The organism is Halomonas sp. PAMB 3264 (genome assembly GCF_031954245.1).
In the GTDB taxonomy this organism is placed as follows: Bacteria; Pseudomonadota; Gammaproteobacteria; order Pseudomonadales; family Halomonadaceae; genus Vreelandella.
On record NZ_CP134866.1, the window covers coordinates 3,310,737 to 3,536,303 of the forward strand.

The following is a 225,567-nucleotide window of genomic DNA, read 5'->3' on the forward strand; positions in this document are numbered from 1 at the left end:
CCACGCAGGAAGAGAGCACCGACGAATCCTGATCCTCGAAGGCGTGCGCCTCGATGCCGCCGGGGGTAAACGAAAGCCTTACGCGCATGTAGTGCTGGCGCGGGCCGGTGGTGGCCGAAAAGCGCGCCACCGCTGGAAGAGGTGAAAGCGAGGCGAGCGCTGGGCAGCCCAGAAGCATCCCCATCAGCGGGCGCAGAAACAGCCACGCGCCGACAAAGCCCGACACCGGGTTGCCGGGAAGGCCGACAAAGCGCGCCGCGCCCCCCTCCCCGCGAGGCAGCCGCCCCAGCGCCAGCGGCTTGCCCGGGCGAATGGCCAAACGCCAGAGATCCAGCTGGCCCAGCGCCTCCAACGCTTTCTTGACGTGATCCTCCTCGCCGACGCTCACCCCGCCGGTGGTGATGACCACATCGGCGCCCTGAGCCGCCCGGGTCAGGCAGGCGCAGGTCTCGCCGAAGCTGTCCGGCACGCTTTCGATATGCACGACCTCGGCGCCGAAGCTCTCCAGAAGGCGCTTGAGCATTGGCCGGTTGCTGTTGTAGAGCTGGCCGGGCGCGAGCGGCTGACCGGGCTCGATGACCTCATCACCGGTGGACAATAGCGCCACCCGCGGACGGCGACGCACGCTCACCCGCGCGATGCCCTGCCCCGCCAGATGGCCAAGCGCGGCGGCGTTTAGCCGCGTGCCCGCTTCGAGCAGGACATCCCCACGGGCGACATCCCGGGCGCGGCGGCGCACGCTATTGCCCACCGCGATACCGGCGGGGATGTTCGCCCGCTCGCCGTCGAGTTCGACCTCCTCCTGCATCACCACACAGTCGGCACCCTCCGGCAGCTCGCCGCCGGTGAAGATGCGCGCGCAGGTGCCGGGTGCAAGCGGCGCGGCCGGGTGGCCCGCGGCGATGCGCTGGGAGACCGGCAGCCAGCCGCCGGCGTCCGCGGCGCGCAGGGCGTAGCCGTCCATGGCGCTGTTGTCCCGGGCGGGCACGTCGAGCGCGGCGGTGACGGCGGCGGCCAGCACGCGCTCGGCGGCGTCATCGAGCGCTACGTCCTCAGTGTCCAGCGGGCTTACGTCGGCCAGAAGCGCCTCTAACGCTTTCTCGATGGGGGCAAGCTCAGCCATGCTGCCCCCGCCCGGGAATCACCAGGTTGGCGAAGTTGCAGGGCTTATGGCGGCTGTCGAGCTGCTCGGCCAGCAGGCGGTCCCAGCCGGTGCGACACGCCCCGGTAGAGCCCGGCAGGCAGAAGATCACGGTGGCGTTGGCAAGCCCGCCCAGGCAGCGGCTCTGAATCGTGGAGCTTCCGATCTCGTCGCCGCTTAACTGGCGAAAGCGCTCGCCGAACCCTTCGATGGCTTTATCGAACAGTACCGATACCGCCTCCGGGGTGGAGTCGCGCCCGGTAAAGCCGGTGCCGCCGGTGGTGATCACCACCTGCACCTCACTGCTTGCGATCCATTCGGCCACCACCGCGCGAATACGGTACATATCGTCGGCCACGATGCGCTTTTCCACCAGCCGGTGGCCAGCGCCTTCCAGCCTCTCGATTAACAGCGCGCCAGAGCGGTCGCTCTCCTCGGTGCGGGTGTCGGAGACGGTGAGCACGGCGATATTCAAGGCCTCCATGTCCCCTGACCTGGCCGCTTGAGGGCTGTTTTGCGTTTCCAAGGCGCTACTCCTCGTGGCTCTTGTTCGCCTGGCGCGCCTCGAGCGCGGCGAGCTGCTCCGGTGTGGCCTTCGCCTGATGGTGCTCTTTCCACTCGCTGTAGGGCATGCCGTAAACGTGCTGGCGGGCGGCCTCGTAGTCGAGGCGTTCGCCGCGCTCCTCGGCGGCGCTGACCAGCCATTTCGAGAGACAGTTGCGGCAAAAATCCGCCAGAATCATCAGGTCGATGTTCTGAACGTCCTTGTTGGCGTCCAGATGGCTCAGCAGCCGACGAAAGGCGGCGGCTTCGAGTTCGGTTTGGGTCGTCGGGTCCAGATCGTTGAAGGCGTGCATGAAAGCTCTCCGCGGTTGAATGGTGCTCAGCATAGCAAAAGAGTCGCTTTAAAAACGTTTTCGCCGCTGCGAATATGGCACACTCTGAGCACGTCGCGACTCAGGCGCGGTCTACCTTTAAAAGCCGCGCCTTTCAGGCGTGCCGACGGCTTCACTCATCACGCGCAGGGCACTTTCATGATCGCGCCACAGCAACTGACCGGACTGATTTTGGCCGGCGGCGAAGGTCGCCGCATGGGCGGGCGCGACAAGGGCCTGGCGCCCTTCGAGGACCTGCCGCTGTTCGCCCACGCCTTGAAGCGTCTGGAAGGGCGCGTAAGCGAAACCCTCGTCAGCGCCAACCGCAATCAGGACGCCTATGCGCTTTTGGGTCCGCGCGTGATCGAGGATGCCAGGCCCGGCTTTTTCGGCCCGCTGATGGGCATCTACAGCGGCCTGCTGGCGGCGAAAACGCCGTGGCTGATCGTGGTGCCCTGCGATACGCCGCTTCTGCCCATGACGCTGGTCGAGCGCCTGGTCGGTGGGCTCGACGGCGGCCAGGCGGCCATCGCCTTCGACGGCGAGCGCGACCACCCGACGGTGGCGCTCATCGCCACTGCGCTGGCCGACGATCTCGGCGCCTTTCTGGCCAGCGGCGAGCGCAAGCTCGGCCGCTGGTTCGAGCGTTTTGAAGCGCGGCGGGTGGATTTCTCTGACGTGAAGGAGGCGTTCGTCAACCTCAACAGCGAAGAGGCGCTCAAGCGTTTGGAGCTTGGCCGCGCGGACGCCCGCCGGGAGCGGCCATGACGCCGGATCGAAGTGGCGCGCCGCTGAGCGTCGACCAGGCGCGCCAGGCACTGCTCGCGCTGGTCCCCCGGCCGATGGGCACCGAGGAGGTTCGCCTCGACCAGGCGCTCGGGCGCCTGTTGAGTGAGTCGATCACGGCGCCCATGGACGTGCCCCGCTACACCAACGCGGCGCTGGATGGCATCGCGCTTGGCTGGCGCGAGGCGCTGCCCGCGCGCTGGCATCCGGCCGGCAGCGCCTTCGCCGGTCAGCGCTTTGACGGCGCGCTCGGTGAAGGCGAGTGCGTGCGCATCACCACCGGCGCGCCGCTGCCGCCAGGCACCGACACGGTCATCGCCTGCGAGCAGCTCGATGAGCACGACGGCGCCGTGATGCTCAACGACCCCGAGCGCGTGGTGAAAGGCCAGAACGTTCGCCGGGCCGGTGAGGAGTTGGCCGCGGGTGCTCCAGTGCTGTCCGCGCTCACGCGTCTCGACCCCGGCGCTCTTGGGCTGATCGCCTCGCTGGGGCTTGCCACGGTGCGCGTCGTCAAGCGCCCGAAGGTGGCGCTCTTTTCCACCGGCAACGAGGTTACCGAGCCCGGCGAGACGCTGCCACCGGCGGGTATTTTCGACGCCAACCGATTCGCCTTAAAGGGGCTTTTACAAGAGGCCGGTGCGCGCGTGCTGGATCTTGGCATCCTGCCGGACGACCCGGAGGCGATCGTCTCCGCGCTGGGCAGGGCCGCCGAGCAGAGCGACCTGGTGCTCACCAGCGCCGGCGTCTCGGTGGGCACGAAGGATTTCACCCGTAGTGCGCTCGAGCGGCTGGGCACGCTCGGCTTCTGGCGGGTGGCGCTGCGACCGGGCAAGCCACTGGCCTGCGGCACACTTGGCGCGCGCCAAACGCCCTTCGTCGGGCTGCCCGGGAACCCGGTAGCAGCGATGGTGACGTTTCATCAGTTCGTCGCGCCGCTACTGGCGCGCCTGGAGGGCCAGCCCGTTGCCGCGCCCGCGCGTCTGACGGCGGTACTCGACTCGCCGGTTGAAGGGCGCCTGGGGCGGCTCGATCTGCTTCGCGGGGTGTACCGGGGCGATGAACAAGGCGTGATACGTGTACACGCGCTCAAGGCCCAGGGCTCGGGTATGTTAACCTCGATGGTGGCGGCCAACTGTCTGATCGAGCTTTGTGAGGAGCGCGATGTCGCCGTGGCGGGCGAGGTCGTCGCGATCCAGCCGCTTCGCGCGCCCCAATCGACTACACTGCCCCCATCCACCGGTTCGAGAGATGGCCATGACCGAGCAACTGATTGACAGCGTTGGCCGCCGGGTCAACTACGTACGGATCTCAGTCACTGATCGCTGCGACTTTCGCTGCGTGTACTGCATGAGCGAGGAGATGACCTTTCTTCCGCGTGCGCAGGTGCTCACCCTCGAAGAGATCGCCACCGTCGCGCGGGCCTTTACCGAGCTCGGCGTCGAGAAAATCCGCCTGACCGGCGGTGAGCCGCTGGTGCGCGGTAATATTGGCGAGCTGGTCGACGAGATCGGCGCCCTGCCCGGGCTCAGTGACTTCACCATGACCACCAACGGCGCAAGCCTCAGAAAGCACGCCCAACGACTTTTCGACGGCGGGCTCAAGCGGCTCAACGTAAGCCTCGACTCGCTCGACCCCGCGCGCTTCAAGGCGCTGACCCGCACCGGTGATCTGGACAAGGTGATCGATGGCATTCGCGCCGCCAAAGAGGTGGGCTTTGAGCGCATCAAACTCAACGCGGTGATCCTCAAGGGGCGCAACGACGATGAGGTGCTGGATTTGGTCGACTTCGCCCGCCGGGAAGACCTCGATATCAGCTTCATCGAAGAGATGCCGCTGGGGGATGTGTCGGATCACTCTCGCGCCGAAACCTTCTACTCAAGCGACGACGTCAAGGCGCTGATCGAGGCGCGCTACCCGCTGATGCCAAGTACGGTGACCACGCCGGGCCCGTCGCGCTACTTCAAGATGAGTGACAGCGACAGCCGCATCGGCTTCATCTCGCCGCACAGCCACAATTTCTGCGACAGCTGCAACCGGGTGCGCGTCACCGTCGAGGGGCGGCTCTTGCTGTGTCTGGGCAACGAGCACTCGGTGGATCTGCGCGCGGTGCTTCGCCGCCACCCTGGCGACATGGACGCGCTCAAGCGTGCGATCATCCATGCGCTGCCGCTCAAGCCCGAGCGCCACCACTTCACGACCGACGGCGATGTGCAGGTGGTGCGCTTCATGAACATGACCGGCGGCTAACCCGTGACGATGGCGCGCATTCCCACCCACGTGGTGACCGGCTTTCTCGGCAGCGGCAAGACCACGCTTATCCACAGCCTGATCGAGCAAAAGCCTGTGGAAGAGAAATGGGCGGTACTGGTCAACGAGTTCGGCCAGATCGGCATCGACCAAACGATGTTCGACCATCGCGACGACGTGGTGGTCAAAGGCCTGCCCGGCGGGTGTCTGTGCTGCCAGCTCGCGTTCGTGCTGCAAGCGGCGCTGGTCGAGCTGATCCGCCGCTCCAGGCCCGATCGGGTGATCATCGAACCGTCGGGCCTTGGCCATCCGGCGGGGCTGCTGGATCTGCTGCGCGGCGAAGCTTTTGAGGGCGTGCTGGAGGTGCGCGACATCATCGCCACCCTCGACCCACGCCGACTCGATGAGCCCCGGGTGCGCGAGCACGAAACCTTCAACGACCAGCTCGCCGTGGCGGACGCCGTGGTGCTCACGCTGACCGACCAGGCCGTTGAAGCCCAGAACGCCCGCGGCCGGGCCTTCGTCGAGGCGCTATGGCCTGCCCCCAAGTGGGTCCACGACAGCGCGGGCGGAGCGCTGCCGCTGTCGCTTCTCACCCAGGGCGGCCAGGCGGGTTCATCAACGGTGGTCATGCCCGACGCCCACCGGGTACTGGTCGCCCCGCCAACGCTTTCGGGCCATTTTTTCGACGCCCCGCCCGCGCCTGGCTCGCCGCGACTCGAGACCGCCTCGGCACTAGGCTACGCCAGCAGCGGGCTTCGCTGGCATCCGGATGAGCGCTTCGATCTCGACCGGCTCGCCCACACGCTATCAGAGCTGCCCAAGGCAGCGCGGGCCAAGGGCGTGTTCCATACCGACGGCGGCTGGAAACGGCTCAATCGCGCCGAGGGCGTATTGAGCGTCGAGGCGAGCGCCTGGCGTCAGGACTCGCGCCTGGAAGTCATTCTTCCCGACGACCAGGCCCTGGATCACCCGACCCTTCTCGATCGTCTGGCCGCCCTTTCGCACTGAGCGCGATGGCCTCGAGCGCGGCGACTGGCATGGGCCGGCCGAACAGATACCCCTGAAACGCGTAACAGCCGTTGGCCAATAGCCACTGGTACTGCTCTTGGGTTTCCACCCCTTCGGCAATGACGTCCAGACTCAGACTCGATGCCAGGGCGATGGTGGTGCTTACGATGGCCGCGTTGGCCGAGCTTTCCGGCACCTGCTGCACGAAGGACTGATCGATCTTGAGCTGGTCCAGCGGCAATTGGGCCAGATACGAAAGCGATGAGTAGCCGGTACCGAAATCGTCGAGCGAAAAGCGCACGCCGTGGGCCTTGAGCCGCAGCATGGTATCGCGCACTTCCTCTGGCGCCTCGACGAACAGCGACTCGGTCACCTCGAGCTTCAGGCGCGAAAGCGGCGCCTGGGTGCGCTGGAACACGCTTTCGGTTCGGCGAACGAAGCCTGGTTCGCGAAACTGCAGCGGACTCAGATTGATCGACAGCGTCAGCGTCGCGAGAATCGGGTCGCGCGCCCACTCGATGAGCTGCCAGCACGCCTGCTCCAGAATCCACTCGCCGACTTCATTGATCAGCCCGGTGGACTCCAAAAGCGGCATGAACGCGCCCGGCGAGATGATGCCACGCTCGGCGTGATCCCAGCGCAGCAGCGCCTCGACGCCGGTCAGGGTGCCATCGGCGTCGACCTGGGGCTGATAGAAAAGATGCCACTGCTTGAAGATGACCGCCTGGCGCAGGTCGGCCTCGAGCCGCACTCGGGTCAAGAGCTCCGCCTGCATGTCCGGAGTGAAGAAGCGCAGCGCCTGACGGCCGCTCGCCTTGGCCTGGGAGAGCGCCATATCCGCCTGCTGCAGGTAGTCGTCCATGTTCTGCTGGTCGTTCGACATCATCGTCGCCCCGACGCTGGCGGTCACCGTGATCAGGCTATCATTGATACGAATGGGCTCACTGAGCGTGGCCATGAGCTTGTTGGCGATGCCGCGGGCCAGCTGGTGCGTTTGCGCCAGGCTGCTGTCCACGCCCTCGACCAGCACCGCGAACTCGTCGCCGCCAAGCCGCGCCAGGGTATCGGTGTCGCGCAGCATCCGCGACAGGCGCCGCGACACGCCTCGCAACAGCTGGTCCCCCGCGTGGTAGCCCAGGGTATCGTTGATCTCCTTGAAGCTGTCGATATCGAACAGCATCACCGCTCCAAAACGCTGGTGGCGGTTGATCTCTTTCAGGGCGGTTTCGAGCCGGTCCATGAACAGGCGCCGGTTGCTAAGCCCGGTCAGCGGGTCGTAGAACGCAAGCTGGTGAATCTCCTGCTCGGCGGCCTTGCGCTCGCTGATGTCGCTGATGGTCGCCACGTAGTGGCTGAGTGTGTCGCTGTCGTCGTAGGTGGCGCTGATGGTGATCCACTGCGGAAAGAGCTCGCCGTTTTTACGCTTGTTCCAGATCTCGCCTTCCCAGTTGCCGCTTTGATGCACGCGCTGCCAAAGCTCGCGGTAGAACGCCGCACCATGCTGACCCGAGCTGAACATCCGCGGCGTTTTACCGACCATTTCCTCTTCGCTGTAGCCGGTGATGCGCCTGAACGTGTCGTTGGTCTTGAGGATGTAGCCCTTACAATCGGTGATCAGAATGCCCAGATGGGTCTGAAAGGCGGCAGCGGCGATTCTGAGTTCCGCCTGCAGTTTTTTGTCCTCGGTGATGTCGCGCACCACCGACAGCACGCCGCTGAACTGGCCACTTACGTCCGTCAGCGGGCTGACCGTAGCGTTAAAATGGTTGAGTTTGCCATCGAGGGTCAGTGGATACTCGTAGTTCTCCACCTGACGCAGCCGCTTGACGCGTTCGAAAACGTTCTGAAAGGCCTCGGCCAGATCCTTTGGCAGTAACTCGGTGAAGTGGCGCCCGATGATGAGCTCAGGCTCGAGCAATAGCCGCGTTCTGTCGATCGCGTGAACGTAGCTAAAACGCCCCTGCTCATCGAAGACGAAGATCAGATCCTGCAGCGAATTCACCAGTGCATCCAGGCGCACGTCGCGCTCGCGGGCCTGTGCCCTGGCGAGCTCGCGCTCCTCGATGCGCGTTTGTAAAAGCCTCGCCAGCGCCAGCCGGTTGAGATAGTGGCGAAGCCCCCAGGCACCCAGCAGCGCGATCAGTATCATCACGAGGCACAAAAGCGCCACACGGTCGCGCCACTCGCTCAAAAGATGCTGGCGGTCCACACCGACGACGGCGTAGATGGGGTAGTCGCCAACGCGCTCCATATGCAGCAGCCGCTCGCGATGATCGATGGGCGAGCGCATCACGAAGGTACGCGAGTACTCGTTGGAGGCGAGCGGCGTCCACGTGGCGGGAAGCTCCAACCGCTGGCCGATCGAGACACGCAGCGGTGGCTGCGCATGGCGTGCGATGAGCTGATAGTCGGTGTCGATCAGCGCAATGCTCTCGCCGTCACTGATGCCGAGCCGGGAGAGGGCATCGGCAAAGATCTGCGGACGAATACGCGAGACAGCGAGACCGGCAAACTCGCCCTGGGCGTCGTCCCGGCGCCGAGCGCTATAAAGATAGACCTCGCCACTTTCCGGAGAACGCTGAAGCGTGGTGGCATCGTGCACAAGATCGCTACTCTTGAACGCTTCGAAGAACCCGGCATCGCGATACGAGACCCCTTCGTAGCGCTCGTCGCTAGCCAGAATGACGCGGCCACTTGCATCGAGTACGCCCATTTCGTCGACGGAGGTGACGTAGCGGGTCAGGTGATCGAGCGCCTGCTCTAGCGCTTCGGGATTACGCCCCCCCTCGTTTTCGAAAAACGACATCAATTCCGAGAGGCTGAAAAGCGCCTGCTCGCTTTGGCCCATGATGCCACTGGTCCACTGAGCGACGACGCTGGCGCGCGCCTCCATACGCAGTTCGGCGGTGCTGATTTCCTGGCGGTACTGCTGGTACATCATCGCGCTGGAGACACCGATGGTGACGATCAGCGCCAGCACGTAGCACAGTACGGCGCGTCGCCCAGTGGCGGCGGGGCCAGGAGGCTCGAGGATCGACGAGGGGGTGCTATCCGGTGAGTGAGACATTACGGGGATGCCTTCTTCATGAGATCAGCAGACCGCGGCCGAACGTGCGGGCGAAAGGTTGTTGACGTTCAAGGTGTGTGATCCTGACCCAAAGCGATACGATAGGTTGTTTAAACACCGGCGCCATTGTAAACGATCTGTCTAAAAAGATCGTTTCCTGGAACAGGAGAGCCTCATGGTATCGCTTGGGCAGATGAGCGACTACGAAATCCGCTTGATCCGGGTATTCAATACCGTGGTCGAGTGCGGTGGCTTCACCGCGGCGGAAACCACGCTCGGCATCAGCCGCTCGGCCATCAGCCAGCACATGAGCGATCTGGAAAAGCGCGTGGGCCTGTCGCTTTGTCAGCGCGGCCGCGGCGGCTTTAGCCTCACCGAAGAGGGCAAGGAGCTTTATGAAGCCGGGCTTACGCTATTGGCGGCGCTGGAAACCTTCAAAAGCGGCGTGAACGCGCTTCATCGCACGCTCAAGGGCGAGCTCAATATCGGCATCACCGACAACCTGGTGACGCTGCCCGCCATGAACGTCACCGATGCGCTTGGCGAGCTCGCCTCGAAAAGCCACGAGATCAGCGTCAATATCCAGATGGACCCAAGTGATGCGGTAATTCGCCAGGTCATGGACGGTCATCTTCACGTCGGCGTGGTACCCAACGTCAACCTGCCCGCCAGCCTCGAGACGCTTTGGCTCTACGACGAGCCCTCCTACCTTTACTGCGGTGCCGGCCACCCGCTTTTCGATGCGCCTGCCCCCGCCTGGGCGCAGATCACCCAAGCGCCGGCGGTGGCGCCGCGCTACCCGCTGCCGCTCAAGGCGCGCCAGGCCCACGACGCCCTGACGCTTCGCGCCTCGGCCTCGGACCGTGAAGGGGCGGCGTTTCTCATCCTGACCGGGCGCTATCTGGGCTTTTTGCCCGAGCACGTCGCCGCGCAGTGGGTCGAGTCAGGCAAGATGCGCGCGCTGCACGCCGAGCGGAGAAGCTATCGCATTCCGTTCGTGCTCATTACTCGCCGGGACCGGCGCCCCAACCGGGTGGTGGATGCGTTTTTAGCACTGGTCAGCGGCGCCGTGGGCGACGTTGACGCGCCCGCAAGCCCGAAGCCGCTTTAATGAAGCGTTGAACGATCACCTAAACCACTGGCCGGCATTAGCTGCTAGTCTGGTTTTATACCCAAACCAATACATCGTACCAGGACCGTACCGGCACCCGACAAAGACAAACGCGCGACAACGCCGTGGCTTTAACGTGGCTCGAATTTGCGCCTTCCCGTCGAGTGCTATCGATGCCCGAGGTGAACCATGACGATCCAAGTAACCCGACGCGGGTTCTTCAAACTGGGGGCGGCGGGGCTCGCCACTTCCAGTATGGCGATGATGGGGTTTGCGCCGGAAGCGGCGGCGGCCTCCATTCGCCCGTTCAAGCTGACCCACACCAAAGAGACGCGCAACATCTGCACCTACTGCTCGGTAGGCTGCGGGGTGCTGATCTACAGCCGCGGTGACGAGGCAAAAAATGCTCACCAGCAGATCATCCACATCGAAGGCGATCCGGATCACCCGGTTAGCCGCGGGGCACTCTGTCCGAAAGGCGCGGGCCTTCTGGACTACGTCAAAAGCCCGTCGCGCCTCGAGTTTCCCGAGGTGCGCGAGCCCGGCACCGATGAGTGGAAGCGCATCTCCTGGGACGAGGCGATCGACCGGATCGCCCGCCACGTGAAGGCGGATCGCGACGAGAACTTCGTTGCAACCGATAGCGAGGGCCGCACGGTCAACCGCTGGACGACCACCGGCTTTCTGGCCGCCTCCGCCTCCTCCAACGAAGCGGGCTACCTGACCCACAAGTTCATCACCAGCCTCGGCATGCTGGCCTTCGACAACCAGGCGCGCGTTTGACACGGACCAACGGTGGCAGGTCTTGCCCCAACATTTGGTCGCGGTGCGATGACGAACCACTGGGTCGATATCCGCAATGCCGACGTCATTCTGGTCATGGGGGGCAACGCCGCCGAGGCGCACCCGGTCGGGTTTCGCTGGGTCACCGAGGCGAAGGAGCACAATAACGCCCAGCTTTTGGTGGTGGATCCGCGCTTTACGCGTACCGCCTCGGTCGCGGACTTCTACGCGCCGATTCGCACCGGCACGGACATTGCCTTTCTCGGGGGCTTGATTCGCTATCTGATCGACACCGACCAGATCCAGCGCGAGTACGTGCTCAACTACACCGATGCGGCCCTGCTGGTGGACGAGGGCTTCGGCTTCGAGGACGGGCTGTTCGACAGCTACGATGAACACACGCGTTCGTACGACAAGGAGCACTGGGTCTATCAGACCGGTGCCGACGGCTTCGCGCTCAGGGATGACACCCTCGAGCATCCGCGCTGCGTCTACCGGCTTTTGCGCGAGCACTTCGACGCCTATACACCGGAGATGGTCTCCTCGATCTGCGGCACGCCGGTCGAGAAGATCCTGCGCGTCTGGGACACGCTGGCAAGCACGGCCACGCCGGATCGCACCACCACGCTAATGTACGCGCTCGGCTGGACCCAGCACTCGCTGGGGTCACAGATCATCCGCACTGCCGGTATGGTTCAGCTTTTGCTGGGCAACGTCGGTATCCGCGGCGGCGGGGTCAACGCCCTGCGCGGCCACTCTAACATCCAGGGGCTGACGGATCTCGGGCTTCTGTCGAACCAACTGACGGGCTACATTTCGGCGCCGGTGGACGACGAGCAGGATGTCGATACCTTCCTCGAGGCGCGGCGCCGGGCGCCGCTACAGCCAGGTCAGGTGTCGTACTGGCAAAACGCCGACGCGTTTTTCATCAGTCTGATGAAAGCCTGGTACGGCGACAACGCCCGGGAAGACACCCAGTGGGCGTTCGACTGGCTGCCCAAGCTCGACAAGCCGCTCTACGACATTCTCGACACCTTCGAGCGGATGTCGAAAGGCGAGATTTACGGCTACTTCTGCCAGGGCTTCAACCCGCTGGCGGCGATTCCCAACAAGGCGAAGGTGTCGCGTTCGCTCTCGAAGCTTAAGTATCTGGTCTCGATCGACCCGCTCAACACCGAAACCGCCGAGTTCTGGCGCAACGCCGGCGAGTACAACGACGTCGACCCAAGCGAAATCCAGACCGAGGTGTTCCGCCTGCCGGCGCTGTCGTTCGCCGAGGACGAAGGCTCCACGGTCAACAGCGCCCGCTGGCTGCAGTGGCACTATCCCGCCGCTTCAGGCCCCGGCGAGGCGCGCGCCGACACCCACATTCTGGGCGCGCTCTTCACCCGCGTGCGCGCGCTTTACGCGCGCGACGGCGGCGCCTTCCCGGACCCGATTCTGGGAATGGCCTGGCACTACAAACAGCCCGACAAGCCCGCCCCGGAAGAGCTTGCCCGGGAGTACAACGGCCGCGCGATTAGCGATGTGTACGTCAATGGAAAGCTTGTGCGGCGCATGGGCGAGCAGCTTGCGGGCTTTGGCGAGCTGCGTGACGACGGTTCGACCGCCTGCGGCTGCTGGATCTTCGCCGGCGCCTGGACCGAGGACGGCAACCAGATGGCCAACCGCGACAACGCCGACCCCTACGGCATTGGTCAGACGCTTGGCTGGGCCTGGTCGTGGCCGGCCAACCGGCGCATTCTTTACAACCGCGCCTCGGCCAGGCTCGACGGCACGCCCTGGTCGGAGCGCAAGGCGCTCGTCTGGTGGGATAACGTCACCCGGCGCTGGACCGGTGCCGACATTCCGGACTTCCCGGTGGACTCCGCGCCGACCCGCGGTCAGATGCCCTTCATCATGAACCCGGAGGGCGTGGGCAAGCTGTTCGCAAGCCAGGGCATGGCGGAAGGCCCCTTCCCCACCCACTACGAGCCGCTGGAAAGCCCGGTGCCGGAGGGCAACCTGCTCTTCCCGCGCAACGACAAGGTGCGCTACAACCCGGCGGCCCGGGTCTTCGACCAGGACCTCGAGACGATGGGTACCTGGGAGGAGTACCCGTATGCGGCCACCACCTACCGGCTGACCGAGCACTTCCACTACTGGACCAAGCACGTGCACCTGAATGCCATCGTGCAGCCCGAGCAGTTCGTCGAGATCGGCGAGGCCCTGGGTAACGAGCTGGGCATCAAGGAGGGCGACTGGGTACGGGTGTCGTCGAAGCGTGGCTACATTCGCGCCGTGGCGGTGGTCACCAAGCGCATCAAGGCGATCACCGTCGGCGGCCGTATCGTGCACCAGGTGGGCATTCCGATTCATTGGGGCTTTTTGGGCCTTGCCCGTAAGGGCTTTCTGGCCAATACGCTCACGCCTTTTGTGGGCGATGCCAATACCCAGACGCCGGAATTCAAGTCCTTTCTGGTCAACGTCGAGAAAGACACTTCAGGAGGCAGGGCATGAGCAATACGCAAAATATCCTGCGCCGTTCCGCCACGACCACGACGCCCCCTCAGGGGCGTCACGAGGTCGAGCCCGTGGCCAAGCTGATCGATGTCAGCCGCTGCATCGGCTGCAAGGCGTGTCAGGTCGCCTGCATGGAGTGGAACGACGTGCGCGACGAGGTCGGCATCAATAGCGGCACCTACAACAACCCCGGGGATCTGACCGAGAACTCCTGGACGGTGATGCGTTTCACCGAGCATGAAAACGCCAGCGGCGATCTCGAGTGGCTGATTCGCAAGGATGGCTGCATGCACTGCGCCGACCCGGGCTGTCTCACCGCCTGCCCGGCGCCGGGGGCGATCGTGCAGTACGCCAACGGCATCGTCGATTTCGACTCGGACAAGTGCATCGGCTGCGGCTACTGCGTCACCGGCTGCCCCTTCGACATCCCGCGCATCTCCGAGCGCGACAGCAAGTCCTACAAGTGCACGCTCTGCTCGGATCGCGTCTCGGTGGGGCTCGAGCCCGCCTGCGTGAAAACCTGCCCGACCGGCTGTATCGAGTTCGGCTCCAAAGCGGACATGCTCACCCGCGCCGAGCAGCGCGTGGCCGACCTGAAAGGGCGTGGCTTTAGTGAAGCGGGCATCTACGACCCGGCGGGCGTCGGCGGCACCCACGTGATGTACGTGCTGCACCACGCCGACACCCCGGAGATCTACGCCGGCCTGCCAGCCAAGCCCAGCATTTCGCCGTTCGTCAGCGCCTGGAAAGGCCCGGCCAAGCCGATCATGAGCGCGATCATCGGCATCACGGCGTTCGCCGGTTTCATGCACTACCTCACCAAGGGGCCGAAGGACGAGCCGCTCGACGAAGAGGTGTTCGGCCCGGAAGGCGAGGACGCTTACCTTCGTGATCGCGCTCATGCAGCGTCCGATGCCGAGCCGAGCGACGTCCGACAGGAGAAGTGACCATGAGCCGCGACGATCAAAACCGAAACCACCTGGGCCAGCGCATGATGCTGCGCTATTCGGCCTCGACCCGGGTCAACCACTGGACGATGGCGCTGAGTTTCATCCTGCTGGCGCTTTCGGGGCTGGCCTTTTTTCATCCGGCGTTCTTCTTTCTCACCCATACGCTGGGCGGGCCGGTGTGGGCGCGCATTCTGCACCCGTTCATCGGCGTGGCGTTCTTTCTGCTCTTTGCGCTCATGGCGGTCAGCCACGTGGGCAACAACCTGCCGATCAAAAACGACGTGCGCTGGATGAAGCAGATCAAGGATGTGCTCGCCAACCGCGACGAGAGGGTGCCGCCGATCGGCAAGTACAACCCGGGCCAGAAGCTGGTGTTCTGGCTTTTGGTGCTCTGCGTGCCGACGCTCTTGATCACCGGCGTATTGATGTGGCGGCCCTGGTTTGCCGGCTACTTCCCGGTCACCATTGTGCGCATCGCAAGCCTTCTACACGCGCTCGCCGCGTTTGGCGCGATTCTCACCATCGTGATCCACATCTACGCGGCGATCTGGGTCAAGGGCTCGTTTGGCGCCATGATTCGCGGCTTCGTGACCCACGCCTGGGCCAAACATCATCACCCCCTCTGGTACGATGACCACGTCAAGCGCGAGCGGTCGCGGCCGAGTACGGACGCCCCGACCAGGCGTGACGAGCCTATCGCCTGATCGCAATACGACACCACGGGGCGCCTTCAAGCGCCCCGTTTCGCAGGAGCGCGCATGAGCGACATATCCGACACGCTGCACGACCCAAAGCCCCCGCGCCACGGCGAGCCCCCCCAGGTGGTGGTGGCAGAATCGCGCCTGTTCGCCACGCGCGCGGCCCGCTTTCGCGAGCTGCAAACGCGCCTTGACGAGATGGGCTTGTTTCTGGGCTTCAACGACCACCTGGCCCGCGCCCAGCACCGCGTATTGAAGGAGCGCCAAGCCGACGCTTTCGACCCGCAGAGCTGGGACATGGCGCTGGCCCACGAATTTCCGCCGCTGGCGCCCACGGCGCTGATCGAGACGCTGGACTGGCAGGCGGATCTGACGATGCTGCTCGATGCGCTGGACCGGACCCTCGCCGACGAAGGCGAGACGTTTGACGCCCAGCGCGCACTTTTGGCCACGCCTGGCAAGCTCAGCGAGCGCAGGGAGATCGCCCGTGCCATCGTCGAACAAAAGAGCATCGCCTTTGATCAGCGCGCGCTGGCACCGCTGGTGGGCGCGGCACTGCAGGTCACCTGGACGCGGCTGGCGCGCTCGCTCAAGCGCCTTCCCGGCCGCCCCAAGGGCGCCGCGCAGGGGCTGTGCCCCTGCTGTGGGTCGCCGCCGGTCGCTTCCACCGTGCAGCTCGGCCGCCACCGCTCGCGGGTGCGCTACCTGGTGTGCGGGCTCTGCGCGACCCAGTGGTATCTCGAGCGGGCGCGCTGTAGCCACTGCTTCGATACCGAAAAGCTCGACTATATCGGCGTAGAGGGCCCGGACGGCAAGCGCGCGCTGCCCCTTCGCGCCGAGAGTTGCGGCGCCTGCCGCGCAAGCGTTAAGTTAATGGACCGCGAATGGGAAGCCGATACCGACCCGTTCGCCGACGATATCGCAACGCTTGGCCTGGACGTGCTGCTGGAAGAGCTGGGCTACGCCCGCGCGGGGTTCAATCCGCTGCTCGCCTTCGGCGATGCGCAGAGCTGATCCGATTGCGAGACGCCCGGCCACCGCTCGACTCGGATACACGAAAGCCCCATGACTGACACCGCCTCTTCGACAATCGCCTCCTCCCTGACGGCGCCGGACTGGCGCCGCGCGCTGCCCTCAGTCGACCGACTGCTCGACCACCCGACGCTCCGAGCGCTTGCCGAGCAGTACGGCCAGCGCCTGTGCACCCGCGTCGCCCGCGATACGCTGACGGCGCTTCGCCAGTCGCCCAGGGCGCCGGGGCTCGACGAGGCGGCGCTGGCACGCCAGGTGAGTGAAAATCTTCTGCGCTTCGTCGCGCCCAATGCCCGGGCGGTGTTCAACCTGACGGGCACCGTGATTCATACCAACCTGGGCCGGGCGCTGCTCTCCGAGCCCGCCATCGATGCCATGGCCCAGGTGGCCCGCTACCCGGTGGCGCTGGAGTACGACATCGCCTCCGGCGGGCGCGGTGACCGCGACGACCTGATCGAAGCCTTGATCTGTGAGCTGACCGGTGCGGAAGCCGCCACGGTGGTCAACAACAACGCCGCCGCCGTGGTGCTCACGCTGGGGGCGCTCGGCGCCGGTCGGGAGGCGATCGTGTCGCGTGGCGAGCTGATCGAGATCGGCGGCGCCTTTCGCATGCCGGACATCATGGCCGCCGCCGGCTGCCGGCTTCGCGAGGTGGGCACCACCAACCGCACCCACCCGAAGGACTACCGCGAGGCGATCAATGAAGAGACCGGGCTTCTGATCAAGGTGCACACCTCCAACTACGCCATCGAGGGCTTCACCCGGGCGGTGGACGAAGCGGACATGGCCGAGATCGCGCACGCCGCGGGGCTCCCGCTGGTGGTGGATCTTGGCAGCGGCGCGCTCACCGATCTTTCACGCCTCGGGCTGCCCTACGAAACCCAGCCCTCTGATGCCATTGCCGCCGGCGCCGACGTGGTGACCTTCAGCGGCGACAAGCTGCTCGGCGGCCCCCAGGCCGGCATCATCGCCGGCAAGCGCGAATTCATCGAGCGCATCAAGCGCCACCCGCTCAAGCGCGCGCTGCGCCTGGACAAACTCGTGCTCGCCGCGCTCGAAGCTACGCTCAAACACTACCGCGACGACGACCACCCGGCGCACTCGCTTCCCACCCTGCGCCTGTTGACCCGCGAGGCGGACCTCATTCAGGCCGCTGGCGAGCGTGTGCTGGCCGGCATCACGACGCTTCCCGCCGGGTACCGCGCTCACCTGGCCCCCTGCATGAGCCAGCTCGGCAGCGGCTCGCTGCCGGTGGACCGGCTGCCGAGCACGGCGCTGGTGCTGGAATCCAGCGCCCCACGGCGCGAGGCGCGCGAGCAGGCGCTCAAGCGTCTCGAGTGTGCCTGTCGCGAGCTTTCACGCCCGATCATCGGGCGCATCAGGGAGAGCGCGCTATGGCTCGACCTGCGCTGTCTGGCCGTCAACGATGAGCAGCTTCTGGCCGAGTCGCTGACTACCGCGCTCGCCGCCGCCGAGGCGCCGACATGATTCTGGCGACCGCGGGCCATGTGGATCATGGCAAGACGACGCTGCTCCACGCCCTGACCGGCGTGGATGCCGACACCCTCAAGGAGGAGAAAAGCCGCGGACTGACCATCGAGCCCGGCTTCATTTACCCCACGACCGCCAGCGGCGCCGAGCTCGGTTTCATCGACGTGCCGGGCCACGAGCGCTTCGTTCACAACATGCTCTCGGGCGTAGCCGGCGTCGACGGTGCGCTTTTGATCATTGCCTGCGACGACGGCGTGATGCCGCAAACCCGCGAGCATCTGGCCATTCTTACATTGCTCTCGATTCCCATCGTCGCGGTGGTGCTGACCAAGACCGACCTGGCAAGCGACGAGCAGATTCTAGCGCGCCAACGAGAGGCCGAGGCGCTTGGCGAAGGTGCCCCGGTGTTTAGCGTCTGCGCGCGCCAGGCCACCGGGGTCGAGGCGCTCTCGATCTGGCTCGAACGGCGCGCTGGCGAGTGGCAGACCCGCCCGGCGCCGGGGCGCTTTCGCCATGCCATCGACCGGGCGTTCAGCAAGAAAGGCGCCGGGGTCGTGGTCACCGGCACGGTGGTGGACGGGCGCGTCGAGCAAGGGGATTCGCTTTGGCTGTTGCCCAGGGAAATTCGCGTTCGCGTGCGCGGGCTTCGTCGGCAGAATCAGCCAGCCGAGGCGGCCCATCGGGGCGATCGCTGCGCGCTGAACCTGGCCGGCATCGAGCGCGAGTCGCTCAAGCGCGGCGACTGGCTGGTCGATGCGCCGGAGCCCCCGGCCAGCAGCCAGCGCATCGACGTGATGCTCAAGCTGTTGCCAACGCTCGAGCGCGACGCGCTGCACTGGACGCCGGTGCACATTCACATGGGCGCGGCGCACCTGACCGGGCGACTAGGGCTTCTTGAAGCGCCGACGCTCGCCCTCGGCGGCCAGGCGCTGGCCCAGCTAACGCTCGACCAACCCATGCACGCTTGCTGCGGCGACCGCTTCGTGATCCGCTCGCAAAGTGCCGACGAAACCCTGGGCGGCGGGCGCGTGCTCGACCCTTGGCCGCCGCGGCGCGGCGCCCGCCGACCAGAGCGTTTGGCTTATCTAACGACGCTGCAGGCCGCGCTTGCGGCCGGCGCCGCCGAGCGCGAAGACGGCTTCGCGCCCACGCTCAAGGCGCTGGCCGCGCCTCAGCCCGGCGGTATCTCGCTCGATGAGCTGTCGAGTACGCTCAACCGAGGCGTCGAGCGCCTCGCCGCCCAGGCCAAGGCCCAGGGCCTGACGCTACTTCGCGCCGCCAGCGAATCGCGTGCCTTCGACCCGATTCATTTGGAGGCCTTGGCCCGCACGCTGATCGAGGCGCTGGAGACGTTTCACGCAGAGTCGCCTTCGGAAGTCGGTATGGAGCGCGACCGGCTGCGCCGCTGGGTCGCCCCCGGCTGGAACGTCGCGCTCTTTCGCCGCTGGCTCGAGGGGCTCATCGCCTCGAAAAGCGTCGACGCCCAGGGTCCCTTCATCAAAAGCCCCCATCACCAGGTGGCGCTGGATGAGGCCGACCAGGCACTGTCGCAAACGCTGCTGCCGCTTTTGGCAAACCAGTTCGATCCGCCGCGGGTGCGCGACCTGGCCCAGGCGTACCATCTCGACGAGCCCCGGGTGCGCGAGGTACTGCACGCCAACGCACGGCTGGGGCGGCTTTTTCAGCTGCGCAAGGATCACTTCTACCCGCCGGAAACGCTCGCGCAGCTCTCCGAGATCATCGAGCGTCTGGCCTGCGAGCACGGCGCGATTCGCGCCGCCGACTACCGCGACCGGACTGGGGTGGGCCGCAAGCTCGCCATCGCCCAGCTCGAGTTCTTCGACCAGGTGGGCTACACCCGCCGCGTGCGCGACGCCCGTCAGCTGCGCCAGCCTGGCATGTGGCACTAAAAGCGGTTAGGCTTTTCGAGACGCAACGCAGGAGGAGGTTCGCTCCCCGGTGGGACGACCGGACTTCAACTCCGAGTAGGGGCTGCCATGCAGCCCCTGGTGGGTTCGACTCCCACCCTCCTCCGCCACGAGCGTTTCCCTCACGTCATGTCCGTTGCGGCCATCTTCTGGTGGGCCTTTTCATGCCCCATGAGCGTGCTTGCCACAAAATAAACGATCGCCCCAAGAATCGAGCCGGTGAACCAGCCGTAGTCGTAGAACCAGTTCATCGTCCCTGTCAAAAGCGATACCAGCGTTAGCCCCACGGGCACCCCGAAGGCGATGAAGCCGGCGACGTTCACCGCCGGATAGGCGTGGCCATCCATGTAAAGACTCGGCACGTCCAGCGACTGCTTCTTGATCAGAAAATAATCTACCGCCATGATGCCGGCGATTGGCCCCAAAAGGCTCGAATACCCCAGCAGCCAGTTCGAGTACATCTGCTCGAGCGAGACGCCTTGGGCGATCACCCCCGCCTTTTGCAGCAGGTCGTAACCCATCAGCAGCACGCCGACCAGCCCCGTCATCAGCACCCCGCGCGTCTGATTGATCAGTTTCGGGGCGATGTTCTGGAAATCGTTGGTAGGCGAGACGATGTTCGAGGCGGTGTTGGTGGAAATTGTCGCCACGATGATCAGAAGCATCGCCAGAATGACCCAGAACGGGCTATCGATGAAGCCGATCAGGCGCACCGGGTCTGCCACGGTCTGACCCACCAGGGTTTCCGAGGCCGCCGTCATCACCACGCCGAGCGAGGCGAAGAAGAACATGGTGAGCGGAAGCCCCATGATCTGGCCGACGATCTGATCCTTCTGGCTTTTGGCGAAGCGGCTAAAATCGGGAATGTTCAGCGAAAGCGTCGCCCAGAAACCCACCATGGCGGTCAGGCCAGCGAAGAAGTAACCGTAGACCGGCGCGCCTTCCGGGCGTGAAGGTGGCTGGGCGAGTAGCTCGGTCATCGACATGTGCGGCCAGGCCCAGACCATCAGCCCCACGCCCACCGCCAATAGCAGCGGCGCAGCCAGCGTTTCCATCCACTTGATCGACTCCGCGCCGCGAATCACCACGTAGAGGTTCATGGCGCCGAAGACGAAAAAGCCGATCACTTCACCAACGCCGCCCAGCGCCGCCCAGGCGGGAAACAGCGCCGACAGCAGCAGATGGATCGCCAGCCCCCCGAACATGGTCTGGATACCGAACCAGCCGCAGCCCACCAGCGCGCGCACCAGACAAGGCACGTTCGAGCCCAGAATGCCGAAACAGGAGCGCAATACGATGGGAAAGGGAATGCCGAACTTGGTGCCGGGAAAGGCGTTGAGCGTCAGGGGCAGCAGCAGGATGACGTTGGCGATGAGAATGGTGAAAAGCGCCTCGCCCACGCTCAGCCCAAAGTAGGCGGTCAGCACGCCGCCCAGGGTGTAGGTGGGCACGCAGATCGACATGCCGACCCAGAGCGCGGCGATGTTCCACTTGCTCCAAGTGCGCTCGCTTGCTTTGGTCGGCGCGATATCCTCGTTGAAGCGGGGGCTTTGACGAACGTCGTCGTTCACCTCGAGTTCAATCAACCCCTCTCGGTCTACCATGCGAGATGTTGTAACGGTCATGGAGTTCTCCTCAGCAGAGCCACTGTCGTTTATCGTTATTGCGTCAGGCTTTAAATCGAGTCAGCGCTAACCCCAGCAATAAGCATGCCTACACTTGGCTTAAAGCGCATAAACGATTGAATTAAAGCTGACCTTTTCGACATGTAATCTCGTACCAGTCTCGAATTTTTTGTTATTGATAAACCGGCTTTTAAAAGCCATTGCCAAAATAGCGCACTTGGCCTCAAAAACGCACCAAAAAGTCTCTTTGAATAAAAAATGAAAAACAAATAAATCTATAAACAACTGTTTTTTATAAAAAAATATTTTTAAAAATCTTTATTTCAAAGCACTCATGAACACGTAAGAGACCAATAAAAATTACTAAAAAACAATAAAATCATAACGTTAAAAGTTATTTTAAAGCACGCCACAAAAACCTTGAAAGGCGCCCGCGTTTCGCACTACTCTCAAAAAAGCTGCCGACATGGACAGCTTTATAATCATTACAAAAACACTCCCTCGCTGCCTGGCGAGTGGATCTTGCAGCACGCCTTGATCGTCAATAGCGATAACCGTCATCGCGCCCAATCGGGCGACGGTGTGTGCAAGCAAAGAGAGGGCCTCGAGATGCAAACGATGAAGATCGGCTTGATCCAGATGGGATTGAAGGCCAGTACCGACCAGGACCCCGCGCAGATTCGTGACGCCATGAACGAAGCGCACTTACCGATGATCGAGCAGGCAGCGAGCCAGGGCGTGCAGGTGCTCTGCTTTCAGGAAGTGTTCAACCAGCCCTATTTTTGCCCCAGTCAGGACGAGAAGTGGTACGCCGCCGCCGAGCGGGTACCCGAAGGGCCGACCTGCCAGCTGATGCAGACGCTCGCCGCCAAGCATCGCATGGTGATCATCGTACCCGTCTACGAAGAGACCGAAACCGGGGTCTATTACAACACCGCGGCGGTGTTCGACGCCGATGGCAGTTTTCTTGGCAAGTACCACAAGACCCACATCCCCCAGGTCGCCGGGTTCTGGGAGAAGTACTTCTTCAAGCCAGGCAAGTCCGACTGGCCGGTGTTCGATACCGCCTTCGGCAAGATCGGCGTATATATCTGCTACGACCGCCACTTCCCGGAAGGCTGGCGGGCGCTGGCCCTCAATGGCGCCGAAGTGATCTTCAACCCCTCCGCCACCGTCGCCGGGCTTTCGCAATATCTTTGGGAGCTCGAGCAGCCCGCCTCCGCCGCCGCCAACGGCTGCTTCATCGCCGCCATCAACCGGGTCGGCACCGAGGCGCCCTGGAACATCGGCGACTTCTACGGCTCGAGCTACATCGTCAATCCGCGCGGCAAGATCGAAGCCCAGGCCAGCGCCACCGAGGATGAGCTGCTGGTGCACGAAATCGATCTGGATGCGGTGCGCGAGGCGCGCAACAACTGGCAGTTCTTCCGCGACCGCCGCCCCGAGACCTACACCCGCCTGACCGACGGCGAATAACCAAGCGACTGGTACAGCAGGAGAGATCCCATGAGCCTACTCATCAAGGGCGGCACCGTCGTCACCCACGCCGACACCTACCGCGCCGACGTACTCTGCGTCGATGGCAAGATCGAGGCCATCGGCATGAACCTGGACACCCCCGAGGGCTGCGAGATCGTCGACGCCACGGACCAGCTCGTCATGCCCGGCGGCATCGACCCCCACACCCATATGCAGATGCCCTTCATGGGCGCGGTGGCCAGCGAAGACTTCTACACCGGCACCGCCGCGGCGATGGCCGGGGGCACCACGACAATCATCGACTTCGTCATCCCGAGCCCCGGTCAGTCGCTGCTGGAGGCCTTCGAGACCTGGCAGGGCTGGGCCGAGAAAGCCGCCACCGACTTCGCCTTCCACGTGGCGATCACCTGGTGGGACGACAGCGTGAAAGAAGAAATGGGCACGCTGGTCCATGAGCACGGCGTCAACAGCTTCAAGCACTTCATGGCCTACAAGGGCGCGATCATGGCCACCGATGACATCCTCGTGGAGAGCTTTTCGCGCTGCCTGGAGCTGGGTGCGGTGCCTACCGTCCACGCCGAAAACGGCGAGCTGGTCTACCACATGCAGCAAAAGCTGCTCGCCCAGGGCATGACCGGCCCGGAAGCTCACCCGCTGTCGCGCCCGCCTCAGGTCGAAGGGGAAGCCGCCAGCCGGGCCATCCGTATCGCCAGCACCCTGGGCGCACCGGTGTATCTCGTGCACGTATCTACCAAGGATGCGGTGGACGAGATCGCCTACGCCCGCCAGCAGGGCCACGCGGTGTTTGGTGAGGCGCTCGCCGGGCACCTGGTGCTCGACGACAGCGTCTACCAGCACCCGGACTGGGCCACGGCGGCGGCGCACGTGATGAGCCCACCCTTTCGCCCGAAAGGCCACCAGGAGGCGCTCTGGCACGGCCTGCAGTCGGGCAACCTGCAAACCACCGCCACCGATCACTGCTGCTTCTGCGAGGAGCAAAAAGCCGCCGGCCGTGAGGACTTCACCAAAATCCCCAACGGCACCGCCGGCGTCGAGGACCGCATGGCCGTGCTGTGGGACGAAGGGGTGAACACCGGCAAGCTCTCGCCGCAGCAGTTCGTCGCCCTGACCTCTACCAACACCGCCGAGATCTTCAACCTCTACCCGCGCAAGGGGGCGATTCAGGTCGGTGCCGACGCCGATATCGTGGTGTGGGACCCCAACGGCACGCGCACCATCTCCGCCAAAACCCACCACCAGAACGTCGACTTCAATATTTTCGAGGGCAAGACGGTGCGCGGCATTGCTCGCCATACCGTCAGCCAGGGTAAGTGGGTCTGGCGCGATGGCAAGGAGCTACACGCCGAGCGCGGCGCCGGACGCTATCTCGAGCGCCCCGCCTATCCGGGCATCTTCGAGCAGCTCAAAAAGCGCGCCGAACTCAACGCCCCCAAAGCGGTAAACCGCTGAGGCAGCGCCCATCGATATAACGACCATCGACAAAGAATAGCGACATAAAAACCATCGATACCCACGTATCGGGAGAGACGACCGTGACCCATCCACTCGACTACCTGCCGAGCGCACAAGAGGTCGGCACCTACGACGGCCCGGCGCTTGCCGGCAACTTCAGCGACCTTCATCCACCGCTCACCCAGCGCCAGGCGATCATCGAGAGCCAGCGCTGCCTCTACTGCTTCGATGCGCCCTGCGTCGAGGCGTGCCCGTCGGAGATCGACGTGCCAAGTTTCATTCGACAGATCAATGAAGGCAATGTCAACGGCGCGGCGCAGACGATTCTGGAAGCCAACATCCTGGGCGGCAGCTGCGCCCGGGTGTGCCCGACCGAGATTCTCTGCGAGCAGAGCTGTGTGCGTAATCACGACGCCGAGTGCCAGCCGGTGCTCATCGGCCTGTTGCAGCGCCACGCCACCGATCACATGCAGTTTGACGGCCACCCGTTCAAGCGTGCGTCCGCCACTGGTCGTCACATCGCGGTGGTGGGCGCCGGCCCCGCCGGGCTCTCCTGCGCCCATCGACTCGCGCTTCTGGGCCATCGAGTAACGATTTTCGAGGCCGAGGCCAAACCCGGCGGGCTCAACGAGTACGGCATCGCCCGCTACAAGATGACCGACGACTTCGCCCGCCGCGAGGTGGAGTTTCTGCTCGAGGTGGGTGGCATCGACATCGAGTACGGCCAGCGCCTGGGCGAAAACGTGACGCTGGGCGAGCTGCGCGAGCGTTTCGATAGCGTGTTTCTGGGCCTGGGCCTCGGCGCCAGCCGGGCGCTGATGCTGAGTGACGAAGACGCCACCGGATCACTCGCCGCCGTCGACTACATCAAGCTGCTGCGCCAGACCAACGACCTGGGCCAACTGCCCGTGGCCCGGCGCTGTATCGTGATCGGTGCCGGCAATACGGCAATCGATATGGCCACGCAAATGGCGCGTTTGGGCGCGTCTGAGGTCACGCTGGTCTACCGGCGCGGGCTGGAGGCGATGTCCGCCACTCACCACGAGCAGGAGATCGCCAAAGCCAACGGCGTGCGCATGCTCACCTGGGCGCAGCCGGATCAGGTGCTGCTCGACGAGCAGGGCCGCGTGTCGGGCATGCGCTTTGCCAGAACCCGCGCCGAGGAGCGCGGCCTGGCGCTGACCGGCGAACACGTCGACATCCCGGCGGACGCCATCTTCAAGGCGATCGGCCAAGGCTTTGCGAGCGAAAGTCTTAAAGATGCCACCGCCGCCGAGCTTGCCCGCGACGGCGAGCGCATTCGCATCGACGATCATTTTCAGACCTCGGTGGCCGGCGTTTACGCCGGCGGCGACTGCGTGGCACCGGGGCAGGATCTGACCGTGCAGGCCGTGCAGCACGGCAAGCTCGCCGCCCACGCCATTCACCAGGCGCTGATCGCGCGTCAGGAGGCCGCATGAACACCAACGCTTTCACCCCCCTCGCCTTTCCCGGCAAGAAAGGGCGCGGCGACGCCGTGGTCAACGGTGTCGATCTCTCGGTCAACTTTGCCGGCATCAAGGCCCCCAACCCGTTCTGGCTCGCCTCGGCGCCGCCTACCGACAAGGCCTACAACGTGGTGCGCGCGTTTGAAGCGGGCTGGGGTGGCGTGGTCTGGAAGACGCTTGGCGAAGAGCCACCGGCGGTGAACGTGTCGTCGCGCTACTCCGCCCACTACGGCAAGAACCGCGAGGTGATCGGTTTCAACAATATCGAGCTGATCACCGACCGTTCGCTGGAGGTGAACCTGGCCGAAATTACCCAGGTGAAAAAGGAGTGGCCGGACCGGGCGCTGATCGTCTCGATCATGGTGCCCTGCGTCGAGGCGTCCTGGGCCTACATTCTGCCGCGGGTCGAGGCCACCGGCGCCGATGGCATCGAGCTGAACCTGGGCTGCCCCCACGGCATGCCAGAGCGCGGCATGGGCGCGGCGGTAGGCCAGAACCCGGATCTCATCGAGCAGGTCACCGCCTGGTGCAAGAAGTACTACTCGAAGCCGGTGATCGTAAAGCTCACCCCCAACATCACCGATATCCGTGTGGGCGCTCGGGCAGCGCTGCGCGGCGGGGCGGATGCGGTGTCGCTGATCAACACCATCAACTCGATCACCAGCATCGATCTCGACAACATGGTCGCCAAGCCCACCGTGGGCCATCAGAGCACCCACGGCGGCTACTGCGGCAGCGCGGTCAAGCCCATCGCCATGAACATGGTGGCCGAGATCGCCCGCGACGTCGAAACCCCTGCGCTTCCCATTTCCGGCATCGGCGGTATCTCGAGCTGGCGGGATGCGGCGGAGTTCATTGCGCTCGGGGCGGGCAGCGTGCAGGTCTGCACCGCAGCGATGCTCAACGGCTTTCGCATCGTCGAGGAGATGAAGGATGGCCTATCGCGCTGGATGGCGGAGAAAGGCTACGCGTCGGTCGAGGCGTTCTCGCGCAAGGCGATCCCGCAAACCACCGACTGGAAACACCTGGACATCAACTTCAAGACCATCGCCCACATCGACCAGGATCTCTGCATCGAGTGCGGGCGCTGCTATATCGCCTGCGAGGACACCTCGCACCAGTCGATCGCCAAGCTCTCCGAGCCCGGCGGCGCGCGCCGCTATGAAGTGATCGACGAGGAGTGCGTGGGCTGCAACCTGTGCCAGATCACCTGCCCGGTGGAGAACTGCATCACCATGGTGCCTCAGGAAACCGGCAAGGGCTTTCTGGCCTGGGACGACGACCCGCGAAACCCCTTCAAGGCCGCCGGTTAAACGTAAAACGCCTCAAGCGCCCTGCGGGGCGCTTTTTTTCGGCTCGGCCACCATCACGTAGTCCGCGCCGTGACTGAGCCCGCCGTCGATGTCGATGTGCGAAAGCGCGCGGCGCTCCAGATCCTCGACGTGCTTGAGCATCGCCTGGGCCAGGTAACGGTCGGCGATCGTCGCCATGCGCTGGCGGCACATCTTCATCTGGCCCTCGACGAACTTCTTGCCGTAGCGGATCGGGAAGCGTTTGGTCTCGACGACCTCGAAACCGGCGCGGTCGAGCTGACGTTCGACCCAGGCACTCGGGTACTCGCGGTAGGTGCGCTCGCCGGCCAGCAGTAGGCAGGCATCGCGCAGCCGACCGGTCTCCACCACCAGCTTGCCCGACGCGGTGGTCGCATCGAACGGCACGTAGGGCTCGAGACCCACCAGGTATAGCCGCTTTTTCGTCAGCGCGCAGAGCCGGGGAAACAGCTCGTCCTGCCAGTAGGGGGCGAAGCCATCGATGGCGCCGAGCAGGTAGTCGGCCAACACGGTGTCGAAACGCTCGTCGGCGAGAAAGCGCGGATCCTGCCAGTTGCCCAGCACCAGCCGGTCCTGCTCACGTTTTTTGCCTTGTACGGCACGCTCGACACTTTGCGCCATGCCGCCGGCGCCGGTCACCGCTGTCCAGCGCGCTGTATCGAGCCCGCTCACCCAGTTGATCGAGTTGATGCCAGTGCCAGCGTCCAGAAAATCGCCCCACTCGCGCTCGCCTTGAAGCGCTTCGATATGTTCGAAAAGTACGGATGCCACCCGGGTTCTCCCTGCCAGGTTGTGGTTGTGACCGCAAGGACTGCGGGCACGGCCTTGAATAAATATAATATAACATTTCAATTTATCTGGCGATCACGGCTACCTCTTTTGAAAGCGTTCGTATCGAAAGCTTCTGTATTGAACGCTTACGTGTTGAAAGCGTTTGTTTTAAAAGCCTCCGTTCTGAAAAAAAGTGACAATGCCTAACCATTGCTAATATGATAATAAATCTCATATAAAACATCTTCTCAAAAAAGGGAATGTCATGAAGAAAATCGCCATGAAATCAGCGCTCGCCACTTCCTCGCTTCTGGCCGCCGCCGTCAGCGCTGGCGCCCACGCCGAGGAGCGCTTCGCGCTGTTCGATCTGGGCAGTTTGGACACGCTGATCGCGCTGGGCGCCAGCGATCAGGTGGTCGGCTATCCCAAACAGACCATGCCCGGCTACCTGTCGAGCCTGGAAGAGGGCGACTACACCGATATCGGCGGTTTGAAAACGCCGGATCTCGACGCGCTGGCCGAGAGCGAGCCGACGCTGATCGTCTATACCGGCCGTCAGGGCGAGCACAAGGAGGCGTTAGAGGCGATCGCGCCGCTGTTCGACGCGGGCCTGACCGGCGACGACTACCTCGCCGCCTTCGATGACAACGTGCGCACCCTGGCCGAACACGCGGGCCTTGAGAGCGAGGCCGAAGATGCCCTCGAAACGCTGCACAATGAGATTGAGACCCAGCGTGAAGCGCTTGCCGATGCCCCGCGCACGCTGGTCGTGACTCATAATGACGGTAACTACTCGCTCAACGAGCATCCGGTGATTCACGAGCTGCTGGGCGTCGAGAAGCAGGCGATGCCGGACGGCGTCGAGGCCGAAACCTTCGGTGAGCGCAGCTTCACGCGGCTCTCGCCAGAAGCGATCGCCGAGATCGACCCGGAGCGCCTGCTGGTCATCGACCGCAGCGCCGCCATCGGCCAGCAGCCGCTCGATGCCGACGAACTGCGCCAGCAGCTCGAAGAGGCCGGCGCCGCCAATGCCGAGGTCGCCGTGCTCTCGCCGGCGCTTTGGTATCTTTCCGGCGGCGGCCTGCAGAGTCTGTCGCTTCAGATCGACGAAGTGGTGAGCGCGCTGGGCACCGCGCCGGCGTCCTGAGTCTCGATCCTTTAAGCCATATAACCTTGAACGCCCCCCCGCCCCCTCCCTGCGAGGGGGCGTTTTTTTGCCCCGCCCAACGCGACCGAAGCCAACCACCTCGCAGCTCATTAGAAAACGCTCAACTGGCCTGTTTATTGCTTCATTCAAGGTTTACCGCAACGCGCGCGATGCGCCGTCACGAGGTCTTGAGCATGCAAACATCCGACTACCCCCTGCGCGAGGTGCCTGCCAGCGCCCGTAAGGGGCTTCTCTCTACGTCCGTCGTGTTACTGGGGTTCACCTTTTTCACCGCCACCATGTGGGCCGGCGGCTCGCTTGGTCAGGCCTTTCCCATTGGCCAGCTTTTGTGGATCGTGCTGCTGGGCAATCTGCTGCTCGGCGCCTACGCCGCCGCACTGGGCTACATTGCCTGCAAGAGCGGGCTCAACGCCGTGCTCATGGGCCGGTTCTGCTTCGGTGAGAAGGGCAGCAAGCTGTCGGATTTCATTCTCGGTTTTACGCAGATCGGCTGGTACGCCTGGGGCACGGCCACCATCGCCGTCGTGCTGGTACGCACCACCGGGATGCAAGAATGGATGGAAATCCCTCTTATGGTGCTTTTTGGGTTCGGTTTCTGCATCACCGCGATGATCGGCTACCGCGGCATGGACTGGCTATCGCGCGTTGCCGTGCCGGCCATGATGGTTTTCATTCTGCTGAGCCTGGCCGCCGGGCTGGTCGACGTGGGCGGCTTTGCCGGTCTTGCCCGCCAAACGCCGAGCGAGAGCATGAACGTGGCCGCGGCGGTCACGGTCATCATCGGCACCTTCATCAGCGGCGGCACCCAAGCAACCAACTGGAGCCGCTTCGCCAAAAGCCCGCGCGTGGCGGTCATCGCCACGCTGCTGGCCTTTCTGGTCGGTAACGGGCTGATGGTGCTGACCGGGGCGCTTGGCGCGATGATTTACCAGCAGGCGGACATCGTCGACGTGCTGATCGCCCAGGGGTTCGTATCGATTGCGGTGCTGATGCTGTTTCTCAATATCTGGACCACTCAGGACAACACCATCTACAACTTCGCCGTGGCCGGGTGTAACCTGGTCCGCACCGACCGGCGACGCACGGTGACCGTGGCAGGGGCGGCGATTGGCACCGTGCTGGCCGTCGGCGGCATGTACAATTATCTGATTCCATTTCTGGTGCTGCTCGGCACCTTCATTCCGCCAATGGGTGGAGTGATCATGGCGGACTTCTGGCTCAAGCATCGGGGCCGCTACCCGGCCCTGATCGATGCCAACCTGCCCGCTTTCGATCGCCGGGGCCTCACCGCCTACGCCATTGGCGCCGCGGCGGCCTACTTCTCGCCGCTGTTGCCGCCGCTGGTCGGCGTGCTGATGGCCGCGCTAAGCTATGCCCTGCTGCTGCGCGTGGGTCAGCCGGCACCGGTCAATCGCCTTTCATCTTCTACCGAACACTCTGTGAGCCACTGAATGCATATCGTCAACGCCCGCCTGCGCCAGCGCGCCGAACTCTTCGAGATTAAAATCGACAACGGCGTCTTCACCGCCATCGAGGCGCAGAGCGCTCCCATCGAGGCCTCGGCCGATCAGCTCGATGCCGGCGGCAAGCTTGCCTGCGCGCCGTTCATCGAGCCGCACATCCACCTTGACGCCGCACTGACCGCCGGTGAACCGGCCTGGAACGAAAGCGGCACGCTGTTCGAGGGCATCGAGCGCTGGGGAGAGCGCAAGCCGATGCTTTCTGAGGCCGATATCCGCGAGCGCGTCATCAAGACGCTTAACCTGCTGATCGGTAACGGTGTGCAGTTCGTGCGTACCCACGCCGACACCAGTGACCCGAGCCTGGTCGGCCTCAAAACGCTGTGCGCGCTGCGCGACGAGTTCAGGGACAAGATCGATATCCAGGTGGTCGCCTTTCCCCAGGACGGCCTGCTCTCTTTTCCAAACGGCGACAAGCTGATGGAAGAGGCGCTGGAGATCGGCGCCGACGCGGTGGGCGGCATTCCCCACTTCGAGTACACCCGGGAGCTAGGGGTGGCCTCGATGAAGCGGGTGATCGAGCTTGCCATGAAGTACGACCGGCTGGTCGACGTGCACTGCGACGAGATCGACGACCCCAATTCGCGCTTTCTCGAAGTGCTGGCCTGCGAGGCGCTGTTCAACGATCTGGGCTCGCGCGTCACCGCCAGCCACACCGTGGCGATGCACTCCTACGACAACGCCTACTGCTCCAAGCTTTTTCGACTGCTCAAGCAGTCGAACATCAACTTCATCGCCTGCCCCACCGAAAGCATTCATCTGCAGGGGCGCTTCGACACCTACCCCAAGCGCCGCGGCGTGACCCGGGTCAAGGAGCTCGACGCGGCGGGCATCAACGTCTGCTTCGCCGAGGACTCGATCTTCGATCCCTGGTACTCGCTGGGTAACGGCAAGCTTCTGCGCACTCTCGATTTCGGCCTGCACATCTGCCAGATGATGGGCTACAAGGATTTCAGCAAGGCGCTTTCGCTGGTGACCGACAACAGCGCGCGCACGCTCAATATCGAAGATCGCTACGGCATCGAAGTGGGCAAGCCCGCAAGCTTCAACCTGCTCGACGGTGAGGACGACTACAGCGTGCTGCGCAACCAGGGCGATGTGTTGCTCTCGGTACGCAAGGGCGAGGTGATCATGCAGCGCGAGCCGTCAAGAATCGTCACACCCGCCTGGATTGGCTGAGATCAGAAAAGCGCGTTAATCTGAAACGGTTCAAAACAAGGAGCCGTTTCATGAGCATTGATACCGCGCGCGGGTTTCTGGCCGAGCACGCCCCGGATCTGACGATCATCGAACTCGACGAAAGCACCGCCACCGTTGAGCTTGCCGCGAAGGCCCACGGCGTCGAGCCTGGTCAGATCGCCAAGACGCTGGCACTGAAAGTGGGCGAGCAGCCCTTTCTGGTGGTGGCGGCGGGCGACGTGCGCCTGGATAACGCCAAAATCCGCGAGCGCTTTGACGGCAAGGCAAAAATGCTCGACGAGGCAACGGTGATGGAGCTGACCAGCCACCCGGTAGGCGGCGTCTGCCCCTTTGGCCTGGCCACTGATCTGCCCGTTTACTGCGATGAATCCCTCAAGCGTTTCGACGAAGTACTGCCGGCAGCGGGCTCGCCCACCAGCGCCGTTCGCATCGCCCCGTCGCGTTTGGCCGAGCTGGTAGGCGCTGAATGGGTCGATGTGTGCGCACCGGCCTGAGATAAACAGCCAATGTAGCGGCGCCAGGCCATTCGACGTACACTGGGGCCGCGTTTAGCACGCAAACAAGTTCTCAGGGCGGGGTGAAAGTCCCCACCGGCGGTGATGGCCTTTCAAGGCACGAGCCCGCGAGCGCTCCAGCACGCTGGAGGTCAGCAGATTCGGTGCGATTCCGAAGCCGACGGTGATAGTCCGGATGAAAGAGAACGGCTGCTCTCGCGCCCCCGCTTGCCGGGTGCGTTCGGTGCCATGCCGCATGCCCTGATTCTGGTATCCTTTAAAGCGAGAACCACCATGAATCAGACCTTTCCGTTAGCGCTTTCCTCTCATACCACCGCCCAGCGCATTGCCTTCATTCAGGGGCACTGGCACGGCGATATCGTCAATCAGGCCTACACCTCCTTCATCGAGGAAGTCGAGAAAAACGGCATGAGTGCCGACCAGGTCGAGGTCTTCACCGTCTCCGGCGCCTACGAGATTCCGCTGCAGGCCAAAGTGCTGGCGGAAAGCGGCCGCTTTGGCGCCATCGTCGGAGCCGGCTTTGTGGTCGACGGCGGCATCTACCGCCACGACTTCGTCGCCCACGCGGTGATCGACGGCATGATGCGCGTCCAGCTCGACACTGGCGTACCGATCCTGTCGGTGGTGCTCACCCCGCACCACTTCCACGAGCACACGACCCACCACGACTTCTATTTCGAGCACTTCGTCGCCAAGGGCCGCGAAGCCGCCAGCGCCTGTCTGAACACCATTGAAAATCTGCACCGCGCGCGCAAGTTAAGCGAGGCTTGACCTGGCCATACGATCAAACCCGGCGCGATGCCGGGTTTGATGCGTATTGACTGAAGCGGCGGCCTAGCAGCCGCAGGGCGCCAGCGCCTCGCTGGCAAGCGTGCCGCGCTCGTCTCCTGTCTGCACCGGGTGTTCGTCCCGGCGCCAGAAATCCAGCCCGCCCAGCAGCTCCTTCACCTGGAAACCGGCGCTCGCCAGTTTCCACGCCCCTTTGGTCGAGCCGTTGCAGCCGATGCCGTCGCAGTAGGTGACGTACACCTTTTCGGGGTCGAGGGTTGCGAGCCGCTCGGGCGTCATCTCACGGTGCGGCAAGCTCACCGCGCCGGGTATATGGCCCGCCCGGTAGTGCGCCTGGCTTCGCGTGTCGATCACCACGATCGCTTCCACACCGGCGGCCAGGTCCTGGGCCAAATCCCAGGCATCGGTGTGGTGGCAAAGTTTGTCGTACATCGCGTGCGCCATGACATCCGGCGCTGCCGGTGGAAACGCGAGAACCGCGGAAGGGGTAGAAGACATCAGGTTGCTCCTTTGTGCGATATACGGTCATGTGATATCCGGCTATGCGACATCCCGCTATTTCACATCCAACAAATAGCTATAAAACGCGGTGTTACGCTGCCACCCCAATGACTCATAAAGCCGCTGGGCGGCGCTGTTCTCGACCTGGGTCATCAACACCAGCCGTGGTACGCCGTGCTCGCGGGCCAGCGCACTTGCCGCGTTCATCAGCGCGCGCCCGGCGCCCAGGCCTCGCGCGTCGGGCGCCACGAACAGGTCATTGAGCGTCCAGCGGCTGTTGAGCCCCACGGTGGAGAGCCCGGGATAGAGCTGCACGAAACCGGTCATGTCGCCCTTGTCGTCTTCGCTGACCAGAATAAACGAATCCCCCAGCCCGAAGCGCTGCTCGAGAAAATGGCGCGCGGCGGCTACATCGCTATTCTGGCCATAGAACTGGCGGTAGCCGTCCAGCAGGTCCGTCAGGGTGGGCAGGTCGTTGAGTACGGCGGCTCTGGTGTGCATCGCGGGCTCCATTTAACGCGTTTTGATCCCGTATCGGGCCCCTCAGTCTCGCGCTATAGTGGCTCCCGCATAAGAGCCACTTTCAGCCGTTACGAGGGAACCAGTGACCCAACGCGCAACTTCGACGGACGGGATCATCGACGCCCTAGCGCTGCGCCTGGTGCCGCGTACCGACACGCCGCTGGCCCGTCAGCTTTATCAGCTGCTTCGCGACTGGATTCAGCGCGGGGAGCTTTCCGCCGGCAGCCGGCTGCCCTCGTCACGGCGTTTGGCGCGTGGGCTCTCGCTTGGGCGTAACACGGTGCTGGCCGCCACCGAGCGACTGATCGCCGAAGGGCTGGTGGAATCGAAACAAGGCGCCGGGCTCTTCGTTGCCGACCTTTCTCCCTTCACTGCACTGCCCGCCGAGCGGCTGGCGGCGCCGGGGCGCGTCTCCGCCCGCGGCGAGGCGCTGTTGGAGCGTTGCGGCACGCTGAGCGAGCGCCACCTGGCGTTCGCCCCCGGCGTTCCGGGGCTGGATCTCTTTCCCCATGCCCAGTGGCAACGCCTGCTGCGCCGCCACTACCGCCAGGCCGAGCAGCAGTGGCTCGCCTACCAGACGCAGGGCGGGCTGTTGGCGCTACGAGAAGCGCTGTGCGATTACCTCACGCTTTCACGGGCAGTGCGCTGCCGCCCGGAGCAGATCGTGATCACCCAGGGCGCGCAGCAGGCCTTCGAGCTGGTCGCACAGCTTCTGACCGATCGTGGTGACAGCGTATGGATGGAGGAGCCAGGCTACGGCGGCGCCCAGACCAGCTTTCTGGCCGCCGGGCTCGACGTGGTACCCGTGCCCGTGGACGACGAGGGCATCGACCCGGCACGCCGCCCGGAGGGGAGCGCTTCACCAACGCTGATCTACGTCACGCCGTCGCACCAGTACCCAAGCGGTGTCACCATGCCGGTGCCCAGACGACTGGCGCTTTTGGAGCAGGCGGCGGCCCACGGTGCCTGGGTGATCGAGGACGACTACGACAGTGAGTTTCGCTACGACATCCCGCCGGCGCCGTCGCTGCAAGGGCTGGCGGCAGGCCCCGGTGATCAGGCGCCGGTGATCTATATCGGCACCTTCAGCAAGGTGCTTTATCCGGCGCTGAGATTGGGCTATGTCGTGTTGCCCGAGGCGCTGGCGCCCTCTTTCCGTTTGGCTCAGGCCCGGCTACATCGCGAAGGCCACTACCCCATTCAGGCAGCGCTGGCGGAGTTCATCCAGCGCGGGGATTTTTCCCGCCATATCGCGCGCATGCGCATAAGCTACCGCCAGCGCCAGGCCTGCCTGCGCCGGGCGCTGGCCCCGGCGGTGGCCGAAGGGCTTGTGCTCTCGTCGGGCCACGCGGGCATGCACCTGGTCGCCGAGCTTGCGTCCGTTGCCGAGGAAGAGGCGCTGATGGCAAAGGCGCGCCTGGTCGGCGTAACGCTGTCACCGCTTTCGCGCTATTACCTGAAGGCCCCCATGCGCGCCGGGCTGGTGCTGGGGTACGCCGGCGCGACCGACGACGCGATTCTTCGCGCCGGGCGCTGGCTGGCGCATGCGTGGCTCGATCTAAAGCATTCAAACAGTGAGAGGCAGGCCTTGTCGGAGGGGCCAAGGGGAGCAGTGGGGCACGGTCCAGCGAAAGCGCGCACGCTCGGCTAGCGGATTTGTGCGGGAGCGGCCATGCTGAAAGGAGCCTGGCTGACTGCTTACGCCACGTGGCCTGTTATAGTAGTGTAGCGTCTCGCACGCTTGTCTATACACCAATACAGCAAGGGAACCCGGCGTTCCCAATGGGGTTATCGTGGCTCAACCGCTCTCTTCACACCCACCGTCTCACGCTTCACGATACAAGGCCTGGAGTGTGCACGTGCTCACTGCCAGCGGTGTGCTGCTGGGTACCATGGCGCTTTTGGCCCTGATCGACGATAACCCGGTAGCCTGCCTGTTGTGGCTGGGCGCGGCGATGATGATCGACGGCTTCGACGGCACCCTGGCGCGCAAGTACGAGGTCAAAACCATCCTGCCTCACTTCGACGGCTCCACGCTCGACATGGTCATCGACTACCTGACCTGGGCGTTCATCCCGGCGCTGTTCATCTACTACTTCGTTCCTTTACCGGCGGGCTTCGAGCTTCTGGCGGTGTTCACCATTTTGCTGTCGTCGATGTTCTGCTTTTGCAACGTCGATATGAAAAGCCAGGACAACTACTTCGTCGGCTTCCCGGCGGCGTGGAATATCGCGGCGGCTTACTTCTTCATCCTCGATTTCCCGCCCTGGTTCACCTTTGCGGCCATCATCTTCCTGGCCATTCTCACCGTCACCAAAATGAAGTTCCTCCACCCCTTTCGGGTGCGCCGCTTCATGCCGTTCAACATCGCCATCACGCTAATGTGGTGCGTGTGCGCCACCTCACTGATTCTCACAAGCCCCGTACACGCCGGCTGGGCGCTGTTGGGCCTGGCGGTGGCCTCGATCTACTTCGTGGGCATGTGCGTCTGGCGCACCGCCCAGGAGTGGTTCGTCTGATTTGGTTCTGAACTGATCCCGAACGCCGTTTGAAAGGAGGCAAGGATGCCGCTGACCGCCAAACAGCGCGAGCGCTTTAGAGCGCTTGCCGCCGAGATCGACGGTATCGATCTCGAGGTCTACGAGCGCTTCGAGCGCGACCCGCTCGAGCCCATCATCGGCCTGGGCAAAAAGAACCTGCGCATTGGCTTTTTCGGCCGCGACCCGGGCCGGGAAGAAGTCCGCTTTCAGGAACCCTTCATCGGCGCCGGCGGCCAGCTGGTAAGAAAGGCCCTCTATCAACACCTTTACGGCGACAAGCTGCCGGATTTCGAGGCCTCCAAAGCCGTAGGCGAGCACTTTTTCTGGATCAACACCGTGCCCTACAAGCCGGTTGGCAACAAGGCGTGGTCGATGAAGGTGAAACGCCACTTCCGTGAGCTGATGAACGAAGTGCTGATCTCGCGCTTCGAAGGCCGTGACCTGATCACTCTCGGCCGCGAGGCCTTTTTGTGGTTCGGCATCGACCGCCCGAAAGAGGAGCGCGACCGGCTGGAGGCGTTCTGGAAAAGCGAGGCGCGCTTCGAGCAAAGCATCGACGTTACCCTCGAAGATGGCCAGGGCCAATCCCGCACCTTCACGCTTCACCCGCTCCCCCACCCCTCACCGCTCAACCAGACCTGGTACAAGCGCTTTCCGGGGCTTTTGGAGAAGCGCCTGAATCAGCTGGAGGTGCGTGAGGGCAATTTGACGCTTTAGGTTCTCTTGTGCGGTTTATCTCCGCGCCTCCGGAGAACGGTGCTGTCCAGCTATCTCATGCCGTCACCCTCGCGGTTCATCCCCGCGCCTGCGAGGAGTGGGTCACCTCTGGCATGCCCATCGAGCGTATCGTCTTCGTGCTGACCAAAACCGGCGGCTCCGCCGCCGAGCTCGATAAAACCCGCGACTAGCTTGCCTCCTACTACGTGGTCCCCTAGAAGATCCCCCGAAAAAACCGCCTTTCGACGCGCCTAGGGCATCGGCCTGTCATTGGTGGAAACCCCCTATCGTGGCCCGCGCGATGCGGCCGACGCCGTGATTCAAGGCATCATCGACCGCCTCGAAACACTGCTTAAATAACAAATTAACGATTTAATGAAAGGAAGAAACCCATGACCAAGCCCAACAAGCGCCCCACCAAAGGCGCACCGCCGCAAATCAACACCCCGCAGGACGCCAGCCACAACCTGCAAAAGCCCTAGGCCGGCGAGCTGGTACCGATGAACTTCAAGGTACCGCCGGAGTTCAAGAAGGAGTTCAAGGGCTTTGCGAACGACCACGACCTGAGCATGGTGGATCTACTTAAAGCCGCCTATGAGGCGTACAAGCACCAGAAGGGGGGCGCATGACCAGCGACCAGATGGATTGGTGGGACGACTACCCGCGCCGCAGCATCGACAAGGAAGGCACCATTCGCACTATTGCGGCCTAGATCAACGCCGAAGGCACCATCATGCCCCATACGGTGCTGCACCTGTACTACGGCGGGTTTCGGATGGGGGTGGTTTGCCCCGCCGACCCGGGCATGTTGCATGTACCCGTCGAGCACGCCTTCGCGTCATCAGCGCTAGCACTGGCCGAACTCGGCCTGCTGATCGATACCGCGCTCTACCGTATGGAAAGCAATACATGGCCAGAAGGCCCGGCGCTCGAGGAGATCATTCAGTACCAGCAAGAACGGAGAGTCGACAAACTCAATACGCTGGCCACGCTACTGATTGAGCGCGAGCCGTATATCGCCGATGAGACCCACGAAGGCACCAAGCCCGGCGGTTGTTTCTGGATGCCGCATCGCTACCCGCCTGCTTATGGGATGCGTTCGACGTGGAAGGCGAAGCGTTCAAACAGGATCTGGAAGAAGAGATTTATCGCCGAGTGACACGCCAATAACGCTAGAAGGGATTGCCGATCGGGTCTCTCACCACCCGATCGGCATGACACAACACCACCAATGAGAAGGAACGCATCATGTCAGAGCTCGACTATAGCACGATCAACCGCACACCCTTAAACCAGCTGCATACGCTGCCCCTGCACCTGCTGTGCGCCTACCTGATGCAGTGCCCACAGGTAAGCCGACAAGCGTTGGTCCGGGTAATACGAATCAACCAGGGCTAAGCAGATCCTGGAGGAAGGCGAACTCCTGTAAGCAAACAGCGTCGATTCGCGAACGAAGCACATCATCACCGGTGGTGTGCTTCCCTAAACACAAGTAGTAATTTTGCCCTTCATGCTGGGCAAAGATAAGCCATTCGCCAGTAAGCTTTTTCTGCTCTATCAATCGCCCCCAATTGGACACTACCGCATCGTGGGCTATTCGATGACAGTCTACGGCCGTGATGACATCACCCAAGCGCGGGCCCTCGATCTGCTGCTTTAGCCAAGGTATTCCATGGATATTCAGCCCTTTTTGAAGGTTGATGGCCATGCTGGGTAACCCGCTTTCCAGATAATGCTGATGCCATAATCCCTTGAGCTCTTTGCGGTTGAAAGGCGTTGCTTTTTTCAAGCCTCTAGAGGGGATTAGCCCCTCCAACACTTTAATCTGGTCAATGACCTTGCCCGGATTCAGCGTGCCTGAAGATGCCCCCGCATATAGCTCGAGCAGAAGCAGCACGCTGCACCGTCCAGGCGCACAAGCTTCCAGTCCATAAGTTTCAGCGAAAGCATGCAGTCGTAGCTTAAGGTCTTGGCCCTTGCCGTCGGTGACCGTTTCAAATTGAGAGAGGGGCATAGCTTCAGAATCACCTTCTCGAGGAATCAATCAGGTTAATGACCTGGCTGTCGCTCGAGCGCATTATATAACGGTATATTTTTTGCTGGGAAACCCCAGAATAAAAACCCCGCCAAGTGGCGGGGTTTCTGTGTCGTCTAATCAACGGATGGGGTGGGGTGCATCAGTACGGCTATTTAAGCGATTGCATGGTTCTGTGTTGGCTCTGCGCTGAACACCAGCTCAACATGCATATCTGCGGAGGTCGTCAGTGTGACAAGCGCATCCAGACTGAATTTATTGATCTTGCCTTTTAGAAGGTCGTTGAGACGCGGTTGGGTGACTCCAAGACGCTTTGCAGCCTCTTTCTGGCTGACATCCCAGGCGCGTACGCGCTCAGATACTTTCATCATGAGTTGGGAACGCAGCCGCATGTTCAGCGCTTCTTCTGGGGTGTCTTCAAGTGCATCCCAAATGCTACTGAAACGGTTTTCGGCCATTAGTATAAACCTCTAATTTTATCGAGTAGGGCGAGTACCTGAGCACTCAGCAGAATAGCCCCCAAATTGGGGGCTCTGCTCAAGGAAGTTGCCGATACCGCTCTTTGCCGAGGGCGATATCTTTCTTCTCTGTCTTTTTGGTGGTTTTCTTGAAGCAATGTAGGATGTAAACAAAGTCACCCCTTTTTGCTACATAGAATACCCGGAATTCTCCGTTTTCCGCTTTCATCGTGATTTCATAAGCACCGGGACCAACGGTCTTCATCGGCTTGAAATCGTCGGGCATCAATCCATTTTGAACCCGATCTATCTGGTAACCGGCTTGCCGCCTTGCATCTGACGGAAACTCTCGCAATCGCTCTTTGCTGTCACCCAGAAACGCCACGCCTCTGCACGCTTGCTCTTCATTTTCCATTTCATCGTTTACGCCATAACCGCGCCCTCCGTTGTTAGACAAGCATCATTATATCGGGTTCGATATAAAAGGCAATATCGAATTTGATATAAGCGTTTTTAGGGTACTCCCCAGCCGTCACACCGCACGCAGGGTATGAAAGTGGGCCATTTGGGCGTCTAATGGGCCTAAAATGGCCCACCCGATTAGACACCACCCTAAGAGGCCCACCATGTGCATACGCGGCTACCAGCTCATCCCCGCGCCTGCGAAGAACAGGGCCATTGCAGTACACGGCGCCTGATGGTGGCGATTGGTTAGAGATGTTCACACCGGTCTTTTGTGGAGTGGCGCACCACTTGCAAGGAAGCTTAACGACGATCGCAGCCTGGATGCACGATATCAACCTGCAGCGCATCACATGAAAAAAGCCGCCCTCGCTAAAAGGCGTAATGCCAGTCAGTTAGCGGGGAAACGTGTCTGGTATTGTGCGACGGTGCCCCCTGGTACGTTAGCGCATAAATTCATAGCGCGGGTAAGCCGATAGGCGCACCCGCGGATCTTGCGAGGCGTCGTAAGGCCGCGCTCTGGGTGACCGAAGGGGCAGTGGCCCCCTCCCGGGCGGCTAACGCCGCCTTATTCCTCCTGGACAAGCGCCCCCCGAGCGCCTCTTTAACGCTCTTGGCGCGGGCGGTAAATACGCCCTATAGAAAACTCGACGAGATTTTTGAAATGGTCATTGATGTTGGCAAGCTCTTGTAGCTCGGACTCGCTGACCTCTTCCCAGTCGTATCTGGCGAAGAGCTCATTTCGTATCTGATCACAGGCGCGTACTTTAGCCTCTGGTGCGTCGTAGGCGCTGGTGTCTGTGCCAGAAGACCAGGAATACCGTTCAGGATCATAAGTGTAATGGCTCTCGACGAAGACAGGACCCTTTCGTTCGTAAAGCCACATGGGGCACATCACCTTGTCGCCCATGTTCGTGAAGCTTTTCTCGAACATCACCAGTAAGGGCAAGGGAGCCATTGCATGATGCTCCTGACTATTAGGGGGATAGATATACTGTGTATCCAGGGGGTAGTCGACGTGGGAATCCTTGGCAAAATAAGGCTCATATGGCGTTCTCTCCTCCAGGGCATAGGGGCTGTAGTACGCGGCCAGCCCGATACCCGCTACAGGAATCACCGCAAGAACTCTGCCCCAAAAGCGACCCAACCGTTTTTCGATGAAGTAGGCCACTACCCCCATCAGCAGGGTCGCGATAAAAACGCACGTAACGAGAGTCAGTAACGCCCCGGTGTCGAATCGCCACCCCAGAAAGTTCGTCCGCGCCAGGCCTTCCGCCGACGGATGATGTTCATGAACGTACAGATACAGCATCCAGCTAAAGAAGGTCACTCCCCCCCACGCGTAGAGTCGAGTGACGACAGGTAGTTTTTTCACCGTTCCTCCTTATTAAGCAGATTCTAAAAAACAAGGAGTTTACCGTTTTATGCGAAGTGGTACATCGAGCCCGCCTGCTGCCCGCTACTCGATGAGTTTGTCATTACCGCTCTCCCGCGGCCAGGTGCGCTCGCCGCCGCCAGTACCACGATCCAGGTACTGCTCCCTCAGCCCAGCGGCGCTCGCATTTCGTCCACCATCACCTTCGCCAACTCGCCCACCGTGCGCACCGCCGCTTCGATTTCCGGCGTCAGGGTAAAGGCGAAGTTTAGCCGCAAACACTGGCGAAACTTGCCGGAGGCGGAGAACAGCGAGCCTGGCGCCACGTGAAGCTGATGCTCGGCCAGGCGCTCGTTAAGGCGCACGCAGTCCACCGCGGCGGGCAGCTCGACCCAGAGTATAAAGCCGCCCTGGGGGTAGCTGATGCCCGTGCCTTTCGGAAAGTAGCGTTGCACCCAGCCGATCATGACATCGCGTTGGCGCTGATACTGGCGCGTTGCATGGCGCAGGTGGCGATCGAAATGGCCCTTGGCGATGAACTGCGCCACCGCCTGCTGGGGTAGCGTGGCCGAGGCACCGGTGGAGACGTACTTCATGTGCAGCGCCTGGTCGCGGTAGCGCCCCGGCGCCAGCCAGCCGATTCGAAGCCCCGGCACCAGCGTTTTGGAAAAGCCGCTGGCGAGCAGCACCCGGCCATCGTCGTCGAAGGATTTGATGGTCGGCGGCCGGGGCTGGCTAAACGACAGATCGCCGTAGATATCGTCCTCGACGATGGCGACGTCGAAGCGCTGGGCGAGCTGAAAGAGCGCGCGCTTTCGCTCGGCGGGCATGGTGTAGCCCAGCGGATTGTTGAAGGTGGGCGTGATCTGAATCGCGCGGATCGGCCACTGCTCCAGCGCCAGTTCCAGCGCTTCCAGGCTGATGCCGGTTTGCGGGTCGGTGGGAATCTCGAGCGCCTTCAGGCCATTGGCCTTGAGAATCTGCATGGTGCCGTAGAAGCTCGGTGAATCGACCGCGACCACGTCGCCGGGTTGGGTCAGGGTGCGCAGCGCAATCGCCAGCGCCTCCTGGCAGCCCGTGGTGATCAGGATGTCGTCCGGGTGCAGCAGGCAGTTTGATCCCACGGCAAGGCGTGCCACCTGCTGGCGAAGTTCGGGGCTGCCGATGAGCGTGTCGTAGTTGAAGCTGAGCTCGGTATCGCGGTGCAAACCGCCCAGCATCTTCGCCAACGGCTTGAGCGTCGCGTAGTCGACGTTGGGCACCCCGCGGCCCAGCAGCAACCGCGCATCGTCGCGCTGGGTGGCCAACAGCTCGAGCACCTGATCCCATTGGGAGACGTCCAGCGGCCGCTGGGCCGGGCGCGATACCGATGGCAACACCATTGGTGCCCGGCCGGCCAGCACGAAGTAGCCCGACTTCGGGCGCGATTCGATCAGCGCCGCGTCCATCAGCTGGCGATACGCTTCCTGGGCGGTCGAGATACTGACCGCCATCTCCTGGCAGACCGCGCGAATGGAGGGCAGCCGGTCCCCCGGGCGGTAGATTCCGTGTTCGATGCGCTCGCGCAATACAGCGGCCACCTCTTCATAGCGCGTCATGGCGTTTCCTTTTTCGGCACCATACAGTTGACCCCATAAATCGCCCTACAACGGCTTAAAATCGCCTATCTGTATTTTTAAAATAGCTTTTTCTATATCTGTATGGCAAACCACGCGCTGGGTAATCTGGAGGGGCCACTTACCGGAGGACTCCTCATGGCTCGTTTCAGTCTTGCTCGCCTTCGCCAGCGCTTACGTCGCTACCAGGAACGCCGCCGCAGCCGGCGCCAACTGCTGGCCCTCGATGATCGCCTGCTCAAGGATATCGGCATCAGCCGCGCCCAGGCCCGCCAGGCGAACCGCAAAACCTTCTGATCACCTGCCACATGCGATAAGGAGCCCCATGAACCGCGCCGAGTATCACCTGCTGGATGTCTTCACCGACACCCCCTTTGCCGGCAACCAGTTGGCGGTCTTTCCGGAGGCTGACGGACTGGACACCGCCACCTGCCAGGCCATCGCTCGGGAGCTCAACCTGGCGGAAACAGTGTTTCTGGGCAGTGCCCGCGCCGCCAACCATTACCCCATGCGCATCTTCACGCCGACCGAGGAGCTCGACTTTGCCGGGCACCCCACGGTGGGCACCGCCTGGCTTCTGGCCGAGCTTGGCTTGGTGACACGCGATACACCGCTGATTCTCGAACCGCCGGTGGGCGAACTGCCCGTCGCGTTCGCGGATGGCAAGGTCCCCTTCATCACTGCCCGCCCCGCCCGGATCCACCCGAGCACGCTGGACGCCTCGTCAGCGGCGGCGCTATTGGGGCTCGAGGCGCACCAGGTGGTCGGCGCGCCGGTAGTCGCCTGCTGCGGGCTGGCGTTTCATCTCATCGAAGTCGATGATCCGGCGACCCTGGCGCAGATACGCCTTTCCGCCGTTGACTGGGCACGTCTCGTTACGCCCAGCGGCGTTGAGCAGGCGTATCTGTACAGCGTCGAGTCGGCAAGCGATACCGAGACCGTGCTGCGCGCCCGTATGTTCTGCCGCGAGCACGGCCTGTGCGAAGACGCCGCCACCGGCAGCGCCGCCGCGGCGCTCACCGGCTACCTGGCATGCCGTAGCGAGACGCGGCACTGCATCATTCATCAGGGCGTGGAAATGGGCCGGCCCAGCGTGATCGAAACCGCCATGGCCGGCGAACTGATTAAAGTCGGCGGCGGTGCAGTGCGGGTGGGTCGGGGCGAGATCATTATCGACTGAGCGTGCCAAGGGGATGACGTGCGTCTCAGCTCGTCAACCCAATCCCGCGCAAAATCACCGAGGTGACCGTCTGTACCGCCTTTTCGAACTGCAGGTCATCGAGCGGCTGGTCGCCGTTGAGCAGGCCGATCTGGTAGTCGAAATCGGCGTAGTGCTGGGTCGAGGCCCAGATCATGTAAAGCAGGTGCGACGGCTCCACCGGGGCGATTTGCTTCGTTTTCACCCACTCGCTGATCCTGGCCTCTTTCAGCTTGGCCCAATCGAAGAGGTTCTCGCGCAGGCGCTTACCGATAATGGGCGCGCCCTGCATGACCTCCATGGCCCAGATTTTTGAGCCGTGGGCGCGGTAGCGCGAGTGGTTCATCTTGGCGCGAATGTAGGTCGAGAGCACCACGCGGGGATCGTCATAGAGCTCGAAGCACAGCGCATCCTGCTTCCAGAGCTCCAGCAGCGCCAGCAGCACTTCCTGGTAGAGCGCCTTTTTGGTCGAAAAGTAGTAGTGCACGTTGGATTTGGGCAGCCCGGCTAGCGCGGCGATTTCACCCATCGAGGCGCCGGCGTAGCCTTTTTCGGCAAACAAGCGCTCGGCGGCCTGAAGGATGTTCTTGACGTTGGTCTGACGAATCTCTTCCTGGGTTCTTGGCACGCGCGGCTCTGCCCTCTGACACGAAACGGTGAAAAACGCCTGGGCGCTGTTCGCAGCCCCGGCAGGTTCAAAACAAGATGTTGATTTTTCAATTCACCCACGTCAATTCCAGCACATGACGAATCCGCTCGCCGTCCCACTCGTACCCCAAGTGGCGTCCCTGTCGAGTGGCCGACATGACGGGCGGTCGCAACACCGCGGCGCATTCACCGCCCGTCTCTCTCACGCTGGGATATACGATGCCGTCGGCGCCGTCTTCTCGAAGACGCAAACCAAACGCCTGTCCTGCTTGCCAGCTTTCGGGATTCAACAGGGGCGCGGCTTCCGGGTTATCGCGCAGATCAAAAAGTTCGCCCTGAAGATCGGACAGGTAGACGCGCTGCTGCAGCTGCATTGGGGGCTCATTGGAGTCCTTCATGAACCGTTCCATGTGATAGCGCGTCTCGGCAATCGCCGTGGCTTCGGTTCGGGCGCAGTAATAGACGCCGAAGCTTCCGTTGCTAAAACGTGATCCTTGACCGCTGAAGTGGCAGAAAGCCGCCATGATGGGCGTCCATCCCGGGCCGTAGCGTCGATCCGATGCCGGCATCATATGAATCGCGCCGGCTTCCTCTCTCAGGCGAGCGGACGTTTCTCCCTCCAACTGGTTCAGCAGTGACCAGTCGTCCGGCTCGGCCACCCGTTCGAACAAATCGATGGGCGGAAACCGTGAAGGCACCACCCGGTAACTGGGCCGCCACTGCAGGGCCGTACGGGTAAAACTCATGCGTGCCCCGCGCCTCGTGCACCGTCGAGGTGCTGTCGGACCACGTAAAGATCGGACACCAGACCGCTGCGCAGTCGATCCAGCGGCGGCTGGCCGGAGAAAAGCGGGTTCTGGTTGGCACGGCGCAGCCAGGTATCAGCGGCGTCACTACGCGGCAATAAAATCTGTAGCGCTTTGTAGATCCCCAGAATCAAGGACATTCGTTCCATCTGGCTCTGATCCAGACGCGCCTTATCGGGCGCCTGCTTCCAGCGGCGATAGGTCGCGTCAGGCACGCCCAGCAACAGTGCGGCGTCATGCTCCTTGAGCTGCCAATCCCTGACAATATTGGGATAGGTACGCATGACCGACGCACTCATATTGCGGCGTTCTTCGACGGACATTGTGGTGATGGCCATGCAACCCTCCTTCCTAAAAATGGCGCTTTATAATCATTTTACGCCATTTGAGCGGATTTTCAGCTTGTACTGGCTAGAATTTTCGTTAATGACCTATGGTTTTGCGCTCGGTGCGCTTTAACACGGCCAAAAAAAGCACCGCCCGAAGGCGGTGCTGAGACGATGTCCTGGTTGGAGGAGGACGTCAACTCTGGTTGGCGGGGAAGGAGAACTCGGCGCGGGTCGCCTCGGACACCGAGGGCCAGCGCTGGGAAACCGCCTTGCGCCGGGTGTAGAAGCGCACGGAATCCGGCCCATAGGCGTGCAGGTCGCCGAACAGCGAGCGCTTCCAGCCGCCGAAGCTGTGGTAGGCCACCGGTACCGGCAGCGGCACGTTGACGCCGACCATGCCGACCTCGATGCCGTCGGTGAAGCGCCGGGCGGCCTCGCCGTCGCGGGTGAACAGGCACGTGCCGTTGCCGTACTCGTGGTCGTTGATCAGCGCCATGGCATCGTCCAGGCTTCCCACGCGCACCACGCACAGCACCGGGCCGAAGATCTCTTCCCGGTAGATGCGCATATCGGCGGTGACATGATCGAACAGGCAGCCACCGACGAAGTAGCCGTTTTCATGGCCTTTTACTGACAGCTCGCGACCGTCGGCGGTAAGCCGGGCGCCGGCGTTGACGCCGTCTGCGATGTAGCTCAGCACCTTGTCACGGTGCTCGGCGGTGACCAGCGGGCCCATGTCCAGGCCCTTATCGGTGCCGGGGCCGACCTTGAGATCACGAATCTTGGGCAGCATCGTCTCGACCAGCCGGTCGGCGGTTTCATCGCCCACGCACACCGCCACCGAGATCGCCATGCAGCGCTCGCCGCAGCTACCAAACGCCGCGCCCATCAGCGTGTTGGCAGCATTTTCAAGGTCCGCATCCGGCAGTACCACGGCGTGGTTCTTGGCACCGCCCAGTGCCTGGACGCGCTTGCCGTTCGCCGTGCCGCGGCTGTAGATTGCCTCGGCCACGGGAGTGGAGCCCACAAACGAGATCGCCTTGACCGCCTTGGCGTCGAGCAGCGTTTCGACCGCTTCGCGCCCGCCGTGCACCACGTTCATCACGCCGTCCGGAAGCCCAGCCTCTTTCAGCAGCGCCGCCACGGCGTGCGCCGCGCTCGGGTCCTTTTCCGACGGCTTGAGCACGAAGGTATTACCGCAGGCGATCGCCATGGGATACATCCACAGCGGCACCATGGCGGGGAAGTTGAACGGCGTAATACCCGCCACCACGCCGAGCGGCTGAAAGTTCGACCACGCATCGATCCCCGGGCCCACGTTGTGGGAGTACTCGCCCTTCAGAAGCTCCGGCACGCCACAGGCGTACTCGACGTTCTCGATGCCGCGCTTGAGCTCGCCCAGCGCGTCTTCCGGCGTCTTGCCGTGCTCCTCGCTGACAAGCCTCACCAAGCGCTCGGCATCGTCTTCCAGAAGCTGCTTGAAGCGGTACATGACCTGGGCGCGCTTGGCCGGCGGCGTATCGCGCCAGGCGGGAAACGCCGCCTGGGCGGCGGCAATGGCGCGCTCGACGTCCTCGCGGCGACCCTCCGCCACCTGGCGAATCACCTCGCCGGTGGAGGGGTTAGTGACGTCGAGCGTCGTCGCGCTTTGAACGGATTCGCCGTTGATCAGGTGGGCCACTAGATCCATCGTGTGTTCTCCAATTGGTTAAGCCAGAGCGTCCAGGGTGGTGGCGACGGCGTCAAAGAGCCGCTCGAGTTCGGCCTCGGTGGTGCCGAAAGGCGGGCCGAACTGCAGCGTGTCGCCGCCAAAGCGTACGTAGAAGCCCGCCTCCCACAGCGCCAGGTGGGCGTCGCGCGGGCGAATGGTCGGGTCGCCCGCGCGTGGGGCGAGCTGAATGGCCCCGGCCAAGCCATAATTGCGAATATCTACCACGTGAGAGCGGTCCTTCAGCGCGTGCAGTTTCTCCTCGAAGGCCGGGGCGATACCGCGCACCTGGGCGGGGAAATCCTCGCGCTCGAGCATTTCGAGCGAGGCCAGCCCCGCCGCGCAGGCCACCGGGTGGGCACTGTAGGTGTAGCCATGGGGGAATTCGATGGCATGGGCCGAGCCACCGCCGTGCATGAAGGTATCGAAGATCTCGCTGCTTGCGATCACCGCCCCCATGGGCACCGCGCCGTTGGTCACCTGCTTGGCCACGTTCATGATGTCCGGCGTGACGCCAAACGCCTCGGCGCCGGTACGCGCGCCGCTGCGCCCGAAGGCGGTGATTACTTCATCGAAGATCAAGAGGATATCGTGATCGGTGCAAATCTGGCGGAGCCGGTCCAGGTACCCTTTTGGCGGCACGATGACGCCGGCGGAGCCGGACATCGGCTCGACGATTACCGCAGCAATGTTCGAAGCGTCGTGCAGGGCGATCTGGTCGAGCAGCGCATCGGCCAGCTCAGCCCCGGTCTCGGCCTGGCCGCGGGTAAACGCGTGCCCTGCCTGCAGCGTGTGCGGCAGATGGGTCACGTCCATCAACTGCCCGTAGTGCTTGCGGTTACCGCCGATGCCGCCCAGGCTCGTGCCGCCGATATTGACGCCGTGATACCCCTTGGCGCGGCCGATCAGGCGCGTCTTCTCGGGCCTGCCTTTCAAGCGCCAGTAGGCCTTGGCCATCTTGATCGAGGTGTCCGCCGCATCCGACCCGGAGTTGGTGAAAAACACATGATCGAGCCCCTGGGGCGTGAGACTTGCGATCTTCTCGGCAAGTTCGAACGCCAGGGGGTGGCCGATCTGAAAGCCCGGCGCGAAATCGAGCGTGCCGAGCTGTTTTGAAACTGCCTTCTGGATCTCCTCGCGATTGTGCCCGGCGCCGCAGGTCCAGAGCCCGGAGAGCGAATCGAAAAGCTTGCGGCCCTGGTCGTCGATGTAATAGCGCCCCTCGGCCCCGGTGATGACCCGCGGGTTCGCGCGAAAATCGCGGTTGCCGCTGTAGGGCATCCAGTAGTGGTGGTTGAGCTTGGCGCTCGGGCTCTCAGCCTCCGCGCTCAGCGGCGAAGCGCCGGTCGAAAGATCCGTCATGATTCAGGCTCCAAAGTGTTGGATACCCAATCAGAATGCGCTGCCCGCTACGTCAATAAAACACCATTTTTCTTTAGTTCACGTTAGTTAATTTATACGTAAATAAGGGTTCTTTAATCCTGGACGGCCTTGACCCTGGCCCTTAAACGCCCTAAAGATAATATTTATACGAATAAATATAAAAATTGTGACACGCCCTTCAGCAAGTTCGTGGTGATAACTTCCTCGAAGTTTCAACACCTGCTTGTGGATTAAAAAAGCTCGCACTTTCAAACATAAATCAACGAGCCGAGTGACTTATGAAAAACCTACCCCGACCCAAGCTGGTGCTCTACGCCGGTATAATCATCAGCTTCGTCATGCTGGAAAGTCCCCTCATTTTACTGGCAAACCGAATCGAACCCTTAATTATGGGGGTCCCCTTTCTGCTCGCATGGAATCTCTTTTGGTGGTTCGTGCTGACCGCCCTGTTTTTGGCGGCTTACTTCACTAACTGGGGAAGTGCATCTGCGCCACTTAACCAGCCAAAAGAGCCAGCGGGAGAGACATCATGAGCGGCAGCCTATTGATCATCGCCGCGTTCATGATCATCCCCTTGATCGTGGGCGTCGTATCGGCACGGCAGTCCCAGGCCACCAGCGAGGACTTCTTCGTGCAAGGACGCGCGATGGGCAGCATCGCGGTCTTCTTCACCGTGGCGGCCACCTGGTGGAGCGCGTTTGCGTTTCTCGGCTCCAACGCCACTTTCTACACCAACGGGCCGGTCTTTCTGACCGCGCTTGCCTGGAATCTCTTGTTCGGGTTCATGTACTACTGGATCGGCAAGCGGGTCTGGTTTCTGGGTAAACGCTTTGACTATCTGACCCCGTCGGATCTGATGGGCGACTTCTACAACAGCGAAGCGCTTCGCCTCACCGTGGCGGCTATTACGCTGATCTTCACTGTGCCCTATCTGCAAATTCAGTTGACCGGTGGTGCTTACCTCATCGAAGTGGCCTCCAATGGGCTGATTCCTTTCTGGCTTGCGGCGCTGCTGTTCTATTTCATTATTATTATCTACGTGTGGATTGGCGGTATTCGTGCCATCGCCTGGACCGATGTCATTTACGGTGCCCTGCTCTTCTTCGGCATGATGTACGCGGGTTACTACATCTCGACCCAGGTAGGCGGCCCGGTCGCCCTGTTCAGCCAGCTGCAGCAAAGCTCACCAGAGCACCTGACTCTGCCGGGGCCCAACGGCACCATGGGCTACCCGATGTGGTTCTCACTGTTCGTGGTCACCGCCATCGGTGCCTTCATGGGCCCGCAGATCTGGCTGCGCATGTATTCGGTCAAGCACGGCAAGCTCTTCAACCTGATGCCATTTCTGCTGGGACTGGCCGCATTCGCCTACGTGGGCTCAGTACTGTCGGGTTATTCCGGCGTGTTGCTGGAGCCGGGTGTGGATAACCCGGACCAGATTCTGCCCATCATGCTGATGGAGTACGCGCCTTACCTGCTCGCCTCGCTGATCATGGCCGCCGGCGCTTCGGCGGCGATGTCGACCGCCAATTCGCAGATCCACGCGGTCTCGACCATCGTCACCATGGATATCTACAAGCGCTACGTGAACCGCGACGCGAGCCAGGCGCGCATCGTAACCATCGGGCGCTACTCGCTGGTCGGGTTTTCATTGGCGGCCTACATCATGGCGCTGGCGGTGCCCGGCGTGCTCGTGACCATCGGCATTGCGGCTCTGGCCGGCACCGCCCAGCTCATCGTCCCCACCGTCGGCGCGATCACCTGGAAAAGGGCTCACCCCACCGCTGCGCTGGTCGGGCTACTCGGCGGCGTTGCCTGCGTGCTGTTGATGACCTTCGGGCCGCTGGCCGCGCCCTTTGGTTTTCACGCTGGGGTCTGGGGTCTGCTGCTCAACGTCGCACTCTTCGTCAGCTTGAGCGTGGTACTCAAGCGCCGAGATGCGGATGTGGTGACGCGTTTCGAGCGTGCCCGCGGCGAGTACGACGCCGAGTACCACCCTGAGCGCGCAAACGACACACCCGCCGTGAGTGAAACCGCCGGCCATCGAGGCCTATAACCATGGCCAGCGGCTTCACGCCCGGAACGCGGCGACCCAAGCTTGCCGAACTGATCAGCGAGGACATCAAGCGCTGGATCGCCGCCGAAGGGCTCGAGGCGGGCGACCGCCTGCCCAACGAGAAGGCCCTGATGGCGCTTTATGAAAGCGCCAAGGGCACGATCCGCGAGGCGCTCAAGATCCTCGAAGTAGAGGGGCTGATCACGCTCAAAACCGGCCCGAAGGGCGGCGCAGTGATCAATCAGCCGGGCATGGAGCCCGCCAGCCGCCTGCTGCGAAGCTTCCTGCACTTTCAGAAGCTGGACGGACGCCAAGTCTATCAGCTGCGCAAACTGCTCGAGGTAGAGCTTGCCGCCTCGGTGGTCGGGCGCTTGACGCCTGAAGACTTCGAGCGCCTGGAAGCGAATATGGCCGCCTGCGGCGGCTGCGACCACGAAGAGGATCATCGCCAACAGCGTTTTCTGGAGCTCGAGTTTCACCAGCTCCTGGCCGACGTTTGCCCAAACCCCCTGCTCGCCTTTATGTGCCGGTTTCTCAACGACATGCTGCGCGATCTGGTGGTGATCAAAAAAGCCTATATCCCCGAGCGCAAGCAGTTCGACCAGGCCAACCACGACTACCACCGCCGGTTGGTCGAGGCCTACCGCATCGAGGATACGCGACAGGTGCGCCAGCTGATGACCGAGCACATGGCGGACGCCGAACACCACATGAGCGCGCTGGAAGCCGAAATGGCCGAGCAAATGCTCGCCGCCGGCCTGCACATGGACCCGACGCAGCGCTCACGATTGCACGACCTGGCGACAGACCATTCCACCGACTCTCACCCGCGAGGTAGCCAACAATGACAACTCAACAAACCCATGACGCAATGAAGACCGACAGCGACCGTCTCTGGAATTCGATGATGGAGATGGCGAAGCTCGGCGCCACGGCCAAGGGCGGCGTCAACCGCCAGGCGCTGACCGATTTGGACCGCCAGGGCCGCGACCTTTTCATCGAGTGGTGCAAAGCGGAAGGCTGCTCGATCCGCATTGATCGGGTCGGCAACATCTTCGCCCGCCGCGAAGGCCGCGACCCTGACGCAAAAACCGTTATGGCCGGTAGCCACCTGGACAGCCAGCCCACCGGCGGCAAGTACGACGGTGCCTTCGGCGTGCTAGCGAGTCTCGAGGTGCTGCGTACGCTCAACCAGCACCACATCCAGACCCAAGCGCCGGTGGAGATCGTCGCCTGGACCAACGAAGAAGGCTGTCGCTTCGCTCCCTGCATGATGGGCTCCGGCATATTTACCGGCGAGCTCGATTTCGACGAGATGATGGCGCGCGCCGACCACGATGGCGTGACCGCGGGCGAGGCGCTCGACGCCATCGACTACCGCGGCAGCGATGAAGTATCGCCGAAGGAGATCGCGGCCTACTTCGAGCCGCACATCGAGCAGGGCCCCATCCTCGAGGAGAACCACACCACCATCGGCGTGGTGATCGGCGCGCTCGGGCAGAAGTGGTTCGACCTCACGCTGACCGGGCTCGAAGCCCACGCCGGCCCCACGCCCATGCACCTGCGCCGCGACGCCATGATGGGCGCGGCGGAAGTCACCCACGCGCTCAACCGCATCGCCCACAATCATGCGCCCCACGGCCGCGGCACGGTGGGCTACATGGAGCTTCATCCGGGCTCACGCAACGTGATTCCCGGCCAGGTGAAGATGACTCTGGACATGCGCCACTGGGAGCCGGAAGCACTGGAGGCGATGAGCCGCGAGGTGGCCGGGGCGGTCGAAGAGATCAGCGAGCGCCACGGGCTGGAGTGGGAACTGACCCCCACCGCCACCTTCGCGCCGGAGTACTTCGATAAAACCTGCGTGGAGCAGGTTCGCAAAGGCGCCGAGGCACTGGGGCTTTCTCACGAAGAGATCATCAGCGGCGCGGGCCACGACGCCATCTTTCTCGGGCGCGTGGTACCGGCGGCGATGATCTTCATTCCTTGCAAGGACGGCATCAGCCACAATGAGGCCGAAAGCGCCACGCCGGAACACGTTCACGCTGGCGCCAACGTACTGCTCCACGCGGTACTGGACGCGGCGGGTACGGTCAAGGGAGACGCTTGATGGCCAGCCCTTCTGCCGATACCTTCGAGACTCTGACCGCCGTCGAAGCGCTTGCACGCTTCGAGCAGGGCTCACTCAGCCCCGAAGCGCTGGTCGAGGATTGTCTGGCACGCATCGAGCGCCACAACCCGCGCGTCAACGCCTTCAGCGTCGTCAACTCGGCGCAAGCACAGGAGCTCGCCCAGGCTTCCCACCGGCGCTGGCAACAGGGCACGCCCTGCGGCCCACTGGATGGCGTACCGGTCACCATCAAGGATCTGACCCTGACCCGCGGGCTTCCCACTCGCATGGGCTCGACCACTACTTCGCCGGATGGCCCCTGGGAGGTGGACGCGCCGATCAGCCGCCACCTGCGTGAGGCCGGCGCGATCATCATCGGTAAGACCACCTCGCCGGAGTTCGGTTGGAAAGGCGTGACCGACAACCCGCTGCACGGCATTACCCGCAACCCCTGGGATACCCGGCTGACGCCCGGCGGCTCCTCCGGCGGCGCGGGGGCCGCGGCGGCGCTGAACCTGGGGCTTCTGCACCAGGGCAGCGATGCCGGCGGCTCGATTCGCATTCCGGCGAGCTTCACCGGCACCTTCGGCATCAAACCGACGTTTGGCTGGGTACCCCAGTGGCCCGCCAGCGCCATGAGCACGCTTTCCCACCTGGGCCCCATGACCCGCACCGCCGCCGACGCCGCGCTGATGCTCAGCGTGATGGCAAAGCCCGACGCCCGGGACGGCTACGCGGGCAACCCGCAGGGGCCGGACTGGCTTGCCCCGCCGCCCGCGGACTTGACCGGCTACCGCATCGCCTTCAGCGCGCACCTAGGCTACGTGAACGTGGCGCCGGATATCGCCCGTAAGGTAGAGGAAGCCGTGGCGCACCTGGAAGCGCTGGGCGCCACGGTCGAGCGCATCGACCCGGGCTTTGCCAACCCGCTCGACACCTTCAATACCCTCTGGTTCGCCGGCGCCACCCAAGCGCTGGAGAAGCTGGATGACGAACAGCAGGCAGCGCTGGACCCCGGCTTTCTCGACATCGCCCGGCGCGGCCAGGATGTCTCGCTCTCGGCGTACCTGGCCGCCCGGCGCAAGCGCAGCGACCTCACCGCCCACATGGCCGCGTTTCACGAACGATTCGATCTACTCGTCACGCCCACGATGCCGATTGCGCCGTTCGAGGCGGGCCACAACGTACCGCCGCATGGCCCCTACCAGGACTGGATGGACTGGACGCCCTTCAGCTACCCCTTCAACCTCACTCAGCAGCCCGCTGCTTCACTCCCCTGCGGGCTGGATGACCACGGGCTGCCGGTGGGGCTGCATCTTGTGGCGGGGAAGTATCAGGATTTGAAGGTGTTGCAGGTGGCGCGGGTATTGGAGCGTGTATTGCCGAGTTTGGTGCCGCGCTCAATCTGAACACCAACCATAGTGAACGCTTACGGGGAGGCTGGAGAAGACGGCGCCAAGATATAACGTGCTACCGAAAGTTTAATAGTGAGAAGGCCACTGAAAGCACGACATATTGCCCACGCTCCACCCTGTAATCGAAAAGGTCGATAAAAAACCTGAACTACTCAAAACCGCTACGCTTTGCATTATATAAAAACGGCTTGCCTTCTAAAGAAAAGGCAAGCCGTTTTAACATGGCGACAGTGGCCGAGCCTTGCGCAGGAATAAATACTCTGGATGAATATTCGCGCTAACCGCTCAAGGCGACGCGATCATCACGCCGCGACGCTGCTTTAATCCAGATCACTCAGCGTGACTACGATATCGCGCTGCGAGACATCCACATCCCAGAAGGTGTAGCTGTCCTTGTCTTCATCCACCAGGCGAATATCGAATAGGGGGCTTTCGTAGTTGGTTAGCGTCACCCGCTGGGTCTCACCGTCTCGAAATACATTACTACCCAGCATGTCTTCCTCCCAGGTCTCGGCCTTCGCCGGGCTGACGTACATATACAAAATGGTATAGCCCGTATCGTTGGTGATATCGACGTAGTAATCCGACGCGCTTGCCAAGGATGAGCACCCCAGCAGCAGAAGCCCCATCAGCAAGGTTTTCACTAATTTCAAAACCGATTCCTCTTTGTTTCAATGGTTCACACCCATACGACCCACGTCTGGATGATTCGCGCCACGAGCAGCCCCATGGCCGGGTTAATATACCGAGCTCGCTGTGTTAGCGGTACAAGATCCCGTTTTTAACGTTACCGTTCTATGGCATCACGTCAATTTATAGAGTGCGGCCCACCTCTTGGAAACGAGGGGAATACGATGCGCAAAGCCTACTTGGCAACGCTGTACCTGCGACGTCACCCCATCTTCAGTAGCACCCGGGTTTAGAGTCTGAAGTTACTTTATCGTGTTTTAACACCAGTTGCTCGGCATAGGCGGAAGGCGTTAACCCTCCAAGCCCTTTCTTCGGTCTTTCTTCGTTGTATTCCCGTCGCCACGCCTCGATGATGATCCTCGCGTGATTCAGGCTGGTGAACCAGTGCTCATTTAGACATTCGTCTCTAAAACGCCCATTGAACGATTCGATGTAGGCGTTTTGATTGGGTTTTCCAGGTTCGATTAAAAACAGGGCGACACCATGCTGATGAGCCCACGTCAGCATGGCGCGTCCGCAGAACTCCTTTCCATTATCCGTACGAATGGCGCTTGGCAGGCCACGTTGTATAGCCAGATGATCCAGAATCCGTGTTAACGACAGGCCGCCAATGGCCCGTTCAGGTACGATCGCCACGGCTTCATGGGTGGCGTCGTCGACAACGGTGAGGTTCTTTATCACGCGTCCTTCTGCCGTACGGTCAAATACAAAATCCATTGACCAGACCTGGTTGGCGGCACAAGGACGGCCAAGGGGCTTTCGCTCAGACGCAGGAACCTTCTTGCGCTTGCGGCGCTTTACCTGCAATCGAGCCGCCGCGTAGAGGCGTTCGACGCGCTTATGATTGACCTGTTCACCGGCTTGACGCAGCTTCAGGTAGATCATGCCAGCGCCATAGCGACGATGCCGATGGGCCAGGGCCGTAATGCGTTCACGCAATGCCCCATTGCGGTCAGGGGCCGATTGATAGCGCAATGCACTGGCACTCATATGGATGACACGGAGCGCTCGGCGTTCACTCAGACCACGTGACACCATAAAGCGCACCACGTCTCGGCGTGCCGGGGCACTCACCACTTTTTTCTCAGCGCCTCCCGAGTGACCTCCATTTCCAGTAGCGACTCCGCGAGCAGCTTTTTCAAGCGCCCATTTTCGGCTTCGAGTTCTTTGAGTCGTTTGGCATCGGGGACGCTCATGCCGCCAAACTTGCTGCGCCATAGATAGTAACTGGCTTCTGAGAAACCGTGCCGACGGCATAGCTCCTTGATGGGCAGTCCTGCTTCGGCTTCGCCCAGAAAACCGATGATCTGTTCTTCGCTGAAACGCTTCTTCATGTCCAATCTCCTTACGCATAGGATCGGACTCTAAAGTGTAGCGCTACTCAATCAGGGGGTGACGTCGCCTGCGACCTTCACCTTAATTAATGAAGGTTAGCCGTAAATTCCTGCCGTCACCTATTGATAGTCTATTTGAAGTAGCCATTGAACCAACAGGTTCAAGAATTAAAGCGTTATTTAAACCACACTTTTCCACCGATAAATTTATACGCTGGCGTGCCGCGCACTAACGTCTCACGTGCGAACGCTTTTTCGCATTGAGGACATATACAAGCCAAGGCTGTGAAGTCTTCCACAATGCGCTCTTTGAAACATTTCACGAGCGCTCCCTTACCCCCTTTGCGATATTTGAACAGCTGGGCACCGCAGTTCTTACAAAAAATATCGATGGTTTTGGTCGGGCCCTTTTTATTGGGTTTCGCCATTTTCTGTTACTCGTGACCTCATATGAGACTCTAAGCGTGCATCGTGACAAGCCTACTAATGCATGTCGATTTCGTGGATAGCGCGAGTTGGCTTCTAAAGTCGGCTTGAGATTTTTATCTTCTTGGTGTGGCACTAGAAAAGCTGATAGGTAAATAAAATGTCTCGTCGTCTGGTTAGACTGCACCTACAAGCAATGCAGTAGCCATTGCAGCAATGCTTTCCGGGCGCATGGAAGAAATCTCGATTTGGTTTAACGCTTTGCTCACCTAAAAACCGGGAGTACAGGTCAACAACGTGACAGCAGTAATCCACGTAAATATTCCGTCCCCACTTCATTAGATCTCCTATCGATTGCCTAACGCCCAATTCAGCGGGCAAAGTTTGCGCAGCAAATTTTGATCCGCTGCAATTGCTTGTTATGTCTTTTGATCCCAATGGTCGGCGCCTTCAAGAAGAACCTCTATGGTTTCTCTATTTTTCCCAGGGTAAACCCCATTTTCTTGAAGAAGCACCAATAATGGCTCAACAGATACAGCAGAGGAATATCCAAGCTCCTCGGACTGGTTGTTTACTACCAAAGATTCTATAAGAACTCCTAGCAGGAAACCAAATTCACTCAAAACTGGTCCACCACTGTAGCCACCACGACCCATATTTGAAATTACAAAATGTGGATGAGGACCATTGTATTTATCAACCACAGCATTTACCTCACCTTCAGAGGCAAGAAGAACTGGACCACTAGAAAATGGAACGGGAGGGTATCCCATAAGTAGAACTTTTGACAAAACTAACTCGTCGCCTATCCAGCCATCTAAGTGACCACCAATCTCTATGTGGTCAGTTTGTACAAAACCCTCTAATGTACCGTGTATAGTAGTTTTTGTGAGGTAGTGATTAAGATCCAAGTTTGTTTTCAGTAACGCAAGATCTATCCGCTCGTCACTGTGGCAAATTATCTTTTCTATTTCCAAGTCTTGACTGCAATACTCCGAAACTATTTCCTCGATCTCACCGTCATTCACAACATGAGCTGCTGTTACAAGCCATCCATCGCCTATATGAAAAGCAGAGCCATTACTTAAATCTCCCAACTCCGTTCTAACAGTGATGCGAACCATTGAATACTTATAGCTTTGATATAGATGGGTAAAATTATTCACAGTGTTCTCTCAAAAACATAACGCCAAGCTAACGTACCCGAACCGTGGCATACACTTTTGCACAGCAAAAAAGTATGCCACGCGTTACGGGTCACTGTTAAGCGCCTTGTTATGTAGCTATAGATCAGCCTCATAGCCCTATATGAACCCAGCATTAAGAGCATGAATAAACCCTTTATATATTCAAAATAAAACTCCGAATAACAACTGCAGGTTGTGCTTTACAATTCTGGCACTAAAACCTTTCAAAATGTCATATGACCTGATTTCTTCTAAAGAATCTTTATCCTCCTCCTTCTTCTTATATTTACACTCTAGCTTATTGAGTGTTTTTTTAGTTGAGAGTTAGGAGCGTTGCGCTCGCTAAGCATCAACTATAAGAACACACCGAGTATAATAACCACTATCCAAAAGTTATAGATTGCCAAATTTGTTAGAGCAGAGAGTGTACCCAAAAAAAACGACAACCACGACAATTTTGTTTGTCAGCTCATTAAATCTACCAGCTACATATTCAGAATATGCTTCTAGCAACCTTTTTTCTTTATTTGTCATAATTAAGTCCTTTTACATAACAGTGATTATATCTTCAACCGTATAACACCAATAAAAGCGCCTGCGCGTTTATTGGTGTTATACAGCCCGCACACGCCCGTAACTTACTGATTTTAATAGAGACGGCTATTCCGTAGGCAGCCTATCCCCTCTTCGCGTGCCCGCTCGTTTTACGCGATTCAGTCATACTTTATTTACAAACTTATCTTAGGTCACGCGTAAATTCGATGACAGCCCTCAGCCATAGGTCACCGACTGGCGCCCACCATCATTTCATCCAAGCCCTACACAAAACTGCCGCTCGAAAGCGGCAGCATCAAATACATGATTTCAAAGGCAAGCCTTAAAGTACCACCTCATACCCTTCGAACTTCGGCGGCCCCAGATAAATCCCTTCCGGCGACTTGGCATTGGCATGCGCCTTGCGAAACGCCTCGGATTTGGTCCAGTCGCGGAAAGCCGCCTCGCTCTCCCAAATGCTGTGAGAAATGAACACGGTGTGATCCTCCTGCTTCTCGCCCTGGAGCATCTTGAACTCCTTGAAACCGGGCACTTCCTCGAGGTGCGAGTCGCGGTTGCGCCATACCTCGAGAAAATCCTCTTCCCCGCCCGGGGCGATACGAAAACGGTTCATGGCGATGTACATGGGCTTGCTCCCTGGTGAAAAGTGACCAACGCTTGATGGTAACGCTACGACCCGGGCACGGATAGCCCAAGGAGACCCATGGCCACTGCCGGTATTCATGTGGTGTGGTTCAAGCGCGATCTGCGTGTTCACGACCACGCCCCGCTCACTCTCGCCGCCGAGGCGGGTTGGGTGCTGCCGGTGTTCGCCATCGAGCCCGGCCAGTGGCAGGCGCCGGACAGCGCCCTTCGCCACTGGCAGTTCGCCGCCGACTCGCTGGTCGATTTGCAGGCGGCGCTGGGCGCGCGCGGGCTGCCGCTGTGTATCTGGGAAGGCGACGTGCTCGCGCTGCTCGCCTCGCTGAAGGCGCACTACGGGGCGCTCACGCTCTACTCCCATGAGGAAACCGGCAATGCCTGGAGCTATGCGCGCGACGTGGCGGTGGGTGAGTGGTGCCGCGCCGAAGGAGTAACGTGGCACGAGCACCGCCAGGTGGGCGTGGTGCGCGGGCTGAAAAGCCGCGTGGATCAAACCGCCTGGGAGGAGCAGTGGGAAGCGCTGATGCAGGCCCCGCCCTTCAAGGCGCCTGCAAGCGCCCGCCCCGCTCCCGGCTGGGAGGCGTTTCATCACCGGCCGGTGGAAGAACTCCCTACGCTCACGCTGGGTGTCGACACCACGCCCTGCCCGGAGCGCCAGTTTGGTGGGCGCCGCGCCGGGCGCGCGCTCTGGTACGGATTCATCACCCAGCGCGGCGAGCGCTACCGGGGCTCGATCTCCAAACCCCTGCGGGCCGAGGTGCACGGCTCGCGGCTTTCGCCGCACCTGGCCTGGGGGACGCTTTCGATGCGCGAGGTAGTGCGCTCGCTTCGCCATCAGCGCGAAAAGCATGCTGAGAAGACCCGCTGGGCACATTCGCTACGCTCACTCGCCTCGCGGCTGCACTGGCACTGCCACTTCATTCAAAAGCTCGAAAGCGAGCCGAGCATCGAAGATAAAACCTTGCACCCGGCGCTCAAGGGGCTGCGCGAACGCGACCCGCAGCACCCGCGCCTGCTGGCCTGGAAGTGCGGCCAAACCGGGGTGCCGCTGGTGGATGCCTGCATGCGCTGCCTGATTCATACCGGCTGGATCAACTTTCGTATGCGCGCGATGCTGATCTCGTTTGCCACCTTCGGCCTCGGCCTTCACTGGCGTGAGCCCGGCCTTCACCTGGCGCGGCTGTTTACCGATTTCGAGCCCGGCATTCACTACCCGCAAATCCAGATGCAGTCCGGCGCCACTGGCTTCAATACGCTGCGCATCTACAACCCGATCAAGCAGGCCGAGGACAACGACCCGAGCGGTGAATTCGTCGCCCGCTGGGTACCGGAACTCAACGTGCTGCCCGTCGAGTGGCGGGCCAAACCCTGGGCGCTGCCGGAAAGCCTGCAAACGCGCTACGCTTTTACGCCCGGTGAGCACTACCCGATTCCATTTGAGTTCGAGGCCGAGGCGCAGAAGTGGAAAACGCGCATCTTCGAGATGAGCCATACGCCGGAGGCGAAAGCGATCAGCCAAACGCTAATGGCCCGACTTGCCAGCCACCGCCGACCCAGCGCCCGGCGCGGGCGCGCCAAACCCGTCGATCATCGCCAGCTGGCGCTGTTCGAGCAGGCGAGCGCATCCGCGAACGAAGGCGCCTCGCCCAATGATGAAACGCCGCTTTGACCCGACATGCGTAAGTGATTAGGCTACGGCCTCCCCTCTTGATGCCCCGTGTGGGGCGAACGTCAGGCGCCCGCCATGCAGCTAACCCGGTTCACCGACTACTCGATTCGCGTATTGATCTATCTGGCCGTCAAGGGTGAGACGCGCGCGACGATCGGTGAAATCGCCGAAGCCTTCGATATCTCGCGCAATCATCTGATGAAGGTGGTTCACGAGCTGGCCCAAAAAGGCTACGTCACCGCGATTCGCGGTAAAAACGGCGGGCTGTTGCTGGCCAAGGATCCTGCCACCATCGGGCTTGGGGCACTCGTTCGCGATACCGAGCAGGACATGGGTCTGGTCGAGTGCTTTCAACAGGGCAACGGCTGCACGATCACCCCGGCGTGCCGGCTCAGACCCATTCTGGGCGAGGCGCTCGCCGCCTTTCTCGCCGTGCTCGACCGCTACACCCTGGCCGATGTGCTCGATGGCCACGCGGCGGAACTCGCCGGGCTGCTACGCATTCCCGCTACCCACGTTTGAACCCACCCTTTGGCTAATGCGCCGGTCCTTGATCTGGATCAAGCGCCGGACCGCGTCATGCGTTGAGCTTTGTTGGCACGCCTTATAAGATATATTTTAAATACATCTTATGAGGAGCACGCCATGTTGAGCCACGAGCAGGAAGCGCTGATCGACGCCACCGCCCCCGTCGTTGCCGAGCATCTCAACGCCATCACCAGTCGGTTCTACCCGCTGATGTTCGAACGCTATCCGGAGGTCAAGGTGCTGTTCAACGAGGTGCATCAGCAAAATGGCAGCCAGCCGCGGGCGCTGGCCGGCGCGGTGCTCGCCTACGTTCAGCTCCGGGGCAACCTGGCCCAGGCGCGGGCGGCGCTGGATATCGTGGTCAGCAAGCACGTCTCGCTGAACATTCTGCCCGAGCACTACCCGATCGTCGGCGAGTGCCTGATGGCGGCGATCGGCGAAGTGCTGGGAGACGCACTCACCCCGGAGATCGCCGATGCCTGGGGCGCGCTCTACAATGAGCTGGCCGCCCTTCTGATCGATCTGGAAGATCAGCGCTACCGCGAGTTCGAAAGCCGCCCCGGCGGCTGGCGCGGCGCGCGGCGCTTCAAAATCGCCCGCACCCACCAGGAGAGCTCGGTCATCCGGTCGTTCGTTTTCGAGCCCGAGGATGGCGGCCCCGTGGCAGCCCATGAGCCCGGCCAGTACATTGGTGTGCGCGTGATGATCGACGGCGAGCCGGTTTATCGCCACTACAGCCTATCGGATTTGCCCAACGGCAGAAGCTACCGGATCTCCATCAAACGTGAGGAGCAGGGCCGCGTCAGCCGTCACTTCCACGATGTGTTAGCGGTGGGCGACACCCTGGAGCTTTTGCCACCGGCCGGCGATCTGACGCTCATCGAAGGAAGCGAGCCGCTGCTGCTGGCCAGCGGCGGCGTGGGCCAGACGCCGCTTCTACCCATCGCCCGCCAGGCGCTGACCGAGGGCCGCCGCGTGGTGTACCTGCACGCTGCGATCGACCGCGACCACCACGCGTTTGGCGACGACGTCAAAGCGCTCAAGCGCGACTACCCGGAGCAGCTCACGGTGGTCAACGTGCTCGAACGCGGTGAAGGGGTCGAGCACATCGGCTGGATCGATCGTGACCTGCTGGCCCGCTACCTGCCGGGGCCCAGGGCGCGCTGCTACTTCGTCGGCCCGCAGGGCTTCATGGCCGCCGTGGACACCGCGCTGGCGGGGCTGGGCATTGATGATAGCCACCGCCACTTCGAGCACTTCGGCCCGGCCAGACCGCTGGTGGCCGCCTGACGCTAGGCACGCAATCAGCCTTTATCTACCAGGGAGGCAACATGGCAAGGATCGCACTCAAACGCGCCTTCGATGCGCCGCAGAAAGAGGATGGCTACCGCGTGCTGGTGGATGGCCTCTGGCCGCGCGGCGTCAAAAAGCAGCACGCCCACATCGACGAATGGCCGAAGGAGATCGCGCCCAGCCGTGAGCTGCGCGAGGCGTTTCACGACGGCTCGCTCGGCTGGGGGGCGTTTCGAACGCGCTACCTCAAGGAGCTGACCGAGCATCGGGAAGCGCTCAAATCGCTTGCTCAGCGCGCAAAGCGGGAAACGGTGACGCTGGTGTTCGCCTCGAAAGAGACGCGCACCAACAACGCCGTGGTGGTGCGCCAGTACCTGAACATGCTGGGCTAGCGGCGGATCAGTTCGCGTCGGTGATATCGGTGATCCAGGTCAGCGCCGCTACGGCAGCGGGAAAGCCGATGGTCGGCACCGCCAGCATTGCCACCTGCTTGAGTTCCTCGGCGCTGATGCCCTCTTCGAGCCCACGGCGCACGTGGGAGTGCACCGCGCCTTCGGAGCGGTTACCGACGGCCAGCGCCAGCTTGACTAGCCGGCGGCTTCGCGCCTCCAAAGGCCCCGACTCCGAACACGCCTTGCCGAGTGCGGCATAGGCGCTCCACACCTCGGGGTATTCGCCAGCCACGTCACCGGCGCCGGAGGGCAGTTTTTCTGGTTTCATGGCGCGCATCCTCGAAAGTAGGTATGCGCTCAGTATAGGAGCCCGGTTCATTGATGCCAGCAGGCCGATGCTCGATGCCTCAGACTTACTGCGTAGGCAGGCCAAGCGCCTCCATGTCAGGTGCGCTGTCGCACTGCCGTGGTCGCTCGTGTGTCTTTTGGCGTGGCGACAGCACAACACGGTTACGCCCCTGCTTCTTTGCCTGGTAAAGCGCTTTGTCGGCCGCTTCGGCAAAGGCAGGCATGCGGTCGTCGATATGGGCCAGCCCTGTGGCCACACCGATGCTAACCGTTAACTGAATCTCTTCTCTGGCCGTTGCAACGGTCAAATCTGCGATAGCCGTTCGAATCCGTTCGGCCATTGCCTCCGCCTTGTCGGTAAAAAGGTCGAAAAAAACGATGGCGAACTCTTCCCCGCCCAAGCGACCGGCAAACGCAGTGTCGTCTTGGCAGTAGCTTCCAAGCGTTTTACCCACCTGCGCCAGGCACTCATCGCCGACGTTATGGCCATGGGTATCGTTGATCGCTTTGAAGTGATCGATATCGATCATCAAAAACGCCAACGGAGCGCGCTTTTCGAGGCTGCGCTGAAGTGCTTCAATAAATTTATCTTCAAAGCCACGGCGATTGTCGAGTTCAGTGAGCGGGTCGGTACTGCTCAACTTCAACAGTTCCCGGTTGGCTTTCTCCAGTTGGCGAGTGCGCAGAGCAACCTGCTTTTCAAGCACCCTATTGTTTTGCTCTTGCACCGATAAAAGTGCATTTTGAGCCTCCAGTCGGGACGCTTTTTCGCGACTGATACGCTCTGCCAAGGCAATCGATAGCAGTAGAAACTCCAGTATAAAGCCAAGCAGTTGGGCAGAGCGTATGGAGGTATTCATGGGTATCACTCCCCCCGTCGCTAGAACCAGAAAAAACGTGGAGGTCATCAAACACGTCCACGCTATGAAATAGTAACCGGCAGAGACATTGCCCCGTTGCCATACGATGAACGCAACGGCCAACGCCACAACACATGAAAGGGCTCCCGCCTCCTCTATGAAGAGCTCATGGACGTGATTAGGGAACAGCAATGACGCCAGAACGACGCAGAACCAATACAAAATAAGTATATTGGCAGCACCCAGCAGCCAAGCCCCTTCACGCTTTATATTCAGGAATTGTCGTTCAAAAAGACCGGCCGCTAAAAACGTTAAACCAACTGAAAAAAAACCTACTCGTGTATTAAGCCACTTCCACTCGAACCAGAAAAAATAGGAACCATAGTTGTAAGTACTGCCCACGTAGAGGGTCGCCGCCGCCAGGTAACAGCAATAATAGATATAGGAACTATCGCGAATGAAGACAAACAATGAGGCGCTATAAAGCATCATTACCAGCAGGGCTCCGAAAAAAGCCCCCATGCTCAGGTAGTCATAAAGCGCTTCACGATTGAACGTTTCCAGATCAACCATCCGCAGGGGCAGAATCAAAGGCAGCTGGGTTTCAAGGCGCAAGTAAACGTCGGCCTGGCCCGAAGGCAATGTGATGGGTAAGGCCAGCAGGGGGCTTGCGACGTCTCGGCGAGCAGGCTCGACGAAATTGCCTGTGCGAACGGAAGGCGACCACTGACCACTTGTTCGATCGAGCACCCACGCTTCGACCAGGTTGTAGTTCCAGCCAATCAAGAGCAGGCGCTGTAAGGGTGCCGATGTGGTGTTATCCACTCGAAAGCGCACCCAAGCGCCATTAGGCTCACTCCCAAGGTTAAGCGTCGGTTTTTGATTACGGTGCCATGTAGCGGCCCGAGCGGCGTCTGCTGCATCAAAAAAGCGATGTGCGTCGGTATCTACTCGATACTCCAGCTCATCTGTCAGGGTGCCCATCAGGGTTTGGGGATCGAACCCTTTATTGGTCGCATGGATAGAATAAAGACTGACATAGCCAATCAACACGACGGCCAGCGCCAACACAAGCCCGATGAGTAATCGCTGCATTCGCCAGCCCTATCGATAGAAGTTAATTACCTATCGGCGGCTCGACGTCTGCCTTGAGGCTTGCAAGGCGCCGGGTATGAGAGTCAACCGTTGTAGAGGCTCCTTATCTCGATCCCGAATTGGATGGGTTCACCCGCGGCTGCTCCAGCGGATCACTTTGCCCATGGTCAGCCCCTGCACCACGATCGAGAACACCACCACGCAATAGGTCAGCGTCAGCACCAGGTTTCTCAGATCGCCCTCGGGCAGCGACAGCGCCATGGCCACCGAAATACCACCACGCAGCCCGCCCCAGGTGAGAATCCGGATCGTCCCGGGCGATTGCTCTCTGACCCGCTTGAGCATACCCATGATCAAGGAGACGCAGAAGCCGCGCGCGCCGACCACGACAGGAATCATCAGCGCGCCGGCCAACAGCCAGGCGCGCTCGATGGGCAGAATCAAAAGCTCCAGGCCGATCAAGAAGAACAGCACCACGTTGAGTATCTCGTCGATCAGCTCCCAGAAGGTATCGACGTTTTCGCGGGTTTCATCCGACATCGCGAACTGTCGTCCGTGGTTGCCCACGAACAGCCCCGCGATCACCACGGCGATGGGCGCGGACAAGTGCAGGCCGTCTGCCAGGGCGTAAAGCCCCATGGCGAGCGCCAGGGTGATCAGCACCTCGACCTGATAGTTATCGACGCGCTTGAGCATCTGGTGGGTGGTATAGCCCACGGCGCACGCCAAAAGCAGCGCCCCGCCCACCTCCTTGAGCAGTAAAAAGCCGACCGCCGCCGCGTCGATCGGCGAGCCAAGGTGCGAGCCCTGCTGTGCCCCGTCGAGCCCTGCGAGCTGTAACAGCACCATGAACACCACCACGCCCAGGCCGTCGTTGAACAGCGACTCTCCGCTGATCTGGCTTTCGAGCTGCTGCGAGACACCGACGGATTTCATGATCGCGACCACCGCAATGGGGTCGGTCGGTGAGATCAGCGCACCGAACAGAAGCGCGTGCATGAAAGGAATTCCGAGCCCCATCCAGCCGAGTATCCACCAGGCAAGCGTTCCCACGATGAACGTGGACATCAGCGTGCCCACCACGGCGAGTAGCCCGATGGGCAGCCACTCCCGGCGCAAATGGTCGAACTTGACGTGAATGGCGGCGGCGAACAGCAAAAACGCCAGCAGCCCGTGCAGCACTACCTGGTCGAAGTCGATGCGCGCCACCAGAGCGGTGGCTTCATCGCGAAGGCCGTCGTTATAGGGGCTGATCAAAATCAGCGCGAGCGAGCCCAGTAGCGCGACCAGCATGACGCCGATCGTCGTCGGCAGCTTGATATAGCGGTAATTAAAGTAGCTCGATACGGCGGCGAGCGTGATCAGTACGCTCACCAGAGAAAACAGGCTCATCGGGGCTCCCGGGGATTTAAAACGGTGACGATCCCATAAAATGACGCCCGGCCGGGCGTCATTTTCAGGAGCACTAATATAACCTTAAAAAGCGAGGCCCGCCCCCGCCGCAGGCAAACGCTTGCGGTGGGGGCGGGCTATCGATACCACCACGATGGGCGCAAGCTCACCTTTTAACAAAGGCGTTACGCGCGATGTGCCCACTTGTAGGGGTCTAGGCGGCCTTCGTACATTGGCAGTTCGAGCACCGGATCATCGTCTCGGAATTGAGACCACATACGGTTCAAGCCGGCCGTTCCGAAGGTTCGCACTCGGTCGACCTCGTCCAGATTGAGTACGTAGTGAAACAGCTGGACGATATCGATGGCGCTCGTCAGAGCGATATTGAACACAGATAGGCATACCTGCTAATAGCCAAGGGACGCTTTAATACAATGCTTTATTACCAATGATGCCGAAAACTGTGAGCTACGGTAAAAGATGCCCAGTACAATGCGACGTTTGCCCAACGCTCAATACGTTTGTTTAGGCCACCTGTCTGCTCGGCGCAGTAAAAAGCGGGGCCCGCTCACTATCTGCAGCTTTGTTGTTTCATGAGTGTGGGCAAGTCCATTGTCATATCCGTTTCTAGCGACCCTCCATACTTAAACTGGAGGGCATCCTAACCGGACAGTATCATTGACAGTCAGCGAAACAAGCCAGCGTTGATGAAGCCGCCATCCACAGCCAGAACTTGACCATTAACGTAGCGAGACTCTTGAGAAAGCAGAAAAGCGACGACCGAGGCGATTTCCTCAGGCGTACCATAGCGCTTCATCGGTACTCGAGCATGCCACTGTTCTCGCACCTCGGACGTGTGCATAGCTTGTGCCAACGGCGTATCGACTGGCCCCGGAGCAACCGCATTAACGCGGATATCATGGCTTCCCAGCTCATTACCCATTACCCAAGTGAGAGCATTCTGCCCCGCTTTGGAAGCCCCGTAAGCGCTACGCCCTTTATTACCACACAAACCAGATACGGACGAAATATTGACGATCGCTCCTGGAAGCTTCTTATCCAACCAATAGCGCACCAAGGTTCGTGATGTAATGAAGGTGCCAATGACATTGATATCGAGGATCTTACGGAATGCATCAACATCGGTTTCGGCCATCAGGCAATCCATGCCGATCCCCGCACAGTTGACCAAGCCACCCAGCATGTGGCGAGCCGAGAAGTCCCATATGGCTGATTCGACGGAAGCCTCTTGGGTAATATCGCATACTTGGCCATTTTCATCGGCGATGCCGAGTTCTCGACAGGCCTCAGACAACTTCTCGCTTGACAGATCCAATAGGCAGACAGCCACCCCTAGGGCGAGCTGTTGACGTGCTACGGCGAACCCAATGCCGGAGGCGCCTCCGGTAATGACCACTGCAGGTTGTGAGTCCATGTTCATCATTAACCCTTATTGGTTATTGTTGATCGTTTTAATGGGGAATAGTGCTCCTTGTTGAACAGAGCCGGCCGATCAGTTATCGGGCAACCACTCTTCGAGGGTCACTTCAAACGTCATGCACACCGGGTTCCAGCCTGCCAAAAAAGGCCCGCCATAGACGTTTCCGTCTGTATCGGCCACGATGCCGGCCAGCGACGCGCTGAGCGTACCCTCGGCAAGGGAGCGCACCTCACCGGCCATACTTACCACTTCTACCGCGGGGCCATTGATCTCTTGATAGCCGCCATCGAGCGTTCCCAGACAGGCATCAACAAGACTACCAAGCCCACCGCGCACGAATGCGTTCTGAAAACCTTCGGCCAAGCATAGCTTCTCTATTCCTTGAACCAGGTCTTCATTAGGGGCGATGCGCGCATAGGCCACTCGCCCCATACGGCCGGTTTCGACCTTGACCAATTCGCCTGCCTTTTGGGTATTAGCGATATGAGATGTCATGTCACGACTCCTTATAGGGTTTCAATAGAGGAATATTGGTCTCCTCATCGAATGCTTGACGTAACTCGAAGCCATCAATTGCCGTTACAAGCACCGAAATGGGGGCAGGACCAACGATAGAGGCTTTAGGTAAAATGTGGCCGCCTTTGGCTGTGCCGACTTCAGTACACAACGTCGCGTGGCAATGCACGAGCGGCTGGTTCTGCATGTCCTTACCTAACGTAGCATTACCAAACACCATGAACCCCGCACCAGCGTCGATAGGACGTGAGTAGGCAATGACGGCATTTCCGGAGGGGTCTGGTGGTGCAACGCAGTATTCCAGATGGCTAAAGTAACCGCTAAGGATAGTTGTCGAAGCGCTGGTCACTCCCAATGTCAGCAACGGTTCTACCAGGGCGTCATGCAGCGTACGCCCGGGCTCGAGCTGTAACCGAATGTGACGTCCACTCTGATGATGCATGCTTTGAATACGAACCGGATTGAAACTGCCGGCGTGTCGCATCAAACGTGGACGATGCAAGCCTTTAAGTGACATACGTGTCATGACGTGCGCTCCCTATCCTCTATGGCTTGCCGGATAATCTTCTTGGTAATCTTGCCGTAGTTCGATTTGGGCAGGGTGTCGAAAAAGTGGTACCGGCGCGGTACTTTGTAGCTTGCGACGCAGGACTTGACCCACTCGCGGAGCGTCTCGGCATCCAGGCATCTGTCTTCAGCTAGCACGACGGCAGCCACGCCTATTTCTCCCCAGCGTTCGTCAGGCATACCGACCACTGCGACCTCCCGAACATCGGGGTGGGTCAACATTTTCTCTTCGATCTCACGCGGATAGATATTGGAGCCGCCCGAGATGAACATGTCCGACGCGCGCCCCGTTATATATAGAAAACCCTCATCATCGATATGGCCAAGGTCACCTGTAAGGAACCAGCCGTTACGAAAAGATTTCTCATTAGCTTCGGGGTTGGCGTAGTAGCCAGCAAATACACCCAAGCCGCAAACACAGATTTCGCCACTTTCATAAGGCGGGAGTTCGTTGCCCGCACTGTCCTGAATGGAGACCTGCATGGCAGTACGATCATAGCCACAAGAACCTGGTTTCATATCGTCATCACGTACGCTGTGCAGCGCGCTTGGCAGCACCGTGATATTGCCCGTCACTTCTCCTAGGCCGTAGTACTGCACCAATACGTTGCCAAGTTTTTCGAGCGCGACCTTTTGATCGGCCCGGTACATGGGAGCGCCTGCGTAGATGACATAGCGTAAAGACGAGTGGTCGTAACGGTCGACAGCCGGATCCTCGACCAGCATATTAACGATCGTCGGAACCGTGAACAGGTTAGTGATGCGGTGATGCTGAATCAGGCCATAAATTTCTTCCACGTCAAACCCCTGCCCGCTCGGCAACACCGTTTTGACGCCGCGTGCGAGCTGTGTCAGGTAGTGGATGCCGGAACCGTGCGAGAGAGGCGCGACCACCAAGCTGGCGTCATTGGCTTGTTCAGTGCCCGGCATCAGGTCACACAAATGGTTCGTCGTGATGAAGCCCATTTGACCATGTGTCAACACGGCAGCTTTCGAACGCCCCGTCGTGCCGGAAGTAAAGAAAAACCAGCAAGGGTCGTCATGTTCTACGTCGACGTTAAGGCACGTTTGCCCTAAATACTGATGCAAAAAGTCATCATACGTCACATCGCCAAACGAACCAGGACCAACGCGTACGGTATGGGTGAGCGCATGGTGGGAGGTCGCGAGAGCGGAGTAGTGGGCTTCGAACTCTGCGCCGACAATGAGTATCTTCGCTTGAGTCAACTCCGCCAGCCATACCACATCGTCAGGAGCGATACGAAAGTTCGCTGGTGCCCATACGGCCCCTAACCTAAATGCTGCGAGCTGAGTCTCGATCATCTCGAATCCATTACGACTATGGACGAGAATACGATCTCCTTTCTGAATCCCCTTTGCCTGAAGCGCCAAGGCCAAGGCACTGACACGCTGATCGAGCGATTGCCATGAGAGCGTTTTTTCCCCCATTACTAGGGCGTCTTCATTTGGAAAGCGTCGTGCTGCTTGGGTCAGGAAATTGGCAATGTTCATCACACGCTTGCTAGTAGGGATGACGCCGCCAGCTGGAGCTTGTTTGGATTGGTTCACTGGCTTCTCTCCATGATACTCACATAGTTAGCAACCGCGGCTCCGCCCATATTGAATACCCCTGCCAAGCGGGCATCAGGAATTTGCATGTCCCCTGCTTCGCCCATCAGTTGCAGGCAAGCCATGACATGCATGGATACACCAGTTGCTCCGACAGGATGACCTTTAGCTTTAAGGCCTCCAGAAGGATTGACCGGCAGTTTGCCGTCCTTGTGTGTCCATCCTTCGCGTATCGCGCGATACCCCTCTCCAGGAGGCACTAGCCCCATCGCCTCGTACTCGATCAACTCGGCGATCGTGAAACAGTCGTGCGTTTCTACAAAACTGAGATCGTCGAGCCCCACTTGCGCGGTTGTAAGTGCCGCGCGCCATGCCTGCGCAGCACCAGCAAATGCGAGCGGATCACGGCGACTGAGAGGCATGATATCGTTGACATGAGCACGTGCTCGGAAGGCAATGGCGCGTTTTAGAGTACGCGCGGTCGCCTCATCGGCGATCACAAGGGCAGCCGCCCCATCAGAAACCATCGAACAGTCGGTACGACGTAGCGGACCTGCCACAATCGGATTCTTCTCGCTAACACTATTACAGAGTTCAAAACCCAGATCCTTGCGTACATGCGCATAGGGATTAGCGACACCGTTCTTATGGTTCTTGGCAGCAATCATCGCTAACTCTTCACGACGGTCGCCGTAACGGGAAAAATACTCGTCAGCAATATGCCCAAAAACGCCGGGAAAACCACTTTCAGTCATTTCTTCCTTACGGTAACTGGCACCAAGCAAAATATCCCCCACATCGCGTGTTGGCAGCCCGGTCATTTTTTCCGCGCCAACAACCAGCGCGATGCGCCCTCTGCCCGCTTCGACGAAATCCATCGCGGCGTGTAAAGCTGCCGAGCCAGTGGCGCAGGCGTTCTCAACACGCGTCGCTGGTGTATGAGAAAGGGCGGGGTCTACTAAAGCCACTAAACCAGCCTGAAAGTCTTGCTTTGAAAAACCGTTGTTCATTACACCCAAGTAGATGCCGTCAATATCTTTAGCGAACACCCCAGCGTGATCGATTGCATCGCGCGTTACTTGGGCAATCATACCCTCGGTATCGACCTCATCGCGTTTGCCAAAAGGCAGGTGCGACCATCCCACGATCTGTGCTCTATTGGACATATCAATCCCGCATTCCGTATTATGATACTTATAAAGAACCCTATATAAACACTATCCTTCGATATTTCGGGTTTCAACTCAAATATCGATATATAAACTAATTTACTAGACCACATTATGGAACATAAGGATTGCAGCAATGTCATCTGTTAAAGGAGCACAATCAGTCTCACGCACGTTTCAAGTATTGCGGGCCATTGCCAGCGGACTCGGCAGAGGGGTGACGCTGGCGTATGTCACCCAACGCACCGGGCTGGCAAAGCCAACGGCTCATCGTCTATTGCAGGCATTGATTGCGGAAGGCGTCGTCGAAAAAACGCCTAGCGAGGGCTATGTATTAGGACCTGAATGCTATGGACTAGGCGTTATTGCCGACCAGCGTTATGGCCTTGCCCGTATCGCTTCCGGCCCTGTCTCGCGGATTGCAGCGGAATGTGGGGATAGCGCATTCTTCTCGATCCGCAGCGAATGGCACACCCTCTGCCTCCTTCGAGAAGACGGGACCTACCCCATCAAAACCCATGTGCTACAGCCAGGTACGCGTCTGCCGCTGGGAATAGGCGGAGGAGGGATTGCCATGCTTGCCGGCCTCGACGACGATGAAATAGAGCGATGTCTGGCCGCAACGGCCGCAGAGTGCGCCAAGCATTTTCCGCATGATCTTCCAGAGAACAAGTGGTCGCATATCGCCGAGTGCAGGATGCTGGGCTACGGCATCAATCGTGGCTCGGTCGTTGCGGACTCTTGGGGACTTGGCGCAGCCATACGTGACAGCGAAGGAAGCATCATCGGGGCATTGACCATTGCCGCCATCGGCAGCCGCCTCCAGCCGGAGCGCCAAGAAGAACTAGGGCCTCAGCTAGTGCGGGAGGCCGCCGCGTTAGAACGTAAAATTCATGCGGCTCAAAAAATGCGCAATTAAGAGCGGCGCGCTCCACCATCCATGACATATAAGCATAAGATGACTGGGGCGCACTGCTGCACTTGTTTCATAACACTGAGAACGCCACCCGCCATCCTCGCCACCATCCCGCCCTCTTTGAAAGGCCAGATTACAGTAAGAACAAAGATAGGCTGGGTACGTAAATAATCAAGAGCAAGCCAACTAACGCGGCCACTAGGAAAGGCAAGACCCCTACAGCAATCTTCCCTAGTGGCAGCTTGGTGATATTGGCGGCGACGAACAAGTTGATGCCTACAGGCGGCGTAATCAAACCAATCGACAACGCAGTCATAAGCGCAACACCGAACCAAGTAAGATCGAGACCAAGACTGACCGTCACTGGTAGAAAAATCGGTAGCGTAATAAACATGATTGTAATGGCATCCATGAACATGCCTGTCAGCAAAACGATTAACATCATAACCAAGACTATGGCCCATGCATTATCGCTGATGCCGAGCAGCGCATCCGCATAGTCGCTGACCAAACCATCGACGACGACGACCCACCCGAACAGACTCGCAAACGCGACCACGAGCATTACTACGGCCGATGAACTTGCCGACTGAACAACGCTGTCGAACAACGACCTCAACGTCAACGTACGATAGATGACAAAACCAACGAGCATAGCGTAAACGCTCGCCACGATCGCCGCCTCGGTCGGCGTAAAAATACCACCATAAATACCGCCGAGAATCACCACAGGAGTGAACAACCCCCAAAATGCGTTTATAAACGCCTTGCCCAAACGCTTCCCATAAGGGAGCGCCGTATCAGATGCCGAGTCGTCAAAATGCAGGAACACATCTCCTGAGGAAGGTTTTTCACTTGGCGGTACCCACTTGGCAAAAGGTAATGCACATAACATCAAAGTACCCAACACCAAACCGGGAACGACCGAGGCAAGAAAGAGGTCTGCGATCGACGTTTGAGCCAGAATGCCGTAGATGACCAATCCGATCGAAGGCGGAATGATTAATGACAAGGCAGCACCTGTACAGACCAACCCGGCCGCAAACGGACGAGAGTAGCCATCGGCGACCATGCCACGGATGATTAATGGGCCGATGGCGGCCACCGACGCCGGACCAGAACCGCTTACTGCCCCCCAGAACAAACACACCACCGTACCTACCAACCCCATTCCACCGGGCAAACTGCCCACCAGAACACGAAAAAAATGGATCATCTTCCCGGCAATGCCCGTAATCCCCATGATGTTTCCAGCCAGGATAAAAAAGGGAATTGCCAGTAACGAGTACTTGGCAATTCCCGTGATGATCAGATCGCCCACCATATTGAACCCAAACCCCATCTGGTACATGGCATACATCGCAGACAGTGCCAAGCTAAAAGCAACAGGAACGCGCAGCAGCACAAGTACAAAAAACACGATGATCATCTGGGTACCGGTTGTTAGCTCCATCATTATTCTTGTTCCCCCAATTGCCGGAACTCAACCACGGCCAACTCAATCTGACGAATGAGCAACATCAAAAAACCAAACGGCACGATCAACGTGTAATACCACTGCGGGACCTGCAAGGCGCTTGAGACGACGCCACTACCGTATTGATTGACGAGCAAACTGTAGGTAAACCTGCTGCAGAGCAGCAGGGTTGTCATGATCAATAGCGTCGACAGGATTACTAGCGCCTTTTTCAAGTAACGCGGCACACTATCGTAAAGCACCGTTACGGCCAGGTGCTGACCATGCCTAGCCGCGATGGCACCTCCGAATACGGTCAGTAGCACCATGCCATTCACGACCAGCTCTTGACTCGAAGCCATGGAAAAATTTGTCAAATTTCTTACGACAACATTAACGAAGCCTAGGAACGTCATGCATAAAAAGACGACAACACATATGACTTCTTCGAAGTGACGCCAGAGAAGCTTCATGCTCAATATCTCCTAGCCTAGACTTTTTTCATTAGCTGTTTATTGTGCAGACATGTTCTCGATAGCGTCTTCGAATGACCTAACCAAGTCTTCACCTACCCTCGAGGACCAACGCTCGTAAACAGGCTGAGTGACATCACGAAATGCCTGTAGCTGCTCCTCTGATAGCGTCGTAATCTGCATACCATTTTGTTGCAGCGTATCGATACCCGACGCGGTAGCGTCGCGTGATACGGTGACTTGATACTGCATGGCTTCATTGGCAGCCTCCTCAACGATCACGCGAGTCTCGTCATCCCAGCTATCCCACAGCCGCTTGCTAACACCGATGAAAATGGGGTCATAAGAGTAATGCCATTCGGTCAGATACTCCTGCACCTCATAGACACGCTGGGGCACGATGATCGAGCCAACTGGATTCTCTTGACCATCGACCACGCCTTGCTGCAACGCCGAGAACGTCTCGGTCCACTGGATTTGCTGCGGGTTAGCGCCTAGCGCCTCGAAGACATCGATATACATGGGACCCGCGACACGAACCTTCATCCCCCTCAGATCCTCAGGCGCCTCGATGGGACGAACGCTGTTGGTCAGCTCACGAAAACCATTCTCCCCCCAAGCCAGCACTTCGATACCGTGATTTTCGACAATGGCCTTGACTTGCTCGCCGGGCTCACCCTGTATGGCAGCATCGACTTGCGAGTAGTCGGAAAACAGATATGGCAGTGAAAAGACCGCCATTTCGGGAATTAGCGGCGTCACATTGATTGCTGAAGTGATTAAAAAATCCAGATCCCCTCGACCCACCATTTCCGCCTGTCTCATTTGATCACCACCCGAGAGAACGGCATTGGGGAAAACCTTAATGCCTAGCTGACCCTCCGATGCTTCATTCAGAATCTCGTGGAATTTTTCGGCGCCTTTCTGCCAAGAGGTTTCATTAGAAGTATTATGCGTCAGCCGGTATGTTTCCGCATGCGCCACGGAGAAGATTGAAAAGCTGCTGATAGACAGCAGGATGGGCATCAGGTGTTTTGTTCGCATGGCGAGCCTCGCTTTTATATTGTTTTAGGTGTCTTACCAATATTTCACTATATGGAATTTTATTAAATATTATTTATCAAGAGTGACGTAGCGACAAACCGAGCGCTATAAGACAATAGTTGAATGACTCAAGGCATGATCACTAAGTTTTTATAGATTACTAATTTCATTAGTTTTTTTATTAAAATATCTTTTTTTTAAAAATTGGAAAAAGCGTCCACATTGCGGCTTCGACAACTGCAAAAAACCACTATATGGAACTTTTATTCTTTAGTTGCATTGCTCATCAGATTTTAAAAGACTATTTTTCAAACTCACCTAATCCTATAAATTGACTCCGCCACAACAAAAACGAGATTCTTATGGCACTTAAAATAAAGAAAGTAGCGTTGCCAGCTTACTTATGCATCACAGCTATCACCGCGGCCGCCGCTCAAGCCGATACATTACGGCTTTCCAGCGAAACCAGTGAAGCCACCAGCCGCACTCAAGGAGGTGTACGATTTGCCGAGTTGGTCGCAGAAGCGACCGGTGGCGACATGACCGTTAACGTTTTCGCCAATGCGGTATTAGCGGGCGGCGACCAGTTAAGACAAGCCGAAATGGTTGGTCGTGGTGATATAGACTTCGTACTGTCGACGGCAATTTCTATCTCACCCCTCATTCCAGAAATGTCCGTCTTCTCCCTCCCCTATCTCTACAGCGGCTATGAAGAAGTCGATGCCACGCTAAACGGCGAGCCAGTGCGCAGAATAGAAGAGATCATGTCGCAGCATGGATTGATCGTGCTCGGCTGGGGTGAAAGCGGCTTCCGCGAGCTCACCAACAGCGTTCACCCTGTCAAGTCTCCAAGCGATTTGGAGGGCATGAAGGTTCGCGTTGCCGGCCCCATGTTCATCGATATCTTGAACGACCTTGGTGCTAACCCGCAGCAAATCCAGTGGACAGAAACGTTCCCGGCGTTACAGCAAGGTGTCGTTGACGGACAGGAAAACCCCGTTGGAGCTGTAATTGTGCCCCAGCGCATTTATGAAGTGCAGGACTACCTGACTGAGTGGCATTACTCCTACGATCCCGCCTTTCTGGCCGTTAGCCAAAACCTTTGGGAGAGCTGGGACGACGAAATGCAACTGGTTATGAAAAATGCTGCTGAGCAAGCCATGGCTTACCAAAAGAATCTCACGCGAGAACTTACCGCCGAAGGTAACAGTTTGCTCGAAGAGAGGGGGATGGAAATTTACACTCCTAATCAAGCAGAGATGCTAGCGTTTCGCGAGGCAACACGCGCCTCCTTTGACAAGTGGACCGAGCGAATTGGCCCACCTCTGGTCGAGGTTTTCCAAGAAGCCATTGAACGGTTGCAATAACACGACGGGGCGTATTAGGAGAGTAAATTAACGTTAGTTGACTCCGTTAGCACGTCTGCTGCTAACGCCTCGGGGAGAGTTTGATGAAAGCCTTAATGCAAGACAAGCGTGTGGTAGTCATTGGAGCAGGTTCATGTGGAGAGGGGTGGGGTAACGGCAAGGCGGCCGCCTTCCTGTATGCTCAAGAGGGTGCTCGAGTGCTGGCAATTGATCGAGATCGAGCCGCTGCCGAAGAGACCCAGCGCCTAATTCGTGAAGCGGGCGGTATCTGTGAAGTAGCAGCTGCGGATGTCACACTATCAAGTGACGTAGCGGATCTGACCGAGGCCGCCATGGATCATTACGGTGGTATCGACGTACTGCATAATAACGTGGGTATTTCGTTCACCGGCGGCCCAGAAGAGACGACCGAGGAGGAGTGGGAGCGATTGATACGCGTCAACCAGACGAGCGTGTTTTTAACTTGCAAGCATGTGCTCCCCATCATGACAAAGCAGCGTGCTGGCAGCATTATCAATATTTCTTCGATCGCTGCGCTACGCTGGATAGGCTTTCCTTACTCAGCCTATACGACTTCAAAAGCAGCTATTCTTGGATTTACTGAAAATTTGGCTGCTCAGTATGCTCCTTACGGCATCCGGGCCAACTGTATCCTACCGGGGTTAATGGATACGCCCATGATTTACTCACCATTAACAGCTGCTTATGGAGGGAATGTCGAAGAGATGCGAGCGCAACGCAACAAACAGTGCCCGATGGGATTCATGGGTGATGCTTGGGACATCGCCAATGCGTCGCTGTTTCTGGCCTCCGATATGTCTCGTTACGTCACCGGCACGCGTCTGGTAGTCGATGGAGGTCTGTCGCTAGGGGCCGTACGCCCGTAAAACAAGCACGCGTAAAAACCCAAGGGATTGCCATATCTGGTGGTTGCCCCCCCTTTTGCCTAAGGCCTCTGCTCGTATTCTAACACAGCGGCACCGTTACCGGCCGTGTATGAAAACACCACGCCGACTCGAAAAGCTCACCCTCGTTAACAGCGTCCGCTATTTTACGAGGGTGAGCTCAATGCTGCTGAGACGATCTTAGCCCAACACTTCCAGCCCTTTCTCGATGATGGAGAGGCCCTCTTCCAGCACGTCACTCGATACCGTTAGCGGCACCAGGATGCGGATGCTGTTGCCGTAGAAACCACACGACAACAGGATCAGGCCCTGCTCGCGCGCCTTGGCGCAGAGTACCGCAGTGGCGGCGGGGTCGGGCTTGCCGTTTTCATCGACGAGCTCGAACGCGGCCATCGCGCCCAGCTGGCGGCCGTGGGCCACGTGAGCAAAGCGCGCTTCCCACACCGCAAAGCGCTCGGCGAGCATGCGGCCCATCTGCTCGCTGCGCGCGAGGATGTTCTCTTCTTCGATCGTCTCGATCACCGCCAGCGCCGCCGCGCAGGCCAAGGGGTTTCCGCTGTAGGTACCGCCGAGCGAATTGGGGCCGGAGGCGTCCATGACGGCAGCGGTTCCCACGACCGCGGAGAGCGGCATGCCGTTGGCCAGGCTCTTGGCGGTGGTCAGAAGATCCGCTTCGACACCGCTGTGTTCCAGCGCAAACAGCTTACCGGTACGCGCGAAGCCGGACTGCACTTCGTCGGCGATCAACAAAATGCCGTGCTCGTCGCACAGCGCGCGAAGCGCTTGCAGGTACTCCGGTGAAGCGATGTAGAAGCCGCCTTCGCCCTGGACCGGCTCGATCACGATGGCCGCAGTGCGGTGCGGGGCGATGTCGGTCTTGAACAGCGTGCGAAGGGCCTCCAATGAGGCCTCTTCGCTGATGCCGTGGATCGGGTTCGGGAACGGCGCGCGGAAGACGTCGCCGGGCATCGGGCCGAAGTCGTTCTTGTAGGGCAGCACCTTGCCGGTCATGGCCAGCGTCATCATGGTGCGCCCGTGGAAGGCGCCATCAAACGTGATGATACCGGTGCGGCCAGTGGCGGCGCGGGCGATCTTCACCGCGTTTTCCAGCGCCTCGGCGCCGGTGTTGACCAGCATCGCCTTGCGCTCGGGCCCGCGTACCGGAGTCAGCTCGCAAAGCTTCTGGCAAAGCTGCACGTAGGGCGCGTAGGAGATCACCGCCGCACTGGTGTGCATCACCTTCTTGAGCTGCGCTTCAACGGCGGCCACGATTTTCGGGTGGCGGTGGCCCAGGTTCAACACGCCGATGCCGCCGGCGAAGTCGATCCAGCGCTGGCCGTCAGCGTCCCAGATTTCGGCATTTTCTGCGCGCTCGGCAAACTGGGCGGTCGGGGTCGCGGCGCCCTTGGCGACAAAGCGGTTCTTCAGCTCGTTCAACTCGTGGTTCGTCATTTCAACTCCTCTTATAGACCGCCGACGCAGACGTATTTCAGTTCGGTAAACTCATCGAGCCCGTGGTGCGAGCCTTCACGGCCAAGCCCGGACTCCTTCACGCCGCCAAAGGGCGCAAGCTCGGTGGAGATCAGCCCTTCGTTGACGCCGACCATGCCGTATTCGAGCGCCTCCATGGTGCGCCAGATGCGGCGGTAGTCGGTGGCGTAGAAGTAGGCGGCCAGGCCAAACGGCGTGTCATTGGCCATGGCAATCGCCTCTTCGTCGCGCTCGAAGCGAAACACCGGCGCGACCGGGCCGAAGGTCTCTTCAAAGGCCACGACCATCTCGGTGGTCACGTCCGCCAGCACCGTGGGCGTGTAGAAACGCTCGCCGGCCTCACTCACGCTTCCGCCACACACCACGCGAGCACCCTTGCCCTGGGCGTCGCTGACGTGGCGCTGCACCTTGTCGACCGCCGCCTGGTTGATCAGCGGGCCGATGACGCTTCCCTCCTCGAGGCCGTCGCCGACCTTCAGTGCCTGAACGCGGGCGGCGAGCTTTTCGACGAAAGCGTCGTACACGCCGTCCTGGACCAGAAAGCGGTTGGTGCAGACACAGGTTTGCCCGGCGTTACGGAATTTCGAGGCGATGGCGCCGTCGACCGCGGCGTCGAGATCCGCGTCATCGAAGACGATGAACGGCGCGTTGCCGCCCAGCTCCATGGCGGTCTTCTTGACCGTGCTGGCGCACTGGGCGAGCAGGCGTTTGCCGACCGGCGTGGAGCCGGTAAACGACACCTTGCGCACGCGCGAATCCGTGGTCAGCACCTCGCCCACCTCGGCGGGGTGACTGGCGGTGACCACGTTGATGGTGCCGGCGGGCAGCCCCGCCTCAATTCCAAGGTACGCCGCGGCGAGTGCCGTCAGCGGCGTGGCTTCGGCGGGCTTGATCACGACGGTGCAGCCAGCGGCCAGCGCCGGAGCGCACTTGCGGGTGATCATCGCCAGCGGGAAGTTCCAGGGCGTGATGGCGGCCACCACGCCGACCGGCTCGCGCGTGACCAGAATCCGCTTGTCGGCGGCGTGGCCTGGCAGGGTTTCGCCGGCCATGCGCTTGGCTTCTTCGGCGAAGAACTCGATGAACGAGGCACCGTAACCCACTTCGCCTTTCGCCTCGGCCAGCGGCTTGCCCTGCTCGAGGGTCATTAGTCGGGCCAGGTCGTCGGTATGCTCGATGATCAGCTCGAACCAGCGGCGCAGAATCTTCGCGCGCTCCTTGACCGGGGTGGCGCGCCAGGCGGGGCCGGCTTCATACGCCGCCGCGACGGCCTCTTCGGTGTCGCGACCGCCAAGCTCCGCGACGCGGGCGATGGTCTCACCGGTGGCCGGGTTGTCGACGGCGAAGGTTGACTCACCCTTGCGCCACTGCCCGCCGATGAGCGCCGGGACGCTGTCGTTCAACCATTGATCGATAAAGCTCATGAAGTGCTCCTGAATGAATGAAACGTTACAAGTCGTCCAACATGTGACGGTCGCTGTAGGCGCGCCCATAGGTGCGCAGCGAATAGACGTACAGCGCCAGCCCTAGAACCGACCAGCCGGCAAAAATGATCCACTCGGCGCCGGTGAGCGCGGCGGGGCTGCCCGGCAGGTAAAGAAACGCCATGGCGAGTGACATCAGCACGGCGGCCACGCCGCAGGGCATGCCGAAGCTCACGCGAAACGGGCGCGGCATGTCCGGCTCGCGCACCCGTAGCACGATGAAAGAGATCGCGACGAACAGGTAGGCGATGACGATGCCCAAACCACCGGCATCGACGATCCACACCAGCGCCGGGCGACCGAAAAACGGCGCGATGCAGGAGAGAAAACCCATCAGAAAGACGGCGTTGGTCGGCGTCTTGTAGCGCGGGTGCAGCTTGGCAAAGGTCTGGGGCAGCATGCCGGCGGAGGCCAGGGCGTAGATCGCCCGCGAGCCGCCGATGTAAAACGCGTTCCAGCTGGTGATGATGCCCGCGATGCCGGCCAGGACCATCAAATTGCTCGCCCAGTCGGCGTCAAACAGCACACCCATGGCTTCCGGCACGGTCAAACTCGCGTTTTCGAGTGCTGCGCTATCGAGCATCAGGCTGGTGCCCAGAATGATCAGCGAGTACCAGGCCACGGCCAGCAGCACGGAAAGCATCAGTACCTTACCGATCGCCTTGTAGGGCAGGTTGATCTCTTCGGCGGCCTGGGGGATGACGTCGAAGCCGACGAAGAGAAACGGCACCATGACCAGCACGGCCATGATACCCGCGGCCATACCTGCCTCGCCGGAAGCGAACAGCGGCGTCATATTGGCGGTGTTGCCTTCGAAAAGCGCGCCGGTGATGAACATCACACCCACCACCAGAATCAGCCCGGTGACGACTTTCTGCAAAAGCGCGGCGGTGGTCACACCGAAGTAGTTGACCATCATCATGATGAGCGAGCCGCCCACGCCGACCGCGACCCAGGTGGCTTTCACTTCCCAACCGGCAATGGTCCACAGATGGCCCACGGCGTAGTTGGGCGCGATGTATTCGACCACCGTCGGCAGCGCCACGGCCTCGAACGCCACCACGCTCAAATAGCCCAGAATGATCGCCCAGGTACACAGAAACGAGGCGCCGTGGCCCAGTGCCCGGTAGCTGTAAACGTGTTCGCCGCCGACTTTCGGCATCGCCGAGGCGAGCTCGGCGTAGGTCAGGCCCACCAGCAGAATCGCGATGCCGCCCACGATGAAGGCCAGAATGGCGCCGAGACTACCGGCGGATTGAATGGCGGTGCCGGTCAGTACGATCCAGCCCCACCCGATCATGGCCCCGAAGGCCAGTGCCAGCACGTCCCCGCGTGCCAACACGCGAACAAGCTTTGCCTGTTCAGGAGTTGATGTCGTCATGATGGTATCTTCCCAGGAGTGATTGGTTGTTGTGTGAGCGTGGCGCATTGTTATGACAGGGCGCCCCCGCCCATTCGGCGAGGGAGCGCTCTTTAGTACACGCTAGCAGGCAAAACCACCCAAGCGAATGGACCATTGCACGGTTGGACTAGACCACTTTTATCGAACGTGTGATAACGTTCTGATTTGTTGGTGACATAGCGCGTTGGAGAAAAGCGTTGAAGGAGCGTCCATGACCGCCCAGGAAATGCTCGAGCAGTTTGCCGAGCTCTACCAGGCCCAGCCCGGGCGGCTCAACAAACAGGTGCGCATCGAGCAGGCGCTGCGCCTGGCCATTACCCAGCGTTGGAGCCAGGGCAGCCGCTTGCCCTCGCACCGGGCGCTTTCTGAGGCCGCCGGCTGCGCGCGCCAGACCATGGCTCAGGCGATCGAGACGCTGCGCGGCGAAGCGTTATTGAAGACCGCTCACGGCCAGGGCACCTGGGTGCGCAAGCCGCCGTTGGCGCCGGCTTCCAATCCGCTTTCCGCACCGCTTTCCCGGCGCGCCCGCCAGGTGCTCGGCGCCCCCGGGTCGAGCCGTATTCAAAGCGGCGCCTTCATGCCCGGCATTCCTGACATCGCCCGCTTTCCGATGCGCCGCTGGCGCCAGCTCTATGGCAGCGTCACGGTGGCGCAGAACGCGCTGCTGCTCTCCTACTCCACCGGCGGGTACGGGCCGCTCAAGCGGGCGATTCGCGATTTTCTCGCGCGCTGGCGCAACATCGACTGTGACGTGGATCAAATCATCATTACCGACGGCACCCACAACGGCATCGAGCTGTGCGCCATGGCGCTGACCGACGTCGGCGACACCGTCGCGATGGAGTCGCCCTGCTACTGGGGCGCGCGCAATATCTTCACCGCCGCAGGACTTGCCGTCGACATGCGCGCCTGGCACCCAAACGACGGCTATCGTTTGGAGCGCCCGGGCGGGCCGGTGGCGCTGGCGTACCTGACCGGCTCGCACCACTACCCGCTGAGCATGCCTGCCAGCGCCCGGCACAAGCGCGCGTTTTGTGAAGCGCTCCAGCCCGCCTACGTGGTGGAGGACGACTACGAGTTCACCAGGGATGACCACACCGAGCTTCTGTTCGATCCCGGCTCGTCGCGCCATTTGCTGGTAGGCTCGTTTTCCAAGATGATGTTTCCGGGCCTGCGCCTGGGCTATCTGGTAGTGCCACACCACCTGGCAGAGCCGATGAACCGGCTGAGAAGCGAGCTTTTTCGCGAAGGCCGCATGCTCGACCAGGCGGTGCTCGCCCAGTTCATATTCGACGGCGACCTGGACAGCTGGTGCCGACGCATTCAGCGCGACTATCTGGGCCGCCAGCAGGTGCTGCATGACCAGCTTGAGCGCCTGCCCCGGGTCAAGCGCGTCTCACCGCCGAGCAGCACCATCAGCCTGTGCGTGGAGTTCGAGCCCGGGGTGGACGACGTCGCCATCGCTCAGGCGCTTTTGAGAGAGCACCTCATCGTGCGCCCGCTTAGCCCGGTGTGTGCGCCAAATGATGCCCGCTCGGGGCTGGTCATGGGGGTGGGCATGCTCTCCGGCGATACGCTGAGCCGCGAAGTTCAGCGCCTGCGCCACCACCTGGCCGCGCTGCTGCGCCAATCCAACACGCTAGAGAAACGATAACATCAGGGATCGAACAGGAGACGCCATGCGTCATTTACGTACAATGAGCGACGCTTACGCGCGCCCCCTTTGGGCACTTTGCGCGCTGCTTACGCTTTCAGGCTGCGCGGCGTTCGCCCCCAGCCCGCCGCAGGATCAGAGCAACGTGTGCGAGATCTTTCGCGAGCAGCCAAGCTGGTACGACTACGCCCGCGACTCGGAAAATCAGTGGGGTACGCCGATCGCCACGCAAATGTCCTTCATTCAGCAGGAGTCCTCGTTTCGAAGCCACGTGCGCCCGGACCGCAAGTACTATCTCGGCTTCATTCCCGGCCCCCGGCCCTCGTCGGCCAAGGGCTACGCCCAGGCCCAGGACCCGGTGTGGGGCGAGTACCGCGATCAGGCGGGCAGCCTCTTTGCCCGGCGTACCCACATGAAGCATGCCACGGACTTCATTGGCTGGTACAACGCCCGCACCCGCGCGCAAACCGGCATCTCGCTGCAAAACCCGGAGCATCTTTACTACGCCTACCACGAAGGCGCCGGCGGCTATCAGCGCGGCACCTATCGCAATAAACCCCACGTACTGCGCGCCGGGCGTCAGGTCGCGAGCCGCGCGGGGCGCTACCAGTCCCAACTCAACGCCTGCGAGGCAGAGTTTCAGTGCCGCAAGTTCTACCAGGTATGGCCTTTTTGCCGCTAAGGAGTCTGCATGGCCGTTTTGATCGGCGCCCTCTTCGTCGGCGTGGTCTTTTGTACGTCGCTTCTATCCGGCATTTTCGGCATGGCCGGCGGGCTGGTACTGCTCTGGTTTTTGCTGCTGATCTTTCCCGCGGCCTCCGCCATGGCGGTGCACGGGGTGATTCAGCTCACCGCCAACGCCTCGCGCGCGTGGCTTTCCCGGCGCTTCATTAACTGGCGAGTGGTGGCGCTGATGGCCGGCGGCGTGGCCGGCGCGGCGGGGCTGCTGCTGTTATTCGACTACAGCCCCGACGCCGCCACGGTATCGATTTTGATCGGGCTTTTACCGATTCTGGTCTGGGTACCCAAGCGCTGGTTCGCGCTCAACGCCAACCGCGCAAGCCACGCGCTCGCGTGCGGGCTGGCCTCCGGCGGGCTCACCATCGCCGCCGGCGTTTCCGGGCCCTTGATCGACATCTTCTTCGTGCGCTCGGACATGGACCGCCGCCAGGTGGTGGCCACCAAGGCGATGATTCAGGTCGTCGCCCACAGCATCAAGATTCTGTTTTATCTCGGCTCGGCGCTCGCCCTCGGCGCCGGCGACTGGGCCATGGTGGCGCTGGCCGCCCCCTTTGCACTATTAGGCACCCAAACCGGCACGCGTATTCTGCACCGCTTGACCGACGCCAACTTCCGCGCCTGGACGCGCTGGATCGTGACCGCCATCGGCGCGTTCTATTTGATTCAAGGCGTCTATCTGCTGACGGCTTGAAGCGGCGCATGACTCCCCGCCCCGTCATTGACACGATGACGGGCACACGCTATCTTCTCGCACAAATACAAATGAGAAACATTTTAATTTAACAGAGTCGCCCGCAGGAGAGCCCGCATGAAACGGTGGAGTGTACCCAGGGATCAGCGCCAGCTTCGCCAGAGCGTTTTGTTGCTGCGCACTTCTTTTGAAGCGATGCAGCACTCGATCGCCCCGCGCCTTGAGGACCCGCTGCCCTGCTGGCTCGATACCGGCACGCTTTCGATGCTCGCCGGCGAGCTTGCCCGCGTTAGCGAAACGGCCAAATCGACGCTCCCGCCCGAGGCTCACACCAGGCTCTGCCTGGCCGCAAACCAGTGCGAGCTGCTGCTCAAACAGTGCCCCGGCGTTTTGAGCAGCGCGTTTTGTCATCGCCAGCTCGGCGCCATCGTCCTTACCCTTAACGCCGTACTTTTGAGCGCGGCGGCGCCGGCACCCAAAAAGCGCTGGTTCTGGTCATCTTGATTCCACGCTAGCGGCCACTGGTAAGATACGCCTTCTTCGCCCGGCGCCCGAGTCGATCGGCCGCCTTACACGACACCCGCGAAAAGGCCACTCATGACGCCCGCTCCCACTCCTGATACGCCAAGCCCCTGGTACCGCACGGTGCCGGATCCCATGGTCCTGATCTTCATCATTCTGGTCGCGACCTATCTGCTAACCTTCGTCATTCCCGCCGGGGAGTTCGAACGCGTGACCGAGGCCGGCCGTACCCTGGTGGTACCGGAGTCGTTTCGCTATTTGGACGATGTTGCCGCGATCGCGCCTTTCGATATCTTCGTGGCCATTCCTCAGGGGCTGATCAACGCCTCACAGTATCTGTTCATCGTGTTCATCGCCGGCGGGCTCTTTCATATTCTGCAAAAGACCGGGGCGCTTGAAAACGCTATCGGCGTGGCGGTGAACAAGGTCGGCGTTCACCGGCGCAACCTGATCATTACCGTGGGTACCTTCATCTACGGCTTTTTTGGCGTCGCCGTGGGCTATGAGAACAACATCGCGCTGGTGCCGATCGCGGTGCTGATCGCCAGCGCCATCGGCTGTTCGAGCCTGGTCGGTACCACCATGGCGGTGGGCGGTATCGGCGTGGGGTTTGCGCTGTCGCCGATCAACCCCTACACGGTGGGCGTGGCGCAGGGCATCGCCGAGCTTCCGACCTTTTCCGGCGCCTGGCTGCGCACGCTTTTGCTGCTGTGTTCGCTCAGCCTGTTGGCGCTCTATATCTGTAAGCGCGTGGTGCCCATGCCGTTCAAGGAGTCGCCGGACGCCGCGGGCATGAGCCGCCCTCTGAACGAGTACACGCTGAGCCGGCGCAACCTGGCAACGCTTGCGGCCTTCGTCGGCGGGCTTGCGGTCATGCTTTACGGCGTGTTCACCCGCGGCTGGTACATCAACGAAATCGCCGCCATGTTTCTGTTGATGGCGATCGTGATCGGGGCGCTGAACGGGCTATCGCCCAACGGCATCGTTGCGCGCTTGATCGAAGGCGCCTCGAGCGTCACTGCCGGGGCGATGGTCATTGGCCTGGCGGCGTCGATTCAGGTCATCCTCAACGAGGCGTCGATCATCGACACCATCGTTTTTGGGCTGAGCGGGCTTTTGAGCGGCGTACCCGCCGCGCTCACGGCCATCCTTGCAAGTGTCCTCCAGGGCGTGATCAACCTGTTCGTGCCCTCGGGCTCCGGCCAGGCGCTGGTCACCATGCCGATTCTCATTCCCCTGGCGGATCTGGTCGGCATCAGCCGTCAGCTCATGATCACCGCCTTTCAGGTCGGCGATGGGCTGACCAACCTGATCATTCCCACCTCCGGCGGAATGCTGGCGATGATCGCGCTGGGGCGTGTCAGCTACGAGCAGTGGCTCAAGGCCATCCTCCCCTTCATGGCGATGGTCTATCTTCTAAGCTTCGCGGGGTTGGTGCTGGGCCACGTTGTAGGCTATTGAGTGATGTCGGCGGGCCGGTGTTTCGGTCCGCTGGCGAACAATAGTAAACTGGTCTATTGTTGATGATCTCGCTTATTTATCCGCAAGAAGGAGTTTGCCCATGGCGTTCGAAACGCTACTCGCCCCGACCCAGCTTGGCAGCCTGACGCTTCCCAACCGGGTGATCATGGCGCCGCTGACCCGCGCGCGCACGCCAAACAGCGTGCCCGGTGAGCTGCAGCAAGCCTACTACGGCCAGCGCGCCGGCGCCGGGCTGATCATTAGTGAGGCGACCAACATCTCGCCGACCGCCCGCGGCTACGTTTATACCCCGGGCATATGGACCGATGAGCAGCAGGCCGGCTGGAAAGGCGTGGTCGACGCCGTGCACGCCAAGGGTGGGCGCATTGCGCTGCAGCTCTGGCACGTTGGGCGTGTTTCTCACGAAATGGTTCAGCCGGACGGCCAGAAGCCGGTCGCCCCGAGCGCTCTCAAAGGTGAAGGCGCCCAGGCGTTTGTCGAGTTCGAAGACGGCAGCGCCGGTCAGCACCCAGCCAGTACCCCGCGGGCGCTGGAAACCGATGAGATCCCGGGCATCGTCGAGGATTACCGCCAGGCGGCTCAGCGCGCTAAAAACGCCGGGTTCGACATGGTGGAAGTTCACGCGGCCAACGCCTATCTGCTCAACCAGTTTTTGGCCACCGGCTCCAATCAGCGTTCTGATCGCTACGGCGGCTCAATCGAGAACCGCGCGCGCTTCCCGCTGGACGTGGTCGACGCGGTGATCGAAGTTTACGGCGCCGACCGCGTGGGCATTCGCCTGACGCCGTTCATCGAGATCTTCGGCTTGACCGATGATGAGCCCGAAGAGATGGCGCTGTATCTCGCCGATGAGCTGGCCAAGCGCGAAATCGCCTACATCCACCTCAACGAGCCAAACTGGGCCGGTGGCGACAACACCTTCCCGGACGGTTTCCGCGAGCGGATGCGCGAGCGCTTCAACGGCAGCATCATCTACTGCGGCCACTACGACGCCGAAAAAGGCGAGGCGATGGTTAAAAGCGGTAATAGCGACTTCATCGCGTTTGGTCGCCCCTATATCGCCAACCCGGACTTGGTCGAGCGCTTTCGCCAGAACGCCTCTCTCAACGAGCCGAACAAGGACACTTTCTACGGCGGTGACGAAAAGGGCTACACCGACTACCCGTTTCTGGACAACGGTTACGACCGTCAACAGTAAGCGCTGTTTTAAAACAGGTTATTGACCTTTTCAATACGCGCTGGATGGATTCAAAGCACCACACTCGTGGTGCTTTTTTTGTAGGCTGGCGCCTGTCAAAACGATCATTTTCACCTACTTTATCGGTACTATGGAGTAAGACGTATCGACATGGACAGGTGGCGGCGTCTCACATTCGGATCAGGCTCGGGGTGATAAAATGGAGAGTAGTTCCCTTCCCTTTTTATTGGCGGGTTTTTCGCTGCTGCTGGGCGTACTGGCCGCTGGGGTATTCTGGTATCGAAGAGACTCGATGCAGCGCCCCTTCAAGGCGCGCCGCGTGGCGCCGCCCCCCAGGCCCGCGCGGGCGTCCGAGGTTTCGAGTACAACGCCGAGCGTGCCTCACGCCGCCACCACGCGCACCCGCCAGCACGCGCTGTTCGTGATCTTCGCCCACCCGGATGCCACCACCGACGAGCGCCTGACCGAGTGGCTGCGGGGCAAGAACGCGCGCTTCGATGACGCTCGCAAGGTGTTTTTGATCGATGGACACAAGCGCTCCAACCCGATCGTCATTGCCAACGCCTACCCGCCGGGGGAAATGGCGGATCTTCTCAGCGGTGAAAGCAACGGTACCGTGCGCGGCGTAAGCCTGCTGGTCAAGCCGCCGCTGCATCGGCGCCGCAACCAGCAGATGCACGTCTACGTGGCGCTGGCCAAGGAGATGAACGACACCTTCCGCGGCCAGATTCTCGATAGCGAGCAGAACCCGGTTTCCGAGCTCACCTACCAGACCATTCTCGGCTGAGTGACGACGTCGCCCACCGCTTGATCGTTAAGCCACCAGCCCCTGGCTTCGCAGGTAGTCGTCGTAGCTGCCGCTGAAATCGACGATGCCGTCCGGCTGCATGTCGATGATCCGCGTGGCAAGGCTTGAGACGAACTCGCGGTCGTGGCTGACGAATATGAGCGTGCCCGGGTAGTTTTCGAGCGCCAGGTTGAGCGCCTCGATCGACTCCATATCCAGGTGGTTGGTGGGCTCGTCCATCAGCAGCACGTTGGGGTTGGTCAGCGTCAGCTTACCAAACAGCATCCGGCCCTGTTCGCCGCCGGAGATCACCTTCACCGACTTGTTGATGTCGTCGCTTGAAAAGAGCATCCGCCCGAGCGCGCCGCGCACCACCTGCTCGCCTTCTTTCGTCCACTGACCCATCCACTCGAACAGCGTGGCATCTTCGGCGAAATCTGCCGCGTGATCCTGGGCGAACACGCCAAGCTCGGCGGCATCGGTCCACTTCACTTCGCCGCTATCCGGGGCAAAATCGCCGGCCAGCGTTCTCAACAGCGTCGTCTTGCCGATGCCGTTGGGGCCGATGATCGCGATCCGCTCGCCGGCTTCGACGCCCATCGAAAAGCGCTCGAACAGCGGCTTGTTGGCATCAAAGCCCTTGGTGATCGCCTCGACGGCAAGGGCGTTACGGTGAATCTTCTTGTTCTGATCGAAACGAATGAACGGGCTCACCCGGCTCGAGGGCTTGATGTCCTCGAGCTTGATCTTGTCGATCTGGCGCGCCCGTGAGGTCGCCTGCTTCGCCTTGGAGGCGTTCGCGGAGAAGCGGCTAACGAACTGCTGAAGCTCGGCGATTTGCGCCTTCTTCTTGGCATTGTCCGCGTGCTGACGCTCGCGCGCCGCGGTGGCCGCGGTCATGTAGTCGTCATAGTTGCCCGGGAACAGCGTGATCTCGCCGTAGTCCAGATCCGCCATGTGGGTGCAGACGCTGTTCAGAAAGTGGCGGTCGTGGGAGATGATCACCATGGTGCTGCTGCGCGCTTTCAGAATGTCCTCGAGCCAGCGGATGGTGTTGATGTCCAGGTGGTTGGTCGGCTCATCGAGCAGCAGCACGTCCGGGTCGGAAAACAACGCTTGGGCAAGCAGTACACGAAGCTTCCAGCCCGGCGCGACCTCACTCATCGGGCCAAAATGCTGCTCCAGCGGAATGCCCAGCCCCAGCAGCAGCTCACCGGCGCGAGCTTCGGCGGTGTAGCCGTCGAGCTCGGCGAAGCGCACCTCGAGATCCGCCACGGCCATGCCATCCTCTTCGCTCATCTCGGCCATCGAGTAGATGCGCTCACGCTCGGCGGCGACTTTCCAGAGCTCGGTATTCCCCATGACGACGGTATCAATCACGCGCTCGTTTTCAAACGCGAACTGGTCCTGGCGCAGCTTGCCAAGCCGCGTGGTGGAATCGAGCATCACCTGGCCGGACGAGGGCTCCAGCTCACCGCCCAGAATCTTCATGAAGGTCGACTTGCCGCAGCCGTTGGCGCCGATCAAGCCGTAGCGGTTGCCGTTGTTGAATTTGACCGAGACGTTCTCGAACAGGGGCTTGGCCCCGAACTGCATGGTGATATTGGCGGTGGCGATCAAGATGAGGACCCTGGCTGACGATGGATGCGTGGCGATGAGTGCGGGCACGTGCCCGTGAAAGGCTCGCGATTCTACGCGCTATTGGGCCATCTGACACCTGGTGGCTCGGCCTCATTCGCCGCCGCGCGGGGCAAGCTCCAGCAGAACCCGACCGTGATCAGTCACTTGCTGAAAACGCGTGCGCAGAATATCGACGATGCCCTCGTGCTCGCCGACCAGCCGGGTGGTAATGACGCGAAGGCGCGGGTGGTGCGCCTGGGCCTGGCGGCAGATCTCGGCGATGTCGCCATCTTCACCGGCGTGGCGGCCCGGGGAGAGAAACAGCAGCGCCACCACCACGGTGGCATCGCGAAAATCAGGGCTCTCCAGCAGGTTTTCCAGAAGCGGCTCGTTGAAGCGGTACGCCTCGCCGTCGCGGCGCTCCATCGAGGCGGGCGCCACGCAGGCGGCGCGCTCGCCCAACAGCGCCCCGAGCTGGCCCGCCAGGCGATTGCGCACCGCGGTGACTTCGAAGATCGGGCTTCCGTGATCGACCAGCGCCACGCGCGGCGGCGCCCCATCGGGCACTACTTCCATCACGTTGTCAGCCAGAAGCCGTGCCAGGCGCAGGTCGTTGTCGCCGCGCTCGTCGACCAACGGCATCGCCACGCGCACGCTCACCCGCGGAAAGCGCTCCTGAAGCTCGGCCATGCGTTTGGGCAGGTAGTCGGTGAGCGCTCGGCTTTCGCCGAAGAAAAACGGGATGATGATGATCTCGCGCGCGCCCGCCTCGGCGCGGCGCTCGGCGGCGGGGCCAAGCGTTCGGGCGGGCTCGCCGCCGAGTTCATCAAAAGGAATCTTGTTCGAGTGCAGCAGCGATGCCGGCTCGACCGGCTCGCCCAGCGCGTCGCCGAGAGCCGCTGCGACGCGGCGAAGATTGAAGACGGCGGCGGGTTTGAGCGAACCGTTATCGACCAGAAAAATCGCGCGCATGGGCCTCTCCCAAAAAGCGTTTTACGTCATGTTACCATGGTGCTTTTACGCTACATTCTCTCATGATCATCGCGGGAGCCCCATGCTGATAGACACCACCGCCGTCAACCAGAGCCGCCGCCCGTTCGACGACAACGGCGATATCTGGCTGTTCGGCTACGGCTCGCTGATCTGGAAGGCGGACTTCCCCTTTCTGGAGCGCAAAAGCGCCTATATCGAAGGCTTCGAGCGGCGTTTCTGGCAGGGCTCTCACGACCATCGCGGTACGCCACAGGCGCCGGGGCGGGTCGCCACACTGATTCCCGTGGAAGGCGCGGTGTGCCACGGCATGGCGTATCGCATCAGCGAGGAAACCCTGGCGCCGCTGGATCACCGGGAGAAAAACGGCTACCTGCGCGAGGTCACGCCGCTGCATTTCGCCGACGGTGGCCTGGTGCAGGGCCTCGTTTACATGGCGACCGAGGAGAACCCGGCGTTTCTGGGCCCCGCGCCGCTCGAAACCATGGCGCGCCATATTCATGAAGCCGTGGGCCCGAGCGGCCCCAACCGTGACTATCTGCTCAACCTGGCCCAGGCGCTTCGCGAGCTCGACGTGGAAGACGCGCACATTTTCGCGCTACAGGCAGAACTCGAGCGCCTTTAGCATTACCAGTAGCGCGGATAGCGGCGGTGGCGCGCCAGGTTGTTGACCAGCACCGCCACTACCAGCATCACCACGCAGCCCATACCGATCGGCGCGAGCGGGTACCACCAGCCAAGCGCGTGAACGCTCGACCCGCCGCCGACGGCGATCAGCGCCGCCGCCGCGCCCGGCGGGTGAACCGTATGAGTAAGCTGCATGACCAGAATGGAGAGCGACACCGCCAGCGCCATGGAAAACGGCGTGGCGCCCAACAGCTGATAGCAGGCCACCCCCACCGCAGCGGACAGGACGCTTCCGAACAGCACATGGCTGGGCTGGGCGAAGGGGCTTTCCGGCGCCGCGTAAATGAGTACCGAGGTGGCGCCGAAGGAGCCAACGATCAGAAGCTGCTGACTGAGCCACTCGGCGCTGAGCCAACAGATCAGCGCCATGCCGCAAAATGCCCCGATCCATGACCAGAGCGCGTCCTGCCAGCCGACCCGCGCACGCTTGAAGGGCTCGCCGCGCATTTTGCCAAGATAGGTTTTCATCGCACTCACTCAAGCACCAAATGAGTGCAGATGATCGCAAAACGCACCAAATAAGCAAATGTTAATGCGTCATGCGCCGATGAATTTCATTCAACCGCTCGTCGCTACATCATCAGCCAGGAAAGAATGAACAGCGCGATGAACGTCTGAATGATCCCGCCGACGATCGACCCGCGCAGAAACGACTTGATTCCGCCCCACAGAATCAGCAGGCCGATGATGAGCACGGCGATGCTGAAAAAGGAGTCGTTGATGCCCAGCGAGCGCGTCAGGCCATCGATGAAATCGCCGAACGCGCCAAAGAAGTTGCCAAAAATACTCAACAAGAACTCCACCACCACGCGAATCGCCTCGCCAATGGTCTCGCCTACCTCGTCGAAAAATCCGTTTGCCTGCATGCGTCCTGTCCCGTGGTTTGAGGAGTACGGCATTGTCGATTAAAACGCGTACAAGGGCAAAACATAGCGCGCACCGCGCCAATGAAAAGCACATTGTCACCTGACATGGATAGCCCGGGCCGTCGCAGCATATCTTCACGTTTGTCGTTTATATCGGCTACATTGGTGCGACGTCGCTGCAGGTTTTCGACCCATTCTCAAACCAGGGAGACTCCAGAATGCCAAGCGTATTGATCACCGGCGCCACCTCCGGCTTTGGCCGCGCCGCCGCCTACCGTTTTGCCAAGGCTGGCTGGTCGCTGATTCTGACCGGACGGCGCGAGGAGCGCCTGAAATCGCTCGAAGATGAGCTCAAGGATCAGGTCGACGTACTAACGCTCACACTGGACGTACGCGACAGCGAGGCCGTTGCCCAAGCGTTCAAGGATCTACCGGAAAAGTTTTTACCGCTGACCTGCCTGATCAATAATGCGGGGTTGGCGCTGGCACCGGAGCCTTCGCAGAAGGTCGATCTCAAGGATTGGCACACCATGATCGACACCAATATCACAGGGCTTGTGAACGTCACACACGCGGCGCTACCAAAGCTGATCGAGCACGGCGAAGGTGCGAGCATTTTGAATCTGGGATCGGTGGCCGGGCAGTGGCCGTACCCAGGTGGGCACGTTTACGGGGCGTCCAAGGCGTTCGTGCAGCAGTTCGGTTACAACCTGCGCTGCGACTTGCAGGGCACCGGCGTACGCGTGACGGACCTGGCGCCCGGCATGGCGGAAACCGAGTTCACGCTGGTGCGTACCAAGGGCGACCAGGCCGCCTCCGATGCGCTTTACCGCGGCACCACCCCGCTTCAGGCCGAAGACATTGCCGAGCAGCTCTTTTATCTGGCCACGCTTCCGGCGCATATCAATATCAACCGTTTGGAGATCATGCCGGTGCGCCAGGCCTGGTCGCCCTTCAACGTGGACCGTGACCCGACTTGAAGCCGTCGCCTAGTAGCTGACGCGATCGCGCCCTTGCTCCTTGGCGATGTAGAGGGCGTCATCGACGCGTTTCATCACGCTCTTTTGCGATTCGTTCAGCCGCGCCTCGACCACGCCGAGGCTGATGGTCACCTGACCCGCCTCGGAGAAGCGGGTCTGGCGCACGCAGCAGCGTATTTTCTCGGCCAGCTGGACCGCCTGCTCAAGGGAGGTTTCCGGCGCCAGAATCATGAATTCCTCGCCGCCCCAGCGGGCGCAGACATCGACCTTGCGCAGGTTCTGCGTCAATAGCTGGCCAAGCTTCGCCAGCACCTGGTCGCCTACATCGTGGCCGTGGCTGTCGTTAATCGCCTTGAAAAAATCGATATCCAGCATGATCAGCGAAAACGGGCGCACATAACGGTGGCGTCGGCGAAGCTCGGTCTTGAGCAGCCGGTCGAAACGCACGCGATTGTAGAGTCCGGTCAACATATCGGTGGTCGCCAGGCGCTCGAGTTCGGCTTCTTTCTCGACGCGCTTGGAGATGTCGCGCTGTACCAGCACCAGCACGCGTTCGACGTAGCCGGGCATGGTCATCGCCGTCACGCGCCACTCGATGAGCATGGGCGGCTGGTTGGCGGAGAGCGGCCAGCTGCTTTTATCGAGCCCGGAAAGCGAATAGCCATCGCCCAACTCACCCTTGGCCAGCGCCCGGCAAAGTTTGCGCAGGAGTTTTCTGTTCTCGATATCGCAGCCCACGATCCTGGGCGACGCCCCCAGCCACTGGTCGCGCTCGCCTCCCCAGAACCGGGTGTACTCGTCGCTAACGTCCAAAATGGTAAGATCCGAACCGTCTGCACAGGCGCCCATTACCGCAATGGCCTGACGGTTGACCTCTCTGACAGGAGGAGCTGACATTACCAGAGGTTCCAACATCGTGTTTTCGTCCAGTCGATCGTCGATCAGGTTAAGCAGCGCCCTCAACGCTCGCTTGCTCGCCTCGAGCAAGGGGGTCGTGATTTCGGGCCGTCATTACGGCACACCTCGTTTACACTATGATACACTTTTTTACCAATAGCAGGCATATCCTGCATTATTAAACGCACTCCGTTACATGCAAAAAAGAGTGTCGGGCACGACGTTTGAGACAAACATTTGATAAATGAAGCATTCTTTGGCGAATACGGGTCAGGCGCACGAGTCAGACATCGGTAACGTTGAAGGGTTGCCCAATCTCCATAAAAAACGCCCCCGGTCCATGGGCCGGGGGCGCGGTGACGAAACGAACCGAATGCGGTTTGATCAGTGCGCCAGCATCTCTTCCACGATACCGTCACTGTCTAGTTCGCTTGGGTAGTAGGTCGGCCAGTTGGTGACCTCTTCCAGCAGCGCTTCACGATCGTCGCCCCAGTACAGGTGGAAATGGTGCGCGTCGGTCGGGTAGATGTCGTGATCCGAGAACTGGATGTAGTGCGGCATGTCGGTATCGCCCTCTTCGGTTTCGAAGATGAAACGAACGCCGCGGTTGCCGGCTGCGTAATCGAGGATTTCGTAGCCGTCGTACTGGTACTCGGCGCTGCGCTCTTCGCCGTTCTCGTAAAACGTCACGCTGTTGCCCTCGATCACGATGCGATCGACGTCGGTTTCGTAACCCACCTCGTAGTATTCGGCATACTGCTCAGCGGTCTTGTCACCGTTTTCGGCTTTCTTCTCGAAGACCGGCTCGAGCGAGCCATCCTGCAGATACGGATAGACGGACTGCCAGTCGCCTTCCCAGTCGCTTAGCGGGCGGTCTTCGATCTGATCGTCGTCGAAATAGCCGGCGTAAATATCGCTGTCGTGGTCGTGAGAGTGATCATGAGAATGGTCGTGGGAATCGTCGTGACCGTGCTCGTGGGAGTGCTCATGTTCATGAGCGTGTTCATGGGAATGATCGTGTGAGTGCCCGTGGTCATGATCGTGGGCGTGGTCGTCCTGCTGAGCGTAAGCGCTTTGTAAGCCGCCAACCATTAGCGAACCTACGGCCAATACTCCAAGCGTCTTGCGTGCTAAAAGTGACATGTACTCTCCTTGTGTGACCTGCTGATGAATAGAGCAGAAACAGCTCATATAACTAATGATATAACATATCAATAAAAACGGGTTACGCCAATACTTCCTTGCGGCTTTACCTGGATCGAAGCGTTGAAAAAGCGAGCAAAGGGCTTGTCAATAACCGTAGCGATACGGCTTGTTTCACGCTAATTTGAGCGACTAATGGCGCGCGACGCTGATCACCGTGAAGAGATCACCATGCTCTACTTCGTGTTAAGTCTATTGGGCGGTATTGCGCTTTTGACCCTCGGCGGCGAGGCGCTGGTACGAAGCGCGGTTGCCGGCGCCGAGCGTTTGGGGGTATCGGCACTGTTTACCGGGCTTGTGATCGTGGGCTTTGGCACCTCGGCACCGGAACTGGTCGTGTCGATCAACGCCGCGCTCGATCAGCAGCCGGATATCGCCATCGGCAACGTGGTGGGGAGTAATATCGGCAATATCATGCTGATTCTGGGTCTTTGCGCGCTGATTTATCCGCTGACCACGAAACGCCAGGCGCTCAAGCGCGACGGGCTGGTGATGCTGGCCGCGACCCTTTTGTTTATTGTTTTGGGCGCCAGCGGGGAGCTTGGCCGCCTCGATGCGCTGCTTTTCCTCGCAGGGCTCGTTGGCTATCTCGTCTGGGCGTACCTGAGCGAGCGCCAGACAGCCCCCACGCAGGAGCCGCCCAACGTACTGCCGGAGCCACCGGCCCAGAAGCCGACCTCTACCCTCTGGATCGTTCTCGGCCTGCTCGGCGGGTTGGCGCTATTGATCGGCGGCTCACAGTTTTTGCTCTACGGTGCCGTCGGTATCGCCCAGACGTTGGGGCTTTCCGAGGCGGTCATTGGGCTGACCATCGTCGCCGTGGGTACGTCACTTCCGGAGCTTGCGGTGTCCCTGGTCGCCGCGCTACGCCGCCATGCCGACGTGGCGGTAGGCAACATCCTGGGCAGCAATATCTTCAACCTGCTGGGTATTCTGGGCGTCTCGGCGTTTTTGCAGCCGCTGGTGCTCATCGAGCGCATGGTGATATTCGATCAGTGGGTGATGCTTGGCTCGGCGGTCGCGCTGCTGGTGTTTCTCTATACGGGGCTTCGCCTGTCTCGAACCGAGGGTGGCATTTTACTGGTGGGCTATGCGGGCTTCGTGGCGGCGAGCTTTACACTCTTTGGCTAAACCCCTTTTCTCGATCCAAGGAGCCACTCATGCGCCTGGGCACGCTGGGGCCGGAGAGCAGCAACCACGCACTGATCGCCAAACGCTACCTGACCAGGCGCGCTAGCGGCACAGGCGAAGGTGTCTACTTCGAGGATTTCGAGCGTGCCTTCGAGGCGCTGTTGGCCGGCGACATCAGCCACCTGCTTCAATGTACCGCGCACTCAAGCCACGCCGACTGCGTTGGGCGTACCATGCATCGCGCCTTCCCGGTGGACGTGTTCATCGCCGGCTCCCACCCGCTGGCGCTGATCGTGCGCCGCGACGTCCAGCGCCCGTCGCGTCTTGCGCTGCAGCCGGCCACCCGCCACTACACCGATCTGAGCGCCTTCGACGAAATCGTCGAACTCCCCACGACCTCGGCCGTCGCCGACGCCTTGCTTGCCGGCGAGGTGGACGCGGGCCTGTGCGCCGCGCAGGTGGTCTCGCAGGCACCACAGACCCTGCGCATCGAGCGCGCCCTTGGCTCGGCGTTGGACACCTGGGTGATCTACTCGACGACCCAGGCGCCGCCCTCATCACCGCTGCGACTAGACGAGGAAGATGGCGGCCAAGCCCCCTAGCACCAATACCAACCGCCACCAGAGTGCGCGCCGGGCGATGACGCCGAACGAGACCATGCCAAGCCCGACGGCCACCTTCAGCGCGCTTATCAGCGCCGCGCCGGGCGTAAAGGCGAGCTCGATGATATGAGGGTTGGCCACCATGGCCAGCGGAATGATGTAAAGCCCGATCCCCAGCGCCATCGCCTTGACTGCCACCTTGAGCCAGTTTTCACCCACCATGCCGGCCGCGATGAACACGCCGCCGCACACCGGCGGGGTAATGGTGGACAACAGCGCGAACCAGAAGACGAACAGATGCGCGAGCAGCGGTGAAAGTCCCAGCGAGGTCAGCGCCGGCCCCGCCACCGAGACACAGATGACGTAGGCGGCCGTGGTCGGCACCTCCATGCCCAGTACCAGGCACGCGAGCGCGGTGAGCAACAGCGCCGGCCAGAGCATGTCGCCAGAGAGCGACAGGATGCCCGAGGTGATCTTGACCCCGAGCCCGGTCATGGAAAGCACGCCGATCACCAGCGACGCGCAGAGGATGATCGCCCCGATCATCGCGATCTGGCGCCCGGCGGTGAGCGCGGCCTCACAGAGCCGGCTAATGAAGTCCGAAAACGAAAAGCGCAGCCTCACGTTGAACAACAAAAGCGCCATACCCGCGAAGATCGCGATGCTCGCCGCGTATTGAGGCGTAACGCCGCCGTTGAAGATGCGCTCCAGCAGCAGCACGAAGGGAACGGCAAAGAACAGCGAGGTAATGCATACCTCTTTGGCTGTCGGGCGTTCACTTTTGGCCAGGGGCTTCAAATCGTGACGCGTGGCGTAGGCATTGATACCAATCCAGACAGTGAAAAAATAGAGCAACGCAGGCAGCGCCGCCGCCGCCATGATCTGGGTGTAGGGGGTGCCGGTCAGCTCGACCATGACGAAGGCGCCAGCGCCCATCAGCGGCGGCATGATCTGCCCGCCGGAGGAGGCCACCGCCTCCACTGCCCCGGCCAGTGTGCGCGGATAGCCCAGCCGCACCATCGACGGAATGGTGATCGCGCCGGTAGACGCGACGTTGGCCGAGGCGGAGCCGGAGATCGAGCCCATTAGCGCCGAGGAGATTACCGACACCTTCGCTCCGCCGCCGGTCAGCCGTCCGGCAATGGCGCCAGCCAGATTCATGAACCCCTGCCCCGCCTCGCCGGCGTTCAATACCGCGCCAAAGATCACGAAGATCGCCACTACCCCCACGCTCACCCCGGTCAGCGATCCCCACAGGCCGCCCTCGGCGATGGTGAGCGTTCCCACCAGGCTTGCCAGAGGAATGCCCGCGTGGCCAAAGGCTCCCGGCACGTACTCGCCAAATACGCCGTACAGCAGCGCCAGCAAGGCGACCAGCGGTAGCGGCCAGCCGATCGCCCGGCGCGCGGCCTCGAGCGCAAGCAGGATCAGAAACACCCCGATGGCCATCTGCAGATGCGTGTCGATAAACCCATACTGCGTGGCGAGTGCGGTTTCGTTGAGCGCGATATAGCCGCAGGCCGCTATCCCCGAAAGCGTCAGCAGCCAGCCGCTCACATACTGAAAGCGGCTGCGCGCCATGTAGATCAGCACCCAAGGCAGCAGCAGCGCCATGTGCAGCGGGCGGCTCACCAGTGCCGGGGCCAGCCCGTAGAAGATGAGCCCGAGATGAAAAATGACGCTCGCCATCCCCAGCGCTACCCAGCCTGTCGCCCGAGGCGCTGCCGCGACCGCGGCGTCTTTCGATAAAACCTGCATGACGTTTGCCTATACGACTGAAAACACGACGACGATGAAATACACGAAAACAATGAAAAACACCACGGCAACCGGGGCGCCGTGGTGAATCAATTCATGAAAGAGTAAGGATCAGCGCAGCGCGTCTGGAACGTCGACGCCCGCCTCTTCGTAGTAGCGAATTGCGCCGGGGTGCAGCGGCGTGGTCATGTTCTCGAGCAGCGCCGGGGTGATGCTGCCCCACCAGGCGGCTTCTTCGGCCATGGCGTCGCGACGCTCCCAGAAGGTTTTGGTCAGCGTATAGGCGGTGTCGTCGTCCATCTGCGCCGTGGTGTAGGCCATGACCGGAAGCGAGGTCGTATGAACGTCTTCATTGACGCCGGGGTAGGTGCCGCCCGGAATCACCTGAGCGGTCGCGCCGGTCTGCTCGATCTGTTCATCGGTCAGCGACACCAGGGTGATCGGCATGCTGGCAGCGGTTTCGATCACGTTCGGCGTGGGGAAGGAGCTGGCGGTGACGAAGGCATCGATCTGGCCGTTCTTGAGCGCATCGGGACCGTTGCCCAACGCGGCATCCGCCAGGCGAATCTCATCGTCGAGGCCGAAGAGTTCGAAGTAGCGCTGGGCTTCCCGGGCGCCAAAGGTGCCGCGGCCGATCAGTACGTGCTTGCCGGCGAGCTCATCGACGCGGGCGACACCGTCATCCCCGGCAATGACGAAGTGCATGGTGATCGACGGAATAGGGAAGAGCCCACGAATGTCCTGAAAGCGAGGGCTTTGCCGCTTGGCGAAGGGCCCTTCGGCGTCCATGGCTTGCTCGACGAGTGCCGGAGGCGTCGTAAAGACGTAATTGCCCTGACGCGCCATGACCTCCATGACATTTTGTACCGAGCCCTGGCTCTCTTCCAGGGTCAGCACGATATCGTCATTGGTGCCTTCGCGAATCGCCTCGGAAAGCTCTACGCCCATCTGATAATAGGCCGTACCGGCAGACGACGACTTATAGGTAATACGCGTTTCGGCCTGGGCGGAAAACGCCATCAGTCCCGACACCAGTAAGGCGGTCGTAACCGTAATCGAACGATGAAATAGAGGAGCTAGAGGGCGCATGAAATATCCTTGGCTGGAGCGGCGTTTGCGAGGAAGTTTGCTTGTTGTGGTCGTTAGAGGGTGTCTCTGATGCCCATAAAATACCATGACCCTGGCGGAATGCCAGCCATCAACCGCGCGCAATGCTCGCATTGATCCGGTTTTTAATGACTGGCCTTATTCAGTAAACAATACGCTTTAATAAAAGCGTACTTTAGACCAATGGATAAGAGCATTCGTGACATAACACCAAACGCTAAAACCAACCATTCTCTAAACGACTAATTTGCTAAAAAAAGACGTTTCAAACCCATTGATAGCGCACTTCTTTCGGTTTTATTCCATATTGCGTTAACCCCCCCGTTGTTAAACTCGAAGTGCCTCTTTTTAGTCCCTTTTAATAATAAGGAAATCACTCTTATGCTGATGCGACATCACGCCTTACGCCAGCCGCGACCCGCTCGCCGCTGGCTTTTTTTATGGGCGATGGCCCTGCTGATCTTCTCGCCCTGCGCTCTGGCCATCACCGGCGAACTCGATTTAACCAGCTCGACGACGGGGTTTCTGGCACTGGGAATTTTCATACTCGCCTACGCGCTGGTCATGGCCGAAGAGAAAATCCACATGCGCAAATCCAAGCCGGTATTGGTGGCAGCGGGCATCATCTGGGGACTCATTGGCTGGGTATACGTTCAAAACGGGCTGTCGGAAACCTCCGAGTACGCGTTTCGAATGACGCTTTTGGAATTTACCGAGCTGATGCTCTTTTTGCTGGTGGCGATGACCTACATCAACGCCATGGAGGAGCGTCGGGTGTTCGATGCGCTGCGCAGCTGGATGCTGCGTAAGGGCTTCAACTACCGCACGCTGTTCTGGCTGACCGGCGGGCTCGCCTTTTTCCTCTCGCCGATCGCCGACAATCTGACCACGGCGCTTTTGATGTGCGCGGTGATCACCAAGGTGGCAGAAGGCGACAAGCGTTTCATCAACCTGGCGTGTATCAATATCGTGGTCGCCGCCAACGCCGGCGGTGCCTTCAGCCCCTTTGGCGATATCACCACACTCATGGTGTGGCAGGCAGGCATCATTCCCTTCCAGGAGTTCTTCATCCTGTTCGTGCCGGCGCTGGTCAACTTCTTGCTGCCGGCGACGATCATGAGCCTGGTCATCAAGGATCAAAAGCCCGCCAGTGTCTACGAAGAGGTCATCATGAAGCGCGGCGCGCGGCGCATCATCGCGCTTTTTCTGCTAACGATCACCACCGCGGTTTTGTGCCATACGCTGCTGGATCTGCCGCCGGTACTGGGCATGATGACCGGCCTTGGCTACCTGCAGTTTTTCGGCTTCTACCTGCGCAAGAGCCTCCCCAAGTCGCTTGCGCGCAAGCGCGAAATCTATAGCCGCGAAGGCGACAATAAAAAGCTCGCACAGCTGGGTAGCGTGGTGCCCTTCGATGTCTTCAACCGCGTCGCGCGCGCCGAGTGGGACACGCTGCTGTTTTTCTACGGCGTGGTGATGTGCGTCGGCGGACTTGGGTTCATGGGCTACCTGGGGCTTTTATCCGAAGCGCTTTACAGCGGCTGGAACCCGACCTGGGCCAACGTGGTGCTCGGCGTAGTGTCCGCGGTGGTGGACAACATTCCGGTGATGTTCGCCGTACTGACCATGCAACCGGCGATGTCCGATGGGCAGTGGCTTTTGATCACGCTGACCGCGGGCGTCGGGGGCAGTCTTCTATCGATCGGCTCGGCGGCGGGAGTGGCCGTCATGGGTCAGGCCCGCGGCTCGTATACCTTCATGGGTCATCTTCGCTGGACGCCGGTGATCCTGCTTGGCTACGTGGCCAGCATCCTGGTGCACCTGTGGCTCAACGCGGCAAGCTTCGGCTAACGGTTTGCCCGGCGCGGGGCGCGCCGGGCACTTTCTTTAGCGCTCGAGGATATCCAGCGGCCCGGCGCGCTCGATCACCCGCTGCCAGGCGGGGTCGCTCTCCAAACGCTGGGTGAATCCTGCGATGGCCGGGTAGTTGCCAAGCGAGCGGGTGCCCTTGAGCGCCAGCATCGGAAAGCTCATCTGTACGTCTGCCCCGCTTGGCCAGGCGCCGCCGAAGTTCTCCTTCGCGCGCAGGTGCGCTTCGATGAACGCCATGTGCTGATCGAGCTGCGGGTCGAGAAAGCGCTCGCGGATCGTCGAGCTGATTCCCTTGGCCACGGGCCTCACCAGCGCCGGCGACTGTTTGGGAATATGGCTGAATACCAGACTCATGAGCAGAAGCGGCATGAGCGAGCCTTCGGCGTAGTGCAGCCAGTAGCGGTAGTCCAGCCATGTCTCGACGTCCTCAGGATCAGGCTTGAAACGTCCTTTACCGTAGCGCTCGACGAGGTAGTCGATGATCGCGCCGGACTCGGCGATGGTCAGCTCGCCATCGACGATTACCGGCGACTTGCCCAGCGGATGCACCTCCTTGAGCGCTTTCGGTGCCTGCATGGTCTTGTCGTTACGTTTGTAAACGTGAATGTCGTACTCGAGCCCCAGAAGCTCCAAAAGCCAGATAACCCGGTGCGAGCGCGATTTCTCGAGATGGTGGACGTGAATCATGGCCCTTCCCTGGTGGTGGATGGTGAAACGCTCTTACAGCCTGGCCTGGGAGCGATGGCTTTGCCACCAGCGGCCCAGCTGTACACGCGGCGACCACCGCCCCTGAAGCCAGGGCGCCAGCAGCCGGGTCGACAGCGGAATGAAAATGAACACCATGATCGGCGTTAGCGCCAGCGTGCTGACCAGCACGCGCGGCACGAGCGCCCAATCGGCCAACAGCGCGCCAAACAGCCACTGAAACATCAGCGAAATGGGAAAAAATGCCAGCCACACCGCCACCGCCTGTTTCCAGCGCGGGGTAGGCTCGACGCCGTCCATGTGAAACCAGGCCCCCAGACCCGTGGCACGCTGCTCGATCGGGGAGTCGAAAAGCCCCTGGCCGCGCTTGAGCCAGCCTTCACGTGAGGCGGAGTGCTGCCAGACATTGAGCATCTGCTGATCGCTAAAGCGAAACACGATCTGATACTCGTCGTCGCCCCGAGGCGGTGCCAGCACGCCGGAGCCCAGGTAGCCGGGAAAATCCGCCGCCAGGTCGCGGCCTTCGTTGAGCCAGCGCTGAAAGTCCTGATAGCGGCCGTTGGCCACGCGGCGGGCCACCATCATCGTCACGGGTAAGGTCGACATGGGTCATCTCCAAAATGAGTCACAGCGAGACCGGGTAGGCCGCTGTCGCTCGCCGGGGCGGGTAAGCCCTGGGCGAGCCCTGCATTATAGACGCAATATCGGTGCCAGAAACGTTCGGCCACTGAAAATTAACGGGGTATTGGCGCTGCACGCTCGCCGCGCTGAAAGGCGCGTACGTGATCGTAAATAGCGATGGCGTCGCGGATCACGGCCTCCTCGCCGGGTTTGAACGACAGCGGCGGCGAGCGGTGATTTTCATTGTCGATCAACGCGTTGACGTCGTCCCGATAGCGCTCCAGCACCCCCTCCAGCCCCAGGCGAAGCCGGTATATCTCGAGGGCGAACTGCTGTTTTTGCTCCTTGCGCCGCAGCACCTCGAGCGGGTCGCTGGCGCTTTCGATCAAACTCTCGAGCGTATTGAGCACCAGGGTGTCGGCCTGGTTGAGGTTGGGAATAATGCGCAGCACCAGCTCGTTCAGGCTCGGCGCTTGATGAAAGGCGGGCATGGCGAATTACCTTTGAACGAAATCGATGCGGCTAAAGCGGCCCTCACCCGTAAACGTGAGTCGAAACACCCCGTGCACGCCCTCCTGGTCGACGACTCGGCGCAGCGCCTCGGCGGGAAAGACGACCCAGCGGCCGTCGACGCTGCGCGCGCGTACGTTGCGATAGCGCCCTTCGTAGTACGCCAGGCACTCACGCGGGGTCAAACTCAAAACGACGTCGATGGAAGGCATGGTAACGGTACGAGCAACACTCAAGCGGCCAGGGAAATAATGGATAGAAACGAGCAGGCATCGAGCTTACAACAGCCCCTTCGAAAGCGGCTTGATGGTGTGCCACTCGAGGCGCTCGGGCCAGTGCTCGATCCAATCGGGCACCTGCTCGGCGGGCATGGGGCGTGCGATGCCATAGCCCTGGGCCAGGTGGCAGCCCAGCGCCATTAGCGCGCTCGCGTGGGCCAGCGTCTCCACGCCTTCGGCCAGCATCGGCTTTTTAAACCGGTTGGCCATGTAGATCACACTCTCGACGATCGCCATGTCATCGTGGTCGTCCAGCATATCGCGCACGAAGCTCTGATCGATCTTGATCAGGTTCACCGGCAGCTGGCGCAGGTGGGTAAGCGACGAAAAGCCGGTACCGAAGTCGTCGATGGCAAAGCCCACGCCCAGCGTCTGACAGCACGCCATGTTGACCAGCGCCGACTGGATGTCGTGAATGGCGGCGCTTTCGAGCACTTCGAGTTTCAAAAGCGACGGGCTCACGCTTGGGTAGCGCGCCAGGTGCTCGCCAAGGCGATGGCTGAAATCCTTGACCAGCAGATGGGAAGGGCTGATGTTCACGCTCACCGTCAGCGCCGTGCCTTGGGTTTGCCATACCGAGAGCTGGCGCAGCGCTTCGTTGATCACCCACTCGCCGAGATCGACCTCGAGCGGGGTCGCCTCGATGTCCGGTAAAAACGCCGCCGGGGCCAGCAGCCCCTCTTCCGGGTGCTGCCAGCGAATCAGCGCCTCGAGACCAACGATCTCACCGGTGCGCATGTCGATTTGCGGCTGATAGAAAAGGCGCAGCTCGTCACCGTTGAGCGCATCGGAAAAGCGCTGGCGCTTTTCATGGCGCACGCGCAGCTGGCGGTCCTGATCCGGGTCAAAAAAATGGTAGGTATCGCGGCCGCGCTGCTTGGCGCGATACATCGCCTGGTTGGCGTGGCGCAGCAGTATGTCGCCCTGGGCGTAGTCGTTGGGGTAGAGCGTGACCCCCAGACTCACCGTGAGATAGATACTCTGACCATCGAGCATCAGCGGCTGGCGAATCGAGTTCAAGAGCGTTTCGAAATACGCCTCGTCCACCCCGTGGTGCAACAGCAGCACGAATTCGTCGCCGCCGACTCGAGCGAGCACGTCATCCCCAACCAGCAAGTGGCTCACGCGCCGGGAAAACGCCGCCAGAATGGTATCGCCGCGCTTGGGGCCCAGCCGCTCGTTGAGGGTTTGAAAGTAGTCGATATCGAGCGAGCACACCGCCAGCGGCAGGCCCCTGGCATCGGCGTGCTGAATGGATTCCTGAATGAGCTGGGTCAAAAGATGCAAATTGGGTAAGCCGGTAAGCGAGTCGAAGCTGATTTCGCGGTCGAGATGACGCGCGTGGGCGGGAATGGCGGAGAGATCCGACAGCACGATGACATGATAGGCCACCCCGCCCTGCTCGTTGCGTACCCGGTTGGTCGACATCATCGCCGGATAAGGCTTGCCATCGTGTCCCCGGTAGCTCACCTGGCTCTTGCCGCGGTCGCGAAACAGCACGTCGTCGTTCAAAAACCGCGAGGCCCGGCTATCCTCCAGCGCCAGAATGCTGAACGATTGGGGCGATTTACCCATCACCTGGTCCAGGGCAAGCCCGGTCAGCTCACAAAAGGCCGGGTTGACGTCGACGACGAGATTCTCGGCATCGGTGATGATGATCGCTTCATTGGCACAATAGAATGCCGCTTCGCAGAGCGAATACGAAGCGCTGGAGGGCACGACCGAAAGCGGCGCGTTACCTCGCAACGACAGCGCGGCATCGAATTGTTGCTGAGCCAATGACTGCTCCTTGGGCAAATCGGGGAGTGAGCCATGCATCGCGGGAAAGCCTGCCCATTCAGCGGCTTGATCAGCGGCGCATTCGCCGCGCGAAGCAACACGGCGCGGATGACTAAATTCATCACGCTTAACAGGCTACCATTATTAACATTTAATGGGCGTACTTAAACGAAACTTCTCATCTTTTTTCGCGCGCTTATGGCGCCAGTGACGCCGCGCCCAGGTAGCGGCTTTCCCAGTAGTCGATGTCCAGCGGTACGCTGACCACCTGACGGCCGCTGCCCGGCGCGTGGATCATCTGGCGGTTGCCGCGGTAGATGCCCACGTGGGTGGCCTTGGCACCGCTGCCGAAAAAGAGCAGATCTCCCGGGCGCGGCTGTGGGGTGCCGGGCAGCGCCCGGTACTGCTGATCGGCGGTGCGCGGCACCTTGAAGCCGGCGGCGCGGTAGGTCATCTCGACCAGCCCCGAGCAGTCGAGCCCTTTGGGCGTATTGCCGCCGAAGCGATACGGCGTACCGATCGCCTGCTGGGCGTGGGAAAGAATCAGCGCGCGCTCCATCGAGATGCCCGCCATGTTCGGGGTCGGGGCGGTGGCTATCTCCTTGCTGGCGCAGCCAGCGAGCAGAAAAAGCGCCAGCAGCGCCCCAAGGCGCCGGCAGGCGCGAGGCAAGACAACGTAAAAAGACAAGCGAGAAGCGGTACAAAAACACGGTGTCGACATGGTGCGCTCGGCCGGTGGCGTCAATGAGGTTTCATCATGGCCCAAGGCGCGCACGGTTGCCACACCTGCCTGTTGAGTCTCAGATCATCGCGTGGCGCACACGCGCCGAGATCCACTCTGAGACCAAAACGGTTGCGAAGATCATCACGAAGATGACGCTGACCTGACTCCAGGCGAGGCTATTGATCGAGGCGTTGAGCTGTAGCCCGATGCCACCGGCGCCGACTAGTCCCAGCACCGTCGACTCGCGAATGTTGATATCCCAACGGTAGACGCTGATGCCGGCGAAAGCAGGCAGGATCTGGGGCAGCACGGCGTAGTTCATCACCTGCAGGCGGCTTGCCCCGGTGGCGCTGATTGCCTCGACCGGGGTTGGGTGGATCTCCTCGATCGCCTCGTACAAAAGCTTGCCGACGAAGCCGATCGAGCGCAGCGCAATGGCAATGATGCCCGCGAGCACGCCGGGCCCAACGATGGTGACCAGCAACATCGCCCAGATCAGCGAGTTGATCGAGCGCGACGAAACGATGACGGTCAGCGCCAGGCTTCGCACCAGCGGGTGCGGCGTGGTGTTACGCGCGGCGAGAAACGCCACGGGAAAGGCCATCAGGATGCCCAGCGCCGTGCCCAGGGTGGCAATATTGAGCGTGTCCCACATCGGCTGCCAAAGGCTCGCCGCGTACTCCCAGCGCGGCGGCAGCATGCGACTTAGAAGGTCACTGCCCTGGCGCCCGGCGTCCAGGGCGAACACCCACATGGTGTTGTCCGAAATCACTTTCCAGCAGAGCAGAAACAGGCACGTGCCCGAAAGCCAGCCGCCAAAGCGCAGCCACTGGGCGCGGCTGGTGCGCCGCTGCCACAGCGGCAAACCATCAAGAGAGGTCGAAACGGGCATCAGGGATTCCTGCCTATTGGGTGAAGCGGCGAACGTGGCTGGAGGCGTATTCGCTGGCCAGCACGATCGCGATGATGATCAACAGGATCGCCGCCGACGTGCTGTACTCGTAGCGGCTGAGCGAGGTGTTGAGCGTGGCGCCGATGCCGCCGGCGCCGACGATGCCGATCACCGACGACTCGCGAAAGTTGATGTCGAGGCGGTACATGGAGAGCCCGATCAGCCGCGGCATCACCTGGGGCTGGACGGCGTGGTTCATCACCTGCCACCAGCCGGCGCCGGTCGAGCGCACCGCCTCGACCTGGCGCGCGTCGAGATCCTCGATGTCCTCGGCCAGAAGCTTGGCCATGAAGCCGATGGTGGCAAAGGCCAGGGTGAGCATCCCAGCCAGCGGCCCGAAGCCGAACATCACCACGAACAAAATCGCGATGATGATCTCCTGAAAGGTGCGCGACACCGCGATGATCGCTCGGCACAGCACGTAGACCGGCAGCGGCGCGATATTGCGCGCCGCCCCGAGGCCCACGGGAATGGCGAGCAGCACGCCGATCACCGTGGAGGTGAGCGTCATGGTCAAACTCTCCAGCAGCCCGGCGAGGATGTCGCTCTGGCGGCTTACAAAATCCGGGTGGGCAAAGGCCGCCAAAAAGTTGAGCCCGCGCCCGGCGCCCTCGGCGACCCGCGCCCAGTTCACCTCGACGGAGCCCAGCGCCAGCGCAAGATACGCCAGCACGCCTACGCAGAGCACCACGCGAAGCCACCGGCGCTCGATGAAGGCGGGCTTTCGCCACTGTCCGCGCTGCGCCGCGCTCAGTCGCGCCTGGTTGTCCGACCTCATGAGGCGGCCACGCGCATTGCCGGCGCCACGGCCCGCCGCTGCGCGTCTGGTGCCTCATACTCGCTGTCCGCGCTCTCGCGAACATCCCACTCCTCCTCGCCGTAGATCGTAGTAAGCATTTCGGCGGTCAGCTCCCCCGGGGCGCCATCGAAGACGATGCGCCCGGCGTTGAGCCCAACGATGCGGTCGGCGAACTGCTGCGCCAGGGCCACGTCGTGGATGTTGATGATCGCGGCCAGGCCCCGCTCGGCGCAGAGCTCGCGGATCAGGCGCATGATCTGGCGCGAGGTTTTCGGGTCGAGACTCGCCGTGGGCTCGTCCACCAGCAAAAGCCTCGGGCTTTGCAACAGCGCCCGGGCGATGCCCACCCGCTGGCGCTGGCCGCCGGAAAGCGCATCGGCGCGCTTGTCGATGGCATGCGCAAGCCCCACCCGCTCGAGCAGGCGAAACGCTTCGCGCACCGCATCCGACGGGTAGCGGCGCAGAAAGCTTCGCCAGAAGCCAACGTAGCCCAGCCGCCCGGAGAGCACGTTCTCCATCACCGTGAGCCGGTCCACCAGCGCGTACTCCTGAAAGATCATGCCCATCGAGCGCCGCGCCCGCCGGAGCCCGGCGCCGGACAGAGTGGTCAGCTCCTGATCGCCCAGGCGAATGCTGCCCTGAGTCGGCTCCACCAGCCGGTTCACGCAGCGGATCAGCGTACTCTTGCCCGCGCCCGATGGGCCGATCAGCGCCAGCACTTGCCCCTCAGGAAGGGTCAGCTCGATATCGCTGAGCGCGCGATCACCGGTGGGGTAGCGTTTACCAACGCCTGCAAGTGTGAGCATGGAAGTACCTCGTCAATACGGCACTCGGCCGCAAGCGTAGCTTCCGGCCGAAAGGTCTCGAAAAACGCGGGGGTCAGTCGCAGTCGTAGGTGACGTCGTTGGCGTCGGCGATGGTGCGAATCACCGACCAGTGATCGGCGTAGGTGATCGGGATGAACTGCGCCTCGCCGGAGTTTTCGAACTCCGCTGCCAGCGGCGTGCCTTCCCAGTCATAGCTGAAAAAGGCGTCCTGAATCTGTTGGGCGAGCTCGGGTTTCAGGTTGTGCGCTAGGCCATAGCCGGTGGTCGGGAAGGTTTCCGAGGTATAGATGACGTCGAAGTCGCCTTCGTTGACCACGCCGCGGGCGAGCATGCGCTTGGCCACCGAGTTGGCGATCGCCGCCGCGTCGTAGTCCTGGTTCACCACGCCCAGAATCGAGTTGTCGTGAGAGCCGGAGAAGGCAGTTTCGAAATCCTCGCCCGCTTCCATGCCGTACTCGGAGCGCAATAGCGCCGAGGGCGCGCGGAACCCGGAGTTGGAGGTTTCCGAGGTAAACGCCAGCTGACGCCCTTGCAGGTCCTCGACGGACGCGATGCCGCTATCCGGGTAGGTGATGATCTCCATCTCGTAGCCGAAGCTGCCGTCGTCGGCGGCCATCATGGCGAACGGGCGGAACCCGCCGCAGTTCACCGCCACCGGCACGCCGCCGGTGTTGAAGCCGGCGATATGCAAACGCCCGGCGCGCAGCGCCTCCTGCTGAGCGGCGTTGGACTGCACCGGGAAGAACTGCACCTCCTTACCGGTCGCCTCGCTCAAGTGCTCGAGAAAGTCCGCCCACACCTCGGCGTACACCGCCGGGTCTTCTACCGGCGTGTAGGCGAAGACCAGCGTATCCGGGTCGACCCACTGGGACTCGTCGCTGGGCACGTCGGCGACCATGTCACCATCGTCATCGGTGTAGCGCGAGGAGAGATCGGCGGCGGCGCCGAGCGTGGTCAGCGCGAAGGCACCCGTAATGGCGGCGCTAAGAAGCGTGCGGGTAAAAGAGAGCGTCATCGTGAACCCCTGAGCGTTGTTCGAAGTGCCCTCATGGTGCCAGCGCCGAATGACAGCCACGCGACACTAACGTGACATCAGGATGACACTGAGCCCTGGGCCTCACGGCGCTCGACGAACAGGCTGTTGCCGGGAATCTTCTTTGCCTGGTGCTTGAGCTCGGAGAGTTTGGCCGCGACCTCGAGCGCTTTATAGCGCGTCGCATCCAGCACCGGCTGGACGGCGATCGACACGCTCACACAAGGAAAAAAATCCGCCTCCCCCCGACGATTTTCGACCCGCACCCCGCCCTGCTGTCGATCGCTCTCGGTATAGAACTGCGGCGCCATCACGCCAAAGGAGTCGAGAATCTGGCGGCACACGCTCTCCCAGTGCTCGATGGGCAGCAGCATCATGAAGTCATCGCCGCCGATATGACCGATGAAGCCGCCGGCGCTGTCCACCTGCGCCTGCAACAGCCGGGACAGCGCAATGATCACCTGATCGCCCCGGGCGTAGCCGTAGGCGTCGTTGAACGCCTTGAAGTTGTCCAGATCGACGTAGGCAGCAGCGAAGGGCGTTTGCGCCTCGAGCGTCTGGCTCAGGGTCTCGTTGATCAGAATGTTGCCGGGCAGCCCCGTGAGCGGATTGGCGTGGCGCGCCTGGCGCACCTGGATCGCAGTGATCTCGCGCAGCAGGTCGACGATGCTGCCCATGCCCAGATAGCGCCCCTGCTCGACGATCACGAAATCCTCCTGGTCGATGTCGTGGCGCTCGGTCAGCGCTTGGCTGAGCGTTTCCAGCGGCGTGTCCGCCTCGCTGATCAGCGCACGGGTATCGGCAACGTCCATCACCCGGCGCTTGGCGTAGAGCGCGTGGCTGTAGGGGTTGGTGAACAGAGTCAAAAAGGCGTTTCGCCGCACCACTGCGACCGGCCGGCCGCTGTCGATCACCGCGACACAGCGAAGCGTGGGGGCGTTACGAAAACGCTCGGCCAGCGCCAGCACCGAATCCTCTGGGGCGACGGTATCGATCGGGCGCGAAATAGCGCGGGCGGTACGCCCGGCGCTGCTGATCTGCCCGGCGGCGGGTAGCTGCATATGAAGGGAAAGCGGCGGCGTGGCGCTGGGACGGGCAAAATAGAAACCCTGCAAGAGCGAAAGTCCGCGGTCGAGCTCCCAAAGGCACAGATGCTCGGCGGCGGTTTCGATCCCCTCGGCAATCAGCTTGCAGTCGAGACTTCGCGCCACATCCAGAATCGAGCGCAGAAACTCCCGCTTGGCCGGCTCCTGGTCGATCCCGGCGATGAAGTGACGGTCGAGCTTGACGAAGTCCGGGCGCAGCTCCGCCCAGTGGCGAAGGCTCGAGTGCCCGGCCCCCAGGTCGTCGAGGGCCACCTGAAAGCCCATGTCGCGGTAGTGATCCACTGCCTGGCGCATCAACTCGTAGTCGTGAATCGGCACGTGCTCGGTGAGTTCGATCACCACCCGCTCCGGGGGCAGGTTGCTTTCGCGCACGAACCCCAGGGTCAGCCCCTCCTGAAAGTCGCGCTCGACGATAGTCAGCGGCATGACGTTGAGAAACAGAAAGCCCGGAAGCTCGAGCTCGGCAAAGCGGGTAATCGCCAGGCGCCGGCACAACAGGTCGAGCTCGACCAGAAGCCCGGCTTGGGTCGCCACGTCGAACAGGCGCAGCGGCGAGTGCAGCGGCGACGCTTCTGGCCCGCGCACCAGCGCCTCATAGCCAAAGATCGCCTGCTGGCTCGCGTCCATGATGGGTTGAAACAGAACGCTCAGGTCTTCGCGTTCGAGAATGAGATGTAGCCACTGAGCGTCTTGCGCGGTCATGCCAAAGGCCTTATGAACGGGGTGTACGGATAAACCTCATTGAGCCCTGGTCCTTTTGGATGAGATTCGACCCGCAAAATCCTGCGTCATGGTGGTGACATTTTTATGACAACCCGGTGATCAGGTCGGCGCTTTGGGTGGCGGAAAGCGGACCTCCCCGCCCCCAGCATCGAGCTGGCGAATGTCCGTCGGCCGGCCCTGGTGATCCAGCGTTACCAGCCCCAGGCCGCTGGCGTTGTAGAGCCGCTCGCCGGCACTGGCACCGACCGGGTCACGGGGCACGACATCGAACTTGCGCCGTTTGGTGAACCAGTTCAGCGGCGACCAGGGCGCGTAGAGCCAGCGGTTGAGCCGGTCGAACACGTTCAAGAGCTGTTTGGGAAAGGTGTTCTTGATGCCGCTGGAGGTGATCTGCCACAGATGCGGAGGACGTTCGCGGCGGCGCACGAAAACGTCGTAAGCGAAGGAGTAGTGAACGTCTCCCGATAAAATCACGTAGTTGCCCGGCGTTTTCGAGTGGCGCCAGATCTGCAGCAGTACGTTGGCCGCCCCGCGGTGGGCCATCCAGTTTTCGGCGTCCACTACCAGCGGCTTGCCCGCGAGCGTAAAGAGCTTCTGCACGCCTTCGATCAGCTTGACGCCAAACATCGGCGCGGGCGAGACGATCACCGCGCTTTGGCACTCGAGAAGCTGCTGCTGCATCTCCATCAGCGCCTCCCAATCCATCAACCCGGAGGGGCGCCTGGGGCTTCGCTCGCTGCGCCAGCGCCGGGTGCGGGTATCAAGCACGAGCAGCGCCGGCGTACCGGGCACGTGACACTCCCAGCCCTGAAAGCGCAACAGCCGCTCGATGAAGCGATCCTGACGTGGCGCCTTGAGCGTATCACCGGCGGATGCCAGCAGCGCGCCGGCCTCGTCGACCAGCGGAGTGAGCTTGTCCGGGTCGTTCCCCCACCCCTGGCAGAGCAGGTAGGCGATCAGGGCGTTGCCGATGATGCGTTTTGAGAACGGGTGCCCGTAGGCGCAGCGCTCCCAGTCCGCCGTCAGGTTCCAGTCGTCGGTCACGTCGTGGTCGTCGAAGATCATCAGGCTCGGCAGGTGCGCCATCAGTCGCGCGCACTGCGGAAGGCCCTCGACGAAGGCCGCCATCGTCGCCTGCTCCTGGCGGTAGGTGGCCTGATCCTTTGGCTCGAGCGCGGGCTCGGCCGGGTCGATCAGCGTCCAGGGGGTCGGCGACCACGCCAGGCAGTACATGGCGAGCATTTCGGCCAGTGTCATCAGGTGGTTCGAGGCGTTCGCCGAGGTGAACACCGGCTTTTTCACCCCGCCAAAAAAGCGCTCGCGAAGGGCGGCGTTGCTGGTCACGTCCGGCAGCAGCTTTTCGCGGTGATAATACGTTTGCGGCGCGGCGTAGAGCGCCTGGCTATCCTCGACCGTGGCCCCCTCGAGGCATTCGTCGAAAAGCCCGAGCCGGTCGATCAGCGCGTGAATGGCGGTGAGCGTCGGCCCCGCCACGTCGTCGACGTACACCTGGTCGCCGGTCATCAGAAGCCACGCCGGCCACTGCCTGGCTTCGTCCTGACGCGTTACAAGCCAGGCGTCGCCGCGCACCAGCCCATCGGGGCTTTCGTGATGGGGCTTGCGACATGAGCCGTGCATCAAGCGGTGGTGGCGCGAGGCGAGCACGAAGGCGGGAAACGCCTGGCCGTCGTGGCAAAGCCAGGGCGCCCACTCGGCGATCGAGCGCCAGCCGCCGGACGCCGTTTTCAGGCGCAGGTCGTAGTCGATGCGCTCGTCACACGGCAGCGGCGCCTCGAGCGCCACATCGATCAGGCAGATGTGCGCGTGGCGGCCGACCGGTAGGCGCGTGTGCGCCGCGCTCACCTCTAAAGCGCGCTCGCGCGGCTGGTGGGGGAAGAGTATCAGTGTCATCTCGAGCGGGCGCGAGCTCACCAGCCATAGCGTCAGCCGCGTGGGGCTTAGCCGACGCAGCAGTGGGCCGACCAGTACGTCGGGCAGCGCCTGCTCGATACGCTCAGCCACGGGCCACCACCGGAAGCCGAAGGGCGACACAAAGCCCACCGGCCTGGCCGCGGGTGAGCGTCAGCGTGCCCTGATAAAGCGCTACCAGATCCGCCACGATGGAGAGCCCGAGGCCGCTGTTCGAGCGCTGCTCGTCCAGGCGCTTGCCGCGCTCGAGCGCCGCCTGGCACTGCGCCTCGTCCATGCCCGGGCCGTCGTCCTCCACGCTTAGATGAAGGGTCTCGCCCTGCGTTTGAACACGCAGCGTCACGCGGCTTTCGGCCCAGCGCAGGGCGTTATCCAGCAGATTGCCCACCACTTCCTGTACGTCCTGGCGGTCCATACGCACGTGGGGGCGCGCCTGCCAGCGGGTTTCCAGCGCCACCTGGCGCCGACCCGCCAGCCGGCCAAGGCCCTCGATGAGCCCGGCCAGCGTCTCCTCCAGGGCGATCGGCGCCAAGTGAAGGCCATCACCGGCGGCGCTCGCCCGGGCCAGGTGGTGGCGCACGGCGCTGTCGATGCGCGAAAGCTCGATGTCGAAGCGCTCGCGCGGCTCCAAGGGGAGCTGGTTAAGCTGAAGGCGCATGACGCTCAGCGGCGTTTTCAGCGCGTGGGCGAGATTGCCGGCGGCGTGGCGGCCGCGCTCGATCAGGCGCTGGTCGCGGGCGAGCACCGCGTTCATCGAGGTGGCCAACGTGGCAAGCTCCTCGGGCAGGCGGGTTTTCATGCGGCTTGCGCCGCCCCTTTCGACCTCGCGAAGGTCAGCGTTCATGCGCCGAAGCGGCGCCAGCCCAAAGCGCACCTGCAGCGCCAGAACGCCCAGCAGGAGGAGCGAGAGCGCCAGCACACCCAGCCACAGAAGCCGCTGAAAACCGAGAATCTCCGCTTTGAGTGCGCTTTCATCGGCGGCGACGCTGACGTGCAGCGGCGTCTCGAGCGGCGCGAGGTAGATGTCGCGCTCGACCACGCGAAGCGGCTGGCCGCGCGGGCCTTCAAGGCTTCGCGCGCGGGCCAGGCGGCTGTCGGTGACCGGCAGGCGCTGATCCCACAGCGAGCGCGAGGCAAGACGGTGCTCGCCCTGGTCGGTGATCTGCCAGTACCAGCCGGAAAAGACCTGATCGAAGCGCGCATCGCCCAGCGCGCTGGGGTAATCAAGCGTATTGGCGACAGGGTCGAAGGTGACGCCGGCGATCACCACGTTCAGCGTGGCCTCCAGCCGCTCATCGAACGCGTCGACCGCGGCGCGTTGGTAGTAGTGGGCAAGCCAGGCCCCGGCCAGCGGCAGCGCCAGCCCCACGAGCACAAGCGCGGCAAGCAGCAGCCGGGTGGCGATCGAGCGGCGAGCCCAGCGCTGACCAATCCTGGCGCGAAGGCGCGCGCGCCGGCTAGGCATCCGGCGCCTCGGCCAGCAGGCGGTAGCCCTGGCCTCTAAGGGTGACGAAGCGCCAGGCGCCGAGCTTGCGGCGCAGCCGGCTGATCTGCACGTCGATCACGTTGGAGTCCGGCTCCTGGTCGCGATCATAAACGTGCTCGGCGAGCTCGGCGCGGCTGACCACGCGCGGGGCGGCGTGCATCAAATAGCTGAGAAGCCGCGTCTCCTGAGCGGTGAGGCTGACCGGGCGCCCGGCGAGACTGACGTGCTGGGTGTGGGTGTCCAGACTCAGCTCGCCCAGACGAATCACCGGGTGGGCATGACCGTGGGTGCGGCGCAAAATCGCGCGCAGGCGAAACAGCACCTCGGCGGACTCAAAAGGCTTGGTGACGTAATCATCGGCGCCGGCGGAGAAGCCCGCCGCCTTGTCTGCCCAGCGCTCACGCGCGGTGAGAATCAGCACCGGCAGGTCGATGCCGTCGTCGCGCCAAGCGCCTAGCCAGCGCGTGCCGTCGCCGTCGGGCAGGCCGACATCGAGAATCAGCGCGTCATAGGTCTCGGTTCGCACCAGAAAATCCGCTTTTTGTCCGGTATCGGCGACTTCCACCAGCCAGTCGCCGTCCTTGAGCGCCAGCGCCAGTTCACTGGCCAGGGCCTGGTCGTCTTCCACCAATAAACACTTCATTATTCGCCATCCTTGACGTCGTCGCGGCGCATCTCGTTGATCCGCACGCCCTCGATTTTCATTAGCTGGCCGCTTTTGCCATCGAATTCGAACTCGACCACCTGGCCCTGGGGACCGAGCATCTTGATCTCGTACTCGATCTCGCCGTCATCGCGCTCCATTTCGATTTCGATGACTTCACCCTCATAGCGCGCCTCCAGCCAGTCCAGAAGCGACTCCAGCCCCACCGTTTCGCCACGCTGCACCTGACCGTGAAGCGTTCGCCACTGCGGCTCGGCGTCGGCCGAGCTCGTCCACGCAAACGTCGCCACGGCCAGCAGCGCGGCGCAAAAGGAGGCTGGATAGAACCACGAAAATCGTTTCATGGGCTCAGGATGCCAAACTCTAGATGAACGCGGGATGAACGCCGCCTTCAGCTTGGCGACAGAACGGCGCTGTTATAAAGAGACGGTCTCACCTTACCAGGCGCTGCGTGAACGCTGATGCGAGATTTCAAGCCTGTAAGGTTTTTATACCGCAATAAGGAGTGTGACATGACGTCGATGAAAAAAGCAGTGCTGCTGCCAGCCTCCGCTCTGTTGCTCGTTGCCACCGCCGGCGCCGCCCAGGCCGACCGTTTGGGGCTCGAGCGGTTGGATGAGGTGCTGAACTACACCGCCGACTACGGTTTTACTCATATCGAAGAGCTCAGCGTCGAGGACGATAGCCGTATCGAAGCCGAGGGCTGGCTTGACGAGGAGTGGTTTGCCGACATCGAGCTCTCGCTCGATAGCGGCGAAACGCTCAAGGAGGAGCGCGAGCGCCTGGTCAGTGGCGCCTGGGGCATGAGCGAGGACGATATCCGTCAGGCGTTCGAGATGGCCCGCCAGGAAGGCATGACCGCGTTCGAGGAGATCGACATCAGCCGCAGCGGTATCATCGATATCGAAGGCCAGGCTGAAAACGGACGCGATATCGAGATCAGCGTGCGCCAGGGCTCTTTCAAGGTAGTCGAGATCGACCGCGACTGACGTTTGAGCCTAGCAGGGGCGAGCCAACGCCCGCCCCTGAGGTGCCCTAGCGACAGTCCTGACAGTTGCCGCGCGCCATGATCGCCTCGGCAATCCGCTCGACCCCCTGGCGATACGCGGCCTGACGATAGGTGATCTTTTCGTCGCGGGCGCGCTCCAGCACCCGGTTGGCCTGATCGTCGAGGGTTTCGTCCAACCGCTGGTTGACCTGCTCTTCGCTCCAGGCCTGCCCGGCGCGGTTTTGTAGCCACTCGAAGTAGCTCACGATCACGCCCCCGGTGTTGGCCAATACGTCCGGCAGCACGTCGACCCCGCGGCTTTCCAGCGCGCGATCGGCGTCGCTGGTGACCGGACCGTTGGCGATTTCGAGAATCATCCCGGCGCGAATGTCGTCCACGTTATCATTGGTGACCTGATTCTCCATCGCGGCCAGCGCCAGCACGTCGACCTCGAGCGCCAACAGCTCTTCGCCCTTGATGCCGTTGCCCTGGCGGCATTTGGCAAGCTCGCCGTGCTTCTCCTTGGCCTTTTTGGCCGACTCGATATCGAGCCCCTTTTCCTTGTAGATGCCGCCGCTGGAGTCGGACACCGCCACCACCTGATAGCCGCGCTCGCAGGCCAGGCGGGCGAAGTGGTACGCCGCGTTACCGAAGCCCTGCACCGCCACGGTGGTCTCTTCCGGCTTACGTGACTGCTGCTGCGCCCAGAGATCCAGCACCTTGAGCGCGCCGCGGCCGGTGGCCTCGACCCGGCCAGGGGATCCGCCCAGCGACAGCGGCTTGCCCGTGATCGCCGCCGGCGCCCGGCGGCGCACGATGTTCTCGTACTCATCGATCATCCAGCCCATCACCTCGGCGTCGGTGTTCATGTCTGGCGCGGGAATGTCACGATCCGGGCCCATGACGTCGGCAATAGCACGAATGTAGCCTCGCGCCAGGCGCTCACGCTCCAGCGATGAAAGCGCCTTGGCATCGACCTGGACGCCGCCCTTGCCGCCGCCAAACGGCAGCCCGGCAACCGCGCACTTCACCGCCATCCAGAAGCTGAGCGTGGTGACCTCGTGCTGATTGACCTTCGGGTGAAAACGCACGCCGCCCTTGGCCGGCCCCAGCGAGATATCGTACTGCACGCGCCAGGCAGGAAACGCCTGTAGGCGGCCGTCATCCATGCGCACCGGAATGCTGACCTGCAGCGACATTGCCGGCTGCATCAGCCGTGCGCGGGCGTCGTGGTGAATATCCAGCGCCTCGAACACCTCTTCCAGGCGCGAGCGGGCATCGTCAAAAAGCGCCGCGCCGGTTTGCGGCGTGAGCGCCTGGGCTTCGACATCAGAGTGGGGAGAGGCCGCGTTTTTCGACTCGGCGCTTTTCGAAGACGCCTGCTTTTTGCGCTTGGCGCTATCCTTCGCACTGCTTTTACCGCTATTTTTCGAATGAGCCATGAATACACTCCTTTGCATCGATGGGCCGTTGAGATCGTCAACCGCATTTAAGCGTAGCAGCCGTTTTTCGATTTCACCGCTAACGTGCAGACGCCGCCGGAGCGACGACATGCCGCCACAAAGCCCTCTTGATGCGCCCAGCGCCCCGCTCGAAGACGCCATTGCGCGCGATCTGGCGTGGCTTCTGGACGCCCCGGACATCGTCGAGCTCAACGGTTACCCGGGCCGGCCGAGCCGCGCGGCGCTGGGGCTTGCGCGCGGCGAAAAGGCCTGGCTTTTGCGCCAGGAGCCGGCGATTCGCGCGCTTTCAAAAAAGCGGGTGACGCGCATGGGCCACTACCATGAGGCGCTGTGGCATCTGCTGCTTGCCCATAGCCCCAATACCCGGCTTCTGGCGCACAACGTCGCCATTCGCGAGCGCCGCCAGACCCTGGGCGAGCTGGACATGCTCTACCGCACGCAAGCCAATCCCGCCCCCCTACATCTGGAAGTGGCGATCAAGTTCTATCTGGGACTCGATGAAGGCCCGGATGCACCGGACAGCCCCAACCGCTGGATCGGCACCGGCGGACTCGACAGCCTGGCGCGCAAGTGCGCGCACCTGCACGCTCATCAACTGCCGCTTTCCGCCACTCCGCTTGCCCGCAGTACGCTGCGCCACTGGCTCACCCCACGCGACTGTCCGGGCGAGATCGGCGAGATCACCCAGCAGGTGGCGATGCCCGGGGTGCTGTTTTACCCGTTTCACGCCACGCTGCCCCCGCCGCGAGGCGCGACCGCGCAGCACGACCGTGGGCGGTGGTGCCATCGAAAGGATTGGGAAGCGCTTTTAAAGAGCGCGGGAAAGGTGCGGCTGGCCTGGCTTGCGCGGCCGTTCTGGATGGCGCCGCCTGTCGAGGCGGCGTTTCACCCGCCGGCGGCGCTGTGGCCGCAGATCGAGGCGTGCATCGAGCGCTTCGGCCCGCAGCAGGTAATGCTGAAAGCCGATGATGGTGCGATCGAGCGCGTATTCATCGTGCCCGACGCCTGGCCGCGGGAGGTGCCGCTGCCGATCGAAACGCGGGCTTGAGGCTAGACGATCTAGACGATCTAGACGATCTAGACGATCTAGACGATGACCAGATTATCGCGGTGAATCAGCTCATGCGCTTCGATGAAGCCGAGGATCGCCTCGATCTGGTGGCTCGGCTTGCCGGCCAGCCGGCGCGCTTCGTCGGCGCCGTAATTGATCAGCCCCTTGGCAATGGAGTTGCCCTGCTCGTCCACGCAGAGCACCATATCGCCGCGCTTGAAGCTGCCCTGCACCTGACGCACGCCCACCGGCAGAAGGCTCGAGCCCTTTTCGCGCAGCACGTTCACCGCGCCGGCATCGAGAGTGAGCGTGCCGCGCACCTGGAGCTGGCCGGCGAGCCAGCGCTTGCGCGCCGCCATCGGTGCCTGGTCGGGTTTGAGGAGCGTGCCCAGCGCCTCGCCGGCCATGATGCGCGTGATCACCTCGGGCTGGCGGCCGCTGGCGATGATCGTCAGCGCCCCGGAGCGCGCGGCGAGCTTGGCAGCGCGCACCTTGGTGCTCATACCGCCCCGGCCCAGCGCCCCGCCGCTACCGGCCACGGCGGCGAGCTTCGGGTCGTCGGCCCGACCCTCCTGGATCAGGGTGGCGCTGGGGTCGTGACGCGGGTCGGCGTCGAACAGCCCCTCCTGGTCGGTGAGCAGCACCAGCGCGTCGGCCTCCAGCAGGTTCGCTACTAAAGCGCCCAGGGTGTCGTTGTCGCCAAAGCGGATCTCGTCGGTGACCACGGTATCGTTTTCGTTGACCACCGGCACCACGCGCATTTCGACCAGCGTGCGCAGCGCCGACAGCGCGTTGAGGTAGCGCTTGCGATCGGAAAGATCGTCGTGGGTCAGCAGAATTTGGGCGGTGAGCATGGCGTGGCGGGCGAAGTGCTGCTCGTAGCACTGGGTCAGGCCGTTCTGGCCCACAGCGGCGGCGGCCTGGAGTTCGTGTACCGCGCTCGGCCGGGCCTGCCAGCCAAGGCGCACCATGCCTGCCGCCACCGCGCCGGAAGAGACCAGCACGACCTCGACGCCGCGCCCGTGAAGCGCGGCGATCTGATCGACCCAGGCACCGATGGCCACGTCATCGAGGCCCCGCCCGTCGTCGGTGATCAGGGCGCTGCCGATTTTCACCACCACGCGGCGCGCGCCCGTCAGTACCTCCCGGCCCGGCCACTGCTCACGATGTTCCATGCCACCTCACTCCTGCCCGCCACGTTACAAGCTCGATGGCGACAATACGTTGAACGTTACTGCCAGGCCCGCTGACTGCTGCGAGCCTGCGGGCCCCTTCGCCTTGCCGTCAGGGCGCGTACTCGACGTCGACATCGTAATCGTCGTCATCGAAGTCGTCATCGTCTTCGACGTTGCGCTTTCTGCGGTTATGGGTCAGACGCGCCTCGGTGCGGGCGACGGACTCTTCCTCCATGCGCCGGCGCATCTCCTGCTCGCGCTCGAAGGCCTCTTCGTCCTCGTTTTCAAGACGCTGCTGGTCGGTGAGCCAGCGGTGCGCCGCCTGTACAAGTTTCTCGGTGCCGTCACTCGAAATTGCCGAGATCTGAAACACCGGGCCGTCCCAATCGAGCGCGTCGATCACGGCCTGGGCGCGCGCTTCGCGCTCCTCTTCGGGCAGCAGGTCGAACTTGTTGAGCACCAGCCAGCGCGGGCGCTCGGAGAGCGCCGGGGAAAACTCCCCCAGCTCACGCACGATCGCCTTCGCCGCATCGACCGGGTCGGACTCGTCGAACGGCGCGATATCCACCACGTGGAACAACAGCCGGGTGCGGGTCAGGTGCTTCAAAAAGCGAAGCCCAAGGCCGGCGCCGTCGGAGGCGCCTTCGATCAGCCCGGGCACGTCCGCCATGACGAAGTGCTCGTGCATGCCGAGCTTCACCACGCCCAGGTTCGGCACGAGTGTCGTGAAGGGGTAGTTCGCGACCTTCGGCTTGGCCGCCGACACCGAGCGGATCAGGGTGGATTTACCCGCGTTGGGCATACCCAGAAGGCCCACGTCCGCCATCACCTTCATTTCCAGACGCAGGTTGCGCCGGTCGCCTTCGGTGCCAGGCGTGGTGCGCCTGGGCGCCCGGTTGGTCGAGGACTTGAAGTGAATGTTGCCAAGCCCGCGGCGCCCGCCTTCGGCGACCAACACCACTTCGCCGATCTCGGTGACGTCGGCGATCACTTCCAGCGTGTCTTCGTCGATCACCGTGGTACCAACCGGCACCTTGACGTGCAGATCCTCACCGGCCTTACCGCTCATCTGGCGGCCCATGCCGCCCTGACCGTTTTCAGCCTTGTAAAAGCGCTGGTACTTGAAATCGATCAAGGTGTTCAGCGCATCGTCACCGATCAGGTAGACGCTGCCGCCGTGGCCGCCGTCGCCGCCGTCGGGGCCGCCCTTGGGCACGTATTTTTCGCGGCGAAAGCTCAGACAGCCGTTGCCGCCCTTGCCTGCCTCGACAATGATCGAGGCCTCATCGACGAACTGCATTGAATTCTCCCGGCCGCTTTCGCCGCCCTTTTCCCCTGCCTTGAGCGCAGGGGGTTAAACAGACAAAAAAGCCCCGCCAATGCGGGGCTTTTCTTTCGTTCACTCGTCCAAGCGGCTAAGCGCTTACTCGGAAACGATGCTCACGAATTTACGGTTGTGCGGGCCCTTGGTCTGGAACTGCACCTTACCGTCGGTCAGAGCGAACAGCGTATGGTCGCGACCGATGCCAACGCCGGTGCCGGCGTGAAAACGGGTGCCGCGCTGACGCACGATGATGTTACCCGCGGTGGCCGCCTGGCCGCCGAAGAGTTTTACACCAAGGCGTTTGGATTCGGAATCGCGACCGTTACGCGTGGAGCCGGCTGCCTTTTTATGTGCCATCGAAATAGCCTCCTAATCAGGGGAATAGACCGTGTTAAACGGAAATTCCGGTAATTTTGACTTCGGTGAACCACTGACGGTGGCCCTGACGCTTCATGCTGTGCTTACGGCGACGAAACTTGATGATGTTCACTTTTTCGCCGCGGCCGTGCGAAACGATTTCAGCGGAGACTTTCGCGCCGCTGATCATCGGTGCACCGATGTTGAAATCGTCGCCGTCTGCGACCATCAGCACTTCTTCGAAATCGATGGATTCGCCGGTGGCGACTTCGATTTTCTCGAGCTTGAGGGTCTGGCCTTCCTGAACGCGGTACTGCTTGCCACCGCTTTTGATAATTGCGTACATGTCGCTCTCCGGACTCGTCGTTGAAGCTGGCCCCTTTAAGCCAGCGCTCATCACTTACGCGCTTTCGCGTCGTGCTCTTAAGACCTGCGGCGAGTGGCGCCCCTTTCGGCAGCCATCTGACAGGGAGCATGATGAGTGGGTCGCGGATTATAGCGATGATCGATCTTTACCACAAGCCCCCAGGGGCGTGTCAATTGGCGTGGTGCGGCTCGCCAGCGGCTCGCCGGTGGCTTCGCCTTGACGCCTTACAGGTGGCCCCATAGCATAATCCCCACTCAGGGCGGTAATGGCCGCTTTTCACCTGCTGCGATGACCCTATTTCATGACTAACGTCTCTCCCCAAACGCCTGTCAGCCCCACGCCTTCACCGCTGCACGCCGTGGTGGCGGGCGAGTTCGAGGCCGTTAACCGCACCATTGTCGAGCAGCTCAACTCCAACGTCCCGCTGGTCGAAACCATCGGTCAGTACATCATCGAAAGCGGCGGCAAGCGCATGCGCCCACTTTTAGTGCTGCTGGCCGCGCGTGCGCTGGGCTACGAAGGCGACAAACACATCACGCTCGCCACCCTGATCGAGTTCATGCACACCTCGACCCTTTTGCACGACGACGTGGTTGACGACTCGCACCTGCGCCGCGGCAAGAAAACCGCCAACGACGCCTGGGGCAACGCACCGTCGGTGCTGGTGGGAGACTTTCTCTACTCGCGCTCGTTTCAGATGATGGTCAGCGTCGGCTCCATGCGCATCATGGCGATCCTGTCGAGCGCGACCTGTATCATTGCCGAAGGCGAAGTGTTGCAGCTCACCAACATCGGCAACCCGAGCTTGTCTGAAGAGGCCTATTTCGAAACCATCCAGGGCAAGACCGCGATGCTGTTCGAGGCAGCCTCCCACAGCGGCGCGGTGCTCGCCGAGGCCACGCCCGAGCAGGAGCAGGCGCTTCAGCACTACGGCCGCTACCTGGGGCTCGCCTTCCAGCTGATCGACGATCTGCTCGACTACCAGGGCGACGCTGATGCGATGGGCAAGAACGTCGGCGACGACCTGGCCGAAGGCAAGCCGACGCTGCCCTTGATCAACGCCATGGAGCGCGGCACACCCGAGGAGGCCAAGCTGATTCGTCAGGCGATCCGCAAGGGCGGGCTCGAGCAGCTCGATGAGGTGCTCGCCATCGTTCACCGCACCGGCGCGCTCGAATATACCCGTGAACGCGCGGTAGAAATGGTCGAGCGCGCGCTCGCCGAGCTCGAAAAGCTGCCGCAAAGCGCGTACCGCGACAGCATGGCTGAGCTTGCCCGTGTGGCGATCGAGCGCCAGTCCTGATTCACGCCCGACATTATTCACGCCCGACATTGACGAGTATTTTTGAATTACCTCTTGAAAAACCCGAGGCGCGGGCGTAAGATTCATCCCCGTTATTGAGCGCCGGAATATAGCTCAGCTTGGTAGAGCGCTGCCTTCGGGAGGCAGAGGTCGTAGGTTCGAATCCTGCTATTCCGACCAGAAATTGTTACAAAAATGGCCACTTAGCTTTTTAAAGCAGGTGGCCATTTTTTTGTGCCCAACATTCCCTGGTAGTCTACTTTCATTACGTTAGCGCCTTTCACTGGGCGGCAAACCCGCCATTTCGCCACCTGATTCGAGCAACGTCATGCTTTTAAACATTCTACTGTGGGTCGTCCGTGGCCTGACCCTTGCGTTGATCACGGTCAGCCTGCTTCCTGAAATCCCCAGCGGCCACTGGGCGATCCGGCTGTGGGAGTTTCCCCGCTTGCAACTGAGCCTGGTCATCGCGGTCACGCTGTTACTGCTGACCCTGCACGCCTGGTTGGCCCGTGCCCGCAAGGAGCACGCGGTACTTCTGGTGGCGCTGCTGGCAACGGGCGCGTGGCAGGGCTCCCACATTCTACCCTTTACGCCGGTGTGGCCTGACGAAGTGGCCGAGGCCAGCGCCCAAACGCTTTCGAATCAGTCCACGTTCAAGATCATGACCGCCAACCTCGACTTCCAGAATGACCGCTACGAAGAGGCGCTGGAGGTGATAAAGCGCGAGGACCCGGACATCGCACTGCTCATCGAAGTCGATAGCGGCTGGGAGGATGGCCTGGCGCCGCTGGACGAGCTTTATGAGTACCGCGAGGGGGACGTGCGCGGTGAGGGGCTCGGCATCGTGGTCTGGTCGCGCATTCCACTGCAAAACGCCCGGGTCGAGCACCTGGTGTCCGAGCGTCGCGCGTCGATCTTTGCAACGCTTGACGTGCCGGGCATCGGGCCCGTTCGCTACGCGGGCATTCATCCGGTGCCGCCGGGGCTCAAGGAGCGCACCCCCAACGACGGCGGTGAAACCGAGCGCCGGAATAGCCGGGAGCGCGACGCCGAGCTGATGCTGGTAGCCGAACGCGTGGCCGAGGACGCGGACAACCGCTGGATCGTGACCGGCGACTTCAACGATGCCGCCTGGTCCAATACCACGCGGCTGTTCAAGGAGCTGAGCGAGCTCAAGGACCCGCGCCGGGGAAGAGGACTCTTGAGCACGTACCACACCGAGTACCCCCTGTGGCGCTACCCGATCGATCACATGTTCGTCTCCGACGGCTTTGAGCTCGTCGAGCTCGACCGCGTCACCATCGAAGGGTCGGATCATTTCGCCATCACGACGACATTGACCGCCGCCGCCAAGGACCAGGCGCCGCCGGATGCGCCACAAGAGGCGCAACAGGACGCCGACGAACTGATAGAGGAAGGCGCCAAGGATGCCAGCGAGCAGGGCGTCAGCAGCTAAACAGCAGCGCTGACCGACAAGGGCCACCCGGCATCAAGGCGGGTGGCCTTTTTGATGGGCGGCGCTTGGCGATCACCCACCATCCAGAGCATGCATCGACGCCACCAGATCGTTGAAGCGCTCGCCCTGCACCATGACGTGCTCGCGCAGCAGCTGCTCGGCGCGGAGGCCGTCGCCCGCCTCGATGGCGGCGACGATCGCTTCGTGCTCGGCCAGCGAGCTTTCGACGCGCATTCGCACCTGAAGCTGCAGCCGACGGTAGGGCTGTAGCAGCGCGTGCAGGCGAGCGGCTTCCTGGGCGAGAAAGTGGTTATGGCTCGCCGCGTAGATGCAGTGGTGAAAGACGCTGTTGTCATAGTAGTAGCCGTTGGCATCGTGCTCCTCGGCGCGGGCGCGACACGCCTTGAGCGCCTCACTCAGCGCGGCGCGCTCGTCGTCGGTAATGCGCCGGGCGGCCAGGCGCCCGCAAAGACCCTCCAGCTCCGCCATCACCTCGAAGCGCTCGACCAGCTCAGTGACGCCCAAGCGAGTGACGAACGTGCCGCGTTTGGGCACGACCTGCACCATGCCGGACATCGCAAGCTGTTGAATCGCCTCACGGATCGGCGTGCGCGAGCACGCGTACTCGAGCGCCAACGCATCCGGGTCGAGCCGCTCCCCCGGCGTAAAGCGCCCGGCGATGATCGCGTCCTCGAGAAGATCACGCAGCCGCTGCGCCTGGGATATCTTCGCCATAAGTCTACCCCCTGCTTCCTTGACTCATAAATTCTTTACCTATATTTGTTATATACAACATGACGCGCTGTTTAATACTTACCACGCTAAGAGACAATGATAAAGCGCTGGCATCGTCACCGGCAGACTGCCCACCCGATAAACTCAAAGGCTGATGCGCATGAACACGAATATGACGTTTCTTCAGGGGCTGCTCACCAATATCAGCTCGCGTACCCGGCAGCTCAGTAGCGCTCTGGGCACCGACAAGGAGAGTGAAAACCACTTCACTGCCCTGAAAGCGGCCTGCCAGGGCCTGATGGGCCGCACCGGTGAAGCCTCGCAAATTCTGATGGCCCAGCAGGCGCTGGCCCATTACCGCGCGCTCGACGATGAGGAGAAGCTGGCGTTTTTCCAGCTGCTGGCCAACGACTACGCCGCCGAGCCCGCCGATATTCACAGCGCCTACGCGGTGTACCGCGAGCACGAAGATAACGCCTCGCTCGAGAAGCTGTTCAATGCCTGCGAGCCGCGCCGCCAGACGCTGTTGCGCCGCTTGAACCTCTGCCCCGGCGGCACCTTCGATCTGGTCAACATGCGTGCGGATCTGCTCAAGTGCCTGCGCCAATCGCCGGAGCTCTCGGCGCTGGATAGCGACTTTGCGCACCTGTTCAACTCCTGGTTCAACCGCGGCTTTTTGATGCTCGAAAGCATCGATTGGAACACCCCGGCGGCGGTGCTGGAGAAGATCATCCGCTATGAGGCGGTGCACGAAATCGGCGATTGGCACGACCTGCGCCGCCGGCTCGACCCGGACGATCGCCGCTGCTATGCCTTTTTCCACCCGGCCACCGGCGACGAGCCGCTGATCTTCGTGGAAGTAGCGCTGTGCGACGGCATTCCCGGCAACGTCCAGCGCATTCTCGAGCACGGCGAGGAGCTGCCGCTCGAAGACGCCGACACGGCGGTGTTCTACAGCATCAGCAACTGCCAGGCCGGGCTCAAGGGCGTGTCCTTCGGTAACTTTTTGATCAAGCAGGTAGTTCAGGAGCTGAGCCGCGAGCTTCCGCAGATCAAGAACTTCGTCACCCTTTCGCCGGTGCCGGGTTTCGCCGACTGGCTCGACGAGGCGCGCAAGGAGGCAACGCTGTCCGAGGAGCTCACCGCTTACCTCGACACCCACGAAAGCGAGGAGCTCTCCTCCAGCGCCCACAAGGAGTTCATGCGCCTGGCGTCGCACTATCTGGTCGACGTGAAGCATAAAAGCGGCCAGCCCCTGAACCCGGTGGCGCGCTTTCACCTGGGCAACGGCGCGAGCCTGCATCGGCTGAACTGGCGGGCGGATACGTCATCAAAAGGCCTCAAGCAGGCCCACGGTTTGATGGTGAACTACCTCTACCAGCTCAATCGCATCGAACAGAACCACGAGGCGTACAGCGCCAACCACACAGTGGTGTGCGCCAGCGACATTCGTCGTCAGGCCAATCAGGCGAGCCAGTATTTCGAGACGAAAACACCGGCCAAGGCGTAACGCCCCCGATCACGGCTGACGACAAAAACAAGGAGTCATTTATGAACCATAACCTTTACCTGCACTTTTACCCACACTTCGAGCGCGCCCCGGACAAGGTGCTGATGGACACGCTCGACGGCCAGCGCTACCACTATCAGGACGTTCTGAGCCTGAGCCGGCGCTTTGCAAGCGTGCTGTTGGAGCTCGGCGTCGAGCCCGGCGACCGGGTCGCCGTTCAGGTCGACAAGAGCCCCGAGATCGTCATGCTCTATCTCGCCTGCCTGCAGGTCGGCGCGGTCTATTTGCCGCTCAACGTCGCCTACACCGACAGCGAGATCGACTACTTTTTGGGTGACGCCGAGCCGCGCCTGTTCGTCTGCCGCCCAGAGGTGCTGGAAAACGCCCGCGAGATCGCCGAAAAGGCCGGCGTGGCCCGCGTCGAAAGCCTGGGCACCAAAGCCGACGGCACGCTGATGGACAAGGCCGCCGATGCTTTCGAGACCACCACGGTCAGCGAAGTCGGCGCCGATGATCTGGCGGCGATTCTCTACACCTCTGGCACCACCGGGCGCTCCAAGGGCGCCATGCTGAGCCACCAGAACCTGGCCTCCAACAGCCAGGCGCTGACGAAGGCCTGGCACTACAGCGAAAACGATCACCTGATCCACGCGCTGCCGATCTTTCACACCCACGGGCTGTTCGTGGCCTGTAACGTCACGCTGATCAACGGCGCCTCGATGACGTTTTTGCCCAAGCTCGACGTCGATGAGCTGCTCGATTTGATGCCCCACTCGACCGTGCTGATGGGCGTGCCGACCTTCTACACCCGCCTTCTGGCAAGCCCGCGCCTGAACCGCGACGTGGTCGCCAACATGCGCCTGTTCATCTCGGGCTCCGCGCCGCTTCTGGCCGAAACCCACGAGGATTTTAGCGCGCGCACCGGCCACGCCATTCTCGAGCGCTACGGCATGACCGAGACCAACATGAACACCTCCAACCCGTACGACGGCGAGCGCCGCCCGGGCACGGTGGGTATGCCGCTGCCTGGCGTCACCGTGCGCATCACCGACCGCGAAACCGGCGCCGAGCTTCCCCAGGGCGAGACCGGGCTGGTCGAGCTCACCGGGCCCAACGTGTTCCAGGGCTACTGGCGCATGCCGGAGAAGACCCAGGCAGAGTTTCGTGAAGACGGCTACTTCATCACCGGCGATCTGGGCCTGATCGACGAGAAGGGTTACCTCAATATCGTCGGCCGCGACAAGGACCTGGTGATCTCCGGCGGCTACAACGTCTACCCCAAGGAGATCGAGCAGATCATCGACGATATGGAAGGCGTCGAGGAGTCCGCGGTGATCGGCGTGCGTCACACGGACTTGGGCGAAGGCGTGGTCGCCGTGGTGGTGCCAAAAACCCAGGGCGCGGTGAGCGAGGAGCAGGTACTCGAAGCGCTCAAGGGCGAGCTTGCCCGCTACAAGCAGCCCAAGCGGGTCTTCTTCGTGGATGCGCTGCCGCGCAACGTGATGGGCAAGGTGCAGAAAAACCAGCTGCGCGACGCCCACGCCGATACCTTCAGCGCCGGGCGCACCGCCACCAGCGCTTGATTCGCGCCATCATCCAATTCACTCCATCGACGGGGCGCTCACCACTCACCAAGCGCCCCTCACACAACAACGACAATTAAAAAGGACATCGCCATGGTCATTTACGGAGTCGCGCTGCTGGCCGGCTGCATGCTGTTCGGCCTGTGGGCGGGTGACGTGCTGGGCATGCTGCTCGGCGTGGAATCCAACGTGGGCGGCGTGGGCATCGCCATGCTGCTGCTGATCTTTCTGGGCGGCTATCTGATCGACAAGAAGAAGATGCCCCCCAGCACCGAAAGCGGCATCACCTTCTGGAACGGGATGTACATCCCCATCGTGGTCGCGATGGCAGCCAGCCAAAACGTGGCCGCCGCCATCGACGGCGGCCTGATCGCACTGCTGGCAGCCCTTGTGGCGGTCGGCGCAAGCTTTGCGCTGGTGCCGGCGCTGACGCGCCTGGGCCAGCCCAAACCAGGCGCCCAGGCCCCGGTCGACGAGACGCCGGTCAACAAGGTCGCCTCGCGCGCCCCTGACGACACGCGCTCGACCTCTACCTCACGCCCCCACCACGCCCGCTAAGGAGCTGCCCTCATGCTCGATTCACTCCTCACACAGCTCGAAAAGCAGCACCTGATCGCCGCCTTCGCCCTGGTAGGCGCGGCCATGTACGTGTCGTACCTGGTGAGCGACAAGCTGACCAAAGGCCGGGTTCACGGCTCCGCCATCGCTATCATGGTGGGCCTGGCGCTCGCCTACGTCGGCGGCGTTTACACCGGCGGCAGCAAGGGCCTGGCGGATATCAGCCTGTTCGCCGGGCTGGGCCTGATGGGCGGCGGCATGCTGCGCGATCTGGCGATCATCGCCACCGCCTACGGCGTGCGCTTTCAGGAGATTCGCCAGGCCGGCATCAGCGGCGTGCTCGCGCTCTTTCTCGGTGTGATCGTCTCGTTCATCGCCGGTGTGGCCATCGCCTACGCCTTTGGCTACCGCGACCCGGCCAACCTCACCACCATCGGCGCCGGCACGGTGACCTACATCGTCGGCCCGATCGCCGGCGCCTCCATCGGCGCCTCGTCGGAAGTCATCGCGCTCTCGATTGCCGCCGGCCTATTCAAGTCGATTCTGGTGATGGTGCTCACGCCCATCGCCGCGCGCCATATCGGCCTTGATAACCCGCGCTCGGCGATGATCTTCGGCGGGCTGATGGGCACCACCAGCGGCGTGGCGGCAGGCTTGGCCGCCACCGACCCGAAGCTCGTGCCGTACGGGGCGATGACCGCGACCTTCTACACCGGCCTGGGTGCCCTGCTCGCCCCGTCGCTGCTGTACTTCTGCGTACGGGCGCTGTTCTGATCCAGCCGGCAACGGCTGCAAGGCAAAGCGCCGTGGCGATCGCCACGGCGCTTTTTTTATCGCTGTCATGGGGCCGGTTGCTCAACCCGCCTCGACCGCCGCGCGCCCCTTGACCAGTGAGCGCGTAAGCATTGCGTAGGCCACCGCGCCGCAGGCGGCCATGGCGAGTACCACCGCCCCCAGAGTGTGAGGCAGCACGGTCGAAAGCCCGCTCAAGATACCGGCGATGCCGAACTGGGCCGCGCCCAAAAGCGCGGCGGCGGTGCCGCCGCTGGTGGGAAAGAACTCGAGAAAGCAGGCCTGGATGTTGGGCGAGATCGCGCCTACCGCGCCGATGGTCAGCATCATCGCCGGGACGAAGAGATAAAGCGGCGCCTGGAGAAACGTCGCGGCCAGTAGCAGCACCATGCCCACCGCTTGGCAGGCGGTGGCCAGCTGCAGAATACGCAGCGAAGGCAGGCGCGACAGCAGCACCCGGTTGAGCACGTTGAACACGAACATGGCGACGATATTGGCGGCGAACAGCAGCGAAAACGTCGAGGCGTCCTGTTCGAAGTGCCCCTGGTAGATGAACGAGGCGTAGGTAATGAACATCATCATGACCGAGAACGACCCCGCCTGCCAGGCGATGAACGGCAGCGCCGGTTTGGTCGAGAGCACCAGTTTGTAGCGCGCCAGCAGGCTCATTTCGGCCCCCTTAACGCGCGAGACCTTGCCGCTGCCGGTGAACAGCACCTTGATCAACAGCGGCACCAGCGCCAGTGCATAAAGTGCCAGCGCGAAGAAGATGTAGTGCCAGGAGCCGAGCGCCAGGATTGCGCTGCCCACGCTCGGCGCGATGCCGGGGGCCAGCACGATGATGAAGCCCATCATCGAGAACAGTTTGGCGGCGTCGCGCCCGGCCACCCGGTCACGCACCAGCGCCGGCACCGACACCAGCGTCCAGCCGGCGCCGAACGCCTGCACGGCCCGCCCGCCCAGCAGTACCTCCAGCGACTCCGCCATGCCGATGGCGATACTTGCAACGATAAAGATCGCAAGCCCGCCCATCAGCACGCGCTGGCGCCCGAAGCGGTCCGACAGCGCCCCACCGATCAGTTGCCCCACCGCCATCATGAACACGTACACCGAAACGCTCAGCGACACCGCCTGCTGCGAAATGCCGAGCGACTCACCAATTTCCGGAAACGCCGGCAGATAGGTGTCCATGGAAAAGGGGCCCAGCATGATGGTCATGGCAAGGCACAGCACCACGATGAAAGGCGTTCTGGTTTGGGGCATGGGAACTCGCAGGCATTAGCGTCAGAGGGGGTTGAAGTAACGTTATGATAGATTTTTGCGCTGCCCGCGGCCAGTCGCGGCGGGATCAAACGGCCAGCCACGCCGGCGCCTCACGCGCTAGATGCCCTGTCAGCGCGCTTGAGAGCTCGACGCCCTGGCTCACCCGCCCCGTCGTATGGCGGCTGATCGATGTGGGGGTCGCGCTGATGATGATCACGGTCGCCCTTCAGCTGATCTTCGGAGCGACGTTTTGAGCGATGCGAGGCTTTGGACGATGCAAGATTTTGAACGATGCGACGTTTTGAAAGAGCCACGCTGTAAAAATAGCCTGCTAACAGATGTGCTACTCTAGCCGATCGCTATCGATCGAAACCGGAGAGCCGTCATTCACCACGCGACCCACACCAAGGCGGTACTACTGTTCGCCAGCACCATGACCGTAATGTCCGGCGCGATCATCTCGCCGGCGCTGCCCGGCATCGGCCGCTTCTACGCGGACGCCCCCCAGGTGCTGATCCAGCTGATTTTGACGCTGCCAGCACTAATGATCACGCTGTTCAGCCCGCTGATGGGCTATCTGGCCGACCGCTTCGGGCGCAAGCCGCTGCTCATACTGATGCTCTCGATCTACGGGCTGGCCGGCGCCTCGGGCTTTTTGATCGATAGCGTGAATCTTCTGCTGGCCTCAAGAGCGCTGATGGGCGTGGCGGTGGCGGGTATCCTGAGCATCAGCACGACGCTGGTGGGCGATTACTTCAGCGGCGCCGAGCGGGTGCGATTTCTGGGGCTTCAAAGCAGCGCCATGGCGCTGGGCGGAGTGATTTTCATCAACCTGGGCGGGCTGTTGTCCGACTGGAGCTGGCGGGGGCCGTTTCTTTTGTATCTCACCGGCGTGCTGCTGCTGCCCTACGCGCTGATGGTGCTGCGCGAGCCGCACCGGACGACAAGCGATAACGCCGCGTCTCAGGCGCCGGCGGTACGGCTTGATCTCTGGCGCACCGGGCTTGCCTATCTGATCGGCATGATCAGCATGATGATGTTCTACCTGTTTCCCGCCCAGCTGCCGTTTCTGCTGGCAAGCCAGGGGATCGAAAGCGGGCTGGCCATCGGCGTGGCGCTCTCCATGGCGGCGCTGACCGCTAGCTTGATGAGCTTTTGCTACGCTCGGGTGAAAGCACGCTGCTCGGTGATGACGATCTACGTGCTGGGCTTTCTCATCGCCGCGCTGGGCCTGTTCATTACCGGCGCCGCCCGGGGCTACGCCATGGCGATGGTGGGCGCGGCGGTGTCCGGGCTGGGTTTGGGGCTCTTCATGCCCAACACCACCACCTGGTTGATGCGCATCGCCCCGGAGCGGGTGCGTGCGCGGGTATTTGGTGGCTTCACCGCGACCTTCTTCTTCGGCCAGTTCATCTCGCCGATAATGGTCTCCGGGGTATCGACCTGGCTCGATTCGCTGCGCGAGGTGTACCTGGCGATGGGGCTTTTATGTCTGGTGCTCGCTCTAGTGCTCACGGTGCTGAGCCGAACGTACCTGAAGGCCGATAGCCAGCTTTGACGCTGGCCAAGCGAACGGGATCAACACGCCCGGCGGCGCGTTCACTAAACGTCAATAGAGATCAAATAAAAGCGCTTGTCAGCGCTTTTTTTGGCTATCTTGAAAGTGTGGTGCGTCCCTTAAAAGACGAACAACAACTCCGGTTTTTTCCATGGAAGACCGCCTTGCGCCTTTTGGCCCGGGACGGCTAGAGAAGCGCCAGACCAGGGCGCGATTAAGGGAGTAGACAATGCCAGACACCACTATTGGATCGCTACGCGAACATATCGATCGCGTCTCCTGGGGTAGCGTCATTGCCGGGGTCGTCACGGTTTTGGCCATTTCCGCCTTATTGTCGTTTTTGGGTACCTCAATCGGCTCAAGCGTGATCGACCCCATGTCAAACGACCCCTTCGATGGACTGGGCACCGCCTTTGGTATCTCCTCCGCCGTGTTTCTGGTCATAAGCTTCGCCGCGGGCGGTTTCGTCTCGGGCCGGCTTGCTAACAGCAACGGCTTCATACACGGCTTTCTGAGCTGGGCGACCGCCACGCTCGTCTCGCTAATGCTGATCGGCTTCGCTGCCGGCCAAGTGGCTTCCAGCGGCGTCAGCGCCATGGGCTCGATTCTCTCGGGCACGGGCCAGGTCACCGGCAGCGTCGCCCAGGGCATTGGCAATGCGGCCTCCTCGCTGGGCGAGCAGCTCAGCGACAACTTCGATTTCGATCCGGATACCGAGTCGCCCCTGAATAGTCAGAGCCTGCGCAACCAGGTCAACCAGATCCTGCGCGATACCGAGTCCCAGGCGCTGCAGCCCGATTACCTGCGCGGCCAGGCCGAGGCCGCCGTCAGCGATATCCAGACCGCCGTGCGGCGTTTGGCCAGCAACCCCTCGAACTACGAAACCATTCTCGATGAACTGGTGAATGCCCAGCGCGAGCGCCTTGAAAACATCGAGCAGGAAGTTGATCGCGACGCGCTGGTCAACGCGCTGGTCAACAATACCGACATGACCGAGCCCAGGGCCGAAGAGTTCGTCGACGAGTCTCTGGCGCGTCTAAATGCCGGCATTCGAGAGCTGGAACAGCAGATCGACCGCCTTGAAAGCTACATCGACCAGGCCAAACAGGAGCTGGCAAGCGCCGAGCAGTCACTGCGTGAAAGCGCCGAGCAGGCGACCCAGAGCCTTCGCAGCTCGGCCCTGATCGCCTTCATCGCTCTGGCCATCGCTGCCTTGATCAGCAGCTTTGCAGGGGTCGCGGGTAGCCGCACCCAGTCCCGCCGCCACAGCGTTTGACCCTATCGCCCGGCCCCGGCCGGGCGTTTTATCAGTCAAGGTTCAGACGTTTCTCATAGAGCGCGACGTAGTCGCGCGCCATGCGCTCGGCGGTGAAGCGCGCCAGAAAACGCTCGCGGATGCGCGCCCGGTCGAGCTCGGCCAAGCGCGCTACTGCGGCCACTGCCTCCTCGATCGTCTCCACGATAAAGCCGGTCACCCCGTGCTCGATGACCTCTTCCACACTGCCGTTGCGCCAGGCGATGACCGGGGTGCCGCAGGCCATTGCCTCGATCATCACCAGCCCAAAGGGCTCCGGCCAGTCGATGGGAAATAAAAGCGCCGCGGCGCCGCCCAAAAGCGCCTGCTTTTGGACGTCGTCGACCGTGCCCACGTGCACGATGGCGTCGTCGAGCTCACGGGCCACGTGCACATCGAACCAGTTTGGGTTGCCCACGTCCACGCCACCAGCGAGCCTCAATGAATAGCCGGTTTTGCGCGCCACCGCGATGGCGCGGTCCGGGCGTTTCTGGTCGGTCATGCGGCCGATGAAGGCCAGATACTCGCCATCGCCCGCCCCCAGCGTGAAGCGCTCGGCTTTGAGCCCGTGGTGAACGACGCCGGCCAGGTTCGCCGCTGGAATCGCGCGCGCCTGCGCGTGGGAGATCGCCGCCACCGGCAGGTCCGGAAAGCCCTCGAAAAAAAGCTGCCGGTCGAGCTCGTCGACCCGCCAGTGCACGGTGGTCACGCTTTCGGCGCGGCGCAGCCCCAGCAGGGCGGCGTGGGCGAACTCGCCGTGGCAGTGAATCACATCGAACTCGTCGAGGTGCGCGCGCAGCGTTTCCAATACGCGCGCCTCGAGTACGCCGGGCACCCCCGGCGGTACCTGGCCGTGGTGGCGCTCGAGGGCGTAAAGGCTCGGCGCCGTGGCCAGATGGCGCGCCGGGGTGTGGCAGTCCGATGGGCCTATTAATGTGACATCGTAACCAAGGTTAAAGAGCGCCTCGGTCAAGTCCGCCACAATGCGTTCAGTCCCGCCGCTGCCCGGGGGCGGCGAGGGAAAGATCACTGGAGCGACCTGGGCAATGCGTATACGCTTTTTAATGGTCATGGCGCGGTGAGGCCTTGAGTGAAAGGGAATTCACGACATGCATATCGTACATATTGCCTTACAGGGCTGCCTTCGCGGCCACGATGTCGAATACGGCATTACCGCTGACACCGGTGGGCACATTCGCTACCTGCTGGAACTGGTCGAAGCCTCGGCACTGGATCCGGCCGTTACGCGACTAACGTTAGTCACCCGCGCCTTTACGTGCCAGTTTAGCGACATCGATTACGGCCCCGGCGCGGAGCAGGTCGGCCCGAACATCGAGCTGATTCGCCTGCCCAGCGAAAGCCCTGACTACCTGTCCAAGGAGGCGCTGTGGCAGGAGCTTCCCTCCTTTACCGACGCCCTCGTCACCTGGCTCGACGCGCTGCGCGACAAGCCCGCGATCCTTCACGCCCACTACGCCGACGCCGGCGAGGTCGCCGCCGACGTGCAGGCGCGCCGCGGCATTCCTTTCGTGTTCACCGCCCACTCGCTGGGGCGCAGCAAGCGCAAGTGCCTGGAGTACGAAGGCGAGACGCTTGACGCCGAGACCCTGGCCGCTCTCACCCGACGCATCGCGTTCGAAGAGCGCGCCATCCGCAAGGCCGCATTGATCATCGCAAGCTCCCGCGACGAAGCCGAGAGCCAGTACGCCGACTACGACCACTACGCGCCGGGCAAGATTCGCGTGATCGCCCCGGGCAGCCATCTGGATGAGTTCGAATCCGCCCGCTCGACGCCGGCGGTGGATGCACTTCTGGCGCCGTTTCTGACGAACCCGGACAAGCCCGCCCTGATCGCCATTGCCCGGCCGGTGACGCGCAAGAACCTCGCCACCCTGGTGCGCGCCTTCGGCGAAAACGACGCGCTGCGCGAGAAGGCCAACCTGGTGATCGTGGCCGGGGTGCGCGATCACATCGACGACCTCGAGTCCGAGCTTGCCGACAACCTGCACGAACTTTTGACCCTGATCGACGATTTCGACCTTTACGGCCATATCGCCTACCCCAAGCACCACGCCCCGCAGGACATCAAGGCGCTCTACGCCTGGGCTCGGGAGCGGCGCGGTATTTTCATCAACCCGGCGCTCAACGAGCCCTTTGGCCTTACCCTTCTGGAAGCCGCGGCGGCGGGCCTGCCGCTGATCGCCACCGACAGCGGCGGCCCCAACGACATCATCGAGCAGTGCGGCAACGGCGTGCTGATCAACCCGCGCCGGGCCGAAGCGATCGGCGGTGAAGCGCTGGCGCTTTTGAACGACCCGGCCCGCTGGCAACAGATGGCCGACAACGGTCGGCTGGCGGTCAAGGCGTTTGACTGGCAGCGCCACGTCGAGCGCTACCACGACCTGCTGTCACGGCTTTGCCACCCGTGCACGGGGCAAACGCTCGACCGGGTCAACGCGCTTCTGATTTGCGACATCGACAACACGCTGACCGGCTCGCCGGTGGGCGTGCTCGCCTTCAACACGTGGTACGCCGCTCAAAAACAGCTGGGCTTCGGGGTCGCGACCGGGCGCAGTTTTCATAGTGCGCTGGCGATTCTCTCCCAGGCGGGCATTCCCTACCCGCCGCTCATCATCTCCTCGGTGGGCTCGGAAATTCACTACCTGAACGACGATGGCATCACCTACCGCCAGGACACGGCCTGGCGCGAGATCATCAATCGCCACTGGCAGCGCGACGCCCTGGCCCGCGCCCTCGACACCTTCGATGACCTCCTCCCCCAGGGCCCACTCGAGCAGCGCGCTTTCAAACTCAGCTACCTGAGCGACGACACCCGCGACATCACGCTGCGCCTGACGACCCACCTCAAGCGTTTGAGGCTTCGCGCCACGGTGATCCACAGCCACGGCCGCTACGTCGATATCCTGCCCGAGGCCGCCTCGAAAGGCCGCGCGGTCGCTCACGTGCGCAAGCACCTGGGCGTGGATGAAGCTGCGCTGTATGTGGCCGGCGACTCCGGCAACGACCTGGACATGCTGCGCGCCTCGAAATGCTCGATTCTGGTGGCCAACTACAGCGACGGTCTGGCCCAGGCGCCGGGCATGGGCCACGTCTACATCGCCCGCGCCCCCCACGCCCAGGGCGTGATCGAAGGCGTGAAGCACTTTCAAAGCCACCCGCCGCGCCAACCCCTCGAGGATATCGCCTCGTGAACATGAGCGTGCTGACACTGGTGCGCGGGCGCCGCGACCACCTGGTCAACCTGATGCAAAGCCTGAACGCGCAAACACACCTGCCGAACGAGCTGGTGATCGCCTGGATGCAGCCCGAGGCGCACGCGGCTCTGCCCGATGTCGGCTTTCCCGTGCGCCACGTGTTCGTTGAGGGTGAGGCGCTGCCGCTTGCCCGCGCCCGCAACGCCGCGGTCGAGGCAGCCTCCAATGAGGGCCTGGTGTTTCTCGACGTGGACTGTATCGCCTCTCCTCGGCTCATCGAGCGCTACCGTCAGGCGCTCACCGAGAAGGCCGCGCTCTACATCGGCGAGGTGCACTACCTGGCCGCGGGCGCGGCACCATACTCGAGTCATAATGAGCTCGACTTCGCAGCGCTTTTCGAGCAAGGCGAGCGCCACCCCGCCCGCCCGGCCATCGACGAGCACGAAATCCGCCCGGAGCCGAATCACGGCAATCTGTGGGGGCTATCGTTTGCGCTCATGAAGGACAACCACCGCCGCGCCGGCGGTATGGACGAAGGCTACATCGGCTACGGCGGCGAGGAGACCGACTACGCCTGGCGGCTTCACGCGGCGGACGTTGCGCTTTACTGGGTCGGCGGGGCGCTGGCTTGGCATCAGCACCACGCGGTTTACGCCCCGCCCTGGCCGCACTTCGAAGCGATCATCGACAACGCCCGGCGCTTTCACGCGCGCTGGGGGCGCTGGTGCATGGAGTACTGGCTCGATCAGTTCGCAAACGCCGGCGCCATCGACTGGTCGCCCACCGCCACGGCGATCGGGATTTTGCGCTACCCGGCGTTTGATGAGATCGAGCGCGCGCGGCTGCCCGCCAGCGCGCGCTTCGGTTAGTGCAATTTGAAGGCGCTTGAGTCTCACGCCCGCTCGATAGCGGTGTTCACGGCGTTTGCACTCGTGGCGGCAGCCGTGGGCGCGCCCTCCCAGAGCCCATCGACCGTGGCTTCGAGCCAGCGGGCGGCGCGCTCGGCGGCGTCGGCCTCATAAAGCGTGGCAAGCTTTTCGACATCGAGCCCGCGCGCCTTTTCGAGCACCGCCTGCCAGCCGGCGAAATCCCCGGGCCACGCCGGCATGTTCACCGCCGCCGAAAGCTCTGAAAGCCGCTCGGCCTTGCGCTGCTGCTCGTTGAAGTAGCGCCACTCCGGGGCAACGATGTAGGGCCGTTTCAGCATCGCGACTTCGTGCACGGTGTTGTCGCCGGCGGAGGCCAGCACGATGTCGCTGGCGGCGAGATACTCCACCACGTTGTCCACCCAGCCGGCGTTGACCAGGTTGGCGAAGTCGGTTTCGTGGCCTTCCAGATGCAGCGGGCCGATAGTGATAAAGAGCGTCTCGGGTGCGGCCCGGGCGGCCACGGTGAGCGGCGCGTAGGGCGTGCCCGCCCCGCCGCCGCCGGTCAGCGCAACGACGATTTCGCGATCCGGGTCGAGTCCCAGGCGACGGCGCGCCTCCTCCCGGCTGGGTACGGCGGCGGCGGTGGTGCAAAGCCCGCCGCTGTAGAAGGTCTTTTCGCGCAGATGCGCCGGGTAGTCGGCCTGCTCCAGGCGTTCATCGAACGGCGCGAGCATGGCGACACTCGCTTCATAAGCCCCCAGGTGGCCCGGGTCGTTACGATCGCCATGCATGCGAATGCTGACCGCCGGGACGCTGGCGATACGCGATAGAAGCGCCAGTTCGGCGGAGACATCGATGACGAACAGCCCCGCGTCGATGCCGTCGAGATGATCGAGAATGCGCCGCATGGTCTGGCGCATCTCGACCACGCCCATCGGCACGCAGTGCATCACCGACGGCGTCGGCTGGTCATAAAGCGCTTGGGTCGGCACCGCGGCGCCGATCATGTTGGGCAGCGCGATCACGTCGATGGCGCGCTCGAAGCCGTCGAAAAGCGAAGGGTCGGCGGTCATCACGCTGACCGGTCGATCCTCCGAGAAGTGGCGGATGATCGCCATGGCGCGGCGGGCGTGGCCGCGCCCCTGGTGGTGGACGAAAAAGCTGATCGGTTTTTTCGATGTTGGCATGGGAGAACACGTTCCGTTGTGTTGAGAGACCGAGTGAGGCGTCGGGCCAACTGCGCTTTTTGGTCATTTCCTGGTAGGCTTGATTCAGCATAGCCGCCGCCGGAGAAAAAGAACGCGGCGGCGACGCTCTTTAACGTTTGTTCGGTCAAGAGGCGGTCAATGGCGGATCTTTTGTGGTACCAGTACGCACTCATCGGGCTGATCTTTGCCTGGAGTGGCTTCGTGCGTACGAGCCTGGGCTTTGGCGGCGCGGTGCTCGCACTCCCCTTTCTGCTGCTGGTGCATAACGACCCGCTGGTGTTCTTGCCGATCATCGCCATTCATCTTTTGATCTTCTCGAGCTGGATCGCTTGGCAGGGCAACCGCCAGATAAAGGCGGATACGACGACGGCGACCCAGAGCAACATCGACTGGCGCTATCTCAAAAAGGCGCTGAAGATCATGATCGTGCCGAAGCTGATCGGCGTGGTGGGGCTTTTGACGCTGCCCCCCATGATCATGACCAACATCATCTTCGCCATCGTGCTCGTCTACGCCGCAAGCTACGTGCTGAACAAGCCGTTCAAGAGCCAGCACCGCTACGTCGACGTCGTGCTGCTGGGACTGGGCGGCTACGTTAGCGGCACCTCGCTCATCGGCGCGCCCTTGATCGTGGCCGTGTTCGCCGCTCACGTCGCGAAGGAGCAGCTGCGCGATACCATGTTCGTGCTCTGGTTCATCCTCGTGGTGATCAAGATGGTCTCGTTCATCGTCGCCGGCGTCGATCTGCAGCTCGTGCATCAGCTCTGGCTCTTGCCCTGTGCCTTTGCCGGCCACCTGCTCGGCGAACGCGCCCACCGCTACCTGCAAAAGGCCGACACGGTGCTTTTCTTTCGCGTGCTCGGGGTGGTGCTGATCGCGGTCAGCGTGATGGGGCTGGCGTTCTCGACGCTGGCAGCGTGAGCTTTGTGCGCCTCGACTAAAGCGCCCACCAGCTCGGCAAAAGCCCGCGCACGGCGCGCTGGTCGAAGCGGTCGTCCATCAGCACCACCACGCCTTCATCGTCGGGGCCTCGAATCACGCGGCCCGCGGCCTGGACCACCTTGATCATGCCGGGAATGCGGTAGGTGTAGGCCTCGCCTTCGCCAAAGCGCTCGTGCAGGCGCGCCTTGAGCGCCTCGTTGTAGGCGTTGAAGGGCGGCAAACCTAACGTGGCGATAAACGCGCCGATCAGCCGGTCACCGGGCAGATCCACGCCTTCGCCGAAGGCCCCACCCAGCACCGCAAAGCCGATGCCCCGCCCACCGGGGGTGAAGCGGGCCAGAAACGCCTCGCGCTCGCTTTCGGCCATGCCGCGGGTCTGGGCAAAGGCGGGAATCTCGGGACAGTCGCGGGTAAAGCGCTCGAACACCGCGTCGAGATAGGCGAAGCTGCTAAAAAACGCCAGATAGTGGCCGGGCATCTCCCGGTACTGCTCGGCGATGGTGGCGACGATGGGCGCAACGGATCTCTCCCGGTCGCGGTAGCGCGTCGAGATGTGGCGCGCGAGCCTGACACTGAGCTGGTGCGCGGCGAAGGGCGAGTCGATTTCGCGCCAGACGCTGTCCGCTGGCAGCCCCAGCAGGTCGCGGTAGTAGCGCGGCGGCGTGAGCGTCGCGGAAAAGAGCACCAGGCTTTGGGCGCGCGCGATGCGTGGGGCGAGAAAGTCCGCCGGAATGACGTTGCGAATGCCGAGTACCGCGCGGCCTCGCTCATGACGGGTGACGTCGCAAAGCGAGTGCTGGCCAAAGGACTCCGCCAGTCGGCAAAACCCCAGCGCCTCGAACAGAAGCTCCTGAAGCGCCAGGCTCGCCGCCTCCGGGTGCTCGCCCAGATACTCGGTGATGGCGCTTGCCACCTTGTAGAGCGCGCCGACGAGCTTGGCGGGCAGCGCCTCCAGAATCCGGTAGCGCTCAGAGCCCGCCTCATCGCCATCGGACAGCGTCTTCCACTGGCGACCCAGCTGCTCCAGCGGCTTTTTCAGCGCCGTCGGGGCGTCCTTTTTCGCCTGGTTGAAGCGCTTTTGCGACACTTCGGCGCTGTACATGCCGCGGGCCCGCTCGATCAAATTGTGCGCTTCATCGACCAGTACGCCCACCCGCCAGTCGCCCGCCGCCGCCAGGCCGTGGAGCAGCGCGTGGGCGTCGAACCAGTGGTTCACATCGCCCACCACCACGTCGGCCCAGCGCGCCATCTCCTGGCCCAGATAATAAGGGCAGACATCGTGCGCCAGAGCGGTCTCTCTCAGCCCGGCGCGGTCGAGAAAGCCGCGCTCGACGCAGGCCGCGCGCGCGGCCGGTAAGCGGTCATAAAAGCCCGCCGCCAGCGGGCACGCCTCGCCGTGGCAGGCGCGATCCGGAAACTCGCAGGCCTTGCTGCGCGCGACCAGCTCGACCACGCGAAGTGGCGTTTCGTTTGCGGCCTGCAGGGTCTGGAGGGCGTCAAGTGCCAGCCGCCGGCCGGGAGTTTTCATGGTCAGAAACGCCACCCGGTCCAGGCGCTTTCGCGGCATGGCGGTGAGCATGGGAAAGAGCGTGGCGAGCGTCTTGCCGATGCCGGTGGGCGCCTGGACGAGCAGGCAGCGCTCGGTGCTCACCGCCTTGAACACGTTTTCGGCAAGCGCACGCTGGCCCGAGCGAAACGTCGCGTGGGGAAAGGCAAGCGCGCTTAAGCGTTCGTTTCTAACCTCGACGTGGGCGGCTTCCTGTCTCGCCCAGGCGAGAAAGCGTCGGCACTGATCACGAAAGAACGCCTGAAGATCTTCGGCGTCGAATTCGTGGCTCAGCCGGGTTTCGCGCTGGCTACTGATCTCGAAATACACCAGCGCCAGCGTCACCCGGGAAAGCTCACGCTCGGCGCACAACAGCGCCCCGTACACCTTTACCTGGGCCCAGTGCAGCGCGCGCTGGTTGTCTGCCATGCGCGAAAGATCGCCGCGGTGGGTCTTGACCTCTTCCAGGCAGTGGGTATCCGGGTCATAGCCGTCTGCCCGGCCGGACACGCGCAGGCCTTCGACGGTCGCGGCAAGGGGCAGCTCGGCGATGTAGCCCTCGCCACGGCGGCTGGCGACCAGCGTATGGCCAGCGATACCCTCCTGGGCGCTGGGCGCCGGCGTGAAGCGGTAGTCGAGATCGCCCCGGCGGGCGGTGAATTCACACAGCGCGCGCACCGCGACCCGGTACTCGCTCACGGGGTGGCCTGCCAGCGCACGTGGCACACCTCGACGGGGATGGCGTGGCGCTGGAAATGGGCGAGCCAGCGGCGCTGGTTATCCTGCAGCCGATCACCGGGCCCTTTCACCTCGATCATGCGATAGCCCGGGCCGCCGTCGGCCTCGGGGAAGAACTGGATCAAGTCGGGAAAGCCCGCCCGGTTGTGCTTGAGATCCTCCAGCAAGCGCTCGAACAGCGCGCGCAGATGCTTACCCGGAATACACGTCAGCGCCGTTTCCAGCAGCGTCTCATCGAGCGCCGGCCAGTGGATGAACGCCGAGGCGGTGCCGTGCTTGTCGGCGAAAACGTCGCGAATGCCTTGAACGTGGCGGCCGTCGTCGAGGCGCGCCAGGCAAGCGTCTATCTCCTCGCGGCGCGCCTCGACGAAGTCCTCGCGGTAGAGATCCGCCGGGGCGCTGTGAAACGGGTGGAAGAAGGCGCCGGGCAGCGGTTTGAACAGCGCCGGCCACAGCAGCAGGCCAAAAAGCCCGGTGATCAGGCTGTTCTCGACATAGTATACCGGCGCATTGGGCCTGCTCAGGTGCTCGGCCACGGCGCGCTCGACGGGCCGGGGGCCCAAAAGCGTCAGCGTTTTTACCGCCACGGCGGCGCCTTGCCCGCGCTTGACCGGCGGGCCGCCCAGGCGCCGTTCCAGCCGCGGGATCAGGCGCTCCAGCGCCTGGCGCTCGCTTTCGCGCGGGCCGCCTTCGAGCGCGGCGCGGGCGAGCTCCAGCGCACGGCGGTCTTCACCGCGCCGCTCCAGCAGGCGAAGCTGTCGAATGCGGGCGTCGCTGCCGGTAGCCGCCTGATAAAGCGTGAGCGAAAGCGCCTCGTCGCCGCTGCGCTCGGCCTCGCGGCCCATGCTCACCAGCAGCCGGCTTCGCCGGGCGTCAAGCCAGCGGTTGCCGCTGACCTTCGGCACCTCGTTGAAAAGTGCCGCTGGCGGCTCGCCGTCGCTCAGCCGCTCACGCAGGCGGTGCAGGTACAAATAGGTAGTGACCTCGTCGCGCCGGGCAAACGCCCGGGCCTCAAACGAGAGCGCCACCGGCTCGAAGCGCTGCCGGCCAAGCTCGGTGAGCACGAACTCCGCCCAGTCCTGGCGCAGGTTGCCAAAGAACATCAGCCGCAGCCGGTCACAGGTCTCCATCACGCTCAGGCGTACCAGCGTATCGGGGGCGTCCGGCCACCACTCGCTCAAGGGCTTGACCGCCGAAAGCGTGGGCACAAGGTGCTCCAACAGCACTTTTTTGGCCGGCGAGGCGCCAAGCCCGGCGGCGCGGATATCAAACGCCAAGGCCTGCTTGAGCTCGGACAAAAGCAGATGGTGACCAAGCTCGGCGGCGGTGAGCATGGGGTCACGCTCGACCAGCCCGGCCTTAACCAGCGGCGCCAGCGCCTGGCCGGTATCGCCAATTTCAACGTAGACGAGCTTGCCGGTGCGAAAGTGTTCGCCCTTGCGCATTACCATGCGCGCCAGCAGCGCCTGGGAGGCGTGCGGAAGCGCTCTAAAGGCGCTCAGAAACGCGCGTTCGGGCTCGCCGAGCAGATCATGGTGGCGATCGTTTACCCACGCGAGCACGAAACGAAAGTTCGTCAGGTAGTAGAAAGGATCATCCAGGGAGGCCGTGGCGGGCACGGAGAGGGCACTGTTCATTCATCCATTGTAGCAGCGCGCCGGTGGCGTCGTTAAGCGCCTGCTTAGCCGACCTTGTGCTGCAGCAGCGCCTCGATGGCCTCGGTGCTCTCTTCCTGAGCCGGTGCCGCGGGGGCCGGGGCACCGGCGCGGGGCTTTTTGCCGCTGACCAGCACGTACCACTCGGTTTCGGTCAAATAGTGCTGGCACCAGCGGCTGAGGCTGTCGGCGACGACGTCGCTCGCGCCCTGTTCGCCGCGAAAGGTTTGGGCCAGGCACAGCAGGTCCTGGCGGGCGGTGCGGGCCCGGGCCGTGCCGCCGTGCACTTTGGAAAGCGGGCAGCGCCGGTCGAAGGCAGCGTTGACCAGGGCGTTGAGCCAGCGCTCCACCTCATGTGCCTGAATGCCGCCGTACACTGCCACGCGTTAACTCCTTGCCACCGAACGGGCTGAAAAGGGCGCTAGACTGCCCGAATTGGCGCGCGCTGTCACCCGCCGCGCCGCGTTTCGAGACTTATCCCTCGAAACCCTGCAGTACGCTTACCACATTGGCCCCGATGTCGTCCACCGCGTAGCCCCCTTCCATCAATAAAACGCAGGGCAGCCCCGCCTCTGCCAGGCGCTTGCCCAGCGCGGCAAAGTCGTCGCGCTTGAAGGTGAAGGTGCTGATGGGGTCGTTCTCGAAGATATCCACCCCGAGCGAGACGATCAAAAGCTCGCTCTCGGCGCGGGCGATCCTCTCCAAAGCGTCGTCGAGCGCCGCCATCCAGGTACTGACCTTCGTACCCGGCGGCATTGGGTAGTTAGCGGTGAAGCCTTCGCCCTCGCCGTCGCCGGTTTCATCCGCGTAGCCCGAGTAGTAGGGGAAAGTAACGTCCGGGTCGCCGTGCAGCGAGGCGAAGAAGACGTCCGAGCGGCGATAGAAGATCTGCTGAGTGCCGTTGCCGTGGTGGAAGTCGACGTCGAGCACCGCCACGCGCTTGTGGCCGTTATCCAGCGCGCGCTGAGCGGCGATGGCGGCGTTGTTGAAAAAGCAGTAGCCGCCGAACTGATCCGTGGCGGCGTGGTGGCCCGGCGGGCGGCACAGCCCAAAGCTCGGTTTGCCGGTTTCAAGGGTGTACTCCAGCGCCGCCAGTGCCGTGTCCTTGCTGGCAAGCGCGGCCTCATACGTGCCTTCGCACAGCGAGGTTTCCGCGGCCAGGGCGTAGTAGCCAAGCTGGCCTTCCAGCGAGCGGGGAATGCGGTCGGCGCGCAGCGTGCGCGCCGGCCAGATGCTGGGGATCGCCTCGCCCGGGTGGCCTTCGGCCTGCCAGCGCGGCCAGAAGTGGGCGATGAAGTCGATATAGCCCGCGTCGTGCACCGCCTCCACCGGCGCCAGGCCGTACTTGCCGGGCGCGTGCACCTCGAGCCCGGCGCGCTCGAGCGCCTCGAGCACGATCTCCATGCGCCGGGGCGTTTCATAAGGCGCCACCAACGTGCTGCCGTGAAGCTCGGTGGCCGCCTGGCGGCGAAAGCTCTGATCGGAGAAAAACGTCTTCATGGCGGTGGCTCCTTGAAAGTCTCGGAAATCGAAAGTCACGGGGAATCGTCGGGCGCGCCGCAGGGCCAGCGGGCCGCCCAGCGGCGCTTCTCGGTGGGCGTTTGCTGCTTCAGGCGATACTCGGCGCGGCTCGCCTCGGCGCGGCTATCGAACGGCTGAGCGCCCAACAGCGCTTGGGGCGGGTTGGCGCGGGTGTAGCGCGCGCCCTTGCCCTGGCAGTGGGCCCGGTAGCGCCGCGCCAGGTCGTTGGTGATCCCGGCGTAGGTGCCGCGCCGACACTCGAGCAGGTAAAGATACCACGACGCCTTTACGTCTTCGCCCTCAGCCACCGCAGCACGCCTTGAGCTTGCGCCCGCTCCCACACGGGCAGCGCTCGTTGCGCCCTAACTTGAGCTTCTCAAGGCGAGGGTCGCCGTCGACGTAGTACCAGCGCCCGGCCTCGAACACGAAACGCGAGACCTCCTCCAGCACGTGCCAGCCGCCTTCCCAAAAAAACGCCTTGAAGTGAACGGTGCCCTGCTCACCTTCCGGCGCGCTCGCGCGCTCGATGGATAGGCGCTTCCACTGCGTGGCCGGGTCCGGCGCCAGCGTTTGAGGCCGGGTGCTGGAGTGCCAGGTGGCGTTCAGGTAATCAAAGAGATCGAGTGCAAAGGCGCTATAGCGCGAGCGCATCAGCGCCTCGGGCGTCGGGGCGGCCACGCCCTGGTGGTAGACGCCGCAGCATGTCTCGTACATAGCGTCACTGCCACAGGGGCAACGTGTCATTAAGCATGAAGTCATAACGGTGGCCCCATTAACGCCGGTGCATCGGGCCTTTTTCCTGTATCGGTCGCGATCAATGGGGGTATAGTAGCAGAGTCACATGGCCAAAAAAGACGGAGTACGACACACGACCCAACTCTCTTTCCAGACGCAGCGGAGGTTCGCATGAAGGTATACAGACCGGAATGGCAGTGCACGTTCAGCGTAAACGAGGGCGCGGTAGACGCGGCCCGATGGAAAGAAAGGCTTGCATGGCGACTGCGGCGCTTCGCCGACCGCCTTCAGGGCGGCGGCCGTACGGTCAGAATCGACTGTCACGTAACGCCTGCCATTAGCCTCGCCGAGGTGGATACCTGCCTGATGAAAGGCTTCGAAGTCACCCAGGGTCTGATCACCCAGCTTGCCCACCAGCAGGCCTGCGAAGAGGTGATGCGCGACGCCAAGGCGGAGCTTTTTGAAGAGCACTCCTCGCCCTGACAGAAACGTTTGACGATACCAAAACACCCGCTCATGGCGGGTGTTTTCGTTAGTGTCGAGCTCACTATGCTACCCAACCAGCCGTGCCGGGCAGCCCGTAACGAGGGTCTTTCGCCAAGGTCGGAATACCGTTCCCTTCGTTTCCGACATTCCCGCCGTCCTTGGCGGTCAGATGGCGAAAGTAGCGTACAGGGAGGTATTCACAGCGCCCTCGTGTAGGGCTGCCCGGCACCGCCCCCCGTCTCTATCACCCCGCCAAAACCGCTTTCATCTACCCCTCGAATGGCGCTTCCAGCGCCCTACCCATCCGGGTCATGAATTCGACGCACGCGGCAAGCTCGCTTTTATCGATGTACTCGTCGGGTTGGTGGGCCTGGGCGATGCTGCCGGGGCCGAGGATGATCGTTTGCAGCCCCTGACCCTGGAACTGCCCGGCTTCGGTGGCGTAGGCCACCGCGTGGTTGCAGCACTCATTAGGCAGGTGATCCCGGGCCAGGCGCAGCACGGCGGCGTTGTCGCGATCGGCCAGGCCCGGCACGGTGACGTTGAGCGCCTCGGTGTCGATGGTGACTCGCTTGCCACGCGCCGAAAGCTCGGCCTTGAGCGAATCGGCATACTGTGTGAAGCGGTCAAACACCTCGTCGAACGTCTCGGTCGGCAAATGACGAATCTCCCACTCGAAGGTACATTCGCGCGCCATGATGTTGATCGCCGTACCGCCTTTGATCCGGCCGACGTGCAGGCTGGTGTGGGGCACGTTGAAGGCCTCGTCCACCCGGCCCTCCTCGACCAGGGCGGTCATGGTGTCCTCGATGAAACTCACCAGCCGCGCGGCCACGTGGATCGCCGAGGTGCCCTGGTTGACCTGGCTGCTGTGCGCCTCGACCCCGGTGACCGTGGTGCGCAGGTTGGTCGCGCCTTTTTGCGCCACCACCGGCTGCATCAGGGTCGGCTCGCCGACGATGACGTGAGCCGTGGTGGAGTAGTGTTCATAAAAGCGCTTGATCAGCTCCGGCGCGCCGACGCAGCCGATCTCTTCGTCATAAGAGAAGCCGAAGTAGATGGGCTGCTTGAGAGGCGCCTTCACCCACTCGGGCACCATGGCGAGCGCGCAGGCGATGAAGCCTTTCATGTCGCAGCTTCCCCGGCCGTAAAGCCGGCCGTCGCCGCCGTCGTGAAGCGTAAACGGGTCCGTCGACCAGGGCTGGCCCTCGACCGGCACCACGTCGGTGTGGCCCGACAGCATCACCCCACCCGGCGCGTCCGGGCCGATACGCGCAATCAGATTCGCCTTGGTGTTGCAGGGGCTCATGACCCGCTCCGAGGCGACGCCGTGCTTGGCCAGATAGCCTTCGACGAATTCGATCAGCGCCAGGTTGGAGCCGCGGGAGGTGGTATCGAAGGCGATGAGTTGGGAAAGAAGCGATTCTGCATTCGTCATGACGTATCTCGGGTTAAGCGCGTTGCCACCACCCTAGCACTGCCCACCGCGCTCGCCTACTGCCAAAGTGGCATGAGCCTTGAACCTTCGTCCGGTTATCGTTCATCAATTTGTCATATAGACTCACTACTGTTCAGTGCACCTCACAAGCTCAATAAACGTACTGCGCCGCCCGGCCATGCCCGGGCCCACAAGGAGTGATGTATGTCTCGTTTCACGTTACGCGCGTTATCCGTCGGTATCGCCGCGGCAAGCCTGAGCATGTCCGCCCAGGCCGCTACCGAGATCACCTGGTGGCACTCCATGGGCGGCGAGCTCGGCGAGCGCCTGAGCGCCCTGGCCGAGGACTTCAACGCCACTCAGGATGAGTACCAGGTCACGCCCTCCTATCGGGGTGAGTACGAAGCGACCATGGTCAACACCATCGCCGCCTTCCGTGCCGGCGAGCAGCCTCACATCGTACAGATTTACGAAGTCGGCACCGGCACCATGATGGCCGCCCAGGGCGCCATCTACCCCGTGTATGAGCTGATGGAAGCACACGGCAACGACTTCGACGCAGACAACTACCTGCCCGTGGTGACCGGCTACTACACCGACACCGACGGCAACATGCTCTCGATGCCGTTCAACTCCTCCACGCCGATTCTCTACTACAACAAGGACGCCTTCGAGGCCGCCGGGCTCGACCCGGAAACCCCGCCGACCACCTGGGCGGAAATGGGCGAGATGGGCCAACAGATCGTCGACGAAGGCGCAGCGTCCTGCGGCTTCACCATGGCCTACGCGGCCAACTGGATCGGCCTGGAGAACTTCTCGGCGCTGCACAACCAGCCGATCGGCACCCAAGAGAACGGCTTTGGCGGTCTGGACACCGAGTTCGTCTTCAACGGCGAGGTGCAGGCGCGCTTCTGGGATCAACTCAAGGAGTGGAGCGACAGCGGCGTTTACAGCTACGCCGGCCCCGCCAACGGCCCGGACGCAGCGCCCTCGTTCTACGCCGGCGACTGCGCGATGTACATGAACTCTTCGGCCTCGCGCGCCGACGTGCTGGCCAACTCCGACTTCGAGGTCGGTTTCGGCATGCTGCCTTACTATGATGACGTAGAGGGCGCGCCGCAGAACTCGATCATCGGCGGCGCGACGTTGTGGGTGCTTTCCGGTCATGAAGACGACGAGTACGCCGGCGTGGCCGAATTCCTCGAGTACCTGTCGCTTCCCGAGGTACAGGCCGAGTGGCACCAGGGCACCGGCTATCTGCCGATCACCACCGCCGCGTATGAGCTGAGCCAGGAGCAGGGCTACTACGAGGAGAACCCGGGTGCGGATCTCGCTATCGAGCAGATCAACCTGAACGAGCCCACCGAGAACTCCAAAGGCCTGCGCTTTGGCAACTACCCGCAGGTACGCATGGTGCTCGACGAGGAGTTCCAGGCGGTGCTGGCCGGCGACAAGAGCGGGCAGGAAGCGCTGGATGACGCGGTCGAGCGCGGCAACCAGATCCTGCGCGATTTCGAGTCAGCCAATAACTAACGCTTGATCGTCTCACGAACCCCGGCCCTTGCGCCGGGGTTCGTCGTGAGAGCCCTCCCCTGCGCCTGCCTTCGCTTTCAAGGCGGGGTTCACGGGACGGCTTTTCCGGGCGCTCGTGATACAGGATTCATCATGCAGACCAAACGCTCCACCTATCAGAACCGGTGGCTTCCCTACTGCCTATTGGCGCCGCAGCTCATCATTACGCTGGTGTTCTTCATCTGGCCGGCGAGCCAGGCGGTGAAGTCGAGCTTCGAGCGCACCGACGCCTTCGGCTTCAAGACCACCTTCGTGGGACTTTCGAACTACGCGCGCATTCTGAGCGACCCAAGCTACCTGAACGCGCTGGGGCGTACGGCGATCTTTGCCGTGTCTGTCACGGTACTCTCCATGGGGTTGGCGCTGTTGCTGGCGGTGTGCGTCAACCGGGTGTTGAGAAGCGCGAAGTTCTACACCACGCTGCTGGTCTGGCCCTACGCGGTCGCGCCGGTGGTGGCCGGGGTGCTGTGGTGGTTTCTGTTCAACCCGACCATCGGGCTTTTGCCCCACGTGCTCGACTGGTTCGACATCGACTGGAATCACCGGGTCTCGGGCAGCCAGGCGATGATACTGATCACCATTGCCGCGGCCTGGAAGCAGATCTCCTACAACTTCCTGTTCTTTCTGGCCGGACTTCAGTCGGTGCCCAAATCGCTGATCGAGGCCGCCGCCATAGACGGCGCCACGCCCTTCAAGCGCTTCTGGAGCATCGTCTTTCCGCTGCTGTCACCGACCACCTTCTTCTTGCTGATCATCAACATCAACTACGTGATGTTCGACACCTTCGGGGTGATCGACGCCACCACCGGCGGCGGGCCGGGTCAGGCGACCATGACGCTGGTCTACAAGGTCTACACCGACGGCGTGGCGGGGCTCAACATCGGCTCCTCCTCGGCCCAGTCGGTGCTGTTGATGGGTATCGTGATCCTTCTGACGTTCGTGCAGTTCCGCTACGTGGAACGCCGAGTCAACTACTAGCGCAAAGGTCTTGACCATGGTCGAAAACAGACCCTTCTTGAATATTCTGACCCACGCGGTGCTGATTCTCGGCGTGCTGGTCGTGGCGTTTCCGGTGTACGTGGCGTTTATCGCCTCGACCCACGAACCCGGCGCCTTCGTGCGCGGGGTGCTACCGCTCACGCCCGGCGACCACCTGTGGGATACCTACTCACAGATGCTCGGCTCGGGCTGGCAGGTCGCCGGCGCCCCACCGCTTTGGCTGATGCTCGGCAACTCGACGATCATGGCGCTCACCATCGCCATCGGCAAGATCGCGATCTCGATTCTCTCGGCGTTCGCCATCGTCTACTTTCGCTTTCGCTTTCGCCTGCTGGCGTTCTGGATCATCTTCATCACGCTGATGCTGCCGGTGGAGGTGCGCATCATCCCCACCTACGCGGTGGTCGCGAACTTGGGCATGCTCAACTCCTACGCCGGGCTGACGCTTCCGCTGATCGCCTCGGCCACGGCGACGTTTCTGTTTCGCCAGTTCTTCATGACCGTGCCCGAGGAGCTGATGGAGGCGAGCCGCGTCGACGGCGCCGGGCCGATGAAGTTCTTCAAGGACATACTGCTGCCGGTCTCGATCACCAATATCGCCGCACTGTTCGTGATCATGTTCATCTACGGCTGGGTGCAGTACCTGTGGCCGCTGCTGGTCACCACCGACGAGGATTTCTATACCGTCGTGCTGGGGATCAAACGCCTGATGGCCTCATCCGACCGGGTACCGGCGTGGAATTTGATCATGGCCACCGTGATGCTGGCCATGGTGCCGCCGGTGATGGTGGTGCTGTTGATGCAGAAACTGTTCGTGAAAGGCCTGACCGAGACGGAGAAATAGCATGGCCAGTGTGACCCTGGAAGGGATCAAGAAAACCTACGCCGGCGGCGTGCAGGCCGTCAAAGGCGTCGACCTTGCCATCGAAGACGGCGAGTTCGTGGTGCTGGTGGGCCCGTCAGGCTGCGGCAAATCCACGCTTTTACGCATGGTGGCGGGGCTCGAAACGATCTCCGAAGGCACCCTCAAGATCGGCGACCGGGTGGTCAACACATTGGAGCCGGCCGAGCGCGACATCGCCATGGTGTTTCAAAACTACGCGCTCTACCCGCACATGACGGTGTACAACAACCTCGCTTACGGGCTGAAAAACCGCGGTTTCAAGAAACCCGCGATCGAGGAGCGGGTGCGCAAGGCCGCGAAGATGCTCGAGATCGAAGAGTACCTTCAACGCAAGCCGCGCAACCTCTCCGGCGGCCAGCGCCAGCGCGTGGCCATGGGCCGGGCGCTGGTGCGCGAGCCGGCGGCGTTTCTGTTCGACGAGCCGCTATCGAATCTGGATGCCAAGCTGCGCGTGCAAATGCGCGTGGAGATCCGAAAGCTGCAGCGCCGCTTGAAGACCACCAGCCTCTACGTCACCCACGACCAGCTCGAGGCGATGACCTTGGGCGACCGCCTGGTCGTGCTCAACGCCGGGCAGATCGAGCAGGTGGGCACGCCCATGGAGATCTTCAACCGCCCGGCGAGCATGTTCGTGGCCGGCTTCATCGGCTCACCGGCAATGAACATGCTGCCGGTCGAGTATCTGGCCACGCGAAGCGCCGACAACCTGCTCGACGACCTGCCCGCCGGCACCGATATCGTCGGCATCCGCCCGGACGACATGCGCTTGACCCCGCCCAACGCCCCACACCTGGTGGTCGATTCCACCCTGGAGCTTTTCGAGGCCGCCGGCGCCGAAAGCCATCTTTACGTGCGCCTGGCGGGCAGCGAGCAGCCTACGGTGATCCGCACCAGCTCAGGCTCCCCCCCGGTGAAGGAAGGCGAGACGCTGCGCTTTTATGTGGCCCGCAGCGCCCTGCACCCGTTCAATCAGGAAAGCGGCCAGCGCACCGACTGAGGTGCAAGCAAGCACTCACTCGCCCACGTCTCCCTCTGCCACATCGACAATGCGCCCTTCCACCCGGGGCGCGATCTCGCCCTGCTCCACCAGATAGTCGCGCAGCATTTCCCAGTCGGTATTGCCGACTATGTGGCTGCGGTCACTCTCATGGGCGCCTTCAAGCGCGGTGTGGCTGTCGCCGCCGGCGGCGGTGAAGTTGTTGGTAGCGACTACATAGGTGCGCGCCGGGTCGATAGCGGTGAGCGCGCCGTTCTCGGTCACCTTCAGGCTCACCACCCGCTCGCCGGCCGGTTTGGCGCTGTCATACACCACCTCGGTGCCCTTGGAGACGTGCAGGAACGCGCCGCTCTCCTCCGGGGCGCCGGCCAGGGCGATCTCGAAGGTTTCCAGAAGCTCGGCGCCGGTCAGGTCCATTAATGTCAAACGGTTACCGAAGGGCTGCACGGCGATCAACTCGCCCACGGTCACGGGGCCGGCGGGGATCGGCTCGCGCACGCCGCCGCCGTTTTGCAGCGCCAGCACGGTCTGCGGGTTCACCCGGCGCGCGGCGGCCAGCTGGCCATCCGCGATCAAATTGCCCAGCGCGGTTTCGTTGGCGCGCACGCTCTGTTCGTCGCCGCTGCCGTGACGCGGGTTGGGCAAGGCCTCGGCGAGTGTCACGCCCACTTCGGCATCGCGCAGCGCTTCGATTTGGGCCGTATACGGCGCGAGCATCGCGGCGGCATCGGTGTCCGGCTCGAAGTCTTCCGCCGCCAGCAGTTCGCCGCTGGCATCCGTCACTACGCCGTCGTCATCGAAGGTGACCTGCATGACCCCCAGGTACTTGCCGTATTCGTTCGCCTGGCCGATGACCGTGGGCGCTTTCGCCTCGCCCCGGTCGTTCTCGGCCACGGTCACGGGCGACTCGAGCCGGGTGTGGCTGTGCCCGCCGATGATCACGTCGATCCCCTCGACGTGCTGGGCAAGCAGCAGGTCGTTGCCCACCGCCGGGTCGCTATCGAAGCCCAGATGCGTCAGCGCGACGATCTTGTCGATGCCCTGGGCTTCAAACGCCGCGACCATCGCCTCGGCCGCCGCGCGGTAGTCACCAATGGTGACGTTTCCCGGGCTCGAAACGGTCTCGCTCGACGGGGTGCTCAGCCCGAACACGCCAATGCGCTCGCCGCCCTGCTCGAGGATCACGCCGTCATAAAGATGCCCCGGCTGCGGCGCAGCGCTGATCGAATCCCCCAGCCGCTCGCTGAACTCCGGTGCGCCGGAAAAGTCCAGATTGGCGCCCAGAATGGGAAACTCGGCGGCCTCGAACAGAGCCACCAGGGCCTGGTGGCCCTGTTCCGGGTCGTTCAGGTCGAACTCGTGATTGCCGGGCACAAACGCGTCATAGCCCATCGTATTCATGAACTCGACGGCGTCCAGCCCCTTGAACGCGTTGAAGTAGAGCGTGCCGGAGAAAATATCGCCCGCTTCGAGCAACAGCCCCTCGCCGTACTCGCTGCGCGCCTGTTCGAGGGCGCTGACAAGCGGCGGGTACTGGTCAGTGCGCCCGTGAAGGTCGTTGGTGTGATAGATCGTCAGCGTGAAGGGCGCGGCCAGCACGCCCGGGGAAAGTGCCAGCGCGGCGATGGCCCATCCGGTTCTCGATAACGGCATGGTGTTTCCTTTTAAAGCGGGAGTTGTGCGGCGCACTCGCGCCGGGCTTGTAAGCGACGCTTCACTATTACCAGCATTCGTGACGATTATTAATCCCCCGCCGCCTGGTTTAACTCGAAAATCGGCGTCAACGCTGGGTCAACCCGGCTACACACGACTGTCATCTTTGCCTGCCACGCTATTGCCTCTCGATACTTTCTTTTGCCGAGAGCTCTCATGAAAAAATCACTGCTTGCCGCTGCTGTTGCCGCTGCCCTTTCGTCCACCGTTTTCTCAGCCGCCGCCTTCGCCGCGAACGACTTGAACAACGTGTGCCCGAACCCGATTCGCATGGCGGATACCGGCATCGAGGGTATGGGCCCGCTGGCCGAGGCTTTCGGCCCTTTCGCCGAGGCGTTCGAAGCCGCGACCGGCCTCGAGCTTGCCATGTTCAGCCTGAGTAACCGCACCGCCGCCGGCACCGCGCTTGCCTACGACGACGTGGAGCTGGTGTTTGCCGGTCCTGCGGAGTTCGTGCTGTTCGACCGGGAGAGCGATATCGAAATTCTGTTTACCATCGAGCGCCCGCACTACGGCAGCAGCTTTTATGTTCCCGCGGACAGCGATATCGAAACGCTTGCCGACCTGGAAGGCCACCGCGTGGCGCTGAAGGACGTCGGCTCGACCAGCGGCCATATCTTCCCGAGCCAGATGCTGGTGGACGCCGGGCTCGATATCGACCGCGACCTGGACATCATCATGGCGGGGGATGCGCGCATTGCGGCCCTGGTCAACGGTGACGTCGACGCCATGGGCGGCGGCAACCGCGATATCGACGAAATCCAGGCCATGGATCCCACTGGTGAATACCGCGTAATCGCCCAGAGCGATGCGCTGCCGGGTGATCCGGTCGTGATGCGCGGCTCGCTGGATCAGGCATGCAAGAGCGCGCTGCGCGATACCCTGAGCGACAACGCCGACGAACTCTGGCAGGCACTGATCGCCACCGAGCGCAACGAGGACAAATTCCTGAACCGCGACTCCTCGCTGAGCTTCGATCGTGACAACGCCGACTACGATATCGTCCGCCGCGCCTACGAAGCCGCCGGCATCGCGCTTTGAGCCAGCCGCCATGACCGCCATTTCGACCACCGGCCTCAACAAGCATTACGGCAAGCTCCACGTACTGCGCGGGCTCGATTTGACCGTGGCCCGCGGCGAGTGCGTGATTCTGCTCGGCGCCAACGGCTGCGGCAAATCCACCCTGATGCGCTGCCTGAATGGCCTTACGCCTTTCGAGCAGGGCGAAATCATCATGCTGGGAGAGCCGCTATCGCGGCTTTCCGGGGGTGAGCTGCGCGCGCTTCGCCAGAAAGTGGGCGTGGTGTTCCAGCAGTTCAACCTGGTGCAGAACCTGAGCGTGTTTCAAAACGTGCTGTTCGGGGCGCTGGGCAGGGAGCGGCTGGGGCTTTTATCCACGCTGTCTTCGCTTGCAAGCGAGACGCTGCGTGAGCGCGCCATGGTATCACTCGAACGCGTGGGGCTTGGCCACAAGGCCGAGGCGCGCTGCCGTGAGCTCTCCGGCGGCCAGCAGCAGCGCGTCGCCATTGCCCGCACGCTGATGCAGGACGCCGAGATCATCATCGCCGACGAGCCTATCGCAAGCCTGGACCCCCGGGCGGGCCGTGAAATACTCGATCTGTTGCTGGATGTCGTTATCGAGCGCGGCATGACGGTGCTTTGCACCCTGCATCAGCTCGAACTCGCCAAGCAGTACGGCGATCGCATCGTGGGCATGAAAGCGGGCCGGATAGTGCTGGATACGCCACGCACTACGGCGTCGTGTGATGAGATGCGCGCGCTCTACCAGGGCGACACCCGCGTCGACCAGACCGCCGCGCCCTCCTCACATGGCGCTTTCGCCGCTACCTGACCGAGACGATCATGTCACAGCAACCCTCTACCGCCGGCGCCTCGACGCCGCTACCGCCACGCTTCAAGCGGCCTTCGCTGTTTACCTGGGCGCTGGGCCTTGGCTTTCTGGCGCTTTTTCTTCAGGGGCTTTCGAGCACCAATGTCACCCTGGAGCGGCTTCTACGCGGCGCGGTGAACCTGGGCCATTTCGTTGGTCGCGCCTTTCCACCGGACGTCAGCCGCTTCGACGTGCTCGCCTGGTCGATGTTCGAAACGCTCAATATCGCCATTGTCGGCGTGACCTTTGGGGTGATTCTGAGCGTGCCCTTTGCGCTTCTGGCCGCGCGTAACACCTCGCCCTTCCCCTGGGTGCGCAGTGTGGCACGGCTTGTGATCGCCACCATGCGCACCATCCCGGATCTGATCTGGGCGCTGATTTTCGTCGTCGCCGTGGGCCTTGGCCCCATGGCCGGGGTGCTCGCCATCATCATGGACACCATCGGCTTTGCGGCGCGGTTTTTCTCCGAGCGCATCGAGGAGGTTCATCCCGGCCCTTCGGAGGCGCTAAGCGCCACCGGCGCCGGCAAGCTCTCGGTGATCGGCGGGGCGATTTTGCCGGAAACCCTGGCCTCGATGACCGCCACCAGCCTTTATAGCGTCGAAAAGGCGCTGCGCTCGGCGGTTACTCTGGGGTTGGTGGGCGCCGGCGGTATCGGCGTGGAGCTTGCCGCCTCGATGCGCCTTTTCAACTATGACCGGGCGCTGGCCATCATTCTGCTGATTCTGGTGGTGGTGATCGGCTTTGAACAGCTCTCCTCGCAGATTCGCAAGCGTGTCATCTGATCCAAACGGGCCGCTTTGACAAACCCGGCGCATCTCCTAGGCTAATTGCTCGCCTTCAGGCAATACCACTTTCGTTGAGCAGGGATGTGTCGACATGAAATATCGTCCGTTGGGAAATTCAGGCCTGTTGGTCTCGGAAATCGTGCTGGGTACCGTACCCTTTGGCGGCAGCGGCGGCTTCGAGAAAGCGGCCAGCGTCGATGTAAACGGCGCCAAACGCCAGATCGACATGGCCCTCGATGCCGGCGTGAACATGATCGATACCGCCGATCTCTACTCGATGGGCGAGTCCGAGGAGATCGTCGGCAAGGCCCTGGGCGACAAGCGCCAGGACGTCATCCTCGCTTCCAAGGCGCGAAGCCCGCTGGGGGATAACCCTAACCACAGCGGTTTCTCACGCTACCACCTGATCCAGGCCTGCGAGGCGAGCCTGAAGCGCCTGGGCACCGACCATATCGATCTCTACCAGATGCACAACTGGGACGGCGTCACACCGGTCGAGGAGATGCTCTACGCGCTGGATCATTTGATTCAGAGCGGCAAGATCCGCTACCACGGCACCTCCAACTTCACCGGCTGGCAGATGATGAAGACGCTGGGCAAAGCCGAGTTTCATAACCTGGCGGGGCCCATTAGCCAGCAGATCTACTACACGCCGGAGTCCCGCGAGGCGGAGTACGAGCTGATGCCGCTGGCCATCGACCAGAACGTTGGCACGCTGGTGTGGGGGCCACTGGGTGAAGGGCTCTTCAACGGCAAGGTGCGCCGCGGCCAGAAGGCGCCGGAAGGCACCCGCCAGGGCAACGGCTGGCCGGAGCCCTACGTGCACGACATGGCGCGCGCTTACGACATCATCGAGCTTCTGGCCGAGATCGGCGAGGCCCACGGCGCCTCGATTCCGCGCACCTGCCTGGCCTGGCTGAAAGACCGCCCCGGCGTGACCTCCCTGATCGTCGGCGCACGCAGTGAAGAGCACTTAAAGGACGATCTCGCGGCCGCCGAGATGACGCTCACAGCGGAGGAGGTCGAGCGCATCGAGGCAGCCACGCGCCCGGCGCCGCAGTACCCCTATTGGCACCGGGTGGTGGCCGGTATGGACCGTATCGACAGCGCCGAACAGCCGTTCATCGACGGCTATAAAAAGACCATCGACCAGCGCGACGACGAGCGCTGATGCAAAAAGGCCGGTACGACTGCCCGTACCGGCCAAAAGGATCGATCAACAGTGCCCGCCTACCGGCGCCCTACCTCGGTGAAACGGCGCCAGGGATTACTGGCACGTTAGAAGTAGTAGCGAGCGCCCAGGGCGTAGTAGAGGTCTTCGTCGTCGATCTCATCGACCGAGTCGCGGTCACCGTCGTAAAGCTCCAGGAACACATCGAAATTGTCGGTCAGGTTGTGCAGCGTGCCCAGCGCCCAGGCATTGCGCGTCCCGTCGACGTCGTCGGCATCGATATGGTAGACATCGCCGTAAAAGGCGGTCGCGTTAAAGGCGTAGGTCGCGCCAAGTCCGTAGCGGTCGAACCCACCGCCGTAGACGTCGCTGTCGTCGCGGGTTTCAAAGCCTGCGCGCAGCTGGAAATCCTCGGAAACCTCGAAGGCCGCCGTGCCGCCCACGCGGGTCTGGTTGTTGCCGCCACCGCGAATATCGTCGTCCACCACACCCAGTGCCAGCCGTACCGGACCGGTCGTATAGACCACGCCGCCCTGGGAAGAGACGCCGCTGCCGCGCTCGGTCTGTTCAGCTTCAGTCAGGCCGCGCTCGGAGAAGTGCTTGACCGCCAATACGACCTGGAAACCGTTGAGGTTCGGTGACTCGTAACCGATCGAGTCGCCGCGAGCCTGCAGGCCGCCACCGGCAAACTCGTAGCCTTCGGCGACGTACACGTCGAACGGCGTCATGACGTAGTTATCGTAGAAACTATCGAAGTTGCCTGCGGTGAAGGTACCGAAGGTGTCGCTTTCGATACCGATGTAGCTCTTGCGCACTTCCTTGAAGCCGGGGCGGCTGCGCTCGTCACCGTTGAAGCGCCACTCCAGGCGGCCAAAGGCGGTCAAATCGCGCGTGACCTGCTGGCTCAGTTTGAAGCCCAGGCGCGAGCTGAAATCACGAAACTCCGCGCCGTTGTCCACACCGTCGCCCACACCACCGCCTTCGAACCCCATGGCGATGCGGCCGTAAAGATCGACTTTCGTGCCGTCTTCGTCATAAACCGTGGCGGCCTGAGCGGTGGCGCCCGCGAACAAACCACCCAGCGTCAGCGCCAGTAGCGTTTTCTTAAACATGAACGTTCCCATTGCAGTGAGCAGCCGTCGTGCTGCCTGATCTTTTAAAAATAAGCGCGTGGCCGGCGCAGTGAATCCGCCACTCGATCAACGGCCTGTCCCTTGGCGATGGAAACCCTAACGGAGTTGTATGACATAAATCTTAACGTTTCATGGATGAGAGAATAAAAATCAACATTTACTAATGTTTTTATTTTTTAATACGAATTAAATATTTAGCGTGTAAGCACGGTAGGTGAACACGTTTTCGATAAGGCCTTACTCAGTACATGACCTTGAGCGGGCCGGCCTCCTTGAAGCACTCCAGCGCCACCTGGGTTTCAACGTTCAGTACCCCCGGAATCGGACTCACTACCGACGACAGAAAGTGGGAAAGCTCGGCAAGATCCGCCACCTTCACCTTGAGGATGAAATCGTGGCTTCCGGTGGTGGAGTGGCAATCGATCACTTCGTCGCGGGCCAGCAATGAGGCGATCGTTTCACGCGGTGAGCCCAGCCGTGACTTGTCCATCGATATCGTGATGAACGCCGTCACCATGAGCCCCAGCGCCTCCGGCGCCAGCCGCAAGGCGTGGCCCTGAATGACCCCGTTCGCTTCGAGCCGGGCAATGCGTCGCGAGCACTGGCTGGGGGAGAGGTTCACGCGCTCGGCCAGCTCCGTAAGCGTCTGGCGGGGCGCACGCTGCAGGGTGTGCAGCAAACGGCGATCAAAGGCGTCAGGCGCATACATATTGCATATCTCCTTGAAAAATTTCGTTTACTTTTCATTAACTGCCAATAATACGCAAAACAAAGCAAATCGGCAGCGCGCCACTCGTCTTACACTAGGGGCAACTCTTCGACACGACAGGATATGCCGATGCGCCCCACGCTCACCGACGCCCAAACGCTGGACGACCAGGACACGCTTGCCGATTTCAAGGCCCACTTCGCTCTGCCCGAGGGCATGCTCTATCTCGATGGCAACTCGCTGGGCGCGCAGCCAAACGCCGCCCGCGAGGCCCTCGATGCGACGCGGGACCAGTGGCGCGACTCGCTGATCGGTGGCTGGAACCAGGGCTGGTTCGATGCCCCCGAGCGCCTTGGCAACCTGCTGGCACCGCTGATCGGCGCCGGCGAGGGTGAGGTTCTGGTCAGCGACACCATTACCCTCAACCTGTTCAAGCTGCTGGGCTACATTACCGAGTCCCAAGGGCGCGCCAGGCCGATCATCCTCAGCGAAGGCGGCAACTTCCCCGCCGATGGCTACATCGCCGAGGGGTTCTGCCACAGCGCCGGCTTTGAGCACGGCGTACTGCCCGAAGGTGCAGCGCTTGAGGAGCATCTGAGCGATCAGGTAGCGGTGGTAGTGCTGAGTCAGGTCAACTACCGCACCGGCCAGCTGCGCGACATGGCGGATGTCACCCGCCGCGTTCACGCAAAGGGCGCCGAGGTGATCTGGGATCTGGCCCACTCGGCAGGCGCGTTGGCGGTCGATCTCGCCGGCAGCGGCGCCCGTTACGCTGTGGGCTGCACCTACAAGTACCTCAACGGCGGCCCGGGCGCGCCCGGCTTTGTTTACGTGCGCAGCGATTGCCAGCAGGCCGGATGGCAGCCGCTGTCGGGCTGGCACGGCCACGCCAAACCTTTCGCTTTTGACGCCGACTACGCGCCCGCCTCGGGGATGACGCGTTTTCGTACCGGTACCCACTCGGCGCTGGCCTACGCCCCGCTCGAAGCCTCATTGACGCTATGGCAACAGGTGGACATGGCCGCATTACGTGCCAAAAGCCTGGCGCTGACCGATCTGTTTCGCGCCTGCCTTGCCGATCTTTTCGAGGCCCACGGCATCGAGGACATCACGCCCGCCCCGGCCCAGCGCGGAAGCCAGGTGGGCCTGGTGCAGCGTGAGCACGGCTACGCCATCGTGCAGGCATTGATCAAACGCGGCGTGATCGGCGACTACCGCGAGCCGGGGTTGATGCGCTTTGGCTTCACCCCGCTCTATCTCAGCCACGCCGATGTTTGGCACGCCGCCGAGCAGTTCCGCGAGGTCGTCGAGAGCGGCGAGTATCGCGACCCGCGCTTTCAGACCCGCACGGAGGTGACCTGATGCAGGACGGGCCGGGTCTCGAAGAGCAGAATCTCGATGGACAGAATCCTGGTGAACAGAGTCTAGCGGCGCGCGAGCATGCCCACTCGCCCAGCCAGTGGGCGCGCGATGCCGATGCGAGCCTGGCACAGCAGGCCGAACAGGGCCGAACGCTTCGCGAGCGGTACCCGCCCCTGCGCCTGGCCTATGGCGACGCGGACCACGCCTGGCTGCACCTGCATCGCCCGGCGGACGACGGCCCCTGGCCGCTGATGATCTTTTTTCACGGCGGCTACTGGCAGGCGCTCGACGCTACCGCCACCGACTTCATGGCAGAGCGCTGGCTGGCGCGCGGCTGGGCCTTTGCCTCGTTGAACTACCCGCTGGCCCCGGACGCCTCGCTGGAGACGCAGATTGGGGAGAGCATCCGCGGAGTGCGCTATCTGCTCGATAAACGCGAGACGCTGGGGTTGAGCGACCGGGTGCGCCTTGGTGGCCACAGCGCCGGCGCCCACCTGGCGCTGATGAGCGGCCTTGCGCCGGCGTGCCGCCAGGCGATCGAAGCCTTGTGGCTGATCAGCGGCGTCTTTGATCTGCGCCCGCTGCTCGGCACCTCGATCGCTCGGCCGCTCGACCTGGATGAGGATCGTGCGACCCGGCTGAGCCCCTTGTGCCTGCCACTGACCGGGCTACCGACGCTGGAGCTGATTCACGGCGAGCAGGACCCGCCGGTGTTTCAGCAGCAGGGCGAGGCGCTGGCGGCGAAGGCCCGCCGCGAGGGCGTGCCGGCGACGGTTACCCTGCTGGCCGAACGCGACCATTTCGACATTCTCGAGCACGCCGATACGACGCTCGAGCACGACACGGGAGATATTCCCCATGCATAACGATACGCCGACCCCGTCTGATCGCGGCGCCGTCAATCTGGACAACGAGCAGCAGGTGCACTGGGACCAGCCCATGAGCTACGGCGAGTACCTGGATCTGGCGCCGCTGCTCACCTGTCAGAACCCGATCAGCGATCAGCACGACGAGATGCTGTTCGTGATCATTCACCAGGTCTCGGAGCTGTGGCTGAAGCAGTGCCTGCACGAGGCCCACGCGGCGGCCCGAGCGATCGAGACCGATGCGCTGCGCCCGGCGTTCAAGATGCTCACCCGGGTGGCACGCATCCAGGCGCAGATGATCAACGCCTGGGAAGTGCTCGCCACCATGACGCCTTCCGACTATCTCGCCTTTCGCGACAGCTTGGGCCAGAGTTCGGGGTTTCAGTCGTACCAGTACCGCGAGCTCGAGTTTCTGCTCGGCAACAAGCACCCCCGCCTGGCCGAGGCGCACCGCCGCCACCCGGCCCACTACCAGCGGCTGCAAGAGGTGCTTGCCGCCCCCAGCCTCTACGATGTCTGCCTGCAGCTACTGGCGCGGCGAGGCTTCGAGCTGCCGGCGTCGTCGCTTGAGCGCGACTGGTCGACACCCTACGTCGCCTCGCCCGAGGTCGAGGCCGCCTGGTCGACCATCTACCGCCACTCGGAGCGCCACTGGGATCTCTACGAGCTTGCCGAGAAGCTGATCGATACCGAGTACAACTTCCACAAATGGCGCTTTAGCCACATGAAAACGGTGGAGCGTATCATCGGCCAGCGCAGCGGCACCGGCGGCACCTCGGGCGTGGGCTATCTCAAAAAAGCGCTGGAGCTGCAGTTCTTTCCGGAGCTTTGGTCGGTGAGAGCCGACCTCTGACCGCCTTCGGCGCCGCCCCGGTACCCGCGCTTTAATAGCGCATCAGGGGCCCGGCGAGCGGCGTTGGCCTGTCACGCGTTCGTCACCTGATTGTCCCGTCGCTGTCATCGTCTCTTGCCACACTGGGAGCACACCTTGGGCAGGGGACGAAAGCGATGCGGCTTTGTATTGTGAGTGAAACCTGGGCACCGGATATCAACGGTGTGGCCCATACGCTCAATCGCCTGGCCTGCGAGCTCGACCGCCTGGACGTTCAGGTCGATGTCGTGCGCCCCGCCCCGCGAGCCCAAAAGCCGCGATCGACGCCAGGGGAAGAGCTTCAGGTGTACCGGCTGCCGCTACCCGGCTACGCCGAGGTTCAGGTGGGCCTGGCAACGCCTGGAATGCTCACGCGATTCTGGAAAAAGCATCCACCGGATGCGGTTTATCTCGCCACCCAAGGCCCGCTGGGGCTGGCCGCCCGGCGGGCAGCGCGCAAGCTCGGCATCGTTTGCGTGGCGGGCTGGCACACCAACTTCGACCACTACTGCCATGACTACGGCATCGGCTGGCTGAGCGCGGCGACCCTTCGCTACCTGCGTCACTTCCACAACGGCTGCGCGCTGACGCTGGTGCCGACCCACGCCCAGGCCCGCACCCTGCACAAGGCGGGCATTCGCGATGTCAGCGTGCTCTCCCGCGGGATCGACGGCGAGCACTTCTCGCCGGCCCACCGCGACGACACCCTGCGCGATCAGTGGGGTGTGAACGAGCACCAGAGCGTGGCGCTCTACGCCGGGCGACTGGCGGCAGAGAAAAACCTGACGCTGCTGGTCGAGACCTTTCAGGCCATGCGCGAGGTGCGCCCGGACATGGCGCAGGTGATCGTCGGCGACGGCCCGGCGCGGGCGCAGTTGCAAAAGGCGCTCCCCCAGGCCCACTTCACCGGCTTTCTGGATCAGCCGAGTCTCGCTCGCCACTACGCCAGCGCCGATATCTTCGTGTTTCCCTCGCTTTCCGAAACCTGGGGTAACGTGATCACCGAGGCCATGGCCAGCGGCCTGGCGGTAGTGGCCTTCGATCACGCCGCCAGCGCCGAGCTGATTCGGCACGGCCATAACGGCCTGAGTATCGCCCCCGACGACCCCAGGGGGTTTCATCAGGCCGCCGCCGAACTCTGCCAGCACCCGGCCGACTACGCCCGTCTGGGCCGAACGGCCCGGCTCAGCGTGCTGGAGCACAGCTGGAGCGGCATCGCCGAACAGTTCAAGCGTTACCTGCATACCGCCCAGGAGGCCCATCATGCGCTCTCGCCCGCTTGTCGCATTCGATCGTCTTGATACGTGGGAGTGGCGCTTTTGCCAGCGCGTCACTCGGCTTTCGCTGAACCCGGTGTGGCGGCGCGTACTGCAAACCGCCAGCCGGCTGGGCGATTGGCCGGTGTGGGTGGCGCTCATTGCCGCCCAACCCTGGCTCACTCCAAATGGCAGCCAGCGGATGCTACAGTACAGCGCCATCGCGCTGCTGGCGCTGACGGTGTACCGGCTGATCAAGACCCGGCTTTGCCGCGAGCGCCCGTTCATCACCTATCTGGGCGGCGTTCACTGCGGCGAACCCGCCCGCGACCGCTACAGCTTTCCAAGCGGGCACACCATGCACGCGGTGATGTTCAGTGTGATGGTCGCCGCCCACACGCCCTGGCTTCTGGTCGTCGTGTTGCCGTTAAGCGCGCTGATCGCGATTTCGCGAGTAGGGCTTGGGCTTCACTACGCAAGCGATGTGCTGGCGGGCGCGCTGATCGGCTACGGCTTTGCGCTGCTCAGCCTTTATCTGGTGCCCTGATAGCGCTTTGATTAAAAAACCACTACGGTTAACTCACTCGGAGTGCTTACGTATTCTTTAGCGACGTCGGCGCCTATCCTGCTCATCAGGGAGTGATGACATGACCATGACCGTCGGTGACCTCTTCGTTGCGCTGGTCCTCATTGGGCTGGCGCTTCTACTCAGCAACGCCCTTCGCCTGAAAATCGGCTGGCTCAGACGCCTTTTCCTGCCAAGCTCCGTGATCGCCGGCCTGCTGCTCCTGCTGATGGGCCCGGACGTGCTCGGCCGCTTCATGCCCGATGTGTTCGAAGAGAGCGCGGGGCTTTTTCCCGCTTACGTGCAGGAAAGCTGGGCATCGCTGCCCGGGCTTTTGATCAACGTAGTGTTCGCGGCGCTGTTCATCGGCAAGACCATTCCCGGCATTAAAACGATCTGGATGCGCGCCGGCCCCCAGGTCGTGGTGGGACAGACCATGGCCTGGGGGCAATACGTGGTGGGGCTGTCACTTGCGCTTTTGGTACTGGCCCCGGTGTTTGGCATGAACCCCATGGCCGGAGCGCTGATCGAAATCGGCTTCGAAGGCGGCCACGGCACCGCCGCCGGCATGGGCGACACCTTCGCGGAGCTGGGTTTCGAGGAGGGCGCGGATCTCGCGCTCGGGCTTGCCACGGTCGGGATCGTCTCTGGCGTACTGATCGGCACGCTGATGATCAATATCGCCGCGCGCCGCGGCGTCGTGACGCCAGAAAAGCAGCAAGAGGAGGGAGCGCCAGACGAGACCCTTCGCGACGAAGAGCGCCCCTCGGCCGGTGAGTTCAGCGAATTCAAAAAGGATCTGACCCAGGAAGCCGGCACCACCGACCCGCTGAGCCTGCATATCGGGCTGGTCGGGGTGGCGATCGTGATCGGCTGGCTGCTGCTGTCCGGGCTTCAATGGATCGAGCAGGTGACCTGGGCGCAAAACGGCGGGCTCGAAATTCTGGCTCACGTACCGCTTTTCCCCATCGCCATGATCGGCGGGGTGATCGTACAGCTGATCGTCATGCGCTTTAATCTGGAGCGCCATGTCTCCACCCGCACCATGTCGCGTATCGCGGGCACTGCGCTTGATTTCACCATCGTGGCGGCGCTGGCTACGCTGTCGCTGACCACACTCAGCGAGTACCTGATTCCCTTTTTGCTGCTGGCCTTTGCCGGCATCGCCTGGGGGCTTTTCGTGCTGATCGTGCTGGCGCCGCGCATCATTCCCCACCACTGGTTCGAGCGTGGCATCGGCGACTTCGGCCAATCCATGGGGGTCACGGTAACGGGGCTTCTGCTCATGCGTATGGCCGACCCCAAAAACGAATCCGGCGCCCTCGAAAGCTTTGGTTACAAGCAGCTGATGTTCGAGCCGATCGTGGGCGGGGGGCTGTTCACCGCTGCCGCCCTGCCCCTGATCGCCGAATTCGGCGCGCTCGCCGTCTTGATTCTTACCACCGTGCTAACGCTTGGCTGGTTGGCGTTCGGGCTTCTGTACTTCGGACGCATGGTGCCCGATCGCGGCAGGGGGCGCTGGCAAGGCGATCAGCGCTGAAAAGCGCCCAACGAAACGACTGGCGCCCGCAAACGCGGGCGCCGATCGTTGAAAGCGAGTAATTGAGAATAAAAAAGAATGAAGGCTTACTTGAGATCCGGCGGGAGGTCGTCGAGCTTTTCCTGAGCCGTTCTGGATGAGGTCTTGACCATGACGTAAACACCCACCCCGGAAAACCCTAAAAACAAAATAAACATGACGAACATGAGAGCCATTGCCATGACGCTTGTCCCTGAGTAGGCAGCTGAACGTTGACGTTTTCTAGCTGCTGGGTTGGTTTATCCCTGAGGATAGACCAAAACGGGATACCCATCCGTATAAAATTTTATACAGACACTTCCCTACCACCACTCGATGAACAAATGCGTATAAATATCAGATCATTAGCACTTTCCTGTGAACGCAAAAAAGCCATCTCGTAAAAACGAAATGGCCAGTTTGCATCGCCGCCGCTCCCTGGCCGTGATGTCGGCGCCGCCTTGCGCCGATAAGAGTGAGCAGACTAGTGTCCGTAAAAATCCGTTTCCCTTTGGCTCCATGCCATCCTGTCTCTTCTGTAGCCTGCTCAAACCGATTAAGCTTCACTAACTCATTGCGGCAGCTCTTGCCTTGATGCTGCAGGGAGCGGGCCAACATCGAACTAAAAACAATAAAACTCTTATTTATCATAACCCTGAAGCATCGAACTGCTTTACACCATCGAACTCAACAGTGCCTATAACGGCTTTTAATCTGTATAGATGTGGCACATGCGACAATAACGACGGCCCGGCACGACACGTTGGCTCAGTGCCGAGCGGCCTTTCGATTTATTCGCAGTAAGCCGTGATCTCAAAGTCGCATGGATGTTCGCGCGTTCACCTGGCAGTCCCTCTACTGATCAGACTCGAAAAGCAGCGGTTTTAGCCGCGCTTTTCGATGCATGAAAGCCGTAAGTTTTGCTTACCAAAGCGGGCATTGCTGGCTAAAGTTAGCCAAGGCAGCCTTTCAAATGAGGCGGCCATCGCCCGGCTCCATGCGCCTGCCGGTAAAGGCTTTTCGCACAACGACGATTTTTAACGACGGATACACACCAATGAAACGCTCTATTGCTTTGGGTCTTTCGCTTTTGATGACGCTTCTCATGGTAAGTGGCTGCAATACGTTCCAGGGAATGGGCCGCGATATCGAACAGGGAGGCAAGGTCGTTCAGGACGCGGCGGAGGATTAATGCTGACCCATGTCTATCTATCCCACGGGCTCGAAAGCGGGCCCGAGGCGCTGAAAGTACAGGCGCTCAAGCGCGTGGTGGAAGCCCGTGAGGATTGCGAGGCGGTCGTGATGGACTACCGCGACCAGCCAAGTCATCAGGCGCGCTTTACTCACCTGCTGGCGACGCTTGAAACCCGCGGCGACGACCCGGCTCACTGCATCATGGCCGGGTCGAGTCTGGGCGGTTTTTTGAGCGCCGCCGTCAGCCAGCGCCACCCGATACTAGGGTGCTTTTTATTGGCGCCGGCGCTCGGCATGCCGGACTACCCTGAAACCACGGTTACGCTTGGCGCCCGCCACACTCACATCATTCACGGCTGGCGTGACGACGTGGTGCCTTGTGAGCCGGTGATCGAGCACGCCCACCGCCAGCGGCTGTCGCTTCGCATGGTGGACGACGACCACCGCCTGCACGCGAGCCTTCCGCTGATTCTGCGCGATTTCGAGCAGTTTCTGGCGCTTTGCCAAACAGCCTAAGCCCTCACCTTACGTCACGTATCGGTCTGACGGCATGCCAAGCGGCTCGCCTCAAGCCTCGTCGGCCAGCGCCGGCAGCAGCGTTTTCAGCTTGCGGGTGAGCGTGTTGCGCCCCCATCCCAAAAGCTCGGCGGCCTCGCCCTTGCGCCCGCCGGTATGTTTGAGCGCGGTTTCGATCAGGATCCGCTCGAAATCCGGCACCGCCTCCTCCAGCAGGTGCGTATGGCCTTCGGCCAACGCGTGATCTGCCCAACCACGAAACGCGCTGCGCCAGTCGCCCTGCGCGCTGACTGACGAAGCGCCCACGGTGCGAAGTTCCGGCGGTAAATCCTCGATCAGAATTTCGCGGCCCGACGCCATGACCGTAAGCCACCGGCAGATATTTTCGAGCTGACGCACGTTGCCCGGCCAATCCAGTTTGGTCAGGTGCGTTTCAGCATCAGAAGTGAGCACCTTGATGTCCGTGGCGAGCTCCTTGGCGGCTTCGGCGAGAAAGTGGCGCGTAAGCCTGGGGATGTCCTCGCGGCGCTCGGAAAGCCTGGGCAGGTGCACGCGAATGACGTTCAAGCGGTGAAACAGATCCTCGCGAAAACGCCCTTCGTCAACCAGCGACTCCAGGTTCTGGTGCGTCGCGGCGATGATGCGCACGTCCACCTTCACCGAGGTGTGCCCACCGACGCGGTAGAACTCGCCGTCGGCCAGCACGCGCAGAAGCCGCGTCTGGGTTTCCGCGGGCATGTCGCCGATCTCGTCGAGAAACAGCGTGCCGCCGTTGGCCTGCTCGAAGCGCCCCTGGCGCAGGGCGTTGGCGCCGGTAAAGGCGCCCTTCTCGTGGCCGAACAGCTCGGATTCGATCAGGTCACGGGGAATGGCGGCCATGTTCAGCGCGATGAACGGCTTGCCGGCCCGAGGGCTGTGCTGGTGAAGCGCCTGGGCGACTCGCTCCTTACCGGTGCCGGATTCGCCGTTGATCAAGACGGTGATATGCGAGTGCGACAGCCGGCCGATGGCGCGAAACACCTCCTGCATGGCGGGCGCTTCGCCGATGATCTCGGCGTTGAGCCCCTCCGGCACGCTCACCGGGCGCTGGCGCTCACGGGCGTGGGCCACGGCGCGGCGCACCAGCGCCAGCGCCTCGTCCACATCGAAAGGCTTGGGCAGGTACTCGAACGCCCCGCCCTGGTAGGAGGCCACGGCGCTGTCCAGATCCGAGTGGGCGGTCATGACGATGACCGGCAAATCCGGATGAGCTTCACGTACGCGCGACATCAAATCCAACCCGTCGATGCCCGGCATGCGGATATCGGTGACCAGCACGTCCGGCGGGTCGTTCAAAAGCCGCTCGAGGGCGGTGTCGGCGCGTTCGATACATTCCACGTCAAGGTCCGGCTGCGCCAGGGCGCGCTCCAGCACCCAGCGAATGGCGCGGTCGTCGTCGACGATGATGACCCGTGAAACATCGGCGTGTGTCGTCTCAGTCATGACGCGTCTCCGGTAAGAGGATTAACCAGCGGAATTAAAAGACGAAACTCAGTCCGTCCCGGGTGTGAGTCGCATTCGATCAATCCGTGATGTTGATGCAGAATCGACTGAGCGATCGAGAGGCCCAGGCCGCTGCCTTCCGCGCGCCCGGAGACCATGGGGTAAAACAGCGTGGCGCGCAGGGCTTCCGGAATGCCGGGGCCGTTGTCGATCAGGCCTACCTCACTGACCAGCCGGTGGCGCTCCGCGCCCAGGGTGAACTGGCGCTTGGCGCGGGTGCGCAGCACCAGCTCCGGCGCCTCGACCTGGGCTTCGGTCATCGCCTGCACGGCGTTGCGCGCCACGTTCAGCACCGCCTGAATCATCTGCGACTCGTCGCCGGAGAGCTCTGGCAGGCTCGGGTCGTAGTCGCGGGTGATGGTCACCGTCGGGTGTTCGGCCAGCAGCAGCGCCCGCACCCGCTCCAGAATCTTGTGAATATTGACCGGGGCATGGCGAGTCATACGATTCGGGCCGAGCATCGAATCTACCAGGTCCTTCAGCCGGTCGACCTCTTCGACGATGATACGGGTGTACTCGCGCAACGCCGGATCATCAAGATCGCGCTCCAATAGTTGGGCGGCGCCGCGAATACCGCCCAGCGGGTTTTTCACCTCGTGGGCCAGGCCCCGAGCCAGCACCTTGATGGTCTCCTGGCGGGTCGTCAGCGCCTCCTCGCGGGAGATCTGCATCAAACGGTCGCGGGGTTCGACTTCCAGCAGCAATTCATCCGCCGAGAGCGGCGTGACCGTGTAGTCCACCGTGAGCGGCTCGCCGTTGAGCGGCGTAATGCGCGCCTCGCGCTGGGTGTAGGGATGAAAGGCGTCGCGCGCCTTGGCCAACACGCTATCGACGCTTTCGCCGCAGCCCAAAAGGGTATCCAGGCTCATGCCCTTCACGCGGCTGATACTCACGGCCAACAGCGCTTCAGCGGCAGGGTTCATCCAGCCAACGCGCAGTTCACCATCCAGCAGCAGCACGGCGGTGGTGAGATGTTCGAGTAAACGCTGATACATGGCGTGTCCTGAGGGGCCTTGGGTAAGTCGCGTGACGCTGCGAGGTTCAAACGTTGGGTCGCAAGCGCATGCACTGAAAGTGCAAAAAGCGCGCCAATCGCGCATCGATCGCGCCCCTGATGGATTAATCGCCTCAAGGCGGCGCAAAACGATGCGCCATTGCAACGCGGCGTAAAATTCACACGACGCCAATGCACTATTTTAGTGCATATTATCGCGGCGCGACGATGATACTCACCGCTTCGGTGCGGTGCTGAACCCGCCCCTGGCTGTCGAGCAGCTCGGCTTCCAGCCGATGCGCCCCCTGAGTAAGCCCGGTGAGCCAGAAGGCGTCGCTGTGTAGCGCCGACTGGCTGATCTCGCCGTTCACCAGCAGCCGAATCTGGTGATCCTCGCGCAGCGGCGGTTGAACGCGCACATCCACCGGCGTCATCGTGTCGTCGAGCCGCGTACCGGGCGCCGGGCTTTCGATCGCGAACCGGTCATAGGGCATGAAGGGCTGACCGGGCCGCGCCTGGCTGCGTGACGGCGGAGGCGGCGGCGCGCCTTGCACGCTCGGCAGTGGCGCCAGCGTCACGGCCTCGCCACCGCTTTCCGGGTTGTCGGTGTAGGTCACCCGGCCGCTCTCATCGACCACACGGTACACCGTTTGCGCCTGGGCCGGACTTTCTGCCAGCCACAGCGTCAGGCTCCCCGCCAGGACGCAAAGCATTGGCGCTTTGGCCCGGCGCGCCCACCGATCGAATGTCGCTTTCATGGCGATTCCCCCATAAAAAAACCCCGCCGAGGCGGGGTTTGGAGCCAATACACCTCGAAGGTGAGGTGGGCCGCTGCTTAGCAGCTGTAGTACATGTCGAACTCGATCGGGTGTGTGGCCATGCGCATGCGCGTGACTTCTTCCATCTTCAGCTCGATGTAGGCATCGATCATGTCGTCGGTGAACACGCCACCTTCGGTCAGGAACGCGCGGTCGGCGTCGAGCGCTTCCAGCGCCTGATCCAGGCTGTTGGCGACGGTCGGTACGGCCTTGCCCTCTTCTGGCGGCAGGTCGTACAGGTTCTTGTCCATCGCGTCGCCCGGGTGGATCTTGTTCTTAATGCCGTCGATACCGGCCATCAGCATCGCCGCGAACGCCAGGTACGGGTTGGCAGTCGGGTCGGGGAAGCGAGTTTCGACACGCTTGCCTTTCGGGCTCGCGGTGTACGGAATGCGGATGGAGGCAGAGCGGTTACGCGCGCTGTAGGCGAGCATGACCGGCGCTTCGAAACCCGGCACCAGACGCTTGTAGGAGTTGGTCGAGGCGTTGGTGAAGGCGTTCAGGGCGCGAGCGTGCTTGATCACACCGCCGATGTAGTAAAGCGCCATTTCAGAAAGACCCGCGTACTCGTCGCCGGCGAACTGGTTTTCACCGTCTTTCCAGAACGACTGGTGCACGTGCATGCCCGAACCGTTATCGCCTACCAGCGGCTTCGGCATGAAGGTGGCGGTCTTGCCGTACGCGTGCGCCACGTTGTGGATCACGTACTTCATTTCCTGAACTTCGTCGGCCTTCTTCACCAGCGTGTTGAACTTCACGCCGATTTCGTTCTGGCCGGCGTTCGCTACTTCGTGGTGATGCACTTCGACGCTCTGGCCGATCGCTTCGAGGGTGTTACACATCGCGCCACGAATGTCGTGGAAGCTGTCGACCGGCGGCACCGGGAAGTAGCCGCCTTTAACGCGCGGGCGGTGACCGAGGTTGCCGCCTTCCACGTCGCTATCGGTCGCCCAGGCGCCCTCTTCAGAGCTGATCTTGAACATGGAGCCTTGGATATCGGTTTTCCAGTGCACCTGATCGAAGATGAAGAACTCGGGCTCCGGGCCGAAGAAGGCGGTATCGCCAAGGCCAGTGGACTCGAGGTAGGCTTCAGCGCGCTTGGCGATGGAGCGCGGGTCGCGATCGTAGCCCTGCATGGTGGCCGGCTCGATGATGTCGCAACGCAGGATGATGGTCGCGTCTTCGGTGAAGGGGTCGAGGAAGGCAGTGCCGTCTTCGGGACGCAGAATCATGTCGGATTCGTTGATGCCTTTCCAGCCTTCGATGGAGGAGCCATCGAACATTTGGCCGTTTTCAAAAAACTCTTCGTCGACGTCCCGTGCCGGTACGGTGACGTGCTGCTCTTTACCGCGCGTATCGGTGAAACGCAGATCTACCCACTTGACTTCATTTTCTTCGATTAGCGCGAGCGTCTTGGCTGACATACTGTTCTCCGTCTCCGGTATGAGCGTGGCTTAAAGCGTGTACTGTAAGCGATCGATTAAACGTATTGTTGAACAAAGCCGTCGTACGCAACGTGCGTAAGCCACGCCTTCGTTGTTTGTTCGCGTGATAGGCGCTGACTCCCGCCCTGACACCTGCGATTCAAGGTAAACCGGCTCTCGTTGTAGCACGCCCAAAAGCGTTTGCCTACGACGCCAGCCGTTGCCTTTTAGTAAGCATGTAGCGTGCCAACTTTGCACCAATATGGCATGCCCTATAACAAGACACTGTTTTGAAAAGTTTTTTCAATTTATTGGCGGTGCAACCTCGATGCATAACGCGGTTGGCTCGCTTCCAGCCTGCGCCCACAAAGCGAAAAACGCACCACAAACGATCACTCAGTTAAAATTTGAACCAAAAAAGTGCATAGCTGTTGATGAAATAGCCAGAACGAAACAATCAAACGCCTTTGCGCCTAAAAATGATGCGTGCCACCGCCTTTCGATAAGGCGATTCCACGGGGCCTCTCATGAAAAAGGCCACAGGTGGCCGATTGCCGACATTACAAACTACACTAAGCTCATCATTCACCCGGTAAAAGGACCCGCAGAATGCATCAACACATCGAATGGGACGACCCAGGCAAAACCAGCGTATCGGAATACTTCAAGAACGACCCGAACCACGACGCCCCCCGCCGCGGCGACATCCTCTCCGCCCGTTACCAAAACCGTATCGTGCGGGTGAAGGTGGAAACCTACCGGGAAGACGAAGGCGTCAGCGTTGGCAGCGTCGCCGCCATCCTTGACGCCCACGGCCACCGCTTCAAAACCCACGGCAAACTCAGCCTCGACGACATCGTCCGCCTGCCCGATGACAAGCGCGCGATAGAACACTGGGATGAGGACGAGAAGTAGCATCATTGCGTCACTAGACAATTGATACGCTCCATCGCATTGGACCGATGCGATGGAGCGACCGCCCACTGCCCCTTCCCTCCTCCTGCATATTCATTATGCAAATTCGAGTCTGCCCATCTGCTTCGCTTCGATCCCTTGAGTAATCCTGACGAACCGCGAACGCTCTTCCAACGATGTAAACGTTGGCATACTTTTCCAACCGGTCTGAGATCGAACCTGGAAAGGAAGCGTTTCAACCGTCGCTTTAGGCCGGGCGTGCTACGCTTAGCGTTACTTTTTCCTCCTTATAGGCTTTCGATCATGCGGCTACGTCTCTGGCTCTGCGCGTTTGCGTGCGCGTTCACTCTTCCCGCTTTTGCGCAGTCTTCCAGTGACTGGGCGGCCTATGACGACGTGTTCGAAAACGGCGCGCGTCAGGCGAATCTTTGGCAGTGGGGGTGGAGCGGCATCTACGCCACAAGCCTGGCGGTGAACGTTTACCAGTCGAGTGAGGCCAGCGATTCCGACGATCGGTTCGATGCACGGGTGGGCGCGGTGAAGTCCGCGCTGGCGCTGGGCGGCATGTTCACCGATCGTCAGCCGCACCCGGCGGCGCTGGCGCGCTACGAGCGCTTGAAAGCGAGCGGTGATTTGAGCGGCGTGCAGGCGCTGGGCCTCGAGCTTGCCCGCGCCGAGCGCGAGCGACGCGGCTGGGGCGCGCGGGTAGGGTCGCTGGTGGTAAACGGGCTGGCCGCCGGGGTGATCGCCGCCGACGGGCGCGGTGATGACGCGGCGCTCAACTTCGCCTCGGGCATGCTGGTCAACGAGCTGCAGATCTGGACGCAGCCGAATCAGGCGTCATCCGCCATCAATCGCTTTCAGCCGGCGCGGGTGTCGATGGGGCCGATCACGCTGGAAGGCGAGTACGCCATTACGCTGGCGCCGAACCAGGTCGGCGCGACCTGGCGCTACTGAGCCCTGGTCAACGATCACGCGTATTGCTCAACGAAAACGAGTACTTAGTAACGAAAACAAGTCCTGAGTAACGAAAAGAGAAGAGCGCCGGCCAGACATCCAACAGGCGCCAATAAAACAACGAGACGGCCATGGAAACGGTAGTGTCAGAAAGCGTGACAGGCAACGGTTCAGGCAGTAGCGCGCAAAGCGATACGGGGCACGTACAGATCGTTGATCAAGCGCATATCGCTCGGGTGCTGGTGGGGTTGGATGATCGTCGCCACGCGCTCACGGTGGCCATTGGTGATCAGGCAACAGACTACCCGGCGCACCTGGAGGCGGTGAGCCTTGAAAACGAGGAGCTTTTGCTGACCATTACCGATGCAGGCAGCTTGAGCCCCACCACGCTCGATCAGCACGGCATCATACTCAAGGCGGAAAACGATCAGCAGCTGAGCTTCGAGCGTATCGAGGTGCACCGAAGCGAGCGTGCGGGCGAGGCGCTCAAGCTATGGGGAGCGCTTCCCGGGCGATTGACGACCGCCGCACGTCGTGGGCATACACGCATTGCGCTGCGCCGGGACATGAGCGTCGAGGCGGCGCTAACGCTGTTCGAAGGGCAGCCGCCCCTTGCGTCGACACTACGCGACATTTCCGGCGGCGGGTGCCTCGTTCAACTGCCGCTGGCCGAGTGCGTGCCGCTAATCGAAGGAACACTCGTTCCCCACGTGACGCTGACCTTTCCCAACGGCGAGCGCTTCTCCATCGGCGCGTCGGTGCGCCACGTCACACCGGTTGTCGATACGCACGACGCAGCGGTCGGGCTGGCGTTCGAGCCCCTCGATCTTGGCCATCAGCAGCAGCTCATGGATATCGTGTCCACGACGCAGCGGGAAATCGCCTGGCGTAGTGGCGAAGGCTCGCGGCTGGCCTCGCCTTCCGCGCTTTACACCGCGCCGGACACGCGAAAGCGATCAAGGCGCCAAAAGCGGCTCCGCTCAACGCCAGTGGTCGCCTCGCTCAAAAAGATCACCCGCGATCTGCACCTTTTTTTGCTGGCCCTGCAAAGCGGCCAGCCGCTGCCGATCGAGCGGCTGGAGCGCAGCGCCAACCGGCTCATCAAACTGCACGGCGAGGACCGCCAGGCGCTCTTTTATGGCCTGACGTGCCTGACCCACGAGCCGGGCTGGCTGCAGCACTCGCTCGGCGTGGCGGGCAAGCTGGCGGATCTGATGCTGGCGGAGCCCTCTTTTGCCGCGCATACCCATCGGGCGGTGCGCGCCGCGCTCATGCATGACATGGGCAAGGCGCTTTTGATCGACGAGAACCTGCCGTCGCTCGAAAGCGAGATGAGCGAGCCGCAGCGCCAGCGCCTGCAGGCCCACGTGACGGTGCTGATGAGCGCGCTTTCAAAGGCGAACTACCCGTTCGAGGCGCTGGAGCGCGATATCATCGGCGCCATCAACGAACGGCTGGATGGCTCGGGCTATCCGCGCGGTGTCGAGGAGCAAGCGCTTTCGCCCATCGCCCGCATGGCAGCGGTCATCGACGTAATCGATGCCATGACGCGCGCCCGCGGCGACCGACCGCCGCTGAGTGCCGTTCAGGCCTACCGCTATCTTTACAATCGCCCGGCGCGGTTCGATCAGCACTGGGTGACCCGCTACGTGCAGCGCCATGGTTTCTACCCGCTGGGCAGTCTGGTCGAGTTCTCCAACGGCTACCTGGCGTGGGTGCTGGGCGTGGACGAGCGTGGCCAGCCCAACCGGGTGCGCGTGATTCGCAACCTGCGCTGGGACGATGCGTTCTACGACGACGAGGTCGGTCGCCTGGATTTCGAACAGCTCGGCCGGCTGACCGGGGCCGCCCTGCCCCACCTTCACGACCTTTAAAACGTTTTTGCTTGCCAGCCGCGCAGTGCACGCGGAGATTGCCACGCCCCTGCAAGCGGGTAAAATACTCGGCAATTTTTTGGCATTTTTGCATGTTATGTTATAACCTAATCCGTCGCCGAGGAGAGAGACGTTGAGCCACCACCCGCACCGCCACAATCGCGAAGGGCCCTGCCACTTCTCACTGATGTCACTATCCGCCACCAAACGTCTGCTGCTGGTCGCCGTACCGCTGCTGGCGCTGTGGCTGCTGGTTTTCTGGGCCGGCGGGTGGGCGCAATGAGCCATCGCGATCACACGCGGTTAAAGCTGGACGACCTGCACCTGGCCCAGGGTCGACGCATGGTGCTCGAGCACCTGCACGGCGACTTTCTCCCCGGCGCGATCACCGCGCTGGTTGGCGCTAACGGCGCGGGCAAGAGCACGCTGATTCAGGCCATCATGGGCGAACTGCGCCCGGTGTCCGGCTACGTACAGTGCGATATCGCCCCTGAGCGGCGCGCCTGGCTCCCGCAGCAGCTGGCGCTCGACTTGACCTTTCCGATGAGCGTCGAAGAGCTGGTGATGACCGGCACCTGGCCAAGCCACGGGGCGCTCAAGGGGTACTGCGCGGCCCACTACCGCAAGGGGCGCGACATCATGGGGCGGCTCGGCATTTCGCACCTGGCCCACCGGCCGCTGGGCGAGCTTTCCGGCGGCCAGCGCCAGCGCGCGCTGATCGGCCGCACGCTGATGCAGGAAGCGGAGCTTTTGCTGCTCGACGAACCGTTTGCCAACGTGGACCGCGAGACGGTCGATATTTTGATCACGATTTTTCGTCAGATGGCAGAAAGCGGCGTAACGCTGATCATCGTGCTGCACGACATGGATCACCTCAAGCGCCTGGCCGACGAGGTCCTGATCATAAGCCAGGGGCATGGCCGCTGGATGGCGCCGGAAGCGATGGCCGAGCCGCACCTGCCCGCGCATTCTCTCTCCTTCACGCTGGGAGGTCAGCATGCTGGAACTGCTTAACGCCTGGCTGATCGCCCCGTTCGACTACGGCTTCATGCGCCGCGCGGTCGTGGGCGGGCTGGCCCTTTCGATCGCCGCCCCGCCGCTGGGGGTCTTTCTGGTGCTGCGCGGCATGAGCCTGATCGGCGACGCCATGGCCCACGCCATCCTGCCGGGCGTGGCGCTCGGGTTTCTGCTGGCCGGCTTTTCGCTGCCGGTGATGAGTATTGGCGGCGTGCTGTTCGGGCTCATGGTGGCGCTGCTGGCCGGGGCGGTATCGAAAATGGGCGGCCAGCGTGAGGACGCCGCCATGGCGAGCTTCTTCATCATTTCGCTGGCCGCCGGAGTCATGCTGATCTCGATTGGCGGCAGCAGCGTGGATCTTACCCATGTGCTGTTTGGCTCGATTCTGGCGATCAACTCGACGGCCCTGCTGCTCATTGCCGGCATCAGCACGCTGATCGTCGTCACGCTGGCCTGGATTTTCCGCGCGCTGGTGGTCGAGTGTCTGGACCCGCTGTTTCTGCGCGGCCAAAGCCGGCGAAACGGCTGGGTGCACAGCGTGTTTTTGGGGCTTTTGGTGCTCAACCTCACCGCGGGGTTCCAAACGCTGGGCACGCTGATGGCAGTGGGCCTGATGATGCTGCCCGCCACCGCCGCGCGCTTTTGGAGCAAGCGACTGGAAGGGCTGATGGGCATCGCGGTGGTGCTGGCCATGCTCGCCAGCACCGGTGGGCTCTTGCTCTCTTACCACCTGGATATTCCGTCGGGGCCGAGCATCATTTTGCTGGCAGGCTCAGCGTACTTTTTCTCGGCACTGTTTGGCCGCTATCACAGCCTGGCGGCCAGGCTGCGGCGTAAAACGGCGCCGCTCGAGGCGGCGTCCGAGCTGCCCTAGCGCACAGGCGCCCGGCAGCAGCCGCTCATCAACCACGTATCAGGAGTCGTTATGTCGTTACGTTTTACCCCGCTAGTGGTCGGCGTATCCACGCTGCTGGCCCTGCCCGCCGCCATGGCCGCCGAGCGCGTTCAGGTGGTCACGAGCTTCTCCATTCTGGCCGACATGGTCGAAAACGTCGGCGGTGAGCACGTCGAGGTCAGCTCGCTGGTCGGCCCCGACGGTGACACCCACGTTTACTCGCCGCGCCCGGGCGACGCCCGGGCACTTGCCGAGGCGGATCTGGTCGTGTTCAACGGCCTGCTGCTTGAAGGCTGGATGGACCGCCTGCTGGACGCCAGCGACTACCAGGGCCGGCTGGTCACCGCCACCGACGGTATCGAAGCGCTGGACTACCACCCGCACGATCACGGCCATGATCATGGACACGCGCATGAGCATGATCACGCCCACGACAGCGGCGAGGCCCACGACCACAGCCACGAACACGCCCACGACAGCGATGAGGCCCACGATCCCAGTCACGAGCATGACCACGGCAGCGACGACGCTGACGATCACAGCCACGACGAGCATGACCATGCGCACGGCGACCAGGACCCGCACGCGTGGCAGGACATGGCCCAGGCCGAGGCCTATATCACCAACATTCGTGATGGCCTGATCGACGCCGACGAGGCGAACGCCGATGACTACCGCGCCAACGCCGAACGCTATCTGGAAGAGATGGCCGAGCTCGACGGTGAGCTTCGTGCGCTGCTCGAGGACGTGCCGAGTTCCGCCACCGTGATCACCGGCCACGACTCTTTCGGCTACTTCGCCAACGCCTACGGCGTGCGCTTTTTGTCGCCTTACGGGCTGTCGACGGAAGTCGAACCGAGCGGCGCCAGCATGGCGGGCCTGGTCGATGTGATCAACGACGAAAACGTGCAGGCACTGTTTCACGAGAACATGACCAACCCCTCGGTGATCGAGCAGCTCGCCGAAGAGACCGGCCTTGAGATCAAGGGCACGCTCTACGCCGACGCCCTCTCAAGCGACGGCCCGGCCAGTACGTATCTGGGCATGATGCGCCACAACGCCGAGCTGCTGCACGACGCCCTGGCTCACGCGGGCAACGCCGAGCAGGCGCATGAGCACAGCCACGACCATGCTCATGAGCATGACCATGAGCACAGCCACTGACGAACGGCCGAGCGTCTGACGGTCTACCGAGCGCCCCTTGCGGGCGCTTTTTGTTGCTCAAGATTTTGTCTGGCGATGGTTTTTCAGGCGCCGCATACTAAAGCGCTCGGCGCTGCGGTAGCCGCCTCGCCTCAAAAGGATGTCATTTATGCGCCTAAACATCTGTTTCACGCCTACTCTGCTTGGCACTGCGCTACTGCTCACGAGCGCGGCCCACGCGATGCCGGAACCGCACATGAATGCACTGGTGGATGAAACCATCGTGCCCCTGATGGCCGAGCACCGCATTCCCGGCATGGCAGTCGCCATTCACGTCAACGGCGAGCGCTACCTGTTCGACTACGGCCTGGCCGATCGCGAGGCGGGCGTGGCGGTGGATGCGCAGACGCTGTTCGAACTGGGTTCGCTCAGCAAGCTCTACACCGGCCTGCTGGCCGCCTACGCCGAGGCCAGCGGCGCGCTGGCACTGACCGATCCGGTCAGCCGCCACCTGACCACGCTCGAGGGCAGTACCTTCGATGATGTCACCCTGCTTGAGCTTGCCACCTACACCGCCGGCGGACTGCCGCTTCAGGTTCCGGAAACGGTCGAGGAGCCGGCCGTGCTCGACTACTTCCGGCAATGGACCCCGACCTTCGCGCCGGGCACTCACCGCCTCTACTCCAACCCGAGTATCGGCCTGCTGGGGGTCGTCGTCGCCCGCCGCCTGGGCGACACGTTCGAGGCGGCGATGAACGAGCACGTCTTTACCCCGCTGGCACTCGAACACAGCTTTTACGATGTGCCCGAAAGCGAGCGGGCACACTACGCCTGGGGCTATTCGGCGGACGACACGCCGCGTCGGGTCAGCCCTGGCGTGCTGGACGCCCAGGCCTACGGGCTCAAGGCCACCGCCAGCGACGTGCTGCGCTTTTTGGAGGCGCATCTGGACAGCGGCGCGCTTACGCCTGCGCTCCAGCAAGCGCTCGCCACCACTCGCGAAGGGTACGTCAGTCTGGGTGAAATGACCCAGGGGCTTGGCTGGGAGCGCTACGCCTATCCGACGACGCTTGACGCGTTAAAAGCGGGCAACGCGCTGGACGTCGTACTCGAAGCGAACCCGGTGAAACGGGAAGAGCCCGTGCTCTCCGCCGAGAGCCCGGCATTTTTCAACAAGACCGGTGCAACCAACGGGTTTGGTAACTACGTGGCACTGGTGCCCGAGGCGGGGATCGCCGTGGTGCTGCTGGCCAACCGTAACTACCCCACTCAGGCACGTATCGAAGCCGCTTACACACTGATCGAACGGCTTAATGAGGCGCCGTAACCCACGCGCTGGCGCTTCGGCGTTGCATTTTGGCCGCCGGATGCGGAGACTTGGCGTCTCCTACCAGTGAACATGAGTGGAACCATGCACCTGAACGCCGATTTTTCCCGGTTTGCCAGCGTGACGCCCGGCGAGTACGAGTGGGTCGACTCCCCCAGCGCCGGGGTACAGCGCATGATGCTGGATCGTATCGGCGACGAGGTCGCCCGGGCCACGAGTCTGGTGCGCTACGCGCCTCATAGCCAGTTCGAGCGCCACGTGCACGGCGGCGGCGAGGAGATTCTGGTGCTCGAGGGCGTGTTCGGTGACGAGCACGGCCGCTACCCGGCGGGCAGCTACCTGCGCAACCCGATCGGTACCGACCACGCGCCGCAAATCGGCGAAGAGGGCGCGCTGATTCTGGTCAAGCTCCACCAGTTCGAGCACACCGATACGCTCAAGATCGCGGTGCCCGCCCACCGCTTGCCCTGGCAGCCGGACCAGCGCGAAGGCGTGGCCTACAAGATGCTGCACACCCATGGCCAGGAGCGCGTAAGCCTGGAGAAGTGGGACGCGGGCGTCGTCGCCCGCTACCCACAGCTCAGCAAGGGGCTCGAGATTTTCGTGCTGGAAGGGACACTTTGGGACGGGGAGACCGAGTACCCGACGGGCAGCTGGTGTCGCTACCCCTATGGCGCTCTGCCCACGCTCGAGGCCGGCGCCCGCGGCGTTCGGCTCTATCTCAAGCGCGGGCATCTCTCTGCGGCGTAATGCTCAAAGCGCGTTGAGCCCGAGAAACGGCAGCAGGGTCAGCAGCGCGACCAGCAGCACCGCGACGATGGTCAGCACCACCTGGATGGGGTGGGCCAGAAAGCGCCGCCAGAGCGTGGGCGCCTCGCCCCGAGCGCGGGCCTGCTCGAACGCCGCGCGCTCGCGCTGCCGGCGCGCTTGCTGATACTCGGCCAGCGCCGCCTCGGCGGCCTCGCGCTGGCTCGAGTCGCGCAGCCAAATTGCATCGACCCCAAGGCGGAAAAAGCCGGCCTGGGTCTCATAAACGTCGAAGCCGCGCTCATCCAGCAGCCTTCGCACTTCCAGCGCCTCTTCATCGGTCACGTGGCGCAGGCGAAACAGCAGGTGCGCCACCCTAGTCGCCCATACCGGCCATGAGGTCGGCCTGGATCACCTCGATCCAGTAGCCGTCCGGGTCCTTGACGAAGATCACGTCCTTCATTTTGCCCTGATCGGCGCGCTTGACGAAGGTCACCTCGCACACGTCGAACCAGGCCTGGGCGGCGTTGAGATCCGGCACGCTAAAGCAGATATGGCCAAAGCCCTGGGGCTCGGCGTTGCCGTCGTGGTAGGCGAAATCCGTCTGCTCCTCGGTGCCCCAGTTGTGAGTCAGCTCAAGAAGCCCCTTTTGCGCGAAGGTCCAGGCGGTGCGCTCACGCGTATCTTCCGGGATTGGCTCGCCCTGCTCGACGTTGGCGAGAAAATAGAGCGAAAACTGCATCTCCTCGAAATCGAGTCGGCGCAACACGCGCATGCCGAATACGCGTGAGTAAAACGCCAGCGCCGTTTCCGGGTCCTTGACGCGCAGCATGGTGTGATTCAAACGAAACCCCTGGGTGTTGGCCGGGGCGGCGACCACGCCGGGATGCTGCTCACCTTGAAAACTCATGAAATACTCCTTTAAGGCCGATAAACTTTGACGAAACCGAGGCCGTGTACAAGGATGTACTCTACTTGATACAGGTATGACGCGCATTTACCCCTATCAACCACATCCAACCTTAACAATGAGGTCGGTGGCCCACTAATTCCAGCCCCGGCTTCCGGAGGCATCATGTCTCGTGACCGTAACGTTTTAGGTGAGCCTTTAACGCCCTGCTGCCACAGCCCTAAAACCGGTTTCTATCGCGACGGTTTTTGCCGTGTCGGCCCTGACGATGCCGGTGTGCACTCCGTGTGCGCCATCGTCACCGAAGAGTTTCTCGCTTTTTCCCAGGCCCAGGGTAACGACCTGGTCACGCCGCGCCCGGAGTTCGGCTTTCCAGGACTCGCCCCCGGTGATCGCTGGTGTCTGTGCGCCAAGCGCTGGCTTGAAGCGTCGGAAGTAGGCCTGGCGCCGCCGGTGATTCTGTCCGGCACCAACCAGAAAACCCTCGATATCATTCCCCTGGTCACGCTCCAGCAGCACGCCATGGACGCGGTACACTAGTCGATTTGACCAGGTTCGATGGATCACTCTCGACGGCTTTACAAGCCGTCGCCGTATCCGGATAGTAGCACTCACGACAGGGGCGCCCGTTTGGGCTGAGATGCACCCTTTGAACCTGAACCGGATAGTACCGGCGTAGGGAGTCGTGGTGTTCGCACCACCTCTCTCGCCGGGAGGACGTCATGACCCTACCCCCGCTTGGCCACTACCTTGGCGCGCTTCGCGAAAGCACCCCGCTCGTTCACTGCATGACCAATTTCGTCGCCATGAACTCCAGCGCGAACCTGGTGCTGGCCGTCGGCGCGTCGCCGGCGATGCTTCACGCGATCGAAGAGGCGCCGGCGTTCACCGAACTTGCCGGGGCGCTGTCGATCAACATCGGCACCATATCACCGAGCTGGGCCAAAGCGATGCTGGCCTGCGCCGACGTGGCGAGACGCCGCTCGATCCCCTGGGTGCTAGACCCGGTGGCGGTGGGCGCGACCGCCTACCGCCGTGAGCTTTGCGAGCAGTTACTGGCACTCGAGCCCACGGTGATTCGCGCCAACGCCTCGGAAGTATTGGCGCTTGCCGGGCTCGAAAGCCAGGGACGCGGCGTGGACGCCGCCCCCACGACCCACGACGTTGAGGCAGCCGCCATGGCGCTCGCCAAACGTCAGCGCTGCGTGGTCGCCATGACCGGCGAGCGCGATGTCGTCACCGACGGTACGCGCCATCTTCATATCGATGGCGGACACGCCCTGATGCCGCGCGTTACCACCCTTGGCTGCGGGCTTAGCGCCATCGTGGCGGGCTTTGTGGCGGCCAGCCCAAGCGCCGCGCTCGAGGCGAGCACGGCGGCCCTGGCCGCCTTCGCCGAGGCCGGGCGTGACGCCGGCGAGCGCGCTCGGGGGCCGGGCAGCTTTCAGGTCGAGCTGATCGATGCGCTCTACCGGCTCACGCCAGCGGCGCTCTCCCAGGCGGGATCGACGTGCGTGACGTTCAAGGGCCGCGAAGGAGATCAACCATGACGCTCGATCTTTCGCTTTATCTGGTGACCGACGCCGTGCTTTGCCGCGACTACGGGCTCGAGCGTACCGTCGAGGCCGCGGTGCGTGGCGGGGTGAGCGTGGTGCAGCTTCGTGACAAGCACGCCAGTGACGCCGCCATGGTCGACGAAGCCAAACGCCTGAAGGCGCTGCTCAAAGGCACCGGCGTGCCGCTGATCATCAATGATCGACTTACCGTGGCGCTCGAAAGCGGCGCCGACGGCCTGCACGTCGGCCAAAGCGACGCCGCCGCGCTCGAGGCGCGCCAAGCGCTGGGTGATGATGCGATCATCGGACTTTCGATCAACACCCTCGCAGAGCTTGAGCGCGCGCCGCGCGAGGCGCTCAGCTACTTTGGCCTCGGCCCGGTATTTGCCACCGCCAGCAAGAGCGATCACGCCGCGCCGCTGGGCCTGAAGGGCTTGGCCGAGCTTGCCCGCGCCAGCCGTCTGCCCACGGTGGCGATCGGCGGGCTCAAGGCGGAACACGCTGACGACGTGCTCGCCGCCGGCGCCAACGGGCTGGCAGTGATCTCCGCGATTTGCGGCACACCGGACCCTTGCCGTGCCGCGCAGGCGTTCAAGCGGTGAAGCATCAGCTCGAGCATATCAGCGCCTTTGTGAAGGTGGCGGAGCTTGGCAGCTACACCCGCGCCGCCGAAGCGCTGGATCTTTCCCGTACAAGGCTATCGCGCCAGGTGATGGCGCTGGAAGAGACGCTGGGCGCGCGACTTTTGCAGCGTACCACGCGCCGCATTCACCTGACGCCGGAAGGCGAGCGCTACCTGGCCCACGCCCAATCGATACTGCGCGCGCTGGATGACGCAGCCAGCGACGTGGGCAGCACCACCCAGGCGGTACGCGGTGAAATGCGCATCAACGCGCCGATGAGCTTCGGCGTGCGCTACCTGGCACCGCTGGTGGCGGAGTTCATGACCGAGCATCCCGAACTCGAGGTGCGCCTGGATCTCAACGACCGCCGGGTGGATCTTATCGAAGAGGGGTATGACGTGGCGATCCGTATCGGCCAACTGGCGGACTCCAGCCTGATCGCGCGGCGCCTCACCCGGTGTCGGATGCTGTTTTGCGCCTCGCCGCACTACCTCGAGCGCTGGGGCACGCCTGAACGCCTGGCGGACCTGGCAAAGCACCGCTGCCTTCGCTATCGAAGCGGCCAGGCCAGCGCCGACTGGGTGCTGGGTAACGCGACCACGCTGACCCCGCAGGGCCCGCTTGAAAGCAACAATGGCGACGTCCTGACCCACATGGCACAGGCCGGGCTCGGTATCGCTCAGCAGCCAAGCTTTCTGGTCACCGAGAGCATTCTGACGGGCCGGCTGGTGCCGCTTCTGACCGACCAACCGCCGGTCATGCTAGATATTCACGCGCTCTATATGGCCAGGCGCTACCTGCCGGCCAAGGTCGAGCGCTTCATCGACCGGCTGCAGCAGGCCTGGGGTAATCCACCCTGCTGGGAAGAGGCCATGGGATTGTCGCGAGTGACGCAACAGTGAAGTGAAAAAAGCGCAGATTATCTTCGATTCCGACCGCGATAAAGTATCTCCATCGGCAACTTCCTGCCCCTTTGGAGAGACACTCATGAACACCGCTCAACCGACAGCCACCAATACCTTCCAACCCCACGCCACAACGCTGCTGCGCGTATCGCTCGGCGTCATGGCGCTGGCCCACGGCCTTTTGAAAGTGCTGGTATTCACGCTTCCCGGCACGGTGGCCTACTTCGAATCGCTGGGCCTGCCCGGCTTTCTGGCCTACCTCACCATCGCCGGTGAACTCGGCGGCGGCCTGGCGCTGCTCCTCGGCGTTTATACCCGCTGGGTGAGCCTGGCGATGATTCCGCTGCTGCTGGGGGCGGCCTCGGTTCACCTGGGTAACGGCTGGATGTTCTCCAACGCTGGCGGCGGCTGGGAGTTCCCGGTCTTCTGGGCACTCGCGCTGCTGGTACAGGCAGGGCTTGGGGGTGGACGTTTCAGCCTGACCGACCGCTCTCGCTAATCACGTTACGACGCCATGCCAGGCCCCGGTTGATGGGGCCTTTTGAAGGAGATCGACCATGCTACCCAGCCTGTTTGTTTCCCACGGCTCCCCGATGCTTGCGCTTAACGCCACGCCCGCCCACCGTTTTCTGCGCGAGCTGGGGCAAACCCTGACCCCCAAAGCGGTCATCGTCATCTCCGCCCACTGGGAGAGTTTAACGCTCAAGGTCAGCCAGAGTGCGTGGCCGGAAACCCTTCATGACTTTGGCGGCTTCCCCCGCGAGCTATTCGATTGCCAGTACCCCGCCCCGGGCGAGCCCGTACTGGCCAAGCGGCTGGGTGACCTATTGGGCGCCACTGTCGTCAATCGTGGCTTCGACCACGGCGCCTGGGTGCCGCTGTCGCTGATGTTTCCAAATGCCGACGTTCCGGTCGTTTCGCTGTCGCTACCGCTTCGCTGGTCGAGCGAAAAGCTCAAAGCGCTGGGGGAACAGCTCGCTCCCCTGCGCGAAGAGGGCGTGCTGATCATGGGCTCGGGCAGCCTGACGCATAACCTGTACGAAACCATGGCGATGGGCAGCCGGATGCCGCCGTGGGTCGGCGAGTTTTCCGACTGGGTGAACACGCAGTTCGAAACGAACAATCGCGACGCATTGCTGGCGTGGCAGAGCGCCCCGCAAGCGCAGCGCAATCACCCCACGCCAGAGCATTTTTTACCCTTGCTGGTGGCCATGGGTGCCGGCGGCAATGCCAGGCAGCTTCACCACAGCGTCGAGCACGGCGTGCTGGCGATGGACGTTTACGCCTTCGACTAAACGCTCGTCCACATCGCCTGGCACGTGTTTCTGAGCGAACGGTCCCCCGTTACACGAGTGGGCTTACGCCGTCGGGCGGCGCTTGAGCGTCGTGCGGCGGTCGTGATAAGCGATCCAGAGCCCGCTTGCCATGATCAGCGCGCTGCCGATCCATACCCAGCGATCCGGAAGCTCGCCCCAGAACCACCATCCCAGCAGCACTGCCCATAAAAGCGCCGTATAGTCGAAGGGGGCAGCAATCGCCGCCGGCGCATGGCGAAACGCCAGTGTAATGAATGCGGTCGCCGCGACCCCCAGTAGGCCAGAGGCCAAAAAGCCCAGCCAGTGAATCGGTTCCGGCGTCGTCCAGACAAACGGCACCATGGCGCCAGTGAGTAGCATGGGTACCAGCGTCATGTAGAACACCAGCGCCCAAAAGGACTCTCGCGAACCGTAGCGCCGGGCGGTAATCATCGTCAGGGCGTAGAACAGCGCGGCACCGATCAATACCAGCGCGCCGATGTGAAAGGCGTCGCCGCCAGGACGCACCACGACCAGCACGCCGGCAAAGCCCAGCAGCGAAGCGGCCAAGACCGGGCGGTCGATGCGCTCACCCAAAAGCGGCACCGACAAGAGCGTGACGAACAGCGGTGCGACAAAGGCGATCGCCGTGGCTTCGGCCAGCGGCATGAGAATCAGGCCAATGATGAAGCAGGTCATGGTGGCGGTATGAATCAACCCACGAAGTAAATGTACGCCCGGGCGACGCGTGGCGAGCTTTCTTAGCCCGCCGGCGAAGTGGGCGAGCAGTGCGATCAGCGGCAGCGACACCAGGCTGCGAAAGAAGATGATTTGAACCGGCGAGTGGGTTTCGCCCAGCCATTTCGAGATGGCGTCGCCGAGTGCCAGAAACAGCACCCCGAGACACATGCTCAGGATTCCCTTTAGCGACGTCGACACGACCGCTTCTCCTCCATTGGGCGGCGACCGTGGCCACGCCCATAAAAAAAGCCCCGCCGACGATCCGCCGGCGGGGCCACGTTTCTGACCACGCTAAAGGCTTGCGTTGACCACCATGCAGTCCATACCGCGGGCGTGAAGCGTCTGACAGGCAGCGATGGCGCGCGCTTCGTCGAGCGCTACCACGCGAGCGCGAAACACCGGTGTCTGGCCATCGATGGCATCCACCGCCACGCGCCCGCCGACGTTATTGGGCAGATGCTGGGCGGCTTGACGGGCGAGCTGCTCGGCATGGCTTGCCTGACTGAACGCGCCGACCTGGATACCCCAGCCGCCACTTCCCGCCACGGCCAGTGCCGGAGCGCTGATGCCCTGCTGCTCGTTGATCAGCGCGCGTAGCGGGTCGCGCGGTGCGGCCTCCGGCGAAGGGCGCGCGGGCTGGGCCACCGGTGCCGCGGTGGGCGCCATGTTGGCCCCAGCGGTAGCCGAGGGTGACATCGTGGTGGTATCGATGTTGGCCAGAATTGGCGAGGGCGGCGTGCTTGGCGGCGGGGAACTCAAGGGCACCGGTGCCCGGCCAAAGGACATGAACTCCCGCGAGAAATTGGTATCGGCCATCCAGCTGGTGTTGTCGCGCAGCCTGGCGCGGGCGAAGCTGCGATCGAGCAGATCCGCCATGTGGGCATCGCGAGACGAGGAGCTGAAACCGCCCATCACGACCGCGATCATGCGACGGCCGTCGTGCACCGCGGTGGTCGCCACATTGAAGCCGGAGGCGCGAATGAAGCCGGTTTTCAGCCCGTCGGCGCCGGGATAGTCGCGCACCAGCCGGTTATGGCTGGTATGACGCGTGCCCTTGTAGCTGAACTCCTGCAGGCCGAAATAGTGATAATACTGGGGGAAGTCCTGCATCACGCGGGTCGAAAGGATCAGCATGTCGCGAGCAGTCGTGATCTGGCCGCTATCCGGCAAGCCCGAGGCGTTACGAAAGGTGGTGTTGTTCATGCCAAGCTCGCGCGCCTTGGCCGTCATGAGGCTGGCAAAGCGCTGCTCGCTGCCACCGAGCGCCTCGGCCACCACCACGGCCACGTCATTGGCCGAGCGCACGGTCAATGCACGAATGGCCGTGTCCAGATCGATGGTGCTGCCCGCCGAGAGCCAAAGCTTGGTCGCGGGCATGGCGGAAGCCTGCGCGGACACCGCCAGCGGCTGGTTGAAGCTCAACTCACCCCGCTCGACCGCTTCCAACGCCAGATAGATGGTCATCATCTTGGTGAGCGAGGCGGGATAGCGCGGGGCATCGGCATTTTCCGAGTAGAGCACTTCGCCATTTTCCAGATCGACCACGATGCCCGCGTAGCGCGGGTTGCCGTCAGCCTGTGCACTGTTTCCCAGTACCAGCACCATGATGGTCACGGCGCACACAAGCCACCACCGCAGGGCGGTGTGTGAAGTCACGTCCCTCGCTGCCATACTTGCCCCTTTCAATCGCCTTGAGTTGTCCAGAAACCGCCCTACGCGGGCTTCGCCCCAAGCGCTCAGGTTAGCACGTCGGGGGCCGCAGTAAACGCCTTCTAAAACCGGAAAAACGCATTTCCTCTGGTGCAGACATAAAAAAAACCGACCCCGGAGGGTCGGTTTTCGCTGTGTCTTGAGAGCCCGTGCTACGAATACGTGATTCGAACACCGGTCTCAAACGCGGCGTGGCCTTGGTGGCGCGTCTTACTCTTCCGCGGCGGCGTCTTCGATTGCCGGGCGGTCGACCAGTTCGACGTACGCCATGGGCGCGTTGTCACCGGGACGGAAGCCACACTTGAGAATACGGATGTAGCCACCCGGACGCTCGGCGTAACGCGGACCCAGTTCGTTGAACAGTTTGCCGACCGCGTCCTTGGAACGGGTGCGGGCAAACGCCAGACGACGGTTCGCGACGCTGTCCTGCTTGGCCAGAGTGATCAGCGGCTCGATGACGCGACGCAGCTCTTTGGCCTTGGGCAGGGTTGTCTTGATTACTTCGTGCTCGACCAGCGACACGGACATGTTCTTGAACATGGCATGGCGGTGCGAGCTATTGCGGTTTAATTGACGACCACTCTTACGATGACGCATGGTTGTGATTCCTTACCAAACTGGGACTCAAGTCGACGCTTACGCGGAGGCCTTGTCGTCCTTCAGGCTCGCGGGTGGCCAGTTCTCCAGCCGCATGCCAAGGGAAAGACCGCGCGCTGCCAAAACATCCTTGATTTCGTTCAAGGACTTCTTACCGAGGTTCGGGGTCTTCAACAGCTCCACTTCCGTGCGCTGGATCAGATCACCGATGTAGTAAATATTCTCGGCTTTCAGGCAGTTCGCGCTGCGAACGGTCAACTCGAGATCGTCTACGGGGCGCAACAGGATCGGATCGATGTGATCCTCTTCCTCTTCGACTTCCTGTTCCTTATCGGCTTCCAGGTCGACGAAGGCGGCCAGCTGCTCTTGCAGGATGGTCGCACTGCGGCGGATAGCCTCTTCCGGATCCAGAGTACCGTCGGTTTCCAGATCGATAATCAGCTTATCGAGGTCGGTACGCTGCTCGACACGAGCGGCTTCGACCGAGTAGGAAACGCGGCGGACAGGGCTGAAGGTGGCATCCAGCTGCAGGCGACCGATCGCGCGGGTCTCTTCATCGGAGCCACGAGCGTCAGCCGGTTCGTAACCACGACCCAGCGCCACCTTGAGCTGAATTTTCAGCTCGGCACCTTCATTGACGTGAGCAATGACGTGATCCGGGTTGACGATTTCGACGCTATGATCAAGCGCAATGTCGCCAGCGGTGACGACGGCCGGGCCCTGCTTGTTCAGCGAGAGCACCGCCTCATCGCGGCTGTGCATCTTGATCGCAACATCTTTCAAGTTCAGGAGGATCTCAATGACATCTTCCTGCACCCCTTCGAGGGCACTGTATTCGTGCTCGACACCTGCGATCTCGGCCTCTACCACGGCGGCGCCGGGCATGGACGAAAGCAGAATGCGACGCAGTGCATTCCCCAGGGTGTGGCCAAAGCCGCGCTCGAACGGTTCGAGAACGATCCTGGCATGATGTGCGCTGATTTCTTCGACCTTGATATCGCGCGGGCGAAGAAACTCTGTCACTGAACGCTGCATATGAACACCTTTCAGGCTGCCAAACGGATACTGAGTACTCTAGAGCGTGTACTCAAGAGCATCCGGGCGAGGCGTGAAACGCCGCGCCCGGGCTTCAAGAAGCAGATTTGCCAAGCAAACGGCTTACTTGGAGTACAGCTCGACGATCAGGTTTTCGTTGATGTCGGCAGTCAGGTCACCGCGTTCAGGCAGAGCCTTGAAAGTGCCTTCCATCTTCTTGGCGTCGATGTCGATCCAGGCGATGTCGCCACGGTTGGCCGCAATGGTCAACGCGTTTTGAATACGAGCCTGGTTCTTCGCCTTTTCACGAACGGTGATGACGTCACCCGGCTTCACTTTGTAGGAAGCCACGTTGACGCTACGACCGTTAACGGCGATCGCCTTGTGGCTAACGAGCTGACGCGCTTCAGAGCGAGTCGAGCCAAAGCCCATGCGGTAGACGACGTTGTCCAGTCGGGATTCGAGCAACTGCAGAAGGACTTCACCGGTCGCGCCTTTCAGGCGAGCGGCTTCCTTGTAGTAGTTGCGGAACTGCTTCTCGAGTACGCCATACATACGGCGTACTTTCTGCTTCTCGCGAAGCTGCAAGCCGTAGTCGGAAAGACGCTGACGACGCTGGCCGTGTACACCCGGGATCTGCTCGGATTTACACTTTTTCTCGAAGGGGGTAACGCCGCTCTTCAGGAAGAGGTCGGTACCTTCACGACGAGAAAGTTTGCACTTCGGTCCAATATAACGAGCCATGAATCTTTCTCCTTAAACGCGGCGTTTCTTAGGCGGACGGCAGCCATTATGGGGAATGGGCGTCGCGTCTACGATGCTTTGCACGCGGAAGCCGGCGGCGTTGAGTGCACGCACGGCGGATTCACGGCCGGGACCGGGGCCCTTGACCAGCACGTCTACGTTTTTCACACCATACTCGGCTGCAGCAGTCGCTGCACGTTCACTTGCCACTTGAGCAGCGAACGGGGTGCTCTTGCGAGAACCACGAAAACCCGAACCACCGGCAGTTGCCCAGGAAAGAGCATTGCCCTGGCGGTCTGTGATCGTCACGATCGTGTTGTTAAAAGAAGCGTGGATATGCGCAACCGCATCCACTACCTGCTTTTTAACCTTTTTACGGTTACTACGCGGGTTAGCCATGTTGATGTCTATTCCTGTCTTAACGCCGACTCTCTATGAGAGAGCCTGCGTGTTATTTGCGGATCGGCTTACGCGGGCCCTTACGGGTACGCGCATTAGTCTTGGTCCGCTGACCACGCAGCGGAAGACTACGACGATGACGCAGACCACGGTAGCAACCCAGGTCCATGAGACGCTTGATGTTAAGCGTGACATCACGACGAAGGTCGCCTTCTACGGTGTATTTGCCAACTTCAGAACGCAGGGTGTCGACTTCTTCAGCAGACAGGTCCTGGATCTTGGCATTATGGGCGATGCCGGCAGCGTCACAGATGTGAGCGGCGCGGGTACGGCCAATCCCGAAGATATAGGTCAGCGAGATCGCCGCATGCTTGTTGTCCGGGATATTGACGCCTGCAATACGGGCCATCAGCTTACTCCGAAATTTGAGCGGCTTGCTCGTTTGTTCATCTTTAAAAGGCGCAACAGCATACCCCTTTCATTGCCCGAAGGCAAGGGGTATGCCGGCGCCCGCTTTAATACAGCGCGGGGTTTTAGCCCTGACGCTGCTTATGCCGCGGTTCGGTGCAAATAACGCGCACGGCGCCATTGCGACGAATGATTTTGCAGTTACGGCACATCTTCTTTACGGAAGCTCGAACTTTCATCGTTCTTTCTCCAAAAACGGCTCGCGGCACGCCCGGCGCCTGACCAACACACGTATCGGCCAGAGCACTGGGAGGGAGCGCTTAACGCGCTATACCGCCGCTACCGTAGCCTTTCAGGTTGGACTTCTTCATCACCGAGTCATATTGATGCGACATGAGATGCGACTGCACCTGGGCCATGAAGTCCATGATGACCACTACCACGATCAATAGAGACGTGCCGCCAAAGAAGAACGGGACGTTCCATGCAACGATCAGGAACTGGGGCATCAGGGAAACTGCAGTGATATACAGGGCACCGAACAACGTGAGACGTGTCATCACCTTGTCGATATAGCGAGCGGTCTGCTCGCCGGGGCGAATACCCGGCAAAAACGCGCCTGACTTTTTCAAATTGTCAGCCACATCCTTGGGGTTGAAGACCAGCGCTGTGTAAAAGAAGCAGAAGAATACCACTGCCGCCGCAAAAAGCAAGATGTAGAGCGGCTGGCCGGGGCCGAGCGCCTGCGAGGCTCGCTGCAGCCACTCCATCCCTTCACCGGCACCCACCCACTGACCGATCGACGCCGGAAAGAGGAGGATACTGGAGGCGAAGATCGCCGGGATAACCCCGGCCATGTTCACCTTCAGGGGCAGATAGCTGCTTTGACCCGCATACATCTTGTTACCGACCTGACGCCGCGGATAGTTCACCTTGAGCCGGCGTTGGCCGCGCTCGATGAATACCACGAACGCCACGGTGGCGATCCCTAGCACTGACAGCGCTAACAGCGGAAGAACATTCCAGGCCCCTTCGTTGCGGGCAAGCTCGAAAGCCTGGCCCACGGCGCTGGGTAGCCCGGCGACGATCCCGGCGAAGATCAGCAGCGAAATACCGTTGCCGATCCCCTTCTCGGTGATCTGCTCACCTAGCCACATCATAAACACCGCACCGGAGACGAAGGTCACCACGGCGGTGAAGTAGAAGCTAAAGTCAGCGCTGTAAGCGATGCCTTGGCTAGCCAGGCCCACGGACATGCCGGTGGCCTGGATAAACGCCAGTATCACCGTGCCGTAGCGGGTGTACTGACTGATCTTTCGGCGGCCGGACTCGCCCTCTTTCTTGAGCTGCTCAAGCTGAGGCGAGACCGCGGTCATGAGCTGCATGATGATCGACGCCGAGATGTAGGGCATGATGCCCAAGGCGAGAACACTCATGCGCTCCAGCGCACCACCCGAGAACATGTTGAACATGCCCAGGATGGTGCCCTGCTGCTCCCTAAACAAGGCAGCAAGCTGGTCAGGATTGATACCGGGAACGGGGATATGGGCACCGATACGGTACACCACGATGGCGAGGAGCACGAAGCGCAAACGCGCCCACAGTTCACTCAGACCGCTGCCCGTCGCCGGCATGTTTCCTGACTTGGCCATTTAGTCCTCTACCTTGCCGCCAGCGGCTGCGATCGCGTCACGGGCACCTTTGGTGACCTTGAGACCGCGAACGGTAACCGCCTTGTTCAAATCGCCGGAAAGGATGATCTTCGCAAACTGCGTCGAGTCCTTCAGCACGTTGGCCTCTTTCAAAGTCTCGAGGGTGACTTCGTCACCCGCGACCTTGGCAAGCTCGGCCAGGCGTACTTCTTCAGAGACCAGCGACTTCGCCGACGTAAAGCCGAACTTCGGCAGACGGCGCTGCAGCGGCATCTGACCGCCTTCAAAACCGGGCTTGACGCTACCGCCACTGCGCGATTTCTGACCCTTGTGGCCACGGCCACCGGTCTTGCCCAGACCGGAACCGATACCACGACCCACGCGCTTTTCAGCGTGTTTGGAGCCCGGAGCCGGGCTTAAGGTATTAAGTTTCATGGATTACTCTCCCTCAACGCGCACAAGGTAGGTCACCTTGTGGATCATGCCGCGTACGGCCGGGGTGTCTTCCAGTTCAACCGTATGACCGATGCGACGCAGGCCCAGACCTTTCATGGTCGCCTTATGCTTGGGCAAAACGCCGATGGTGCTGCGGACCTGGGTAACCTTGATCAAAGCTGCCATGGTGTCTTACCCCGTAATCGCTTCGACAGACAGACCGCGCTTGGCGGCCACGTCGTCCGGTGATTGCATGGAGGCGAGACCATTGACGGTCGCACGCACCACGTTTACCGGGTTGGTGGAACCGTAGCACTTGGCCAGTACGTCGTGGACACCGGCAAGCTCCAGTACGGAGCGCATGGCGCCACCGGCGATGATGCCGGTACCTTCGGAAGCCGGCTGCATGTACACCTTGGAGGCGCCGTGACGGGCCTTGACCGGGTACTGCAGCGTTTGGCCTGCCAGGTTGACCTTGACCATGTTGCGACGCGCCTGGTCCATCGCTTTTTGAATCGCGACCGGCACTTCACGCGCCTTGCCACGACCAAAACCGACACGACCTTTACCATCACCAACGACGGTCAGCGCGGTGAAGCCGAAAATACGACCACCCTTGACCACCTTGGCGACGCGGTTGACCTGCACCAATTTCTCTTGCAGATCACCGCTTTGCTGTTCGTTCTTCGCCATCGTAAAAACCCTTTAGAATTCCAGGCCGCCTTCACGAGCGGCGTCGGCCAGAGCCTTGACGCGACCGTGATACTTAAAGCCAGCACGATCGAAGGCCACCTGGGTGATGCCTGCTTCTTTAGCGCGTTCGGCGATCAGAGCGCCCACCTTGGAGGCGGCGTCCGAGTTACCGGTCGCACCCTCGCGCAGAGCCTTGTCCAGCGTGGAAGCGCTGGCCAACACTTTGCCACCATCCGGCGAAATAATCTGCGCATAGATGTGACGCGGGGTACGGTTGACGCACAGGCGATACACGCCCAGCTCGCGGATCTTGGCGCGAGCGCGGCGGGCACGACGGAGACGAGATTCTTTCTTCGCGTTCATAACCCTGCCTTACTTCTTCTTGGCTTCTTTACGGCGGACCTGCTCGTCGCCATAACGAACACCCTTGCCTTTGTACGGCTCGGGCGGACGGAAGGCGCGGATTTCCGCGGCGCACTGACCGAGCTTCTGCTTGTCCGCGCTTTTCAGCACGATGGTGGTGTTTTTCGGCGTTTCCGCTGTGACACCTTCAGGCAGTTCGTAGTCGACCGGGTGCGAGAAGCCCAGTGAAAGATTGAGCGTCTGGCCTTTCGCTTGCGCGCGATAACCGACGCCAACAATTTCGAGAGTTCGTGTGAAACCCTCGGATACGCCCGTGACCAGGTTCTGAACCAGGGCGCGGGTAGTACCGGCCATTGCCCAGCTCTTGGCAGATTCGCTCGGGGCGAAGGTCAGCTGGCCGTCTTCCTGACCGACCACCACGTCCTGGTGAATCGGCATGGACAGCGTGCCCAAACCGCCTTTGGCGGTCAGCTGATCGTCGTTGATTTTAACGTCAACGCCGGCAGGCACTTTAACCGGATATTTCGCTATGCGGGACATTCCAGCCTCCTAGAATACGGTGCAGATGACTTCGCCACCGACGCCAGCCTGGCGCGCGGCACGATCGGTCATGACACCATTGGAGGTGGTGACAATCGCGATACCCAGACCATCGGCGACCTTGGGCAGATTGCTCTTACCCTTGTATTGACGCAGAGACGGCTTGGAAACCCGCTGAATGTGCTCGATGACCGGCTTACCCTCGAAGTATTTCAGGGTAACGGTGAGCTCGGGCTTGACGCCTTCAGCAACCGTGAAGTCGGCGATGTAGCCTTCTTCCTTTAGCACGCGGGCCACTTCCACTTTCAACTTGGAAGACGGCATGACTGCCGTCTCCTTGGTGGCCATCTGCGCATTACGGATACGGGTAAACATATCCGCCAGAGTATCTTGCATGCTCATTTAATGTGCGCTCCTGATGAATATACGTGGCGTTACCAGCTGGACTTCTTGAGTCCAGGGACGTCGCCACGCATGGCGGCTTCACGCAGCTTGTTACGGCCAAGGCCGAACTTGTTGTAAAAACCGTGCGGACGGCCAGTGATGCGGCAGCGGTTAGTCCGACGCACCGGGCTCGAGTCACGCGGCAGTTGCTGCAGTTTCAGCGTCGCCTCGAAGCGGTCTTCATCGGTCGTGTTCACGTCCGAGATGATCTTCTTGAGCTCAGCGCGTTTGGCCGCGTACTTCTCGACCAGCTCTGCACGCTTTTGTTCACGCTCTACCATGCTTTTCTTAGCCATGATCCCACCCTTATTTCTTGAACGGGAAGTTCAGCGCGCTCAAGAGCGCACGGCCTTCCTCGTCGGTGTTGGCGGTAGTGGTGATGGTGACGTCCAACCCGCGGATACGATCGATCTTATCATACTCGATCTCCGGGAAGATGATCTGCTCACGCACACCCATGGAGTAGTTGCCACGACCGTCGAAGGACTTCGGGTTGAGACCACGGAAGTCACGCACGCGAGGAATCGCGATGTTCACCAGACGGTCCAAAAAGTCCCACATGCGCTCTGCGCGCAGCGTTACCTTGATACCGATTGGCCAGCCTTCGCGCACCTTGAAGCCCGCGATGGACTTACGTGCCTTGGTCACCAGCGGCTTTTGACCAGAGAGCTTCTCCAGATCGCCGACGGCATTGTCGATCAGCTTTTTATCGCTGACCGCCTCGCCGATACCCATGTTCAGAGTCACTTTCGTGATCCGGGGTACCTGCATTACGTTGGCGTAGCTAAACTGCTCTTTGAGTTGAGCCACCACCTCGTTTTGATAACGTTCTTTCAAGTTCGCCATTGTGCTACCCGACTCGCGTTAGGCGTCGATCTGCGTCTGCGTCGACTTGTAGATACGTACCTTGGTACCGTCTTCCTTCACCTGGAAGCCGACGCGATCCGCCTTACCGGTCTCCGAATTGAAGATGGCTACGTTGGACGCGTGAATCGGAGCCTCACGCTCGACGATACCGCCCTGATTTCCCGCCATGGGATTGGCTTTGGTGTGACGCTTGATCATATTCACACCGGACACCACGAAGCGGTTTTCCATTACCCGCTTAACAGTGCCACGCTTGCCTTTATCCTTCCCGGCGATGACGATGACTTCATCGTCACGTTTGATCTTTTGCATATTCGCCTCGCTCCTTACAGCACTTCAGGCGCTAAGGAAATGATCTTCATGAACCGCTCGTTACGCAGCTCACGAGTGACCGGACCGAAAATACGGGTGCCGATCGGCTGTTCGTTGGTGTTGTTCAACAAAACCGCCGCATTTCCATCGAAACGAATAAGCGACCCGTCGTTACGACGGACACCGCTACGGGTGCGAACGACCACCGCTTTCAGGACCTGGCCTTTTTTGACCTTGCCCCGCGGAATGGCTTCTTTCACCGTTACCTTGATGACATCACCTACGCGAGCGTAGCGACGGTGTGAACCGCCCAGCACCTTGATGCACTGCACCCGGCGCGCTCCGCTGTTGTCGGCGACATCCAGCATTGTCTGAGTCTGAATCATCGGTTTTCTCCAAACCTAATCTGACTGCACTGGTTGGAAGACCCAGGGTTTAACCCTTGGCCTGCTCGACCACCTCGACCAGCGTCCAGGCTTTCTTCTTGGAAAGCGGACGGCACTCCTGAATGGAAACCGTGTCGCCTGCCTTCGCCTGGTTCGCCTCATCATGGGCGTGCAGCTTGGTGGAGCGCTTAACGTATTTTCCGTAGATCGGGTGACGCTCACGACGCTCGATCATGACGACGATGGATTTCTCCATCTTGTCGCTCACCACCTTACCGGTGAGCGTACGTGCTTTTTTCTCTTCGGCCATCTCAATCACCTGCCTTCTCGTTGAGCAAAGTCTTCACGCGGGCGATATCCCGACGGACCTGCTTGAGCAGATGAGTCTGGCTCAGTTGGCCGGAGGCCTTCTGCATGCGCAGGTTAAACTGCTCGCGGAGGAGCTCGAGGAGCTGCTCTTGGAGCTCTCCTGCGGACTTTTCACGAATTTCTTGGGCTTTCATCACATCACCGTCCGTTTTGCAAAGGTGGTGGACAAGGGCATCTTCTGGGCGGCCAGGTCAAATGCTTCACGGGCCAGCTCTTCGGATACGCCTTCAATTTCATACAGGACCCGACCCGGCTGGATCTGGGCTACCCAGTACTCAACGGAACCCTTACCTTTACCCATACGAACTTCGAGTGGCTTCTTGGAGATCGGCTTGTCCGGGAATACGCGGATCCAGATCTTACCGCCACGCTTGACGTGACGTGTGATCGCACGACGGCCGGCTTCGATCTGACGGGCCGTGATGCGGCCGCGACCGGTAGCTTTCAGGCCGTACTCCCCGAAGCTGATCTTGCTTCCGCGATGCGCCAGACCACGGTTGCGGCCTTTCTGCATCTTACGGAATTTCATACGCTTGGGCTGTAACATCGACTCGCTCTCCCCTTACCTGGAACCTTTCTTCTTGGGCGCGTTGCCGGCAGGCTGTTGTTGCTTCGCCTTGGCACGTACTTCCTCGATACCGCCGAGGATTTCGCCCTTGAAGATCCACACTTTGACGCCGATGACGCCGTAGGTGGTGTGAGCTTCGAAGGTGGCGTAGTCAATGTCCGCACGCAGGGTGTGCAGCGGAACGCGACCTTCACGGTACCATTCGGTACGGGCGATTTCGGCGCCACCCAGACGACCGGACAGCTGGATCTTGATGCCACCAGCGCCCAAACGCATTGCGTTTTGTACCGCGCGCTTCATCGCACGACGGAACATCACGCGACGCTCCAGCTGACCCGCAACGTTGGCGGCAACCAGCTTGGCGTCGAGTTCCGGTTTGCGAACTTCTTCGATGTTCACGTGAACCGGAACGCCCATCATCTCGGTGAGGTCGCGACGCAGACGGTCGACATCTTCACCTTTTTTACCAATCACGATACCCGGACGGGCAGTATGAATGGTGATGCGGGCATTGTTCGCAGGGCGCTCGATGTGAATATGGCTCACGGAGGCATTTTTCAGACGCTCTTCCAGGAAGCTGCGCACTGCGAGATCGTTGTTGAGCTTGTCGGCGTAAGCGCCGCGCTCGGCATACCAGACAGAAGCATGGTCTTTGACAATGCCCAGTCGAATGCCTATTGGATTGACTTTCTGACCCATCTGGTCGACTCCTACTTCTCGGCTACCTTGACGGTGATGTGGCAGGTGCGCTTCAAGATACGATCTGCGCGGCCCTTGGCGCGCGGCTTGATACGCTTGAGCGTCATGCCCTCATCGACGCAGATGGTCGAGACACGCAGCTCGTCGATGTCCATGCCGTTATTTTCTTCCGCATTCGCGATGGCGGACTGAAGCGTTTTCTTGACCAGTTTGGCAGCCTTCTTCGGTGAGAAGGTCAGCAGGTCAATAGCTTCGGCGACCGGTTTACCGCGCACCTGGTCAGCCACCAAACGGGCCTTCTGGGCGGATAAACGAGCGCCACGCAGCTTAGCTGTGACTTCCATCTCTCAATCCTCTCTGGCTTACCGTTTGGCTTTCTTGTCCGCCACATGCCCGCGATACGTGCGAGTGGCAGCGAATTCGCCCAGTTTATGACCCACCATTTCCTCGGAGACGTGCACCGGGACATGCTGGCGTCCGTTATGGACTGCGATGGTCAGACCTACCATGTTGGGCAGGATCATCGAACGACGCGACCAGGTCTTGATCGGTTTGCGGTCGTTCTTTTCCACTGCAGCCTCTACCTTCTTCAAAAGATGAAGGTCAATGAAGGGACCTTTCTTTAGTGAACGTGGCACAGCCGTTACCTCTTAATGTCTTGGCAATTTCGATTAACGCGTCTTGTTACGGCGACGGATAATCAGCTTGTCGGTGCGCTTGTTCTTACGCGTCTTGTGACCCTTGGTCGGCATACCCCACGGGGATACCGGGTGACGGCCACCGCTGGTGCGGCCTTCACCACCACCGTGCGGGTGATCGACAGGGTTCATCGCGACACCGCGAACAGTCGGGCGCACGCCTCTCCAGCGCTTCGCACCGGCCTTGCCAAGTTGACGCAGGCTGTGCTCGGAGTTGCTCACTTCGCCCAGGGTCGCGCGGCACTCGGCCAGGATCTTGCGCATTTCGCCAGAGCGAAGACGCAAGGTGGCGTAGTTGCCTTCACGCGCAACCAGCTGTGCGCTAGTACCGGCACTGCGAGCAATCTGCGCGCCTTTACCCGGCTTCAGCTCGATCGCATGAACGGTCGAGCCCAGCGGAATGTTGCGCAGCGGCAAGGCATTGCCTTTCTTGATGGCGGCGTTGACACCGGATTCCAGCACGTCACCCGCGCTGACACCTTTCGGTGCGATGATGTAACGACGTTCGCCATCGGCGTACTTCAACAGCGCAATGTGGGCGCTGCGGTTCGGATCGTGCTCGAGGCGCTCAACGGTGGCCGGAATGCCATCCTTGGTGCGCTTGAAGTCGATCAGACGGTAGTGCTGACGGTGACCACCGCCCACGTGGCGGGTGGTGATGCGACCGTAGTTGTTACGGCCACCGGACTTGGACTGTTTTTCCAAAAGCGGCGCGTAAGCGCGGCCCTTGTACAGTTCCTCACCAACGATCTTGACGACGTGGCGACGACCGGCGGATGTGGGTTTGGTCTTGACGATTGCCATTATCCGTACTCCTGCCCTTATTCGGCGCCAGAGAAGTCTTCGAGCGTTTCACCCGCAGCCAGGGTCACATACGCTTTGCGGTAACCCTTACGCAGGCCAACGCCATGAGCAGTACGCTTGGTCTTGCCCTTGACGTTCAGAGTCTGAACGCTGCCGACCTTCTTGCCGAACAGTGCTTCGACGGCTTTCTTGATCTCGGGCTTGGTAGCGTCACTCGCTACCTTGAAGACGTACTGGTTGCGCTCGGCGGCCATCGCGGCCTTTTCGGTCACGTGCGGTCCAAGCAGAACCTTGAATACGCGTTCCTGGTTCATGCCAGCTTCTCCTCGAATTTACGCAGGGCGGAGACGGTGATCAGGACCTTGTCATAGGCTACCAGGCTCACCGGATCGGCTGCCGCGACGTCTACCACGTTGACGTGGGGAAGGTTGCGAGCGGCCAGATAGAGCGTTTCGTCGATCTCTTCGGTGACGATCAACACTTTCTCAAGGTTGAGCTCTTTCAGCTTGGCAGCGACCTGCTTGGTCTTGGGCGCGTCCACGGTGAACTCTTCAACCGCCACCAGACGTTCCTGGCGAACGAGCTCGGACAGAATGGAGCGCATCGCCGCACGGTACATCTTGCGGTTAACCTTCTGGGAGTGATCCTGCGGGCGAGCCGCGAAGGTTACGCCGCCGCTGCGCCATAGCGGCGAACGGATGGTGCCGGCACGTGCGCGACCGGTACCCTTCTGACGCCACGGCTTCTTACCACCACCACGAACTTCAGAACGGTTCTTTTGAGCGCGAGTACCCTGACGTGCACCGGCCAAATAGGCAGTGACGACCTGGTGAACGAGCGCTTCGTTGAATTCTTTGCCAAAAGTGGCGTCGGCTACTTCAACGGTACCCGTGCCTGCAGCAAGATTCAGATTCATTGGTAATTATCCCCTTCAGCCAGCTTTCACGGCGCTGCGAACGATGACGTCGCTACCGGTTGCACCCGGAACAGCACCCTTGATTAGCAGCAGGTTACGCTCGGCATCGACACGGACGATTTCAAGGCTTTGCACGGTGCAGCGGACGTTGCCCATCTGACCGGCCATTTTCTTGCCTTTGAATACGCGACCCGGGGTCTGACACATGCCGATAGAACCCGGCGCGCGGTGCGACAGGGAGTTACCATGGCTGTTGTCCTGGGTACGGAAATTCCAGCGCTTAACAGCACCCTGGAAGCCTTTACCCTTGGAGGTGCCGGTCACGTCGATCATTTGACCAGCTTCGAAGAGGGATACGGTGAGTTCGCCACCCACTTCCGGAGCTTCTTCGCCTTCTGCAAGACGGAATTCCATCAGTGAACGACCAGCCTCAACCCCCGCCTTGGCAAACTGTCCAGCTTGCGCTTTGGTGAGGTGTTTGGCTTTGCGAGAGCCTGTGGTGACCTGTACCGCTGCGTAGCCGTCGGACTCGACGGTTTTAACGCGCGTGACACGGTTAGGATCCACTTCAATAACGGTTACGGGCACGGATGAGCCGTCTTCGGTAAAGACACGGGTCATCCCGGCCTTTTTACCGACTAAACCGATAGTCATACTCAGTCTCCTATAGTGTACGGGGCTATCACCCGCTATGGCTGCCCTTTCCAGAGCATTCCACTAGCACATTGTATGGCGTCTCACGACGCGGCGGCTGCTGATCAAAAAACGTTAATGAACGCTGGGCCGCAAGTGTCTAGTGTGATTAGTCGAGCTTGATTTGCACGTCAACGCCGGCGGCGAGGTCGAGCTTCATCAGCGCATCAACGGTTTTCTCGGTCGGCTCGACGATGTCGAGCACACGCTTGTGCGTACGGATCTCATACTGATCGCGCGCGTCCTTGTTGACGTGCGGAGAAATCAGGATGGTGTAGCGCTCGCGGTTGGTCGGCAGCGGGATCGGTCCACGAACCTGAGCACCAGTACGCTTAGCGGTTTCAACGATTTCCGCTGTGGACTGATCGATCAGGCGATGGTCGAACGCTTTCAACCGAATGCGAATCTTTTGGTTCTGCATTTGCCCTAAACTCCAATGGATGTCGACGGCGCGAGCCGTCTACCCACGCATTCAAAGGATGCGCATTATATGCACGTCAAAAGCACGTGTCAAACATTTGCTCATGATGCGCAGAAAAGGGGGCTCCTTGGAGCCCCCTTCGTCATTCAGTGACTAACTTACTGAACGATTTTGGCTACGACGCCGGCACCAACGGTACGGCCGCCTTCGCGAATCGCGAAACGCAGGCCGTCTTCCATGGCGATCGGCGCGATCAGGGTAACAACCATTTGAATGTTGTCGCCCGGCATAACCATTTCAACGCCTTCCGGCAGTTCACAAGTACCGGTTACGTCGGTGGTACGGAAGTAGAACTGCGGACGGTAGCCCTTGAAGAACGGCGTGTGACGACCACCCTCTTCCTTGGACAGAACGTAGACTTCGGCTTCGAAGACGGTGTGCGGCTTGATGGTGCCCGGCTTGGCCAGTACCTGACCACGCTCGACGTCATCACGCTTGGTACCACGCAGAAGAGCACCAACGTTCTCACCGGCACGACCTTCGTCGAGCAGCTTACGGAACATTTCGACACCGGTAACGGTGGTCTTGGTGGTGTCCTTCATGCCGACGATTTCAACTTCTTCGCCCGCTTTAACGATACCGCGCTCTACACGACCGGTAACAACAGTACCACGGCCAGAGATAGAGAATACGTCTTCGATCGGCATCAGGAACGGCTGGTCGATCGCACGCTCCGGCTCCGGGATGTAGTCATCCAGCGCCTTGATCAGGTTGGCAACGGCGGTCGTACCCATGCCGTTGTCGTCCTTGCCTTCCAGCGCCATCAGAGCAGAGCCCGTGATGATCGGGGTGTCGTCACCCGGGAAGTCGTACTGAGACAGAAGTTCACGAACTTCCATTTCGACCAGCTCGAGGAGCTCTTCGTCATCGACCATGTCTGCCTTGTTCAGGAAGACAACGATGAACGGAACGCCAACCTGACGAGACAGCAGGATGTGCTCGCGAGTCTGCGGCATCGGGCCGTCAGCGGCAGAACATACCAGGATCGCGCCGTCCATCTGGGCAGCACCGGTGATCATGTTCTTGACGTAGTCAGCGTGTCCCGGGCAGTCGACGTGCGCGTAGTGACGCACTTCAGACTGATACTCAACGTGAGACGTTGCGATGGTGATACCGCGCTCGCGCTCTTCCGGAGCGTTATCGATGGTATCGAATTCACGCCAGTCGCCACCGAATACTTCGGCAGACACGCGAGTCAGGGCCGCAGTCAGAGTCGTTTTACCGTGGTCGACGTGACCGATGGTGCCGACGTTGATATGCGGTTTGGAACGTTCGAATTTTTCCTTAGCCACTGCTATAACCTCTTTACGTTAGCTAACGGTTAACCGTTTTGGTTGATGACGGCTTCAACGACGCTGGAGGGCGCCTCATCGTACTTCGCGAACTCCATGGAGTAGCTCGCACGGCCCTGGGTCTGAGAGCGTAGATCGGTTGCATAACCGAACATCTCACCCAGCGGCACCGTTGCACGGATGACCTTACCTGCAGAGGAGTCATCCATGCCCTGCACCAAGCCGCGACGACGGTTCAGGTCGCCCATGACGTCACCCATAAAGTCTTCGGGAGTCACGACCTCGACCTTCATCACCGGCTCCAGCAGCACGGCCTTGGCCTTCCTGGCACCTTCTTTCACGGCCATGGAAGAAGCAATCTTGAACGCGGTCTCGTTCGAGTCCACGTCGTGGTAGGAACCGTCAAACAGCGTCACTTTAACGTCGATCATCGGGTAGCCCGCGATGACACCGTTTTTCAGCTGCTCGTAAGCACCCTTTTCTACCGCCGGCACGTATTCCTTCGGAACCACGCCGCCCACGATTTCAGAAGCGAACTTGAAGAAGATTTCGTCTTCGCCTTCACCCTTCTCTTCAGCGGTCAGCGGCTCGATACGCAGGTAAACGTGACCGAACTGACCACGACCACCGGACTGACGTACGAACTTGCCTTCCTGCTCGACGCTGCCGCGAATGGTTTCGCGGTAAGCGACCTGCGGCTTACCGATATTGGCGTCAACCTTGAACTCGCGACGCATGCGGTCAACGATGATGTCCAGGTGCAGTTCACCCATACCGGAAATGATGGTCTGGCCGGTCTCTTCGTCGGTTTTCACCTGGAAAGAGGGATCTTCCTGGGCCAGCTTGCCCAGTGCCACGCCCATTTTTTCCTGGTCGGCTTTCGACTTCGGCTCGACGGCGACCGAAATAACCGGATCCGGGAATTCCATGCGCTCAAGGATAATCTTGTTATCGATGTCGCACAGCGTGTCACCCGTGGTGACGTCCTTCAGACCGATACAGGCGGCGATATCGCCGGCCAGAATTTCCTTGATCTCTTCACGCGAGTTGGAGTGCATCTGAACGATACGACCCACACGCTCTTTCTTGCCCTTGACGGAGTTGTACACGCCGTCGCCGGACTTCAGAACGCCCGAGTAAACGCGGATGAAGGTCAGGGTACCGACGAAGGGGTCGGTCGCGATCTTGAACGCCAGCGCCGCGAAGGGCTGGTTGTCGTCGGCTTCGCGGGTCGCGATGGTGCCGTCTTTATCGTCCAGTTCACCTTCGATCGCTTTAACTTCGGTCGGCGACGGCATGTATTCGATAACGCCGTCGAGAACCGCCTGCACGCCCTTGTTCTTGAACGCAGAGCCACAGGTGACCAGTACGACTTCGTTGGCGAGTGTACGCGCACGAAGGCCGGCCTTGATCTCTTCGATGGTCAAGTCGCCCTCTTCGAGGTACTTGTCCATCAACTCTTCGGACGCTTCCGCGGCACACTCGACCATCTCTTCGCGGTACTTCTCGGCGGTCTCCATGAGATCGTCAGGAATGTCCACGAGGTCGTAGTTCATGCCCAGGCTCGCCTCGTCCCACAGAATCGCTTTCATCTGCAGCAGGTCGATAACGCCCTTGAAGTCTTCCTCGGTGCCCCAGTTGATCTGGATCGGCACGGCGTTGGCGCCCAGACGATCCTTCAGCTGCTCGACGACCATGAAGAAGTCAGCGCCGGTACGGTCCATCTTGTTGACGAACACCATACGCGGAACTTCGTACTTGTTGGCCTGACGCCATACGGTTTCGGTCTGCGGCTGAACACCGGAGGAGCCACACAGAACGACGACCGCACCATCGAGAACACGCAAGGAACGCTCGACTTCGATCGTGAAGTCAACGTGCCCGGGGGTGTCGATGATGTTGATGCGGTGCTCGTCGAACTGCTTGTTCATGCCCTGCCAGAAACAGGTGGTCGCAGCTGAGGTGATAGTGATACCACGCTCCTGCTCCTGCTCCATCCAGTCCATGGTCGCCGCACCGTCGTGCACTTCGCCCACCTTGTGGGAAAGGCCGGTGTAAAACAGTACGCGCTCGGTTGTCGTGGTTTTACCCGCGTCAACGTGAGCGACGATACCGATATTGCGATAACGCTTTAGTGGAGTCTTGCGTGCCACGGTGAAACTCCCGTTAGTTGGCGATGCTATTGGATCCTGCGACTTCTTTTATGCCACCGCCGCCATCAGTGGATAGCGGCGGTGGGTTGCGGCGCGGCTTAAGCACAACGCACGCAACGGGTTAAAAGAAACCCACTCAGCAACGCCGAGCTTAGAAACGATAGTGAGAGAAGGCCTTGTTGGCTTCAGCCATACGATGCACGTCTTCACGCTTCTTGACAGCGGAGCCCTTGCCTTCGGCGGCGTCCAGCATTTCGCCTGCAAGGCGCTGAACCATCGTTTTTTCACCGCGGCGACGCGCAGCGTCTACCAGCCAGCGCATAGCCAGCGCCTGGCGGCGAGACGGACGAACTTCAACCGGCACCTGATAGGTCGCACCGCCAACGCGGCGCGATTTAACTTCGACCATCGGCTGAATGGTTTCCAGCGCTTTGTCGAAGATTTCCAGCGGCTCTTCATTACTACGCTCGGCAACCCTGTCCAACGCACCGTATACGATGCGCTCAGCTACGGACTTTTTGCCGCTGACCATCAGGTGGTTCATGAACTTCGCCAGGCGGTCACTTCCGAACTTCGGATCCGGCAGGATTTCGCGTTTGGCTACAACTCTTCTTCTAGGCATGATAAGCCCTCAATTAAGGATCCTTCAGGTAAACCCGGGGCTTACGGTCGCCTTTTGGCGTTGCCCGACCTTACTCTTATCAGACCAGCAAATTCGTATTAAAGAGACCGCGAGTCTTAGGACTTCGGCTTCTTGGTACCGTACTTGGAACGACCCTGACGACGGTTTTGAACGCCGGAGGTGTCGAGCGCGCCGCGAACGGTGTGATAACGCACACCGGGCAAGTCTTTTACACGACCGCCGCGGATCAGAACAACGGAGTGTTCCTGCAGGTTGTGACCTTCACCACCGATGTAGGAAGAGACTTCGTACCCGTTGGTCAGGCGCACACGGCAAACCTTACGCAGGGCCGAGTTCGGCTTCTTCGGGGTGGTGGTGTAAACGCGGGTGCAAACGCCGCGCTTTTGCGGGCAGGCCTGAAGCGCGGGCACGTCACTTTTCGTGACGGGGCGCTTGCGCGGCTTGCGCACTAGCTGATTAATCGTTGCCATGGTGTTTAGCTGACTCCAATGGTTGCCTTGGCCTTTTTCGCGGTGCGGGCGCACCCACCCCACTGTTAAAGGCTGCGCATTCTAATGGCTGACCCTGGGTTTCGTCAAGTCCCGCCGGCGTTTTGCCGGCAGAACCGCGTACCCAAGGCCAACCGCCTGGTGAATCACTCGACCGCGTGACTCGCCACCTTAACGCTGATTACAGCTCGTCATCGGTGTCGAGAGCGGTGAGCTGAGCACCCAGCTCCTGTTCGACCTCGGTCGCCGAGGGATTGAACAGACGCTCGACGTCTTCGCGCTTGCGACGACGCTCGGCGTGGTGGGTCAAACCGGTACCCGCCGGAATCAGACGCCCCACCACGACGTTTTCTTTCAAACCGCGCAGGTAGTCGCGCTTGCCGGTGACCGCCGCTTCGGTGAGTACCCGCGTGGTTTCCTGGAACGAGGCCGCCGAAATGAACGACTCGGTCGCCAGGCTCGCTTTGGTGATACCCAACAGCAGACGCGTGTACTTGGCCGGGAACTTGCCCTCTTTCTCGAGGCGCTCGTTCTGCTCGAGTACGCGTACAAGCTCCGCCTGGTCACCGGTGATGAAGTCGGAGTCACCGGAGTCGGTGATTTCGACCTTGCGCAGCATCTGACGCACGATGACTTCGATGTGCTTGTCGTTGATGCCAACACCTTGCAGACGGTAAACGTCCTGCACCTCGGCGGTGATGTACTTGGCCAGCTCCGCCACGCCCAGAAGACGCAGAATGTCGTGCGGGTTGCTCGGGCCATCGGAGATGACCTCGCCCTTCTCGACGGTCTCGCCTTCGAACACAGCGATCTGACGCCACTTGGGAATCAGCGCCTCGAAGGGGTCGCCGGATTCCGGGGTGATCGTCAGACGACGCTTGCCCTTGGTCTCCTTGCCGAAGCTCACCACGCCGCTGATCTCGGCGAGAATCGCCGACTCTTTCGGCTTACGCGCTTCGAACAGATCCGCTACGCGCGGCAGACCACCGGTGATGTCCTTGTTACCGGACGCCTCGACCGGAATACGGGCAACGACTTCACCCACGCCGATGGCGGTACCATCGTCGACGGAGATGATCGAGTTACCCGGCAGCAGGTACTGCACCGGCGTGTTGGAACCGGAGACCGACACGTACTCGCCAGCGGCGTCCTGCAGCATGACCATCGGACGCTTGTCGCGGCCGGCCATCGGGCGCGCCGCGGACTCGATTACCTCGATGGAAGAGAGGCCGGTCATCTCGTCGACGGAGCGGTGCATGGTGACACCCTCGTCGAGGTCGATGAACTGCGCTTTACCTTCCACCTCGGCCACGATCGGATGCGTGTGCGGGTCCCACTTGGCTACTGTCGCGCCGGCGTCGACGACGTCACCGTCGCGTACCGAAAGCTCGGCACCGTAGGGCAGCTTGTAGTACTCGCGCTCGCGACCGTGGTCGTCGGCGACGGCCAGGGCGCTGGAGCGTGACACCACGACCAGTTTGCCGTCGGCGCGCTCGACGTGCTTGATGTTGTGCAGACGTACCTTACCGCCATGCTTGACCTGAACGCTGTCCACGGCAGACGAACGCGAGGCCGCGCCGCCGATGTGGAAGGTACGCATGGTCAGCTGGGTACCCGGCTCACCGATGGACTGCGCGGCGATGACGCCGACGGACTCACCGATGTTGACTTGGTGACCGCGGGCCAGATCGCGCCCGTAACAGGACGAGCACACACCGTGCGGCGTGTCACAGGTAATGGTCGAGCGCACCACGATTTCATCGACACCCATGGTGTCGAGGGCCGCGCACCACTTCTCGTCGAGCAGCGTGTTACGCGCGATCAGCACTTCCTCGGTGCTCGGATCGATGACGTCCAGCGCCACGACACGACCCAGTACGCGCTGAGACAGCGGTACAATGATGTCGCCACCCTCGATGATCGGGTGCAGCGTCAGACCGTTTTCGGTGCCGCAATCGGTCTCGGTGATCACCAGATCCTGAGCCACGTCGACCAGGCGACGGGTCAGGTAACCGGAGTTGGCCGTTTTCAGGGCCGTATCCGCCAGACCCTTACGCGCGCCGTGGGTCGAGATGAAGTACTGCAGTACGTTCAGGCCTTCACGAAAGTTGGCCACGATCGGTGTTTCGATGATCGAGCCATCCGGCTTGGCCATCAGGCCACGCATACCGGCGAGCTGACGGATCTGGGCGGCACTACCACGGGCGCCGGAGTCGGCCATGATGAAGACGCTGTTGAACGAGTCCTGCTCGACTTCGTTGCCGTCGCGATCGATCACGGTCTCTTTCGAGATACCCGTCATCATCGCCTTGGCCACTTTATCGTTGGCCTTGGACCAGATGTCGATGACCTTGTTGTATTTCTCGCCCGCGGTCACAAGACCGGAGGAGAACTGGTCTTCGATCTCCTTGACCTCGGCTTCCGCCGCGTCGACGATCTCGGTCTTGGCATCCGGAATGACGAAGTCGTTGACGCCGATGGACGCGCCCGACCAGGTCGCCAGGCGGAAACCGGTGTACATCAGCTGGTCGGCGAAAATGACCGTGGGCTTGAGCCCGGAGCGACGATACACCTCGTTGATCAGCCCGGAGATCGCCTTTTTCTTCATCGGTTTGTCGATGAGCTCGAACGGCACGCCTTCCGGCAGAATGCGGAACAACAGCGCACGCCCGACGGTGGTGTCGTAAATGGAGCGCTTGTCGCTGCGCTCGCCGGTCTCTTCGTCGATCACGACTTCATCAAGGCGTACCTTGACGCGGGCGTGCAGCGAAACGGTTTGCGTACCGAAAGCGCGCTCGACCTCGTTGAGGCCGGAGAACACCATGCCCTCGCCCTTGGCGTTGATCTTTTCGCGGGTCATGTAGTAAAGACCCAAAACAACGTCCTGCGACGGTACGATGATCGGCTCGCCGTTGGCCGGCGACAGCACGTTGTTGGTCGCCATCATCAGCGCACGGGCTTCGAGCTGGGCTTCCAGCGTCAGCGGTACGTGGACCGCCATCTGGTCGCCGTCGAAGTCGGCGTTGTAGGCCGCACATACCAGCGGGTGCAGCTGGATCGCCTTGCCTTCGATCAACAGCGGCTCGAACGCCTGGATACCCAGACGGTGCAGCGTCGGCGCCCGGTTCAGGAGTACCGGGTGCTCGCGGATGACGTCGGCCAGGATGTCCCACACTTCCGGAAGCTCCCGCTCGACCATCTTCTTCGCGGCCTTGATCGTGGACGCATGGCCCAGCGACTGAAGCTTGGAGTAGATGAACGGCTTGAACAGCTCGAGCGCCATCTTTTTCGGCAGACCGCACTGGTGCAGACGCAGGGTCGGGCCGACGGTGATGACCGAACGACCGGAGTAGTCGACACGCTTACCCAGCAGGTTCTGACGGAAACGACCCTGCTTACCCTTGATCATGTCGGCAAGGGATTTCAGCGGGCGCTTGTTGGAGCCCGTGATCGCCCGGCCGCGACGGCCGTTATCCAGCAGCGCGTCGACCGCTTCCTGAAGCATACGCTTTTCGTTGCGCACGATGATGTCCGGCGCGTTCAGGTCGAGCAGGCGCTTCAGGCGGTTGTTACGGTTGATCACGCGACGGTACAGATCGTTCAGATCCGAGGTCGCGAAGCGGCCACCGTCCAGCGGGACGAGCGGACGCAGATCCGGCGGCAGCACCGGCAGCACTTCCATGACCATCCACGCCGGCGCGTTGCCGGAGTGGTAGAACGCTTCCAGAAGCTTCAGACGCTTAGAAAGCTTCTTGATCTTGGTCTCGGAGTTGGTCTGCGGAATCTCTTCACGCAGCGTATTGATCTCTTCTTCCAGATCGATGTCTTTGAGCAGTTCCTGCACGGCTTCGGCACCCATGCGGGCATCGAAGTCGTCACCGAACTCTTCGAGGGCTTCGAAGTACTGCTCGTCATTCAAAAGCTGACCACGCTCGAGCGTGGTCATACCCGGGTCGATCACGACAAAGGATTCGAAGTAGAGCACGCGCTCGATATCACGCAGGGTCATGTCCAGGAACATGCCGATGCGCGAGGGCAGTGACTTCAGAAACCAGATGTGCGCCACCGGGCTCGCAAGCTCGATGTGGCCCATGCGCTCACGGCGCACGGCCGCCTTGGTCACTTCGACGCCACACTTCTCGCAGATGATGCCGCGGTGCTTCATGCGCTTGTACTTGCCGCACAGGCACTCGTAGTCCTTCACTGGGCCAAAGATCTTGGCGCAGAACAGACCATCACGCTCGGGCTTGAACGTCCGGTAGTTGATGGTCTCGGGCTTCTTCACCTCGCCAAACGACCAGGAGCGAATCATGTCCGGCGACGCAAGGGTAATCTTGATCGCATCAAACTCTTCGGACTGAGACTGCGATTTGAGTACTTTCACCAAATCTTTCATTGGACAGCTCCTAGCTCTCTAACTCGATATCGATGCCCAGCGAGCGGATTTCCTTCACCAGTACGTTGAAGGACTCCGGCATGCCTGCCTGCATGGTGTGGTCGCCATCCACGATGTTCTTGTACATCTTGGTGCGGCCTTCGACGTCGTCCGACTTGACGGTGAGCATCTCTTGTAGCGTGTACGCCGCGCCGTAGGCTTCCAGAGCCCACACTTCCATCTCACCGAAGCGCTGGCCACCGAACTGCGCTTTACCACCCAGCGGCTGCTGGGTCACCAGCGAGTACGAACCGGTGGAACGGGCGTGCATCTTGTCGTCGACCAGGTGGTTGAGCTTCAGCATGTACATGTAGCCCACGGTCACCGGACGGTCGAAGCTGTCGCCGGTACGTCCGTCGTACAGCGTCATCTGGCCGGACTCGGGAATGTCGGCAAGCTTCAACAGGTGCTTGATCTCGTGCTCCTTGGCACCGTCGAACACCGGCGTTGCCATCGGCACACCGCCCTTGAGGTTCTTCGCCAGCGCGATGACTTCGTCATCAGAAAGCGAATCGATGTCCTCGAGGCGCGTACCCGGGGTGTTGTACACCTGGCCGAGGAAATCACGAATTTCCGCCAGCTGCTGACCGCGCGCATCGCGCAGCATCGCGTCGATCTTCACGCCAAGCCCGCGTGCCGCCATCCCCAGGTGGGTTTCGAGGATCTGACCCACGTTCATGCGCGACGGTACACCCAAGGGGTTCAGCACCAGATCGACCGGCTCGCCCTTCTCGTCGAACGGCATGTCCTCGATCGGCATGATCGCCGAGATGACACCCTTGTTACCGTGACGGCCGGCCATCTTGTCACCCGGCTGGATGCGACGCTTGACCGCCATGTAAACCTTGACGATCTTGAGCACGCCCGGCGCCAGGTCGTCGCCCTGGGTGAGCTTGCGCTTCTTGTCTTCGAAACGCTCGTCCATCTCTTTACGACGGTTTTCGAGCTGCTCATCCGCCTGGGCGAGCAGTTCGTTGAACGACTCGTCCTGCATGCGCAGCTTGAACCACTGCTGACGCGGAAGCTCTTCCAGGTAGGCCTCGTCGAGCACGTCGCCCTTCTTGAGCTGCGGGCCGCCGTTGACCGCCTGGCCGTCCAGGGTGCGCTTGAGACGCTCGAACGTGGCGTCCTCGGCGATCCGGTAGGTCTCCTGAAGATCCTTGCGGACTTCGTCGAGCTGCTCCTGCTCGATGGAGAGCGCGCGGGAGTCCTTCTCGACGCCGTCGCGGGTGAAGACCTGAACGTCGATGACGGTACCCTTCATGCCGGTCGGGGCACGCAGGGAAGTGTCTTTAACGTCGCTTGCCTTCTCACCGAAGATGGCACGCAAGAGCTTTTCTTCCGGCGTCAGCTGGGTTTCACCCTTCGGCGTCACCTTGCCGACCAGAATGTCGCCAGGGCCGACTTCGGCGCCGATGTAGACGACACCCGCCTCGTCCAGCTTGCCAAGCGCCGACTCGCCGACGTTGGGGATGTCCGAGGTGATCTCTTCCGGGCCGAGCTTGGTGTCGCGCGACACACAGGTCAGCTCCTGGATGTGGATCGTGGTGAAACGGTCTTCCTGGACCACCCGCTCGGAAAGCAGGATGGAGTCCTCGAAGTTGTAGCCGTTCCAGGGCATGAACGCGATGCGCATGTTCTGACCGAGGGCCAGATCACCCATGTCGACGGACGGGCCGTCGGCGAGGATGTCGCCGCGGGCGACGTTGTCGCCGGGGCGCACGATCGGGCGCTGGTTCATGCAGGTGTTCTGGTTCGAACGGGTGTACTTGGTCAGGTTGTAGATATCGACCCCGGCTTCACCGCCGATGATCTCGTCTTCATTGACCCGAACCACCACACGACGCGCATCGACGGAATCGATCACACCGCCACGACGCGCCACGGCGCACACGCCGGAATCGCGTGCAACGAAGCGCTCCATGCCGGTACCCACGAGCGGCTTGTCGGCGCGCAGAGTGGGAACGGCCTGACGTTGCATGTTCGCACCCATCAGGGCGCGGTTGGCATCATCGTGCTCAAGGAACGGGATCAGGGCCGCAGCCACCGATACAACCTGACGCGGGGACACGTCCATCAGCGTCACTTGCTCAGGACGCATGAAGGTAGTCTCGCCGCGGTGACGCACCTGAACCAGGTCATCACTGAGCTTGTTGGACTCGTCAACCGCCGCCGATGCCTGGGCGATAACGAAATCACCCTCTTCGATCGCTGACAGGTGAACGATATCGTCCGTCACCTGACCCGCGTTCACCTTGCGGTACGGCGTCTCGAGGAAACCGTAGCTGTTGGTGTGGCTGTAGGTGGCCAGCGAGTTGATCAGACCGATGTTCGGACCTTCCGGCGTCTCGATCGGGCACAGACGACCGTAGTGCGTGGCGTGTACGTCACGTACTTCGAAGCCTGCACGCTCACGGGTCAGACCACCCGGGCCGAGTGCAGACACACGACGCTTGTGGGTAACTTCCGAAAGCGGGTTGTTCTGGTCCATGAACTGTGAAAGCTGGCTTGAACCGAAGAACTCTTTCACCGCCGCCGCGACCGGCTTGGCGTTGATCAGATCCTGCGGCATCAGGCCTTCGCTTTCCGCCATGGACAGACGCTCTTTGACCGCACGCTCGACACGTACCAGACCCACGCGGAACTGGTTTTCGGCCATCTCGCCGACGCAGCGGATACGGCGGTTGCCCAGGTGATCGATATCGTCGACGTCACCAAAGCCGTTACGGATGTTGATCAGCTCGCGCAGTACATCCAGGATGTCCTTGCGATCCAGCACGCCGGAGCCGGTGTCGGAGTCGCGACGCAGGCGGCGGTTGAACTTCATCCGGCCGACACCGGAGAGATCGTAGCGATCTTCGGTGAAAAACAGGTTGTGGAACAGCGTCTCGGCGGCTTCCTTGGTGGGCGGCTCGCCGGGGCGCATCATGCGGTAGATCTCGACGAGCGCCTCGAGCTGCGACCCGGTGGTGTCGAGCTTCAGGGTGTCGGAGATGAACGAACCGCAGTCGAGATCGTTGGTGTAGAGCGTCTCGATTTGCGTGATGCCGCCCTGGGCCATGCGCTCGAGCACTTCCGGGGTGATCTCGGTGTTGCAGTTGACGATCAGCTCGCCGGTCTTGGCGTCGATCTGATCCTTGGCCAGGGTCTTGCCGTAGAGGTACTCCATCGGCACTTCCAGACGCTCGAGTCCGGCCTTTTCCAGCTGGCGGATGTGCTTCTGGGTGATACGACGGCCTTCCTCGACGATCAGCTCACCGTTGCCATCCTTGATGTCGAAGGTGGCGGTGTCACCGCGCAGACGCGACGGCACGAGCTCCACGGAGAAGCCGGACTTCTCGATGTGAAACTTGCTGGTCTCGAAGAATTCGTCGAGGATCTCTTCGGTGCTCATGCCAAGCGCACGCATGAGTACCGACGCCGGCAGTTTGCGGCGACGGTCGATACGCACGAACACGTTGTCTTTCGGGTCGAACTCGAAGTCGAGCCAGGAGCCGCGGTAAGGAATCACGCGAGCAGAGTAAAGGAGCTTGCCAGAAGAGTGGCTTTTGCCCTTGTCGTGATCGAAGAACACACCGGGTGAGCGGTGGAGCTGGGAAACGATTACCCGCTCGGTACCGTTGATGACGAAGGTACCGTTCTCGGTCATCAGGGGGATTTCCCCCATGTAGACTTCTTGCTCTTTGATATCTTTAATGGCTTTATTGGAAGAGTCGCGATCATAAATGATCAAGCGAACCTTCACACGCAGCGGTGCCGAGTAGGTGACACCGCGCAGCTGGCACTCTTTTACGTCGAACGCCGGCGTGCCGAAGCGGTAGCTGACATACTCGAGCGCGGCGTTGCCGGAAAAGCTCTCGATCGGAAAGACGGACTTAAACGCCGCATGCAGACCGACCTCGTGACGCTCGTCAGGCGAACGGTCCTGCTGGAGAAAGTCGTAGTAGGAATCAAGCTGGATCGCCAGCAAGTAAGGCACATCCATCACTTGGGGCAGTTTGCCGAAATCCTTGCGGATGCGTTTTTTCTCAGTATATGAGTAAGCCATCTGTATTCCCCAGCTTGTTCACCATGGGTGGCCGATGCGTGGTCATCTGCCCCGCGGGCGTTTCAGACGCAGACAGCAAGCTCCTAAATCGGTAGCTCGCCGTCAAAAATCTTGATAGATAACAGTGTTATCGGACGCTCATTCGGGTATAAGACCCTTTAACGACGATACCAAACACCGGTCTTACTGTGTGGCTGCCCTTATGGCAGCCTTTCTGCATAACACGGCAGCGCGTTTGATGCCAGCTACAACAGAAAAAGGCCGGCAGCGGGAGGGCCCGCCGCCAGCCGTGGAAGCTTACGCCGCGCGTAAAGCCACCGGCACAAGAATTACTTGAGCTCGACGGATGCGCCTGCTTCTTCCAGCTTGGTCTTCGCAGCTTCTGCGTCGTCCTTGGACATGCCTTCTTTCAGCGTGGCCGGTGCGCCGTCGACGGCACCCTTGGCTTCTTTCAGGCCAAGACCGGTGATTTCGCGAACGGCCTTGATGACGTTGACTTTCTTGTCGCCAGCAGAGGTCAGAACCAGGTCGAACTCGGTCTGCTCTTCAGCAGCAGCTTCGCCGCCAGCAGCCGGGCCAGCCATAACAGCTGCAGCAGCTGATACGCCGAATTTCTCTTCCATCGCTTCGATCAGCTCGACAACTTCCATTACGGACATGTCGGCTACAGCATTGATGATATCGTCTTTGGACAGTGCCATTGTTTCATTCCTAACTTTGCGGGAGTCTTGCGACTCGGGATTCGTTGCTCGGTTCACGCAGCGCCTTCACGCTGCCAACAGGTGAAGCGGTTTACGCCGCTTCGGCTTCCTGCTTCTGGTCGCGCAGAGCGGCCAGAGTACGAACCAGCTTGCCAGCGGAGGCCTCTTTCATGACCGACATCAACTTGGCGATTGCCTCGTCGTAAGTCGGCAGGGTTGCCAGACGGTCGATGTCGGCAGCCGGAATCAGCTCACCTTCGTAGGCCAGCGCTTTTACTTCGAAGTTCTGCTCGGTCTTGGCGAACTCCTTGAACAAACGAGCGGCAGCGCCCGGATGATCGGTGGAGAAGGCCAACAGAGTCGGGCCAACGAAGCTCTCGGTCAGGCACTCCCACTGAGTGCCCTCGAGGGCGCGGCGTGCCAGCGTGTTGCGGACAACACGGATCTGGACGCCATTCTCGCGCGCTTGCTTGCGCAGGTCGGTCATTTTGCCGACCGTCACGCCGCGAGAATCGGCAACTACGACGGAGAGTGCGTCCTTGGCCGCTTCACTCACCTCGGCAACAATCGCTTTCTTGCCTTCAAGTGCTAGTGGCACAGTGATCACTCCTTCGTGCCGGACCTTCAAGGCCCGGTGGTTACCATCTCTTTCGGAGCCAACCGCTCCCCGAAAGCCGTAGGGATGGTGCTCACCAGACAAGCGCTGCTTAAAAGCATCAACCAACTGGCGGCCACACCATCTGCGCAGGCGCTTTGAGCGATTAAGCCATCGAGGCGTTGCCCCGTGTGGCACCTGCGGTCTTTGACGGCGCCCCACGCGTGCGTGGGGGACCGCAAAGTTCTTGCCTTACTTCTGTCAGGCGCGCCGGGCAGTGCCCGGCGCGCCTTCCATCGAACTCCGACGACGCTTAGACGTAGGCAGAGTGGTCGATGGTGATACCCGGGCCCATGGTAGTGGACAGGGTCATTTTCTTGAAGTAGATGCCCTTGGACGTGCTCGGCTTGAGACGCTTGAGGTCGGCGACCAGCGCTTCCAGGTTACCGGCAACGGCGCTCGCTTCAAAATCGATCTTACCCAGCGTGGTGTGGATAATACCGTTTTTGTCGGTACGGAAACGTACCTGGCCGGCCTTGGCGTTTTTCACCGCGGTGGCGACGTCCGGGGTCACGGTGCCGACTTTCGGGTTCGGCATCAGACCGCGCGGGCCGAGGATCTGACCCAGCTGGCCCACGACGCGCATGGCGTCCGGCGAGGCGATGACGACGTCAAAGTCCATCACGCCCTTTTTGACCTGCTCGGCCAGCTCGTCCATGCCCACGATGTCGGCGCCGGCTTCTTTAGCGGCATCGGCGTTGGCACCCTGGGTGAAAACGGCAACGCGTACGTCCTTGCCAGTACCGTTGGGCATGACGGTGGCGCCACGAACGACCTGGTCGGATTTACGCGGATCAACGCCCAGGTTGATCGCCACGTCCACGGACTCCTTGAACTTCACGGTGGAGAGCTCGGAGAGCAGGTTGACCGCTTCTTCCAGAGAGTACGCTTTCTTGGTGTCTACTTTGGCACGAATGTTCTGCGCGCGCTTGGACAGTTTAGCCATGATCAGAGACCCTCCACGTTTAGGCCCATGCTACGAGCGCTACCAGCGATCGTGCGTACGGCGGCGTCAAGATCGGCAGCCGTCATGTCCGGCTCTTTGGTGCGGGCGATCTCTTCGAGCTGCTCGCGGGTCACGGTACCGACCTTCTGCTTGTTCGGTACGCCAGAACCTGACTTGATGCCAGCAGCTTTTTTCAGCAGCACGGCGGCAGGCGCGGTTTTGGTGACGAACGTGAAGCTACGATCGGAATAAACGGTGATCACGACCGGCGTCGGCAGGCCCGGCTCGATGTCCTGAGTCGCGGCGTTGAACGCTTTACAGAACTCCATGATGTTGACGCCGTGCTGACCCAATGCAGGGCCCACGGGCGGACTCGGATTGGCTTTACCTGCAGCGACCTGCAGTTTGATATAAGCCTGTACTTTCTTGGCCATGGTGATTACTCCAGTTGGGTGATAACGCCTGACGGCTCCCCGGTGTACGTAAAACGGCCAAAGCCGTTTTACATGAAAATCGTTTTATCGCGCGGCCTTTTCGACCGGTCTCTTCCACCCTGCTCTTTCTTGCTCGGTTATCTCGACCGGATCTTTTAGAGCGAGCCTTATCTGGCTAGTCCTTCTCGACCTGGGAGAACTCGAGCTCCACGGGCGTGGCGCGACCGAAAATCAGCACGCTGACCTGCAGGCGGCTCTTTTCGTAGTTCACTTCTTCGACGACGCCGTTGAAGTCGGCGAACGGCCCGTCGGTAACGCGAACCGACTGACCCGGCTCGAACATGGTCTTCGGCCGCGGCTTGTCGGTGCCATCCTTGACGCGATGCAGGATAGCGTCCGCCTCGCGAGGGGTAATCGGCGCCGGCTTCTCCTTGGTGCCACCGATGAAGCCCATCACGCGAGGCGTCTCGTTGACCAGATGCCAGGTTTCGTCGACCATCTCCATCTCGACCAGCACGTAGCCCGGATAGAACTTGCGCTCACTCTTGCGGCGCTTGCCGTCGCGCATTTCGACCACTTCTTCCGTTGGCACCAAAATTTCGCCGAAGCGGTCTTCCATGCCGTACATCTTCACCCGCTCGATGAGCGAGCGCATCACGTGCTTTTCAAAGCCGGAATAGGCGTGGACGACATACCAACGTTTGGACATGAAAACTCCTAACCAATGACGCCGGACATTGCCCAGCCAAGAAGCGTGTCGATCAACCAGAGCATCAGACCAACGACCATAACGGCTACCAGCACGATGGCGGTGGTCTGAATGGTTTCGGCGCGCGTGGGCCAAACGACCCGCTGAATCTCTTTCTTGGCGCTAACCGCAAGCTCGACCAGCGCGCGACCCTTGGTCGTGGTCAGCGCAATGAGGCCGGCGCCGGCGCACAAAAGCACGACACCCAGCACCCGGTAGAGCAAGGCGACATCGGCAAAATACGTGTTACCCACAACGGCAACGACAAGCAGCGCCGCGACGGCTACCCACTTGAGGCCATCGTGACGTGATTGTTGCACCTCGGCGCCAGGTTTTACGGAACTAGGCTTCATGAAAACGAGACTCCTCAGGGTGCAGCAAGCGACTTGGAATTCTTGAAAAAGACATACCAACCTGGGGAAGGTTGGCAGGCCAGGAGGGACTCGAACCCCCAACCTGCGGTTTTGGAGACCGCTGCTCTGCCAATTGAGCCACTGGCCTGTATCATCGTGTGCAGTTGCACACCTGCGCTACAGCGGGCAGCATGATAGCGAAGAACCGCCACCGTGACAACCCCAAACGTCGTCTACCGCATCGCGCGGCGACAAGACAAAAAAAGCGAGCAATGCCCGCTTTTTTTCGAAATATGGAGCTCATGGACGGAATTGAACCGTCGACCTCACCCTTACCAAGGGTGTGCTCTACCCCTGAGCTACATGAGCTTAACTTGCACTACAACCAACAGCGCTTGACTGGAGCGGGCGGCGGGAATCGAACCCGCACCATCAGCTTGGAAGGCTGAGGTTCTACCATTGAACTACGCCCGCTTGATCAAACATGAATCAAAAACCGGCAAGCTCAACCGAAAAACACGCCTTGCGGCTTTCAACTCCAGCAGCAAAATCAACGCTGCCGTAAAACTGGTGGAGAGGGAAGGATTCGAACCTTCGAAGCTTTCGCGGCAGATTTACAGTCTGCTCCCTTTGGCCACTCGGGAACCTCTCCAGCTGTGGCGGCACATTATGCCAGCCTCCAAAACAGTGTCAAGCCAGATAGCTACTTAATTTATCAAAGCTTTTGACTCAGCGTACGCCGCTTTCACGGGCCGCACTGCCTTGGAACGCGCTGCATTCTGTCAAAGCAGCATGGAAAAAGCAAGCGCCGCGCGAATTTTTTCCAACGCCACCGGCTCGGGCACCCTTGGCGCCCCGGCCATGCGGCCAGCGCGCTCGGCAAAGGTGAGCGGAAAACTCGCCTCCAGCCCGCCATACACCATGTCCGGCCACACCGCATGAGGCACACGCACCCCGCGGGAGATCACCCGCGCATCGCCGCCGGTCAGAAGCATGGGCAGCGTGACGCCCTGCTGGTCACACACCTCGCTATACACCCGGTTGATTGCGCTGACCGCCGCCATATAAATGCCGTGGTTGACCGCATCCACCGTGCGCCGGCCAGGCTCCAGCAGCGCCTCGGCTTCGCTGTCCGGGTCGATCGCCACGTTGCGCGTGCCAAGCTGCAGGCTCTCTTTCATCAACCTGAGCCCGGGGATGATAAAGCCGCCCAGATGCATCCCTCCGGGGAGCACGAAATCCACGGTGATGGCGCTGCCGCAGTCCACCGCGCAGCAGCCGCCGGCGAGCTGGTAGCCCGCCAGCGCCCCCATCCAGCGATCCACCCCGAGCTTGCCCGGCTCGTCGTAGCCGTTGATCACCCCAAGCGACTCGGGCAGCGATTTGGCGACGAAGACGTGGCGCACCTGGCGGCGCAAAAGCTTGACCGTGTCGTCGAGCACTGCGGCGCGGGCGACGCTTGAAATACGCACCGCCTCGACCACGTCGAGATCCGGAATATCCGCGCCGGGGCGCCACTCCTCGCGCGTCCATACGGCCCCGCGCGAGCGAATCTCGCTGCTATTGGCATCCTTCAGGCGCCACTTGGAGAGCGTGTTACCAATATCCAGATCCAGAATCATAGGCGCCTACGCACGCTGATCTCACCGCCGGACAAACGCCGCGTCTGGCCGCTTTCATTCACCCAGAGGTTGCCGCTGTCGTCGACATCGCCGGCGACCGCCTCGCTTTCTCGGGCGCCCTGAATGACGCGCACGCCAAGCCCCTTGTAGGCATGGCGCGCGTTCCACTCGTCGCGCCAGATGCCAAAGCCGTGCTCCTCGAAGCCAGCAAGCATGGCCAGAAGCCCTGCGATGACCTCGGCGGCGAGCTGATTGCGTGAAAGCGTCGGCACCTCGTCGAAAAGCGCAGCCACCGGCTGGTCGATCGTCTCGCGCAGGCTTTGGGGCAAAAAGAGGTTCATGCCCATGCCGATCACGGCCT

General features: G+C 61.7%; 229 protein-coding genes, 6 tRNA genes and 2 riboswitches (2 of these 237 running past the window's edge). Of the genes, 100 read left to right on the forward strand and 135 right to left on the reverse strand.

What is annotated here, in order from left to right; all coding sequences use genetic code 11:
* The 3 genes in view from glp (RN347_RS14995) to RN347_RS15005 are tightly spaced (at most 46 nt apart) and all read right to left on the reverse strand, a layout consistent with a single transcriptional unit that may run on beyond the window.
* Window positions 1-1,123, reverse strand: partial view of a gephyrin-like molybdotransferase Glp gene (gene glp, locus RN347_RS14995; RefSeq protein WP_311958778.1) — the 5' portion only. The gene continues 83 nt to the left of window position 1, outside the view; only the first 1,123 of its 1,206 coding nucleotides appear in the window; its start codon is at window positions 1,121-1,123; its stop codon lies off the left edge, out of view.
* Complete coding sequence (gene moaB, locus RN347_RS15000; protein ID WP_263586038.1) at window positions 1,116-1,625, reverse strand: molybdenum cofactor biosynthesis protein B; 510 nt, start codon at window positions 1,623-1,625, stop codon at window positions 1,116-1,118. The genes glp (RN347_RS14995) and moaB overlap by 8 nt, the downstream gene beginning before the upstream one ends.
* A gap of 46 nt (window positions 1,626-1,671) precedes the next feature.
* On the reverse strand, window positions 1,672-1,998 hold the full coding sequence (locus tag RN347_RS15005; protein ID WP_263586037.1) for a DUF1244 domain-containing protein: 327 nt from the start codon (window positions 1,996-1,998) through the stop codon (window positions 1,672-1,674).
* Between the two features lie 177 nt (window positions 1,999-2,175).
* On the opposite strand from RN347_RS15005, the gene mobA reads away from it, so the two are divergent.
* From mobA to RN347_RS15025, 4 genes are read left to right on the forward strand one after another with little or no spacing between them, the layout of a single operon-like run.
* Window positions 2,176-2,784, forward strand: a complete 609-nt coding sequence (gene mobA / locus RN347_RS15010) for a molybdenum cofactor guanylyltransferase MobA (RefSeq protein WP_311958779.1) — start codon at window positions 2,176-2,178, stop codon at window positions 2,782-2,784.
* The gene (gene glp, locus RN347_RS15015) at window positions 2,781-4,076 is read left to right on the forward strand and encodes a gephyrin-like molybdotransferase Glp (protein WP_311958780.1); all 1,296 of its coding nucleotides are present in this window, start codon (window positions 2,781-2,783) and stop codon (window positions 4,074-4,076) included. Before mobA ends, glp (RN347_RS15015) begins: the two co-directional genes overlap by 4 nt.
* Entirely contained in the window at window positions 4,057-5,049 is a 993-nt protein-coding gene (gene moaA / locus RN347_RS15020; protein WP_311958781.1) for a GTP 3',8-cyclase MoaA, read from the forward strand. The genes glp (RN347_RS15015) and moaA overlap by 20 nt, the downstream gene beginning before the upstream one ends.
* Window positions 5,050-5,058: 9 nt before the next feature.
* A complete protein-coding gene (locus RN347_RS15025) occupies window positions 5,059-6,060 on the forward strand; it encodes a GTP-binding protein (protein WP_311960858.1) in 1,002 nt (333 codons plus the stop codon).
* Here the strand turns inward: RN347_RS15025 and RN347_RS15030 are convergent.
* Entirely contained in the window at window positions 5,990-9,127 is a 3,138-nt protein-coding gene (locus RN347_RS15030) for an EAL domain-containing protein (RefSeq protein ID WP_311958782.1), read from the reverse strand. The two genes, RN347_RS15025 and RN347_RS15030, sit on opposite strands and share 71 nt — an antisense overlap.
* Window positions 9,128-9,302: 175 nt before the next feature.
* Between RN347_RS15030 and RN347_RS15035 the strand changes: the two genes are divergently transcribed.
* The 8 genes from RN347_RS15035 (at window position 9,303) to RN347_RS15070 (ending at window position 19,732) form a co-directional block, all read left to right on the forward strand.
* Window positions 9,303-10,238, forward strand: coding sequence for a LysR family transcriptional regulator (locus RN347_RS15035; protein ID WP_263586032.1), 936 nt, complete (start codon window positions 9,303-9,305; stop codon window positions 10,236-10,238).
* A gap of 195 nt (window positions 10,239-10,433) precedes the next feature.
* Window positions 10,434-13,520 (forward strand): formate dehydrogenase-N subunit alpha, encoded by a 3,087-nt coding sequence (fdnG, locus tag RN347_RS15040; RefSeq protein WP_311960859.1) that lies wholly within the window; start codon window positions 10,434-10,436, stop codon window positions 13,518-13,520.
* Entirely contained in the window at window positions 13,517-14,470 is a 954-nt protein-coding gene (gene fdxH / locus RN347_RS15045) for a formate dehydrogenase subunit beta (RefSeq protein ID WP_311958783.1), read from the forward strand. Before fdnG ends, fdxH begins: the two co-directional genes overlap by 4 nt.
* Before the next feature lie 2 nt (window positions 14,471-14,472).
* On the forward strand, window positions 14,473-15,177 hold the full coding sequence (locus RN347_RS15050; RefSeq protein ID WP_311958784.1) for a formate dehydrogenase subunit gamma: 705 nt from the start codon (window positions 14,473-14,475) through the stop codon (window positions 15,175-15,177).
* Between the two features lie 54 nt (window positions 15,178-15,231).
* Window positions 15,232-16,185 carry a formate dehydrogenase accessory protein FdhE gene (locus RN347_RS15055; RefSeq protein ID WP_311958785.1) on the forward strand — a complete coding sequence of 318 codons (954 nt, stop codon included), beginning with the start codon at window positions 15,232-15,234 and terminating at the stop codon, window positions 16,183-16,185.
* A gap of 51 nt (window positions 16,186-16,236) precedes the next feature.
* Window positions 16,237-17,691, forward strand: a complete 1,455-nt coding sequence (selA, locus tag RN347_RS15060) for an L-seryl-tRNA(Sec) selenium transferase (protein WP_311958786.1) — start codon at window positions 16,237-16,239, stop codon at window positions 17,689-17,691.
* The gene (selB, locus tag RN347_RS15065) at window positions 17,688-19,604 is read left to right on the forward strand and encodes a selenocysteine-specific translation elongation factor (protein WP_311958787.1); all 1,917 of its coding nucleotides are present in this window, start codon (window positions 17,688-17,690) and stop codon (window positions 19,602-19,604) included. Before selA ends, selB begins: the two co-directional genes overlap by 4 nt.
* Before the next feature lie 30 nt (window positions 19,605-19,634).
* A tRNA-Sec gene (locus RN347_RS15070) sits at window positions 19,635-19,732 on the forward strand.
* A gap of 12 nt (window positions 19,733-19,744) precedes the next feature.
* Here RN347_RS15070 and RN347_RS15075 read toward each other — a convergent pair.
* Window positions 19,745-21,247, reverse strand: a complete 1,503-nt coding sequence (locus RN347_RS15075; RefSeq protein WP_311958788.1) for an NCS1 family nucleobase:cation symporter-1 — start codon at window positions 21,245-21,247, stop codon at window positions 19,745-19,747.
* Window positions 21,248-21,856: 609 nt separating this feature from the next.
* Here RN347_RS15075 and RN347_RS15080 point away from each other — a divergent pair.
* From RN347_RS15080 to preA, 4 genes are all read left to right on the forward strand, one after another.
* Complete coding sequence (locus RN347_RS15080) at window positions 21,857-22,723, forward strand: nitrilase-related carbon-nitrogen hydrolase (RefSeq protein WP_263587276.1); 867 nt, start codon at window positions 21,857-21,859, stop codon at window positions 22,721-22,723.
* 30 nt (window positions 22,724-22,753) lie between these two features.
* Window positions 22,754-24,196, forward strand: coding sequence for a dihydropyrimidinase (gene hydA / locus RN347_RS15085; RefSeq protein ID WP_311958789.1), 1,443 nt, complete (start codon window positions 22,754-22,756; stop codon window positions 24,194-24,196).
* A gap of 83 nt (window positions 24,197-24,279) precedes the next feature.
* Window positions 24,280-25,659, forward strand: a complete 1,380-nt coding sequence (locus tag RN347_RS15090; protein WP_263586024.1) for an NAD(P)-dependent oxidoreductase — start codon at window positions 24,280-24,282, stop codon at window positions 25,657-25,659.
* The gene (preA, locus tag RN347_RS15095) at window positions 25,656-26,999 is read left to right on the forward strand and encodes an NAD-dependent dihydropyrimidine dehydrogenase subunit PreA (RefSeq protein WP_311958790.1); all 1,344 of its coding nucleotides are present in this window, start codon (window positions 25,656-25,658) and stop codon (window positions 26,997-26,999) included. The genes RN347_RS15090 and preA overlap by 4 nt, the downstream gene beginning before the upstream one ends.
* Before the next feature lie 12 nt (window positions 27,000-27,011).
* On the opposite strand, the gene RN347_RS15100 is transcribed toward preA, so the two are convergent.
* Complete coding sequence (locus RN347_RS15100) at window positions 27,012-27,788, reverse strand: class I SAM-dependent methyltransferase (protein WP_311958791.1); 777 nt, start codon at window positions 27,786-27,788, stop codon at window positions 27,012-27,014.
* Between the two features lie 265 nt (window positions 27,789-28,053).
* Here RN347_RS15100 and RN347_RS15105 point away from each other — a divergent pair, with 265 nt between their 5' ends.
* The 5 genes from RN347_RS15105 to RN347_RS15125 all read left to right on the forward strand — a co-directional run bounded on the left by RN347_RS15105 (window position 28,054) and on the right by RN347_RS15125 (window position 32,962).
* On the forward strand, window positions 28,054-28,935 hold the full coding sequence (locus RN347_RS15105; protein WP_311958792.1) for an ABC transporter substrate-binding protein: 882 nt from the start codon (window positions 28,054-28,056) through the stop codon (window positions 28,933-28,935).
* A 194-nt stretch (window positions 28,936-29,129) separates the two neighbouring features.
* Window positions 29,130-30,407 (forward strand): cytosine permease, encoded by a 1,278-nt coding sequence (codB, locus tag RN347_RS15110; protein ID WP_311958793.1) that lies wholly within the window; start codon window positions 29,130-29,132, stop codon window positions 30,405-30,407.
* The gene (gene codA, locus RN347_RS15115; protein WP_311958794.1) at window positions 30,408-31,655 is read left to right on the forward strand and encodes a cytosine deaminase; all 1,248 of its coding nucleotides are present in this window, start codon (window positions 30,408-30,410) and stop codon (window positions 31,653-31,655) included. It abuts the gene before it with no gap.
* A 50-nt stretch (window positions 31,656-31,705) separates the two neighbouring features.
* Complete coding sequence (locus RN347_RS15120) at window positions 31,706-32,170, forward strand: YbaK/EbsC family protein (RefSeq protein ID WP_311958795.1); 465 nt, start codon at window positions 31,706-31,708, stop codon at window positions 32,168-32,170.
* Between the two features lie 65 nt (window positions 32,171-32,235).
* Window positions 32,236-32,382, forward strand: a riboswitch (FMN riboswitch).
* 82 nt (window positions 32,383-32,464) lie between these two features.
* Complete coding sequence (locus RN347_RS15125; RefSeq protein WP_311958796.1) at window positions 32,465-32,962, forward strand: 6,7-dimethyl-8-ribityllumazine synthase; 498 nt, start codon at window positions 32,465-32,467, stop codon at window positions 32,960-32,962.
* 63 nt (window positions 32,963-33,025) lie between these two features.
* Here the strand turns inward: RN347_RS15125 and RN347_RS15130 are convergent, their stop codons facing one another.
* Both RN347_RS15130 and RN347_RS15135 read right to left on the reverse strand, forming a co-directional pair.
* Entirely contained in the window at window positions 33,026-33,478 is a 453-nt protein-coding gene (locus tag RN347_RS15130; protein WP_263586016.1) for a rhodanese-like domain-containing protein, read from the reverse strand.
* Between the two features lie 57 nt (window positions 33,479-33,535).
* Entirely contained in the window at window positions 33,536-33,982 is a 447-nt protein-coding gene (locus RN347_RS15135; protein WP_311958797.1) for a GNAT family N-acetyltransferase, read from the reverse strand.
* 103 nt (window positions 33,983-34,085) lie between these two features.
* Here RN347_RS15135 and RN347_RS15140 point away from each other — a divergent pair, with 103 nt between their 5' ends.
* From RN347_RS15140 to RN347_RS15170, 7 genes are all read left to right on the forward strand, one after another.
* A complete protein-coding gene (locus RN347_RS15140; protein ID WP_311958798.1) occupies window positions 34,086-35,654 on the forward strand; it encodes a PLP-dependent aminotransferase family protein in 1,569 nt (522 codons plus the stop codon).
* Window positions 35,655-35,856: 202 nt separating this feature from the next.
* A complete protein-coding gene (gene pcsA, locus RN347_RS15145; protein ID WP_311958799.1) occupies window positions 35,857-36,522 on the forward strand; it encodes a phosphatidylcholine synthase in 666 nt (221 codons plus the stop codon).
* A gap of 45 nt (window positions 36,523-36,567) precedes the next feature.
* A complete protein-coding gene (locus RN347_RS15150) occupies window positions 36,568-37,260 on the forward strand; it encodes a uracil-DNA glycosylase family protein (protein WP_311958800.1) in 693 nt (230 codons plus the stop codon).
* Window positions 37,261-37,268: 8 nt separating this feature from the next.
* Complete coding sequence (locus RN347_RS15155) at window positions 37,269-37,451, forward strand: hypothetical protein (RefSeq protein WP_311958801.1); 183 nt, start codon at window positions 37,269-37,271, stop codon at window positions 37,449-37,451.
* A 309-nt stretch (window positions 37,452-37,760) separates the two neighbouring features.
* The gene (locus RN347_RS15160) at window positions 37,761-37,889 is read left to right on the forward strand and encodes a hypothetical protein (protein WP_311958802.1); all 129 of its coding nucleotides are present in this window, start codon (window positions 37,761-37,763) and stop codon (window positions 37,887-37,889) included.
* Window positions 37,890-37,993: 104 nt separating this feature from the next.
* Entirely contained in the window at window positions 37,994-38,419 is a 426-nt protein-coding gene (locus RN347_RS15165) for a hypothetical protein (protein ID WP_311958803.1), read from the forward strand.
* An 89-nt stretch (window positions 38,420-38,508) separates the two neighbouring features.
* Window positions 38,509-38,658: a hypothetical protein gene (locus RN347_RS15170; RefSeq protein WP_311958804.1), complete on the forward strand. Its 150-nt coding sequence runs from the start codon at window positions 38,509-38,511 to the stop codon at window positions 38,656-38,658.
* Here RN347_RS15170 and RN347_RS15175 read toward each other — a convergent pair.
* The 5 genes from RN347_RS15175 to RN347_RS15195 all read right to left on the reverse strand — a co-directional run bounded on the left by RN347_RS15175 (window position 38,645) and on the right by RN347_RS15195 (window position 43,188).
* Window positions 38,645-39,274, reverse strand: a complete 630-nt coding sequence (locus tag RN347_RS15175) for a hypothetical protein (protein WP_311958805.1) — start codon at window positions 39,272-39,274, stop codon at window positions 38,645-38,647. The two genes, RN347_RS15170 and RN347_RS15175, sit on opposite strands and share 14 nt — an antisense overlap.
* A gap of 176 nt (window positions 39,275-39,450) precedes the next feature.
* A complete protein-coding gene (locus tag RN347_RS15180; protein ID WP_311958806.1) occupies window positions 39,451-39,753 on the reverse strand; it encodes an XRE family transcriptional regulator in 303 nt (100 codons plus the stop codon).
* A gap of 79 nt (window positions 39,754-39,832) precedes the next feature.
* On the reverse strand, window positions 39,833-40,168 hold the full coding sequence (locus tag RN347_RS15185; RefSeq protein ID WP_311958807.1) for a type II toxin-antitoxin system RelE/ParE family toxin: 336 nt from the start codon (window positions 40,166-40,168) through the stop codon (window positions 39,833-39,835).
* A gap of 651 nt (window positions 40,169-40,819) precedes the next feature.
* Window positions 40,820-41,590: a hypothetical protein gene (locus RN347_RS15190; RefSeq protein ID WP_263586001.1), complete on the reverse strand. Its 771-nt coding sequence runs from the start codon at window positions 41,588-41,590 to the stop codon at window positions 40,820-40,822.
* A 167-nt stretch (window positions 41,591-41,757) separates the two neighbouring features.
* Window positions 41,758-43,188 carry a PLP-dependent aminotransferase family protein gene (locus RN347_RS15195; RefSeq protein ID WP_311958808.1) on the reverse strand — a complete coding sequence of 477 codons (1,431 nt, stop codon included), beginning with the start codon at window positions 43,186-43,188 and terminating at the stop codon, window positions 41,758-41,760.
* A gap of 156 nt (window positions 43,189-43,344) precedes the next feature.
* On the opposite strand from RN347_RS15195, the gene RN347_RS15200 reads away from it, so the two are divergent.
* Window positions 43,345-43,503: a DUF1127 domain-containing protein gene (locus RN347_RS15200; RefSeq protein WP_311958809.1), complete on the forward strand. Its 159-nt coding sequence runs from the start codon at window positions 43,345-43,347 to the stop codon at window positions 43,501-43,503.
* Between the two features lie 28 nt (window positions 43,504-43,531).
* Entirely contained in the window at window positions 43,532-44,386 is an 855-nt protein-coding gene (locus tag RN347_RS15205; protein WP_311958810.1) for a PhzF family phenazine biosynthesis protein, read from the forward strand.
* Window positions 44,387-44,411: 25 nt separating this feature from the next.
* Here RN347_RS15205 and RN347_RS15210 read toward each other — a convergent pair whose 3' ends face one another.
* The 5 genes from RN347_RS15210 to RN347_RS15230 form a co-directional block, all read right to left on the reverse strand.
* Window positions 44,412-45,032 carry a TetR/AcrR family transcriptional regulator gene (locus RN347_RS15210; RefSeq protein ID WP_311958811.1) on the reverse strand — a complete coding sequence of 207 codons (621 nt, stop codon included), beginning with the start codon at window positions 45,030-45,032 and terminating at the stop codon, window positions 44,412-44,414.
* A gap of 88 nt (window positions 45,033-45,120) precedes the next feature.
* Entirely contained in the window at window positions 45,121-45,798 is a 678-nt protein-coding gene (locus RN347_RS15215; RefSeq protein WP_311958812.1) for an RES family NAD+ phosphorylase, read from the reverse strand.
* The gene (locus RN347_RS15220; protein WP_263585985.1) at window positions 45,795-46,196 is read right to left on the reverse strand and encodes an antitoxin Xre-like helix-turn-helix domain-containing protein; all 402 of its coding nucleotides are present in this window, start codon (window positions 46,194-46,196) and stop codon (window positions 45,795-45,797) included. The genes RN347_RS15215 and RN347_RS15220 overlap by 4 nt, the downstream gene beginning before the upstream one ends.
* Before the next feature lie 184 nt (window positions 46,197-46,380).
* Window positions 46,381-47,877 (reverse strand): CoA-acylating methylmalonate-semialdehyde dehydrogenase, encoded by a 1,497-nt coding sequence (locus RN347_RS15225; protein ID WP_311958813.1) that lies wholly within the window; start codon window positions 47,875-47,877, stop codon window positions 46,381-46,383.
* Between the two features lie 18 nt (window positions 47,878-47,895).
* On the reverse strand, window positions 47,896-49,257 hold the full coding sequence (locus RN347_RS15230) for an aspartate aminotransferase family protein (RefSeq protein ID WP_311958814.1): 1,362 nt from the start codon (window positions 49,255-49,257) through the stop codon (window positions 47,896-47,898).
* A 299-nt stretch (window positions 49,258-49,556) separates the two neighbouring features.
* On the opposite strand from RN347_RS15230, the gene RN347_RS15235 reads away from it, so the two are divergent.
* Genes RN347_RS15235 through RN347_RS15255 form a run of 5 tightly spaced genes read left to right on the forward strand, consistent with a single transcriptional unit; the run spans window position 49,557 to window position 54,853 of the window.
* Window positions 49,557-49,811, forward strand: a complete 255-nt coding sequence (locus tag RN347_RS15235; RefSeq protein WP_311958815.1) for a hypothetical protein — start codon at window positions 49,557-49,559, stop codon at window positions 49,809-49,811.
* Window positions 49,808-51,334, forward strand: a complete 1,527-nt coding sequence (locus tag RN347_RS15240) for a sodium:solute symporter family protein (protein ID WP_311958816.1) — start codon at window positions 49,808-49,810, stop codon at window positions 51,332-51,334. Before RN347_RS15235 ends, RN347_RS15240 begins: the two co-directional genes overlap by 4 nt.
* 2 nt (window positions 51,335-51,336) lie before the next feature.
* The gene (locus RN347_RS15245) at window positions 51,337-52,182 is read left to right on the forward strand and encodes an FCD domain-containing protein (RefSeq protein WP_311958817.1); all 846 of its coding nucleotides are present in this window, start codon (window positions 51,337-51,339) and stop codon (window positions 52,180-52,182) included.
* A complete protein-coding gene (locus tag RN347_RS15250) occupies window positions 52,179-53,444 on the forward strand; it encodes a Zn-dependent hydrolase (RefSeq protein WP_311958818.1) in 1,266 nt (421 codons plus the stop codon). The genes RN347_RS15245 and RN347_RS15250 overlap by 4 nt, the downstream gene beginning before the upstream one ends.
* Complete coding sequence (locus tag RN347_RS15255) at window positions 53,444-54,853, forward strand: amidase (RefSeq protein ID WP_311958819.1); 1,410 nt, start codon at window positions 53,444-53,446, stop codon at window positions 54,851-54,853. Before RN347_RS15250 ends, RN347_RS15255 begins: the two co-directional genes overlap by 1 nt.
* 326 nt (window positions 54,854-55,179) lie before the next feature.
* On the opposite strand, the gene RN347_RS15260 is transcribed toward RN347_RS15255, so the two are convergent.
* The 5 genes from RN347_RS15260 to RN347_RS15280 all read right to left on the reverse strand — a co-directional run bounded on the left by RN347_RS15260 (window position 55,180) and on the right by RN347_RS15280 (window position 59,676).
* Window positions 55,180-55,503, reverse strand: a complete 324-nt coding sequence (locus tag RN347_RS15260) for a hypothetical protein (protein WP_311960860.1) — start codon at window positions 55,501-55,503, stop codon at window positions 55,180-55,182.
* A 259-nt stretch (window positions 55,504-55,762) separates the two neighbouring features.
* A protein-coding gene (locus tag RN347_RS15265; RefSeq protein ID WP_311958820.1) for an IS3 family transposase occupies window positions 55,763-56,883 on the reverse strand; the annotation gives its coding sequence in 2 pieces (ribosomal slippage) (window positions 55,763-56,625 and window positions 56,625-56,883; 1,122 coding nt in all).
* 176 nt (window positions 56,884-57,059) lie between these two features.
* On the reverse strand, window positions 57,060-57,311 hold the full coding sequence (locus RN347_RS15270) for a hypothetical protein (RefSeq protein WP_311958821.1): 252 nt from the start codon (window positions 57,309-57,311) through the stop codon (window positions 57,060-57,062).
* 417 nt (window positions 57,312-57,728) lie between these two features.
* A complete protein-coding gene (locus RN347_RS15275) occupies window positions 57,729-58,475 on the reverse strand; it encodes a serine protease (RefSeq protein WP_311958822.1) in 747 nt (248 codons plus the stop codon).
* Window positions 58,476-59,373: 898 nt separating this feature from the next.
* The gene (locus RN347_RS15280; protein ID WP_311958823.1) at window positions 59,374-59,676 is read right to left on the reverse strand and encodes an antibiotic biosynthesis monooxygenase; all 303 of its coding nucleotides are present in this window, start codon (window positions 59,674-59,676) and stop codon (window positions 59,374-59,376) included.
* 78 nt (window positions 59,677-59,754) lie between these two features.
* Here RN347_RS15280 and RN347_RS15285 point away from each other — a divergent pair, with 78 nt between their 5' ends.
* From RN347_RS15285 to RN347_RS15300, 4 genes are all read left to right on the forward strand, one after another.
* Window positions 59,755-61,362 (forward strand): FAD-binding domain-containing protein, encoded by a 1,608-nt coding sequence (locus RN347_RS15285; protein ID WP_311958824.1) that lies wholly within the window; start codon window positions 59,755-59,757, stop codon window positions 61,360-61,362.
* A gap of 75 nt (window positions 61,363-61,437) precedes the next feature.
* Window positions 61,438-61,884, forward strand: coding sequence for an Rrf2 family transcriptional regulator (locus tag RN347_RS15290; protein WP_311958825.1), 447 nt, complete (start codon window positions 61,438-61,440; stop codon window positions 61,882-61,884).
* A 123-nt stretch (window positions 61,885-62,007) separates the two neighbouring features.
* Window positions 62,008-63,180: an NO-inducible flavohemoprotein gene (gene hmpA, locus RN347_RS15295; protein ID WP_311958826.1), complete on the forward strand. Its 1,173-nt coding sequence runs from the start codon at window positions 62,008-62,010 to the stop codon at window positions 63,178-63,180.
* Window positions 63,181-63,221: 41 nt separating this feature from the next.
* The gene (locus tag RN347_RS15300; protein ID WP_311958827.1) at window positions 63,222-63,575 is read left to right on the forward strand and encodes a DUF488 family protein; all 354 of its coding nucleotides are present in this window, start codon (window positions 63,222-63,224) and stop codon (window positions 63,573-63,575) included.
* Window positions 63,576-63,582: 7 nt separating this feature from the next.
* Here the strand turns inward: RN347_RS15300 and RN347_RS15305 are convergent, their stop codons facing one another.
* The 8 genes from RN347_RS15305 to RN347_RS15340 all read right to left on the reverse strand — a co-directional run bounded on the left by RN347_RS15305 (window position 63,583) and on the right by RN347_RS15340 (window position 72,529).
* Window positions 63,583-63,903: a carboxymuconolactone decarboxylase family protein gene (locus tag RN347_RS15305; protein ID WP_311958828.1), complete on the reverse strand. Its 321-nt coding sequence runs from the start codon at window positions 63,901-63,903 to the stop codon at window positions 63,583-63,585.
* Between the two features lie 85 nt (window positions 63,904-63,988).
* Window positions 63,989-65,878: a diguanylate cyclase gene (locus tag RN347_RS15310; protein WP_311958829.1), complete on the reverse strand. Its 1,890-nt coding sequence runs from the start codon at window positions 65,876-65,878 to the stop codon at window positions 63,989-63,991.
* Between the two features lie 129 nt (window positions 65,879-66,007).
* Window positions 66,008-67,270 (reverse strand): sodium:proton antiporter, encoded by a 1,263-nt coding sequence (locus RN347_RS15315; protein ID WP_311958830.1) that lies wholly within the window; start codon window positions 67,268-67,270, stop codon window positions 66,008-66,010.
* Window positions 67,271-67,955: 685 nt separating this feature from the next.
* On the reverse strand, window positions 67,956-68,705 hold the full coding sequence (locus RN347_RS15320) for an SDR family NAD(P)-dependent oxidoreductase (RefSeq protein WP_311958831.1): 750 nt from the start codon (window positions 68,703-68,705) through the stop codon (window positions 67,956-67,958).
* A gap of 78 nt (window positions 68,706-68,783) precedes the next feature.
* Window positions 68,784-69,206 (reverse strand): DNA-binding protein, encoded by a 423-nt coding sequence (locus tag RN347_RS15325; protein WP_311958832.1) that lies wholly within the window; start codon window positions 69,204-69,206, stop codon window positions 68,784-68,786.
* A 1-nt stretch (window position 69,207) separates the two neighbouring features.
* Complete coding sequence (locus RN347_RS15330; RefSeq protein ID WP_311958833.1) at window positions 69,208-69,753, reverse strand: PCC domain-containing protein; 546 nt, start codon at window positions 69,751-69,753, stop codon at window positions 69,208-69,210.
* The gene (locus tag RN347_RS15335; protein ID WP_311958834.1) at window positions 69,750-71,363 is read right to left on the reverse strand and encodes an acyl-CoA synthetase; all 1,614 of its coding nucleotides are present in this window, start codon (window positions 71,361-71,363) and stop codon (window positions 69,750-69,752) included. Before RN347_RS15335 ends, RN347_RS15330 begins: the two co-directional genes overlap by 4 nt.
* Entirely contained in the window at window positions 71,360-72,529 is a 1,170-nt protein-coding gene (locus RN347_RS15340) for an acetyl-CoA acetyltransferase (RefSeq protein ID WP_311958835.1), read from the reverse strand. The genes RN347_RS15335 and RN347_RS15340 overlap by 4 nt, the downstream gene beginning before the upstream one ends.
* Window positions 72,530-72,668: 139 nt before the next feature.
* Here RN347_RS15340 and RN347_RS15345 point away from each other — a divergent pair, with 139 nt between their 5' ends.
* Window positions 72,669-73,451, forward strand: a complete 783-nt coding sequence (locus RN347_RS15345) for an IclR family transcriptional regulator (protein ID WP_311958836.1) — start codon at window positions 72,669-72,671, stop codon at window positions 73,449-73,451.
* Window positions 73,452-73,581: 130 nt separating this feature from the next.
* Here the strand turns inward: RN347_RS15345 and RN347_RS15350 are convergent, their stop codons facing one another.
* From RN347_RS15350 to RN347_RS15360, 3 genes are read right to left on the reverse strand one after another with little or no spacing between them, the layout of a single operon-like run.
* Entirely contained in the window at window positions 73,582-74,904 is a 1,323-nt protein-coding gene (locus RN347_RS15350) for a TRAP transporter large permease (protein WP_311958837.1), read from the reverse strand.
* Window positions 74,904-75,377: a TRAP transporter small permease subunit gene (locus RN347_RS15355; protein WP_311958838.1), complete on the reverse strand. Its 474-nt coding sequence runs from the start codon at window positions 75,375-75,377 to the stop codon at window positions 74,904-74,906. Before RN347_RS15355 ends, RN347_RS15350 begins: the two co-directional genes overlap by 1 nt.
* Window positions 75,378-75,416: 39 nt before the next feature.
* Window positions 75,417-76,421, reverse strand: coding sequence for a DctP family TRAP transporter solute-binding subunit (locus RN347_RS15360; protein WP_311958839.1), 1,005 nt, complete (start codon window positions 76,419-76,421; stop codon window positions 75,417-75,419).
* A gap of 362 nt (window positions 76,422-76,783) precedes the next feature.
* Here RN347_RS15360 and RN347_RS15365 point away from each other — a divergent pair, with 362 nt between their 5' ends.
* Both RN347_RS15365 and RN347_RS15370 read left to right on the forward strand, forming a co-directional pair.
* The gene (locus RN347_RS15365) at window positions 76,784-77,788 is read left to right on the forward strand and encodes a DctP family TRAP transporter solute-binding subunit (RefSeq protein ID WP_311958840.1); all 1,005 of its coding nucleotides are present in this window, start codon (window positions 76,784-76,786) and stop codon (window positions 77,786-77,788) included.
* Between the two features lie 83 nt (window positions 77,789-77,871).
* On the forward strand, window positions 77,872-78,675 hold the full coding sequence (locus RN347_RS15370; RefSeq protein ID WP_311958841.1) for an SDR family NAD(P)-dependent oxidoreductase: 804 nt from the start codon (window positions 77,872-77,874) through the stop codon (window positions 78,673-78,675).
* Window positions 78,676-78,873: 198 nt separating this feature from the next.
* Here the strand turns inward: RN347_RS15370 and gabT are convergent, their stop codons facing one another.
* From gabT to RN347_RS15385, 3 genes are read right to left on the reverse strand one after another with little or no spacing between them, the layout of a single operon-like run.
* Window positions 78,874-80,145 (reverse strand): 4-aminobutyrate--2-oxoglutarate transaminase, encoded by a 1,272-nt coding sequence (gene gabT, locus RN347_RS15375; protein WP_311958842.1) that lies wholly within the window; start codon window positions 80,143-80,145, stop codon window positions 78,874-78,876.
* Window positions 80,146-80,156: 11 nt separating this feature from the next.
* Entirely contained in the window at window positions 80,157-81,608 is a 1,452-nt protein-coding gene (locus RN347_RS15380; RefSeq protein WP_311958843.1) for an NAD-dependent succinate-semialdehyde dehydrogenase, read from the reverse strand.
* Window positions 81,609-81,633: 25 nt separating this feature from the next.
* Window positions 81,634-83,049 (reverse strand): APC family permease, encoded by a 1,416-nt coding sequence (locus RN347_RS15385; protein ID WP_263585961.1) that lies wholly within the window; start codon window positions 83,047-83,049, stop codon window positions 81,634-81,636.
* A 232-nt stretch (window positions 83,050-83,281) separates the two neighbouring features.
* Here RN347_RS15385 and RN347_RS15390 point away from each other — a divergent pair, with 232 nt between their 5' ends.
* The 7 genes from RN347_RS15390 (at window position 83,282) to RN347_RS15420 (ending at window position 90,145) form a co-directional block, all read left to right on the forward strand.
* Window positions 83,282-84,724, forward strand: coding sequence for a PLP-dependent aminotransferase family protein (locus tag RN347_RS15390; protein ID WP_311958844.1), 1,443 nt, complete (start codon window positions 83,282-83,284; stop codon window positions 84,722-84,724).
* 25 nt (window positions 84,725-84,749) lie between these two features.
* A complete protein-coding gene (locus tag RN347_RS15395; protein ID WP_263585959.1) occupies window positions 84,750-85,406 on the forward strand; it encodes a lysozyme-like domain containing protein in 657 nt (218 codons plus the stop codon).
* 9 nt (window positions 85,407-85,415) lie between these two features.
* Window positions 85,416-86,156 carry a sulfite exporter TauE/SafE family protein gene (locus RN347_RS15400; RefSeq protein ID WP_263585958.1) on the forward strand — a complete coding sequence of 247 codons (741 nt, stop codon included), beginning with the start codon at window positions 85,416-85,418 and terminating at the stop codon, window positions 86,154-86,156.
* Window positions 86,157-86,273: 117 nt separating this feature from the next.
* A complete protein-coding gene (locus RN347_RS15405) occupies window positions 86,274-86,660 on the forward strand; it encodes a hypothetical protein (RefSeq protein ID WP_311958845.1) in 387 nt (128 codons plus the stop codon).
* Between the two features lie 93 nt (window positions 86,661-86,753).
* Complete coding sequence (locus RN347_RS15410) at window positions 86,754-88,139, forward strand: AbgT family transporter (RefSeq protein WP_311958846.1); 1,386 nt, start codon at window positions 86,754-86,756, stop codon at window positions 88,137-88,139.
* Window positions 88,140-88,239: 100 nt separating this feature from the next.
* Window positions 88,240-89,358 carry an alkene reductase gene (locus RN347_RS15415; protein WP_311958847.1) on the forward strand — a complete coding sequence of 373 codons (1,119 nt, stop codon included), beginning with the start codon at window positions 88,240-88,242 and terminating at the stop codon, window positions 89,356-89,358.
* A 199-nt stretch (window positions 89,359-89,557) separates the two neighbouring features.
* A complete protein-coding gene (locus RN347_RS15420) occupies window positions 89,558-90,145 on the forward strand; it encodes a cell division protein ZipA C-terminal FtsZ-binding domain-containing protein (protein ID WP_311958848.1) in 588 nt (195 codons plus the stop codon).
* A gap of 27 nt (window positions 90,146-90,172) precedes the next feature.
* Here the strand turns inward: RN347_RS15420 and RN347_RS15425 are convergent, their stop codons facing one another.
* Window positions 90,173-91,765: an ABC-F family ATPase gene (locus RN347_RS15425; RefSeq protein ID WP_263585953.1), complete on the reverse strand. Its 1,593-nt coding sequence runs from the start codon at window positions 91,763-91,765 to the stop codon at window positions 90,173-90,175.
* Window positions 91,766-91,876: 111 nt separating this feature from the next.
* Window positions 91,877-92,737, reverse strand: a complete 861-nt coding sequence (locus RN347_RS15430; RefSeq protein ID WP_311958849.1) for a CbiX/SirB N-terminal domain-containing protein — start codon at window positions 92,735-92,737, stop codon at window positions 91,877-91,879.
* Between the two features lie 82 nt (window positions 92,738-92,819).
* Here RN347_RS15430 and RN347_RS15435 point away from each other — a divergent pair, with 82 nt between their 5' ends.
* Window positions 92,820-93,380 carry a gamma-glutamylcyclotransferase gene (locus RN347_RS15435; protein ID WP_311958850.1) on the forward strand — a complete coding sequence of 187 codons (561 nt, stop codon included), beginning with the start codon at window positions 92,820-92,822 and terminating at the stop codon, window positions 93,378-93,380.
* A 2-nt stretch (window positions 93,381-93,382) separates the two neighbouring features.
* Here the strand turns inward: RN347_RS15435 and RN347_RS15440 are convergent, their stop codons facing one another.
* Together RN347_RS15440 and RN347_RS15445 are read right to left on the reverse strand one after the other, a co-directional pair.
* Window positions 93,383-93,910, reverse strand: a complete 528-nt coding sequence (locus RN347_RS15440; RefSeq protein ID WP_263585938.1) for an HPP family protein — start codon at window positions 93,908-93,910, stop codon at window positions 93,383-93,385.
* Between the two features lie 104 nt (window positions 93,911-94,014).
* On the reverse strand, window positions 94,015-94,308 hold the full coding sequence (locus RN347_RS15445; protein WP_263585937.1) for a hypothetical protein: 294 nt from the start codon (window positions 94,306-94,308) through the stop codon (window positions 94,015-94,017).
* Between the two features lie 218 nt (window positions 94,309-94,526).
* Here RN347_RS15445 and RN347_RS15450 point away from each other — a divergent pair, with 218 nt between their 5' ends.
* The gene (locus tag RN347_RS15450; protein WP_311958851.1) at window positions 94,527-95,288 is read left to right on the forward strand and encodes an SDR family NAD(P)-dependent oxidoreductase; all 762 of its coding nucleotides are present in this window, start codon (window positions 94,527-94,529) and stop codon (window positions 95,286-95,288) included.
* 9 nt (window positions 95,289-95,297) lie between these two features.
* Here the strand turns inward: RN347_RS15450 and RN347_RS15455 are convergent, their stop codons facing one another.
* Window positions 95,298-96,185: a GGDEF domain-containing protein gene (locus RN347_RS15455; RefSeq protein ID WP_311958852.1), complete on the reverse strand. Its 888-nt coding sequence runs from the start codon at window positions 96,183-96,185 to the stop codon at window positions 95,298-95,300.
* A 384-nt stretch (window positions 96,186-96,569) separates the two neighbouring features.
* Entirely contained in the window at window positions 96,570-97,328 is a 759-nt protein-coding gene (locus RN347_RS15460) for a metal-binding protein ZinT (protein WP_311958853.1), read from the reverse strand.
* A 195-nt stretch (window positions 97,329-97,523) separates the two neighbouring features.
* On the opposite strand from RN347_RS15460, the gene RN347_RS15465 reads away from it, so the two are divergent.
* Window positions 97,524-98,519: a calcium/sodium antiporter gene (locus tag RN347_RS15465; RefSeq protein WP_409335773.1), complete on the forward strand. Its 996-nt coding sequence runs from the start codon at window positions 97,524-97,526 to the stop codon at window positions 98,517-98,519.
* Between the two features lie 29 nt (window positions 98,520-98,548).
* A complete protein-coding gene (locus tag RN347_RS15470; protein WP_311958854.1) occupies window positions 98,549-99,121 on the forward strand; it encodes a hypothetical protein in 573 nt (190 codons plus the stop codon).
* On the opposite strand, the gene RN347_RS15475 is transcribed toward RN347_RS15470, so the two are convergent.
* On the reverse strand, window positions 99,089-100,879 hold the full coding sequence (locus RN347_RS15475; RefSeq protein WP_311958855.1) for a TRAP transporter fused permease subunit: 1,791 nt from the start codon (window positions 100,877-100,879) through the stop codon (window positions 99,089-99,091). The two genes, RN347_RS15470 and RN347_RS15475, sit on opposite strands and share 33 nt — an antisense overlap.
* A gap of 111 nt (window positions 100,880-100,990) precedes the next feature.
* Window positions 100,991-101,899 carry a TAXI family TRAP transporter solute-binding subunit gene (locus RN347_RS15480; RefSeq protein ID WP_311958856.1) on the reverse strand — a complete coding sequence of 303 codons (909 nt, stop codon included), beginning with the start codon at window positions 101,897-101,899 and terminating at the stop codon, window positions 100,991-100,993.
* A gap of 468 nt (window positions 101,900-102,367) precedes the next feature.
* Between RN347_RS15480 and nhaD the strand changes: the two genes are divergently transcribed.
* Entirely contained in the window at window positions 102,368-103,837 is a 1,470-nt protein-coding gene (gene nhaD / locus RN347_RS15485) for a sodium:proton antiporter NhaD (RefSeq protein WP_311958857.1), read from the forward strand.
* A gap of 36 nt (window positions 103,838-103,873) precedes the next feature.
* Here nhaD and RN347_RS15490 read toward each other — a convergent pair whose 3' ends face one another.
* The 15 genes from RN347_RS15490 to RN347_RS15560 form a co-directional block, all read right to left on the reverse strand.
* Window positions 103,874-104,545 carry a glutathione S-transferase gene (locus RN347_RS15490; protein ID WP_311958858.1) on the reverse strand — a complete coding sequence of 224 codons (672 nt, stop codon included), beginning with the start codon at window positions 104,543-104,545 and terminating at the stop codon, window positions 103,874-103,876.
* Between the two features lie 33 nt (window positions 104,546-104,578).
* A complete protein-coding gene (locus RN347_RS15495; RefSeq protein ID WP_263585928.1) occupies window positions 104,579-105,169 on the reverse strand; it encodes an antibiotic biosynthesis monooxygenase in 591 nt (196 codons plus the stop codon).
* A gap of 128 nt (window positions 105,170-105,297) precedes the next feature.
* Window positions 105,298-105,675 (reverse strand): hypothetical protein, encoded by a 378-nt coding sequence (locus RN347_RS15500; protein ID WP_311958859.1) that lies wholly within the window; start codon window positions 105,673-105,675, stop codon window positions 105,298-105,300.
* Window positions 105,676-105,681: 6 nt separating this feature from the next.
* Window positions 105,682-105,906 (reverse strand): DUF2835 domain-containing protein, encoded by a 225-nt coding sequence (locus tag RN347_RS15505; RefSeq protein ID WP_263585926.1) that lies wholly within the window; start codon window positions 105,904-105,906, stop codon window positions 105,682-105,684.
* 66 nt (window positions 105,907-105,972) lie between these two features.
* Entirely contained in the window at window positions 105,973-107,751 is a 1,779-nt protein-coding gene (locus tag RN347_RS15510) for an EAL domain-containing protein (protein WP_311958860.1), read from the reverse strand.
* Window positions 107,752-107,947: 196 nt separating this feature from the next.
* Window positions 107,948-108,439 carry a C40 family peptidase gene (locus tag RN347_RS15515; protein ID WP_311958861.1) on the reverse strand — a complete coding sequence of 164 codons (492 nt, stop codon included), beginning with the start codon at window positions 108,437-108,439 and terminating at the stop codon, window positions 107,948-107,950.
* A 112-nt stretch (window positions 108,440-108,551) separates the two neighbouring features.
* Window positions 108,552-109,367 (reverse strand): phosphonate ABC transporter, permease protein PhnE, encoded by an 816-nt coding sequence (gene phnE, locus RN347_RS15520; protein ID WP_311958862.1) that lies wholly within the window; start codon window positions 109,365-109,367, stop codon window positions 108,552-108,554.
* Between the two features lie 13 nt (window positions 109,368-109,380).
* Window positions 109,381-110,205, reverse strand: a complete 825-nt coding sequence (gene phnE / locus RN347_RS15525; RefSeq protein WP_311958863.1) for a phosphonate ABC transporter, permease protein PhnE — start codon at window positions 110,203-110,205, stop codon at window positions 109,381-109,383.
* On the reverse strand, window positions 110,202-111,032 hold the full coding sequence (gene phnC, locus RN347_RS15530; protein WP_311958864.1) for a phosphonate ABC transporter ATP-binding protein: 831 nt from the start codon (window positions 111,030-111,032) through the stop codon (window positions 110,202-110,204). The genes phnE (RN347_RS15525) and phnC overlap by 4 nt, the downstream gene beginning before the upstream one ends.
* 73 nt (window positions 111,033-111,105) lie before the next feature.
* Complete coding sequence (gene phnD / locus RN347_RS15535; RefSeq protein ID WP_311958865.1) at window positions 111,106-112,068, reverse strand: phosphate/phosphite/phosphonate ABC transporter substrate-binding protein; 963 nt, start codon at window positions 112,066-112,068, stop codon at window positions 111,106-111,108.
* A 77-nt stretch (window positions 112,069-112,145) separates the two neighbouring features.
* Entirely contained in the window at window positions 112,146-113,894 is a 1,749-nt protein-coding gene (locus RN347_RS15540; RefSeq protein ID WP_263585919.1) for a bifunctional diguanylate cyclase/phosphodiesterase, read from the reverse strand.
* 120 nt (window positions 113,895-114,014) lie between these two features.
* Window positions 114,015-115,937, reverse strand: a complete 1,923-nt coding sequence (locus tag RN347_RS15545) for an alkaline phosphatase D family protein (protein WP_311958866.1) — start codon at window positions 115,935-115,937, stop codon at window positions 114,015-114,017.
* Window positions 115,930-117,309, reverse strand: coding sequence for a sensor histidine kinase (locus RN347_RS15550; RefSeq protein WP_263585917.1), 1,380 nt, complete (start codon window positions 117,307-117,309; stop codon window positions 115,930-115,932). Before RN347_RS15550 ends, RN347_RS15545 begins: the two co-directional genes overlap by 8 nt.
* The gene (locus RN347_RS15555) at window positions 117,302-117,973 is read right to left on the reverse strand and encodes a response regulator transcription factor (RefSeq protein WP_263585916.1); all 672 of its coding nucleotides are present in this window, start codon (window positions 117,971-117,973) and stop codon (window positions 117,302-117,304) included. Before RN347_RS15555 ends, RN347_RS15550 begins: the two co-directional genes overlap by 8 nt.
* Window positions 117,973-118,338, reverse strand: a complete 366-nt coding sequence (locus RN347_RS15560; RefSeq protein ID WP_311958867.1) for a PepSY domain-containing protein — start codon at window positions 118,336-118,338, stop codon at window positions 117,973-117,975. The genes RN347_RS15555 and RN347_RS15560 overlap by 1 nt, the downstream gene beginning before the upstream one ends.
* 168 nt (window positions 118,339-118,506) lie before the next feature.
* Between RN347_RS15560 and RN347_RS15565 the strand changes: the two genes are divergently transcribed.
* Window positions 118,507-118,983, forward strand: a complete 477-nt coding sequence (locus RN347_RS15565) for a PepSY domain-containing protein (RefSeq protein WP_311958868.1) — start codon at window positions 118,507-118,509, stop codon at window positions 118,981-118,983.
* A 46-nt stretch (window positions 118,984-119,029) separates the two neighbouring features.
* On the opposite strand, the gene RN347_RS15570 is transcribed toward RN347_RS15565, so the two are convergent.
* A complete protein-coding gene (locus RN347_RS15570; protein ID WP_263585913.1) occupies window positions 119,030-120,424 on the reverse strand; it encodes a Glu/Leu/Phe/Val dehydrogenase in 1,395 nt (464 codons plus the stop codon).
* A gap of 109 nt (window positions 120,425-120,533) precedes the next feature.
* Between RN347_RS15570 and RN347_RS15575 the strand changes: the two genes are divergently transcribed.
* On the forward strand, window positions 120,534-121,493 hold the full coding sequence (locus RN347_RS15575; RefSeq protein WP_311958869.1) for a DUF1853 family protein: 960 nt from the start codon (window positions 120,534-120,536) through the stop codon (window positions 121,491-121,493).
* Window positions 121,494-121,531: 38 nt separating this feature from the next.
* Here RN347_RS15575 and proB read toward each other — a convergent pair whose 3' ends face one another.
* The 4 genes from proB to rplU all read right to left on the reverse strand — a co-directional run bounded on the left by proB (window position 121,532) and on the right by rplU (window position 124,698).
* Window positions 121,532-122,671, reverse strand: a complete 1,140-nt coding sequence (gene proB, locus RN347_RS15580; RefSeq protein ID WP_311958870.1) for a glutamate 5-kinase — start codon at window positions 122,669-122,671, stop codon at window positions 121,532-121,534.
* Window positions 122,672-122,780: 109 nt separating this feature from the next.
* Window positions 122,781-123,971 (reverse strand): Obg family GTPase CgtA, encoded by a 1,191-nt coding sequence (cgtA, locus tag RN347_RS15585; RefSeq protein WP_263585910.1) that lies wholly within the window; start codon window positions 123,969-123,971, stop codon window positions 122,781-122,783.
* A 123-nt stretch (window positions 123,972-124,094) separates the two neighbouring features.
* Complete coding sequence (gene rpmA, locus RN347_RS15590) at window positions 124,095-124,352, reverse strand: 50S ribosomal protein L27 (protein WP_263585909.1); 258 nt, start codon at window positions 124,350-124,352, stop codon at window positions 124,095-124,097.
* 34 nt (window positions 124,353-124,386) lie between these two features.
* On the reverse strand, window positions 124,387-124,698 hold the full coding sequence (gene rplU / locus RN347_RS15595; RefSeq protein WP_252105958.1) for a 50S ribosomal protein L21: 312 nt from the start codon (window positions 124,696-124,698) through the stop codon (window positions 124,387-124,389).
* A 322-nt stretch (window positions 124,699-125,020) separates the two neighbouring features.
* Between rplU and ispB the strand changes: the two genes are divergently transcribed.
* The 3 genes from ispB to RN347_RS15610 all read left to right on the forward strand — a co-directional run bounded on the left by ispB (window position 125,021) and on the right by RN347_RS15610 (window position 127,481).
* Window positions 125,021-126,022: an octaprenyl diphosphate synthase gene (gene ispB / locus RN347_RS15600; protein WP_311958871.1), complete on the forward strand. Its 1,002-nt coding sequence runs from the start codon at window positions 125,021-125,023 to the stop codon at window positions 126,020-126,022.
* A 103-nt stretch (window positions 126,023-126,125) separates the two neighbouring features.
* Window positions 126,126-126,202 (forward strand) — tRNA-Pro (locus tag RN347_RS15605).
* A gap of 148 nt (window positions 126,203-126,350) precedes the next feature.
* On the forward strand, window positions 126,351-127,481 hold the full coding sequence (locus RN347_RS15610; protein ID WP_263585907.1) for an endonuclease/exonuclease/phosphatase family protein: 1,131 nt from the start codon (window positions 126,351-126,353) through the stop codon (window positions 127,479-127,481).
* Between the two features lie 72 nt (window positions 127,482-127,553).
* Here the strand turns inward: RN347_RS15610 and RN347_RS15615 are convergent, their stop codons facing one another.
* On the reverse strand, window positions 127,554-128,216 hold the full coding sequence (locus RN347_RS15615) for a GntR family transcriptional regulator (protein WP_311958872.1): 663 nt from the start codon (window positions 128,214-128,216) through the stop codon (window positions 127,554-127,556).
* 160 nt (window positions 128,217-128,376) lie between these two features.
* Here RN347_RS15615 and RN347_RS15620 point away from each other — a divergent pair, with 160 nt between their 5' ends.
* The 4 genes from RN347_RS15620 to madM all read left to right on the forward strand — a co-directional run bounded on the left by RN347_RS15620 (window position 128,377) and on the right by madM (window position 132,641).
* On the forward strand, window positions 128,377-129,726 hold the full coding sequence (locus RN347_RS15620) for a malonyl-CoA decarboxylase (RefSeq protein ID WP_311958873.1): 1,350 nt from the start codon (window positions 128,377-128,379) through the stop codon (window positions 129,724-129,726).
* A 41-nt stretch (window positions 129,727-129,767) separates the two neighbouring features.
* Window positions 129,768-131,309 carry a malonyl-CoA synthase gene (locus RN347_RS15625; RefSeq protein WP_311958874.1) on the forward strand — a complete coding sequence of 514 codons (1,542 nt, stop codon included), beginning with the start codon at window positions 129,768-129,770 and terminating at the stop codon, window positions 131,307-131,309.
* A gap of 93 nt (window positions 131,310-131,402) precedes the next feature.
* Window positions 131,403-131,867 (forward strand): malonate transporter subunit MadL, encoded by a 465-nt coding sequence (madL, locus tag RN347_RS15630; RefSeq protein ID WP_263585904.1) that lies wholly within the window; start codon window positions 131,403-131,405, stop codon window positions 131,865-131,867.
* Window positions 131,868-131,879: 12 nt separating this feature from the next.
* A complete protein-coding gene (madM, locus tag RN347_RS15635; protein WP_311958875.1) occupies window positions 131,880-132,641 on the forward strand; it encodes a malonate transporter subunit MadM in 762 nt (253 codons plus the stop codon).
* An 81-nt stretch (window positions 132,642-132,722) separates the two neighbouring features.
* Here the strand turns inward: madM and RN347_RS15640 are convergent, their stop codons facing one another.
* Window positions 132,723-133,922 carry a multidrug effflux MFS transporter gene (locus tag RN347_RS15640; protein WP_311958876.1) on the reverse strand — a complete coding sequence of 400 codons (1,200 nt, stop codon included), beginning with the start codon at window positions 133,920-133,922 and terminating at the stop codon, window positions 132,723-132,725.
* 85 nt (window positions 133,923-134,007) lie between these two features.
* The gene (locus RN347_RS15645; RefSeq protein WP_311958877.1) at window positions 134,008-134,139 is read right to left on the reverse strand and encodes a hypothetical protein; all 132 of its coding nucleotides are present in this window, start codon (window positions 134,137-134,139) and stop codon (window positions 134,008-134,010) included.
* Window positions 134,140-134,355: 216 nt separating this feature from the next.
* On the opposite strand from RN347_RS15645, the gene RN347_RS15650 reads away from it, so the two are divergent.
* Window positions 134,356-135,480: an MFS transporter gene (locus RN347_RS15650; RefSeq protein WP_311958878.1), complete on the forward strand. Its 1,125-nt coding sequence runs from the start codon at window positions 134,356-134,358 to the stop codon at window positions 135,478-135,480.
* Window positions 135,481-135,709: 229 nt separating this feature from the next.
* Window positions 135,710-136,756 (forward strand): hypothetical protein, encoded by a 1,047-nt coding sequence (locus RN347_RS15655; protein WP_311958879.1) that lies wholly within the window; start codon window positions 135,710-135,712, stop codon window positions 136,754-136,756.
* A 31-nt stretch (window positions 136,757-136,787) separates the two neighbouring features.
* Here RN347_RS15655 and RN347_RS15660 read toward each other — a convergent pair whose 3' ends face one another.
* A complete protein-coding gene (locus RN347_RS15660; RefSeq protein ID WP_311958880.1) occupies window positions 136,788-137,846 on the reverse strand; it encodes a glycosyltransferase family 4 protein in 1,059 nt (352 codons plus the stop codon).
* A 37-nt stretch (window positions 137,847-137,883) separates the two neighbouring features.
* Here RN347_RS15660 and RN347_RS15665 point away from each other — a divergent pair, with 37 nt between their 5' ends.
* Window positions 137,884-139,986, forward strand: coding sequence for an HAD-IIB family hydrolase (locus tag RN347_RS15665; protein WP_311958881.1), 2,103 nt, complete (start codon window positions 137,884-137,886; stop codon window positions 139,984-139,986).
* A gap of 2 nt (window positions 139,987-139,988) precedes the next feature.
* Complete coding sequence (locus tag RN347_RS15670; RefSeq protein ID WP_311960861.1) at window positions 139,989-140,858, forward strand: glycosyltransferase; 870 nt, start codon at window positions 139,989-139,991, stop codon at window positions 140,856-140,858.
* A gap of 23 nt (window positions 140,859-140,881) precedes the next feature.
* On the opposite strand, the gene RN347_RS15675 is transcribed toward RN347_RS15670, so the two are convergent.
* On the reverse strand, window positions 140,882-142,045 hold the full coding sequence (locus tag RN347_RS15675) for a glycosyltransferase (protein WP_311958882.1): 1,164 nt from the start codon (window positions 142,043-142,045) through the stop codon (window positions 140,882-140,884).
* Window positions 142,046-142,204: 159 nt separating this feature from the next.
* Here RN347_RS15675 and RN347_RS15680 point away from each other — a divergent pair, with 159 nt between their 5' ends.
* Window positions 142,205-142,987 carry a sulfite exporter TauE/SafE family protein gene (locus RN347_RS15680; protein WP_311958883.1) on the forward strand — a complete coding sequence of 261 codons (783 nt, stop codon included), beginning with the start codon at window positions 142,205-142,207 and terminating at the stop codon, window positions 142,985-142,987.
* A gap of 16 nt (window positions 142,988-143,003) precedes the next feature.
* Here the strand turns inward: RN347_RS15680 and RN347_RS15685 are convergent, their stop codons facing one another.
* The 6 genes from RN347_RS15685 to RN347_RS15710 form a co-directional block, all read right to left on the reverse strand.
* A complete protein-coding gene (locus RN347_RS15685) occupies window positions 143,004-145,253 on the reverse strand; it encodes an ATP-dependent DNA helicase (RefSeq protein ID WP_311958884.1) in 2,250 nt (749 codons plus the stop codon).
* Entirely contained in the window at window positions 145,250-146,929 is a 1,680-nt protein-coding gene (locus tag RN347_RS15690) for a VRR-NUC domain-containing protein (protein ID WP_311958885.1), read from the reverse strand. Before RN347_RS15690 ends, RN347_RS15685 begins: the two co-directional genes overlap by 4 nt.
* A gap of 44 nt (window positions 146,930-146,973) precedes the next feature.
* The gene (locus RN347_RS15695) at window positions 146,974-147,330 is read right to left on the reverse strand and encodes a hypothetical protein (protein ID WP_311958886.1); all 357 of its coding nucleotides are present in this window, start codon (window positions 147,328-147,330) and stop codon (window positions 146,974-146,976) included.
* Window positions 147,331-147,421: 91 nt separating this feature from the next.
* Window positions 147,422-148,447, reverse strand: a complete 1,026-nt coding sequence (locus tag RN347_RS15700; protein ID WP_311958887.1) for a histone deacetylase family protein — start codon at window positions 148,445-148,447, stop codon at window positions 147,422-147,424.
* A 35-nt stretch (window positions 148,448-148,482) separates the two neighbouring features.
* Window positions 148,483-148,776, reverse strand: a complete 294-nt coding sequence (locus RN347_RS15705) for a GIY-YIG nuclease family protein (RefSeq protein WP_311958888.1) — start codon at window positions 148,774-148,776, stop codon at window positions 148,483-148,485.
* Window positions 148,769-149,227 carry a YchJ family protein gene (locus RN347_RS15710; RefSeq protein ID WP_311958889.1) on the reverse strand — a complete coding sequence of 153 codons (459 nt, stop codon included), beginning with the start codon at window positions 149,225-149,227 and terminating at the stop codon, window positions 148,769-148,771. The genes RN347_RS15705 and RN347_RS15710 overlap by 8 nt, the downstream gene beginning before the upstream one ends.
* Window positions 149,228-149,374: 147 nt before the next feature.
* On the opposite strand from RN347_RS15710, the gene RN347_RS15715 reads away from it, so the two are divergent.
* Window positions 149,375-149,686 carry a hypothetical protein gene (locus tag RN347_RS15715; RefSeq protein WP_252105936.1) on the forward strand — a complete coding sequence of 104 codons (312 nt, stop codon included), beginning with the start codon at window positions 149,375-149,377 and terminating at the stop codon, window positions 149,684-149,686.
* Between the two features lie 271 nt (window positions 149,687-149,957).
* Here RN347_RS15715 and argE read toward each other — a convergent pair whose 3' ends face one another.
* Window positions 149,958-151,127, reverse strand: a complete 1,170-nt coding sequence (argE, locus tag RN347_RS15720; RefSeq protein WP_311958890.1) for an acetylornithine deacetylase — start codon at window positions 151,125-151,127, stop codon at window positions 149,958-149,960.
* A 204-nt stretch (window positions 151,128-151,331) separates the two neighbouring features.
* Here argE and ugpB point away from each other — a divergent pair, with 204 nt between their 5' ends.
* From ugpB to RN347_RS15740, 4 genes are all read left to right on the forward strand, one after another.
* Window positions 151,332-152,660, forward strand: coding sequence for a sn-glycerol-3-phosphate ABC transporter substrate-binding protein UgpB (ugpB, locus tag RN347_RS15725; RefSeq protein WP_263585886.1), 1,329 nt, complete (start codon window positions 151,332-151,334; stop codon window positions 152,658-152,660).
* 132 nt (window positions 152,661-152,792) lie between these two features.
* Entirely contained in the window at window positions 152,793-153,677 is an 885-nt protein-coding gene (gene ugpA, locus RN347_RS15730) for a sn-glycerol-3-phosphate ABC transporter permease UgpA (protein ID WP_263585885.1), read from the forward strand.
* A 16-nt stretch (window positions 153,678-153,693) separates the two neighbouring features.
* Window positions 153,694-154,542, forward strand: coding sequence for a sn-glycerol-3-phosphate ABC transporter permease UgpE (gene ugpE / locus RN347_RS15735; RefSeq protein WP_263585884.1), 849 nt, complete (start codon window positions 153,694-153,696; stop codon window positions 154,540-154,542).
* Between the two features lies 1 nt (window position 154,543).
* On the forward strand, window positions 154,544-155,599 hold the full coding sequence (locus RN347_RS15740; protein ID WP_263585883.1) for a sn-glycerol-3-phosphate import ATP-binding protein UgpC: 1,056 nt from the start codon (window positions 154,544-154,546) through the stop codon (window positions 155,597-155,599).
* Between the two features lie 15 nt (window positions 155,600-155,614).
* Here the strand turns inward: RN347_RS15740 and RN347_RS15745 are convergent, their stop codons facing one another.
* Complete coding sequence (locus RN347_RS15745) at window positions 155,615-157,252, reverse strand: 5'-nucleotidase C-terminal domain-containing protein (RefSeq protein WP_311958891.1); 1,638 nt, start codon at window positions 157,250-157,252, stop codon at window positions 155,615-155,617.
* 216 nt (window positions 157,253-157,468) lie between these two features.
* Between RN347_RS15745 and phnD (RN347_RS15750) the strand changes: the two genes are divergently transcribed.
* From phnD (RN347_RS15750) to RN347_RS15765, 4 genes are all read left to right on the forward strand, one after another.
* Window positions 157,469-158,353, forward strand: a complete 885-nt coding sequence (gene phnD, locus RN347_RS15750) for a phosphate/phosphite/phosphonate ABC transporter substrate-binding protein (protein ID WP_311958892.1) — start codon at window positions 157,469-157,471, stop codon at window positions 158,351-158,353.
* Window positions 158,354-158,363: 10 nt separating this feature from the next.
* Window positions 158,364-159,164 carry an ATP-binding cassette domain-containing protein gene (locus tag RN347_RS15755; protein WP_311958893.1) on the forward strand — a complete coding sequence of 267 codons (801 nt, stop codon included), beginning with the start codon at window positions 158,364-158,366 and terminating at the stop codon, window positions 159,162-159,164.
* 11 nt (window positions 159,165-159,175) lie between these two features.
* Window positions 159,176-159,988 carry a phosphonate ABC transporter, permease protein PhnE gene (phnE, locus tag RN347_RS15760; protein ID WP_311958894.1) on the forward strand — a complete coding sequence of 271 codons (813 nt, stop codon included), beginning with the start codon at window positions 159,176-159,178 and terminating at the stop codon, window positions 159,986-159,988.
* A gap of 94 nt (window positions 159,989-160,082) precedes the next feature.
* Window positions 160,083-161,162: an aldo/keto reductase gene (locus RN347_RS15765; RefSeq protein WP_311958895.1), complete on the forward strand. Its 1,080-nt coding sequence runs from the start codon at window positions 160,083-160,085 to the stop codon at window positions 161,160-161,162.
* A 107-nt stretch (window positions 161,163-161,269) separates the two neighbouring features.
* Here RN347_RS15765 and RN347_RS15770 read toward each other — a convergent pair whose 3' ends face one another.
* Window positions 161,270-162,274 (reverse strand): porin, encoded by a 1,005-nt coding sequence (locus RN347_RS15770; protein WP_263585877.1) that lies wholly within the window; start codon window positions 162,272-162,274, stop codon window positions 161,270-161,272.
* Window positions 162,275-162,536: 262 nt separating this feature from the next.
* Entirely contained in the window at window positions 162,537-163,004 is a 468-nt protein-coding gene (locus RN347_RS15775; RefSeq protein WP_263585876.1) for an Lrp/AsnC family transcriptional regulator, read from the reverse strand.
* 129 nt (window positions 163,005-163,133) lie between these two features.
* On the opposite strand from RN347_RS15775, the gene kynU reads away from it, so the two are divergent.
* The 6 genes from kynU to RN347_RS15805 all read left to right on the forward strand — a co-directional run bounded on the left by kynU (window position 163,134) and on the right by RN347_RS15805 (window position 169,464).
* A complete protein-coding gene (gene kynU / locus RN347_RS15780) occupies window positions 163,134-164,366 on the forward strand; it encodes a kynureninase (RefSeq protein WP_311958896.1) in 1,233 nt (410 codons plus the stop codon).
* Window positions 164,366-165,232, forward strand: a complete 867-nt coding sequence (locus RN347_RS15785) for an alpha/beta hydrolase (protein WP_311958897.1) — start codon at window positions 164,366-164,368, stop codon at window positions 165,230-165,232. The genes kynU and RN347_RS15785 overlap by 1 nt, the downstream gene beginning before the upstream one ends.
* Window positions 165,225-166,085, forward strand: coding sequence for a tryptophan 2,3-dioxygenase (kynA, locus tag RN347_RS15790; RefSeq protein ID WP_311958898.1), 861 nt, complete (start codon window positions 165,225-165,227; stop codon window positions 166,083-166,085). The genes RN347_RS15785 and kynA overlap by 8 nt, the downstream gene beginning before the upstream one ends.
* Before the next feature lie 155 nt (window positions 166,086-166,240).
* Window positions 166,241-167,404 (forward strand): glycosyltransferase family 1 protein, encoded by a 1,164-nt coding sequence (locus RN347_RS15795; protein ID WP_263585872.1) that lies wholly within the window; start codon window positions 166,241-166,243, stop codon window positions 167,402-167,404.
* A complete protein-coding gene (locus RN347_RS15800; RefSeq protein WP_311958899.1) occupies window positions 167,367-167,906 on the forward strand; it encodes a phosphatase PAP2 family protein in 540 nt (179 codons plus the stop codon). The genes RN347_RS15795 and RN347_RS15800 overlap by 38 nt, the downstream gene beginning before the upstream one ends.
* Before the next feature lie 100 nt (window positions 167,907-168,006).
* Window positions 168,007-169,464 (forward strand): sodium/glutamate symporter, encoded by a 1,458-nt coding sequence (locus tag RN347_RS15805; RefSeq protein ID WP_311958900.1) that lies wholly within the window; start codon window positions 168,007-168,009, stop codon window positions 169,462-169,464.
* A gap of 86 nt (window positions 169,465-169,550) precedes the next feature.
* On the opposite strand, the gene RN347_RS15810 is transcribed toward RN347_RS15805, so the two are convergent.
* Complete coding sequence (locus RN347_RS15810; protein ID WP_263585869.1) at window positions 169,551-169,685, reverse strand: hypothetical protein; 135 nt, start codon at window positions 169,683-169,685, stop codon at window positions 169,551-169,553.
* 854 nt (window positions 169,686-170,539) lie between these two features.
* Here RN347_RS15810 and RN347_RS15815 point away from each other — a divergent pair.
* Window positions 170,540-170,674, forward strand: a complete 135-nt coding sequence (locus RN347_RS15815; RefSeq protein ID WP_263585868.1) for an entericidin A/B family lipoprotein — start codon at window positions 170,540-170,542, stop codon at window positions 170,672-170,674.
* A 2-nt stretch (window positions 170,675-170,676) separates the two neighbouring features.
* Window positions 170,677-171,192 carry a YqiA/YcfP family alpha/beta fold hydrolase gene (locus RN347_RS15820; protein ID WP_409365784.1) on the forward strand — a complete coding sequence of 172 codons (516 nt, stop codon included), beginning with the start codon at window positions 170,677-170,679 and terminating at the stop codon, window positions 171,190-171,192.
* A gap of 51 nt (window positions 171,193-171,243) precedes the next feature.
* On the opposite strand, the gene ntrC is transcribed toward RN347_RS15820, so the two are convergent.
* The 4 genes from ntrC to glnA form a co-directional block, all read right to left on the reverse strand.
* Entirely contained in the window at window positions 171,244-172,674 is a 1,431-nt protein-coding gene (gene ntrC / locus RN347_RS15825) for a nitrogen regulation protein NR(I) (protein ID WP_263585866.1), read from the reverse strand.
* Window positions 172,671-173,729 carry a nitrogen regulation protein NR(II) gene (gene glnL, locus RN347_RS15830; RefSeq protein ID WP_263585865.1) on the reverse strand — a complete coding sequence of 353 codons (1,059 nt, stop codon included), beginning with the start codon at window positions 173,727-173,729 and terminating at the stop codon, window positions 172,671-172,673. The genes ntrC and glnL overlap by 4 nt, the downstream gene beginning before the upstream one ends.
* Before the next feature lie 211 nt (window positions 173,730-173,940).
* Complete coding sequence (locus tag RN347_RS15835; protein WP_311958901.1) at window positions 173,941-174,486, reverse strand: DUF4124 domain-containing protein; 546 nt, start codon at window positions 174,484-174,486, stop codon at window positions 173,941-173,943.
* Between the two features lie 77 nt (window positions 174,487-174,563).
* Entirely contained in the window at window positions 174,564-175,970 is a 1,407-nt protein-coding gene (gene glnA / locus RN347_RS15840; protein ID WP_263585863.1) for a glutamate--ammonia ligase, read from the reverse strand.
* 609 nt (window positions 175,971-176,579) lie between these two features.
* Between glnA and RN347_RS15845 the strand changes: the two genes are divergently transcribed.
* The 9 genes from RN347_RS15845 to RN347_RS15885 all read left to right on the forward strand — a co-directional run bounded on the left by RN347_RS15845 (window position 176,580) and on the right by RN347_RS15885 (window position 184,848).
* Entirely contained in the window at window positions 176,580-176,885 is a 306-nt protein-coding gene (locus RN347_RS15845; RefSeq protein ID WP_311958902.1) for a hypothetical protein, read from the forward strand.
* Between the two features lie 303 nt (window positions 176,886-177,188).
* Window positions 177,189-177,842 (forward strand): hypothetical protein, encoded by a 654-nt coding sequence (locus RN347_RS15850; protein WP_263585859.1) that lies wholly within the window; start codon window positions 177,189-177,191, stop codon window positions 177,840-177,842.
* Between the two features lie 131 nt (window positions 177,843-177,973).
* Window positions 177,974-179,716 (forward strand): HD domain-containing phosphohydrolase, encoded by a 1,743-nt coding sequence (locus RN347_RS15855; RefSeq protein ID WP_311958903.1) that lies wholly within the window; start codon window positions 177,974-177,976, stop codon window positions 179,714-179,716.
* A 133-nt stretch (window positions 179,717-179,849) separates the two neighbouring features.
* Entirely contained in the window at window positions 179,850-179,999 is a 150-nt protein-coding gene (locus RN347_RS15860) for a hypothetical protein (protein WP_252105911.1), read from the forward strand.
* The gene (locus RN347_RS15865; RefSeq protein WP_311958904.1) at window positions 179,996-180,730 is read left to right on the forward strand and encodes an ATP-binding cassette domain-containing protein; all 735 of its coding nucleotides are present in this window, start codon (window positions 179,996-179,998) and stop codon (window positions 180,728-180,730) included. The genes RN347_RS15860 and RN347_RS15865 overlap by 4 nt, the downstream gene beginning before the upstream one ends.
* Window positions 180,714-181,607 carry a metal ABC transporter permease gene (locus tag RN347_RS15870; protein WP_252105909.1) on the forward strand — a complete coding sequence of 298 codons (894 nt, stop codon included), beginning with the start codon at window positions 180,714-180,716 and terminating at the stop codon, window positions 181,605-181,607. Before RN347_RS15865 ends, RN347_RS15870 begins: the two co-directional genes overlap by 17 nt.
* A gap of 51 nt (window positions 181,608-181,658) precedes the next feature.
* Window positions 181,659-182,792 carry a metal ABC transporter solute-binding protein, Zn/Mn family gene (locus tag RN347_RS15875; protein ID WP_311958905.1) on the forward strand — a complete coding sequence of 378 codons (1,134 nt, stop codon included), beginning with the start codon at window positions 181,659-181,661 and terminating at the stop codon, window positions 182,790-182,792.
* Between the two features lie 148 nt (window positions 182,793-182,940).
* Window positions 182,941-184,098 carry a class C beta-lactamase gene (gene ampC, locus RN347_RS15880; RefSeq protein ID WP_311958906.1) on the forward strand — a complete coding sequence of 386 codons (1,158 nt, stop codon included), beginning with the start codon at window positions 182,941-182,943 and terminating at the stop codon, window positions 184,096-184,098.
* Window positions 184,099-184,182: 84 nt separating this feature from the next.
* Window positions 184,183-184,848: a cupin domain-containing protein gene (locus RN347_RS15885; RefSeq protein WP_311958907.1), complete on the forward strand. Its 666-nt coding sequence runs from the start codon at window positions 184,183-184,185 to the stop codon at window positions 184,846-184,848.
* Window positions 184,849-184,851: 3 nt separating this feature from the next.
* On the opposite strand, the gene RN347_RS15890 is transcribed toward RN347_RS15885, so the two are convergent.
* Window positions 184,852-185,220, reverse strand: coding sequence for a DUF6164 family protein (locus RN347_RS15890; protein ID WP_311958908.1), 369 nt, complete (start codon window positions 185,218-185,220; stop codon window positions 184,852-184,854).
* 1 nt (window position 185,221) lies between these two features.
* A complete protein-coding gene (gene gloA, locus RN347_RS15895; RefSeq protein ID WP_263585851.1) occupies window positions 185,222-185,755 on the reverse strand; it encodes a lactoylglutathione lyase in 534 nt (177 codons plus the stop codon).
* 165 nt (window positions 185,756-185,920) lie between these two features.
* Here gloA and RN347_RS15900 point away from each other — a divergent pair, with 165 nt between their 5' ends.
* The 6 genes from RN347_RS15900 to RN347_RS15925 all read left to right on the forward strand — a co-directional run bounded on the left by RN347_RS15900 (window position 185,921) and on the right by RN347_RS15925 (window position 190,134).
* Window positions 185,921-186,295 (forward strand): DUF2237 family protein, encoded by a 375-nt coding sequence (locus RN347_RS15900; RefSeq protein ID WP_252105889.1) that lies wholly within the window; start codon window positions 185,921-185,923, stop codon window positions 186,293-186,295.
* 68 nt (window positions 186,296-186,363) lie between these two features.
* Window positions 186,364-186,454, forward strand: a riboswitch (TPP riboswitch).
* Between the two features lie 23 nt (window positions 186,455-186,477).
* Window positions 186,478-187,305, forward strand: a complete 828-nt coding sequence (thiM, locus tag RN347_RS15905) for a hydroxyethylthiazole kinase (RefSeq protein WP_311958909.1) — start codon at window positions 186,478-186,480, stop codon at window positions 187,303-187,305.
* Window positions 187,302-187,913, forward strand: a complete 612-nt coding sequence (thiE, locus tag RN347_RS15910; RefSeq protein WP_311958910.1) for a thiamine phosphate synthase — start codon at window positions 187,302-187,304, stop codon at window positions 187,911-187,913. The genes thiM and thiE overlap by 4 nt, the downstream gene beginning before the upstream one ends.
* Window positions 187,910-188,836, forward strand: coding sequence for a LysR substrate-binding domain-containing protein (locus RN347_RS15915; RefSeq protein WP_311958911.1), 927 nt, complete (start codon window positions 187,910-187,912; stop codon window positions 188,834-188,836). Before thiE ends, RN347_RS15915 begins: the two co-directional genes overlap by 4 nt.
* 85 nt (window positions 188,837-188,921) lie before the next feature.
* Window positions 188,922-189,338 carry a DoxX family protein gene (locus RN347_RS15920; RefSeq protein ID WP_311958912.1) on the forward strand — a complete coding sequence of 139 codons (417 nt, stop codon included), beginning with the start codon at window positions 188,922-188,924 and terminating at the stop codon, window positions 189,336-189,338.
* Window positions 189,339-189,396: 58 nt separating this feature from the next.
* Window positions 189,397-190,134 (forward strand): class III extradiol ring-cleavage dioxygenase, encoded by a 738-nt coding sequence (locus RN347_RS15925; protein WP_311958913.1) that lies wholly within the window; start codon window positions 189,397-189,399, stop codon window positions 190,132-190,134.
* 63 nt (window positions 190,135-190,197) lie between these two features.
* On the opposite strand, the gene RN347_RS15930 is transcribed toward RN347_RS15925, so the two are convergent.
* From RN347_RS15930 to RN347_RS16165, 48 genes are all read right to left on the reverse strand, one after another.
* Entirely contained in the window at window positions 190,198-191,073 is an 876-nt protein-coding gene (locus tag RN347_RS15930; RefSeq protein WP_311958914.1) for a DMT family transporter, read from the reverse strand.
* A gap of 93 nt (window positions 191,074-191,166) precedes the next feature.
* Window positions 191,167-192,546 carry a serine hydrolase gene (locus RN347_RS15935; RefSeq protein ID WP_263585844.1) on the reverse strand — a complete coding sequence of 460 codons (1,380 nt, stop codon included), beginning with the start codon at window positions 192,544-192,546 and terminating at the stop codon, window positions 191,167-191,169.
* Between the two features lie 249 nt (window positions 192,547-192,795).
* Window positions 192,796-193,182 carry a 50S ribosomal protein L17 gene (gene rplQ / locus RN347_RS15940; RefSeq protein ID WP_252105881.1) on the reverse strand — a complete coding sequence of 129 codons (387 nt, stop codon included), beginning with the start codon at window positions 193,180-193,182 and terminating at the stop codon, window positions 192,796-192,798.
* A gap of 39 nt (window positions 193,183-193,221) precedes the next feature.
* A complete protein-coding gene (locus RN347_RS15945; RefSeq protein ID WP_252105880.1) occupies window positions 193,222-194,217 on the reverse strand; it encodes a DNA-directed RNA polymerase subunit alpha in 996 nt (331 codons plus the stop codon).
* A gap of 123 nt (window positions 194,218-194,340) precedes the next feature.
* Entirely contained in the window at window positions 194,341-194,961 is a 621-nt protein-coding gene (gene rpsD, locus RN347_RS15950) for a 30S ribosomal protein S4 (RefSeq protein WP_252105879.1), read from the reverse strand.
* Between the two features lie 12 nt (window positions 194,962-194,973).
* Window positions 194,974-195,360 carry a 30S ribosomal protein S11 gene (gene rpsK / locus RN347_RS15955; protein WP_009099028.1) on the reverse strand — a complete coding sequence of 129 codons (387 nt, stop codon included), beginning with the start codon at window positions 195,358-195,360 and terminating at the stop codon, window positions 194,974-194,976.
* Between the two features lie 52 nt (window positions 195,361-195,412).
* A complete protein-coding gene (gene rpsM / locus RN347_RS15960; RefSeq protein ID WP_252105878.1) occupies window positions 195,413-195,769 on the reverse strand; it encodes a 30S ribosomal protein S13 in 357 nt (118 codons plus the stop codon).
* A gap of 124 nt (window positions 195,770-195,893) precedes the next feature.
* Window positions 195,894-196,007, reverse strand: a complete 114-nt coding sequence (rpmJ, locus tag RN347_RS15965) for a 50S ribosomal protein L36 (RefSeq protein WP_031384759.1) — start codon at window positions 196,005-196,007, stop codon at window positions 195,894-195,896.
* A gap of 81 nt (window positions 196,008-196,088) precedes the next feature.
* A complete protein-coding gene (secY, locus tag RN347_RS15970; RefSeq protein ID WP_263585843.1) occupies window positions 196,089-197,420 on the reverse strand; it encodes a preprotein translocase subunit SecY in 1,332 nt (443 codons plus the stop codon).
* Entirely contained in the window at window positions 197,421-197,855 is a 435-nt protein-coding gene (gene rplO, locus RN347_RS15975) for a 50S ribosomal protein L15 (RefSeq protein ID WP_263585842.1), read from the reverse strand.
* Between the two features lie 3 nt (window positions 197,856-197,858).
* The gene (gene rpmD / locus RN347_RS15980; RefSeq protein ID WP_252105875.1) at window positions 197,859-198,041 is read right to left on the reverse strand and encodes a 50S ribosomal protein L30; all 183 of its coding nucleotides are present in this window, start codon (window positions 198,039-198,041) and stop codon (window positions 197,859-197,861) included.
* 6 nt (window positions 198,042-198,047) lie between these two features.
* Window positions 198,048-198,548, reverse strand: coding sequence for a 30S ribosomal protein S5 (rpsE, locus tag RN347_RS15985; RefSeq protein WP_252105874.1), 501 nt, complete (start codon window positions 198,546-198,548; stop codon window positions 198,048-198,050).
* 12 nt (window positions 198,549-198,560) lie between these two features.
* Window positions 198,561-198,911 (reverse strand): 50S ribosomal protein L18, encoded by a 351-nt coding sequence (gene rplR / locus RN347_RS15990; RefSeq protein ID WP_008959159.1) that lies wholly within the window; start codon window positions 198,909-198,911, stop codon window positions 198,561-198,563.
* Window positions 198,912-198,920: 9 nt separating this feature from the next.
* Complete coding sequence (gene rplF, locus RN347_RS15995; RefSeq protein ID WP_252105873.1) at window positions 198,921-199,451, reverse strand: 50S ribosomal protein L6; 531 nt, start codon at window positions 199,449-199,451, stop codon at window positions 198,921-198,923.
* A 9-nt stretch (window positions 199,452-199,460) separates the two neighbouring features.
* Window positions 199,461-199,853 carry a 30S ribosomal protein S8 gene (rpsH, locus tag RN347_RS16000; RefSeq protein WP_252105872.1) on the reverse strand — a complete coding sequence of 131 codons (393 nt, stop codon included), beginning with the start codon at window positions 199,851-199,853 and terminating at the stop codon, window positions 199,461-199,463.
* 32 nt (window positions 199,854-199,885) lie between these two features.
* Window positions 199,886-200,191 carry a 30S ribosomal protein S14 gene (gene rpsN / locus RN347_RS16005; protein ID WP_252105871.1) on the reverse strand — a complete coding sequence of 102 codons (306 nt, stop codon included), beginning with the start codon at window positions 200,189-200,191 and terminating at the stop codon, window positions 199,886-199,888.
* Window positions 200,192-200,201: 10 nt separating this feature from the next.
* Complete coding sequence (gene rplE, locus RN347_RS16010) at window positions 200,202-200,741, reverse strand: 50S ribosomal protein L5 (protein WP_263585841.1); 540 nt, start codon at window positions 200,739-200,741, stop codon at window positions 200,202-200,204.
* 18 nt (window positions 200,742-200,759) lie between these two features.
* The gene (rplX, locus tag RN347_RS16015; RefSeq protein WP_252105869.1) at window positions 200,760-201,074 is read right to left on the reverse strand and encodes a 50S ribosomal protein L24; all 315 of its coding nucleotides are present in this window, start codon (window positions 201,072-201,074) and stop codon (window positions 200,760-200,762) included.
* A gap of 14 nt (window positions 201,075-201,088) precedes the next feature.
* The gene (gene rplN, locus RN347_RS16020) at window positions 201,089-201,460 is read right to left on the reverse strand and encodes a 50S ribosomal protein L14 (protein ID WP_252105868.1); all 372 of its coding nucleotides are present in this window, start codon (window positions 201,458-201,460) and stop codon (window positions 201,089-201,091) included.
* A gap of 49 nt (window positions 201,461-201,509) precedes the next feature.
* Window positions 201,510-201,770 carry a 30S ribosomal protein S17 gene (gene rpsQ, locus RN347_RS16025; protein ID WP_027337515.1) on the reverse strand — a complete coding sequence of 87 codons (261 nt, stop codon included), beginning with the start codon at window positions 201,768-201,770 and terminating at the stop codon, window positions 201,510-201,512.
* Window position 201,771: 1 nt separating this feature from the next.
* Window positions 201,772-201,963 (reverse strand): 50S ribosomal protein L29, encoded by a 192-nt coding sequence (gene rpmC, locus RN347_RS16030; RefSeq protein ID WP_252105867.1) that lies wholly within the window; start codon window positions 201,961-201,963, stop codon window positions 201,772-201,774.
* Window positions 201,963-202,376 carry a 50S ribosomal protein L16 gene (gene rplP / locus RN347_RS16035; RefSeq protein ID WP_252105866.1) on the reverse strand — a complete coding sequence of 138 codons (414 nt, stop codon included), beginning with the start codon at window positions 202,374-202,376 and terminating at the stop codon, window positions 201,963-201,965. Before rplP ends, rpmC begins: the two co-directional genes overlap by 1 nt.
* 15 nt (window positions 202,377-202,391) lie before the next feature.
* On the reverse strand, window positions 202,392-203,096 hold the full coding sequence (gene rpsC / locus RN347_RS16040; protein WP_263585840.1) for a 30S ribosomal protein S3: 705 nt from the start codon (window positions 203,094-203,096) through the stop codon (window positions 202,392-202,394).
* A gap of 11 nt (window positions 203,097-203,107) precedes the next feature.
* Window positions 203,108-203,440 (reverse strand): 50S ribosomal protein L22, encoded by a 333-nt coding sequence (gene rplV, locus RN347_RS16045; RefSeq protein ID WP_252105864.1) that lies wholly within the window; start codon window positions 203,438-203,440, stop codon window positions 203,108-203,110.
* An 18-nt stretch (window positions 203,441-203,458) separates the two neighbouring features.
* Entirely contained in the window at window positions 203,459-203,734 is a 276-nt protein-coding gene (gene rpsS, locus RN347_RS16050; protein ID WP_027337511.1) for a 30S ribosomal protein S19, read from the reverse strand.
* 33 nt (window positions 203,735-203,767) lie between these two features.
* Window positions 203,768-204,598 (reverse strand): 50S ribosomal protein L2, encoded by an 831-nt coding sequence (gene rplB / locus RN347_RS16055; RefSeq protein ID WP_252105863.1) that lies wholly within the window; start codon window positions 204,596-204,598, stop codon window positions 203,768-203,770.
* Between the two features lie 17 nt (window positions 204,599-204,615).
* Window positions 204,616-204,912, reverse strand: coding sequence for a 50S ribosomal protein L23 (gene rplW, locus RN347_RS16060; RefSeq protein WP_252105862.1), 297 nt, complete (start codon window positions 204,910-204,912; stop codon window positions 204,616-204,618).
* Complete coding sequence (gene rplD, locus RN347_RS16065) at window positions 204,909-205,514, reverse strand: 50S ribosomal protein L4 (protein WP_263585839.1); 606 nt, start codon at window positions 205,512-205,514, stop codon at window positions 204,909-204,911. The genes rplW and rplD overlap by 4 nt, the downstream gene beginning before the upstream one ends.
* A gap of 15 nt (window positions 205,515-205,529) precedes the next feature.
* Window positions 205,530-206,168, reverse strand: coding sequence for a 50S ribosomal protein L3 (gene rplC / locus RN347_RS16070; protein WP_252105860.1), 639 nt, complete (start codon window positions 206,166-206,168; stop codon window positions 205,530-205,532).
* A gap of 148 nt (window positions 206,169-206,316) precedes the next feature.
* Window positions 206,317-206,628 (reverse strand): 30S ribosomal protein S10, encoded by a 312-nt coding sequence (gene rpsJ, locus RN347_RS16075; RefSeq protein WP_009098983.1) that lies wholly within the window; start codon window positions 206,626-206,628, stop codon window positions 206,317-206,319.
* 158 nt (window positions 206,629-206,786) lie between these two features.
* Window positions 206,787-207,980: an elongation factor Tu gene (gene tuf / locus RN347_RS16080; RefSeq protein ID WP_252105859.1), complete on the reverse strand. Its 1,194-nt coding sequence runs from the start codon at window positions 207,978-207,980 to the stop codon at window positions 206,787-206,789.
* A gap of 29 nt (window positions 207,981-208,009) precedes the next feature.
* The gene (gene fusA / locus RN347_RS16085) at window positions 208,010-210,133 is read right to left on the reverse strand and encodes an elongation factor G (protein WP_263585838.1); all 2,124 of its coding nucleotides are present in this window, start codon (window positions 210,131-210,133) and stop codon (window positions 208,010-208,012) included.
* Window positions 210,134-210,284: 151 nt separating this feature from the next.
* Window positions 210,285-210,755, reverse strand: a complete 471-nt coding sequence (gene rpsG / locus RN347_RS16090) for a 30S ribosomal protein S7 (protein ID WP_252105857.1) — start codon at window positions 210,753-210,755, stop codon at window positions 210,285-210,287.
* 116 nt (window positions 210,756-210,871) lie between these two features.
* Window positions 210,872-211,246, reverse strand: coding sequence for a 30S ribosomal protein S12 (gene rpsL, locus RN347_RS16095; protein WP_263585837.1), 375 nt, complete (start codon window positions 211,244-211,246; stop codon window positions 210,872-210,874).
* Window positions 211,247-211,445: 199 nt separating this feature from the next.
* The gene (gene rpoC, locus RN347_RS16100) at window positions 211,446-215,660 is read right to left on the reverse strand and encodes a DNA-directed RNA polymerase subunit beta' (RefSeq protein ID WP_311958915.1); all 4,215 of its coding nucleotides are present in this window, start codon (window positions 215,658-215,660) and stop codon (window positions 211,446-211,448) included.
* 10 nt (window positions 215,661-215,670) lie between these two features.
* Window positions 215,671-219,747, reverse strand: a complete 4,077-nt coding sequence (gene rpoB, locus RN347_RS16105; protein ID WP_263585835.1) for a DNA-directed RNA polymerase subunit beta — start codon at window positions 219,745-219,747, stop codon at window positions 215,671-215,673.
* A 329-nt stretch (window positions 219,748-220,076) separates the two neighbouring features.
* Window positions 220,077-220,448, reverse strand: a complete 372-nt coding sequence (gene rplL / locus RN347_RS16110; protein ID WP_263585834.1) for a 50S ribosomal protein L7/L12 — start codon at window positions 220,446-220,448, stop codon at window positions 220,077-220,079.
* Between the two features lie 91 nt (window positions 220,449-220,539).
* Entirely contained in the window at window positions 220,540-221,046 is a 507-nt protein-coding gene (rplJ, locus tag RN347_RS16115; protein ID WP_263585833.1) for a 50S ribosomal protein L10, read from the reverse strand.
* A gap of 310 nt (window positions 221,047-221,356) precedes the next feature.
* Complete coding sequence (gene rplA, locus RN347_RS16120) at window positions 221,357-222,049, reverse strand: 50S ribosomal protein L1 (RefSeq protein WP_252105851.1); 693 nt, start codon at window positions 222,047-222,049, stop codon at window positions 221,357-221,359.
* Window positions 222,050-222,051: 2 nt separating this feature from the next.
* A complete protein-coding gene (rplK, locus tag RN347_RS16125) occupies window positions 222,052-222,483 on the reverse strand; it encodes a 50S ribosomal protein L11 (protein ID WP_263585832.1) in 432 nt (143 codons plus the stop codon).
* A 175-nt stretch (window positions 222,484-222,658) separates the two neighbouring features.
* The gene (gene nusG, locus RN347_RS16130; RefSeq protein ID WP_263585831.1) at window positions 222,659-223,192 is read right to left on the reverse strand and encodes a transcription termination/antitermination protein NusG; all 534 of its coding nucleotides are present in this window, start codon (window positions 223,190-223,192) and stop codon (window positions 222,659-222,661) included.
* A gap of 8 nt (window positions 223,193-223,200) precedes the next feature.
* Window positions 223,201-223,584: a preprotein translocase subunit SecE gene (gene secE / locus RN347_RS16135; RefSeq protein WP_263585830.1), complete on the reverse strand. Its 384-nt coding sequence runs from the start codon at window positions 223,582-223,584 to the stop codon at window positions 223,201-223,203.
* 72 nt (window positions 223,585-223,656) lie between these two features.
* Window positions 223,657-223,732: transfer RNA gene (locus RN347_RS16140), tRNA-Trp, on the reverse strand.
* Between the two features lie 146 nt (window positions 223,733-223,878).
* Window positions 223,879-223,953: transfer RNA gene (locus tag RN347_RS16145), tRNA-Thr, on the reverse strand.
* Between the two features lie 31 nt (window positions 223,954-223,984).
* Window positions 223,985-224,058, reverse strand: a tRNA-Gly gene (locus RN347_RS16150).
* 94 nt (window positions 224,059-224,152) lie between these two features.
* Window positions 224,153-224,236, reverse strand: a tRNA-Tyr gene (locus RN347_RS16155).
* 130 nt (window positions 224,237-224,366) lie between these two features.
* Complete coding sequence (locus tag RN347_RS16160) at window positions 224,367-225,206, reverse strand: type III pantothenate kinase (RefSeq protein WP_263585829.1); 840 nt, start codon at window positions 225,204-225,206, stop codon at window positions 224,367-224,369.
* Window positions 225,203-225,567, reverse strand: the final stretch of a protein-coding gene (locus RN347_RS16165; protein ID WP_311958916.1) for a biotin--[acetyl-CoA-carboxylase] ligase. 619 nt of this gene lie beyond the right edge of the window; the window shows 365 of its 984 coding nt (coding positions 620-984); the start codon falls outside the window, past its right edge; its stop codon occupies window positions 225,203-225,205. The genes RN347_RS16160 and RN347_RS16165 overlap by 4 nt, the downstream gene beginning before the upstream one ends.

Coding starts and splice junctions, on each gene's coding strand:
- moaB (WP_263586038.1), bottom strand. CDS start 1,625: ATGGAGGCCTTGAATATCGCCGTGCTCACCGTCTCCGACACCCGCACC.
- RN347_RS15005 (WP_263586037.1), bottom strand. CDS start 1,998: ATGCACGCCTTCAACGATCTGGACCCGACGACCCAAACCGAACTCGAA.
- mobA (WP_311958779.1), top strand. CDS start 2,176: ATGATCGCGCCACAGCAACTGACCGGACTGATTTTGGCCGGCGGCGAA.
- glp (WP_311958780.1), top strand. CDS start 2,781: ATGACGCCGGATCGAAGTGGCGCGCCGCTGAGCGTCGACCAGGCGCGC.
- moaA (WP_311958781.1), top strand. CDS start 4,057: ATGACCGAGCAACTGATTGACAGCGTTGGCCGCCGGGTCAACTACGTA.
- RN347_RS15025 (WP_311960858.1), top strand. CDS start 5,059: ATGGCGCGCATTCCCACCCACGTGGTGACCGGCTTTCTCGGCAGCGGC.
- RN347_RS15030 (WP_311958782.1), bottom strand. CDS start 9,127: ATGTCTCACTCACCGGATAGCACCCCCTCGTCGATCCTCGAGCCTCCT.
- RN347_RS15035 (WP_263586032.1), top strand. CDS start 9,303: ATGGTATCGCTTGGGCAGATGAGCGACTACGAAATCCGCTTGATCCGG.
- fdxH (WP_311958783.1), top strand. CDS start 13,517: ATGAGCAATACGCAAAATATCCTGCGCCGTTCCGCCACGACCACGACG.
- RN347_RS15050 (WP_311958784.1), top strand. CDS start 14,473: ATGAGCCGCGACGATCAAAACCGAAACCACCTGGGCCAGCGCATGATG.
- RN347_RS15055 (WP_311958785.1), top strand. CDS start 15,232: ATGAGCGACATATCCGACACGCTGCACGACCCAAAGCCCCCGCGCCAC.
- selA (WP_311958786.1), top strand. CDS start 16,237: ATGACTGACACCGCCTCTTCGACAATCGCCTCCTCCCTGACGGCGCCG.
- selB (WP_311958787.1), top strand. CDS start 17,688: ATGATTCTGGCGACCGCGGGCCATGTGGATCATGGCAAGACGACGCTG.
- RN347_RS15075 (WP_311958788.1), bottom strand. CDS start 21,247: ATGACCGTTACAACATCTCGCATGGTAGACCGAGAGGGGTTGATTGAA.
- RN347_RS15080 (WP_263587276.1), top strand. CDS start 21,857: ATGCAAACGATGAAGATCGGCTTGATCCAGATGGGATTGAAGGCCAGT.
- hydA (WP_311958789.1), top strand. CDS start 22,754: ATGAGCCTACTCATCAAGGGCGGCACCGTCGTCACCCACGCCGACACC.
- preA (WP_311958790.1), top strand. CDS start 25,656: ATGAACACCAACGCTTTCACCCCCCTCGCCTTTCCCGGCAAGAAAGGG.
- RN347_RS15105 (WP_311958792.1), top strand. CDS start 28,054: ATGAAGAAAATCGCCATGAAATCAGCGCTCGCCACTTCCTCGCTTCTG.
- codB (WP_311958793.1), top strand. CDS start 29,130: ATGCAAACATCCGACTACCCCCTGCGCGAGGTGCCTGCCAGCGCCCGT.
- codA (WP_311958794.1), top strand. CDS start 30,408: ATGCATATCGTCAACGCCCGCCTGCGCCAGCGCGCCGAACTCTTCGAG.
- RN347_RS15120 (WP_311958795.1), top strand. CDS start 31,706: ATGAGCATTGATACCGCGCGCGGGTTTCTGGCCGAGCACGCCCCGGAT.
- RN347_RS15125 (WP_311958796.1), top strand. CDS start 32,465: ATGAATCAGACCTTTCCGTTAGCGCTTTCCTCTCATACCACCGCCCAG.
- RN347_RS15130 (WP_263586016.1), bottom strand. CDS start 33,478: ATGTCTTCTACCCCTTCCGCGGTTCTCGCGTTTCCACCGGCAGCGCCG.
- RN347_RS15135 (WP_311958797.1), bottom strand. CDS start 33,982: ATGCACACCAGAGCCGCCGTACTCAACGACCTGCCCACCCTGACGGAC.
- RN347_RS15150 (WP_311958800.1), top strand. CDS start 36,568: ATGCCGCTGACCGCCAAACAGCGCGAGCGCTTTAGAGCGCTTGCCGCC.
- RN347_RS15160 (WP_311958802.1), top strand. CDS start 37,761: ATGAACTTCAAGGTACCGCCGGAGTTCAAGAAGGAGTTCAAGGGCTTT.
- RN347_RS15165 (WP_311958803.1), top strand. CDS start 37,994: ATGCCCCATACGGTGCTGCACCTGTACTACGGCGGGTTTCGGATGGGG.
- RN347_RS15170 (WP_311958804.1), top strand. CDS start 38,509: ATGTCAGAGCTCGACTATAGCACGATCAACCGCACACCCTTAAACCAG.
- RN347_RS15175 (WP_311958805.1), bottom strand. CDS start 39,274: ATGCCCCTCTCTCAATTTGAAACGGTCACCGACGGCAAGGGCCAAGAC.
- RN347_RS15180 (WP_311958806.1), bottom strand. CDS start 39,753: ATGGCCGAAAACCGTTTCAGTAGCATTTGGGATGCACTTGAAGACACC.
- RN347_RS15185 (WP_311958807.1), bottom strand. CDS start 40,168: ATGGAAAATGAAGAGCAAGCGTGCAGAGGCGTGGCGTTTCTGGGTGAC.
- RN347_RS15195 (WP_311958808.1), bottom strand. CDS start 43,188: ATGACGCGCTATGAAGAGGTGGCCGCTGTATTGCGCGAGCGCATCGAA.
- RN347_RS15200 (WP_311958809.1), top strand. CDS start 43,345: ATGGCTCGTTTCAGTCTTGCTCGCCTTCGCCAGCGCTTACGTCGCTAC.
- RN347_RS15205 (WP_311958810.1), top strand. CDS start 43,532: ATGAACCGCGCCGAGTATCACCTGCTGGATGTCTTCACCGACACCCCC.
- RN347_RS15215 (WP_311958812.1), bottom strand. CDS start 45,798: ATGAGTTTTACCCGTACGGCCCTGCAGTGGCGGCCCAGTTACCGGGTG.
- RN347_RS15220 (WP_263585985.1), bottom strand. CDS start 46,196: ATGGCCATCACCACAATGTCCGTCGAAGAACGCCGCAATATGAGTGCG.
- RN347_RS15225 (WP_311958813.1), bottom strand. CDS start 47,877: ATGGATCTAGTGGCCCACCTGATCAACGGCGAATCCGTTCAAAGCGCG.
- RN347_RS15230 (WP_311958814.1), bottom strand. CDS start 49,257: ATGACGGATCTTTCGACCGGCGCTTCGCCGCTGAGCGCGGAGGCTGAG.
- RN347_RS15235 (WP_311958815.1), top strand. CDS start 49,557: ATGAAAAACCTACCCCGACCCAAGCTGGTGCTCTACGCCGGTATAATC.
- RN347_RS15240 (WP_311958816.1), top strand. CDS start 49,808: ATGAGCGGCAGCCTATTGATCATCGCCGCGTTCATGATCATCCCCTTG.
- RN347_RS15245 (WP_311958817.1), top strand. CDS start 51,337: ATGGCCAGCGGCTTCACGCCCGGAACGCGGCGACCCAAGCTTGCCGAA.
- RN347_RS15250 (WP_311958818.1), top strand. CDS start 52,179: ATGACAACTCAACAAACCCATGACGCAATGAAGACCGACAGCGACCGT.
- RN347_RS15255 (WP_311958819.1), top strand. CDS start 53,444: ATGGCCAGCCCTTCTGCCGATACCTTCGAGACTCTGACCGCCGTCGAA.
- RN347_RS15270 (WP_311958821.1), bottom strand. CDS start 57,311: ATGGCGAAACCCAATAAAAAGGGCCCGACCAAAACCATCGATATTTTT.
- RN347_RS15280 (WP_311958823.1), bottom strand. CDS start 59,676: ATGTACATCGCCATGAACCGTTTTCGTATCGCCCCGGGCGGGGAAGAG.
- RN347_RS15285 (WP_311958824.1), top strand. CDS start 59,755: ATGGCCACTGCCGGTATTCATGTGGTGTGGTTCAAGCGCGATCTGCGT.
- RN347_RS15290 (WP_311958825.1), top strand. CDS start 61,438: ATGCAGCTAACCCGGTTCACCGACTACTCGATTCGCGTATTGATCTAT.
- hmpA (WP_311958826.1), top strand. CDS start 62,008: ATGTTGAGCCACGAGCAGGAAGCGCTGATCGACGCCACCGCCCCCGTC.
- RN347_RS15300 (WP_311958827.1), top strand. CDS start 63,222: ATGGCAAGGATCGCACTCAAACGCGCCTTCGATGCGCCGCAGAAAGAG.
- RN347_RS15305 (WP_311958828.1), bottom strand. CDS start 63,903: ATGAAACCAGAAAAACTGCCCTCCGGCGCCGGTGACGTGGCTGGCGAA.
- RN347_RS15310 (WP_311958829.1), bottom strand. CDS start 65,878: ATGCAGCGATTACTCATCGGGCTTGTGTTGGCGCTGGCCGTCGTGTTG.
- RN347_RS15315 (WP_311958830.1), bottom strand. CDS start 67,270: ATGAGCCTGTTTTCTCTGGTGAGCGTACTGATCACGCTCGCCGCCGTA.
- RN347_RS15320 (WP_311958831.1), bottom strand. CDS start 68,705: ATGGACTCACAACCTGCAGTGGTCATTACCGGAGGCGCCTCCGGCATT.
- RN347_RS15325 (WP_311958832.1), bottom strand. CDS start 69,206: ATGACATCTCATATCGCTAATACCCAAAAGGCAGGCGAATTGGTCAAG.
- RN347_RS15330 (WP_311958833.1), bottom strand. CDS start 69,753: ATGACACGTATGTCACTTAAAGGCTTGCATCGTCCACGTTTGATGCGA.
- RN347_RS15340 (WP_311958835.1), bottom strand. CDS start 72,529: ATGTCCAATAGAGCACAGATCGTGGGATGGTCGCACCTGCCTTTTGGC.
- RN347_RS15345 (WP_311958836.1), top strand. CDS start 72,669: ATGTCATCTGTTAAAGGAGCACAATCAGTCTCACGCACGTTTCAAGTA.
- RN347_RS15350 (WP_311958837.1), bottom strand. CDS start 74,904: ATGATGGAGCTAACAACCGGTACCCAGATGATCATCGTGTTTTTTGTA.
- RN347_RS15355 (WP_311958838.1), bottom strand. CDS start 75,377: ATGAAGCTTCTCTGGCGTCACTTCGAAGAAGTCATATGTGTTGTCGTC.
- RN347_RS15360 (WP_311958839.1), bottom strand. CDS start 76,421: ATGCGAACAAAACACCTGATGCCCATCCTGCTGTCTATCAGCAGCTTT.
- RN347_RS15365 (WP_311958840.1), top strand. CDS start 76,784: ATGGCACTTAAAATAAAGAAAGTAGCGTTGCCAGCTTACTTATGCATC.
- RN347_RS15370 (WP_311958841.1), top strand. CDS start 77,872: ATGAAAGCCTTAATGCAAGACAAGCGTGTGGTAGTCATTGGAGCAGGT.
- gabT (WP_311958842.1), bottom strand. CDS start 80,145: ATGACGAACCACGAGTTGAACGAGCTGAAGAACCGCTTTGTCGCCAAG.
- RN347_RS15380 (WP_311958843.1), bottom strand. CDS start 81,608: ATGAGCTTTATCGATCAATGGTTGAACGACAGCGTCCCGGCGCTCATC.
- RN347_RS15385 (WP_263585961.1), bottom strand. CDS start 83,049: ATGACGACATCAACTCCTGAACAGGCAAAGCTTGTTCGCGTGTTGGCA.
- RN347_RS15390 (WP_311958844.1), top strand. CDS start 83,282: ATGACCGCCCAGGAAATGCTCGAGCAGTTTGCCGAGCTCTACCAGGCC.
- RN347_RS15395 (WP_263585959.1), top strand. CDS start 84,750: ATGCGTCATTTACGTACAATGAGCGACGCTTACGCGCGCCCCCTTTGG.
- RN347_RS15400 (WP_263585958.1), top strand. CDS start 85,416: ATGGCCGTTTTGATCGGCGCCCTCTTCGTCGGCGTGGTCTTTTGTACG.
- RN347_RS15405 (WP_311958845.1), top strand. CDS start 86,274: ATGAAACGGTGGAGTGTACCCAGGGATCAGCGCCAGCTTCGCCAGAGC.
- RN347_RS15410 (WP_311958846.1), top strand. CDS start 86,754: ATGACGCCCGCTCCCACTCCTGATACGCCAAGCCCCTGGTACCGCACG.
- RN347_RS15415 (WP_311958847.1), top strand. CDS start 88,240: ATGGCGTTCGAAACGCTACTCGCCCCGACCCAGCTTGGCAGCCTGACG.
- RN347_RS15420 (WP_311958848.1), top strand. CDS start 89,558: ATGGAGAGTAGTTCCCTTCCCTTTTTATTGGCGGGTTTTTCGCTGCTG.
- RN347_RS15430 (WP_311958849.1), bottom strand. CDS start 92,737: ATGCGCGCGATTTTTCTGGTCGATAACGGTTCGCTCAAACCCGCCGCC.
- RN347_RS15435 (WP_311958850.1), top strand. CDS start 92,820: ATGCTGATAGACACCACCGCCGTCAACCAGAGCCGCCGCCCGTTCGAC.
- RN347_RS15440 (WP_263585938.1), bottom strand. CDS start 93,910: ATGAAAACCTATCTTGGCAAAATGCGCGGCGAGCCCTTCAAGCGTGCG.
- RN347_RS15445 (WP_263585937.1), bottom strand. CDS start 94,308: ATGCAGGCAAACGGATTTTTCGACGAGGTAGGCGAGACCATTGGCGAG.
- RN347_RS15450 (WP_311958851.1), top strand. CDS start 94,527: ATGCCAAGCGTATTGATCACCGGCGCCACCTCCGGCTTTGGCCGCGCC.
- RN347_RS15455 (WP_311958852.1), bottom strand. CDS start 96,185: ATGTCAGCTCCTCCTGTCAGAGAGGTCAACCGTCAGGCCATTGCGGTA.
- RN347_RS15460 (WP_311958853.1), bottom strand. CDS start 97,328: ATGTCACTTTTAGCACGCAAGACGCTTGGAGTATTGGCCGTAGGTTCG.
- RN347_RS15465 (WP_409335773.1), top strand. CDS start 97,524: ATGGCGCGCGACGCTGATCACCGTGAAGAGATCACCATGCTCTACTTC.
- RN347_RS15470 (WP_311958854.1), top strand. CDS start 98,549: ATGCGCCTGGGCACGCTGGGGCCGGAGAGCAGCAACCACGCACTGATC.
- RN347_RS15475 (WP_311958855.1), bottom strand. CDS start 100,879: ATGCAGGTTTTATCGAAAGACGCCGCGGTCGCGGCAGCGCCTCGGGCG.
- RN347_RS15480 (WP_311958856.1), bottom strand. CDS start 101,899: ATGGCGTTTTCCGCCCAGGCCGAAACGCGTATTACCTATAAGTCGTCG.
- nhaD (WP_311958857.1), top strand. CDS start 102,368: ATGCTGATGCGACATCACGCCTTACGCCAGCCGCGACCCGCTCGCCGC.
- RN347_RS15490 (WP_311958858.1), bottom strand. CDS start 104,545: ATGATTCACGTCCACCATCTCGAGAAATCGCGCTCGCACCGGGTTATC.
- RN347_RS15495 (WP_263585928.1), bottom strand. CDS start 105,169: ATGTCGACCTTACCCGTGACGATGATGGTGGCCCGCCGCGTGGCCAAC.
- RN347_RS15500 (WP_311958859.1), bottom strand. CDS start 105,675: ATGCCCGCCTTTCATCAAGCGCCGAGCCTGAACGAGCTGGTGCTGCGC.
- RN347_RS15505 (WP_263585926.1), bottom strand. CDS start 105,906: ATGCCTTCCATCGACGTCGTTTTGAGTTTGACCCCGCGTGAGTGCCTG.
- phnE (WP_311958862.1), bottom strand. CDS start 109,367: ATGCCCGTTTCGACCTCTCTTGATGGTTTGCCGCTGTGGCAGCGGCGC.
- phnE (WP_311958863.1), bottom strand. CDS start 110,205: ATGAGGTCGGACAACCAGGCGCGACTGAGCGCGGCGCAGCGCGGACAG.
- phnC (WP_311958864.1), bottom strand. CDS start 111,032: ATGCTCACACTTGCAGGCGTTGGTAAACGCTACCCCACCGGTGATCGC.
- phnD (WP_311958865.1), bottom strand. CDS start 112,068: ATGACGCTCTCTTTTACCCGCACGCTTCTTAGCGCCGCCATTACGGGT.
- RN347_RS15540 (WP_263585919.1), bottom strand. CDS start 113,894: ATGACCGCGCAAGACGCTCAGTGGCTACATCTCATTCTCGAACGCGAA.
- RN347_RS15550 (WP_263585917.1), bottom strand. CDS start 117,309: ATGCCTAGCCGGCGCGCGCGCCTTCGCGCCAGGATTGGTCAGCGCTGG.
- RN347_RS15555 (WP_263585916.1), bottom strand. CDS start 117,973: ATGAAGTGTTTATTGGTGGAAGACGACCAGGCCCTGGCCAGTGAACTG.
- RN347_RS15560 (WP_311958867.1), bottom strand. CDS start 118,338: ATGAAACGATTTTCGTGGTTCTATCCAGCCTCCTTTTGCGCCGCGCTG.
- RN347_RS15565 (WP_311958868.1), top strand. CDS start 118,507: ATGACGTCGATGAAAAAAGCAGTGCTGCTGCCAGCCTCCGCTCTGTTG.
- RN347_RS15570 (WP_263585913.1), bottom strand. CDS start 120,424: ATGGCTCATTCGAAAAATAGCGGTAAAAGCAGTGCGAAGGATAGCGCC.
- RN347_RS15575 (WP_311958869.1), top strand. CDS start 120,534: ATGCCGCCACAAAGCCCTCTTGATGCGCCCAGCGCCCCGCTCGAAGAC.
- proB (WP_311958870.1), bottom strand. CDS start 122,671: ATGGAACATCGTGAGCAGTGGCCGGGCCGGGAGGTACTGACGGGCGCG.
- cgtA (WP_263585910.1), bottom strand. CDS start 123,971: ATGCAGTTCGTCGATGAGGCCTCGATCATTGTCGAGGCAGGCAAGGGC.
- rpmA (WP_263585909.1), bottom strand. CDS start 124,352: ATGGCACATAAAAAGGCAGCCGGCTCCACGCGTAACGGTCGCGATTCC.
- rplU (WP_252105958.1), bottom strand. CDS start 124,698: ATGTACGCAATTATCAAAAGCGGTGGCAAGCAGTACCGCGTTCAGGAA.
- ispB (WP_311958871.1), top strand. CDS start 125,021: ATGACTAACGTCTCTCCCCAAACGCCTGTCAGCCCCACGCCTTCACCG.
- RN347_RS15610 (WP_263585907.1), top strand. CDS start 126,351: ATGCTTTTAAACATTCTACTGTGGGTCGTCCGTGGCCTGACCCTTGCG.
- RN347_RS15615 (WP_311958872.1), bottom strand. CDS start 128,216: ATGGCGAAGATATCCCAGGCGCAGCGGCTGCGTGATCTTCTCGAGGAC.
- RN347_RS15620 (WP_311958873.1), top strand. CDS start 128,377: ATGAACACGAATATGACGTTTCTTCAGGGGCTGCTCACCAATATCAGC.
- RN347_RS15625 (WP_311958874.1), top strand. CDS start 129,768: ATGAACCATAACCTTTACCTGCACTTTTACCCACACTTCGAGCGCGCC.
- madL (WP_263585904.1), top strand. CDS start 131,403: ATGGTCATTTACGGAGTCGCGCTGCTGGCCGGCTGCATGCTGTTCGGC.
- madM (WP_311958875.1), top strand. CDS start 131,880: ATGCTCGATTCACTCCTCACACAGCTCGAAAAGCAGCACCTGATCGCC.
- RN347_RS15640 (WP_311958876.1), bottom strand. CDS start 133,922: ATGCCCCAAACCAGAACGCCTTTCATCGTGGTGCTGTGCCTTGCCATG.
- RN347_RS15650 (WP_311958878.1), top strand. CDS start 134,356: ATGACCGTAATGTCCGGCGCGATCATCTCGCCGGCGCTGCCCGGCATC.
- RN347_RS15655 (WP_311958879.1), top strand. CDS start 135,710: ATGCCAGACACCACTATTGGATCGCTACGCGAACATATCGATCGCGTC.
- RN347_RS15660 (WP_311958880.1), bottom strand. CDS start 137,846: ATGACCATTAAAAAGCGTATACGCATTGCCCAGGTCGCTCCAGTGATC.
- RN347_RS15665 (WP_311958881.1), top strand. CDS start 137,884: ATGCATATCGTACATATTGCCTTACAGGGCTGCCTTCGCGGCCACGAT.
- RN347_RS15670 (WP_311960861.1), top strand. CDS start 139,989: ATGAGCGTGCTGACACTGGTGCGCGGGCGCCGCGACCACCTGGTCAAC.
- RN347_RS15675 (WP_311958882.1), bottom strand. CDS start 142,045: ATGCCAACATCGAAAAAACCGATCAGCTTTTTCGTCCACCACCAGGGG.
- RN347_RS15680 (WP_311958883.1), top strand. CDS start 142,205: ATGGCGGATCTTTTGTGGTACCAGTACGCACTCATCGGGCTGATCTTT.
- RN347_RS15690 (WP_311958885.1), bottom strand. CDS start 146,929: ATGAACAGTGCCCTCTCCGTGCCCGCCACGGCCTCCCTGGATGATCCT.
- RN347_RS15700 (WP_311958887.1), bottom strand. CDS start 148,447: ATGAAGACGTTTTTCTCCGATCAGAGCTTTCGCCGCCAGGCGGCCACC.
- RN347_RS15710 (WP_311958889.1), bottom strand. CDS start 149,227: ATGACTTCATGCTTAATGACACGTTGCCCCTGTGGCAGTGACGCTATG.
- RN347_RS15715 (WP_252105936.1), top strand. CDS start 149,375: ATGAAGGTATACAGACCGGAATGGCAGTGCACGTTCAGCGTAAACGAG.
- argE (WP_311958890.1), bottom strand. CDS start 151,127: ATGACGAATGCAGAATCGCTTCTTTCCCAACTCATCGCCTTCGATACC.
- ugpB (WP_263585886.1), top strand. CDS start 151,332: ATGTCTCGTTTCACGTTACGCGCGTTATCCGTCGGTATCGCCGCGGCA.
- ugpA (WP_263585885.1), top strand. CDS start 152,793: ATGCAGACCAAACGCTCCACCTATCAGAACCGGTGGCTTCCCTACTGC.
- ugpE (WP_263585884.1), top strand. CDS start 153,694: ATGGTCGAAAACAGACCCTTCTTGAATATTCTGACCCACGCGGTGCTG.
- RN347_RS15740 (WP_263585883.1), top strand. CDS start 154,544: ATGGCCAGTGTGACCCTGGAAGGGATCAAGAAAACCTACGCCGGCGGC.
- RN347_RS15745 (WP_311958891.1), bottom strand. CDS start 157,252: ATGCCGTTATCGAGAACCGGATGGGCCATCGCCGCGCTGGCACTTTCC.
- phnD (WP_311958892.1), top strand. CDS start 157,469: ATGAAAAAATCACTGCTTGCCGCTGCTGTTGCCGCTGCCCTTTCGTCC.
- RN347_RS15755 (WP_311958893.1), top strand. CDS start 158,364: ATGACCGCCATTTCGACCACCGGCCTCAACAAGCATTACGGCAAGCTC.
- phnE (WP_311958894.1), top strand. CDS start 159,176: ATGTCACAGCAACCCTCTACCGCCGGCGCCTCGACGCCGCTACCGCCA.
- RN347_RS15765 (WP_311958895.1), top strand. CDS start 160,083: ATGAAATATCGTCCGTTGGGAAATTCAGGCCTGTTGGTCTCGGAAATC.
- RN347_RS15770 (WP_263585877.1), bottom strand. CDS start 162,274: ATGTTTAAGAAAACGCTACTGGCGCTGACGCTGGGTGGTTTGTTCGCG.
- RN347_RS15775 (WP_263585876.1), bottom strand. CDS start 163,004: ATGTATGCGCCTGACGCCTTTGATCGCCGTTTGCTGCACACCCTGCAG.
- kynU (WP_311958896.1), top strand. CDS start 163,134: ATGCGCCCCACGCTCACCGACGCCCAAACGCTGGACGACCAGGACACG.
- RN347_RS15785 (WP_311958897.1), top strand. CDS start 164,366: ATGCAGGACGGGCCGGGTCTCGAAGAGCAGAATCTCGATGGACAGAAT.
- kynA (WP_311958898.1), top strand. CDS start 165,225: ATGCATAACGATACGCCGACCCCGTCTGATCGCGGCGCCGTCAATCTG.
- RN347_RS15795 (WP_263585872.1), top strand. CDS start 166,241: ATGCGGCTTTGTATTGTGAGTGAAACCTGGGCACCGGATATCAACGGT.
- RN347_RS15800 (WP_311958899.1), top strand. CDS start 167,367: ATGCGCTCTCGCCCGCTTGTCGCATTCGATCGTCTTGATACGTGGGAG.
- RN347_RS15805 (WP_311958900.1), top strand. CDS start 168,007: ATGACCATGACCGTCGGTGACCTCTTCGTTGCGCTGGTCCTCATTGGG.
- RN347_RS15810 (WP_263585869.1), bottom strand. CDS start 169,685: ATGGCAATGGCTCTCATGTTCGTCATGTTTATTTTGTTTTTAGGGTTT.
- RN347_RS15815 (WP_263585868.1), top strand. CDS start 170,540: ATGAAACGCTCTATTGCTTTGGGTCTTTCGCTTTTGATGACGCTTCTC.
- ntrC (WP_263585866.1), bottom strand. CDS start 172,674: ATGACTGAGACGACACACGCCGATGTTTCACGGGTCATCATCGTCGAC.
- glnL (WP_263585865.1), bottom strand. CDS start 173,729: ATGTATCAGCGTTTACTCGAACATCTCACCACCGCCGTGCTGCTGCTG.
- RN347_RS15835 (WP_311958901.1), bottom strand. CDS start 174,486: ATGAAAGCGACATTCGATCGGTGGGCGCGCCGGGCCAAAGCGCCAATG.
- glnA (WP_263585863.1), bottom strand. CDS start 175,970: ATGTCAGCCAAGACGCTCGCGCTAATCGAAGAAAATGAAGTCAAGTGG.
- RN347_RS15845 (WP_311958902.1), top strand. CDS start 176,580: ATGCATCAACACATCGAATGGGACGACCCAGGCAAAACCAGCGTATCG.
- RN347_RS15850 (WP_263585859.1), top strand. CDS start 177,189: ATGCGGCTACGTCTCTGGCTCTGCGCGTTTGCGTGCGCGTTCACTCTT.
- RN347_RS15855 (WP_311958903.1), top strand. CDS start 177,974: ATGGAAACGGTAGTGTCAGAAAGCGTGACAGGCAACGGTTCAGGCAGT.
- RN347_RS15865 (WP_311958904.1), top strand. CDS start 179,996: ATGAGCCATCGCGATCACACGCGGTTAAAGCTGGACGACCTGCACCTG.
- RN347_RS15870 (WP_252105909.1), top strand. CDS start 180,714: ATGCTGGAACTGCTTAACGCCTGGCTGATCGCCCCGTTCGACTACGGC.
- RN347_RS15875 (WP_311958905.1), top strand. CDS start 181,659: ATGTCGTTACGTTTTACCCCGCTAGTGGTCGGCGTATCCACGCTGCTG.
- ampC (WP_311958906.1), top strand. CDS start 182,941: ATGCGCCTAAACATCTGTTTCACGCCTACTCTGCTTGGCACTGCGCTA.
- RN347_RS15885 (WP_311958907.1), top strand. CDS start 184,183: ATGCACCTGAACGCCGATTTTTCCCGGTTTGCCAGCGTGACGCCCGGC.
- gloA (WP_263585851.1), bottom strand. CDS start 185,755: ATGAGTTTTCAAGGTGAGCAGCATCCCGGCGTGGTCGCCGCCCCGGCC.
- RN347_RS15900 (WP_252105889.1), top strand. CDS start 185,921: ATGTCTCGTGACCGTAACGTTTTAGGTGAGCCTTTAACGCCCTGCTGC.
- thiM (WP_311958909.1), top strand. CDS start 186,478: ATGACCCTACCCCCGCTTGGCCACTACCTTGGCGCGCTTCGCGAAAGC.
- thiE (WP_311958910.1), top strand. CDS start 187,302: ATGACGCTCGATCTTTCGCTTTATCTGGTGACCGACGCCGTGCTTTGC.
- RN347_RS15920 (WP_311958912.1), top strand. CDS start 188,922: ATGAACACCGCTCAACCGACAGCCACCAATACCTTCCAACCCCACGCC.
- RN347_RS15925 (WP_311958913.1), top strand. CDS start 189,397: ATGCTACCCAGCCTGTTTGTTTCCCACGGCTCCCCGATGCTTGCGCTT.
- RN347_RS15935 (WP_263585844.1), bottom strand. CDS start 192,546: ATGGCAGCGAGGGACGTGACTTCACACACCGCCCTGCGGTGGTGGCTT.
- rplQ (WP_252105881.1), bottom strand. CDS start 193,182: ATGCGTCATCGTAAGAGTGGTCGTCAATTAAACCGCAATAGCTCGCAC.
- RN347_RS15945 (WP_252105880.1), bottom strand. CDS start 194,217: ATGCAGCGTTCAGTGACAGAGTTTCTTCGCCCGCGCGATATCAAGGTC.
- rpsD (WP_252105879.1), bottom strand. CDS start 194,961: ATGGCTCGTTATATTGGACCGAAGTGCAAACTTTCTCGTCGTGAAGGT.
- rpsK (WP_009099028.1), bottom strand. CDS start 195,360: ATGGCTAACCCGCGTAGTAACCGTAAAAAGGTTAAAAAGCAGGTAGTG.
- rpsM (WP_252105878.1), bottom strand. CDS start 195,769: ATGGCCCGTATTGCAGGCGTCAATATCCCGGACAACAAGCATGCGGCG.
- rpmJ (WP_031384759.1), bottom strand. CDS start 196,007: ATGAAAGTTCGAGCTTCCGTAAAGAAGATGTGCCGTAACTGCAAAATC.
- secY (WP_263585843.1), bottom strand. CDS start 197,420: ATGGCCAAGTCAGGAAACATGCCGGCGACGGGCAGCGGTCTGAGTGAA.
- rplO (WP_263585842.1), bottom strand. CDS start 197,855: ATGAAACTTAATACCTTAAGCCCGGCTCCGGGCTCCAAACACGCTGAA.
- rpmD (WP_252105875.1), bottom strand. CDS start 198,041: ATGGCAGCTTTGATCAAGGTTACCCAGGTCCGCAGCACCATCGGCGTT.
- rpsE (WP_252105874.1), bottom strand. CDS start 198,548: ATGGCGAAGAACGAACAGCAAAGCGGTGATCTGCAAGAGAAATTGGTG.
- rplR (WP_008959159.1), bottom strand. CDS start 198,911: ATGAACGCGAAGAAAGAATCTCGTCTCCGTCGTGCCCGCCGCGCTCGC.
- rplF (WP_252105873.1), bottom strand. CDS start 199,451: ATGTCCCGCATAGCGAAATATCCGGTTAAAGTGCCTGCCGGCGTTGAC.
- rpsH (WP_252105872.1), bottom strand. CDS start 199,853: ATGAGCATGCAAGATACTCTGGCGGATATGTTTACCCGTATCCGTAAT.
- rpsN (WP_252105871.1), bottom strand. CDS start 200,191: ATGGCTAAGAAAAGCATGGTAGAGCGTGAACAAAAGCGTGCAGAGCTG.
- rplE (WP_263585841.1), bottom strand. CDS start 200,741: ATGGCGAACTTGAAAGAACGTTATCAAAACGAGGTGGTGGCTCAACTC.
- rplX (WP_252105869.1), bottom strand. CDS start 201,074: ATGCAAAAGATCAAACGTGACGATGAAGTCATCGTCATCGCCGGGAAG.
- rplN (WP_252105868.1), bottom strand. CDS start 201,460: ATGATTCAGACTCAGACAATGCTGGATGTCGCCGACAACAGCGGAGCG.
- rpsQ (WP_027337515.1), bottom strand. CDS start 201,770: ATGGCCGAAGAGAAAAAAGCACGTACGCTCACCGGTAAGGTGGTGAGC.
- rpmC (WP_252105867.1), bottom strand. CDS start 201,963: ATGAAAGCCCAAGAAATTCGTGAAAAGTCCGCAGGAGAGCTCCAAGAG.
- rplP (WP_252105866.1), bottom strand. CDS start 202,376: ATGTTACAGCCCAAGCGTATGAAATTCCGTAAGATGCAGAAAGGCCGC.
- rpsC (WP_263585840.1), bottom strand. CDS start 203,096: ATGGGTCAGAAAGTCAATCCAATAGGCATTCGACTGGGCATTGTCAAA.
- rplV (WP_252105864.1), bottom strand. CDS start 203,440: ATGGAAGTCACAGCTAAGCTGCGTGGCGCTCGTTTATCCGCCCAGAAG.
- rplB (WP_252105863.1), bottom strand. CDS start 204,598: ATGGCAATCGTCAAGACCAAACCCACATCCGCCGGTCGTCGCCACGTC.
- rplW (WP_252105862.1), bottom strand. CDS start 204,912: ATGAACCAGGAACGCGTATTCAAGGTTCTGCTTGGACCGCACGTGACC.
- rplD (WP_263585839.1), bottom strand. CDS start 205,514: ATGAATCTGAATCTTGCTGCAGGCACGGGTACCGTTGAAGTAGCCGAC.
- rplC (WP_252105860.1), bottom strand. CDS start 206,168: ATGACTATCGGTTTAGTCGGTAAAAAGGCCGGGATGACCCGTGTCTTT.
- rpsJ (WP_009098983.1), bottom strand. CDS start 206,628: ATGCAGAACCAAAAGATTCGCATTCGGTTGAAAGCGTTCGACCATCGC.
- rpsG (WP_252105857.1), bottom strand. CDS start 210,755: ATGCCTAGAAGAAGAGTTGTAGCCAAACGCGAAATCCTGCCGGATCCG.
- rpsL (WP_263585837.1), bottom strand. CDS start 211,246: ATGGCAACGATTAATCAGCTAGTGCGCAAGCCGCGCAAGCGCCCCGTC.
- rpoC (WP_311958915.1), bottom strand. CDS start 215,660: ATGAAAGATTTGGTGAAAGTACTCAAATCGCAGTCTCAGTCCGAAGAG.
- rpoB (WP_263585835.1), bottom strand. CDS start 219,747: ATGGCTTACTCATATACTGAGAAAAAACGCATCCGCAAGGATTTCGGC.
- rplL (WP_263585834.1), bottom strand. CDS start 220,448: ATGGCACTGTCCAAAGACGATATCATCAATGCTGTAGCCGACATGTCC.
- rplA (WP_252105851.1), bottom strand. CDS start 222,049: ATGGCTAAACTGTCCAAGCGCGCGCAGAACATTCGTGCCAAAGTAGAC.
- rplK (WP_263585832.1), bottom strand. CDS start 222,483: ATGGCCAAGAAAGTACAGGCTTATATCAAACTGCAGGTCGCTGCAGGT.
- nusG (WP_263585831.1), bottom strand. CDS start 223,192: ATGTCCAAACGTTGGTATGTCGTCCACGCCTATTCCGGCTTTGAAAAG.
- secE (WP_263585830.1), bottom strand. CDS start 223,584: ATGAAGCCTAGTTCCGTAAAACCTGGCGCCGAGGTGCAACAATCACGT.
- RN347_RS16160 (WP_263585829.1), bottom strand. CDS start 225,206: ATGATTCTGGATCTGGATATTGGTAACACGCTCTCCAAGTGGCGCCTG.